Annotated in this window: 212 protein-coding genes, 4 tRNA genes, 6 pseudogenes and 1 riboswitch (2 of these 223 running past the window's edge); of the genes and pseudogenes, 113 read left to right on the top strand and 109 right to left on the bottom strand. The window is 65.9% G+C overall.

From position 1 onward, the window contains the following. Positions 1 to 1,331, top strand: partial view of a chemotaxis protein CheW gene (locus tag ACK8CO_RS05160; RefSeq protein ID WP_414898394.1) — the 3' portion only. It extends 262 nt beyond the left edge of the window; the window shows 1,331 of its 1,593 coding nt (coding positions 263-1,593); its start codon lies beyond the left edge, outside the window; its stop codon occupies positions 1,329 to 1,331. 29 nt (positions 1,332 to 1,360) lie between these two features. On the opposite strand, the gene ACK8CO_RS05165 is transcribed toward ACK8CO_RS05160, so the two are convergent. From ACK8CO_RS05165 to ACK8CO_RS05215, 11 genes are all read right to left on the bottom strand, one after another. Further along, entirely contained in the window at positions 1,361 to 4,438 is a 3,078-nt protein-coding gene (locus tag ACK8CO_RS05165) for an AAA family ATPase (RefSeq protein WP_414898395.1), read from the bottom strand. Continuing rightward, positions 4,435 to 5,577, bottom strand: coding sequence for an exonuclease SbcCD subunit D (locus ACK8CO_RS05170; protein WP_414898396.1), 1,143 nt, complete (start codon positions 5,575 to 5,577; stop codon positions 4,435 to 4,437). Before ACK8CO_RS05170 ends, ACK8CO_RS05165 begins: the two co-directional genes overlap by 4 nt. A gap of 67 nt (positions 5,578 to 5,644) precedes the next feature. Beyond that, positions 5,645 to 5,821, bottom strand: coding sequence for a hypothetical protein (locus ACK8CO_RS05175; RefSeq protein ID WP_155773945.1), 177 nt, complete (start codon positions 5,819 to 5,821; stop codon positions 5,645 to 5,647). 70 nt (positions 5,822 to 5,891) lie between these two features. Then, complete coding sequence (locus ACK8CO_RS05180; protein WP_414898397.1) at positions 5,892 to 6,038, bottom strand: hypothetical protein; 147 nt, start codon at positions 6,036 to 6,038, stop codon at positions 5,892 to 5,894. Next, positions 6,035 to 6,439 carry an ABC transporter permease gene (locus ACK8CO_RS05185; protein WP_414898398.1) on the bottom strand — a complete coding sequence of 135 codons (405 nt, stop codon included), beginning with the start codon at positions 6,437 to 6,439 and terminating at the stop codon, positions 6,035 to 6,037. Before ACK8CO_RS05185 ends, ACK8CO_RS05180 begins: the two co-directional genes overlap by 4 nt. Before the next feature lie 40 nt (positions 6,440 to 6,479). Continuing rightward, positions 6,480 to 7,388 (bottom strand): ABC transporter permease, encoded by a 909-nt coding sequence (locus ACK8CO_RS05190; protein ID WP_414898399.1) that lies wholly within the window; start codon positions 7,386 to 7,388, stop codon positions 6,480 to 6,482. Then, complete coding sequence (locus tag ACK8CO_RS05195) at positions 7,309 to 8,271, bottom strand: ABC transporter ATP-binding protein (RefSeq protein ID WP_414898400.1); 963 nt, start codon at positions 8,269 to 8,271, stop codon at positions 7,309 to 7,311. The genes ACK8CO_RS05190 and ACK8CO_RS05195 overlap by 80 nt, the downstream gene beginning before the upstream one ends. Continuing rightward, positions 8,171 to 8,536: an ATP-binding cassette domain-containing protein gene (locus ACK8CO_RS05200; RefSeq protein ID WP_414898401.1), complete on the bottom strand. Its 366-nt coding sequence runs from the start codon at positions 8,534 to 8,536 to the stop codon at positions 8,171 to 8,173. Before ACK8CO_RS05200 ends, ACK8CO_RS05195 begins: the two co-directional genes overlap by 101 nt. Before the next feature lie 63 nt (positions 8,537 to 8,599). Then, entirely contained in the window at positions 8,600 to 8,791 is a 192-nt protein-coding gene (locus ACK8CO_RS05205) for a hypothetical protein (protein WP_414898402.1), read from the bottom strand. Positions 8,792 to 8,977: 186 nt separating this feature from the next. Next, positions 8,978 to 9,181 carry a hypothetical protein gene (locus tag ACK8CO_RS05210; protein ID WP_231119227.1) on the bottom strand — a complete coding sequence of 68 codons (204 nt, stop codon included), beginning with the start codon at positions 9,179 to 9,181 and terminating at the stop codon, positions 8,978 to 8,980. Beyond that, a complete protein-coding gene (locus ACK8CO_RS05215; RefSeq protein ID WP_414898403.1) occupies positions 9,129 to 9,599 on the bottom strand; it encodes a hypothetical protein in 471 nt (156 codons plus the stop codon). Before ACK8CO_RS05215 ends, ACK8CO_RS05210 begins: the two co-directional genes overlap by 53 nt. A gap of 250 nt (positions 9,600 to 9,849) precedes the next feature. Between ACK8CO_RS05215 and ACK8CO_RS05220 the strand changes: the two genes are divergently transcribed. The 3 genes from ACK8CO_RS05220 (at position 9,850) to ACK8CO_RS05230 (ending at position 15,461) form a co-directional block, all read left to right on the top strand. Continuing rightward, complete coding sequence (locus ACK8CO_RS05220; protein ID WP_414898404.1) at positions 9,850 to 11,055, top strand: lytic murein transglycosylase; 1,206 nt, start codon at positions 9,850 to 9,852, stop codon at positions 11,053 to 11,055. 1,306 nt (positions 11,056 to 12,361) lie between these two features. After that, positions 12,362 to 13,762, top strand: a complete 1,401-nt coding sequence (locus tag ACK8CO_RS05225; protein ID WP_414898405.1) for an ATP-binding protein — start codon at positions 12,362 to 12,364, stop codon at positions 13,760 to 13,762. Positions 13,763 to 14,333: 571 nt separating this feature from the next. Beyond that, positions 14,334 to 15,461 carry an aminotransferase class V-fold PLP-dependent enzyme gene (locus ACK8CO_RS05230; RefSeq protein ID WP_414898406.1) on the top strand — a complete coding sequence of 376 codons (1,128 nt, stop codon included), beginning with the start codon at positions 14,334 to 14,336 and terminating at the stop codon, positions 15,459 to 15,461. A gap of 425 nt (positions 15,462 to 15,886) precedes the next feature. On the opposite strand, the gene ACK8CO_RS05235 is transcribed toward ACK8CO_RS05230, so the two are convergent. From ACK8CO_RS05235 to ACK8CO_RS05265, 7 genes are all read right to left on the bottom strand, one after another. Further along, complete coding sequence (locus tag ACK8CO_RS05235) at positions 15,887 to 18,064, bottom strand: malate synthase G (RefSeq protein WP_414898407.1); 2,178 nt, start codon at positions 18,062 to 18,064, stop codon at positions 15,887 to 15,889. 471 nt (positions 18,065 to 18,535) lie between these two features. Continuing rightward, the gene (locus tag ACK8CO_RS05240) at positions 18,536 to 20,935 is read right to left on the bottom strand and encodes a plasma-membrane proton-efflux P-type ATPase (protein ID WP_414898408.1); all 2,400 of its coding nucleotides are present in this window, start codon (positions 20,933 to 20,935) and stop codon (positions 18,536 to 18,538) included. Further along, complete coding sequence (locus tag ACK8CO_RS05245; protein ID WP_414898409.1) at positions 20,935 to 22,047, bottom strand: alpha/beta fold hydrolase; 1,113 nt, start codon at positions 22,045 to 22,047, stop codon at positions 20,935 to 20,937. Before ACK8CO_RS05245 ends, ACK8CO_RS05240 begins: the two co-directional genes overlap by 1 nt. A gap of 363 nt (positions 22,048 to 22,410) precedes the next feature. Next, positions 22,411 to 22,569 carry a hemin uptake protein HemP gene (gene hemP / locus ACK8CO_RS05250; RefSeq protein ID WP_080617943.1) on the bottom strand — a complete coding sequence of 53 codons (159 nt, stop codon included), beginning with the start codon at positions 22,567 to 22,569 and terminating at the stop codon, positions 22,411 to 22,413. Between the two features lie 500 nt (positions 22,570 to 23,069). Next, on the bottom strand, positions 23,070 to 23,822 hold the full coding sequence (locus tag ACK8CO_RS05255; protein WP_080615469.1) for a CDP-alcohol phosphatidyltransferase family protein: 753 nt from the start codon (positions 23,820 to 23,822) through the stop codon (positions 23,070 to 23,072). A gap of 18 nt (positions 23,823 to 23,840) precedes the next feature. Beyond that, entirely contained in the window at positions 23,841 to 24,509 is a 669-nt protein-coding gene (locus ACK8CO_RS05260) for a phosphatidylserine decarboxylase (protein ID WP_080615468.1), read from the bottom strand. A 75-nt stretch (positions 24,510 to 24,584) separates the two neighbouring features. Beyond that, entirely contained in the window at positions 24,585 to 25,031 is a 447-nt protein-coding gene (locus ACK8CO_RS05265) for a MarR family winged helix-turn-helix transcriptional regulator (RefSeq protein ID WP_414898410.1), read from the bottom strand. Positions 25,032 to 26,015: 984 nt separating this feature from the next. On the opposite strand from ACK8CO_RS05265, the gene ACK8CO_RS05270 reads away from it, so the two are divergent. Beyond that, positions 26,016 to 26,089: transfer RNA gene (locus tag ACK8CO_RS05270), tRNA-Cys, on the top strand. A gap of 70 nt (positions 26,090 to 26,159) precedes the next feature. Here ACK8CO_RS05270 and ACK8CO_RS05275 read toward each other — a convergent pair. From ACK8CO_RS05275 to ACK8CO_RS05290, 4 genes are all read right to left on the bottom strand, one after another. Next, a complete protein-coding gene (locus ACK8CO_RS05275; RefSeq protein ID WP_075787880.1) occupies positions 26,160 to 27,137 on the bottom strand; it encodes a tyrosine-type recombinase/integrase in 978 nt (325 codons plus the stop codon). Beyond that, complete coding sequence (locus tag ACK8CO_RS05280) at positions 27,134 to 27,304, bottom strand: hypothetical protein (RefSeq protein WP_168161844.1); 171 nt, start codon at positions 27,302 to 27,304, stop codon at positions 27,134 to 27,136. Before ACK8CO_RS05280 ends, ACK8CO_RS05275 begins: the two co-directional genes overlap by 4 nt. A gap of 114 nt (positions 27,305 to 27,418) precedes the next feature. Continuing rightward, a complete protein-coding gene (locus tag ACK8CO_RS05285; RefSeq protein ID WP_414898411.1) occupies positions 27,419 to 28,249 on the bottom strand; it encodes a hypothetical protein in 831 nt (276 codons plus the stop codon). Then, the gene (locus ACK8CO_RS05290; protein ID WP_414898412.1) at positions 28,249 to 28,950 is read right to left on the bottom strand and encodes a hypothetical protein; all 702 of its coding nucleotides are present in this window, start codon (positions 28,948 to 28,950) and stop codon (positions 28,249 to 28,251) included. Before ACK8CO_RS05290 ends, ACK8CO_RS05285 begins: the two co-directional genes overlap by 1 nt. A gap of 239 nt (positions 28,951 to 29,189) precedes the next feature. Between ACK8CO_RS05290 and ACK8CO_RS05295 the strand changes: the two genes are divergently transcribed. Beyond that, a complete protein-coding gene (locus ACK8CO_RS05295; protein WP_414898413.1) occupies positions 29,190 to 29,822 on the top strand; it encodes a hypothetical protein in 633 nt (210 codons plus the stop codon). A 99-nt stretch (positions 29,823 to 29,921) separates the two neighbouring features. On the opposite strand, the gene ACK8CO_RS05300 is transcribed toward ACK8CO_RS05295, so the two are convergent. From ACK8CO_RS05300 to ACK8CO_RS05320, 5 genes are all read right to left on the bottom strand, one after another. Then, positions 29,922 to 30,182 (bottom strand): hypothetical protein, encoded by a 261-nt coding sequence (locus tag ACK8CO_RS05300; protein ID WP_414898414.1) that lies wholly within the window; start codon positions 30,180 to 30,182, stop codon positions 29,922 to 29,924. After that, positions 30,179 to 30,406 (bottom strand): hypothetical protein, encoded by a 228-nt coding sequence (locus ACK8CO_RS05305; protein WP_060833677.1) that lies wholly within the window; start codon positions 30,404 to 30,406, stop codon positions 30,179 to 30,181. Before ACK8CO_RS05305 ends, ACK8CO_RS05300 begins: the two co-directional genes overlap by 4 nt. After that, positions 30,406 to 30,558 carry a hypothetical protein gene (locus tag ACK8CO_RS05310; protein ID WP_414898415.1) on the bottom strand — a complete coding sequence of 51 codons (153 nt, stop codon included), beginning with the start codon at positions 30,556 to 30,558 and terminating at the stop codon, positions 30,406 to 30,408. Before ACK8CO_RS05310 ends, ACK8CO_RS05305 begins: the two co-directional genes overlap by 1 nt. Before the next feature lie 57 nt (positions 30,559 to 30,615). Beyond that, on the bottom strand, positions 30,616 to 30,897 hold the full coding sequence (locus ACK8CO_RS05315; protein WP_414898416.1) for a hypothetical protein: 282 nt from the start codon (positions 30,895 to 30,897) through the stop codon (positions 30,616 to 30,618). A gap of 228 nt (positions 30,898 to 31,125) precedes the next feature. Next, on the bottom strand, positions 31,126 to 31,428 hold the full coding sequence (locus ACK8CO_RS05320) for a helix-turn-helix domain-containing protein (RefSeq protein WP_075788768.1): 303 nt from the start codon (positions 31,426 to 31,428) through the stop codon (positions 31,126 to 31,128). Positions 31,429 to 31,877: 449 nt separating this feature from the next. Here ACK8CO_RS05320 and ACK8CO_RS05325 point away from each other — a divergent pair, with 449 nt between their 5' ends. The 9 genes and pseudogenes from ACK8CO_RS05325 (at position 31,878) to ACK8CO_RS05365 (ending at position 35,976) form a co-directional block, all read left to right on the top strand. After that, positions 31,878 to 32,159, top strand: a complete 282-nt coding sequence (locus tag ACK8CO_RS05325) for a hypothetical protein (RefSeq protein ID WP_042456636.1) — start codon at positions 31,878 to 31,880, stop codon at positions 32,157 to 32,159. Next, positions 32,156 to 32,296 (top strand): hypothetical protein, encoded by a 141-nt coding sequence (locus ACK8CO_RS05330; protein WP_414898417.1) that lies wholly within the window; start codon positions 32,156 to 32,158, stop codon positions 32,294 to 32,296. Before ACK8CO_RS05325 ends, ACK8CO_RS05330 begins: the two co-directional genes overlap by 4 nt. A gap of 48 nt (positions 32,297 to 32,344) precedes the next feature. Next, positions 32,345 to 32,548 carry a hypothetical protein gene (locus tag ACK8CO_RS05335; RefSeq protein WP_414898418.1) on the top strand — a complete coding sequence of 68 codons (204 nt, stop codon included), beginning with the start codon at positions 32,345 to 32,347 and terminating at the stop codon, positions 32,546 to 32,548. Positions 32,549 to 32,717: 169 nt separating this feature from the next. Then, positions 32,718 to 32,915 (top strand): annotated as a pseudogene (locus tag ACK8CO_RS05340) (DNA translocase FtsK); the annotation flags it as partial. Positions 32,916 to 33,053: 138 nt separating this feature from the next. After that, a complete protein-coding gene (locus tag ACK8CO_RS05345) occupies positions 33,054 to 33,326 on the top strand; it encodes a DUF2312 domain-containing protein (protein ID WP_414898989.1) in 273 nt (90 codons plus the stop codon). Further along, entirely contained in the window at positions 33,326 to 33,808 is a 483-nt protein-coding gene (locus ACK8CO_RS05350; protein WP_202227989.1) for a hypothetical protein, read from the top strand. The genes ACK8CO_RS05345 and ACK8CO_RS05350 overlap by 1 nt, the downstream gene beginning before the upstream one ends. After that, positions 33,805 to 34,440, top strand: a complete 636-nt coding sequence (locus ACK8CO_RS05355; RefSeq protein ID WP_234153952.1) for a hypothetical protein — start codon at positions 33,805 to 33,807, stop codon at positions 34,438 to 34,440. Before ACK8CO_RS05350 ends, ACK8CO_RS05355 begins: the two co-directional genes overlap by 4 nt. A 304-nt stretch (positions 34,441 to 34,744) precedes the next feature. Further along, positions 34,745 to 35,317 (top strand): hypothetical protein, encoded by a 573-nt coding sequence (locus ACK8CO_RS05360; RefSeq protein ID WP_414898419.1) that lies wholly within the window; start codon positions 34,745 to 34,747, stop codon positions 35,315 to 35,317. Then, positions 35,314 to 35,976, top strand: a complete 663-nt coding sequence (locus ACK8CO_RS05365) for a hypothetical protein (RefSeq protein ID WP_414898420.1) — start codon at positions 35,314 to 35,316, stop codon at positions 35,974 to 35,976. The genes ACK8CO_RS05360 and ACK8CO_RS05365 overlap by 4 nt, the downstream gene beginning before the upstream one ends. A 96-nt stretch (positions 35,977 to 36,072) precedes the next feature. Here the strand turns inward: ACK8CO_RS05365 and ACK8CO_RS05370 are convergent, their stop codons facing one another. Next, positions 36,073 to 36,909 (bottom strand): hypothetical protein, encoded by an 837-nt coding sequence (locus ACK8CO_RS05370; RefSeq protein WP_414898421.1) that lies wholly within the window; start codon positions 36,907 to 36,909, stop codon positions 36,073 to 36,075. Between the two features lie 238 nt (positions 36,910 to 37,147). Here ACK8CO_RS05370 and ACK8CO_RS05375 point away from each other — a divergent pair, with 238 nt between their 5' ends. The 13 genes from ACK8CO_RS05375 (at position 37,148) to ACK8CO_RS05435 (ending at position 49,554) form a co-directional block, all read left to right on the top strand. After that, positions 37,148 to 37,867, top strand: a complete 720-nt coding sequence (locus ACK8CO_RS05375; RefSeq protein ID WP_414898422.1) for a hypothetical protein — start codon at positions 37,148 to 37,150, stop codon at positions 37,865 to 37,867. Between the two features lie 103 nt (positions 37,868 to 37,970). Then, on the top strand, positions 37,971 to 38,615 hold the full coding sequence (locus ACK8CO_RS05380) for a terminase small subunit (RefSeq protein ID WP_414898423.1): 645 nt from the start codon (positions 37,971 to 37,973) through the stop codon (positions 38,613 to 38,615). 1 nt (position 38,616) lies between these two features. Then, on the top strand, positions 38,617 to 40,782 hold the full coding sequence (locus ACK8CO_RS05385; RefSeq protein WP_414898424.1) for a terminase gpA endonuclease subunit: 2,166 nt from the start codon (positions 38,617 to 38,619) through the stop codon (positions 40,780 to 40,782). A gap of 2 nt (positions 40,783 to 40,784) precedes the next feature. After that, a complete protein-coding gene (locus ACK8CO_RS05390; RefSeq protein ID WP_414898425.1) occupies positions 40,785 to 40,988 on the top strand; it encodes a phage head-tail joining protein in 204 nt (67 codons plus the stop codon). Next, complete coding sequence (locus ACK8CO_RS05395) at positions 40,988 to 42,448, top strand: phage portal protein (RefSeq protein WP_414898426.1); 1,461 nt, start codon at positions 40,988 to 40,990, stop codon at positions 42,446 to 42,448. The genes ACK8CO_RS05390 and ACK8CO_RS05395 overlap by 1 nt, the downstream gene beginning before the upstream one ends. After that, the gene (locus tag ACK8CO_RS05400; RefSeq protein WP_414898427.1) at positions 42,435 to 44,525 is read left to right on the top strand and encodes a head maturation protease, ClpP-related; all 2,091 of its coding nucleotides are present in this window, start codon (positions 42,435 to 42,437) and stop codon (positions 44,523 to 44,525) included. The genes ACK8CO_RS05395 and ACK8CO_RS05400 overlap by 14 nt, the downstream gene beginning before the upstream one ends. Positions 44,526 to 44,613: 88 nt before the next feature. Continuing rightward, positions 44,614 to 44,940 (top strand): DUF2190 family protein, encoded by a 327-nt coding sequence (locus tag ACK8CO_RS05405; protein WP_414898428.1) that lies wholly within the window; start codon positions 44,614 to 44,616, stop codon positions 44,938 to 44,940. Positions 44,941 to 44,944: 4 nt separating this feature from the next. Then, complete coding sequence (locus ACK8CO_RS05410) at positions 44,945 to 45,265, top strand: hypothetical protein (RefSeq protein WP_414898429.1); 321 nt, start codon at positions 44,945 to 44,947, stop codon at positions 45,263 to 45,265. Continuing rightward, positions 45,265 to 45,714, top strand: coding sequence for a hypothetical protein (locus tag ACK8CO_RS05415; RefSeq protein WP_414898430.1), 450 nt, complete (start codon positions 45,265 to 45,267; stop codon positions 45,712 to 45,714). Before ACK8CO_RS05410 ends, ACK8CO_RS05415 begins: the two co-directional genes overlap by 1 nt. A 28-nt stretch (positions 45,715 to 45,742) precedes the next feature. After that, complete coding sequence (locus tag ACK8CO_RS05420) at positions 45,743 to 46,177, top strand: phage tail tube protein (RefSeq protein ID WP_414898431.1); 435 nt, start codon at positions 45,743 to 45,745, stop codon at positions 46,175 to 46,177. 2 nt (positions 46,178 to 46,179) lie between these two features. Continuing rightward, entirely contained in the window at positions 46,180 to 46,557 is a 378-nt protein-coding gene (locus ACK8CO_RS05425; protein WP_414898432.1) for a GTA-gp10 family protein, read from the top strand. 295 nt (positions 46,558 to 46,852) lie between these two features. Beyond that, positions 46,853 to 48,958: a hypothetical protein gene (locus ACK8CO_RS05430; RefSeq protein ID WP_414898433.1), complete on the top strand. Its 2,106-nt coding sequence runs from the start codon at positions 46,853 to 46,855 to the stop codon at positions 48,956 to 48,958. Then, a complete protein-coding gene (locus ACK8CO_RS05435) occupies positions 48,958 to 49,554 on the top strand; it encodes a hypothetical protein (protein ID WP_080616081.1) in 597 nt (198 codons plus the stop codon). The genes ACK8CO_RS05430 and ACK8CO_RS05435 overlap by 1 nt, the downstream gene beginning before the upstream one ends. 8 nt (positions 49,555 to 49,562) lie before the next feature. Here ACK8CO_RS05435 and ACK8CO_RS05440 read toward each other — a convergent pair whose 3' ends face one another. Continuing rightward, a complete protein-coding gene (locus ACK8CO_RS05440) occupies positions 49,563 to 49,955 on the bottom strand; it encodes a type II toxin-antitoxin system HicB family antitoxin (protein ID WP_414898434.1) in 393 nt (130 codons plus the stop codon). Between the two features lie 16 nt (positions 49,956 to 49,971). Further along, the gene (locus ACK8CO_RS05445; protein ID WP_211138697.1) at positions 49,972 to 50,157 is read right to left on the bottom strand and encodes a type II toxin-antitoxin system HicA family toxin; all 186 of its coding nucleotides are present in this window, start codon (positions 50,155 to 50,157) and stop codon (positions 49,972 to 49,974) included. A 93-nt stretch (positions 50,158 to 50,250) separates the two neighbouring features. Between ACK8CO_RS05445 and ACK8CO_RS05450 the strand changes: the two genes are divergently transcribed. The 13 genes from ACK8CO_RS05450 (at position 50,251) to ACK8CO_RS05510 (ending at position 61,489) form a co-directional block, all read left to right on the top strand. Next, positions 50,251 to 50,775, top strand: a complete 525-nt coding sequence (locus ACK8CO_RS05450) for a hypothetical protein (protein ID WP_414898435.1) — start codon at positions 50,251 to 50,253, stop codon at positions 50,773 to 50,775. Beyond that, positions 50,775 to 51,182 carry a DUF6950 family protein gene (locus tag ACK8CO_RS05455; protein ID WP_414898436.1) on the top strand — a complete coding sequence of 136 codons (408 nt, stop codon included), beginning with the start codon at positions 50,775 to 50,777 and terminating at the stop codon, positions 51,180 to 51,182. The genes ACK8CO_RS05450 and ACK8CO_RS05455 overlap by 1 nt, the downstream gene beginning before the upstream one ends. Next, entirely contained in the window at positions 51,167 to 54,436 is a 3,270-nt protein-coding gene (locus tag ACK8CO_RS05460; protein WP_414898437.1) for a hypothetical protein, read from the top strand. Before ACK8CO_RS05455 ends, ACK8CO_RS05460 begins: the two co-directional genes overlap by 16 nt. Before the next feature lie 7 nt (positions 54,437 to 54,443). Next, positions 54,444 to 55,289 carry a hypothetical protein gene (locus ACK8CO_RS05465; RefSeq protein WP_414898438.1) on the top strand — a complete coding sequence of 282 codons (846 nt, stop codon included), beginning with the start codon at positions 54,444 to 54,446 and terminating at the stop codon, positions 55,287 to 55,289. A gap of 23 nt (positions 55,290 to 55,312) precedes the next feature. Then, on the top strand, positions 55,313 to 56,113 hold the full coding sequence (locus ACK8CO_RS05470; RefSeq protein WP_414898439.1) for a hypothetical protein: 801 nt from the start codon (positions 55,313 to 55,315) through the stop codon (positions 56,111 to 56,113). Beyond that, entirely contained in the window at positions 56,113 to 56,571 is a 459-nt protein-coding gene (locus tag ACK8CO_RS05475) for a hypothetical protein (RefSeq protein ID WP_414898440.1), read from the top strand. Before ACK8CO_RS05470 ends, ACK8CO_RS05475 begins: the two co-directional genes overlap by 1 nt. 4 nt (positions 56,572 to 56,575) lie before the next feature. Beyond that, positions 56,576 to 56,887: a hypothetical protein gene (locus ACK8CO_RS05480; protein WP_414898441.1), complete on the top strand. Its 312-nt coding sequence runs from the start codon at positions 56,576 to 56,578 to the stop codon at positions 56,885 to 56,887. Between the two features lie 98 nt (positions 56,888 to 56,985). Next, on the top strand, positions 56,986 to 57,198 hold the full coding sequence (locus ACK8CO_RS05485; protein ID WP_080617740.1) for a hypothetical protein: 213 nt from the start codon (positions 56,986 to 56,988) through the stop codon (positions 57,196 to 57,198). A gap of 4 nt (positions 57,199 to 57,202) precedes the next feature. After that, complete coding sequence (locus tag ACK8CO_RS05490) at positions 57,203 to 57,676, top strand: lysozyme (RefSeq protein ID WP_414898442.1); 474 nt, start codon at positions 57,203 to 57,205, stop codon at positions 57,674 to 57,676. Next, positions 57,655 to 57,993 (top strand): bacteriophage spanin2 family protein, encoded by a 339-nt coding sequence (locus tag ACK8CO_RS05495; RefSeq protein WP_414898443.1) that lies wholly within the window; start codon positions 57,655 to 57,657, stop codon positions 57,991 to 57,993. The genes ACK8CO_RS05490 and ACK8CO_RS05495 overlap by 22 nt, the downstream gene beginning before the upstream one ends. 376 nt (positions 57,994 to 58,369) lie before the next feature. Next, positions 58,370 to 59,176, top strand: coding sequence for a DNA adenine methylase (locus ACK8CO_RS05500; RefSeq protein ID WP_414898444.1), 807 nt, complete (start codon positions 58,370 to 58,372; stop codon positions 59,174 to 59,176). Between the two features lie 62 nt (positions 59,177 to 59,238). Next, positions 59,239 to 59,814: an HNH endonuclease family protein gene (locus ACK8CO_RS05505; RefSeq protein ID WP_414898445.1), complete on the top strand. Its 576-nt coding sequence runs from the start codon at positions 59,239 to 59,241 to the stop codon at positions 59,812 to 59,814. Between the two features lie 235 nt (positions 59,815 to 60,049). After that, the gene (locus tag ACK8CO_RS05510; protein ID WP_414898446.1) at positions 60,050 to 61,489 is read left to right on the top strand and encodes an IS1182 family transposase; all 1,440 of its coding nucleotides are present in this window, start codon (positions 60,050 to 60,052) and stop codon (positions 61,487 to 61,489) included. Positions 61,490 to 61,893: 404 nt separating this feature from the next. Here ACK8CO_RS05510 and ACK8CO_RS05515 read toward each other — a convergent pair whose 3' ends face one another. Next, positions 61,894 to 63,471, bottom strand: coding sequence for an ATP-binding protein (locus ACK8CO_RS05515; protein ID WP_414898447.1), 1,578 nt, complete (start codon positions 63,469 to 63,471; stop codon positions 61,894 to 61,896). A 168-nt stretch (positions 63,472 to 63,639) separates the two neighbouring features. On the opposite strand from ACK8CO_RS05515, the gene ACK8CO_RS05520 reads away from it, so the two are divergent. Beyond that, the gene (locus tag ACK8CO_RS05520; protein ID WP_414898448.1) at positions 63,640 to 65,079 is read left to right on the top strand and encodes an IS1182 family transposase; all 1,440 of its coding nucleotides are present in this window, start codon (positions 63,640 to 63,642) and stop codon (positions 65,077 to 65,079) included. Between the two features lie 339 nt (positions 65,080 to 65,418). Here ACK8CO_RS05520 and ACK8CO_RS05525 read toward each other — a convergent pair whose 3' ends face one another. Continuing rightward, entirely contained in the window at positions 65,419 to 66,267 is an 849-nt protein-coding gene (locus tag ACK8CO_RS05525; RefSeq protein WP_414898449.1) for a helix-turn-helix transcriptional regulator, read from the bottom strand. A 90-nt stretch (positions 66,268 to 66,357) separates the two neighbouring features. Between ACK8CO_RS05525 and ACK8CO_RS05530 the strand changes: the two genes are divergently transcribed. Further along, on the top strand, positions 66,358 to 67,761 hold the full coding sequence (locus tag ACK8CO_RS05530; protein WP_414898450.1) for an MFS transporter: 1,404 nt from the start codon (positions 66,358 to 66,360) through the stop codon (positions 67,759 to 67,761). A gap of 317 nt (positions 67,762 to 68,078) precedes the next feature. Here the strand turns inward: ACK8CO_RS05530 and ACK8CO_RS05535 are convergent, their stop codons facing one another. From ACK8CO_RS05535 to ACK8CO_RS05560, 6 genes are all read right to left on the bottom strand, one after another. Continuing rightward, a complete protein-coding gene (locus ACK8CO_RS05535) occupies positions 68,079 to 69,131 on the bottom strand; it encodes a tyrosine-type recombinase/integrase (RefSeq protein ID WP_414898451.1) in 1,053 nt (350 codons plus the stop codon). Next, positions 69,118 to 69,330 carry a hypothetical protein gene (locus ACK8CO_RS05540; protein ID WP_414898452.1) on the bottom strand — a complete coding sequence of 71 codons (213 nt, stop codon included), beginning with the start codon at positions 69,328 to 69,330 and terminating at the stop codon, positions 69,118 to 69,120. The genes ACK8CO_RS05535 and ACK8CO_RS05540 overlap by 14 nt, the downstream gene beginning before the upstream one ends. Beyond that, positions 69,327 to 69,476 carry a hypothetical protein gene (locus ACK8CO_RS05545; RefSeq protein WP_178390747.1) on the bottom strand — a complete coding sequence of 50 codons (150 nt, stop codon included), beginning with the start codon at positions 69,474 to 69,476 and terminating at the stop codon, positions 69,327 to 69,329. The genes ACK8CO_RS05540 and ACK8CO_RS05545 overlap by 4 nt, the downstream gene beginning before the upstream one ends. A gap of 49 nt (positions 69,477 to 69,525) precedes the next feature. Continuing rightward, positions 69,526 to 70,005, bottom strand: coding sequence for a hypothetical protein (locus tag ACK8CO_RS05550; RefSeq protein ID WP_414898453.1), 480 nt, complete (start codon positions 70,003 to 70,005; stop codon positions 69,526 to 69,528). Between the two features lie 130 nt (positions 70,006 to 70,135). Continuing rightward, positions 70,136 to 70,498, bottom strand: a complete 363-nt coding sequence (locus ACK8CO_RS05555) for a hypothetical protein (protein WP_414898454.1) — start codon at positions 70,496 to 70,498, stop codon at positions 70,136 to 70,138. Beyond that, positions 70,495 to 70,686, bottom strand: a complete 192-nt coding sequence (locus ACK8CO_RS05560) for a hypothetical protein (protein WP_414898455.1) — start codon at positions 70,684 to 70,686, stop codon at positions 70,495 to 70,497. The genes ACK8CO_RS05555 and ACK8CO_RS05560 overlap by 4 nt, the downstream gene beginning before the upstream one ends. 110 nt (positions 70,687 to 70,796) lie before the next feature. Here ACK8CO_RS05560 and ACK8CO_RS05565 point away from each other — a divergent pair, with 110 nt between their 5' ends. Further along, positions 70,797 to 71,000, top strand: a complete 204-nt coding sequence (locus ACK8CO_RS05565) for a helix-turn-helix domain-containing protein (RefSeq protein ID WP_414898456.1) — start codon at positions 70,797 to 70,799, stop codon at positions 70,998 to 71,000. 63 nt (positions 71,001 to 71,063) lie between these two features. On the opposite strand, the gene ACK8CO_RS05570 is transcribed toward ACK8CO_RS05565, so the two are convergent. After that, positions 71,064 to 71,777 (bottom strand): PP2C family protein-serine/threonine phosphatase, encoded by a 714-nt coding sequence (locus tag ACK8CO_RS05570; RefSeq protein ID WP_414898457.1) that lies wholly within the window; start codon positions 71,775 to 71,777, stop codon positions 71,064 to 71,066. Further along, entirely contained in the window at positions 71,774 to 73,084 is a 1,311-nt protein-coding gene (locus ACK8CO_RS05575) for a serine/threonine protein kinase (protein ID WP_414898990.1), read from the bottom strand. The genes ACK8CO_RS05570 and ACK8CO_RS05575 overlap by 4 nt, the downstream gene beginning before the upstream one ends. Before the next feature lie 76 nt (positions 73,085 to 73,160). Between ACK8CO_RS05575 and ACK8CO_RS05580 the strand changes: the two genes are divergently transcribed. From ACK8CO_RS05580 to ACK8CO_RS05590, 3 genes are all read left to right on the top strand, one after another. Then, positions 73,161 to 73,412, top strand: coding sequence for a hypothetical protein (locus tag ACK8CO_RS05580; RefSeq protein ID WP_414898458.1), 252 nt, complete (start codon positions 73,161 to 73,163; stop codon positions 73,410 to 73,412). A 185-nt stretch (positions 73,413 to 73,597) separates the two neighbouring features. Further along, complete coding sequence (locus tag ACK8CO_RS05585; protein ID WP_414898459.1) at positions 73,598 to 74,395, top strand: hypothetical protein; 798 nt, start codon at positions 73,598 to 73,600, stop codon at positions 74,393 to 74,395. A gap of 51 nt (positions 74,396 to 74,446) precedes the next feature. Beyond that, a protein-coding gene (locus ACK8CO_RS05590; RefSeq protein ID WP_414896501.1) for an IS3 family transposase occupies positions 74,447 to 75,600 on the top strand; the annotation gives its coding sequence in 2 pieces (ribosomal slippage) (positions 74,447 to 74,699 and positions 74,699 to 75,600; 1,155 coding nt in all). Between the two features lie 31 nt (positions 75,601 to 75,631). On the opposite strand, the pseudogene ACK8CO_RS05595 reads toward ACK8CO_RS05590, so the two are convergent. The 8 genes and pseudogenes from ACK8CO_RS05595 to ACK8CO_RS05630 form a co-directional block, all read right to left on the bottom strand. Next, positions 75,632 to 75,961 (bottom strand): annotated as a pseudogene (locus ACK8CO_RS05595) (transposase); the annotation flags it as partial. Between the two features lie 54 nt (positions 75,962 to 76,015). After that, complete coding sequence (glmM, locus tag ACK8CO_RS05600; protein ID WP_414898460.1) at positions 76,016 to 77,359, bottom strand: phosphoglucosamine mutase; 1,344 nt, start codon at positions 77,357 to 77,359, stop codon at positions 76,016 to 76,018. Beyond that, positions 77,352 to 78,371 carry a dihydropteroate synthase gene (folP, locus tag ACK8CO_RS05605; RefSeq protein ID WP_414898461.1) on the bottom strand — a complete coding sequence of 340 codons (1,020 nt, stop codon included), beginning with the start codon at positions 78,369 to 78,371 and terminating at the stop codon, positions 77,352 to 77,354. Before folP ends, glmM begins: the two co-directional genes overlap by 8 nt. A 39-nt stretch (positions 78,372 to 78,410) precedes the next feature. Further along, on the bottom strand, positions 78,411 to 79,361 hold the full coding sequence (locus ACK8CO_RS05610) for a dihydroneopterin aldolase (protein WP_080617940.1): 951 nt from the start codon (positions 79,359 to 79,361) through the stop codon (positions 78,411 to 78,413). 96 nt (positions 79,362 to 79,457) lie between these two features. Next, positions 79,458 to 80,057 (bottom strand): cell wall hydrolase, encoded by a 600-nt coding sequence (locus ACK8CO_RS05615; RefSeq protein ID WP_231119219.1) that lies wholly within the window; start codon positions 80,055 to 80,057, stop codon positions 79,458 to 79,460. Between the two features lie 258 nt (positions 80,058 to 80,315). Further along, a complete protein-coding gene (locus ACK8CO_RS05620; RefSeq protein WP_414898462.1) occupies positions 80,316 to 82,877 on the bottom strand; it encodes a putative PEP-binding protein in 2,562 nt (853 codons plus the stop codon). Positions 82,878 to 82,951: 74 nt separating this feature from the next. Then, positions 82,952 to 85,189, bottom strand: a complete 2,238-nt coding sequence (gene glyS, locus ACK8CO_RS05625) for a glycine--tRNA ligase subunit beta (RefSeq protein WP_414898463.1) — start codon at positions 85,187 to 85,189, stop codon at positions 82,952 to 82,954. 9 nt (positions 85,190 to 85,198) lie between these two features. Next, entirely contained in the window at positions 85,199 to 86,143 is a 945-nt protein-coding gene (locus ACK8CO_RS05630; RefSeq protein ID WP_080615401.1) for a glycine--tRNA ligase subunit alpha, read from the bottom strand. Between the two features lie 181 nt (positions 86,144 to 86,324). Here ACK8CO_RS05630 and ACK8CO_RS05635 point away from each other — a divergent pair, with 181 nt between their 5' ends. Beyond that, positions 86,325 to 88,070 (top strand): serine protease, encoded by a 1,746-nt coding sequence (locus ACK8CO_RS05635; RefSeq protein ID WP_414898464.1) that lies wholly within the window; start codon positions 86,325 to 86,327, stop codon positions 88,068 to 88,070. 130 nt (positions 88,071 to 88,200) lie between these two features. Here the strand turns inward: ACK8CO_RS05635 and ACK8CO_RS05640 are convergent, their stop codons facing one another. The 3 genes from ACK8CO_RS05640 to metZ all read right to left on the bottom strand — a co-directional run bounded on the left by ACK8CO_RS05640 (position 88,201) and on the right by metZ (position 92,104). Then, positions 88,201 to 89,649: a TrkH family potassium uptake protein gene (locus ACK8CO_RS05640; protein WP_080615398.1), complete on the bottom strand. Its 1,449-nt coding sequence runs from the start codon at positions 89,647 to 89,649 to the stop codon at positions 88,201 to 88,203. A 43-nt stretch (positions 89,650 to 89,692) separates the two neighbouring features. Then, positions 89,693 to 90,796: a GTP cyclohydrolase FolE2 gene (folE2, locus tag ACK8CO_RS05645; RefSeq protein WP_080615397.1), complete on the bottom strand. Its 1,104-nt coding sequence runs from the start codon at positions 90,794 to 90,796 to the stop codon at positions 89,693 to 89,695. 138 nt (positions 90,797 to 90,934) lie between these two features. Beyond that, complete coding sequence (gene metZ / locus ACK8CO_RS05650) at positions 90,935 to 92,104, bottom strand: O-succinylhomoserine sulfhydrylase (protein WP_414898465.1); 1,170 nt, start codon at positions 92,102 to 92,104, stop codon at positions 90,935 to 90,937. A gap of 46 nt (positions 92,105 to 92,150) precedes the next feature. Beyond that, positions 92,151 to 92,229, bottom strand: a riboswitch (SAM riboswitch). A 117-nt stretch (positions 92,230 to 92,346) separates the two neighbouring features. Between metZ and ACK8CO_RS05655 the strand changes: the two genes are divergently transcribed. After that, on the top strand, positions 92,347 to 93,291 hold the full coding sequence (locus ACK8CO_RS05655; protein WP_080615393.1) for an alpha/beta hydrolase: 945 nt from the start codon (positions 92,347 to 92,349) through the stop codon (positions 93,289 to 93,291). Positions 93,292 to 93,317: 26 nt separating this feature from the next. Next, entirely contained in the window at positions 93,318 to 94,022 is a 705-nt protein-coding gene (locus tag ACK8CO_RS05660; RefSeq protein ID WP_080615392.1) for a glutathione S-transferase N-terminal domain-containing protein, read from the top strand. 72 nt (positions 94,023 to 94,094) lie between these two features. On the opposite strand, the gene ACK8CO_RS05665 is transcribed toward ACK8CO_RS05660, so the two are convergent. Both ACK8CO_RS05665 and ACK8CO_RS05670 read right to left on the bottom strand, forming a co-directional pair. Continuing rightward, positions 94,095 to 94,706 carry an inner membrane-spanning protein YciB gene (locus tag ACK8CO_RS05665; RefSeq protein ID WP_414898466.1) on the bottom strand — a complete coding sequence of 204 codons (612 nt, stop codon included), beginning with the start codon at positions 94,704 to 94,706 and terminating at the stop codon, positions 94,095 to 94,097. Positions 94,707 to 94,711: 5 nt separating this feature from the next. Next, on the bottom strand, positions 94,712 to 95,617 hold the full coding sequence (locus tag ACK8CO_RS05670) for an EamA family transporter (RefSeq protein ID WP_080615390.1): 906 nt from the start codon (positions 95,615 to 95,617) through the stop codon (positions 94,712 to 94,714). Between the two features lie 72 nt (positions 95,618 to 95,689). On the opposite strand from ACK8CO_RS05670, the gene ACK8CO_RS05675 reads away from it, so the two are divergent. After that, positions 95,690 to 96,154 carry an MgtC/SapB family protein gene (locus tag ACK8CO_RS05675; RefSeq protein ID WP_080615388.1) on the top strand — a complete coding sequence of 155 codons (465 nt, stop codon included), beginning with the start codon at positions 95,690 to 95,692 and terminating at the stop codon, positions 96,152 to 96,154. A 21-nt stretch (positions 96,155 to 96,175) separates the two neighbouring features. Here ACK8CO_RS05675 and ftsY read toward each other — a convergent pair whose 3' ends face one another. Next, positions 96,176 to 97,828, bottom strand: coding sequence for a signal recognition particle-docking protein FtsY (gene ftsY, locus ACK8CO_RS05680; RefSeq protein ID WP_414898467.1), 1,653 nt, complete (start codon positions 97,826 to 97,828; stop codon positions 96,176 to 96,178). Positions 97,829 to 98,064: 236 nt separating this feature from the next. Here ftsY and ACK8CO_RS05685 point away from each other — a divergent pair, with 236 nt between their 5' ends. After that, on the top strand, positions 98,065 to 98,487 hold the full coding sequence (locus ACK8CO_RS05685; RefSeq protein WP_080615384.1) for a hypothetical protein: 423 nt from the start codon (positions 98,065 to 98,067) through the stop codon (positions 98,485 to 98,487). Here the strand turns inward: ACK8CO_RS05685 and ACK8CO_RS05690 are convergent. The 3 genes and pseudogenes from ACK8CO_RS05690 to ACK8CO_RS05700 form a co-directional block, all read right to left on the bottom strand. Then, positions 98,468 to 98,676, bottom strand: a pseudogene (locus ACK8CO_RS05690) (transposase); the annotation flags it as partial. The gene ACK8CO_RS05685 and the pseudogene ACK8CO_RS05690 overlap by 20 nt on opposite strands. A 104-nt stretch (positions 98,677 to 98,780) precedes the next feature. Continuing rightward, on the bottom strand, positions 98,781 to 100,331 hold the full coding sequence (gene xseA / locus ACK8CO_RS05695; protein ID WP_414898468.1) for an exodeoxyribonuclease VII large subunit: 1,551 nt from the start codon (positions 100,329 to 100,331) through the stop codon (positions 98,781 to 98,783). Positions 100,332 to 100,399: 68 nt separating this feature from the next. Beyond that, entirely contained in the window at positions 100,400 to 100,723 is a 324-nt protein-coding gene (locus tag ACK8CO_RS05700) for a peptidoglycan-binding domain-containing protein (protein ID WP_414898469.1), read from the bottom strand. Between the two features lie 280 nt (positions 100,724 to 101,003). On the opposite strand from ACK8CO_RS05700, the gene purD reads away from it, so the two are divergent. Then, a complete protein-coding gene (purD, locus tag ACK8CO_RS05705) occupies positions 101,004 to 102,266 on the top strand; it encodes a phosphoribosylamine--glycine ligase (RefSeq protein WP_414898470.1) in 1,263 nt (420 codons plus the stop codon). 168 nt (positions 102,267 to 102,434) lie between these two features. On the opposite strand, the gene ACK8CO_RS05710 is transcribed toward purD, so the two are convergent. Then, positions 102,435 to 103,325, bottom strand: a complete 891-nt coding sequence (locus tag ACK8CO_RS05710; protein ID WP_414898471.1) for an EamA family transporter — start codon at positions 103,323 to 103,325, stop codon at positions 102,435 to 102,437. 115 nt (positions 103,326 to 103,440) lie between these two features. Further along, entirely contained in the window at positions 103,441 to 103,764 is a 324-nt protein-coding gene (locus ACK8CO_RS05715) for a 2Fe-2S iron-sulfur cluster-binding protein (protein ID WP_080615377.1), read from the bottom strand. A gap of 169 nt (positions 103,765 to 103,933) precedes the next feature. On the opposite strand from ACK8CO_RS05715, the gene ACK8CO_RS05720 reads away from it, so the two are divergent. The 3 genes from ACK8CO_RS05720 to ACK8CO_RS05730 all read left to right on the top strand — a co-directional run bounded on the left by ACK8CO_RS05720 (position 103,934) and on the right by ACK8CO_RS05730 (position 105,740). Then, complete coding sequence (locus ACK8CO_RS05720) at positions 103,934 to 104,500, top strand: N-acetyltransferase family protein (protein WP_414898472.1); 567 nt, start codon at positions 103,934 to 103,936, stop codon at positions 104,498 to 104,500. A gap of 413 nt (positions 104,501 to 104,913) precedes the next feature. Then, positions 104,914 to 105,054, top strand: a complete 141-nt coding sequence (locus tag ACK8CO_RS05725; protein WP_414898473.1) for a hypothetical protein — start codon at positions 104,914 to 104,916, stop codon at positions 105,052 to 105,054. Between the two features lie 89 nt (positions 105,055 to 105,143). After that, entirely contained in the window at positions 105,144 to 105,740 is a 597-nt protein-coding gene (locus ACK8CO_RS05730) for a hypothetical protein (RefSeq protein ID WP_414898474.1), read from the top strand. 15 nt (positions 105,741 to 105,755) lie between these two features. Here ACK8CO_RS05730 and ACK8CO_RS05735 read toward each other — a convergent pair whose 3' ends face one another. Next, the gene (locus ACK8CO_RS05735; RefSeq protein ID WP_414898475.1) at positions 105,756 to 105,884 is read right to left on the bottom strand and encodes a hypothetical protein; all 129 of its coding nucleotides are present in this window, start codon (positions 105,882 to 105,884) and stop codon (positions 105,756 to 105,758) included. Positions 105,885 to 105,947: 63 nt separating this feature from the next. Between ACK8CO_RS05735 and ACK8CO_RS05740 the strand changes: the two genes are divergently transcribed. The 4 genes from ACK8CO_RS05740 to ACK8CO_RS05755 all read left to right on the top strand — a co-directional run bounded on the left by ACK8CO_RS05740 (position 105,948) and on the right by ACK8CO_RS05755 (position 110,169). Continuing rightward, positions 105,948 to 106,421 (top strand): TRAP transporter large permease subunit, encoded by a 474-nt coding sequence (locus ACK8CO_RS05740; RefSeq protein ID WP_414898476.1) that lies wholly within the window; start codon positions 105,948 to 105,950, stop codon positions 106,419 to 106,421. Continuing rightward, positions 106,418 to 107,758, top strand: coding sequence for an amidase (locus ACK8CO_RS05745; protein ID WP_414898477.1), 1,341 nt, complete (start codon positions 106,418 to 106,420; stop codon positions 107,756 to 107,758). Before ACK8CO_RS05740 ends, ACK8CO_RS05745 begins: the two co-directional genes overlap by 4 nt. Positions 107,759 to 108,068: 310 nt before the next feature. Further along, positions 108,069 to 109,325: a PQQ-dependent sugar dehydrogenase gene (locus tag ACK8CO_RS05750; protein WP_414898478.1), complete on the top strand. Its 1,257-nt coding sequence runs from the start codon at positions 108,069 to 108,071 to the stop codon at positions 109,323 to 109,325. A 340-nt stretch (positions 109,326 to 109,665) separates the two neighbouring features. Next, a complete protein-coding gene (locus ACK8CO_RS05755) occupies positions 109,666 to 110,169 on the top strand; it encodes a cytochrome b (RefSeq protein WP_414898479.1) in 504 nt (167 codons plus the stop codon). A gap of 1,187 nt (positions 110,170 to 111,356) precedes the next feature. Here ACK8CO_RS05755 and cobD read toward each other — a convergent pair. From cobD to ACK8CO_RS05775, 4 genes are all read right to left on the bottom strand, one after another. Beyond that, positions 111,357 to 112,325 (bottom strand): threonine-phosphate decarboxylase CobD, encoded by a 969-nt coding sequence (cobD, locus tag ACK8CO_RS05760; RefSeq protein ID WP_414898480.1) that lies wholly within the window; start codon positions 112,323 to 112,325, stop codon positions 111,357 to 111,359. Between the two features lie 3 nt (positions 112,326 to 112,328). Next, positions 112,329 to 113,276: an adenosylcobinamide-phosphate synthase CbiB gene (cbiB, locus tag ACK8CO_RS05765; RefSeq protein WP_414898481.1), complete on the bottom strand. Its 948-nt coding sequence runs from the start codon at positions 113,274 to 113,276 to the stop codon at positions 112,329 to 112,331. Further along, a complete protein-coding gene (locus tag ACK8CO_RS05770; RefSeq protein WP_414898482.1) occupies positions 113,273 to 114,136 on the bottom strand; it encodes a propanediol utilization protein in 864 nt (287 codons plus the stop codon). The genes cbiB and ACK8CO_RS05770 overlap by 4 nt, the downstream gene beginning before the upstream one ends. A 750-nt stretch (positions 114,137 to 114,886) precedes the next feature. Next, a tRNA-Met gene (locus ACK8CO_RS05775) sits at positions 114,887 to 114,963 on the bottom strand. A gap of 994 nt (positions 114,964 to 115,957) precedes the next feature. Between ACK8CO_RS05775 and ggt the strand changes: the two genes are divergently transcribed. From ggt to ACK8CO_RS05825, 10 genes are all read left to right on the top strand, one after another. Next, positions 115,958 to 117,751: a gamma-glutamyltransferase gene (ggt, locus tag ACK8CO_RS05780; RefSeq protein WP_414898991.1), complete on the top strand. Its 1,794-nt coding sequence runs from the start codon at positions 115,958 to 115,960 to the stop codon at positions 117,749 to 117,751. A 503-nt stretch (positions 117,752 to 118,254) separates the two neighbouring features. Further along, complete coding sequence (locus ACK8CO_RS05785; RefSeq protein WP_080615365.1) at positions 118,255 to 119,814, top strand: 2-isopropylmalate synthase; 1,560 nt, start codon at positions 118,255 to 118,257, stop codon at positions 119,812 to 119,814. Positions 119,815 to 120,065: 251 nt separating this feature from the next. Then, positions 120,066 to 121,103 (top strand): rod shape-determining protein, encoded by a 1,038-nt coding sequence (locus tag ACK8CO_RS05790; protein WP_075786827.1) that lies wholly within the window; start codon positions 120,066 to 120,068, stop codon positions 121,101 to 121,103. Between the two features lie 47 nt (positions 121,104 to 121,150). Beyond that, positions 121,151 to 122,065 (top strand): rod shape-determining protein MreC, encoded by a 915-nt coding sequence (gene mreC, locus ACK8CO_RS05795; protein WP_414898483.1) that lies wholly within the window; start codon positions 121,151 to 121,153, stop codon positions 122,063 to 122,065. Further along, positions 122,058 to 122,597, top strand: a complete 540-nt coding sequence (locus tag ACK8CO_RS05800) for a hypothetical protein (RefSeq protein WP_080615361.1) — start codon at positions 122,058 to 122,060, stop codon at positions 122,595 to 122,597. Before mreC ends, ACK8CO_RS05800 begins: the two co-directional genes overlap by 8 nt. Then, entirely contained in the window at positions 122,594 to 124,540 is a 1,947-nt protein-coding gene (gene mrdA / locus ACK8CO_RS05805) for a penicillin-binding protein 2 (RefSeq protein WP_080615359.1), read from the top strand. The genes ACK8CO_RS05800 and mrdA overlap by 4 nt, the downstream gene beginning before the upstream one ends. Further along, the gene (rodA, locus tag ACK8CO_RS05810) at positions 124,537 to 125,682 is read left to right on the top strand and encodes a rod shape-determining protein RodA (RefSeq protein ID WP_414898484.1); all 1,146 of its coding nucleotides are present in this window, start codon (positions 124,537 to 124,539) and stop codon (positions 125,680 to 125,682) included. The genes mrdA and rodA overlap by 4 nt, the downstream gene beginning before the upstream one ends. Then, the gene (locus ACK8CO_RS05815) at positions 125,682 to 126,614 is read left to right on the top strand and encodes a 2-hydroxyacid dehydrogenase (RefSeq protein ID WP_414898485.1); all 933 of its coding nucleotides are present in this window, start codon (positions 125,682 to 125,684) and stop codon (positions 126,612 to 126,614) included. Before rodA ends, ACK8CO_RS05815 begins: the two co-directional genes overlap by 1 nt. 194 nt (positions 126,615 to 126,808) lie before the next feature. Further along, a complete protein-coding gene (locus ACK8CO_RS05820; protein ID WP_414898486.1) occupies positions 126,809 to 127,195 on the top strand; it encodes a helix-turn-helix domain-containing protein in 387 nt (128 codons plus the stop codon). A 20-nt stretch (positions 127,196 to 127,215) separates the two neighbouring features. After that, on the top strand, positions 127,216 to 127,710 hold the full coding sequence (locus tag ACK8CO_RS05825; RefSeq protein ID WP_414898992.1) for a transposase: 495 nt from the start codon (positions 127,216 to 127,218) through the stop codon (positions 127,708 to 127,710). 517 nt (positions 127,711 to 128,227) lie between these two features. Here ACK8CO_RS05825 and ACK8CO_RS05830 read toward each other — a convergent pair. Further along, a complete protein-coding gene (locus tag ACK8CO_RS05830) occupies positions 128,228 to 129,031 on the bottom strand; it encodes an SseB family protein (RefSeq protein ID WP_414898487.1) in 804 nt (267 codons plus the stop codon). After that, on the bottom strand, positions 129,028 to 129,630 hold the full coding sequence (locus tag ACK8CO_RS05835; protein WP_080615350.1) for a uracil-DNA glycosylase family protein: 603 nt from the start codon (positions 129,628 to 129,630) through the stop codon (positions 129,028 to 129,030). Before ACK8CO_RS05835 ends, ACK8CO_RS05830 begins: the two co-directional genes overlap by 4 nt. Positions 129,631 to 129,852: 222 nt before the next feature. Between ACK8CO_RS05835 and ACK8CO_RS05840 the strand changes: the two genes are divergently transcribed. The 4 genes from ACK8CO_RS05840 to ACK8CO_RS05855 all read left to right on the top strand — a co-directional run bounded on the left by ACK8CO_RS05840 (position 129,853) and on the right by ACK8CO_RS05855 (position 133,453). Beyond that, entirely contained in the window at positions 129,853 to 131,127 is a 1,275-nt protein-coding gene (locus ACK8CO_RS05840; protein WP_414898488.1) for a Na+/H+ antiporter NhaA, read from the top strand. A gap of 489 nt (positions 131,128 to 131,616) precedes the next feature. After that, a complete protein-coding gene (gene kdsA, locus ACK8CO_RS05845) occupies positions 131,617 to 132,450 on the top strand; it encodes a 3-deoxy-8-phosphooctulonate synthase (protein ID WP_080615348.1) in 834 nt (277 codons plus the stop codon). A gap of 79 nt (positions 132,451 to 132,529) precedes the next feature. After that, a tRNA-Gln gene (locus ACK8CO_RS05850) sits at positions 132,530 to 132,604 on the top strand. 192 nt (positions 132,605 to 132,796) lie between these two features. Beyond that, the gene (locus ACK8CO_RS05855; RefSeq protein WP_414898489.1) at positions 132,797 to 133,453 is read left to right on the top strand and encodes a metallophosphoesterase; all 657 of its coding nucleotides are present in this window, start codon (positions 132,797 to 132,799) and stop codon (positions 133,451 to 133,453) included. On the opposite strand, the pseudogene ACK8CO_RS05860 reads toward ACK8CO_RS05855, so the two are convergent. The 3 genes and pseudogenes from ACK8CO_RS05860 to ACK8CO_RS05870 form a co-directional block, all read right to left on the bottom strand. Further along, positions 133,437 to 133,994: pseudogene (locus tag ACK8CO_RS05860) on the bottom strand (integrase core domain-containing protein); the annotation flags it as partial. The gene ACK8CO_RS05855 and the pseudogene ACK8CO_RS05860 overlap by 17 nt on opposite strands. Positions 133,995 to 134,968: 974 nt before the next feature. After that, positions 134,969 to 135,259 carry a hypothetical protein gene (locus tag ACK8CO_RS05865; RefSeq protein ID WP_414898490.1) on the bottom strand — a complete coding sequence of 97 codons (291 nt, stop codon included), beginning with the start codon at positions 135,257 to 135,259 and terminating at the stop codon, positions 134,969 to 134,971. A gap of 68 nt (positions 135,260 to 135,327) precedes the next feature. Next, positions 135,328 to 136,203: a LysR family transcriptional regulator gene (locus ACK8CO_RS05870; RefSeq protein WP_080615345.1), complete on the bottom strand. Its 876-nt coding sequence runs from the start codon at positions 136,201 to 136,203 to the stop codon at positions 135,328 to 135,330. Positions 136,204 to 136,534: 331 nt separating this feature from the next. Between ACK8CO_RS05870 and ffh the strand changes: the two genes are divergently transcribed. From ffh to ACK8CO_RS05940, 14 genes are all read left to right on the top strand, one after another. Beyond that, entirely contained in the window at positions 136,535 to 138,046 is a 1,512-nt protein-coding gene (ffh, locus tag ACK8CO_RS05875) for a signal recognition particle protein (protein ID WP_414898491.1), read from the top strand. Position 138,047: 1 nt separating this feature from the next. After that, the gene (locus ACK8CO_RS05880) at positions 138,048 to 138,563 is read left to right on the top strand and encodes a GNAT family N-acetyltransferase (RefSeq protein WP_414898492.1); all 516 of its coding nucleotides are present in this window, start codon (positions 138,048 to 138,050) and stop codon (positions 138,561 to 138,563) included. Then, positions 138,560 to 139,087 (top strand): GNAT family N-acetyltransferase, encoded by a 528-nt coding sequence (locus ACK8CO_RS05885; RefSeq protein ID WP_414898493.1) that lies wholly within the window; start codon positions 138,560 to 138,562, stop codon positions 139,085 to 139,087. Before ACK8CO_RS05880 ends, ACK8CO_RS05885 begins: the two co-directional genes overlap by 4 nt. After that, on the top strand, positions 139,084 to 139,611 hold the full coding sequence (locus tag ACK8CO_RS05890) for a GNAT family N-acetyltransferase (RefSeq protein WP_414898494.1): 528 nt from the start codon (positions 139,084 to 139,086) through the stop codon (positions 139,609 to 139,611). Before ACK8CO_RS05885 ends, ACK8CO_RS05890 begins: the two co-directional genes overlap by 4 nt. After that, complete coding sequence (locus ACK8CO_RS05895; protein WP_414898495.1) at positions 139,611 to 140,216, top strand: GNAT family N-acetyltransferase; 606 nt, start codon at positions 139,611 to 139,613, stop codon at positions 140,214 to 140,216. The genes ACK8CO_RS05890 and ACK8CO_RS05895 overlap by 1 nt, the downstream gene beginning before the upstream one ends. Then, complete coding sequence (locus tag ACK8CO_RS05900) at positions 140,209 to 140,505, top strand: chorismate mutase (protein ID WP_080615338.1); 297 nt, start codon at positions 140,209 to 140,211, stop codon at positions 140,503 to 140,505. Before ACK8CO_RS05895 ends, ACK8CO_RS05900 begins: the two co-directional genes overlap by 8 nt. A gap of 42 nt (positions 140,506 to 140,547) precedes the next feature. Continuing rightward, positions 140,548 to 140,904 carry a 30S ribosomal protein S16 gene (gene rpsP / locus ACK8CO_RS05905; RefSeq protein ID WP_414898496.1) on the top strand — a complete coding sequence of 119 codons (357 nt, stop codon included), beginning with the start codon at positions 140,548 to 140,550 and terminating at the stop codon, positions 140,902 to 140,904. 3 nt (positions 140,905 to 140,907) lie between these two features. Then, positions 140,908 to 141,561 (top strand): 5,6-dimethylbenzimidazole synthase, encoded by a 654-nt coding sequence (bluB, locus tag ACK8CO_RS05910; protein ID WP_414898497.1) that lies wholly within the window; start codon positions 140,908 to 140,910, stop codon positions 141,559 to 141,561. Between the two features lie 3 nt (positions 141,562 to 141,564). Further along, positions 141,565 to 142,071, top strand: a complete 507-nt coding sequence (rimM, locus tag ACK8CO_RS05915) for a ribosome maturation factor RimM (RefSeq protein ID WP_414898498.1) — start codon at positions 141,565 to 141,567, stop codon at positions 142,069 to 142,071. Between the two features lie 37 nt (positions 142,072 to 142,108). Further along, positions 142,109 to 142,468: a hypothetical protein gene (locus tag ACK8CO_RS05920; RefSeq protein WP_414898499.1), complete on the top strand. Its 360-nt coding sequence runs from the start codon at positions 142,109 to 142,111 to the stop codon at positions 142,466 to 142,468. A 38-nt stretch (positions 142,469 to 142,506) separates the two neighbouring features. After that, on the top strand, positions 142,507 to 143,310 hold the full coding sequence (gene trmD / locus ACK8CO_RS05925; RefSeq protein ID WP_080615333.1) for a tRNA (guanosine(37)-N1)-methyltransferase TrmD: 804 nt from the start codon (positions 142,507 to 142,509) through the stop codon (positions 143,308 to 143,310). Between the two features lie 285 nt (positions 143,311 to 143,595). Further along, complete coding sequence (gene rplS, locus ACK8CO_RS05930; RefSeq protein WP_080615332.1) at positions 143,596 to 143,967, top strand: 50S ribosomal protein L19; 372 nt, start codon at positions 143,596 to 143,598, stop codon at positions 143,965 to 143,967. An 11-nt stretch (positions 143,968 to 143,978) separates the two neighbouring features. Then, the gene (gene rpmE / locus ACK8CO_RS05935) at positions 143,979 to 144,200 is read left to right on the top strand and encodes a 50S ribosomal protein L31 (RefSeq protein ID WP_080615331.1); all 222 of its coding nucleotides are present in this window, start codon (positions 143,979 to 143,981) and stop codon (positions 144,198 to 144,200) included. Positions 144,201 to 144,938: 738 nt separating this feature from the next. Next, positions 144,939 to 145,748 (top strand): division plane positioning ATPase MipZ, encoded by an 810-nt coding sequence (locus tag ACK8CO_RS05940; protein ID WP_080615330.1) that lies wholly within the window; start codon positions 144,939 to 144,941, stop codon positions 145,746 to 145,748. Positions 145,749 to 145,916: 168 nt separating this feature from the next. Here ACK8CO_RS05940 and ACK8CO_RS05945 read toward each other — a convergent pair whose 3' ends face one another. The 3 genes from ACK8CO_RS05945 to ACK8CO_RS05955 form a co-directional block, all read right to left on the bottom strand. Continuing rightward, on the bottom strand, positions 145,917 to 147,500 hold the full coding sequence (locus ACK8CO_RS05945; protein WP_414898500.1) for an ABC-F family ATP-binding cassette domain-containing protein: 1,584 nt from the start codon (positions 147,498 to 147,500) through the stop codon (positions 145,917 to 145,919). A 328-nt stretch (positions 147,501 to 147,828) separates the two neighbouring features. After that, on the bottom strand, positions 147,829 to 148,134 hold the full coding sequence (locus ACK8CO_RS05950; RefSeq protein ID WP_080615328.1) for a hypothetical protein: 306 nt from the start codon (positions 148,132 to 148,134) through the stop codon (positions 147,829 to 147,831). A gap of 189 nt (positions 148,135 to 148,323) precedes the next feature. After that, entirely contained in the window at positions 148,324 to 149,253 is a 930-nt protein-coding gene (locus tag ACK8CO_RS05955; RefSeq protein WP_414898501.1) for a LysR substrate-binding domain-containing protein, read from the bottom strand. Positions 149,254 to 149,357: 104 nt separating this feature from the next. Between ACK8CO_RS05955 and ACK8CO_RS05960 the strand changes: the two genes are divergently transcribed. From ACK8CO_RS05960 to ACK8CO_RS05975, 4 genes are all read left to right on the top strand, one after another. Continuing rightward, positions 149,358 to 150,776, top strand: a complete 1,419-nt coding sequence (locus ACK8CO_RS05960) for a form I ribulose bisphosphate carboxylase large subunit (protein WP_414898502.1) — start codon at positions 149,358 to 149,360, stop codon at positions 150,774 to 150,776. Positions 150,777 to 150,797: 21 nt separating this feature from the next. Next, on the top strand, positions 150,798 to 151,154 hold the full coding sequence (locus ACK8CO_RS05965) for a ribulose bisphosphate carboxylase small subunit (RefSeq protein ID WP_414898503.1): 357 nt from the start codon (positions 150,798 to 150,800) through the stop codon (positions 151,152 to 151,154). A gap of 86 nt (positions 151,155 to 151,240) precedes the next feature. Beyond that, entirely contained in the window at positions 151,241 to 152,044 is an 804-nt protein-coding gene (locus ACK8CO_RS05970; protein WP_414898504.1) for a CbbQ/NirQ/NorQ/GpvN family protein, read from the top strand. A gap of 5 nt (positions 152,045 to 152,049) precedes the next feature. Next, positions 152,050 to 154,341, top strand: coding sequence for a nitric oxide reductase activation protein NorD (locus ACK8CO_RS05975; RefSeq protein ID WP_414898505.1), 2,292 nt, complete (start codon positions 152,050 to 152,052; stop codon positions 154,339 to 154,341). A 75-nt stretch (positions 154,342 to 154,416) separates the two neighbouring features. Here the strand turns inward: ACK8CO_RS05975 and ACK8CO_RS05980 are convergent. Continuing rightward, a pseudogene (locus ACK8CO_RS05980) lies at positions 154,417 to 154,668 on the bottom strand (IS481 family transposase); the annotation flags it as partial. A 919-nt stretch (positions 154,669 to 155,587) separates the two neighbouring features. Further along, entirely contained in the window at positions 155,588 to 157,081 is a 1,494-nt protein-coding gene (locus ACK8CO_RS05985; protein ID WP_414898506.1) for a c-type cytochrome, read from the bottom strand. Positions 157,082 to 157,594: 513 nt separating this feature from the next. On the opposite strand from ACK8CO_RS05985, the gene ACK8CO_RS05990 reads away from it, so the two are divergent. Next, complete coding sequence (locus tag ACK8CO_RS05990; RefSeq protein WP_080615324.1) at positions 157,595 to 158,095, top strand: DUF4405 domain-containing protein; 501 nt, start codon at positions 157,595 to 157,597, stop codon at positions 158,093 to 158,095. 58 nt (positions 158,096 to 158,153) lie between these two features. On the opposite strand, the gene ACK8CO_RS05995 is transcribed toward ACK8CO_RS05990, so the two are convergent. The 4 genes from ACK8CO_RS05995 to ACK8CO_RS06010 are packed head-to-tail and all read right to left on the bottom strand — an operon-like array spanning position 158,154 to position 162,218. Next, the gene (locus ACK8CO_RS05995; RefSeq protein ID WP_414898507.1) at positions 158,154 to 159,110 is read right to left on the bottom strand and encodes an FAD:protein FMN transferase; all 957 of its coding nucleotides are present in this window, start codon (positions 159,108 to 159,110) and stop codon (positions 158,154 to 158,156) included. Further along, positions 159,100 to 161,271, bottom strand: coding sequence for a PepSY domain-containing protein (locus ACK8CO_RS06000; protein WP_414898508.1), 2,172 nt, complete (start codon positions 161,269 to 161,271; stop codon positions 159,100 to 159,102). Before ACK8CO_RS06000 ends, ACK8CO_RS05995 begins: the two co-directional genes overlap by 11 nt. Positions 161,272 to 161,281: 10 nt before the next feature. Next, positions 161,282 to 161,752, bottom strand: coding sequence for a DUF2271 domain-containing protein (locus ACK8CO_RS06005; RefSeq protein ID WP_414898509.1), 471 nt, complete (start codon positions 161,750 to 161,752; stop codon positions 161,282 to 161,284). 25 nt (positions 161,753 to 161,777) lie between these two features. Next, on the bottom strand, positions 161,778 to 162,218 hold the full coding sequence (locus ACK8CO_RS06010; protein ID WP_414898510.1) for a hypothetical protein: 441 nt from the start codon (positions 162,216 to 162,218) through the stop codon (positions 161,778 to 161,780). Between the two features lie 148 nt (positions 162,219 to 162,366). Here ACK8CO_RS06010 and ACK8CO_RS06015 point away from each other — a divergent pair, with 148 nt between their 5' ends. Both ACK8CO_RS06015 and ACK8CO_RS06020 read left to right on the top strand, forming a co-directional pair. Then, positions 162,367 to 163,026 (top strand): response regulator transcription factor, encoded by a 660-nt coding sequence (locus ACK8CO_RS06015; RefSeq protein WP_080615319.1) that lies wholly within the window; start codon positions 162,367 to 162,369, stop codon positions 163,024 to 163,026. Further along, positions 163,023 to 164,390: an ATP-binding protein gene (locus tag ACK8CO_RS06020; protein WP_414898511.1), complete on the top strand. Its 1,368-nt coding sequence runs from the start codon at positions 163,023 to 163,025 to the stop codon at positions 164,388 to 164,390. The genes ACK8CO_RS06015 and ACK8CO_RS06020 overlap by 4 nt, the downstream gene beginning before the upstream one ends. 30 nt (positions 164,391 to 164,420) lie before the next feature. Here ACK8CO_RS06020 and ACK8CO_RS06025 read toward each other — a convergent pair whose 3' ends face one another. Continuing rightward, positions 164,421 to 165,671 carry an Hsp70 family protein gene (locus ACK8CO_RS06025; RefSeq protein ID WP_414898512.1) on the bottom strand — a complete coding sequence of 417 codons (1,251 nt, stop codon included), beginning with the start codon at positions 165,669 to 165,671 and terminating at the stop codon, positions 164,421 to 164,423. 165 nt (positions 165,672 to 165,836) lie between these two features. On the opposite strand from ACK8CO_RS06025, the gene ACK8CO_RS06030 reads away from it, so the two are divergent. Next, a complete protein-coding gene (locus ACK8CO_RS06030; protein ID WP_414898513.1) occupies positions 165,837 to 168,599 on the top strand; it encodes a S8 family serine peptidase in 2,763 nt (920 codons plus the stop codon). 855 nt (positions 168,600 to 169,454) lie between these two features. Here the strand turns inward: ACK8CO_RS06030 and ACK8CO_RS06035 are convergent. Beyond that, the gene (locus ACK8CO_RS06035) at positions 169,455 to 170,114 is read right to left on the bottom strand and encodes an SOS response-associated peptidase (protein WP_414898514.1); all 660 of its coding nucleotides are present in this window, start codon (positions 170,112 to 170,114) and stop codon (positions 169,455 to 169,457) included. Positions 170,115 to 170,264: 150 nt separating this feature from the next. Here ACK8CO_RS06035 and glpX point away from each other — a divergent pair, with 150 nt between their 5' ends. From glpX to ACK8CO_RS06050, 3 genes are all read left to right on the top strand, one after another. Then, positions 170,265 to 171,236, top strand: coding sequence for a class II fructose-bisphosphatase (gene glpX / locus ACK8CO_RS06040; RefSeq protein WP_080615315.1), 972 nt, complete (start codon positions 170,265 to 170,267; stop codon positions 171,234 to 171,236). 3 nt (positions 171,237 to 171,239) lie between these two features. Then, on the top strand, positions 171,240 to 172,988 hold the full coding sequence (gene recJ, locus ACK8CO_RS06045) for a single-stranded-DNA-specific exonuclease RecJ (protein ID WP_414898515.1): 1,749 nt from the start codon (positions 171,240 to 171,242) through the stop codon (positions 172,986 to 172,988). Positions 172,989 to 173,089: 101 nt separating this feature from the next. Continuing rightward, a tRNA-Glu gene (locus ACK8CO_RS06050) sits at positions 173,090 to 173,164 on the top strand. 57 nt (positions 173,165 to 173,221) lie between these two features. Here ACK8CO_RS06050 and ACK8CO_RS06055 read toward each other — a convergent pair. The 5 genes from ACK8CO_RS06055 to ACK8CO_RS06075 are packed head-to-tail and all read right to left on the bottom strand — an operon-like array spanning position 173,222 to position 175,258. Further along, the gene (locus ACK8CO_RS06055) at positions 173,222 to 173,866 is read right to left on the bottom strand and encodes a tyrosine-type recombinase/integrase (RefSeq protein ID WP_414898516.1); all 645 of its coding nucleotides are present in this window, start codon (positions 173,864 to 173,866) and stop codon (positions 173,222 to 173,224) included. Next, positions 173,791 to 174,294 (bottom strand): hypothetical protein, encoded by a 504-nt coding sequence (locus tag ACK8CO_RS06060; RefSeq protein WP_414898517.1) that lies wholly within the window; start codon positions 174,292 to 174,294, stop codon positions 173,791 to 173,793. The genes ACK8CO_RS06055 and ACK8CO_RS06060 overlap by 76 nt, the downstream gene beginning before the upstream one ends. Then, entirely contained in the window at positions 174,261 to 174,494 is a 234-nt protein-coding gene (locus ACK8CO_RS06065) for a helix-turn-helix domain-containing protein (RefSeq protein WP_075781393.1), read from the bottom strand. The genes ACK8CO_RS06060 and ACK8CO_RS06065 overlap by 34 nt, the downstream gene beginning before the upstream one ends. Then, on the bottom strand, positions 174,478 to 175,011 hold the full coding sequence (locus ACK8CO_RS06070; protein WP_414898518.1) for a hypothetical protein: 534 nt from the start codon (positions 175,009 to 175,011) through the stop codon (positions 174,478 to 174,480). The genes ACK8CO_RS06065 and ACK8CO_RS06070 overlap by 17 nt, the downstream gene beginning before the upstream one ends. Continuing rightward, positions 175,001 to 175,258 (bottom strand): DNA cytosine methyltransferase, encoded by a 258-nt coding sequence (locus ACK8CO_RS06075; RefSeq protein WP_414898519.1) that lies wholly within the window; start codon positions 175,256 to 175,258, stop codon positions 175,001 to 175,003. Before ACK8CO_RS06075 ends, ACK8CO_RS06070 begins: the two co-directional genes overlap by 11 nt. Here ACK8CO_RS06075 and ACK8CO_RS06080 point away from each other — a divergent pair. From ACK8CO_RS06080 to ACK8CO_RS06090, 3 genes are all read left to right on the top strand, one after another. Continuing rightward, complete coding sequence (locus ACK8CO_RS06080; protein WP_414898520.1) at positions 175,248 to 175,784, top strand: DNA adenine methylase; 537 nt, start codon at positions 175,248 to 175,250, stop codon at positions 175,782 to 175,784. The two genes, ACK8CO_RS06075 and ACK8CO_RS06080, sit on opposite strands and share 11 nt — an antisense overlap. Positions 175,785 to 175,846: 62 nt before the next feature. Then, positions 175,847 to 176,422: an HNH endonuclease family protein gene (locus ACK8CO_RS06085; protein WP_414898521.1), complete on the top strand. Its 576-nt coding sequence runs from the start codon at positions 175,847 to 175,849 to the stop codon at positions 176,420 to 176,422. Positions 176,423 to 176,933: 511 nt separating this feature from the next. Continuing rightward, the gene (locus tag ACK8CO_RS06090) at positions 176,934 to 178,643 is read left to right on the top strand and encodes a retron Ec67 family RNA-directed DNA polymerase/endonuclease (RefSeq protein WP_414898522.1); all 1,710 of its coding nucleotides are present in this window, start codon (positions 176,934 to 176,936) and stop codon (positions 178,641 to 178,643) included. 490 nt (positions 178,644 to 179,133) lie between these two features. Here the strand turns inward: ACK8CO_RS06090 and ACK8CO_RS06095 are convergent, their stop codons facing one another. From ACK8CO_RS06095 to ACK8CO_RS06105, 3 genes are read right to left on the bottom strand one after another with little or no spacing between them, the layout of a single operon-like run. Then, entirely contained in the window at positions 179,134 to 179,454 is a 321-nt protein-coding gene (locus ACK8CO_RS06095; protein ID WP_414898993.1) for a GNAT family N-acetyltransferase, read from the bottom strand. Further along, complete coding sequence (locus ACK8CO_RS06100; RefSeq protein WP_414898523.1) at positions 179,406 to 179,630, bottom strand: hypothetical protein; 225 nt, start codon at positions 179,628 to 179,630, stop codon at positions 179,406 to 179,408. Before ACK8CO_RS06100 ends, ACK8CO_RS06095 begins: the two co-directional genes overlap by 49 nt. 7 nt (positions 179,631 to 179,637) lie before the next feature. Next, on the bottom strand, positions 179,638 to 179,898 hold the full coding sequence (locus ACK8CO_RS06105; protein WP_414898524.1) for a YjhX family toxin: 261 nt from the start codon (positions 179,896 to 179,898) through the stop codon (positions 179,638 to 179,640). A 327-nt stretch (positions 179,899 to 180,225) separates the two neighbouring features. Between ACK8CO_RS06105 and ACK8CO_RS06110 the strand changes: the two genes are divergently transcribed. Then, entirely contained in the window at positions 180,226 to 180,522 is a 297-nt protein-coding gene (locus tag ACK8CO_RS06110) for a hypothetical protein (RefSeq protein ID WP_414898525.1), read from the top strand. A gap of 223 nt (positions 180,523 to 180,745) precedes the next feature. Here ACK8CO_RS06110 and ACK8CO_RS06115 read toward each other — a convergent pair whose 3' ends face one another. Both ACK8CO_RS06115 and ACK8CO_RS06120 read right to left on the bottom strand, forming a co-directional pair. Then, positions 180,746 to 180,997, bottom strand: coding sequence for a DUF982 domain-containing protein (locus ACK8CO_RS06115; protein ID WP_080615312.1), 252 nt, complete (start codon positions 180,995 to 180,997; stop codon positions 180,746 to 180,748). 404 nt (positions 180,998 to 181,401) lie between these two features. Beyond that, on the bottom strand, positions 181,402 to 181,608 hold the full coding sequence (locus ACK8CO_RS06120; protein WP_080615311.1) for a cold-shock protein: 207 nt from the start codon (positions 181,606 to 181,608) through the stop codon (positions 181,402 to 181,404). 378 nt (positions 181,609 to 181,986) lie between these two features. Here ACK8CO_RS06120 and ACK8CO_RS06125 point away from each other — a divergent pair. The 3 genes and pseudogenes from ACK8CO_RS06125 to ACK8CO_RS06135 form a co-directional block, all read left to right on the top strand. Then, a pseudogene (locus tag ACK8CO_RS06125) lies at positions 181,987 to 182,154 on the top strand (integrase core domain-containing protein); the annotation flags it as partial. A gap of 81 nt (positions 182,155 to 182,235) precedes the next feature. Then, complete coding sequence (locus tag ACK8CO_RS06130; RefSeq protein ID WP_076534771.1) at positions 182,236 to 182,529, top strand: transposase; 294 nt, start codon at positions 182,236 to 182,238, stop codon at positions 182,527 to 182,529. Between the two features lie 8 nt (positions 182,530 to 182,537). Further along, complete coding sequence (locus tag ACK8CO_RS06135) at positions 182,538 to 183,089, top strand: type II toxin-antitoxin system mRNA interferase toxin, RelE/StbE family (RefSeq protein WP_414898526.1); 552 nt, start codon at positions 182,538 to 182,540, stop codon at positions 183,087 to 183,089. Positions 183,090 to 183,841: 752 nt separating this feature from the next. On the opposite strand, the gene ACK8CO_RS06140 is transcribed toward ACK8CO_RS06135, so the two are convergent. The 4 genes from ACK8CO_RS06140 to ACK8CO_RS06155 all read right to left on the bottom strand — a co-directional run bounded on the left by ACK8CO_RS06140 (position 183,842) and on the right by ACK8CO_RS06155 (position 192,226). Beyond that, on the bottom strand, positions 183,842 to 184,075 hold the full coding sequence (locus ACK8CO_RS06140) for a hypothetical protein (RefSeq protein ID WP_414898527.1): 234 nt from the start codon (positions 184,073 to 184,075) through the stop codon (positions 183,842 to 183,844). A gap of 192 nt (positions 184,076 to 184,267) precedes the next feature. Further along, positions 184,268 to 189,835 carry a RecQ family ATP-dependent DNA helicase gene (locus ACK8CO_RS06145; protein WP_414898528.1) on the bottom strand — a complete coding sequence of 1,856 codons (5,568 nt, stop codon included), beginning with the start codon at positions 189,833 to 189,835 and terminating at the stop codon, positions 184,268 to 184,270. Between the two features lie 4 nt (positions 189,836 to 189,839). After that, on the bottom strand, positions 189,840 to 190,376 hold the full coding sequence (locus ACK8CO_RS06150) for a hypothetical protein (protein ID WP_414898529.1): 537 nt from the start codon (positions 190,374 to 190,376) through the stop codon (positions 189,840 to 189,842). Positions 190,377 to 190,621: 245 nt separating this feature from the next. Next, positions 190,622 to 192,226 (bottom strand): exonuclease domain-containing protein, encoded by a 1,605-nt coding sequence (locus ACK8CO_RS06155; protein WP_414898530.1) that lies wholly within the window; start codon positions 192,224 to 192,226, stop codon positions 190,622 to 190,624. A gap of 463 nt (positions 192,227 to 192,689) precedes the next feature. On the opposite strand from ACK8CO_RS06155, the gene ACK8CO_RS06160 reads away from it, so the two are divergent. From ACK8CO_RS06160 to ACK8CO_RS06170, 3 genes are all read left to right on the top strand, one after another. After that, positions 192,690 to 193,670 (top strand): metallophosphoesterase family protein, encoded by a 981-nt coding sequence (locus ACK8CO_RS06160; RefSeq protein ID WP_414898531.1) that lies wholly within the window; start codon positions 192,690 to 192,692, stop codon positions 193,668 to 193,670. Positions 193,671 to 194,044: 374 nt separating this feature from the next. Further along, entirely contained in the window at positions 194,045 to 194,704 is a 660-nt protein-coding gene (locus tag ACK8CO_RS06165) for a hypothetical protein (RefSeq protein WP_414898532.1), read from the top strand. 177 nt (positions 194,705 to 194,881) lie between these two features. Then, a complete protein-coding gene (locus ACK8CO_RS06170) occupies positions 194,882 to 196,321 on the top strand; it encodes an IS1182 family transposase (RefSeq protein ID WP_414898533.1) in 1,440 nt (479 codons plus the stop codon). A gap of 245 nt (positions 196,322 to 196,566) precedes the next feature. On the opposite strand, the gene ACK8CO_RS06175 is transcribed toward ACK8CO_RS06170, so the two are convergent. From ACK8CO_RS06175 to ACK8CO_RS06245, 15 genes are all read right to left on the bottom strand, one after another. Continuing rightward, positions 196,567 to 197,418 carry a hypothetical protein gene (locus tag ACK8CO_RS06175; protein WP_414898534.1) on the bottom strand — a complete coding sequence of 284 codons (852 nt, stop codon included), beginning with the start codon at positions 197,416 to 197,418 and terminating at the stop codon, positions 196,567 to 196,569. 1,109 nt (positions 197,419 to 198,527) lie between these two features. After that, positions 198,528 to 199,094, bottom strand: coding sequence for a hypothetical protein (locus ACK8CO_RS06180; protein WP_414898535.1), 567 nt, complete (start codon positions 199,092 to 199,094; stop codon positions 198,528 to 198,530). A 39-nt stretch (positions 199,095 to 199,133) separates the two neighbouring features. Further along, positions 199,134 to 199,601: a hypothetical protein gene (locus tag ACK8CO_RS06185; RefSeq protein ID WP_414898536.1), complete on the bottom strand. Its 468-nt coding sequence runs from the start codon at positions 199,599 to 199,601 to the stop codon at positions 199,134 to 199,136. A gap of 185 nt (positions 199,602 to 199,786) precedes the next feature. Beyond that, positions 199,787 to 202,048: an AAA family ATPase gene (locus tag ACK8CO_RS06190; protein ID WP_414898537.1), complete on the bottom strand. Its 2,262-nt coding sequence runs from the start codon at positions 202,046 to 202,048 to the stop codon at positions 199,787 to 199,789. A 153-nt stretch (positions 202,049 to 202,201) separates the two neighbouring features. After that, positions 202,202 to 203,518: a TniQ family protein gene (locus tag ACK8CO_RS06195; RefSeq protein ID WP_414898538.1), complete on the bottom strand. Its 1,317-nt coding sequence runs from the start codon at positions 203,516 to 203,518 to the stop codon at positions 202,202 to 202,204. Between the two features lie 10 nt (positions 203,519 to 203,528). Continuing rightward, positions 203,529 to 204,482 carry a TniB family NTP-binding protein gene (locus ACK8CO_RS06200; RefSeq protein ID WP_414898539.1) on the bottom strand — a complete coding sequence of 318 codons (954 nt, stop codon included), beginning with the start codon at positions 204,480 to 204,482 and terminating at the stop codon, positions 203,529 to 203,531. A 2-nt stretch (positions 204,483 to 204,484) separates the two neighbouring features. Further along, positions 204,485 to 206,707 carry a Mu transposase C-terminal domain-containing protein gene (locus ACK8CO_RS06205; protein WP_414898540.1) on the bottom strand — a complete coding sequence of 741 codons (2,223 nt, stop codon included), beginning with the start codon at positions 206,705 to 206,707 and terminating at the stop codon, positions 204,485 to 204,487. A 360-nt stretch (positions 206,708 to 207,067) separates the two neighbouring features. After that, complete coding sequence (locus tag ACK8CO_RS06210; RefSeq protein ID WP_414898541.1) at positions 207,068 to 207,751, bottom strand: hypothetical protein; 684 nt, start codon at positions 207,749 to 207,751, stop codon at positions 207,068 to 207,070. Between the two features lie 252 nt (positions 207,752 to 208,003). Next, entirely contained in the window at positions 208,004 to 208,243 is a 240-nt protein-coding gene (locus tag ACK8CO_RS06215) for a hypothetical protein (protein WP_414898542.1), read from the bottom strand. A 130-nt stretch (positions 208,244 to 208,373) separates the two neighbouring features. Next, complete coding sequence (locus tag ACK8CO_RS06220; RefSeq protein WP_414898543.1) at positions 208,374 to 209,000, bottom strand: hypothetical protein; 627 nt, start codon at positions 208,998 to 209,000, stop codon at positions 208,374 to 208,376. 443 nt (positions 209,001 to 209,443) lie between these two features. After that, positions 209,444 to 210,691, bottom strand: a complete 1,248-nt coding sequence (locus ACK8CO_RS06225) for a type II toxin-antitoxin system HipA family toxin (RefSeq protein ID WP_414898544.1) — start codon at positions 210,689 to 210,691, stop codon at positions 209,444 to 209,446. Beyond that, on the bottom strand, positions 210,684 to 211,019 hold the full coding sequence (locus ACK8CO_RS06230; protein ID WP_118137043.1) for a helix-turn-helix domain-containing protein: 336 nt from the start codon (positions 211,017 to 211,019) through the stop codon (positions 210,684 to 210,686). Before ACK8CO_RS06230 ends, ACK8CO_RS06225 begins: the two co-directional genes overlap by 8 nt. A 195-nt stretch (positions 211,020 to 211,214) precedes the next feature. Next, positions 211,215 to 212,372, bottom strand: coding sequence for a patatin-like phospholipase family protein (locus tag ACK8CO_RS06235; protein ID WP_414898545.1), 1,158 nt, complete (start codon positions 212,370 to 212,372; stop codon positions 211,215 to 211,217). Then, complete coding sequence (locus ACK8CO_RS06240; protein ID WP_414898546.1) at positions 212,369 to 214,642, bottom strand: Mov34/MPN/PAD-1 family protein; 2,274 nt, start codon at positions 214,640 to 214,642, stop codon at positions 212,369 to 212,371. Before ACK8CO_RS06240 ends, ACK8CO_RS06235 begins: the two co-directional genes overlap by 4 nt. Positions 214,643 to 214,644: 2 nt before the next feature. Continuing rightward, a complete protein-coding gene (locus ACK8CO_RS06245) occupies positions 214,645 to 215,778 on the bottom strand; it encodes a hypothetical protein (RefSeq protein WP_414898547.1) in 1,134 nt (377 codons plus the stop codon). Positions 215,779 to 215,948: 170 nt separating this feature from the next. Here ACK8CO_RS06245 and ACK8CO_RS06250 point away from each other — a divergent pair, with 170 nt between their 5' ends. From ACK8CO_RS06250 to ACK8CO_RS06265, 4 genes are all read left to right on the top strand, one after another. Continuing rightward, the gene (locus ACK8CO_RS06250) at positions 215,949 to 216,881 is read left to right on the top strand and encodes a WYL domain-containing protein (RefSeq protein ID WP_414898548.1); all 933 of its coding nucleotides are present in this window, start codon (positions 215,949 to 215,951) and stop codon (positions 216,879 to 216,881) included. Positions 216,882 to 217,258: 377 nt separating this feature from the next. Beyond that, a complete protein-coding gene (locus tag ACK8CO_RS06255) occupies positions 217,259 to 220,768 on the top strand; it encodes a protein NO VEIN domain-containing protein (protein WP_414898549.1) in 3,510 nt (1,169 codons plus the stop codon). Further along, positions 220,765 to 221,538 (top strand): hypothetical protein, encoded by a 774-nt coding sequence (locus ACK8CO_RS06260; protein ID WP_414898550.1) that lies wholly within the window; start codon positions 220,765 to 220,767, stop codon positions 221,536 to 221,538. The genes ACK8CO_RS06255 and ACK8CO_RS06260 overlap by 4 nt, the downstream gene beginning before the upstream one ends. 14 nt (positions 221,539 to 221,552) lie before the next feature. Next, positions 221,553 to 223,987: the 5' portion of a DUF1156 domain-containing protein gene (locus tag ACK8CO_RS06265; RefSeq protein WP_414898551.1), read on the top strand. The gene runs 352 nt beyond the window's last position; only the first 2,435 of its 2,787 coding nucleotides appear in the window; the start codon lies at positions 221,553 to 221,555; the stop codon falls past the right edge of the window.

The following is a 223,987-nucleotide window of genomic DNA, read 5'->3' on the forward strand; positions in this document are numbered from 1 at the left end:
ACCGGGTGCTGGCGCTTGCGGTGAACGCGATTTCCGGTCTGGCTCGGCTGGCCGACAACGCGGTCCAGCCGCTTACCACGGGCGGTTCCGGGACACCCTTCTTCGTCGGCGGCTTCTTTCACGAAGGACAGCTGGTGAACGTGGTCGACCCGGCCGCGCTGTTCGCTCTGGCCGGGCTGCCCGTTGCCAGCCGGTTCCTCCGCGACGAACGCCCCCGCCGCGGGGCGGGCAGCGAGGGACGCGCATTTCTGACATTTCGCGCGGGCGACGCCACATTCGCCGCCCCTGCGGTCGAGGTCCACCGCACGCTGCCGCGCCAGAGCGTCGAACGGAATGCACTGACCGGAGGCGACTGCCTCGGCTCGGTCACCGTCAACGGATTGCGTGTTCCCGTGCTCGACGCAACCGGCCTTCTGGGGCTTGGCGGTGCGCGCGAAATATCCGACCCGGAAATCGTGGTCTTCGGCTTTGGCGACGACCGGCTGATCGGACTCGCGGTCGACGTGATCAGCCGCATCGCGACCTTCCGCCCCGACGATCTTCAACCGCCACCCGCGCTTCTGGGCGGCGGAGCGGGCGCCATCGCCTCACTGGCCATCGCAGAGGACGGGGCACAGACCTATGTGATCGGAGGCCCGCGGCTGCGCGAGATGAAGGGGTTGCAGGCCATCGCCGAAATGTCGGCCCCGGTCAGCCCGAAACTTGCCGCGCATGCCACTGCCCCCGCGCGACCGGGCGGGGCCGCGATTCCCGCCCGCCCCGCGGGCATCGGCGCGGAAGCCGCGCCGGACAGCCTGTCTGCCGCCGCGTCCGGCGACCTCCTCTCCGATCCCGGATCCGACCCGGGCGAGACTTCCGCCCCTTCGCCCGACGCACTGATCCGCGATCGCCGCCGCTACCTGATCTTCCAGGCCGGTATCGCCCATGCCGCACCGATCGAAACGGTCATGCACATCATCGAACCACCCTCCGCCATAACCCCGATGACGCACAGGGCCCCGGGCGTACTCGGTTTCTTCTCGGTCGGCGGCCGGGCAACGACGCTGGTCTGCCTGTCCGGGTTCCTGGGCGAAGCCCCGCCGCGCAAGGGCCAGCATAGCCGGGTGCTGCTGGTCGGCCCCTCCGAGCGCAGAATTGGCTTTCAGGTTTCCGCGGTCGAGGGCATCGAACCGGCAAACTGGCGCGCGCTCAACACCGCCCCAGCGCCCTTTCGCGAAGAGATGGTCAGCCTCGGACGCGGCACGGCGCAGCGCCTGCTGCCCTGCCTGGACATCTGCCGTCTGGCCGCCGACATCGCCGAACGCATCCACGACGAGAGCATCTATGCCTGAGCCGGACAGGTCCCGTCCCGCCCCGGCCCTCAGACCGGCGCGCGGGTCTCGATCCGGCTGCCCGCCGGATCCTTGTGCACATAGAACCCGTTCGGGATCGCCTCCTGCACCAGCGGCACGTGCGAGATCAGCCCGACCGCCCTGGTATGCCCGACCAATGCCCCCAGCGCCTGCAGGACCCGGTCGAGCGTCCCGGCACCGTCCTCGGTGTCGAGGCTGCCGAAGCCTTCATCGATGAAAATCGTGTCGAGCCGCACCTTGCCGCTGGCGCTTTCGACCGCATCCGCGAGCCCCAGCGCCAGTGCCAGCGCGGCGATGAAGGTCTCGCCGCCCGACAGCGTCGTCGTCGGACGCGCCTTGCCGGTGAACAGATCGAAGACCTGCAGCCCCAGCCCGCGCCGTCCGCGTCCTCCGCCCCCTTCGGCCTCGCGCTCCAGCCTGTAGCGCCCCCCGCTCATCGGCCCGAGCCGCCGGTTCGCCGCCGCCAGCACCCGGTCGAACATCGCGCCGATGGCATAGGTCTCGAGGTCGAGCCCCTGGGGATTGCGCCCGTCGAAAAGCGCCGACAGGCGGCGCAGGGGCGCTGACGCGGCCTCCTCGGCCCCGAGCCGCTGCAGCGTTCCGGCAAGATCGTCGCGAAGCGACACCAGATGGTCCGAGGCATGCGCCGCCGCGGCCCGCTGCTCGGTCGCCTCCGAGCGCCGCGCCTCGGCTGCGGCCAGCACCTCGCGCAGCTCCGGCAGATCGGGCCGCACCCGCCCCTCGACCGCCTCGGCAGTGGCCCGCGCCCGCTCTTCGGCCACCGCCAGCGCACGACCATGCGCTTCGACCGCCGCCCGGTCCTCCTCCAGCCGGGCAATGGCGGGCTTCAGTGCCGCCAGATCGCCCGCGGACAGCCCGGTCTCGGCCAGCCGCTTGGCAAAGGCCTGGCGGGCCCCCTCATGCCGAACCCGCGCCTCGGCCATCGCCCGCACCGCCGCCTCATGGGCCGCGCGCGCGGCCAGGGCCGCCTCGCGGGTCTCGGTGGCCGCCTTCATTGCGCCCAGCCGCGCCGCATCGCGCGCCTCGAACGCCGCCTGCCGACTGGCCAGCGCGGCCGTCAGCGTCGGCTCCGCGCGCAATGTTTCGGGGACCGGAGCCAGCATCGCCTCGATCCGCGCGGCTTCGCGCAGCGCCACCGCCTCGCGTTCGGAAATGATCTCGCGACAGCTTTCGCGCGCCTCTTCGGCCGCCCTGACCGCCGCGTCGAGCCGGGCCAGCAGCCCCTCGGCGACGGCGATCTCGGTGTCCGCCCCGAGCGCGGCCAGGGCCTCATGGGTCGCCCGGATCCGGGTCTTGAGCGTCGCCGCGTCGGTCGCGGGCCGCTCGAGCGCGGCCAGTCGTTCCTGACGGCCGGCCAGCACACCGCGCTCCGAGGCCAGCGCCCGGTCGGCTTCACGCTGCGCCCGGTCGGCCTCTTCCCATGCGGCGCGCGCCGTCCTGACCGCGGCCTCGGGCGCCGATGCCTCGCCCGGCCCGGCGGCAGGCGCCGGATGCCCGGTCGCGCCGCAGACCGGGCAGGGCGCGCCCGGTTTCAGCCCCGCGGCCAGATGCCGGGCATGGCTTCGGGCCAGACGACGTTCGGTGGCCTCCATCTCGGCATGAGCAGCACGGCTTCGGCGGGCGGCAAGCTCCTGGACCCGAACCAGCCGGGTCACGGACTCGGTTGTCTCGGTCACGTCGCGGGTCGCAGCCTCGACGCCGAGCGCGGCCTTCATCTCGGTTTCGAGCGCCTGCAACCGGGCAGAGAGCAGCGCGCGGTTGGCGGATGTCTGCCGCGCCGCCTGCACCGCTTCGGCCGCCTTGCCGCGTTGCGCCATGAGCTGGGCCAGCCTTCCCTCTGCGGCGGAATGATCGGCCCGTGCCGCCTCGGCCACGGCCTGCGCCTCGGCGGCACGCTGCTGCAGCCCTGCCGCCGCCGCAAGCGTCTCGGCATGACGCTCGAGCGTCTCGACCTCGCGGCGCAGCGCCTCGGTTTCGGGCCCCCGCGCCGCCTCTGCCTCCTGCCGCGCCGCCGCCCGCCTGACGGCGGTCTCGGCGGTTTCGAGACGCGCCTCGGCCGTATCCATCCGTGCGGAGGCCGCCTCGGCCTCGCGCGCGGCCTCGACCACCCGCGCCTCGAGATCGAGCAACAGCCGCGCACGGTCGGCCCGGCGCAGCTGCGCGGCCAGCTCGGCCATCGCGGGCGCCGCCTCGCGGATCTCGGCCAGCGCCTTTGCGGCCTCTGCCGCCGCCTGAAACCGGGCCTCGGTCTGTTCTGCCGCGCTCAGCTCCGCACGGGCCGCCGCCGCCTCGCGCGTCGCCGATGCCTCGGCGGTGCGGGCCGCATCCAGCCGTACCCCGGCCTCGGCAAGACCGGTTTCCAGCGCCTCCATCTCTTCAAAGCCCTCGGCCGCCAGCCGTCCCTCGCAGACCGCGCGCGCCTCGCGCAGGGTCCGTTCCTGCATCTCGGCCTCGGTCTTCATCGTCGCGGCAAGACGGCGGTAGATCGAGACGTCGAAAAGCTCGCGCAGGATCTCGAGCCGCTCGCGGGTGCGCGCGGCCAGGAAGGTCTCGAACCGCCCCTGCGGCAGCAGCACGATCTGGCGGAACTGGTCCGAGCCGTAGCCCAGAAGCTCTGTCACCGCCGCCGAGACCGCACCCACCTTCTTCTCGGCCAGGATCCTGCCGCGCCCCGCCGGCCCGATCCGGTCGAGCGGCAGGCCGGTCGCGTCGAAAAGATAGGCCTCATGCGGGTCGCGCGTCTCGCCGTTGCCACGGGTCTTGGGCCGCGCCTGATCGGGACGACGCAGAAGCACATAGCGCCGCTCGCCCAGATCGAACACGAACTCGACCTCGGTCGGCATGTCCGGATCGGCATGATCGGCACGAAGCGACGGCGCGTCCTGCTCGGCCCGCGCGGCCTCTCCGAACAGCGCGAAGGTCATCGCGCTGAAGATCGTAGACTTGCCCGAACCGGTCCGGCCATAGATCCCGAACAGCCCGGCCGCCACCGCGGCGCGGAAATCGACCACCTCGCGGCCCGGGAACGGGCCGAAGGCCTGCAATGTCAGCCGGACCGGCCTCATGCCCCCTCCTCGCCGCCGCGCAGCCCGTCGAGGGTCGCGGCAATCGCGGCCAGTTCCTCCGCATCGGCCCGCTCGCCGCGCACCTGGTCCAGGAACGCGCCGATCACCGCCATCGGATCGTCGAGCCCGCGCGGCATCGGGCCCAGCGCCTTGACTTCGGGCGCCCGCGCCTCGCGCGCATAGCAAAGGTCGCAGGCATTGGGAAACACCGCGCGCAGCCGCCGCATCGCGTCGATCACCGGCGCCTCGTCGGTCAGGACAGCGCGCAGGAAATCCTCCGAGGGCGGCAGCCGCAACAGGTCCTCATGGCGGCCCTCGATCACCCGAACGCCCCGGATCGGCCGGAACGGGATCGGCTCGATCCGCACCCCACCGGCACCGTCGATCTCGACAAGGCTCATGGATTTCTCCTCGCCCGCCTCGTCGAAGCCGAAAGCGAGCGGCGCGCCGGCATAGCGGATTTCGGGGCGGCCGGCCGATTGCGGGCGGTGCAGATGGCCAAGCGCGACATACCGGGCACCGTCGAACAACTCGGCCCCGACCGTCTCGACCCCGCCGATCCGGGCCAGCGGCCGCTCGGCCCCGCTGACACTGGCGCCGGCGACGGTGCCATGGGCGACGATGACCCAGCGCGCGCCCTCGGGCAGCGCCGCCCGGGCCGCCGCGATCTGGGCGCGCAGCACGTCCTCGGGCGAGGTGAGGGTCTCGTCGCCGAACGCCTCGCGCGCGGCATATTCCCAAGCGAAGGGCAGTGCCGACACCGCGACCGGACCATCGGCATCTTCGAGGATCAGCGGCGGCTCCTCGGCCGCGACCGTACCCCGGATCAGCGCCCGGGCGGTATCGGTCATCACCGACATCGCCTCGATCCGGTCGCCGGAATCGTGATTGCCCGCGATCATCACCACCGCCGCGCCGGTCTCGGCCCGGATCCGGGTGAGAAAGGCATTGAACTGCCGCACGGCGCTGGCGGGCGGGGCGGCGCGGTCGAAGACATCGCCCGCGATCACCAGCGCATCGACCTCATAGGCCAGGGCCGCCGCCGCGATCTGATCGAGAATGGCGGCGTGATCGGCCTCCAGCGAGAGGCCGTTGAACTGGCGTCCGAGATGCAGGTCGGCGGTATGGAGAAGTCGCATGCCGGAGATCGTTCCGCCAATCGGGGCCAAAGTCCAGAGGAAGAGCCGGGTGACGGCCAGACCAAGCTCAGCGCATGAAGCGCGCGGCCTCGATCCAGTCGACCATGGCGACGTCGATCTGGCGCAGGATCTCGGCGGCCTGCGCGGGCTCGTTGCGGTTCTCAAGCGCATCCAGCGCCATGTGCAGCGCCCGGTGCATCTGCTGCACCCCGTCGATCGCCTCGCGGCTGGCCACTGGTTTCATGCCTGCTTCTCCCGGCCCTGATGTCGGGGACCAGAGATGGACCGGAACCCCGGGCAGAGGCAAGGGGGGCTCAGAGCCTGTCCGCCGCGCGGCGCTCGCGCTCTTTCAGCGCGCCCCAGCCCAACGCGAAGGCGATGGTGGCCAGGACGAAGAGGATGCCCGGCGCATTGATCGCGGGCGACAGCCCGAAGCGCATCCGCGCGCCGATCTCGGTCACCAGCGGGTGCTGGCCGCCGATCGAGAAGATGGTGGTGGTGTAATTCTCGAAGCTCCGCAGGAAGTGATGATGGTGGCGGTCAGGATCTTGGGCTTCAGGAATGGCAGGGTGATCCGGCGGAAGGCCTGGAACGGCGTCGCGCCGAGATCGCGCGCGTCCGCCTCGAGCACCATGTCATGACGCTGGAGCCGGGCCATGAACATCAGCATGGCATAGGAGGCGATGAAGCTGGTCTGGGCGAGGATCGCGGTGAACAGACCGGCGGCGACGCCCAGCTCGTTCCGGAAGATCGCCGTCGAGATCCCGAGGATCATGCCGGGCGTCAGGAGCGGCAGGAACATGTAGAGGAAGAAGACCCCCATATAGATCCGCAGAACGAGGCCGCTGCCCTGCCGGGTCATTTCGCGATATCCCGCAGCCGGACCTTCAGAAGCCGCATCATTAGGAAGACGAAGCCGGTACAGACCGCCAGCAGGCTGACCGCATGGGCCGCGCCCGTGTTCCATTCCGAGACCTGGAAGAAAAGAAGCGGTTGCAGACGAGCTGCGCGAAACAGGGCGCCGCGGTCCCGCGGGTTATGATACAGGGCACCGAATAGGAGCCGGCCGACAGCATGAAGGTCATGATGCCGCCGACCGCGATGCCGGGCCGGGCATGGGGCAGCACGATCCGGCGATGGATCTGCCAGCTCCCGGCGCCCAGGTCGCACGCGGCCTCGATCTGGTTGGTATCGAGCGTTTCCAGCACGTTATAAAGCGGAAAGATCATGAACAGGATATAGGCATAGACCATCGCCACGAAGACGCCGGTGCCGCTTTCAAGAAAGGGTATCGGGCCGATGCCCGCAAGCCCCAGAACCGCGTTGAGCGGCCCGCCATGGTTCAGGATCATCTGCCAGGCGAAGACCCGGAGCAGCTCGTTGATGGCATAGGGGATGACCAGCGCCAGCATGATCAGCGCGTCCCGCAGCGGCGGCTGGAGCCTGGCAACGGCGAAGGCCACGGGATAGCAGACCGCGAAGGCGATGGCGGTCACGGCCAGCGCCGCAGGGATCGTCCCGGCGAAGATCCACAGATGCGCCCGCCCCATCTGCGCGTGATCCGACAGGGTCCAGGTCCGGACCGGGGTGCTTTCCTGCGCTTCCAGCCTGCCGATCCGGGCCGCAAGCCTGGCGCGTTCGGCATCGTTCGCGGCCAGCCGCCCGGCCCGGTCGGGCGGGCCATCGGAGGTTTCGGCTGCGGCGCGGCGCAGCGCCAGCACATCGAGGCAGTTATAAAGCTGGTCGATCTCCAGCGAGAGCTCGGCCGCGCCCGCCGGGCGCTCCATATTCCAGAGCGAGCGCTTGATCATGATCGCCTTTGGCGCGGCGATCAGCCCGAGAATCCAGGTCCCGGCCAGAACCACCAGCAACACGGCCAGCGGCGCGCCGAAGCTGCGCCCAAGCCGCGTCATCGGCCGTTCCGCCCCCGGGCATGATCACCCCCGCCGCTTCGGAAAAGCCGAGACGAAGCGGCCCCCCGGGCAGGTCTCCGGCGCCCGAATTGACCCGCTGCACGGTCAGGGCCCCGGCCGGGGTCTCGACGACCAGGGTCGAGAAGGCGCCCTCCTTGTCGCGGCGCGCAAGACGGCCGCCGAGGGTATTGGCCGCAGCCTCGCCCGGACCCAGCAGATGAAGGCGTTCGGACCGCAGGAACAGCACCGTCTCGACGCCCGGGGCCGTCCCGCCCGGGTTCTGCGCCAGGAAGCTGCCGCCCGCCGTCGCGATCCGGGCGCGGTCGCGGGCGACGGTTTCGATCCGTCCGGACAGACGGTTCATCTTGTCGACGAAGGTGGCGACGAAGGCGGTGGCGGGACGGTCATAGATGTCGTCGGCACTGCCGACCTGCGCGATCCGGCCATGGCGCATCACCGCCACCCGGTCCGACATGGTCAGCGCCTCGCCCTGATCATGGGTGATGTAGACGAAGGTGATGCCGGTCGCGACCTGGAGCTGCTTGAGCTCGGCCCGCATGTGCTGACGCAGCTTGAGATCGAGCGCGGAAGGCGGCTCGTCCAGCAACAGCACCGCCGGCTCCACCTCCAGCGCGCGGACGATGGCGACGCGCGGGCGCTGCCCGCCCAGCGCGACCATGTCAAGGAACTCGAAGGCGCGGTCGTGACGGCGGCGACGGCTCCAGCCCCCCATCTCGAGCCCGAAGGCCACGTTCTCCCAGACCGGCATCAGCGGAAACAAGGCAAGGTTCTGGAAGATCAGAGCGGTCGGACGGGCCGATCCCGGCCATCGGTCGTCCACCGATCCGCACCTCGCCCCCGGACGGCTCGATAAAGCCCGACAGCAGGCGCAGGATCGTGATCTTGCTGCAGCCCGAAGGCCCGAGGATCGGGAAGAAGGCGCCCGCCTCGATGGCCAGATCGGCGGGATGGACGGCCTGGAAGCTGCCGAAGCGCACCACCGCACCGACAAGCGCGACATATATTCCGCGGGAGGGTGAGGTCATGGGGCAGGTCCGGAAAAGGGCGGGCGCGGGCGGCCGGAGCCCCCCGCGCGTCAGGCCGGCCGGTCAGACGTTGGTGAGCTTTTCGGTATATTCCTCGCGCAGCGGCGAGATCCAGGGCGTGAACATCGGCCACCACCAGAGATTGTTGATGGCATCGCCCCGATAGGCGAAGGTGAGGGCCTCCTTCCTGGCCTCGGTGATGTGCTCGGCCGCGCCCAGGGCGGCCGAACTGCAACCGGTGGCATTCGAGAACATGCCGCCGATCCCGGGCGTCAGCAGGGAATTGAGGGATTCATAGACCTGGTCGACATTTTCAGCGCCCGAGGGAATGGCGGCGGTGGCTTCGGTGGCATTGCTCCAGAACGCGCCGATATTGCCGCGGTGCTTTTCACGAAGGCGATGCAGGCATCGAAGACACGGCGTGTTTTCCGCTTCCGAGGCTTAGATGTCCATCGCCCGGTTCGAGCGCACCTCACCGATGGCGTCGAGACAGATAGGAAGGCTGGTCAGCACCGATTTCTGTCGCAGCGCGACCTGACGGTCGAGCCCCCCGGCCCAGAGATGGCCATAGGACAGCGCGCCCGGGGCGATGTCATGCAGGCTGGCATCCCAGGTGATGCCCTCGGTGCCCCCGTCGAAAGGCACCAGATAGCGCCTGCCGCGATGCGCTACCCCCCAGTTGCAGCGACGAGCACCAGAGCGCGGACTGGACCCGCTCGACCTTCAGCTTGGACCCGTCGATCTCGTCCAGCAGGTTGCCGTCGTCGTAATCGGGCCGGCTGTCGACCGAGGGGAACAGGATGTCGAAGCCCCTGCCGCCCGCGCTGCGCAGCTTCGCGGTCGCTTCCTCGTTCGAGCCATAGGTCGAGAGATTGACCTTGATGCCGGTCGCCCCGGTGAAGGCCTCGAGGATCTCGCCGGTCCGGAAATAGTCGCCCCAGGCGAAGACCTTGACCTCGCCCGACGAGGCCGGGGCCCGGCGCGCGATCAGGGGCGCGGCCAGCATGGCGGCACCGCTTGCCAGCACGGCACGGCGGGACAGGGAGGACAGCGTCATTGTCATCTCGTATCTCCTGACAGATCGAAAGGAGCCGACCGCAGGATCGGCGGCCATTCGCGACGCCGTTGCACCCTTCATGTGACAGCCATATGCCATCTGCCCCGGCTCGGCCTTTCCGCCGAAGCCGCGCCGGGCGCCGTTCGGCGGGCTCCCGCCCGGCAACGCGGCAAGGACAGGGCTGACCCTAGGCGCGGCGCCCCGGCCCCGCTATCCAGACCCCGGAACGGAACGCGCGGAAAGGAAGGCCCCGACGATGACCATCGCAAGACGCCCGCTTCTCATGGCTCTCGCCGCCTCGGCGCTTTCGGCCTGTAACGGCGGGGCACTGCGGCCTGTCGCCAATCCCGGCTTCGAGGCCTGGCGCCGCAGCTTCCGGCCGCGCGCGGCGGCCGCGGGTATCACCCCCGCCACGCTCGACCGGGCGCTCGGCCGCGCGGACTATCTTCCCGGAGTGATCGAGAAGGACCGCAACCAGACCGAATTCACCCGCAGCCTCGAGGATTACCTGGCCATCGCCGCCTCGGACGAACGGGTCGCGACCGGCCGGGCGATGCTGGCCCGCCATGCCCGGCGCCTTGCCGAGATCGAGGCGCGCTACGGTGTCGCGGCGCCGGTCGTGACCGCGATCTGGGGGCTGGAAAGCCGCTATGGCGCGCGCCGGGGCGACATTCCGGTGGTCTCGGCGCTGGCGACGCTGGCCTATGACGGCCGTCGCGGCAGCTTCTTCGAGGGTCAGCTGATCGCGGCGCTGAAGATCCTCGACCGGGGCGACATCACCCCCGCCCGGATGACCGGCAGCTGGGCGGGCGCGATGGGCCATACCCAGTTCATCCCGACCTCCTATCTGGCCTATGCGGTCGATTTCGACGGCGACGGGCGGCGCGACATCTGGTCCGACGACCCGACCGACGCGCTGGCCTCGACGGCGGCCTATCTGCAGCGCTCGGGCTGGCGCGCCGGCCAGCCCTGGGGGATGGAGGTGCGCCTGCCCGACACGCTCGATCTGGCCCGGACCGGGCGCGGGCGCCCACAGGACGCAGCCGCCTGGTCGGCCCTGGGTGTGACGCGCAGCGACGGCCGGCCACTGCCCCGCGCGGGCGCCACTGCCCTCCTGGCCCCGGCCGGCCGGCAGGGCCCCGCCTTTGCCCTTTTCGCGAATTTCGACGTCATCCTGCGCTACAACAACGCCGTCAGTTACGGCATCGGCATCGGCCATCTCTCCGACCGGCTGGCCGGCGGGCCGCCGCTTTCGAAGGCCTTCCCGCCGGATGCGGCCGGCCTGACGCTGGAGGACCGCAAGGAGCTGCAGCGCCGCCTGACCGATGCGGGCTACGACACCGAGGGAACCGACGGGGTGATCGGTCCGAAGACCGAAGAGGCGATCCGGCGCTATGAGGCGCGGAACCGGCTGACAGTTACCGGCAAAGCCTCGCGCCCGCTGCTGGCCCGACTGCGCTGAGGCGGCACCGAAGGGTAAGCGCGGCCCTTGCGGCGCCCGATGATCCCATTGGCCATCGGCGCGGGACATGTCGCCGAGCGCAAAGCTCCGTTTTCCCCGGACCTGCCCATCGGCGGGCTCGCTCCCTTCTGCCTCTCGACCGGCACGGCCAGTGCGCGGTGCTTCCTCATGAGGGTGTTCACCAGCGCAAGCGGCGGCGGGGCCGTTGAGCGCTGAATGCGGCCCTGAGCGATTGAACCAGTCAAGCCAGCGCGGCAGGCCGGCATTGCGTGCCACCGAAGACGGGCGCGCAAGCCCATGGGCCCATTCGCGCAGAAGGGTCTGGAGTGAACCGGCCGGGAAAACGATCTGGTGGATCGTTTTCCCGGCGAACCCGCGCGGCCTTTGGATTTGGCGGATATGCAGCCAATGCAACGCCTTGCGGAAACGGTGTGCGTGCCGGGCTCTGCCGTTGTCGCTCATCACAGGTTCGCCTTTGATGCCTTGATCCGGAACCGGCGCAGGGCACGTAGCAGGAATGCGGTGGTCGTGGCCCTGACCTCGTCCGCCAGCACCACGACAGAGAGCAGCCGGGTCGCGTCATCGACCGTGACATGGACAAAGTCGCAGCCCGCGCCTCGGTTGAGGCAGCCACTGCGGGTATCCGTGACGCGATGGCATCTCTATGGGCCACCGCCCGAGCCTCTTGATGTCGGGAGGGATGAGGTCACCCTGCCGCTCTCGCTGACACGCCGCACGGGCGCGGGCAGCGCCCGAGGGACAACCGGCATCTGGCACGGGAGCACCACAGGGACCGGCCGGTCCTTCGCGTGCATAAGGTCCATTGCGGCCATGACAGGACCTGGCTCGGCGCCTCTGTCGGCGCGGGACCGGACCGCCCAGAGCCCGGTACGCGCGGAGAACAGCCTCATGGCGACCCGAAACTGGCCCCCCGGCCCTCCGCCCCCCGGAATCGGGCACCGGCAGATCGAGGCGCGACAGGGACATAAGAGCTGCGCAATCGCTCTTCCTTGGCCAAGGGCGGAAAAGAGGTCGCCACGGCCATGCAAGACGCCAGCCCCGGGGCATCGGAGCCGGGCGGCGCCCCCGTCCGCCGAAGGCAGGCCCGATGTCCCGGCACGCGGGCCCTTACGTTGCCTCTCGCCTCCTCCCCCCTCTCGCTGACATGCCGGACCCGCCATTTCGGCCATTTCCGGCCGAAAGGACCCGGCCACTGCGTCTTTGGGCCGTCTGGCTCCGACTTTTGAGCAATCGACCCGGAGGCCGTGCCGGGCTATCCTCGAAACAATCTGGAGGATATTGAATGATGTCACGCCTCCACCTGAGCTGGCAGGTCGTTCTGTGTGTGGGACTGATGCAGCTGGCCGCACTGGCGCTGGCGGCGCTGGTGCTGTTCCACAATGCGCGCGAAGCGGTCGAGGTCGAGATGGCGGCGGCCGAAGCCGGCGCCCGGGCGCAGGTGATCGCGGCGATGGGCGCGGCGCTGCGCAATCGCCCGCCCGAACAGGTGATGGCCGAGCTTTCCGAGACCCTGATCGAGCCGCGCCATGTGCGCATCGGGCTGACCGACGCGCGAACCGGCGCCCTGCCGGTGATACGGGCCGAAAGCCGCCTGGCGCATGAGACCGCCCCCCACCGCCGCCGCGCGCCGGGCTGGTTCCGCGATCTGGTGATGCCCGCGAACCGCGAGACCCGGATGTCGGTGCTGGCCGATGGCACCGATTACGGCACCGTCTCGATCGCAACGGCGCCAGAGGACGAGATCGACGAGGTCTGGGAGGATGCAGCGGCGCTGCTCTGGGCGCTGGCGCTCGGCTTCGGCCTGACAGGGGTCTTGCTGGTTCTTCTGATCCGGCGCGCGCTCGGCCCGCTCGACAGGCTGCGCGACGGGCTCGGCGCGCTGCGCGGCGGGGCGCTGCACACCCGGCTTCCGGAGGTACCGACCCCGGACTTCCGACCCCTGGCGGACGGGTTCAACGCCCTCGCCGACAACCTCGAGGCAAGCGAGGCCGACCGCGCAGCACTTGCGCGCAAGATCGTCGAGCTCGGCGATCACGAACGCCGGACCATCGCGATGGAACTGCAGGACGAGTTCGGCCCCTGCCTGTTCGACCTGAAGGTCAAGGCGGGCGCCATCCAGCGCGCCGCGGCACGGGCCGGCGATACGGCATTGCAGCGCGAGGCCGCCACCCTGTCGGCCATCGTCGATCAGATCCACACCGCCAATACCCGGCTGCTGACCACGCTACGCCCGATGACACTGGGCCAGTTGCCGCTGCTCGAGGCGCTCGGCGACATGCTCGACGGGTTCCGCAGCACCCATGGCAATCTCGACTGGACGATCGAGCTGCCCGACCGCCTTCCCGAGACCGAGGAGATCGTCGATCTGACCGCTTATAGCTTCGTGCAGGAGGGCGTGACCAACGCCCTGCGCCACGGAAGGCCCGACAGGCTGCGGGTCGAAGTGCGACCAGAAGACCTGCCGGGCCAGCCAAAGGCCCTGTGTCTCACGGTCGAGGATGACGGGGTGGGCCTTCCCGACCGCACGGTCGAGGGGCGCGGGCTCACGGCGATGCGCGACCGCGTGCGCGCGCTTGGCGGCACGCTCGAACTGGGGCGCCGGCGGGGCGGCGGCACCCGGCTTTCGGCAATCCTGCCATTGACATGGAACACCTCGTCGCGGGCAGAAGCCGCACCCGCCGGATGACACCCCGGCGGATCGCCGGGGACCATGTACCAGCCGATATCCGCCGCCCGATATCCACCGCAATGGGCGTCCGGGAAAGCACGCCAGGGTCCGGCCCGGGAGGGCTTGTCAGGATCGCGACGGGCCGAACCCGAGCGCCGGAAGCCGGATCCTGATCTTGCCGCCCCTCTTCGCGCCCCGGGCGCCGGAAGCGGGGGCGCACGGTCTCGGCCGGGGCCCGAACGCAACCGCCGCGCCCTGTCCGGCGCAATCCACGACAGGACCAGCTTGCGCGCGGGCTCGGCCCGGGCAACGCGGCCGGGCCGAGCCGGGCATGGATGTCAGGCGGGGAAGCGCTCGCGCAGCAGGATCGGGCTTCTCGACAGCCCCCTCGGCCGGGCGGTGGGCGTGCGGGGCCCCTCGGGTGCCGGACCTGCCCGAGGCGGGATCTCGCCCCGGCCCAGCCGGATCGGCGGCGCGTGCGGGCAGATGCGGGCGCAGCGATACCTCCCCGGTGCATACCCGGTTTTCTCTGGCATCCCGGCGGTCAAGGGCCTAGGTCAGAGCCGAAATCATAGAGGAGTCCTGCCCGATGCCCGGCCTGCGTCCCGATGTCGATCCCGACGGTCTGAGCGAGTTTTCCGTCGTTTTCACCGACCGCTCGCTGAACCACATGTCGGCCAAGTTCCAGACCGCCATGCGCGACATTTCGGAGATGCTGCGCGAGGTCTATGGCGCGGCCGAGGTCGCGCTGGTGCCCGGCGGCGGCACCTTCGCGATGGAATCCGTCGCGCGCCAGTTCGCCACCGGGCGCCGCGCGCTGATCGTCCGGAACGGCTGGTTCTCCTATCGCTGGACACAGATCTTCGAGGCGGGCGGCTTCGCCGGCGAAACCGAGGTGCTGATGGCGCGTCCCGCCGGCAATGCGGCCAAGGCGCCGTTCGCGCCCGCACCGATCGAGGATGTGGTCGCGAAGATCCGCGAGACCCGTCCCGATGTCGTCTTCGCGCCCCATGTCGAGACCTCGGCAGGGATCATCCTGCCCGACGACTATATCGCCGCGATGGCGGCGGCTGCGCATGAGGTCGGCGCGCTGATGGTGCTCGACTGCATCGCCTCGGGCTGCATCTGGGTCGACATGCAGGCAACCGGCGTCGACGTGCTGATCTCGGCGCCGCAGAAGGGCTGGTCGGCCTCGCCCTCGGCCGGGATGGTGATGCTGTCGCCCCGCGCAGCCGAGCGGCTGGCCGAGACCGCCTCGAATTCCTTCGCCATGGACCTGAAGAAATGGCGCGCGATCATGAAGGCCTATGAAGATGGCGGGCATGCCTATCATGCCACCATGCCGACCGACGCGCTGATCGGGCTGCGCGACGCCATGGCCGAGACCCGCGAGATGGGCTTCGAGGCCGCCAAGGCAGCGCAGGCCGAGCTGGGCCGGAAGGTCCGCGAGATGCTGGCCGCACATGGCTTCGCCTCGGTCGCCGCCCCGGGCTTTGCCGCGCCGGGCGTCGTGGTCTGCTATACCGACGACCCCGAGATCCAGTCGGGCGCCCGGTTCCGCGCCGAGGGCATGCAGATCGCTTCGGGCACGCCGCTGCAGGTCGGCGAGGGCGCCGAGTTCCGCACCTTCCGGATCGGTCTCTTCGGGATCGACAAGCTCGTGGATACCGATGCCACGCTGGCCCGGCTGCAGGCGGTCGTCGAACGGGTGGTCTGACCCCGGCTCGGGCGGGGGCCCGTGGCCGGCCTCCCCGCCCGGCTCTGCCTTGCCCGGTGACAGCGCGCCCTTCCCCGGGCAAGGCAGAGCCGGTCGAGAAAGCGCAGCACGGCCTGCGCTTTGCCCCTGCGTCGCTCCGGCACCGGCAATCATTCCATAACATTGGGCCGTTACTTCTGGGCCATCACAAGCAATGCCCGTTCGTAACGAGTTCAGGGAGGCGCCGCGGCGCCTCCCGGCGTCAGCCGTGGGATAGCCAACCGGGGGTGCCCTGCCCGGGACGTGCGACGTGCCGTCTGGCTTTCAGGAAATCTTCTGCCCCGCAGCAACGGGCCCGGGCGCATCCGCGCCGTGCGTGCGGGTTTCAAGAGGCGCTAGGGGGATGAACTGCCGCGCCCGACCGGGCGCGGCGTCGCGGATCTGCCTCAGCCTTCCGCAGCAATCTCGGCCTTGCGCTCCAGCCGCCGGGCATGCAGCACCGGCTCGGTATAGCCCGAAGGCTGCCTGCGGCCCTCGAAGACCAGATCGCAGGCCGCGCGGAAGGCCACGCCCCCGAACTCCGGCGCCATCGGCAGATAGGCCGGATCCTCCGCATTCTGCCGGTCGACCACCTCGGCCATGCGGCGCATCACGTCGGCAACCTCGTCTTCGGTAACCACGCCATGATGCAGCCAGTTGGCGATATGCTGGGCCGAGATCCGGCAGGTGGCGCGATCCTCCATCAGGCCGATATCGTTGATGTCGGGCACCTTGGAGCAGCCCACGCCCTGGTCGATCCAGCGCACCACATAGCCGAGGATGCCCTGCGCGTTGTTCTCGACCTCGCGCAGGATCTGCGCCCGGGTCCATTTGCGGAAGGCCGCGAGCGGAATCTCGAGAATGCCGTCGACATGGGCGCGCCGTCCGCCCGCCTTCAGGCCCGCCTGCACCGCGAAGACATCGACCTGGTGATAATGCAGCGCATGCAGCGTCGCGGCCGTGGGCGACGGCACCCAGGCACAGGTGGCACCGGCCCTGGGATGCTCGATCTTCGAGGACAGCATCGCCGCCATCCTGTCGGGCATCGCCCACATGCCCTTGCCGATTTGGGCCTTGCCGGACAGGCCGCATTCGAGCCCGATATCCACATTGAGGTTCTCGTAGGCGGTGATCCAGGACTTGCGCTTGATGAATTCCTTGCGGCTGAAGGGCCCGGCCTCCATCGAGGTATGGATCTCGTCGCCGGTGCGGTCGAGGAAGCCCGTATTGATGAAGGCCACCCGGTGCTTCGCCGCGCGGATGCATTCCTTTAGATTGACCGAGGTGCGGCGCTCCTCGTCCATGATGCCGAGCTTGACGGTATAGCGTGGCAGGCCCAGCATCGCTTCGACCCGGGTGAAGGTCTCGTCGGCGAAGGCGACCTCGTCGGGGCCGTGCATCTTGGGCTTGACCACGTAGATCGAGCCCGCGACCGAGTTCCGCGCGCCCCCGGTCTTCGTCAGGTCATGCATGGCGATCAGCGTGGTGATGGCCGCGTCCATCAGCCCCTCGAAGACCTCCTGGCCCGCACCGTCGCGGATCGCCGGATTGGTCATCAGATGGCCGACATTGCGCACCAGCATCAGCGCCCGCCCCTTGAGCGCGCTAGGCGTGCCGTCGGGGGCGACAAAGTCGAGATCGGGCGACAGCGCCCGGGTCAGCCGCGCGCCGCCCTTGACGAAATCGGTGGTCAGGTCGCCCCGCATCAGCCCGAGCCAGTTGCGATAGGCGACGATCTTGTCGGCGGCATCGACGCAGGCCACCGAATCCTCGCAATCCATGATCGCCGAAACAGCACTTTCCAGCCGGATATCGGCCAGCCCGGCCTGATCGCGCGCCCCCACCGGATGGGTCCGGTCGAAGACCAGCTCGACATGCAGGTTGTTGTTCTTAAGCAGAACCGCGTCCGGCGCCCGCGGATGGCCGCGATAGCCGACGAATTTCGACGGATCCTCAAGCGGGTGATCGTCGATCAGCAGGGCGCCGCCCTGGACGTGATAGCGCCGGGCATCGGCATGGCTGCTGCCCGCGACCGGGAAGGCCTCGTCCAGAAACACCCGGGCCCGGGCCACCACGCGGGCGCCGCGGCCGCGGTCGTAACCGCCCGCAGGGGCCGGCCCGCCCATCGCATCGGTGCCGTACAGCGCGTCATAGAGGCTGCCCCAGCGCGCATTGGCCGCGTTCAGCGCATAGCGGGCATTGGTGATCGGCACCACCAGCTGCGGCCCCGGCACCGAGGCGATCTCGGGGTCGAGCCCCTCGGTCTCGATCTCGAAATCCCCGCCCTCGGGCCGCAGATAGCCGATCTCTTCCAGAAACGCCTTGTAGGCCTCGTGATCGTGCGGCGCGCCGCGGCGGGCCTGATGCCAGGCATCGATCTGAAGCTGCAGCTTCTCGCGCGTTTCCAGAAGCGCGCGGTTCTTCGGCGTCAGATCGTGCAGGAGCTCCGCGAAGCCGGTCCAGAACCTGTCGGGCGAGATCCCGGTCCCGGGCAGCGCCGCCTCTTCGACAAAGGCCGCCAGATCTGCCGCAACCTCGAGCCCGGCCTTCGCCACATATCCCGCGCCTGCACGTCGTTCCGTCACGGCCCGTCTCCCTTCCTGTTTGTCCCATCAAAGCTCAGACCAATTCCGGGCCGGTTTGACAAGTCCTCTCGCGCCGACCTGTCCGGCCCGCCGGGTCTGCGTTATGCTGAAGCATCGGGGCCAGCCGCGATCGGTTCCCGTTCACCTGCCGGGCGTCGTCTCCGCCGGTCGCGGCATCGGTCTTCGCCAGGACATGCCATCCCGAAGCCGGGGCTGTCCTGCGGCGTCGCCATTCGCTGGCCTTGGCACAGGGACCGTCTGCCAGTCCCCCGGGGCAGCCACGATACCGAAGCGTCCCCTTCCCGATCATGTCGCCCGGACCTCTTCATTGGCCCGCGGGCCCTGGAGAGCCGGGACCGGAACGAACCGCCTCGCCTCCGCATGTCCTGCGGACGGCACCGGCCCCTGCCCCGGCAATAACCGAAGCGAGGGGGGGGCCATGCGTCTTCCGAAGCGTGCCCTCCGACAGGCTCAGCCCCGCAAGCGGGTCGCGTAAAGCCGCCGCACGCTCATGGCGATGGCGCCCTCGATCGGCAGCCAGGCCAGGCAATAGGCCCAGACCAGAAGTGCCGCGGTCCAGCCGATGGGCGTGACGAGCAGGCCATAGACGGCGATCAGCGTGCCGATGACCTGGGTCACCTCGGTGGTCGCGAAAAGCTTCCAGTCGGGCCATGGCCGAGTCCAGAACCAGTTCTGGTTGCGGGTGACGTAAAGCGTCATGTGGCCGGACACGAGCAGTTTCAGGAAGATCAGCGTCTGGATCGTCTCGCGCGGCAGGTGCAGGATGCTGTCGACATACCAGAACAGCAGGAAGGTCTCGACCACCCCCATCACGCCCAGCGTCGAGGCGACGGTGATGACGCGGCGCATGTCCCAGCGCACGGGTTTGGGCGAGACCGCAACATTGTCGAAGGCGATCATCATGATCGGGAAGTCGTTCAGCACCGCCAGAAGCACGATCATGATCGCGGTGACCGGGTAGACATCATAGGCCAGGATCGCCAGCACCATGAACAGCAGCACCCGGATGGTCTCGGCGATGCGGAAGGTGGCGTAGCTTGTCATCCGCTCGAAGATGCGGCGGGCCTCGGCGATGGCCTCGGTGATGATCGACAGGCCCGTTCCGGTCAGGACCAGATCGGCCGCGGCGCGCGCGGCATCGGTCGCACCGCTGACAGCGATCCCTGCATCGGCGCGCTTCAGCGCGGGGGCGTCATTCACCCCGTCGCCGGTCATCGCGACGATGCTGCCACCCTGCTGCAGCACCTCGACGATGCGGAACTTGTGTTCGGGCAGAACGCGGGCAAAACCGTCGGCCGCGCGCACGCGCGCCTCGACCTCGGCCGGGTCGCCCTCCAGAAGCTGGCCCGCCGGGTACATCGCCTGCCCGAGCCCGAGCTGCCCCGCGATCTGGCGGGCGATGGCCTCGTGATCGCCGGTGATCATCTTGACGGTGACGCCCATCTCGCCGGCCTTCGCGATGGTCTCGGCGGCATCGGGCCGGGGCGGGTCGAAGATCGGGATCAGCCCGAGGAACTGCCAGGCGCCCTCGCCTTGGGCCCGGGCCGCACCGATGGCGCGGAACCCCTGGGCCGCCAGGGCATCGACCTCGGCCTCGAGCGCGGTCCGCGCCGCCCCCTCGAGCCCCGCAAGATCGAGGATCACCTGCGGCGCGCCCTTGGCAAAGCGCCAGGTCTCGTCGCCGCGCCGGGCCTCGGCCAGCGTCCGTTTCGAGACCGGATCGAAGGGCGTGAAGGTCCCGAGCTTGTAATCGCGCCGCGCCTCGATCCCGTCGGCGGCGGCCAGCACCGCCTGGTCGATGGCATCGGGCGCATTGGCATTGCAGGCAAGCGCCGCGGCCAGCAGCAGATCGTCCCGGCTCGCGCCCACTGCGGGGCGCGGGGTTTCAACCGTCAGCTGGTTCAGGGTCAGCGTGCCGGTCTTGTCGGAACAGAGCACATCGACGCCCGCCATCTCCTCGATGGAAACCAGCCGCGAGACGATGGCCTTCATCCGCGCCAGCCGCTCGGCGCCCACCGCCATGGTCACCGACAGCACCGTCGGCAGCGCCACCGGAATGGCGGCAACCGTCAGGATCAGGGCGAATTGCACGGTCTGCCACAGCGGATTGTCGCGCCAGATCGACACGATCAGGATGATCGAGACCAACACCAGCGCGCTGACGATCAGGAAATTCCCGATCCGCATCACCGCCTGCTGGAAATGGGACTTGCGCCCGGGCCCCTGCACCAGCGCCGCAGTGCGGCCGAAATAGGTCTTCATGCCGGTGGCGGTGACCTCACCCACCATCTCGCCCAGCCGCACGATCGACCCCGAATAGGCGGTGTCGCCTACCGCCTTGTCGACCGGCAGCGACTCCCCCGTCAGCGCCGCCTCGTCGGCCGAGAGATACTGCCCCTCGGTCAGGCGCAGGTCGGCCGGGACGATATTGCCGATCTCGAGCCTTACCAGATCGCCCGGCACCAGCTCTGTCGCGGCGATCTCCTGCCAGCGGCCGTCGCGCAGCACCCGGGCGGCGGGGGCAAGCTTCTGCTTGAGCAGGGCAATGGCCGAATCGGCCTTGTTCTCCTCGAAGAAGCCGACGCCCGCATTGACCAGCAGCATGGCAAGGATCACGCCGAAATCGGCCCAGTCCGACAGGACCAGCGACAGGATCGCCGCGATCTCGATCAGCCAGGGGATCGGCCCCCAGAAATACCCGAAGACCCGCTTGAACAGGCTCCGGTGTTCCTCGGCCAGGGTATTCGGGCCGAAGCGACCGAGCCGGGCCTGTGCCTCGGCGGTGCTCAGCCCCTTTTGCGGGTCGGTGGGGGGCAGCTTCTCCCTCTCTGGCTGGTCCTGTCCGTCCATCACTTTCCTCCCTGTTCCGCGATCCACTCCGCGATGCCGGGCCAGACATCCGCCAATGTGTGCCGGCCCATGAACAGCCCGATATGCCCGCCCTTGGCGAGCAGCTTGCGGATCTGCGCCTTCGGCGTGCCCAGGAGATCCTCGGCGGCGAAGACCTGTTCCCGGGTGGTGATATCGTCGCCTTCACCCGCGAGAAGGTATGCCGGACAGGTCACATCCTTCAGAGACAGCCGCCGCCCGAGGCCCATGAATTCACCCCTGGCAAAGAGGTTCTGCTTGAACAGCAGGTCGATGGCCTGAAGGTAATAGCGGCCCGGCAGATCCAGCGGGTTTTCGTACCAGCGCTCGAAGGTCTCGGTCCGCTCGATATAGTTGCGGTCCTCGATATGGGCGTAAAGATCGAGGAACTTGCCCAGATACTGCTTTTCCGCATGCATGTTCTTCCAGCCGGTCAGCATCAGGCTGCCCGACATCCGGCCGTGATGGGAGGCCACCATGTCCCGATAGGCCGAAAGCGGCGTCTCATGCGCCATCCGGCGGATCGGCCCGTCGCCCGCATCGGTGTCGATGGGCGACCCCGCCAGCACCAGCGCCGCGACCTTGGAGGGAAAGCGGGCGGCGACCATCGCCGACATCCAGCCGCCCTGACACAGCCCGACCAGAATCGCGCGCCCGCCGACCTCGTCGATGGCGACGTTGATCTCGGCCAAATACTTGTCGATGTCGAAGTCGCGCATCTCGGGGCCGGCCGATTTCCAGTCGGTGACCAGCACCCGGCCGAGCCCGGCCGCCAGAAGCGTGGCCACCAGGCTTTGCCCGGGGGCGAAATCGGCGATGGTGGCGGAATGGCCCGCATAGGGCGCGTCAATGATCACCGGAAGCCCGCTGCCGCTGCCGCCGAAATCGCGCAACCGCATGGTGTCGAGATCGAGCAGAACCTCGTTCGGGCTGGCCCAGGACGGCTCGGGCGGGGCCGAGATCTCGGCCGCTTCCTGCACGAAGCGAAGCCCGTCAGCCATCGCCTGATAGCCGGCCTCCTGCCACCCCAGAACCGCGGCCATCGGCCAGAACAGGGGAACGGATTGCTCGGTTTCGTGAGGGGTATCGGCCATGACGCGGCTCCTTCTGCGGACTGGACGGCGCCAGTCCCGCGGCCGCGTCGGCCCCTGCAGAGGGGCGGGGCATCGGTGGCTTCGGGACGGCTCCGGAACGGATCTTGTCCCCAGGATAGGGGGCCCGAATGTCCCCAGCGTTATGCCCGGCTTACGAATATGTAAAGTGACAATGCTGCGACGCGGCATTGCCTTGCCCGCCCGGAACGCTAGCGCGTAACGCAAGCCCGAATCGCAGGCCCGAATCGCAGGCCGGTGTCTCACGCGGTCACGATCCGCTGCGACGCCGTCATCGGCCCGGGTGGACCGGAGCGGGCGGACGCGGCGACCGACAGACTGACAGGTCCGGCCGCCGCACCCCGCCTATTTGGTCAGGATCAGCTTGCCCGAACGGGTGATCCGAAGCGTGTAGGCGACGCCGTCGAGCACGATCACCGCAGTATTCCCGCCGCCGGTCAGGATGCGGGCATCGTGCTGGGTGGTCTCGTCACTGCTGTGGCGGATGGTCTGGAGGAGGGTCATGCCCGCACCCTCCGGGCTGCCGTCATCCCGGTCCTGCACATGCTCGGTCGCTCCATCCTGTCCCTCCATTAGGTTGCGGTTTCTGCAGCAAGGCCCCTGCCCCGGCCCCGCCGCGTCCGGGAACGGCTGCAGGACCGTCCCGGGATCCGGCAGGCATCGCCCCGGCTCCGGCCATCACGGGCCGGAACGGGCTGGTATCTGGACAGAGGCAGACTCATCGCGTGGTACTGTCTTGAGAGGCAGGGGACCGGGCAACGAGCTGGGGCCTGACAAGTGAGTGTTATATCGGCACGGCGGACCGCGCCGCGTACCTGAGCATTTCTATCAACTTTCAGGGGCGGAGGAAAGAGGGCAATGCGCATGGCCGATCGGCCGCGCCCGGACGGATCTTGCGTCATGTCGAGGAAAACGCGCAGGCCCGGCGGCAAAGCGCCTGTGCCCGGGATCAGTTCCCCGGGATCAGACCCCGCCTGCGCGCGGGGCCTGACTTCTGAGTCGTATCAGCCGGCGTCCGGACGCCGGGCCTGCAGCGCGGCATGCACGAGCAGGGCCAGATAGATGAGGTCGAGCGCGGTCAGAAGCAGCCAGATCCGGGTGAACATCAGCCCCACCGCGACCACGGTGGCAAACATCATCAGCCCCACCAGCGCGCGCGGAATGCGCATCGCCTTGGGCGAGAAAGTCCGCAGCCGCGAGATCATCAGAACGCCGACGAAGCCCAGCCAGAACGCCACCAGATGCGGCACCGGCCGCAGATCGACGATGCCCGCCAGCGAGACGAACAGCGGCAGCAGGCCCAGCATCGCCCCCGCAGGCGCGGGCACGCCGAGGAAATGGTGGCTGGTCTCGGCCTCGTTCTCGTCACGCATCACGTTGAAGCGCGCCAACCGCAGACAGCAGGCCGCGGCAAAGACCAGCACGAAGATCCAGCCGAAATTGTTCGAGGGCTCGAGGAAGAACCGATAGATCAGAAGCCCCGGCGCGACGCCGAAACACAGGAAATCCGACAGCGAATCGAGTTCGGCCCCGAAATTCGAGGTCGCATTCAGCCGCCGCGCCAGCAACCCGTCGAGCCCGTCCATCAAGGCCGCCAGCAGCAAAAGCAGCGCCGCCCCGTCATAGCGCCCATCCATCGCGAAACGGATCGAGGTCAGCCCGAGGCACATCCCCGACAGCGTCACCAGATTGGGCAGAAGCTGCAGGAACGGCACCTGGTCGCGGTGTTGCGGATCGCGGCGGATGAACTTCTTCATCGTCAGCCCTCCGTCGGGTCAGGCGCCGAGATCGGCGATGACGGTCTCGCCCGCCACCATGGTCTGGCCGATCGAGACCAGCGGCTCGACCCCTTCGGGAAGATAGATATCGAGCCGCGATCCGAACCGGATCAGCCCGAAACGCTCGCCGGTGGCGAGGCTCTGGCCCTCGGCGGTCCAGCACAGGATGCGCCGCGCGACCAGCCCGGCGATCTGCACCACGCCATAACGGCGCCCGTCGGCCAGCTCGACCGCCAGCCCGTTGCGCTCGTTGTCTTCCGAGGCCTTGTCGAGCGAGGCATTGAGGAACTTGCCGGGGCGGTAGGCGATTCCGGTCACCCGGCCCGCCGCGGGCAGCCGGTTCACATGGCAATTGAAGACCGACATGAAGACCGAGATCCGGGTCATCGGCGCCTCGCCCAGGCCCAGCTCGGCCGGCGGCACGGCGGGTTCCAGAAGCGACACGATGCCGTCGGCGGGCGAGACCATCAGCCCCGGCCGGGCCGGCGTCACCCGTTCGGGATCGCGGAAGAAATAATAGACCCAGACCGTCAGGCCGAGCCCGATCCAGCCCAGAGGCGCCCAGATCAGGAAGAACAGAACCGTCAGGCCCGCAGCGATGGCGACGAAACGGCGCCCCTCGGGATGCATCGGCTTGACGACGGTGGAGAGCATCGAAACGGACATGGGCCCCGCCTGGTTGAGTGGTTTTCTCGTGAATAGTCCTTTGCGCGGACGATGCAAACCGCAGATCGGCGCAGGTCAGGCCGTCTCGGCCGCGAGCCGCCGCAGGAAGGACTTCAGCAATGCGCGCTCTTCATCGGTGAAGCGCGCTTCGATGTCCGCCCCATAGGCGCGCGCCCGCGCCGACAGTCGCGCCAGCGCCGCATGCCCCTCGGGCGTCAGCGACAGGATCTCCGAGCGCCGGTCGTCGGAATCGGGGCAGCGCTGCAGAAAGCGCTTTTCTTCAAGCGCCCGTACCGCACGCGAGATCTTGGCCTTGTGGGTCATCGACAACCGCCCGATCTCGGAGGCCGACATCTCGCCATGGCGCCCCAGATGCACCATGACCCGCCATTCGGTCCGCAGCATCCCGTATTCGGCCCGGTAGATCGCATGAAAGCCGGCACTGGTCTCCTGGGCGGCCTGGTTGAGCAGATAGGGCAGGAACTCGCCAAGATCGAAATCGGGGGCGGGATCGGAGATCATCTTATCGTCTCGCAACGGGCATGCGGCGAAAATGCAGGATCCGGCGGGGCAAGTAAACCGACCCGGCGGGCCGATATCCATGGGCCAGCGCGCGCCTGAAACGGGGCCGGCCCCGGGGTCTCCGGATACGGACCTCTCCAGAGACGTCTCTCCGGTCGGCAGGGCCGTAGTCTACCGGCCGCGCGCCCGACCCTCGGCAGGCCAGCGCATCCCGAACCGCGTGAACGCGCCCGGAAACACCATCAGGACTGGCAGGACAGCGCCGCCCACCGGGCTTTCAGCCATTCCAGACCGAAGCCTTGCTGGGATGACAGATCGCCGGTCGCCCTCGCGATCCGGGGCCTCCGGCGCCGCGACCCGGATTTCCGTTGTCCGGCAGAACGCCCCCCCCGCCCGATCATCGCCGATCCGGCCACCTTTGCGAGGGTCTGGTTCAAAACGCCAGGACAGGGCGCGAAAGCCCGGACCGGTCCGCTCTTCGTTCGACGGAAAACGAGGCCGGGCGCGCTGCCAGCGGCATGGGCGGCAAAGGCCGTGCCGCCGGCCGATGTCGCAGCGATCTCTCAGGACGAACAGTCGCCAGCCGGTCTTCCGCTATCGGCGCGAGCATGCCGTCTCATGCCGTCCGGCACCGAAAGAACCACATGGGCGCAAAATCCGTATGATCGGGAGGCTCCCCCCAGGGCAAGGAGCCTGCTGGCCCCCATGCTCCGGCCGCGTTTCTGTCCTCGACCATTTTACCCCCGGCCCTGACGCGTCAGGGCCTTGGAACCGGCCGCCCTCTCCGATCGGCCCGCAGTCGTGCCTCCTGCAAGCTGCGAAACCTGAGACCGGGACGAAAATCCCTCAGAGCGGCCGCGCCGGATCTACGGATCTGTCCTGGATATATGCCGACAAGGCGCGCAGCAGGACGGACCTCACCCAAACGCGCATCTTGTACTTGTGCTGCGTGTTTGCGAATGCTAGAGGCTAGGCCGCTGATCTGGCGAGTTGGCGGAGTGGTTACGCAGCGGATTGCAAATCCGTGTACAGGAGTTCGATTCTCCTACTCGCCTCCACTACTTAGCGGTTCCGCCCCGCACTCTCTCAACACCGCTCTCAACATTCACGTTCTGGTCCCGTTCCGTTCTACAGCCTGCGTTCTTGGGCTTTGAGCGCACGGACCTTCTGCCTCACATGGGCAGTGTAATGCGCAACCATCGCCATGGATTGGCCGGTGACGGATGCGATTTCCTCATCCGTCAGCCCCAAGGTGCAGAGTTCCGAAGCCGCGGTGTGGCGCAGGGCATGAATGTCGTAGGCTTCCGCGCCAATCTCCTCCCTCACCTTCCTGACCGCCTGCGCGGCGCCCCTGTACGACCACGGGCCAGTTGCGCGTTCGTTGGTCAGGATGAAGACGCTGCGGCGGTCGGCCGCGTCGAGCGTGGCCCGCAATGTCTTCGTAAACGGCACCCACAGGGTCTTGCCGGTCTTGTTCTGCCGGACATTGATCCCGCCATTCTCAAGATCGCTCCAGCGCATTTTCAGCACATCGCCGATCCGCTGCCCGGTTCCGAGGCAGAGTTCAAAGACGAGTAGCGCGCGCCCTTCCGCAGCGTCTCGATACGCCTTGACCAGATCGGCGGGCCACGGTCGACGATCTATCGTCTCGCCTTTCACCTGCTTGATGCCCTTGGCCGGGTTCTCGGACACCATGCCAATGTCGATGGCATGCTCCATCAGGACACGGGACACCTGAACCACGTAGTTTGCGAATCGGGCCGCGTCAGCGTTGGCATCGCGCAAGGCAATGAAGTGCTTGCGCTGCGCCTTGACCGGATCGAGAGCGCCCCATTTCGCCTCGATCACGGAGAGCACGCGCTCGTAATCCTTGCGGGTTCGGGGCGCCAGAGAGGTGTAGCGCTCGGATCGGCGGTAGCTGTCGATCAGCCCGTTGAAGGTCCGCTTGGACGGTGCGCGGACAGGCCCCTTGAGCCGAAGCGCATATTCCGCCCAGAACGCCGGGGTCAGTTCCTGGTTCTCCATCCGGACGGTCGGCTCGCCCCGGCGCTGCCAGTAGATCGCCGTTCCCTTTCGATAGACATGCTTCGGCAAGTCACGCTTCATCGTCTCAGATCCATCGCTTCGAATTCGTCGATCTCGTCCTGGTCGCGAAGCAGGATCAGCTCGACCTCCCTGCCCCTCACAATGACACGCTGCACAGTTTTCCCGCATGCCTCAACGGCAGAGACGAGGCGACGCACGCGGTCGTCGGTGCGAAGATGCTTGTTCATGGCGCGCCCTCCTCGCTCGCGAGTTTTCCCGCCGCGACGGCCCCGAAACGGCAAATGTCGCAGTATCCGCGCTGCGCTGGCAGGTGCAGCCCGAGGGGCGGAAGCTGGTGGATGTCAGACATCGGGTTTTCCCTCCTTCATGGCGCAATCGACCAGCTCGGCGATGGCGTCGCGGAACGCCTTGTCGGCGGGCTCTTCGACCGGCTTCGGAAAGGCGGCTGAGGCCCAGCAGATACCGCCACCGCATCCGAGGCTGTCAGTCACCAGCTCGCCGCAGGCGGGACAGATCCGGGGCTCTGCTGGCGGTTGCCCGGCTTCCGGATCGCCCAGCAGAAGCCGCTCCGCGCGGCGCGGATCATTGGCCAGGCGCAGCCGCCAGCAGAGATTGACGGCGGCCATCACGCCCGCGCGATAGCGCAGATCCTCGCCGAGCTCGGCCTCGATCAGTTCGAGCCCCCAGCGCAGCGCGCGCTCGATATCGGGCGCCCAGCTTCCGCCCAGAAGCGAGCTGCGGATCAGGTCGCGGCCGAAGAGCCGGATCACGTCCTTGCAGTCATCGCGGATGATCAGCCGGGCCTCGGCCGGGGCTACCTCGGCATGGAACCGGCCGAAGCTGCGGGTGAGCGTGTCAGGTGTTGTTTCAGTGATGATGCGGTATTCGGTCTCGACGTCCCGCAGCCGCTCGGGCTCGGCGCGGAGCCGGTCGCGTTCGGCCTCTGCCGTCTCGGCCCGGGCGCGCAGCGCGGTTAGCATTTCCAGGTGATAGCGATCCGCGCTGACGAGGATGTCGCCGTCGATATAGCGGTGAAACGCGCAATCGCGTTCGCTGTCGCCCTCAAAGCGCGGGACGGTCGTATGCACCGAAAAGACATGCCTGCCATCAGCATCATCCGGGTTGGGTTGAGCGGCCCAGATTTCGCGGGGCCATTGGATCTCCTTGGCCATCAGGCGGCCTCCCTTCTTGCGTTTTCGCCCCATTGGTCCGCCGCAGCTGCGGCGAGGCCTTCGAAGGTGCGGGATCTGATCTTCCACCTGTCGGGTCCGGGCGGGGCTCGGTGGACCGCGCTCCAGCGCTTGTGCGCCTCGGTGCCGGGCGCGGGCGGGGTCAGCCGGTTGGTGGCGCTCAGCGGCGCGAGCCCGCGCAGGTAAAGCCCCGTCGCCTTGAAGACCGGCTCGCCGAACCACCAGGGCTGGACGATCTGGGGTTTGGGCAGATCGGCCGGCAGTCGCGCGCGCCCGTGCCGGTGCATCACCGGGTTCTCGACCGCGACGCGCGGGATCGGGGCGTGCCAGCAGGCCGAGAACAGCGCCGCGCCCTCGTCGAGCAGCCGCCACATGATCGCGCGGCGGGTGTCCTCGGGCAGATCCGGCCAGGCGGTGCGTTCGTCCGGGCGCGCCTCGGCCGGGGCGTTGCTCGGCGGCACATGCAGCCAGCGGACGCCCGAATTGCAGAGCCGGGTGCAGGGCGGATGGATGACGGCCAGCAGATCCCAGCCCAGATGCAGCACCTCGCGGATATCGCAGATCATGTGGCGGTTGGTGGCGTCCTCGGCCGGAAGCAGGTCGCAGGACCAGACATCATGCCCGCGCGCGGCGAAGGCTCGGCGCATCACGCCCGAGGTCTCGCAGCCGATCAGGACGCGCATCGCTCAGGCCTCCTGTCCATCGACCACAACGGCCACCGTTCCATGGACAAGATCATCGCTTGCTGCGAATCTGAATGTGCCACCGGGGGCGTAGCCGCGCCCTCCGGTGGCTTCATCCCCAACTGAAGACACCAATTGGAGACGATCTGAATGACTGGAAAGAAAACGCCGCACACGACGCCCCCCGGGGAAAGGGGCGTTGGGCCTCGCCAGCCCGCAAAACCGGGGGCCGCCGATGTGTGGAAGACCACGAAAATGCCACTCAGCAGCGTTGGCCCCAGGCAGCCATCGCCGCCGTCAACAGGAAAGAAAAAGTAGGAATGACCCCAGATCGCGAGAATATCCGCTTCAACGTTCTGCGTAACGCGCTTTACCACACCGCCCGACGTCGGGCGCTGGAGCGCTGGAACCGTTCGTTCAATTTCCTCGTGATCATTCTGGGGGCTGCGGCTTTCGGCGACGCGCTTCAGGCCGTCAATATCCCGGGCGCTTGGGCCGGTCTGGCCGTTGCAGTGATCGGGGCATTGCAACTGGTCTTTGACTTCGGCCGCCAGGCCCGCGACCATCAGACCTTGCAGCGCGACTATTACACGTTGCTTGCGGATATCGAGGCCACGCCTGCAGATGATCCGGAAAAATGCGCCGAATGGTATAGTGCCATGATCCGGATTACTGCGGATGAACCGCCGGTTTTCCGCGCCATTGATGCCAAGGCCTACAATGACGCCCTGGATGCAACGGAAGCCTTTGACAGATCCGAGCGTCTCGTTGTGCCGCTCATGCATCGCGTCCTTTCGGGCGTCTTCGCCTTCGAGGGCTTCAATTACCCCAAAGAATGCGAAAAACGCGCGGGCACCGCCCCCACTGGATGAGCCCTCAGCGGCCATCGGGGGCGGGTCGAAGGCGGGCCGGGTCGCGGGCTCGCAGGGAAAGAGGGCGCCATCGGGCATCGGCGGGCGGTCCTTGTGAACTCAGTCGAAAGGACAGAGGCGGATGGCCGCCTCCATCCAGTTTTGGGCGGCCTCGGCCTCGTCGCGGCCGGTGGCGACCAGTCCGAAGAGCTGGATCTCGTAGAAGGCCACCCGGCCCGGCAGCGCCGGGATCTCGATCCCGTGACGGCGGAGCGCGCCGCGGATCGCTACGAGGCGGACCTCGGGCGATGCGCCACGCCATTCGACGACGAACTCGGCCAGTGCGTCTGGCGGCGGGGCGATGCTGTCGAAGACGCTCATGCGGCACCGCCTGCCCGGGCCTGCGCGGCCAGGGCGCCGAGGGTGACGGCCCGGCCCTGCAGCCGCTCGGCGCGGGCGAAGGCGGCGCGGGCAAGCAGCGGCTTGCCGTCCCGCGCGCTCGATTTCGCGGCGACGCGGGCAGTGTTGGCCTCGATACGGGCGGCGGCGGCCTCGGCCGCGAGCCGGTCGGCGATCTGCGGGGCGATGGCGAGGATCGCGGCCATCAGAGGCTGGCCTCCGCGATCCGGGCCAGCGTGATCCCGCCCCATGCCGAGCCGATGAAGGCAAGGCCGATGAACAGGCCGAGCAGCGCATCGCGCCAGGTGCCGAAGCCGTAAGTTGCAGGAAGGTCTGGGATTTTGGGGATGCGGGGCATGGTGTCCTCCGGGTCTGGGCATGGGATGCCCGCCCGCGCGGGGCGGGGCACCGATGCTCAGGTGTCGGAGCTTTCGCCGCCCTCGCCCTCGCCCTCGCCTTCGCCGCCCTCGTTCGGCTCGGATGCGGCGGGGTCGCGGTCATTGCCGGTGGGGGCGGTGTAATAGACGCAGCCCGGCGCGTTGCTGCGCTGGAAGGCGTTGGTGCCCTGGATCGGGGCGAAGCAATCCGGGGCGGAGGCGGGCGACATGGCGGTCGCCTGGTCTTCCGTGGTGTCGGTCGCGGCGAGCGCGGGCGCGGCCAGCAGGGCAAGCGCGGCGGTGGTCAGGACAGTCTTCATGGGTCTCCCCTTCGTTGCTATGGCGAAGGGCAAGATGCGATAATCGCAACTATATGGCAACAACAAATATTGCGAAAAGCGCAACTATATGCTTCTGCTATGCAGCCTGCGCCGCTGGTGATCGACGCCAGTTGCGAAAATCACCTTGCGGGGTCGGCCGAATACGGTGCGATATCTGGGGGAGACAGATGGTTGATGACGAGTTGGCGTCGATCCTGCGGGAGATGGTCAGTCTGCCGCTTGGCGCGAAGCGATTTGCGCTCTTGCAGCGTTTAGCAGGAACTGACGCTCTGCTTCGGTTAGTTGCTGCCATAGATCAATCAGTTGAGCCTGACTTGAATCGAGATATGGCCGCTCTCCGAAGAACTCCGCCACCCTCTCGATCTCGCGGGGCTTGAGCTGGCGATGCCCATTGAGGCTCTTGGATAGCTGATCTGGCTCTATCCCGACAAAGCGCGCCAATTCGGCCTGCGCACCGCGAGGGCGCTGGTTGAGTTGGCTCCTGATCCATTCCGGCGTGATCCTGGGCATGGCCTCTATGTTGCGAGAACCGCACGGTTTCGTATATCGCGATAATCGCAACTAACGGCTTGACCAAACGTTGCGATTATCGCATCTTACGTGCTTATGGAAGATGGTGATGAACATTCGACATCGCGGGGAGAGGGGCTGGAGCCTGCTCGTTCCGTCATAGCCAAGTGCGGCGGCCTCGCTGCAGTTGTCGAAATGACTGGGCGGCATCCGACGAGATGCCGTCGCTGGATGTATCCGAAGGAACGAGGAGGGACCGGAGGATTGATTCCAATCGAGGTTGCGATCCGACTTCTGGATGAAGCGGGCCGACGCGGCATCGCCTTGAAGGCCGATGACTTCTTGCCCCACGCCAGCGAGCGGGGAGGCACAATGTAATGCCCTCCACACCCCCTCCCGTCCTCTTTTCAGCAATGACCGACCCATGCGGTCATATTGGAGGAAGTCATATGCAAAAGTCCTTCCAGAAGTTCCGCGACCCGCAGGAGCGGGAGCGGAAATGGTTCGCCTCGCTGCTTTGGCGGTCATTCCCCGAGGCGACCAGCGAGGCCCAACTGGCCGATCTTGTGGCCGAGGCGCTGAACACGGCGCATCGGCCGGTGAACCCGCGCACGGTGCGGAACTGGCTGCGCTCCGAGAACGCGCCGGGGCTGCATTACGTGGTCGCGGTGCTGGCGCTCGCGGGCGCCGAGACCGTCTTCGAACTCTTCGACCCGGAGCAAACGGCATGACACTGGCAACTCGGATTTACTGGCGTATCGGCGCGCGCTTCAACCAGGTGCGCGCGGGCAGAGCCCGCGCCGCAGCCCGCGTCTTCGAGGCGCGGGCCGAAAAGTTTTTGGCACGTTTCAAGGGGGGCCGGGCATGACCGGCCCGACCGAGATCGCAGCCGTCCCCCAGGCATCAGGAGCAGAACATGGGACTTATGGAGATGCTGGCCCTCATCCTCTGCATTCAGGTCTCATTCGGCCTGATCTTTCTGGGCGCCCTCATCTGGGGCATGCGGCACATGGCCGAGACCAGACGCCGCCTGGAAGCGGAGGCGGCGGATTTCGACAGGCAATTCGACAGGCAATTCGACAGGGCATATACACGCATTCGCAGGACGCAACTCCAGTAACGCCCCGCCGCAACTGCTTGCCCCATAAAACCATTCTGGGCCTTCGCCCCGTTTCCGCCGCCCGGCCGGACGCCGGGCCCCTCCCTGACGACTGGCCGGGCAGCACGTCCTTTCCCCTCGGGCTGCCCGGCCCCTTTGGGGAGGATGCGGCATGAGCGTCGGGGCAGAAATGTTGAAAGATCCGGGCGCGGCAGAGCTGGCGGTCGACCCTCTGACGGTTCGGGCGGCGCAGCACATCGTCGAGTCGCGCAAGGCATCGGTGTCGAACCTGCAAGCCGTGTTGCGCATCGGGTTCAGCCGGGCGGCGGGGTTGATGGAGGCGCTGGAGGCCGAGGGCATCGTCACGGCTGCCGATCATGTCGGTCGCCGCGAAGTGGCCGCCGATGTCCTGCCGCCCTCCCTGGCAGTGCTGGCAGACGGCCCGACCGTTTCGCTCACCGGCCCGAACGGGGCGACGACCGGGCCGATCCCGCTCGATACCTTCACCGCCCCGCCGCGGCCGCCGATGAAGGAAACCGCCGAGGACGAGGCGGTGCGCAACCGAACTTACCGGGTCGTAGCCGACGAGCTGCGCGGTTTCATCGAGCGCTTCGAGACCCTGGTCGAGGAAAAGGCCGCCATCGGCGATCAGCAGAAGGCCGTCATGGCCGAAGCCAAGGCCCGCGGCTACGACACCAAGGCGCTGCGTCGGCTCATCGCGCTGCGCAAGCGGCATGCCGAGGACATCGCCGAGGAAGAGGCGGTGCTGCAGCTCTATCGCGAGGCCCTGGGGATGTGATGGCAACGCGGGTTCACACCGATCTGACGATCCGTGGCACGACCTATCCGGATGCGGCCAGCGCCGCCCGCGCGCTGGGGGTGACGCCCGAGGCGATCCGCTCGGCCGCGCGCAAGGGGCGGCTCGACCGGGTGGGCACGGGCCGCAAGGGGCTCGCGCCGATGCCGGTGCGGATCCGGGGCGAGGTCTTCACTGACGCCCATGCCGCCGCCGCCCGCTTCGGGGTGACGCCGCAGGCGGTCTGGCGGGCGCTGGCCGATGGCGATCCCGACCGGATCGGCCGGCCGCAGCGCCGCCCCGGCCGCGCTCCGAAACCCTTCGAGATCGGGGGCTTGCGCTTTGCCTCGCAGCGCAAGGCGAGCCGCGCGCTGGGGTTCTCGGACGACTATCTCTCCCACGCCCTGACCCGGGGCGGCCGCGCCGCCCGGGAACGCATTCTGGCCGCCGCGATGGCGCTGGCGGCGAAAGGGGTAACGCCATGACACTTGCCGCCTCCCGTCTTCGCCCGGTCGATGCCGCCGAGCTGCCCGACTATCCGCTCGGCCCCGAGGATGACCTGAACGGCCATTACTTCATGACCTGGTATCACCGCGAATGGCTCAACAGCGAGATGCGGCTGAAGGGCACCGAGGAATGCCGGGCGCTGTATTTCGACCTGATCTGCCTGTCGCAGGACCAGAAGCCGGTGGGCACGCTGCCCGACGATCCCGAGCAGCTGGCCAAGCTGCTGGCGGTCGACGTGGCCCGGCTCCGGCGACTGAGCGAGATGGAATACGGGCCGCTTCATCACTGGCAGCCCTGCCGCTGCGGCGACCAGATCCGGCTGATGCACGGCCGGGTCACCGCCATGGTCCTCGAGGCGCTTTCGCGCAAGCATGACAACCGGGCGCGCAACGAGGCGGCAAACGCCGCCAAGCGGCGCCAGCGGCTGCGCTCGGCCGTGGCCGGGCTCCATCCCGAGCTGGCGCAGAACGACGCCGCCATCCTCTGGATGGACGACTGGCTGGTCGAACAGGGCTGCGGCTATCGTGGCTCGACCTGGGTCGAGCGGGCGCTCGCTGCCTGGTCCAGCCACATGTTCGACGTGAACCGGGCCGCACGCGCCCGCGAGTAACTTCCAGACTGTCCCAAGACTGTCCGCAACTGTCCCGAGGACAGTTCAGGGACAGTCTCGGACAGTTTCAGACTGTCCTGCACGACAGGGACATAGACAGAGAAAAGGACAGGAACATGGACGGTTCGCGTCGGTCTGACAGGGCAAGGCCTGTGGATAACCCGGCAAGGGCAAGGAAAGGGGCCGGACTGTCCCGACTGTCCCGACTGTCCCGAACTGTCCGCAACTGTCCCGCAAATGTCCGCCGGACAGTGCCGGGACAGTCCTGAGGCGACCGGGCAAGGTAGAGAGAAAGGAGGCGGAGATGGATGCGAGGGAACAGGCCGAGGGCGAGAAGCGGGTGCGGGATCTGCTGGTCGAGCCGCTGCTGCGGCGGGGGCTGGTCAAGCCCGGGGCGATGACCAAGGCGCAGTTCGAGGAGATGCTGGCCGATCTGGCCAAGCGGCTGGCCTATATGAGCGCGCCGAACCTGGCCGCGCTCGAGGAGATGGCGTCGGCCCAGCCCGGCGGCAAGGACCGCGACCGCTTCCCGATCTCCAATGCGATCCTGAAGGCGGCGGCGCAGATCCAGCCGCCCGCCGACGACGCCTCGCCGCTGATCCGGGCGGTCTTCGCCCATGCGGTGGGGCGGCAGGCGCTGGCCGAGGGCTGGGCGCCGGAACTCCTGGACGATCTGCGCCACAACCGCCGCTGGCCGCGCAGCTATGCGCTGGGACAGATCCGCCAGGCCGCAGGCGAGGCGCTGCGCCGCCATGCGCATCTGGCGGGCGCCGGTCCCGGGCAGCTCTCGCCGGCCGAGGCCGCCTGGCTGCGGGACCGCGAGGCCCGCCTCGCCCACTGCCGCAGCATCGCCGATCTCGCGGGGGCCTCGGCATGACGGCCGCGCTCCGCTCCCCGGTGCGGCCTGCACCGCGCAGCCGCCGGGCGATGCCGGTTCGCGAGGCTCTGGAATGGGCTTTCGGCACCGAATGCGCGCGGCTCGACCATGACGAGATCGAGGCGGTCGGCGGCACCGGCTGGCGCCCCTTCGGCATGGAATACGTGGCCCTCGAACGCGCCCAGTTGGGCACGCGCGTCGATACCAGCCGCGGCCGGTCCCGCCCGCATGACGATGCCGAGCTGATCGCGACCGTGGTCCGGAACACGCTGCCCTGGTACGCGGCAACCCTCGTCGCCGATCTCGCCCGCGCGGGCCGCACGCCCGACTGGATGCCCGATGCCCGGCCAAGGCTGAAGCCGGAGGACTGGACGGTGAACCGCTGGGGCCGCCACGCGAAGACGGCGAATGCGGCGATGCTCGGGATCGAGGGCTGGCAGCCGATCCCACGCCGCAACCGCAAGGGCGTGATCGTCCACGACGCGGTGCGCTTCACGCCCTGCGTCTGGACCCCGACCCAGAGCCAGATCGCGGCGGCGAGGCGGGCTTACCTCGACTGGTGGGGCTATCTGCTGGCGGTGCAGGCAGCTTTGAGGAGGGCGGACCTGACGCGGATCGAGGTCACCCGGGACCTGCCGCCGATGCGGCCGTGGGTGTAAAGGACGCACCTTGACATCTCAGGGGTAAACCAGCGTCGTTCTCTCCTGAGAAAAGGAAATCAAAATCACCTGCATTCACGCGAGCGGGAATGAAACCTACTCATCGTCACCTTCAAGTGGAAACACATCGTGGACCTCGAGAATCCGATATGCACTAGGCCGACCATTCACCATCTGGACATCCACGTCGACAACGAAACCGAGGTCATATGGGCTTATCCTCTCGTCAGACCAAGCTCCTTTAATGCGCTGGCCAGCTAGGTCAGACGCGTAAATGAGGCGCTTGGGCTTCGGACTGATGGACTCGATAATTCCTTTTTCGCCGCTGGATCGGTCTGGAACTGCTTCCGATATATTAGTTTGAAATAGATGCATTAACAGACCGCATTGCTTATCAGACTCTCCGCCACGGATCTCCCGTATTTGCGCGCGCGCATTGCTGACAACCTGCTCAGCGTCTTTAGCTTTCCAGAAAATCGATGCGGTTACATGCTTTTCACCACTATCAGAGTTGTATTGAACCGCAAGCATTTCTCCGGTGCCACCACTATCACCAGCCACTGTTTCAACCATCCGCGCGAGATTTTCCAGCTCTCTAGGAGATGTATCGTCGAGTCGCCCATTAGGTTTAGATAGCGTGGAAAGCCTACCTTTTACGAGGTTGGTAAACTGCTCGAAGATAATTATATTGTTCATGCCCTGGAAAATGGGAGCCAGCGCCCCAACGAGCTCTATTACAATAGACCCTTCTTTTACACGCTGGACAAGTAGATCGGCTTCGTGGTCTTCCGCATTCGGATGTTGGGATTGGATGAATTTTTCGTATTCGGCACCCATCGCCATCATCCCGAAGGTCAATCGTTCAAGAGTAAGGGGCGTTTTTCGATCAATTCTGAGAACGATTGAGTCTTGTTCCTTGGATGTCATCGACATGGCGCCCCTCCAGCCCTCTGGGATAAAGCTAGGACTATGTGAAAGCTCTATTTTAAACAACCGCTTACGGCTGTTCCTCAATGTCGCATGGTCGTGCCCCGGAAACATTTTTCTTGACGTTTCTCTAGCCCGGTTGACATAGTGCCGTCACCCAAGTTGCGCCCGGAGCGGAGACCCCGCCCCGGGCGCTTTGCGTTCCGGGACGGGCTCTTGCCGCCCGCAGGCAGGGAGGAACGGCATGAAGCTGACGGCAGGTGTCTCGCCCTCGGATCTGCGCGAGCTGGTATCCCGGCTGCGGGAGGTGGAGCGCAAGCAGATGCCTTACGCGACGATGCTGGCGCTGAACGCGACCGGCGAGGCGGTGCTGGAAGAGAACAGGACGCTGATGCGGAAGGTGTTCGACCGGCCGACGCGCTGGACGCTGAACGCATTCTTCCTGCGGCGCGCGACCAAGCGGAAGCCGGAGGCGACGGTCGAGCGCAAGGATGCCCCGCGCGGACGACATTACCTCGAAGTCGAGGAGCGCGGCGGCACCCGCCCGAAGACCGGGATCGAGCGGCTGATCCTCGGCAATGTCGCCCATGACGACCATATCGAGGCGGTGGTGCCCGCCCGGGGCGCCCGGCTCAACGCCCATGGCAACCTGCCCGCCGGTCAGATCCAGCGGGCACTTTCCAATATCGGGGCGCAGCAGGACCGCGCCCAGACCGGCACCGACGGCGCGCGCAAGCGCAGCGCGCGGGCGGCGCGGTATTTCGTGCCGAAGCCCGGGCAGCTCTCGCCCGGGATCTGGAAGCGGCAGGGCAAGCGGCTGAGCAAGTTCCTGTCCTTCACCGACCGGCTGCCCCGCTACGGCGCGCGGTTCGACATGGAAGGTCATGGCCGGATCGTGGCGGCGCGCGAGATGCCGGGCCGGATGCGGGCCGCGATCAGGAAGGCCCTTGCCACCGCCAGATGAGCGCGGGTCCTTCCCGGAGGGGGATCGCACGGGGGTAATTCGCACCCCGGTGCCTGCAGATGCATGTGGATTTTCGAAGCTGCGAGTGAGGGTTGTTGTTGTCATGTCCGACCTGTCCGAGCTGAGACGCCTCTATCCGCTGCCCGAGGGGGTGGAGGACACCGCGATGAACCGCGCCCAGATCGCCCGCGCCCTCGATGTCAGCGACAACACCATCAGCAAATGGATCGCGCAGGGCATGCCGGTGCTGGAGGAAGGCGGCAACGGCCGGGAATATGCCTTCTCGCCGGCCGATTGCTACGCCTGGCGGATGCATCGCGATGCCGGGGCGCGGGCGGCGAAGGCGGCGGCCGACCGCTCGGCCTCGCAGCTGGCGATGGCGTTCCGCAATCTCGACGAGGAGGATGCCCAGGCCTCGGCCGGGCTGACCGCCAAGCAGATCGCCGAGGAGGCCGATGCCGATTACCGCTACCAGCGCGCGGCCGAGCAGCGCGGCGAGCTGACCCGGACCGCGCGGGTGCGCGATCTCTTCGAGGACATGCTGGTCGAGTTCCGCCGCACCATCACCACGCTGGTCGATTATTGCGAGATGGAGTTCTCGCTCGGTCCCGAGGAGACCGCCAAGCTCGAGGCCCGCTGCGACGGGGCGCTGGTGCGGGCGCGCGGCAACCTGGAACAGGCCATCGGCCGGGGCGCGGCCGAGCCGGTCGCGCTGCGGCGGGGCGAGCAGGGCGAGATGGGGCTCTGAGATGGTGACGATCCCCGATCTTCGGATCGGCGCGCTGCGCCGCTTCGCGCCGCTGCCGGGCCTGACCACACCAGAGGAGATCCTGGCCGATGCGCTGCCGATGCTGGATCCGCCGAGCCGGCTGTCGGTGACCGAGGCCGCCGAGCGTTATATCAACGTGCAGGTCCAGGGCGCCTGGCAGGGCTTCGACCGCACGGTGACGCCCTACATGGTCGAGCCCTCGGACGTGACGCAGTCGCGGCTCTTCAAGGTGGTGGCCTTCATGGGGCCGTCGCAGAGCGGCAAGACGATGATGCTGCAGACGGTGTCGCTGCATGCGGTGACCTGCGACCAGAACCCGACGCTGATCGTGCACATGTCGCGGCCCGAGCGGGACAAATGGGTCGAGGAGAAGCTGAACCAGCTGATCTGCAACAGCCCGGAGGTGTTCGAGCGTCTGGGCCGGGGGCGCGACGACGACACCTTCAGCCGCAAGCGCTTTCGCGGCATGCGCCTGCTGATCGGCTATCCGACGCCGCAGGTGCTGTCGGGGGGCACCTACAAGACCGTGCTGCTGACCGATCTCGACCACATGCCGCTGGTGCTGGGGGGCAAGGACAATCCCGAGGGCGCGCCGGTCCGGATGGCGGTGCAGCGGATCAAGAGCTATCTCTCGCGCGGCTGCGTGCTGGCGGAATCCTCGCCCGCCTACCCGGTCACCGATCCGGGCTGGCAGCCCGATCCGGCCGCCCCCCACGCGCTGCCGCCGGTGAAGGGCGGGATCGCGCGGCTCTACAATGACGGGACGCGCGCGCGGCTTTACTGGGAATGCCCCGATTGCGGCGACGAGTTCGAGCCGCGCTTCGACCGGCTGCGCTACGATGACAGCCTCGAGCCCGGCGCGGCGGGCGAGCGGGCCGAGATGGAATGCCCCCATTGCGGCACGCTGATCGCGCATCGCCACAAGATGGAGCTGAACCGGGCCATCCTGAAGGGGCGCGGCGGCTGGCGCCATGAAGGATCCGGGGGGCAGCTGGTGGCGCTCGGCGATGCCGGCATGAAGAAGACCGACATCGCGAGCTATGCGCTGAACGGGGCGGCCGCGACCTTCGCCAGCTGGCGCAACCTCGTGGCGCAATACGAGACCGCGCGCCGCCAGGCGGACCTGCTGGGCGACGAGACCGATCTGGCCACCACCTTCTATACCGAGATCGGCCTGCCCTACCGCCCGAGGAAGGCGGGTGCCGAGGACGAGATCGGCATCGATTTCCTGCGCGCCCATGCCCGGGCCACGCCGCGCGGCGTGGCGCCCGCCTGGACCCGCTTCGTCACCGTGTCGGTCGACGTGCAGGGCACCTATTTCGCGGTGCAGGTCACCGCCTGGAGCGAGACCGGCACCGCCCAGATCGTCGACCGTTTCGAGCTCTCGGCGCCGCCCGACGGGGCCGAGCGCGTGCTCGACCCGGCGAAGCTTGCCGGCGACTGGTCGGTGCTGCTGCCGCTGGGGCGCCGGGTCTGGCCGGTCGAAGGCACCGATTACGGCCTGCGCGCGCTGGCGCTGGCCATCGACTACCAGGGCCGCCCGGGCGTGTCGGACAATGCCGAGGCGTTCTGGCGGGCCCGGCGCCGGAGCGGCGAGCCCGGGCGCTGGTTCCTCACCCGCGGGCATGGCGGTTTCCACCATGGCAGCCGGATCTGGTACGCGAGCCCCGAGCGCAGGTCGGGCGGCGGCCGCGGCCGCAGCATCAAGCTTCTGAACATGGCCACCGACCGGTTGAAGGACACGGTCTTCGCCATGCTCGGCCGGCTGGAGACCGGCGAGGGCGCGCTGGTCCCCGGGGCCTGGATGCAGGACGACCAGCTGGCCGAGCTGGTGGCCGAGGAACGGCTTTCGAAGGGCTGGGACAAGAAGCCCGGCCAGATCCGCAACGAGACGCTCGATCTCTCGGTGCAGGCCCGGGCGCTGGCCGAACAGAAGGGGCTGTTGCGGCTCGATCCGGCCGCCCTGCCCGACTGGGCCCTCGGCGGGCGCGAGAACACCAATGCGGTGGCCCTCGCGAAAGCTCCGGCCGAAGCGCCCGAAACAACCGACATGACCGACGCGGCGCGCTCGGCACCGGCGCACGAGACACCCGCGCCGCCGCCGCGACGCCCGGCCCCGCGCCGGATCAACTTCCTCAAGAGGTAAGCATGGCTCACACGCAAGACGAGCTCGACGCGCTGAAGGCGGCCTTCGCGCGGGGGGTGACCCGTGTCCGGTTCAATGGCGAGGAGGTGCAATATGACAGCGCCACCGCGCTCCTGAAGCGGATCCGGATCATCGAGGCGGACCTGGCCGGGCATGGCGCGGGCAGGATCAGCGTCAGCTATCCGCGCACGCCGCGGGGGCTGTGATGAGCTGGCTCGACCGGGCGATCCTGTCGCTGGCACCGCAGGCGGGGCTCGCGCGGATCCAGGCCAGAACCCGGGCGCAGGTCCTGATGAACTATGACGCGGCCTCGAAGGGGCGGCGCACCTATGGCTGGAAGGCCCCGGCCACGGCAGCGGATGCGGCGGGTGCCAGCCGGGCGCAGCTGCGCCAGCTCAGCCGCGACCTGATCCGCAACCGCTCGCTGGCGGCGCGCGGCCAGGCGGTGGTCACCGGCAATGTGGTGGGCACCGGGATCATGCCCTCGGTCCGGATGGAGGCGGACGCGGACGGCCCGGCAGCGATGGAGCTGATCCGGGCCCACCTGCTGAGCCCCGCCATCGATGTCTACGGGGTCCACGCCCTGCCCGGCCTGCAATGGCAGGTGATGAACGCGGTCTTCTCGGATGGCGAGGTGCTGGTGCGCCGCCGCACGCGCAACCTGGCTCTCGATCCCGATCTCGTGCTGCCCTTCCAGATCCAGGTGATGGAGGCAGACCACCTCGACACCACGATCACCAGCCATGGCCGGAACGAGGTGATCGACGGCATCGAATACGGGCCGACCGGCCGGGCCGAGGCCTATCACCTCTTCGAGCAGCATCCCGGCGCAAGCCACAGGATCACCGCGGGGCGCTTCAGGAGCACCCGGGTGCCTGCCCGGCAGATCCTGCATGTCCGCCGCACCGAACGGCCCGGGCAGATGCGCGGGATCCCCTGGCTTGCGCCGGTGATGATGACGGTGGGCGAGCTGTCGGACTACCAGGAGGCGCAGATCCTCAAGCAGCGGATCGCCTCGCTGCTGGCCTTCTTCGTCGAGGCCTCGGCCGATGGCGAGGTCTATGCCGGGGCCGAGATCGAGCGGCTGGAACCCGGCGCGGTGATCGGGCTGAAGGAGGGCCAGAAGATCACGCCCTCCGAGCCGCCCGCCGTCGACGGCTATGCCGAGTTCATGCGCGAGGGCGTGCGCTCCATCGCGACCGGGCTGGGGCTGACCTATGAATCCTTCGGCGATCTGACCGGGGTGAACTTCAGCTCGGGACGGATGGGCCGGATCGAGATGGATCGCTTCATCCAGGTCTGGCAGCAGCAGATCATGATCGGCCAGTTCTGCCGGGGCGTGGGCGAGTGGACGCTGGGGGCCTGGCGGGTGGTCCAGCAGGCGCCGGGCGTGCCGCCGGTGCCGCGCGCGCTGGAATGGACCGCGCCGCGCCGCCCGATGATCGATCCCGGCAAGGAGATCGACGCGGCGGTGAAGGAGATCGGGGCCGGTCTCAACAGCCGCCAGCGCAAGCAGCGCGAGATGGGGCTCGATCCCGATGTGATCGCCCGCGAGCGCGCCGAGGACGCCGCGCGCGATCCGGCCCCCGCCCCCCGGAACGGGCCGACCGGATCCACCATCCCCGACACCACCGAAGAAGAGGACATTGCCCATGGAGGGGTCTGACCTGATCCTGAACGGCGAGATCATCCTGGAAGGGGATGTTCTGCCGCACGACTATTGCAGCTTTGCCGAGACCGGATGCTTTTCCGCCCGGATGGTGCGCGAGGCCCTGGCCCGCTTCGACGCGGACGTGACGCTGCGCGTCAATTCCCCGGGCGGCAGCCCCTATGAGGGCGAGGCGATCCGCGCCGCCCTCGAGGCCCATCCGAGCCGGGTGACGGTGATCGTCTCGGGGCTCGCCGCCTCGGCCGCCTCGCTGATGATCATGTCGGCCGACCGGATCGAGATGACGGCCGGCTCCTTCCTGATGATCCACAATCCCAGCCGGGGCCTCTATGGCACCGCCGCCGAGCTGCGCAAGGAAGCCGACGAGCTGGACAAGCTCGCCCGGGTCTATGCCTCGGTCTACGCCACCCGCTCGGGCCGCGCCGTGGAGGACGTCATGGCGCTGATGAATGCCGAGACCTTCTTCGGCCCCGAGGACGCCGTCGCGGCAGGCTTCGCCGATGCCGTCAGCGGCACCGCGCCCGAGATCGCCCCCGAACTGGCCGCCGCCATGTCCGCCCATCGCGGCGCGCTGTCCCGCCTGCGGATGTGCGCCCGCAGCGTCGCGGCCGAGGGCCATCCCGCCCCGGCCGCAGCTCTTTCAATGGCCGATCCGGCCGCAACCGAGGAAAGCAAAATGCCCGAGACCACTGCTGACAACGCGACCAACACGGCCACGCCCCCGGTCGAACACGCCCCCGCGCCGACCACCACCATGCAGGCCGATGCCGAGACCATCGCCGCCCGCGCGGTCCAGGCCGAGCGCGAGCGGGCCCGCAGCATCCGCAGCATGGCCGAGCCCTTCATGCGCGCGGGCCAGCTGAGCCAGGCCCAGATCGATGCCGTGATCGACGAGGGCGTGTCGCTGGCCTCGGCCGGCAATCGCCTGATGGCGGTGATGGCGGCGGCCGAGCCCCCGATCCCGGCCGGGGGCGCCGGGGCGGCGCGGATCACCCGCGACGAGACCGACACCCAGATCGAAGGGCTGGTCGCGGCGATGATGCGCGACTATTCGGGCCCGGGCCAGCAGTTCCGGGGCATGCGCCTGAGCGGCCTCGCGATGCACCTGGCCGGGCCCGGCACCCATTACGACCGCACCCGCGCCGTCGCCCAGGGCTTCCGCTCGACCCGCATGATGGGCGGGGCCCATGGGATCAGCGATTTTGCCTATATCACCACCGAGGTGATGAACCGCTCGCTGATCGCGGAATATGACCGGCGCGGCGCGGGCTGGGACATCGTCACCGGCCCGCCGCTGACCGCCTCGGACTTCCGCGAGATGCACGCGGTGCGCTTCGGCGGCGACTTCCAGCTCAGGACCGTCCAGGAGAATGGCGAATACCAGGAGGCGCGGCTCGAGGACCAGGCCGAGGGGCTGAAGGTCGAGCGCCGCGGCCGCACCATCACCCTGTCCTTCGAGGCGGTGATCAACGACGACATGGGCGCCTTCCTGCGGATCCCGCGCGAGTTCGCGATGGCCGCGCGGGTCATGGAAAGCTCGATGGTCTGGGGGCTGCTCCGCACCAACGCGAAGACCAAGTCCGATGGCAAGCCGCTCTTCCATGCCGATCACGGGAACCTCGCCACGGCGGCCGGGCAGATCTCGGTCGAGACCATCGGCGCGGCCCGCAAGGCGATGTGGGAACAGACCGCCTTCGGCTCGAAGGATGCCGAGGACTTCCTGCAGGTGGTGGCCGACCGGCTGATCGTGCCGCCCGCGCTGGAAACCGTCGCGCTGCAGTTCACCACCGCCACCACCCCCGTCAAGGATGCCGAGACCAACCCCTACAAGGGCACGCTGACGCCCGCCGTGGTCCCGAACCTCGGGGCGGCGGCCGGGGGCTCGGATACCGCCTGGTATCTGGTGAGCTCGGATCTGCCTCCCGTGAGCGTGGCCTGGCTCGATGGCTACGAGTCCCCGACCGTGCAGACCCTGGAGGGCATGAACCCCGACAAGGTCACCATGAACGCCCGCCACATCTTCGGCGTGGCGGCGACCGAGCATCGCGGCGCCTACCGGAACCCCGGCAAGTAAGCCCGGCCCCCGCCATCCCCGGCGGGCGGTGAGCTTCGCCCGCCAGATCCTTCCCGCCGCCTTGCGGCAGATCCCAGAGGCTATCTCCATGAAAAACCATCTTTCCCCCGGCGAGAATATCACGCTTCCCGCCCCCGCCGATCTTCGCTCCGGCGACGGCGCGCTGGTCGGGTCGATCTTCGGCGTGGCCCAGGCCGATGCGGCCGCGGGCACGCCGGTCGTGCTGGTCCGGCGCGGGCTCTTCACCCTGCCCAAGGCCGGCGCCGAGGCCTGGAACGCGGGCGATCCCGTCTTCTGGGACGGCGCGGCCTGCACCGCCGAGGCCAGCGGCAATGTGCTGATCGGCGCTGCCGCGGCTGCCGCCGCCAACCCCTCGGCCACGGGCACCGTCCTGCTCGACGGCACGATCCGCTAGGCCCATGGCCAGCGTATTCGACGGCATGGGCGCGCTCCTGTCGGAAGCCCTCGGCGCGCCCGTCACAATCGCCCCGCCCGGAGAGGCGCCGCGGCAGATCCGGGCGCTCTTCCGCGACGCCGACAGCGCGGTCCTGACCGAGGGCGGGGTCGAGCTGCTGAACGCCGTTCCGACCCTGCGGGCCCGCCGCGACCAGATCGCGGGGCTCTGCCCCGACGGGCTGGTCGCCCTGGCCGATGGCCGCCGCTTCCGCGCCCTGGCCTCCATGGATGGCGGCAATCCCGATCCGGGCGGCATGGTCACGATCCAGCTGGAGGAGGCCTGATGTTCGCAAGCAAGGCCATCCGCCACGCCATTGCCGATCTGCTGGAGGCGGCGGAGATCGCCGTCGACACCGCCGCAGGGCGCCTGCCGGTCACGATCCTGCGCTCGCCCCCGTCCGGGGGCTGGGTGAAGGACGACGCCCTGCCCGGCATCTACATGTATCTCCGGCGCGAGGAGATCCGCCCGGCGACGATGACCCGCTCGGCCCGGACCATCACCATGGATCTGATCCTCGAGGCCCGGGGCGCCGATGCCGAGGATCAGCTCGACGACATGCAGCTTGCCGTCGAGCGCACCATCGCGGCCAGCGCCAGTCTCGGCGGGCTGGTGATGGAGATCCGGCCCATTGATGCCGAGATCCATATCGAACGCGGCAGCGCCATCTTCGGCGCCCGCCGCCTGTCCTGGTCGGTGCGCGTCGAGGTGCCGCGCGCCGATCCTTCGCTCTGACATTCCCCACAGCTCCAGGAGACAGACCATGCCCGAGAGCCAGGCCCTGATGGCCTATGATATCGGCTTCGCCATCCATGACGGCGAGGATCCCGGCAACTTCGAGGACCTGGCCGAGGTCAACGAGATCACGCCGCCCAACCAGCAGGCCGACGATATCGACGTCACCCACCAGAAAAGCCCGGGCAAGACCCGCGAATACATCGCGGGCATGATCGAGCCGGGCGACATGACCGTCTCGCTCAACTGGATCCCCGGAAGCCCCACGGATCTCGTCATCCAGAGCCTGAAGGCCTCGGGCGCCCGCCGCCGGATGCGGATCGCCTGGAACAACGGGATCGCCTGGACCTTCACCGGCTACATCAAGGGCTTCGAGCCCTCGACCGCGCTCGGCGACAAGATGACCGGCACGGTGACGATCAAGGTGGCCGGGTCCACCGAGATCTCGGGCATGGGGGGCTGATCATGGCGAACCGGGAACGGGGCGAGGTCGGCGCGCGGTTCCGGGGCGAGGACATCGCCCTGGTGCTGGACTTCAACGCCATCTGTGCGCTGGAAGACCATTACGACGAGGATATCGATACCGTGCTGGCGCGGCTCGACAGCGCCGATGGCAAACGCCGGGTGCGGGCCCGCGATCTGCGCCGGGTCGTGCTGGAGCTGATGCGGGCCTCGCGCCCGGGCGCGACGGAAGCCGATGCGGGCGACTTCATCACCGAGACCGGGCTCGGGGCGCTTCCGGCTCTGCTCGGCCGGGTGATCGCCGCCAGCCGCATGGGCGAGAGCGGTGACGATCCCTCGCCGGAGGGCCCTGCCCGCCCCCCGGTGGCGGGCGCCGCGTAGGCTGGGCGGATCTGCTCGAGGATTACACGGCGGCCGGGTTCGACCCGGACGGGTTCTGGCGACTGACCGAACGCGAATACGCGCTGCGGATGCGCGGGGCCGCCCGCGCCGCCGAGCGCGCGGCCCGCCGGGACCGCTGGCTGATCTGGCACCTCGCGGCGCTGATGCGCTCTGACAGGCTTCCCGAGTTCGGGACATTCATCGGTCGGCCGGGCCACCGGCGGCGTCAGTCTCCGCAGGAGATGCTGGCGATGGCCCGGCTCTGGCACGCGACATTGCAAGGAGGAGTGCGGCGATGATCGACGTTGGTCGGCTGCGCGTGCGGCTTGGGCTCGACAATCGCGACTTCCAGACCGGCCTGAAGAAGGCCCGGCTGGAGGTCGGCAAGTTCGCGGGCCGCATCGCGGCGGCGGCAGCACCGGTGGCCATCGGGGCGGCCGTCACGGCCGCGGCCAGGTCGAGCTTCCAGCTGGTCGATGCGCAGGCCAAGCTGGCGCAGTCCCTCGAGGCCTCGACCAGGTCGGTTCAGCTGCTGGGCCGCGCCGCCGATCTGTCCGGCGTGCCGATGTCGCAGCTGCAGCAGGCCGCGCTGGCCCTGAACAAGCGCCTCTCGGAGGCCTCGTCCGGCTCGGGCCCGGCGGTGAAGGCGCTGCAGGCCCTGGGCCTCGAGGCCCGGGACCTGCTCGGCCTCGATCTCGATCAGCGCTTCGACAGGATCAACGGCGCCATTGCCGGGCTGGAGGATCCGGCGAAGAAGGCCGCGGTCGCGGCGGCGCTCTATGGCGACCGGGCCTATGCGGCCATCACCCGGCTGGACAGCGCGACCCTGAGCCAGGCGGCCCGCGATGTCGATCAGTTCGGGGTCGCGCTGTCGGAGCTGCAGGCCGACAATATCGAGGCGGCCAACGATGCCATGTCGACGCTGGGCCTGGTCATGCGCGGGGTCGGCAACCAGGTCGCGGCCAGCATGGCCCCGGCGATCACCTCTCTGGTGACGGGCTTCACCGACCTGCTGCGCGAGGGCACGCCGCTGCGCGCGATGCTCGACGGGCTGGGCGCCAGCGTGAGCGGCACGTTCCGCACCCTGTCCGAGACCATCGGCCGGCTCATGTCCTATGCCGGCACCTTCGCCTCCTTCCTGGCGGGGCGGTTCGTGACCAGCATGTCGCTGGCCGCGGCCTCGGTGGTGACGCTGAACGCAAAGCTCCTGCTGACCCGGGCGGCCCTGATGCGCACCGGGTTCGGCGCGCTGGTCATCGGTGTCGGCGAGCTGATCTATCGCTTCACCGGCCTGGTCGAGGCCACCGGCGGCGTCGGTCAGGCCTTCGATGCGCTGAAGACGGTGGCGATCGAGGTCTGGGAGCGGATCGGCGCGGGCACCCAGATCGTCGTGCTGGCGGTGAAACGGATGGGCTGGGCGATCCGCGCGGATTTCTACGGCACGCTCGAGGCGATCCAGTCCAGATGGGGCGGCGTCATCACCAACATGGCGGCCATCGGCGCGATCATTCCGGGCTTCGGGTCGCAGTTCCGGGCGGTGGCGGCCGAGATCCGGAAGAGCAGCGCCGCCGCGAAGGATCTGAAGACCGCCACCAGCGAGGCGACCGGAAAGGTGGCGGAAAACGCCAGGGCCATCGAGGCGGCCCTGACCGGCTTCACCGCCCCCCTTGCCTCGGTCAAGGCGCTGCGCGCGAAGCTCAAGGAAGCCCGCGCCGAAATGGACAATACCGGCACCAGCTCGCAGGGCCTCAAGGCGGCGCTCAAGGATCTGAACGATGCCCTCTCCGGTGACGGCAAGGGCGGCAAGGGCTCGGGCGTCGACGAGGTCGAGAGCGGGCTCACCGGGCTGGGCAACCGCGTCAACGCCACAAGCAGCAGCTTCCAGAGCTTCTTCAAGGATATCGTGAAGGGCTCGGGCGATGCGGGCGACGCGATCTCGGCGCTCGCAGACCGGATGCTGGACGATCTGCTCGACCGCGCGATGAGCCCGCTCTCGGACGCCCTGGGCTCCATGTTCGACGGGCTGTTCTCGGGGCTCTTCGGCGGCCGCGCAAGCGGCGGCGGGACGGTCAAACCCATCGGGGATCTGATCGGCAAGGTGATGGATGCCGGGTCGTTTGATGGCGGCGGGCGCACGCCCATCGGGCCGCGCGCGGGCGGGCTCGACGGCAAGGGCGGGTTCCTGGCCATGCTGCACCCCAATGAAAGCGTGATAGACCATACCCGCGATGGCAGCGGCCTCGGCGGGTCGGTCCGCATGGGCGATATCCATGTGAGCGTGCAGGGCTCCAATGCCAGCCCGGAACAGATCGCGGCCGCCGTGCGGGCGGAAAGCCGACGCCAGGCCTCGGAGATCTATGACCGCCGCAAGCGGATGGCCCGGGCGGGAGGGGCGAGCTGATGGCCTTTCCACCGAAGAGCGTTCGGGTCGCCGCCTTCACCCTGACCCGGATCACCAGCAGCCTGCGGGTGCAGAGCCCCTACAGCTTTGCGCAGACCGCCTATGACTTCATGGGCGGCATGTGGGCGGCCGAGCTGACCCTGACCCATGTCTCGGCGGCCGAGAATGCCGCGACCGAAGCCTGGCTGGCGGGCCTGAACGGGATGGCCGGGACCTTCGAGCTCGACATGGCGGCGATGGACCATGACGGCCCGCACGGGACGATCTCGGCCGATCCTGTCGTCGCGGTCGCGGCCAATGCCCGGGCGCAGGCGCTGGTGCTGCAGCTCGCCAGGGCGGGCGACCGGGCGCTGCCGGGCGATTACCTGACCCTCGGCCGACATCTGCATATCATCACCGCGACTGAGGCCCCCACCCCCGCCTTCCGGCAGAGCGTCACGCTCTGGCCGCGGCTGCGCCGCCCCGTCGCCCCGGGCGATCCGGTGGCGATGCGCGCGCCCTTCGGCACATGGGCACTGGCCGGACCCGAGACCAGCTACAGCAGCAGCCAGTCCCGGATCAGGACACGCATATTGCAAATCAGAGAGGCGCTGTGATCCCGGGCTCAGCCGGTGATCTCGCGCCGCGCCAGATCGGCCAGGAAGGCCGAGCGGGTCAGCCCGCGCGCCTTCGCGGTCTGGTCGATGGCTGCCAGCAGCCCCGCATCCATGGTGATATTCGCCTTGGCGGTCCGCCCGCTCAGGCGGAAGAACGGCACCGCCAGAAGGAAGGCCCCCGCCTCGAGGTCGCGGGCCACGTCGCTGTCGGCGCGAACGGCATCGAGGCTGCGCGCCTCGGGCAGGATCTCGTCCTCGAGATGAAGTGCGAGCGCCTCGCTGGCATTGGACAGAAGATCGTCGAGCGCATCGGCGGCCGAGAAGCAGCCGGGCACGTCGGGGAAATGGATGCCGAAGGCGCTGTCGTCTTCCTGGTGCACGACGCCGATGTAGTGACGCATGGGGCTCTCCCTTCGGTTACAGCCAGCCGGCCTGTTTGTAGATGTTGCGGACCGTGCCGATGGGCAGGTCCTTCTTCGGGTGGGGGATCGTCACGATCCTGTCGCCCTTGCGAAACTTGTGGTGCGACCCGGTGACCTTCACCAGCTCGAAACCGTCTTGCTCGAGACGCTTGACGATCTTGCGGCTGTTGGTCTCGAGCATATCCACCCTCCCCTGTCATGCGCACATAAATACACCCTGATGCCGGTTCGCACAAGGAATTAGGCGCATATTAATACGCATGGAGACCTTTTAATGGACACAAGTGGAGACCGGATCCTCGGGCTGCTGGTGCGCTGCCGCTTCGACAGCGGCGAGGTGAACATGTTCACCGGCTATGGCGAGGTCGAGTGGGAGGGCGTGACCTATCTCGGCGCGGGGCAGATGCTTTCGATTGGCGAGGCACAGGCGACCTCGGGCGAAGGCATTCCGGGGCTCTCGATCACGCTTTCCGGGCTCGATCCCGAAGTGGTGGCGCGGGCCGAGCTCGAGGAGTTCCAGCGCCGCCGGGTGACGGTGTTCCTGGCGCTGTTCGACGAGACCGGCCAGATCGAGACGGCCGATGTGCTCTTCGACGGGGTCGCCGACACGATGGAGAGCGATGACGGCCCCGACACGGCCACCACGACGCTGACGCTCGAGCCGCGCAGCATGGCGCTGGGGCGCAAGTTCCCGTGCTACTACCTGCCCGAGGACCAGGAACAGCGCTTCCCGGGCGATAAGGGCTTCGGCCTGGTCCAGGCGATCCAGAACCGCGAAGATACCTGGGGGCGGACCTGATGCGGCGCGCGGGCTGGGAGCGGCGCCTGTCGGCGGCGGTGCGGGACTGGGAGGACCGGCCCTTTGCCTGGGGCACGGCCGATTGCCTGGGCTTCTGCCGCGCCGTCGCCCGGAGCATGACCTGGGAAGATCCGATCCCGGGCCTGCCGGATTACGCTTCGGAATACGGGGCCGCCAAGGTGCTGGTGTCCTTGGGCTTCGCCTCCATTGCCGAGCTGGTCGACGCGCATCTGGAGCGGCTGCCGGTGGCGGGCGCGCGGCGCGGCGATTGGGTGATGACCGCCTGCGAGGGCGCGATGCCGGGCGCCATGGGCGTGGTAACGGGGCGCTACGCGCTGCATATGGGCCGGACCGGCCTTGTGCGCCGCCCGGTCCTGACGGCGGAGGCGGCATGGCGTATCGACTGATCCGGTACATGACCGCCGCGCTGGCGCTGGTCCTGCTGGCCAGTCTGGCGCTGATCCTCCCGGCGTCCCCGGCCGAGGCCATGCCGCCGGTGGTGGCGGCGCTCGGGGCCGCGGCGGGCGGCTGGATGGCGGGGCTGACCGCCACCGCCATCATGGGCCAGGCCGCGCTCGCGGCCGTGCTGACCGGCATCCAGATGGCGATGGCGAAGAAGCCCAAGGCCAAGACCCGCGACGAGATCACGCTGAACAAGATCCAGCCGGTCACCACGGGGCTGATCCTCTATGGCGAGCGCATGCTCGGGGGCTCCATCGTCGCGCGCTCGACCACCGCCGTGGGCGACGCCGAACACAAGCGCTATCACTCGGTCATGCCGCTGGCCTGCCACGAGATCGACGGCGCGGTCGAGATCTGGCTGGGCGAGACGCTGGTCTGGACCGGGGCGCAATACCGCCGCGACGCGGCCGAAGGCACGGGCGATCCGTACCATTGGGGCCAGGTCGAAAGCGATTACCGGGGCCGCGTCCGGCTGCGCGTCCATAATGGCGGCGAGGATCAGGCGGCCGAGGCCCGCTATGTCGCGGCCGCCAGCGAATGGACCGAGGCGCACCGGCTGCGCGGCGTGGCCTACGTCTACTTCGAGGCCGATTACGACCGCGATCTCTTCCCCGGCGGCGCGCCCCAGATCCGCGTCCGCGCCCGCGGCAAGCGGGTGCTCGACCCGCGCGAATGGCTGACCCCCATGGCCATGGCCCGGGCCGAGACCCCCGGCACCCTCTGGGCCGGGCAGGATCCGGGCGCAATCGGCACCACGGCCGGGGACGCGATCACGACGGGCGAGGATGGCGGGGACTGGAATGGCGGGAACATCGTCGCCCGCTTTTATTGCGGCCAGCTCTATCCCGGCGGCGAGACGCCCGGGCGCGGGCTTGTCCCCGACCTCGAGGCGGGATCGGGCGACGTGCTGGAGGCCGGTGCCCTCGACCGCCGGGCCGATCTCTTCGCGGCCTTCGATCTCGACTTCGCCGGGACGCCCAGCGGCACGATCTGGGAACAGGGCGGCAGCGATCACGGCGTCTATCTCGGGGTGAGCGGGGAGGATCTGGTCTTCCGCGCCTTCATGGCCGGGGGCGCCGATCCGCCTCCGGCCTCGCCGGTGCTGCTCGATGGCGACGGCGCGGCGCTCCTCGATGCCGGGGGCCATGTGCTGAAGGCCTGGATCGCGGGGCTGGGCGGCGCGCGCCTGACCCTGCCGCGCGCCACCTTCGCCGGGCGCCGGGGCACGCTTTACGTGCAGATCGACCTCGCGGCCGGGACCGTCGCGCTCTGGTTCCGGGGCGGGAAGTACAGCACCAACCCCGCACTCTGCCTGCGCGATTACATGCTGACGCCGCAGCTCCGGGGCGGGCCGGGCTGGGCGGCCTCCGATCTCGACGAGGACACGATCCTGGCGCTGGCCAACCTGGCAGAGGAACAGGTGCCGCTGGCCTCCGGCAGGACCGAGGACCGTTATGCCTTCAACGGCGTGCTCGACACCGCCGCCACCGCGGCCGAGAACCTGAACGATCTCTCGTCCTCCTGGGGCGGCTGGTGGACCTGCGAGCGCGGCCGGCTGACCGTCGGGGGCGCCGCCTGGGAAGAGCCCGCCTTCACCGTCACCGAGGACATGCTGACGGGCGGGATCCAGGTCACCGCGCGCAAGCCCTTCGAGGACCAGTTCAACACCGTGAAGGCGCAATATGCCGATCCGGAGAACGAACATGTCGTGACCGACCTGCCGGTGCTGGACAGCGACACCTATATCGCCACCGACAATGGCGAGCCGCTGGTGCTCGACATGGGCGAGCTGCCGGGCGAGACCGGGCATGCGCGCGGCCAGCGGCTGATGAAGCTCGCGCTTTTGAAGGGGCGGCGGCAACGCCAGGTGATCCTGCCCTGTTCGCTCGCCGCCTGGGGCGTGCGGCTCGGCGACAACATCCGGGTCTCGCTGCCGCGTCGGGGCTGGCACGACAAGACCTTCGAGGTCACCGGGCGCACCGTTCATATCGGCGCGGACGGGGTGCGCGTGACGCTCAGCTGCATAGAAACCGGCCCCGCGATCTTCGACTGGCGCACATCGGAGGAGACGCCCAAGCCCGCGGGCGGTGTGCCGACGCTGCCCTCGCCGACCGCAAAACCGGTGGTGAGCGCGCCGACCATGACCGAGGAACTCTACGAGACCCGCGGCGGCGGCGGCATCAAGACCCGGGTCCGGCTGGCGGCCAGCACGACCAATCCCTTCATCGAGGCCTGGCAGTTCGCCTGGCGTCCGGTCACCGCGCCAGAGCCCACGCTGCGGCCGCTGACCGACACGCCCGAGGACATGATCGACGATGTCGCGCCGGGCCCCTATGTCTTTGGCGCCCGGGCGCGGAACGGGCGCGGCATGTGGTCGGACTGGGCCTGGTCCGGCGCCAGCGCCGTGCAGGGCATCAATGCCGCCCCGGCGGCCATTGCCGGGCTCTCGGCCCAGGCCTCGGGCGGCGCGGTCGCGATGCTGCGCTGGGACCGGCATCCCTCGCTCGACGTGCAGCAGGGCGGCCGGATCGAGTTCCGCCACGCAGGCGCGCTCTCGGGCGCGACCTGGCAGAGCTCGACCGGGATCGGCAAGGCGGTCTCGGGCGGCGTCACCGAGGCCACCCTGCCGCTCAAGACCGGCACCTATCTCGCGCGCCCTTATGATGCGATGGGCATTCCCGGCCCGGTCAGCAGCGTGGCCCTGCGCGCGGCCTCGATCATCCCGACCACGACCGTGGCCACCGTCACCGAGGCCCCGTCCTGGCCGGGCCGGGCCGAGGGCTGCAGCGTGGTCGGCAACGCCCTGAGCCTCGATCCGGGCGAGACCCTTGCGCGCTATGCCTGCGCCGGGCGGATCGATCTGGGCAGGGTCCAGGCGGTGCGCCTCGTCAGTGCCGTCGACGTGCTGATCGGAGAGGGCGAGGATCTGTTCTGGGGACCGGAGGCGGCGGCGATGTGGCGCCCGCCCGACGCGCTCGCCTGGCAGGGCGCGACCGATGCCTATGGCGATGTCGACCTGCAGGTCTCGACCACCGATGACGACCCGGAGGGCGATCCTGTCTGGGGCCCCTGGCAGAGCTTCGATGCCGCCGACTTCCCGGCCCGCGCCTTCCGCTTCCGCGCGATCCTGACCGTCGAGAGCCCCGATTACACCCTCACCGTCACGGGCCTGACCGTGACCGCAACCCAGGCCGCATGAGGTTCCCATGAGCCAGAGCACCTATCTCCTCGACGCCAGCCACACCAAGGCGCAGGCCTTCGCCATGCTTCAGGGCGCGCTGCTGGCCCTGCAAAGCAACAATGCCGACGCAGCCGAGCCGGTCGAGACCGCGCCCGGCATGCTGTGGCTCGATACCGCCGCCAAAGCCCTGAAGATGCGCAATATCTCCAACAGCGGCTGGATCACGCTGGGCGCTCTCGGGTCCGGCGCCTTCATCCCCTCGGGCGTCAACAAGCTGACCGAGGCCCAGGCAAGGGATGCGCTCTCCGACATCTACGGCGCGGTGACCGGCGAGATCCTGCGCGCCGCGATCCTGGCCCACGCCCCCGACGCGGTGATCCCGGGCTGGCACCCATATGACATGATCCGGCCCGGCGACGGCGCGACCGGCACGATCTGGAGCCATGACAAGGCAGGCAGCATCCAGAACGTGGAGACGCCCGAGTTCGAGGACGGTTACGAATACGCGCTGATCTTCGAGGCCGTCGCCACCAACAAGACCACCTCAACCCTGCAGATCTCGGTCCGCCCCGAGATCACCGGCACCTGGTCGCCCTTCACGTCCTTCCCCGGGGCGGGCTTCGTCTGGGGCGACGTCTGTTCCGGCATGCTGCGGCTGGCCATGCCGCGCCAGCCCCGGCTGGTCCATCGCTGCATCTGGGAGGCGCCGCTGAAGGTCGGGATGGAGGATCTTGCCGTCACGACCGGCGCCTCCGAGGCCTCGGCGCTGAGCGCCGTCCGCGTCCGCTGGGCCGAGGGCTCGATCATCAACGAGGTCTTCCGTACCGGCCGCGTCCGGCTGTTCCGGCGCCGCGAACACCTCACCGGCTGATCACATCCAAAGCGAGGCAGAACATGACCGTTACCCCCACCGAGATCCCGGGGCCGTTCCCCCTTTCCGGCAAGCGCTTCAGCCAGACCGCCGCCGAGATCGGCGAGATCCTCGACGACGCCCTCTGCGGGCGCAACAACCTCTCCGACCTGGAGGACCGGGAGCTCGCCGGGATGCTCCGGCTCTTCGGCAACCGGAGCATGCAGCATGACACGGTCGCGGCCGTCGCCGATGTCGAGGCCGATCTGCCCGGACGGGGCTCGGGCTTCTTCTTCTGCGACAGCAAGGCCCTGAACACCCCTGTCGCGAACTCCTGGCATTGCGGCTTCTGGATCCGGAGATACCGGAATGCGCGCGGCTTCCTGATCGTCCAGACCGAGGATGCCGGCGACATCTGGGTGCGCTCCTACAACAGGGACCATTATGGCTGGAGCCCCTACATCTGCATCAACAGAAGCCTGACGGACGCCCAGGCCCGGGACGACGGCAGCCCTGAGCCCGGGCTGGTCAGCGGCGCGGTGCTCGGCGCCTGGCGGGATGCGGTCTGCCTCGGCCACGGGCAGCGCTGGACCGATGTGAAGGCCGTCCGCGCGGCAGGCGTCACCTACCAGAACAGCACGGAGCGCCCGATCCTGGTCAGCATCGGGGTCGGCGGCGGCGCGGCGGCGGGGTTCATCTATGTCTCGACCGACAACCGGAGCTTCGTGCGCATCAGCGCCATCGCCGCCAGCGGCGCCCCCAGCTGCGCCAGCTTCATCGTGCCGCCGGGGCATTACTACCAGATCTCCAACTGGAGCGGCACGATCTGGTCGGAGCTGGTCTGATGGAACAGGGCTTCTACCACCCCGAGCGCGGCTACTGGCAGACCATCGGCACCCCCTCGGCCGCGATCCTGGCCACCTATCCCGAGGGCACCATCGACGTGCCGCTCCGGCCCGGCCCCGACCACGCGCTGGTCGATGGCGCCTGGGTGCCGGTCGAGCCGGACCCGGCCGGGCAGCTGGCCGCCTGGCGCGACAGCGCCACGCTGACCCGGCTCGACCTGGCCTCGGCCCTCATCGCGGCCGGGATCCTGACCCAGGGCGAGGCCGAGGATCTCGCGGCCGGGCGGATGCCCGGGGCCCTGGCCGCCCTGGCCGACCCCCTGCCCGAAGACGAGCGCTCCGCGGTGCGGCTTCGCCTCGTGGGCCTTGCCGGGTTCGCCCGCGCGGACCCGATGTGGGACGCGCTCCTGGGGCCGGAGCGGGCCGATGCGGTGTTCGGCCGGCAGGACGGGGAGTGAGGCCGTGATCGAGACCACCGAAAGCGCTCTGCGCACGGCGCTGGCCATCCTCGGGGCGATCCTGCTGGTCTGGATCCGCACCGACGGGCTGGCGGTGATCGCCCGCATGGGCATCACCCTGGCCTCGGCCGCCATCGGCTATGCCGCCGGGCCCGAGATCGCGCTCTGGATGGGCACGCCCGAGCGGCTCACCATCGTCGGCGTCACCGTGCTCGGCCCGCTGGCGCTGGAAACCGCCGCCGCCACGCTGCTCTGGCTCAAGCGCGATCCGCGCCAGCTGGCCGAGGCCCTGCGTCTCTGGCGGGGCGGCAAATGAGCCTGCCCCTCTACTGCGCCCTCACCGCCGCGATCTGGATCGCGCTGATCGCCTGGCCCTGAGGCCCGGGCCGTCCCCAACCCCACAGGAGTTTCCCCATGCACCTCGTGCCCCACTGGCGCGCGCTGATCCGGCGTGCCTGGTCGATCCGTCTCATCCTGCTCGCGGGCCTGTTGTCAGGGCTCGAGGCCGGGCTCTCGCTGGCCTCGCCCGATGCGCTGGGGATCCCGCGCGGGTTCTTCGCCGGGCTCTCGGCGCTGGTCACCGCGGCCGCCTTCGCCGCCCGGCTGATCGCCCAGAGGATGGAGTGAGCCCATGCGCAGGATCCTGAAGCGCGGCGCCGCCGGGGGCACCGCTGCGGTGATCGCCGCCGCCGTTGCGCTGATCGCCCCTTGGGAGGGCCTCCGCACTGCCTCCTATCAGGACATCGTCGGCGTCTGGACGATCTGCTACGGCGAGACCCTGGGTGTCGGGCCGGGGCAGACCGCGACACCTGAGGAGTGCCGCGGCCGTCTTGCGGCACGCGCCGCGCAGTTCGAGGCCGAGATCCGCCCCTGTCTGCCTGCAAACCTCCCGGTCGAGACCCGCGCGGCCTTCGTCTCGGCCGCCTACAATATCGGCTCCGGCGCCTTCTGCCGGTCCTCGATGTCCCGCCTGGCGCTGGCGAGCAATCTGCCCGGCGCCTGCGATGCGCTCATGCTGTGGGTGAAGGCCGGGGGCCAGACCGTGCCCGGCCTCGTCAACCGCCGGACCGCGGAGCGCGCGCTATGCCTCTCCGGCCTCGACTGATCTTAGCAGCCCTGCTGCTGGCAGGCTGCGGCGGGCTGCCGGTCCCGCTGGGACCCAACGTCGCCGCCAATGTCCAGGCCGGGGCCGAGAACGTGCAAGGCCTGAAGGTCGAGAACGCGCCGTCCATCCTCCGCCCCCGCGCCCGCGAGATCCGCCAGGAGCAATCCGAGAACCGCCTCCGCGCCGACCGTGTCGAGACCGTCATCGTCAATGTCATCCCGCCCTGGATCGTGCTGGTCGCCCTGATCGGATGGATCGCCCCCTCGCCCGGCGAGATCGGGCGAAGGGTCAGGGAGGCGGTCAGGGGGCGACGTTAACGAAAAACACAACCATAAGGAGAGTATATGGTGGATAACTCAACCAACTGTTAGCAGTTTGTTCCTATCCACAGAATTGGACAGGCAAGAGCCCACTAAACTTATCAAAGAACTGAAATCAAATCATCAGACCCCTGCTGGACCTGACTCCAGTGGGGGTCGCCCCCTTGCCTGAGGCGCCGCTGCGAGCCGCCTCCCCAATTGCCTTATGGATCAGAGCTTCCCCTCGCTTTCGGGCGGGGGCAAGGCGGTGCGCCAACACCGCCTCACCACGCAGCCTGCGTCAACAAGTGCTGCGCCGACACCACTGAGGGAATCTGTCGCCCGGCTCTCGCGAGAGCGGGCGGACCTAGAACAGGTTCCTGACATGAACGAAATGCGAAAAACCGTTCCCGCCACCCCCGTCGCCCCCTGGATGGGCGGCAAGCGCGCCCTGCACCGGCGGATCATCGAGCGGATCGAGGCGATCCCGCACCGGACCTATATCGAGCCTTTCCTCGGCATGGGCGGGGTCTTCCTGCGCCGGAGCTGGCGCCCGCGGCTCGAGGTCGCGAACGATCTGAACGGCGAGATCACCAATCTCTTCCGCGTGTTGCAACGCCATTATCCGCAGCTGATGGAGGTGATGCGGTTCCAGATCACCTCGCGCCGCGAGTTCGAGCGGCTCCGCGCCTGCGACCCCGCCACGCTGACCGACATGGAACGCGCCGCGCGCTTCCTCTATCTGCAACGGCTCGCCTTCGGCGGCCAGCTCGGCGGGGTCTTCGGCGTGGCGCCCGACCAGAGCGCCCGGTTCAGCCTGGCCAAGCTCGGGCCGCTGCTGGACGCCGCCCATGACCGGCTCGATGGCGTGGTCTTCGAGAACCTGCCCTGGCAGGAGGTGCTGGCGCGCTATGACGGCCCGCAGGCGCTGTTCTATCTCGATCCGCCCTATTGGGGCGGCGAGGACGATTACGGCAAGGGGCTCTTCGACCGCGACCAGTTCGCCGAGCTGGCCGAGCGCCTGGGCCGGATCAAGGGCGCCTTCGTGCTGTCGATCAACGACCGGCCCGAGATCCGCGATCTGTTCGGTGCCTTCCTGATCGAGGAGGTGCGGCTGAATTACTCGGTCTCGAAGAGCGGCGCGACCCCCGCGCGGGAGTTGATCATCGCCAATCGCGAGGTCAGGGTGGGGCTCGTATGAGTTCCCCCGGCCCGGTCGGCGTTTAACCGGATCTTGGGGCCACCCGGTAAAAGGTCCGTCCCATGCGCCGTCTCCTGTCCCTGCTCCTGCTGAGCCTGACGCTCCTGACCTGCGCGCCGGTCGCGCAGGCGCCGCAGAGCGTTGCACCGTCCCTGCCCTATGAGCGCGCGGCCTTCGGCTCGGGCTGGACCGATCCCGACGGCGACTGTCTCGACACCCGGGCCGAACTGCTGGCGGATCTCTCCACCGTGCCGGTGCGGCTCGCGCCCTCGGGCTGCTCGGTGCGCCACGGCCGCTGGATCGCGCCCTATACCGGGCAGGTGATCACCGAGGCGGGCGATCTCGACATCGATCACATCGTGCCGCTGCGCTATGCATGGGGGCACGGTGCCGCCAGCTGGTCGGCCCAGAAGCGCGCCCGCTTCGCCCGCGATCCGGTCAACCTGCTGCCCGTCAGCGCCTCCGCGAACCGCTCGAAAGGCGCGCGCGGGCCGCTGGACTGGCTACCGCCGGATCCGGGTTTCCGCTGTCAGTATGTCCTGCGGTTCAGGCGGATCGCCGCGAACTATGGGCTACAGCATACCGCGGCGGAGGAGCGGGAGCTGGTCGCGCTGACCGGGCGGCTGTGTGGGGCATAAGGGCGGATACTGTTGAAAAACTCGCTGGAGCATCCGGGGAGTGCCATTTCATGGGAAACGGTTCTGCTTGCGCGCGACCCCGCCTTGTAAAAAGTCATTTCCAGCCCGTGTGCAGGACAACGTTCCAACCCAAGATGGCCTCTCGGACGCAGCGGGTGTTTTTCAACAGTATGGGCGGAGGCTGTGTGGAAACGCTGTCTGGTGGTAAGCTTCCGCGAGGCAGCGGGAGACAGGGATGGTGGGTTTCATCGACGGCATCGACCGGGAACAGGTCACGCTTTTCCCTGATCGTCTCGAGGACTGGATCGGCGAGGATCACCTGGTCCGTGTCGTCGATCTCTTCGTCGAGGAGCTTGATCTTCCGGCGCTCGGCTTTGAGCGTTGTGTGCCCGCCCGAACCGGTCGCCCGGGCTACCATCCGGCTGTGCTGTTGAAGCTCTTCATCTACGGCTATCTGACCCGCATCCCGTCCAGCCGTCGCCTGGAGCGTGAGGCGGGTCGCAATGTCGAACTGATGTGGCTGACCGGCCGCCTGGTGCCCGATCACAAGACCATCGCCGATTTCCGGCGCGATAACGGGGCAGCGATCCGCAGGACCTGCGCGCAGTTCGTGGAGCTGTGCCGGCGGATCGGGGTGCTGAAGGGCGATTGCGTGGCCATCGACGGCAGCAAGTTCAAGGCCGTGAACAACCGCGACAGGAACTTCACAAAGAACAAGATCGCCAGCCGCTTGGCCCATCTGGAGGCTGATGTCTCGCGGTATGTCGATGACATGGCCCGTATCGACCGCCAGGAAGAGGGGGAAGCCCGGGCTGACAAGGTCGCCCATCTCGCTCGCCGCTACGGTCGTATCCGGCAGGAGATTGCCCGGCTGAAGGCAATGGAGAAGGCCCTGACCGAGGCGCCCGACGGGCAGATCTCGCTGACGGATCCCGATGCCCGCGCCATGGCGACCAGCGCCCGGCACAGCGGCATGGTCGGCTACAACGTCCAGACCGCGGTCGATACCGGGACGCATCTGATCGTGGCACATGACGTGACCAATCAGGGCTTCGACCGCGACCAGCTGCACCCGATGGCGGCGGCAGCCAGGAAGGCTCTTCGGCGCGACGACCTGCATGCCATAGCCGACAAGGGATACTTCAGCGGGTCTCAGATCCTGGCCTGCCATCAGGCGGGGATCACCACGACCGTGCCGCGCCCCGAGACATCGGGCAGCCGGGCCAGGGGCATGTATGTGAAGGCCGACTTCGCGTACGCCCCGGCCCGCGATGCCTACGTCTGCCCGGCAGGCGAAGAGCTGACCTACCGTTACACGCGCGAGGAGGACGGGCTGCGGGTCGGCCGCTACTGGACCAATGAATGCCAGAGCTGTCCGGTCCGTCACCGCTGCACCAGCGGCAAGGAACGCCGGATCACCCGGTGGGACCATGAGCATCTGGTTGATGCGATGCGCAAAAGACTGGGTGGGGAGGCCGATCCGATGACCCTGCGCCGCTGCACGGTCGAACACCCATTCGGCACACTCAAGGCTTGGATGGGGCACACCCATTTCCTGACGCGGAGGCTGAAGAACGTCGGCACCGAAATGGCGCTGAATGTCCTTGCCTACAATATCAAGCGAGTGGTCGCGTTGATGGGCATTCGGGGCCTGATGCGGGCCATTGTCGCCTGATCGGGGGCTGTCGCGCCTCAAGCGCAGACGCCACGCCTTGCCTGAAAGGGATAACCACGCCGCCACGCGCGCAAAGAGTGTCGGAGGCGGCTGAAAGCGAGCAGCGCGGCCAACCAGCAGCCGACAGCCCGCGCCGGCGCGTTTCCACACAGCCTCGGCGGACAGCTGCCGTTCGCTGCGCATCCCTTGAACGACCGCTAAGCGCATAAAGCGGAGCTTGCAAAGTCAGAAAAACAACAGGGCCTTGAAACAACTCGTGCACAACTGATGCCCGCGGCTGATCGTACAAAACCGCGTCGCCAAGCAGTCGCTGGTAAGACGACCATTATTTTAGATACCATCAATTTTCTAGAGACGCGTGTTTGGGGTGGAAAATGCATCAGAAATCAACCAGATTTTTGTCACTAGCCCCTGTCAAAGCTCAGGTCAAAAAGCGCCGAGAGAATGCTTTCGACCACTTCCCGGTAGTCGGCTAGCTGGGTGTCCGTGATCTCGACGGTAGCGCGTTCATGGATGAACTTATTCCTCAAGCCATTGTAGTATCGGGCTTTCTCCCAAGGCAAATCGGCCGAAATTCCCAGGCGTTGGACTTCGTCAGCGACCTTGTGGCGCCATTTAAACAGATCCGAAATCCTACCATCGGAGTAATACTCCGTGGGGTGGTTGACGAGGAATTCCTTCAACCCAATCTCAAGATTGCTGTCGAGGATAATTAAGCCAACTCTATTTTTCGTTTCATATTTTTTTCCGATAACGACTTCCAGTAAGCTCATAGACTCAACGAGCCCCAAAGTCCAAGGCTTAGACCGAGTTATTACTTGATTCTGCTCAATCAAACGGTCGGAATAGGATTTCCTTCGACCTCGCGGGGTTGGCAGCTGGACAATTTTCTTACTTATGTTGGGAGAGGTTATGTCAAAATTCTCTATCTCGCCAGCGTCAAATCGAAATACTTCATTTTCCCGATCTGACTTAGTTCTTCGCGAAACTGTGGTGTAGTAGGCTGTCATATCGACAATTCTCTCCCTTAAAGATAGAAAAGTCGGATGATTCCAATTGATGCCTGCCTTGTTTGATGTCCAGGGCATCAGCTCCGGGTTTCCATGCAGTTCGATGATAACCCGGCATAATGATGCGTCAGGGTGAGGTGTACCTGCTTTGCCTCTATAGTATCCAACCTCAGCGCCCTTTTCGTGTGCTAGAACTAATCTGTCATTGCAGTAGAAGTATACCCCATAATTTTCCTCTTTTGGATCTCTATCCAAAATCAATCCCGCCGTCATTGTTACCTTTACTTCATCACTCGAACCATCGACAGGGGCGATGGAAAAGGAAGATGACTTTGGGCGGTAGTCCGGCGGAAATGCCCAGTTGTCGAAACTTTCAATTAGGATCGGGCTGTCGTTAAGTATTATTTCGCATTCCGCATTTAGAAAATTTGCGTATGTTGCCCCAAGAGATTTTTCCAAGGCGGTTATCTGTTCTAAGCTGATGCCTTGACGTAGTTCACTAATCGCTACGACAGTCGTTCCTGGATCAATGTCAGATACTTCTTCAGCCGTAAGCTGCCAATCATCCTCGGCTGCCAACCACTGGCTATCTAAAACAATCTCGTATGTCGGGTCGTTTGCAAACCTAGTTCGAATCGACACTCTTTCTCCTAAGGCAATGCCTGCCCGCTTTCCCCCGACACCAAAATTTCCAATCAGATCTTGAGTAACATTCCCTCTTGATGCGCCCGGAGCAACCAATAACTCCAAGGAATCGGATGGAACGCCCCCAGCGTTATCAGAAATACGAATGGATTGCCTATCTGTGTTGATAAACAGCTTCACCGACAAAGGCTGGCGCTTTCCCGAGACCATCCAATGATCCAACGCATTGTCTATCAATTCGCTCACTGACGTTGTTAGATCGTAGTCCGCGATAATTGAAAGGAACAGGCGCTTCTGCGGAGTCGCGTTTACCGGTATGCTTGCCATCTACCCTGTATCTCATTGCCCTTATGCATGGTTTCGGGTGTAAGTCCTTATAACCCTATTGGAACTGTATGCGGTTTCAAAATACAATCAAGGGGTGTCCGACTGTGGCCGAGGCTGTGTGGAAACGCTGTACCGTGGTAAGCTTCCGCGAGTTGGCAGGAGGCAGGGATGGCGGGCTTCATCGATGGCATCGACCGGGAACAGGTCACGCTTTTCCCTGATCGTCTCGAGGACTGGACCGGCGAGGATCACCTGGTCCGTGTCGTCGATCTCTTCGTCGAGGAGCTTGATCTTCCGGCGCTCGACTTCGAGCGTTGTGTGCCCGCCCGAACCGGTCGCCCGGGCTACCATCCGGCTGTGCTGCTGAAGCTCTTCATCTACGGCTATCTGACCCGCATCCCGTCCAGCCGTCGCCTGGAGCGTGAGGCGGGTCGCAATGTCGAGGTGATGTGGCTGACCGGCCGCCTGGTGCCCGATCACAAGACCATCGCCGATTTCCGGCGCGATAACGGGGCAGCGATCCGCAGGACCTGCGCGCAGTTCGTGGAGCTGTGCCGGCGGATCGGGGTGCTGAAGAGCGATTGCGTGGCCATCGACGGCAGCAAGTTCAAGGCCGTGAACAACCGCGACAGGAACTTCACAAAGAACAAGATCGCCAGCCGCTTGGCCCATCTGGAGGCTGATGTCTCGCGGTATGTCGATGACATGGCCCGTATCGACCGCCAGGAAGAGGGGGAAGCCCGGGCTGACAAGGTCGCCCATCTCGCTCGCCGCTACGGTCGTATCCGGCAGGAGATTGCCCGGCTGAAGGCAATGGAGAAGGCCCTGACCGAGGCGCCCGACGGGCAGATCTCGCTGACGGATCCCGATGCCCGCGCCATGGCGACCAGCGCCCGGCACAGCGGCATGGTCGGCTACAACGTCCAGACCGCGGTCGATACCGGGACGCATCTGATCGTGGCACATGACGTGACCAATCAGGGCTTCGACCGCGACCAGCTGAGCCCGATGGCGGCCGCGGCCAGGGAGGCCCTTCAGCGCGACGACCTGCACGCCATTGCCGACAAGGGATACTTCAGCGGGTCTCAGATCCTGGCCTGCCATCAGGCGGGGATCACCACGACCATGCCGCGCCCCGAGACATCGGGTAACCGGGGCAAAGGCATGTATGTGAAGGCCGACTTCGCCTATGATACGGCCCGCGATGTCTATGTCTGCCCGGTAGGCGAAGGGCTGACCTATCGCTACACGCGCGAGGAGGACGGCCTGCGGGTCGGCCGCTACTGGACCAATGAGTGTCAGCATTGTCCGGTTCGTCACCGCTGCACCACCAGCAAGGAACGTCGGATCACCCGATGGGACCATGAGCATCTGGTCGATGCGATGCGCGAAAGGCTGGGTGGGGAGGCGGATCCGATGACCCTGCGCCGCTGCACGGTCGAACACCCGTTCGGCACGCTCAAGGCCTGGATGGGGCACACCCATTTCCTGACCCGGAGGCTGAAGAACGTCCGCACCGAGATGGCGCTGAATGTGCTTGCCTACAACATTAAGCGAGTGGTCGCGTTGATCGGCATCCGGGGCCTGATGCGGGCCATTGCCGCCTGATCAGGGGTTGCCGCGCCCCAAGCGCAGACGTCACGCTTTGCCCGAAAGGGATCGCCGGGCCGCCACGCGCGCGAGGGGATGTCTGAGGCGGCTAAAGCGAGCAGCCTGGCAAACCAGCATCTGAAAGCCCGCCGGCCCGTTTCCACACAGCCTCGGCCGTTTGCTCCTCCGGTTGTGGCCAGCTTCATCAGCCAAGCGGACGTCAGCTTGTGCGATTCGTCAACTGGCAACGGCAGGGGCGCCGAACGTCGGCTATCGGCAGAGAGCACCCAAGCGGTGTCACTCCGGTGCACAAGAACCACACCGCACCGCCGCAGGTCCTATCCGAGCCCATCCCCGTCATTCGGCGGCATGATCTGTGGAACATCCATCCATAGAGTTCCTGCCCGCCTCGCCCTTTTCTGCCGCGGCGTAATAGACGAGCCGCAGATGCCGGTCCTGATCCACGATCAGCGTCGTATGGTCGAACGCAACCGGACCTCTGTCCGCCATGTCGAAGCTGCGGCGCCCTTCGCAGCGCCCCTGCACATCATGATCGTGCCATAAGCGTCGGAAGGTTCGAGACGTCGCTTGCAGGTGATCCGCCAGAGCCTGCATGTCGGGAGCCTCCTTTCCGGCGGCATAGTCGCGCCGGAAACTGGCGACGATCTGGGGGGCCTGCCGGGGCCAGTCCTGCACGCGGCGGCTCAGCCGGTCATCGGCGAAATACATCCAGAGCATGTTCCGGCTTCCGGCTGGATAATCCGAGAAGGCGAACAGCGCATCGCCGGCCGCATTCCATCCGATGACGTCCCAGCGGAGGTTCATCACGAAGGCGGGTCGCTCTGTCAGATCGTCCAGCAGTCGGCGGATCAGCGGCGACATCTCGCACCAGCTTTGCGCCGGGGCGGAAGGCAGCCGGTTCTGGGCAAGAAGATAGAGGTGCTGGCGTTCCTCGGGCGTCATCCGAAGAGCGCGGGCCACGTTTTCGAGAAGATGGGCCGAGACGCTGATCTCGCGCCCCTGTTCCAGCCATGTATACCAACTGAGACCAATCCCCGCGACGGTCGCGACTTCCTCGCGCCGCAACCCCGGCGTGCGGCGGCGGGCCGTGCGGGGCAGGCCTACATCTTCGGGCTGCACGCTGGCGCGCTTGCGGCGCAGAAACTCCGCCAGGTCGTGTCGGGTGCGCGAAAACCGTGCCGTCATGGGAGCTCCAGTAACAGGATAACTTCCCCCATAGTAACATCATACGGGATGAGTGACAGGCTTCATGATGTCGATGAAGGAGCCGTCACGATGACTGTACCCGCCCGCCGCACGCTTGGTGCGACACCGCTTTTTGCCCTGCTGCTTGGCGGCTTTATAACCATTTTCGATCTTTTCGTGGTGAATGTGGCGCTGCCCTCCATCCGCGCCGACCTGCGCGCCAGCCTGGCAGGGATCGGCTGGGTCCTGGCAGGGTATGAATTGGCCTTCGGTGTCACTCTGATCGCCGGGGGGCGGCTTGGCGATCGCTATGGCCGGCGGAAGGTGTTCATGCTCGGCATGGCAGGGTTCACCCTGGCCTCGGTCCTTTGCGGGCTGGCAGTGACCACGCAGAGCCTGATCGTCGCGCGACTGCTGCAAGGTGCGACGGCCGGGATCATGTTTCCGCAGATCTACGCGATGCTCCGCGTGCTGCTGGATGCCGAGGGGCGGCGGCGAGCCTTCGGCCTTCTGGGAATGGCGCTCGGGCTCGCGGCCATCGCCGGGCAGGTGCTGGGCGGCTGGATCGTGACGGCGGATATCGCGGATCTCGGCTGGCGGATGATTTTCCTGATCAATCTGCCGGTCGGGATTATCGGCCTGCTCTGCGCGCGCAAACTGCCCGAGTCGGGTCAGGCGGATGCGGCTCGGATCGACTGGGCAGGAACGCTGCTTGCCACGATTGCGCTGATCCTGCTGCTGTTCCCGCTTCTGGAGGGGGCGCATTCCGGCTGGCCGTTCTGGACATGGGGCAGTTTCATTGCATCGGCAGCCGCTCTCACCTTGTTCGTCGCGTGGGAGCGGCGGGTGAAGTTGCAGGGCGGCACGCCTGCCGTGGACCCGGCCCTGTTCACCAACCGCAGCTTCGCCGCCGGATCGATCATCGTGCTGCTGGTCTATTCGACCTCCACCTCGTTTTTCCTCGGGTTTGCGCTGCTGGTGCAGGAAGGGTTGGGCCTATCGGCCTTCGCGGCAGGCACATTGTTCGCACCCGCCAGCGTCGCCTTCATCGCGGCCTCAATGACAGCGCCGCGCATGGTCGCGCGTTTCGGCGACCGTGCCATCGCGGGGGGCGCAGGGATCTACCTTTTCGGAACGGCCGCCGTCGCCCTGACCACTCTGAGCGGGGCGGACGAGGCCTGGCTGATCCCGTCGCTGATCCTCTTCGGGTTCGGCCAGGGCCTGTCCATGACGCCGCTGCTGAACTTCGTCCTCGGCTTCACGGCAAAGCGTGAGGCCGGCATGGCGGGCGGCATCATCTCGACCATGCAACAGCTGGGTGGCGCGATCGGCGTGGCCATGATCTCGGTCCTGTTCGGCCAGATCCTTGACGAGGCCGGATATGCCCGCGCCTTCGCCGGGGGCCTGATCTACAACATGGCCGCGCTGCTGTTCTCAGCTTTGGGAATCTCATTGCTTATACGTCGTGAGGCGCGCGAAGCCAGGAGCGCATGAAATGGGCCAAGAGCCTGACCGCTCCGATGCTCGCAAAGCTCCGCCTCTCATCCACTCTCCGGCCCTTTACTGTCTGGCTGCGGTTGTTCGACAACCATGAGGCTCGCTCTCCCAGCAACAAGGACGCGCCTGCAACATTCTCGCACCGTTCCCCATATGTCCGCCTATGGCTGAAACGAATTTGCGTTTGTTTTCAAAGCGTCTCGGCGGATTGCAAATCCGTGTACAGGAGTTCGATTCTCCTACTCGCCTCCATTTACTTTCAAGCACTTGACTCGACCACCCGCTTGCGCGGGGCGCTCCGTTTACAGTTTTGTTCACGCTACACCCCCTTTCGCATGGGCAAGTTTGATCAGAACGGCATCGGTTTCGTCTGGAGAAACGCGGGCATAGTGCTCGATCACGTTCGCCGCGTAGCGGACCGACCAGCCCATGTGATTGGCGATCTCCGCGAGCGAGAGCCCCGCATTCAACAGCCGCGTCGCGGCCGTCCCGCGCGCATCGTAAAGGCGCAGCTCATCCGACAGCTTCGCCTTGTCGCGCCATTGACGGACGCCCTCGGACGCGCGGTGAGGCGTGAGGGCATTGCCTCTCGCATTGGTCAGGATCAGCAGCCGACCGGCCGGGGTCGTGTCAATGATTTCGGCCAGCTCGGGCGTGATCGGGATATGGGCCAGCCGCTTGCGCCTGTTCGTCCTGACGCGCAGGCGACGGCCGAGAGGAGTCTGCTCGACATGGGCTTGGGTCAGCTTGATCAGGTCGGCCGGGCGCAAGCCGGTTTCGCAGGCGGCGCAGAGGATGCGACGCACCCATTCCGGGGCAACCGCGTTGAACGCGGCGCGGTCGGTCTGGGTCCAGACGATTTCCGAGCGGTCCACATCATAGAGCCGATGCAGCTTGTGACAGTGATGCTCGGTCAGCTTGCCCTCCTGCACCGCCCAATTCAGGATGCGGACAGCATGAGTACCCGCCATGTCGTGCTGTTTGGGCGAGTGCTTCCAGAGTGCCCGCCAGGCATTCACTTCCCCGCGCGCGCCGCGCTCCTCGAAGATAACCGCGGGCGCGTCCTTGAAATGCTCGGCAAAGCGCAGCGCCCATTTGCGGATGTCCGCGCGGGACCTTTCGCCTTTGGGCATCGCGGTGCTGGACAGGAAGTCATCCACCATCCTAGGCGTCATGTAGTCGGCCGGTTGCGGTCGGGCGGCGGCGTCCGCGAAAGCCTGATAGAAGGCCGGATCGCGGGGTTTGCAGTATTCATCTTCCCAGAATTTCGGGCCTCCGCGCCACGCATAGAAGTGAAAACGGCTCTTGCCGTTCGCCAGCTTCCGCCGGACCCGGTGCACGCCTTTGGGCAGGTCAGCTTGCGGCACGGCCTGCCCTCCACTTTTCGAGCGGCGTCATGTCCGGCGTAGCGGTATCGCCCTCCACCACGGCTGTAATCAGGAAGCGCTTTCCATCGTTGGTCTCCACAACGATGGAAACCTGATCATAGCCCGCAGCCTTCGCAGCTTCAAAAGCGGGTGTCAGGTCGGATTTTCGGATTGCGGCGGGACGGCGCTCCATCGTCATGCCTCCCCCAAACCGAGCGCGATCACGGCAATCTTGCCCGTGCGCGGGTCGATCTCGCCCCAACCCATCGGGATTTCAGCGCCGCAGCAGGCTTTGAGCACGCGCGCCACGTCTGCTTGGGTGAAGCTGGTCGGTTTGCAGGCCATGTGCAGTTCTCCTTGCTGCGTTTCTATGGCGGAGCGAAGAGTGCGCCGGTCAGACGTTGCTGTTCGGGTTTTCCATCGCGTAGCCGCCCGCATGAAGGCGCTTGAGCAGGCGCGAGAAGATCGCGCTATAATCAACGACGATGTAGGCTCCGGCGTCGGCCCCTTCCGAAATCAGCTTGCCAAGCGTGGCGCCCACATTGAGCGACCCGTAGGCGATTTCCATGACAGGATCGTTCCCTTTTCGGCTGGCGCCAACGAAGTAGGGCGCGGCGTTGCTTTCGATGATCTCCGCCAGCATCTGGACGGCAAAGGAACAGGCCGAAGAGGCAACGTCCTGATTTGCTGTCCCGCCCGAGACCTCGGCGAAGACAGCTACCGAGAACAGCTCGGACAGCGTGAAGCGGTGCCAGCCCTCGCTTGCCCCGAGGTCGAAGAACCCCTTGCGACGCCAGCTCTGCACGGTGTTGAGGTTGGTTTCGGTCAGTGAGGCGACTTCGGAAACCGTGAAGCGCTGATTGGTGAATTCCATTTTTTGATCTCCAGATCTCGATACATGTATCCAGGTACATGATTTCGATACCCGTATAAGGACTCGCAGTCAAGACGTGTGCTATCGCACATGATTTGCCCATGCGGGCGCGCCAATGACCAACCGTTCCTCACCACGCCGACGGCGCGGCCCCGACCAACAGGCGCGCTTCCTTCCAGATCATGCTGGTCTCCCAGTCTGCGCCGCACTGTCCGCACACGGTTTCGACAATCACCTTGGCTGCGAAGTCGGCAGCGCAAGTGCTTGGAAGAGACATCATCTCGTCCTCGATCTTGTTCGAATGCCGATAGAAGAGCAGGTCCAGCTCTGCGTCTTCGCCGCTTCCAGTCGCATTGCAGACATGCCGCCTGGCGGCATCGAGGATCGCACGATGCCGATGGAAGAGCCTCAGGATCTGCGATTGGTCGGCTTCGGCCTTCGTCATCGTGGGTACAGCCAGCGTTGCGGCGGAGAAGAAAGTCCGACGTTTCATGCCCTCGCCTCCATCAGGCGAAGGATGTGCCGCAGGGCGGTGCGCAGGTAGCTGCGGGCCTCGCGTTCGCTCTGGGTGTACCGGCCCGGCCGCTCCGTCGCATCGAGAGCGAGGGCCAAGCAGTCGTGGATCTCATAGAGACGGGCAGCAGGCAAAGCCGTGACGGCTGCCGGAAACGGGTTCGGCATTCTGGACTCCGTTGTCAGAGGTGTCAGTTTCGAATACACTGTATTCAAAACACACACTGCATACCCTGTCAACAGTTTCGAATACCATGATAACACATGAGCAATGCCGCATGGCGCGCGCTGCCCTCCGACTCGGAGTTCGCGAAGTCGCTGAGCTGTCCGGCGTCTCGACTATGACCATCAGCCGCTTTGAGAACGGTCAGTCCGGCGGTCAGGCCGAGACGCTCCGAAAGCTGCAATCAGCCTTCGAGGCCGCGGGTATCGAGTTCATCCCAGAGAATGGCGGCGGGCCAGGAGTTCGCCTCAAGAAGTGAACAAAAACTCAGAGCGGCCCTTCAGGCTAGGCGCGGCTTGGGATCAATGAAAAAGCGCCAAAGTCAAACATACGAAACGGCGATTGAGAAATTGTCCTCTGGCTTTCGCATGCGAACCAAATCACACGCCTTGATAGCAAATGACTTTGGATCAGAGAATTCTTTAGAGACAGCAAGCATGGGCCTCAGAGGCAGCTTGGCATGGAACCCGTCACTGGTAACAAAAACCCGATCTCCTTCGCACAGATCAAAGTCCAGGGGATCAACTCTTGGCCGATCCTCCGCCCCCAAGGCGCTTTCTAGAATATGCTTGCGCGGATAGCTCACGAACTGCTCTTTGTCGATTTTCCCTTCATCCAGCAGCCGCTGAGCCTCAGAATGATCGCTAGTCAGTTTCTTAATCCCCCGTCCACGAGCAAGCATGGCCCGTGTGTCCCCGACGTGGGCACCAATGAGTTTTCGCTCGTTAAGAAAAACAGCTGTGAGCGTTGTCGCCATGAAACGTTGTTCCTGAGAACTTTTCTGTTTGGCGGTTATCTCACTATGTATTTCGTAGAATAGCTCCACGAGTTGCTGCGAGCTCCCAGGCAACGCCTTGACGTGCTCAGAGAGATATCTCAGAGCCAGCTCCGATGCGGCGGCACCAGCTCCACGACCACCCAAGCCGTCAGCGACGGCTAGACCGATAGATCCATCATCGAGCGTCCAAGCCTTCGCACAGTCTTCATTTTGAGGTCTGGGCCCGGCATCCGAAATGGAAAAGCACTCCATGCTCATGAGCAAATTTCGCTGATTGCCTGCGACACCACAGGATGGAACTGACCCATGTCTGCGTTGATAGATTGTTTGAGGTGAGCGATTTTAGCGCAGATATCTTTATCTAGCACTCTAAACTCGATCGCTGCCCTACCCGCAAATGCATCATCTATGTTGGGGCCCAGCGCAGCCATGAAGCATCTTTCGACAAACCAGCGGTTGTGAGATGTCCCAAGACACAATAGAGCATAGCAACCTCGGAAGCGACGTTCAAAGTCGACTTCGTCGAAACAGCGACGAATTCGATTACACAGGACGTCACAGCATTCAAATGGAAAGTCTCGACGAGACGCAAGCCAATTGCAGAATGCTCCATAGATTTTTTGCCCAACCTCACCAGAGGTGCGGATCGCATTCTCGAGAGAACAATCGCCCAACTTTGAAAAAATGAATCTCAATACGGCTTCATCCTCGGAAGACAAGGCGCCCCACACCGCATTCCAGAAAATTGGATCATCTTCAGCCGCAGTTCCAAGGCTGTTTGCAATGTCTTCGAATGCAGGGACAGTTGGAGTGCTCACCGAAAATGCGACTGCGGCCACAGCGTCGACAAAAGACTTTGCAGTTGGGAAGCGGCCTTTGGGATCGGAACGCGTCGCAACCGCAAAGATGTCGGCAAAGCTAGTTTCGCTTTTTATCACACCGCAAGGGACACGGATTCCATCGTCGACGATATCATGGAGAATGCATGCAAGGGAGTAAACATCGGTTTGCGGAACCGCTGTTGAAAGCTTCTGAGTTATTTCTGGAGCCGTATACGCATCTGAGCCTTTGCGCATTCCTGTCGATGTTAAATTCGACAGATTGCTCTCTCTTAGCGAGATCAACCCAAAGTCACTGATTTTATATTGCACCCCGACGTCCGCCACATCGAATCTCAGAATGTTCTGGGGTTTAAGATCGCGGTGATAAATTTGCATGGAATGCAAATGGCCTAGCGCGGCAGAAATGTCGGAAATGATATCCATATACCTGCTTGCAACTTCACCCTTATCCTTTTCAATCTCATCTGCTAGACCACAGGTTGTCTTTGGCATGAGATAACAAAGATTTTCACCTTCCCACGCCTCAAGGATCGGAACGATATTTTCATGCTCTATACTCTTCTGAATGCGAACTTCTTTTACAAAACGCTTACGCACATTTTCAAGAATTTCCGAGGGCATCGGCTGATTTTCTGCGAAGTATTTTACTGCATACTCGTTCCCCGCATCATCGAAGGCATCATATACGTTGCCAAAACCGCCTCGGCCCAGCAGGGCGCCGATTTTATAATTCTTAGCGTGAAGGCTCCTGCGGCTTGCCTGATGAAAGCTCGGTCACGCGAGAACGGCCAAGATCGAGATGCTGATCGAGCGGTTCGAGATCAGCGGCGACGATGACCTGGACCTGCGGAGCGAGGAGGAGAAGGCCCGCGCCGCGGTCACCAACTGGATGCGCTGGCAAGGCTACCTCGGCCACCTCGACCGCTGGCAGCAGGCGGCGATCTGGGGCGCGCTGTGGGGGCAGACGGTGCTGATCTGGGACGGTGCGGGTACGGACGAGGGGCGGGTCTATGTGGCGGCGTTGCGGAAGCTGGCGGATGTGGTGGATTGAGTTTGCCCCCGGATCGCGGACTGGGTCGATATTCACCCTGCAGCCCGATCCGGCGCGCCAGAAAGCTTCCGCAGTACGGCCCAACTTGCCGTGGTTTCAGGAATTTCTCCCTGGCCGCCCTTGAAAGGACTGACGGGTAGACGCAAGGGTAGGACGGTACCGGAACGAGTGTAGGAAATGGCGAAATGGACCAGGAAAAGCTTCAAAGGATCGTCGAGCGTGTGAACGTTCTTGAGACGCGGCTTGGCTCATTTGCTCCGGATGCCATCGAGGAGGCAAAAGGTCTCGCGGACACCGTGCTTGACCCGAAGACCGCGAGCCGCTCCGATATCTGGTCCCGGATCTGGGACAAGCCTCTATACGCCAATGCAAAAGTCGCAGTTGCTGACCGTTGGGCCGAACAGCTCAGGCCCTTTGTCTCCAACGCCCTGGCTGAATGGGGCGGAGAAGACGCCACATTCCGTGTGACGAAGCTTGGCAAGGGCATGTCGAATGACAGCTATGGCCTGGAGGGCAGCCTGGCCGGCCGGATCGGGAAAGAGGTACGCACGGCCCGGTACCGGTTGTATCGCATTCAGGGCGCCGCCATCGGCCTCCGGTCCATGCCAGAGAAGTCCCCCTTCAAGGCGTTTCTCGGGCAGCCGCTTGACGATGTCGTCAGTACACTGCGTAAAGCCTTCGGCGAAGGGTGGGGCACGATCAGCATCCTGCATGCGCTGACCGATGTCGGATTGGCCGCGAAGCCGGATCTGCACCTTGTCAGGACATGCGAAGCGGTCGAATTGCTGGATGAACTCCACGTCTCAGACATTCCAAGTCCCAAGCAATGCCTTGAGATCAATCAGAGGATCTCGGCGCTCTGCATTGCGAAGTACGGAAGTGCCAACGCTTGGCAGCTGCGCTATATCGACAAGCTCTTCATGGAGATCTCGCGCTCCGGTCTACTGGACACGCTGAGCTACCCCCCGAAATTCGGACAGTGACGTAAGCTACGATTTGCAGTCTGCTGATCTTCGACGAGAAGGAGATCAGAGATGTCGAAACGCAAGCAGCACGCGCCTGAGTTCAAGGCGAAGGTCGCGCTGGAAGCCCTGAAGGGTGAAGAGACGGCGGCCGAGCTGGCGAGCCGGTTCGGAGTGCATCCGACGATGATCCATCAATGGAAGCGCGCCCTGCTCGAAGGCGCGTCCGGCGTGTTCGAGCGCGGCGGCCGCAAGAGACCCGAGATCGACGAGGAGCAGGTGAAGGAGCTCCACGCCAAGATCGGGGAGCTGGCGGTGGCCAACTCTTTTTTGGAACGAAAGCTGAAGCCCTGGGGCGGGAAGTGAGGCGCGGTATGATCGAGCCTGACCATCCTCAGCTGTCCATCGGTCAGCAGTGCAGGCTGCTGTCGATTGCGCGCTCGTCCTATTACTACGAGCCGAAGGGAGAGACCGCACAGAACCTCGGCCTGATGCGGCAGATCGACGAGCAGTTCCTGGAGACGCCGTTCTTCGGTGTCCGCCAGATGACCTGGCACCTGCGCAATGACGGGCATCTCGTGAACGAGAAGCGAATACGCCGGCTAATGCGCCTCATGGGGCTGATGCCGATTTACCAGAAGCCCAACACGAGCAGGCCGGCGAAAGGACACAAGACCTATCCTTACCTTCTGAAAGGGCTGCACGTGGATCGTCCGAACCAGGTCTGGTGCTCGGACATCACCTACCTGCCCATGCGCCGCGGGTTCCTATACCTCATAGCGATCATGGACTGGCACACGCGCAAGGTTCTATCCTGGCGGATCTCGAACACCCTGGAGGCCGACTTCTGCGTCGAAGCACTGAGCGAGGCCATCCACAAGTTCGGCCCGCCCGAGATCATGAACACGGATCAGGGCAGCCAGTTCACGTCCTTCGCCTGGACCGACCGGCTCCGCCGATCCGGTGTGCGCATCTCGATGGATGGGAAAGGCCGATTCCTCGACAACATCTTCATCGAGCGGCTGTGGCGAACCCTGAAATACGAATGCGTCTACCTGCATGCCTGGGAGACCGGATCAGAGACGAAAGGGGCTATCCGGAAATGGATGACCTTCTACAACCACCAGCGTCCTCACTCAGCCCTCGGCGGCAAGCCACCGGCGCTGGTTTATTGGCAGAGAAATGATATCAACAAACCCGATCAGCAGGTGCAAAGAGTAGCTTAAATTACGCCAGATACTGTCCAACCGATGGGGAGTAGCTCACCAGCAGGATGCGGTTCTTCAGGGTCTGGTGCCAGCGTTCGATCTTGCCCTGTGTTTGCGGATGGTTGGGGGCTCCGCGCACATGCTCCATCTGCTTGTCTTCCAGCCAGGTTGCGAGATCGCCTGCGATGTAGGACGAGCCGTTGTCGCTGAGAAGTCGTGGCCGGTGTTGCACGGTCGGCTGGTCGCAACCGGACGCCTCCAGCGCGAGTTGGAGCGTGTCAGTGACATCTTCGACCCGCATGGTCTTGCAGAGCTTCCAAGCGATCACATATCGGCTGAAGTCGTCTAGGATGGTGCTCAGATAGTACCAACCCCATCCGGGGCGCGCGACCGAGACAGGCCCCGGCCGCGGAAGGGAGGCCACCGAGGCGGCTCAGGCCACCTGTTCGACAGCCGCGACCACCTTGCCCACGACCTCGATCAGCTGTGCGTCATCCTCGCATTCGGCCATGACCCGGATCAGCGGTTCGGTCCCGGATTTGCGGATCAGAAGCCGCCCATGCCCGTTCAGGCGCTTTTCGGCCGCGGCAATCGCCGCCTGCACCGGCGCAGTGGCCAGCGGGTCGGCCCCGGCGGCATAGCGGACATTCCTCAGCAATTGCGGCACCCGGTCGAACCGGCGCGCAAGCTCCGAGGCAGGACGCCCGGTCTCGACCATCGCCGCCAGGAACTGAAGCCCGGCCAGAAGCCCGTCGCCGGTGGTGCAATAATCGGTCATCACGATATGGCCGGACTGTTCGCCGCCGAGGTTCCATCCGCCCTTGCGCATCGCCTCGACCACGTAACGGTCGCCGACCGCAGTGCGCTCCAGCCGCAGCCCCTGCGCCGCCAGGTGCCGCTCGAGCCCGAGATTGGACATCACCGTCGCGACCAGCGTGCCATTGCGCAGCCGCCCCTGGGCGGCCCAGCGTTCGGCAAACAGCGCCATGATCTGGTCGCCATCGGCCACCGCCCCGGTCTCGTCGATGATCATCACCCGGTCGGCATCGCCGTCCAGACAGATCCCCAGATCGGCGCCATGGGCCACCACCGCCGCAGCCGCGGTATCGGTATGGGTCGAGCCGCAGTTCTGGTTGATGTTGAAGCCGTTCGGATCGGTGCCCACGGGCACGACCTCGGCACCGAGTTCCCACAGCACGGTCGGCGCCACCCGATAGGCCGCGCCATTGGCACAGTCGACCACCACCTTCAGCCCATCAAGCCGCAGCCCGTGCGGGAAGGTGGTCTTGAGAAATTCGCCATAGCGCCAGAGCCCGTCATCGATCCGCTTGGCGCTGCCGATATTGGCCGGCTGGCTCAGCGCGATCTCGCCGGCAAGAATCGCCTCGATCTCGGCCTCGGCCTCGTCCGACAGCTTGAAGCCCGAGGGGCCGAAGAACTTGATGCCATTGTCCTCATGGGGATTGTGGCTGGCCGAGATCATGATGCCGAGATCGGCGCGCATCGACTGGGTCAGAAAGCCCACCGCAGGCGTCGGCACCGGTCCCAGCAGCAAAACGTTCATGCCGGTCGAGGTCAGCCCCGCGGTCAGCGCGTTTTCCAGCATGTAGCCCGACCGGCGCGTGTCCTTGCCGATCACCACCCGGTGCCGGTTCAGCCCGTCGGTGCGGAAATAGCGCCCCGCCGCCTGCCCCAGGCGCAACGCCATGTCCGGCGTCATCGGATGGCTGTTGGCGCGACCGCGCACGCCGTCGGTGCCGAAGATCTGTCTAGTCATGGCCCACCTCAAGCCCCTTGACCGCCGCGTCGAGCCGCATCGCCTGTCGGGTCTCGGCCACGTCATGCACCCGCACGATCTGAATGCCCTGCGCGATGGCGGCCAGCGCCACCGCGACCGAGCCCGGCCCCCGCGCCGCCGCCAGCTCGGCACCGCCGACGGTGCCGATGAAGCGCTTGCGCGACGCGCCCAGCAGCACCGGACAGCCCAGCCCGTGAAACAGGGCGATCCCGCGCAGAAGCGCCAGGTTATGCGCCAGGCTCTTGCCGAAGCCGATGCCCGGATCGACGACGATGCGCGAGGCCGGAATACCGGCCGCCAGCGCCGCCCGCACCCGCTCGACGAGGAAATCATAGACGTCCAGCAACACGTGATCGTAGTGCGGGTCGTCCTGCATCGTGGCCGGGTCGCCCTGGGCATGCATCAGGCAGACCGCCGCGCCCGCCCGCGCTGTCACCCCCGCCAGATCCGGGTCGAAGCCCAGCGCCGCGACATCATTGACCATATTGGCACCGGCCGCGAGCGCGGCCTCGGCCACCGCCGCCTTGCGGGTGTCGATCGAGACCGGCCGTTTGACCCCGGCGGCACGCAGCGCCGCGATGACGGGGGCGGTGCGCTCGATTTCCTCGGCGACCGAGACATCGGCCGCGCCGGGGCGGGTCGATTCGCCGCCGATATCAAGAATGTCCGCATGTTCGGACAGCGCCCGGCCATGGGCCAGCGCCGCCTCTGGCCGGTCATGCTGCCCGCCATCGGAAAAGCTGTCGGGCGTGACGTTGAGAATGCCCATCAGCCGCGGGCGGTCCATGGTCAGCCCGGCGACAGCCGGACGCGGCGCGGTCAGCGCGAGGCGCCAGTCCTCGGGGATCGCGCGCGCCGGGACCAGCCGCGGCGGCTCGCCCCGCTCCAGCATCTCGGCCATTGCGAACCAGCCCCAACCTCCGGCCAGTGTCAGAGCCTCGGAGGGGCGGGCGGGATCGGTCTGTACGATGGGACGGAAATAGCTGCTCATGGAGCGTTGATCTGCCAAGCCGGGGCGCTTGGCAACCCGTCAGATCGCGCCTCCCGCGGCGCCGGGCGAAACATAGCGCACATCGAGCCCGGGCGCGGGATGCTCGGGGACATCCTCGCCAATGACCAGTACCGTCTCGGCGTGCAGCCCTGCTGCGAACCAGAGCGCAAGGGCCAGCGCGTCATGCGGCTCGGCAGAGGGGCTTTCGACCGCGTCGAGCACGATCTTCGAGGGCGCCCAGACGCTGATCTGGCCATGCTTCATCGCCCAGTCGATCTCGGTCCGGCTGCCGCGCACCACGCAACGCGGATCGCGCCCGGCCAGTACCCAGGCATTCTGCTCGATGGCCAGCAGATCGATCCGGCGCTGGACCAGCGGCGCCGTCGCCTGCGGCGCGGGCGTCTCGGCCGCCCCGACACACAGGACCAGCGGCCGCCCCCCGGCCTGCCAGCGGTCGAGCCAGGCGGGCAGCTCGGGCGCGGCCAGTGCGGCATTGGTCAGGAACACGACAAGCGGCGCGACCGAGGGCTCGGGCTCGGCCGCCACCGGCACCGGGCGCGGCAGATCGGGTGCACGGTCGCGCACGATCTCGACCCCGAGCGCGCCGGGCCCGCGGTCGAGCTTCTCGATCCGGATATAGGCCCGCATCGCCTGCGGCGCGGCCAGGATGCGCTCGGCGACCCGCTCGGCCAGGGTCTCGAGAAGGTTCAGCCGTTCCGAGGAGAGTTCGGCCGCGATCGCCTCGGCAATCATGTCATAGGACAGCACCCGGTCGACATCGTCGTCCAGCGGCGCCGGATGCGGCCGGACCTCGACCACGACATTGAACCGCACCCGCTGGGTCGAGCCGCGCTCGGCCTGAAAGGCCCCGATCTCGACCTCGGCGACATGGTCGCGCAGCGAGATCCGGTCGCGCAGCGGCCGGGCCGGATCCATGGCCTCGGCCCGTTCAGAAGGATGGGCAAAGGCAAGGCGGATGTCATCTGTCATCTGGGTCTCCGGCATGCTGGCTTTCCTCATAGGCGGAAACGGGCGCGACGAACAGCCCGGCGGCCGGATGATACGGGATGCAACGGGGCGGGCGCTTCAGTTGGCCGCGACGGCAGCAGGCTGACGGTAGAACAGATGCTGGCCGATCGAGGCCGTCCGCGGCAGGCGTCGCGCCCAGCCCGGATCGACGCTGCGATTGTGGTAATGGGTGGCGCCGCCGGTCAGCGCCCGCGGAGCGCCATCAAGCATCAGGCGCGCGATCTTGCCCAGCCGCCGATAGGCCCGCTGATCCGAGATACGCTCGGCGCGGCCATCGCAGGTATAGGAAAACTGGCAGCCATGCAGCTTGCCGCTGCCCTGATGCACCACGCCGCAGACGCTGTCGGGGTAAAGCGGCGAGGCGACGCGGTTCAGGATCACCTCGGCCACGGCAAACTGACCCTTCACCGTCTCGCCGCGGGCCTCGAAATAAAGCGCCTCGCTCAGGCAGGTCCAGGAGTCGCCGCCCTTGGCAGCGGGTTGGGCATCGAGCCATTTCGGGTCATAGCGCCGGGCATCGCGGACTGTCGGGGAGGTGGCGAGGCGGTTGATCCGGCGCGAACCGAGCCTCTGAAGCCCCGCACGCTCGGCGCCGAGAAGCCGGGCGAGATTGTCGCCCAGAACCGCTGTCGGATCGTTCGACTGCGATCCCGTCATCTCCGACTGGCCCGCCGGAGCGACCAAAAGCAGGGCTGTAGCTGCCGCAATACCTGCGACCCGAACATTTACCCGACCCATTCTGCCCCTCATCGCTGGCCAGGGCCCTCACATGACCCTGGGGCGGGCCTCTACCCTCAAAGGGCCTAAATGTCCATCCGAGGGCCCATTTTGCAATCATTAGGCGATTAATTTGATGATTGCCGTCCTGCAGAAAAATTCGCTTCTGACGCGAAAACTGGCAACCAAGCCGTTGATTCAATAGCGCCCATGTTTTGGGCGTCGCGCTGTGCCCAGCGCCAGCTGTGCGGCGGCAAGTCGCGCAACGGGCACCCGGAACGGCGAGCAGGAAACATAGTCGAATCCGGCCTGGCGACAGAAGGCAATCGAATCTGCATTGCCGCCATGTTCGCCGCAGATCGACAGCACGACCTCGGGCCGGGCCTGCCGTCCGCGTTCGGCGCCGATGCTCAGAAGCTCGCCCACGCCCTCGGTATCGAGCACATGGAACGGGTCTTCGGCAAAGACCCCCTGCTTGACATAGGACCCCATGAAACGCCCGGCGTCGTCGCGCGACAGCCCATAGGTCATCTGGGTCAGATCGTTGGTCCCGAAGCTGAGGAAGGCGGCATGCTGCGCGATATCGCCAGCCCGAAGCGCGGCCCTTGGCGTCTCGACCATCACCCCAAGCCGGTAGGCGAAATCGGCGCCGCGCTCGGTCCGCACCGCGGCAGCGAGCGAGTCGATCCGGGTCTTGACCAGTTCGACCTCGCGCATCGCCGAGACCAGCGGGATCATGATCTCGGGCACCACCGGCTGCCCCTTGCGGCTGACCTCGATCGTGGCCTCGAAGATGGCCCGGGCCTGCATGTCATAGATCTCGGGCACGGCGATCCCGAGCCGCACCCCGCGCATGCCCAGCATCGGGTTGAATTCGGACAAGGCCTTGACCCGTCGGGTCACGTCGGACACCGGCAGGCCAAGCGCTTCGGCCAGCCCGTGGATCCCCTCGCGCGACTGCGGCAGAAACTCGTGCAGCGGCGGGTCGAACAGCCGGATGCAGACCGGAAGCCCCTGCATGATCTCGAAAAGCCGGATGAAATCGCTGCGCTGCATCGGCAGCAGCCGCTCCAGCACCGTGCTGCGGTCCTCGGGGCCGGCAGCAAAGATCATCTCATGCATGACCGTCAGCCGGTCATGTTCGAAAAACATATGTTCAGTGCGGCAGAGCCCGATCCCGTCAGCACCGAACCGGCGCGCGGTCTCGGCATCGGCTGGGGTGTCGGCATTGGCGCGGATGCCGATATCGCAGGCCGCCTCGGCCCAGCCCATCAGCGCATGGAACGCATCGTCGAGCGCGGGCGGCAGCATCTTGGCCTCGCCCAGCAGCGCCTGCCCGTTGGTGCCGTCAAGCGTGACGATATCGCCCTCATGCAGCTTGCGCCCGTCCGATGTGATCAACACGCCGTCGCGACGGTTCAGACGCATGTCCGAGACGCCGACGACGCAGGGAACCCCCAGCCCGCGCGCGATCACGGCGGCATGGCTGGTCATGCCGCCACGCTCGGTCATCACCCCCGCCGCCACATGCATGCCGCGAATATCCTCGGGCGTGGTCTCGCGCCGCACCAGGATGCAGGGCTCTCCGCGCGCGGCACTGGCCTGCGCCGCGGCCGAGCCGAAGACAAGCCGCCCCACCGCCGCGCCGGGGCTCGCGGCAATGCCCTGCGCGATCACCTGCCGCCGCCCGCCCGGGTCGACCTGGCTGTGCAGAAGCTCGCTGACCGCGCGGGGCTCGATCCGGGCCAGCGCCTCCTCGCGGGCGATGATCCCCTCATCGGCCAGCATCACCGCGATCCGCACCGCGCTGCGCGCGCTGCGCTGCACCCGTACCGCGTCCAGCACCCAAAGCCGCCCGGCCTCGATGGTGAACTCGATCTGCATCTCTTCGCACAGATTGATCCGGCAGGTTTCGCCATACCGCTTGAGCCGGGTGAAAAGCTCGGGGCAGCGATCCTCGAGCGCCGGGCCGCGCGGATCGCGGGTCAGGAACAGCGCTTGTTTCTGGCGGCTGACCGCATCGCGCCCCTGACTTTGCGCCAGATAGCGCCCGGTGATGCGCCGCTGTCCGGTGGTGCTGTCGACGAACTGGATCACCCCCGAGCCGCTTTCCCCGGGCCCCAGTCCCAGCGCCATCTGCTGCACCACAAGCCCCAGCCCCGCCTCGGCCGGCGCGCCCTTGGCCTGGCGCAGAAGCCGCGCCGTCGTGCCCTCCCAGGCCCGCGCCATCGAGCGCAGAACCTCCAGCAACTGCCGCGCCGGGTCTTGCGGAAACCGCTCTTCGGTTTCCTCGGCATAGGCTGCAAGGGCCGCCCTCACCGCCTCGGACGAGCATTCCTCGGCCTCGAACAGATCGGGATCGAGCCGCGCGACATGGACCGCATAGGCCTGGATGAACCGCAGATAGAGCGCATTGGCCGGGGTCTCGCCATGGCTTTCGCACAGCGCGGCATGGCGGGCGTCGTTCATGCCGATATTCAGGATCGAAGCCGGCCCGCCCCAGTCGGGGTCCTGCGAGCTGGGCCGCACGGAAACCAGAGGCGCCGCCCCGAAGACCGCCAGCAGCGCCTCAGCATCGGGCATCTGGCCCAGCGCGATCCGGTGCACGGCCTCGAAGGACAGCGCGACGGTACGCGGCACCGGCAGGTCGATACGCACCAGCCGCTGCAGGCACTTGGCCCGCCCGCCATGGCGGTCGGCGGCAATGGCCGCCTCCGGCGTTATCTCGGTAAAGTCAACGATATCCGTGAGTTTCCGCACCGCAGCATCCTTCCCCCCTGCTGCAGCATACGCCGATGACGGCGTCTGACAAGCAAAGCGTCACGACGCGGCACTCAGCCCTCGATCCGGGTCAGATCGGCCACGCGCCCACAGGTCGTCCGGATGCGGTGCAGAAGGTTCAGCCGATTGCGGCGGATGATCTCGTTGTCGGAATTGACCTGCACCGCCTCGAAGAAGGCATCGACCGGCCCCCGAAGCGCGGCCATGGCGGCCATGGCCCCGGCGAAATCCTCGGCCTCCATCGCCGGACCGATGACCGCCTCGGCCGCGTCGAGCGCATCGAAAAGCGCCTGCTCGGCCGGGTCGTCGGCGAATTTCCGGTCGGCCCCGAACGAGTATTCGACCCCGTCCTTTTCCTCGGCCTGGGTCAGGATGTTGTTGGCCCGCTTGAAGCCCTGCACCAGGTTTTCGCCATCCTCGGTGCCGATCACCGCCTGCAGCGCCTCGGCCCGCCGGACCAGCAGCGTCAGGTCGTCATTGCCGGGCATGGCCAGACAGGCGTCGATCACGTCATGCCGGATGCCCTCGGCACGCAGGTGGACCTTGAGCCGGTCATGGAAGAAGGAGAGGAGGTCGGAAGATTTGCCGCTGAAATCACGCAGGTAATCGGCTCGAAGCCTATCATGTTCCTTATTCTGGCCTTCGATTTCATCTGCCAGCTCTGACAAATGCCGGCTCACCCAGGGCTTATCAGTTTGGAATTTCCTGAGAGCCGCTGCGGCTTCTTCCGCCCCGTAGGATGGAAACACTTTAGTCACGTCCATGAAATGACTTAGACGCCAATCCAGAAAGCCCTCAAGCTGGAGGCGCACGCCGTTCGATACAATCAGCCGGATCACCCCCAGCGCCGCACGGCGGAGCGCGAAGGGGTCCTTGGACCCGGTGGGTTTCTCGTCGATGGCCCAGAAGCCGGTCAGCGTATCGATCTTGTCGGCCAGCGCCACGGCGACCGACACCGGCGCGATCGGAACCTCGTCGGAAGGGCCGAGGGGCTTGTAATGCAGCGCGCAGGCCTCGGCGACCTCGGCGGGCAGGCCCGCAACCGCCGCGTAATAGCGGCCCATCAGGCCCTGAAGCTCTGGGAATTCATAGACCATCTGCGAGGCGAGATCGAGCTTGGCGACCTTGGCCGCCTGCTCGGCCAGATCGGGATCGGCGCCAACCTTCGGCGCGATCTCACGGGCCAGCGCGGCGATGCGCCCAATCCGGTCGGCCTGAGACCCCAGCGCGCTCTGGAAGGTCACATGGGTCAGCGCCTCGCGCCACTTCTCCATGCCGGCCTTCGCAACGGCAAGGTCGTTGCCCCAGAAGAAGGCCGCATCCGACAGGCGCGCGGATAGCACTTTTCCGTTGCCCTTGAGGATGGTCTCGCCGTTATCGGCGGCTTCCCGGTTCGCGACTGTCACAAATCGAACAATCTGCCCCGTTTTCGGGTCCCTGACCGAGAAGAACTTCTGATGCTCCTTCATCGAGGTCTGAAGCACCTCGGGCGGCAGGTCCAGGAAGGCCTCGCCAATGGCGCCCATCAGCACCACGGGCCATTCCACGAGCCCCGCGACCTCGGTCAGAAGGCCCCTATCCTCGACCACCTCAAGACCCTGGGCGAAGGCCGCGTTGGTGGCGTCATGCCAGATCTGCTCGGCGCGTTCGTCCTGATCGAGCATGACCTTCGCGCGCTTGAGCCTGACCGCGTAATCCTCGAAGCCCGTCACCCGGAACGGCTCGGGCGCCATGAAGCGATGGCCGCGGGTGGTGTCCCCCGCGCGGATGCCGTCGATCTCGAGCGGCACGATCTCGGCCCCGGCCTCGGTGGTCAGCAGGCACAGGATCGAGTGCAGCGGGCGCACCCAGCGCAGGTTGCCCGCGCCCCAGCGCATCGACTTGGGCCAGGGGAAATTGCGGATCACGCCTTCCAGCACCTCGGCCACGATCCCGGGCGCGTCGCGGCCGGGCTTCTCGATCAGCGCGACCCAGACCCGGCCCTTCTTGTCGTCGCGGGCCTGAAGCTGGTCCTGCGTCAGCCCGGTCGCGCGCAGGAAACCTGCGAGCGCCTTTTCCGGCGCATCGACACGGGGGCCCTTGCGCTCTTCCTTCAGGTCGGGACTGCGGGCCGAAAGCCCCTCGATGGCCAGAACCAGACGGCGCGGCGTCGACCAGACGCGGGCATGGGCATAGCTCAGACCGGCATCGACCAGCCCGTCGGTCACCCGCTGGCGCAGCGCCTCGCGCGCCCCGGCCTGCATGCGGGCCGGAATTTCCTCGGAGAAGAGTTCGATCAGAAGGTCGGGCATGGGACGTCCCTAATTCGCGGCCTCGGGCGCATCGCCCGTCCAGCCGCCGGCTTTCGTTTCGACGAAGGCATCGGCACAGCGCTTGGCCAGCGCCCGCACCCGCCCGATATAGGCCTGGCGCTCGGTGACCGAGATCACGCCGCGCGCGTCCAGAAGGTTGAAGAAATGGCTGGCCTTGATGCACTGGTCATAGGCCGGATGGACCATGACGATGCGCTTGCCGCTGCGCGGGTCGTCGGCCGGCTGATCGAGGATGCGGGCGCATTCGGCCTCGGCCGCCTCGAAGAACTGCAGAAGCTTGTCGGTGTCGGCCACGTCGAAGTTCCAGCGGCTGTATTCCTCCTCGGTCTGGCGGAACACATCGCCGTATTTCAGTGCGATCGGCGCATCGGGATCGTTGAATGGCATGTCCATCACATGATCGATGCCCAGCACATACATCGCCAGCCGCTCCAGCCCGTAGGTCAGCTCGCCCGAAACCGGATGGCAGTCATGGCCGCCGACCTGCTGGAAATAGGTGAACTGGCTGACTTCCATGCCGTCGCACCAGACCTCCCAGCCCAGCCCCCAGGCGCCCAGAGTCGGACTTTCCCAGTCATCCTCGACAAAGCGGATGTCGTGATAGTCGAAGTCGATGCCGATGGCGGCCAGCGAGCCCAGATACAGCTCCTGCAGGTCGGGCGGGCTGGGTTTGATCAGCACCTGATACTGGTAGTAATGCTGCATCCGGTTGGGGTTCTCGCCATAGCGCCCGTCGGTCGGCCGCCGCGAGGGCTGGACATAGGCCGCAGCCCAGGGCCGGGAGCCCAGCGAGCGCAGCGTGGTCGCCGGATGAAAGGTGCCCGCGCCCACTTCCATGTCGTAAGGCTGCAGGATCGCACAGCCCTTCGACGCCCAGTAGGTCTGGAGCCTGAGGATGATCTCTTGGAAACTGCGCGGTTTGCCGTCGCTCATGGCGCCTTGAATCCCCTGTCCCGGTGGATGACCGGGCCTCAATAGGCAAGCGATGCAACAGGGTCAATCAACCCGACACGAAAGGGTCTTGTTGACGTGCATTAAACGACGTTCCTGCTAGGGTCGCGACAGATTCGCCGCACCGGCGAAAACGGACTGGACGACAAGGTTTACAAGACTGATGAGATTTCTAGCAACGATCGCCTTCGTGCTCTTGGCGGCGATACCTGCCGCCGCGCAGGACCGCGCCTGGGTGCAGGTCGAGGCCCATCCGACGCTGCGCGAGACCGAAGAGCGTGCCCGCGCCTATGCGGCCACCCTCAAGGACGTGGGCGCCTACCGACTGAGTTCCGGCTGGTATTCGATTGCCGTCGGCCCCTATTCCACCACCGAGGCCGAAGCCGAGCTTGCCCGCTACAAGGCCGCAGGCCTTGTTCCCGCGGACACCTTCATCGCCGATGGCACGAGTTATGAACGGCGGGTCTGGCCGGCCGGCGCCCGGATGCAGGACCCGGCCTCCGACAGCGCGGCCCCGTCCGCGACCGTGGCAGCCCCGGCAACGGCGGCTCCGGCCGACCCCGGGCCCGCCGCGCTGCCCGACGAGACCCCGTTCGAGGCCCGCCAGTCCGAGGCCCGGCTTGACAGGACGGCCCGGCTGGAGATCCAGACCGCGCTGAAATGGGAAGGGGTCTACAGCTCGACCATCGACGCGGCCTTCGGCCCGGGTACCCGCCGCGCCATGGCCGACTGGCAATCGGCGCAGCGCTACGAGCCGACCGGCGTCCTGACCTCGCAACAGCGGGCCGAACTGGTCGACGGTTACAAGGCACAGATCGCGCGCCTGGGCATGACCCCTGTCGACGAGCCCGAGGCTGGGATCCGGATCGAGATGCCGATGGGCCTTGTGAAGTTCGACCGCTACGAACCGCCCTTCGTTCATTATGCCAGCCGCGGCGACAGCGGGGTCACGGCGCTTCTGATCAGCGAGCGCGGCGACCAGTCGACCCTGTTCGGCCTTTACGACGTCATGCAGACGCTGGAAATCGTGCCGCTGGAAGGCCCGCGCGAACGCTCGTCGCGAAGCTTCACGCTGACCGGAAAGAACGACCGGCTGCAATCCTACACCCATGCCGAGCTGACCGGAGGCATGGTCAAGGGCTTCTCGTTGATCTGGCCCCCGTCTGCGGACACCAAGCTGATGCAGCGCGCGGTGGCGATGATGAAGGACAGCCTCGATTCGGTGCCGAATGTGGCGCTTGACGAGACGCTGGGGGAGGCCACGGATGAGCAGCGCGCCGACATGCTCTCGGGGCTGGAGCTGCGCAAACCCGAGGCGACCCATTCGGGCTTCTTCGTCGATGCCAGGGGCGCGGTCCTGACCACGACCAACGGCCTTGAGGCCTGCCGCCGCATCACCATCGGCCCCGAGCTCGAGATGACGCTGGCCGCGACCGATGCCGCTCAGGGGCTGGCACTGCTCCGGCCCGGCCGGACGCTGGCGCCGATCGGCTTCGCCGAATTCGCACCGGGCGTGCCGCGGCTTCGAAGCGATATCGCGGTCGCGGGCTTTTCCTATGGCGAGGTGCTGGATCTTCCGGTGCTGACCTATGGCGTGCTGGCCGATCTCAAGGGGCTTTCGGGCGAAGAGAATGTCGACCGCCTCGAACTCGACGCGCTGCCCGGCGATACCGGAGGCCCGGTGCTCGACGCCTCGGGCGCAGTCATCGGCATGCTGCTGGCCACTCCCGACGGCGCCCGGCAACTGCCCGAGCAGGTGCGCTATGCGGCCGATGCCTCGGCGGTCGGGGCCTTCCTCACGGCCAACGGGATCGCACCCCGCAGCTCTTCGGCAACAGGCGCCCTGCCGCCTGCCGAACTGTCGCGCCGTGCGGCCGACATGACCGTTCCTGTCTCCTGCTGGAACTGACCCCTGCGGGCGGGGGCGGATTTAGGTCCGCCCCCCTTTCAAACCCGCCCCGTTAAAACCTGCCACCTCCAGACCAGTCCAGACGCGCTCACTCGGGCCCGCTCATTCCCGCCGGTTCAGCCCCGCAGTTTCAGGCCCGCCAGAACTGCACGGTGAAGATCGCGAAGACCACCATCAGTTCGAGCCGGCCGACAAACATCGCCATCGACAGGATCCATTTGGCGATATCGTTCAGCCCCGCGAAATTGCCCGAAGGCCCGATCTTGTCGCCGAGCCCCGGCCCGATATTGCCCAGCGTCGTGGCCGCGCCCGACAGCGCCGTCGTCGCATCGAGCCCGGTCGCACCCAGCAGCACCGAGACGACCCCGAGCGCCACCACGAAATAGACGAAGAAGGACATGACCGAGGACAGCACGTCCTCCTCGACCCGCCGCCCGTCATAGCGCGGCTGGAACATCCCGTGCGGCGCGTGGATCGACTTGATCTGGACCCGGATCGCCGAGAACAGAAGCTGATAGCGGAAAATCTTGATCGAACAGGCGGTCGATCCCGCACAGCCTCCGATCAGCCCGATGAAAAAGAACAGGATCACCGGCAGCGCGCCCCAGAGCTGATAATCGGTACTGGAAAAGCCCGTACCCGAGATGATCGAAGTAACATTGAACACCCCCTCGCGGAACGCATGCTCGTAATGATCGCCGTTGGCGAGCACCCGGAACGCCGCAATGACCAGCACGAAGGCCGTAATCACGCCGAGATAGGTCCAGATCTGGCTGTCGCGCAGGATCGGCCGCACCTGACCGGCCAGAAGCTGCACATAGCGCACGAAAGGCAGGCTCGCGAGCACCATGAAGACCGCGGCCACATATTCCGGCACGCCCTGATAAAGCGAGAAGGACGCGTCATGGGTCGAGAAGCCGCCGGTCGACACCGTGCTCAGCGCGTGGTTGAGCGCATCGAAGAGCGGCATGCCGACGACGACGAAGCACAGCATGCAGGCCACCGTCAGGAACAGGTAGATCCCTGAGATCTGCGCCGCGATCTCGACCGCGCGGGGCAAGACCTTGCCACCGGTCTCGAATGCCTCCGAGCGGAAGATCTGCATGCCGCCGACCTTGAGTTCCGGCAGGAACACCATCGCGACGACGATGATGCCGATGCCGCCGAACCATTGCAGCATCGAGCGCCATAGCAGCGTGCCGCGGGGCAGCGCATCAAGCCCGGTAAAGACGGTGGCCCCGGTCGTGGTCAGCCCCGACATCGCTTCGAAGAAGGCATCGACCGGACGCGCCTCGGGCAGGCCCAGCACGAAGGGGATGCCCGCGAAAAGCGGCAGCGCGAGCCAGACCGCCGAGGTCAGCAGGAAGGTCTGGCGGATCGACAGCCCGCCATCCGACCCGCTGGCACAGGACAGCGCCACCAGCCCGCCGGTCAGACCGGTCAGGAGCGCCGACTCCAGAAACGCGCTCCAGTTCGGGTTGCCGTCCCAGAGGTCGAGCGCCATCGGAAACAGCATGGTGGCGCCGAGTACAGCCACCAGGAGGCCGATCACATATCCAACGGGACGCAGGTCGAGCATGGGGCGCAGGCTTGGCCGCAGGACCTCGACCTGTCAAGCAGCCTCAGCGGCCGTGGACCAGCGTCGAGAACAGCTTGGGGTCGAGACTGTCGGCCGCGAAGGTCTCGCCTTCGGTCAGGACGCTGACGGCATCATGGCTGTGCAGGCTCTCCTGATGGCTGGCGATCACGCGAAAATCGCCGATCCGCGGCTCGGTCAGCAGCGCCTCGGCAAACAGCCGGGCGGCATCCTCGACGAAGATCGGATTGGCCGCATTGAGCTCGGCGAAGGCCTGTTCGTCCTCGCGCTTGACCATCACCTGGGTCTCGGTCGGCACCGCCTGGCGGCAAAGATCGATCAGGTCCTCGAACCAGAGACAGTCGCCGCCGGGTTCGAGCGCGACCGAGATCCGTGCCACCGAGCGCTGCGAATGCGGCGTGGCCAGCTGACCGCGCTCGCGCCGCGCATGTTCGGAAAGTTCAAGCGAGCAGGGGCAGGTCGAGCTGTAGACATAGTCGAGATGCATGATCTGTCTGGTCACACCGGCGGATTCCACCAATTCCAGCGCGAAGTCGTAATATTGGAATCCGTCAAGTCCGGAGCGCAGCGACCGCACCTTCACCGGGAACGAGAAACGCATCATGATCCGCGCGTCGAAGCTGTCGAGATCGGCCTTGTAGCTGGCCAGCGCGGCTTCGATCACCTGAAAGCTGAAGGTCCGCTCGGCATGGGCATAGAAGCTGCGCATGATCCGGGACATGTTGATGCCCTTCTTCTCGGCCTCCAGACTGACGGTGCCGGTGACCGAGGTTTCCAGCGTCAGATCGCCGTTGTCGCGGGTATGGAACCGGATCGGCAGGCGGAAGTTGGAAATCCCGACATGCTGGATCTGACGGCGCGCGCCGCGGATCAGGCTGGCCGGACCGTTCTGCAGATCGGGCAGGCTTGCCTTATAGGCCGCGTCGGCCTCGAACCGGTCCGGATAGGTCCGGCTCAGGGACGGATACTCGGGCACCGGCCGCCCCGGGCAAAGCGCCGACAGGGCCGGATCGAGGGTCTCGATCTCGCTCTCGGAAGCCGCTCCGGCCCAGTCGCGCAACAGCGCCAGGGCACGCTCCGCCTCTGCGCGAGTCGGTTCGCGGTCGATGTCGCGGCTGAAAACATTCATCGGGGTGTTCCCTTCTCGACCTCGCCATGCCTCCAAAATGGGCGCAAAGCGCGGAAAGTCCATGACGATGACCCAGATTTTACGACCGATTCTCCGGACCGGCCCCGCCGAAGACGGCTCCGGCAGGGGGCGTCGCGCTCAGATCCGGTCCAGCGCCGCGCGCAGATCGGCCAGCAGATCGGCCGGGTCTTCCAGCCCGACACTCAGTCGCAGAAGACCGGGCCCGATGCCCAGCGCGGCCTTGGTCTCGTCGCTCAGGCTTTGATGCGTCGTGGTCGCCGGATGGGTGATGATGCTTTTCGCATCGCCGAGATTGTTCGACAGGCGCCAGATCTCGAGCTCGTTCAGAAACCGGAAGGCGGCCTCCTTGCCGGCCGCGAGATCCAGCGCGAGAAGTGTGCCGCCCTCGGGGAAAAGCGCATGCCCCGGATGGCTGGCAAGCCCCGGATAGATCACCCGGGCAAAGCGCGGATCATTCTCGAGTTCTTCGGCGATCAGCCGCGCCCCGGCGGCCTGGGCGCGCACCCTCAGATCGAGCGTTTCAAGCCCCTTGAGCATGACCCAGGCATTGAACGGGCTGATCGCCCCGCCGGAATGCTTCATGTAGGTCTGCACCGGCCCGCGGATCACCTCGCGCGGCCCGAGGATGGCGCCGCCCAGACAGCGGCCCTGCCCGTCGATATGCTTGGTCGCGGAATAGACCACCAGATCGGCGCCCTGCTCGAAGGCCCGCGAGAAGACCGGCGTCGCGAAGACGTTGTCCACGATCACCCTGGCACCCGCGGCATGGGCAATCGCGGCCACGGCGGGCAGGTCGACCACCTCGAGCACCGGATTCGAGATCATCTCGAAGAAGACCGCGGCGGTCCCGGGCGTCACCGCCGCGCGCCAGGCCTCCAGATCGGTGCCGTCGACCAGCACCACCTCGACGCCGTAGCGGCCGAGAACCTCCTCGAGGATGTAGAGGCAGGAGCCGAACAGCGCCCGTGCCGCAACCACCCGGTCGCCCGCCTTCAGAAGCGCCATCAGTGCACCATTGACCGCCGCCATGCCCGAGGCACAGGCAAAGGCATCCTCGGCGCCCTCGATCATCGCCAGCCGGTCCTCGAAGATCGCGACCGTCGGATTGCCATAGCGGGCATAGATGAATTCGTCGCGCCCGGCCTTCTCGAACCGGGCCTCGGCGGCTTCGGCGCTGGGATAGTCGAAACCCTGGGTCAGGAAGAGCGCCTCGGACAGCTCTGCATACTGGCTGCGGCGCGCCCCTTCATGAACCGCCCGCGTGCGTTTCGTCCAGTCCCGTTCCATGGCGCACCTCCTGCGCAAAACAAAAAACCCCCACCGTCACAGACGCCGGGGGCAAGCTCCGACCTCTTTAGCGGTTTGTTTAACGTGGCCCGCAATCCGGTGAACAAATCGCCACGAGAGCATTGGGTATGCCCTCTCCGGCAGGGCGTCAAGCGTCGTCATGCAGCTTTAACAGCGGCTTCACGGGGCTGTTTCAGAGTTTTCGTATCGGTTGGCCGCACGGAACTTTCGGAGCGGACGGGATGCCCCTGATCCAGGTCAACGCCACCGGAGAACGGCCCGAACCCCAGGGCGGGACGGCACGGCTTGGTCCGCTGCTCGACCGCGCGCTGGCGGGGCTGGCGCCCCGCGCCCCGGTCGCGGTCCTCATCCACGGTCTCAAGTTCAGCCTCAGCGATCCGGCGCAAAGCCCGCACCGGCATATCCTGGCGCTCGCCCCCGAGGATCGCTGCTGGAAGGCGGTGTCCTGGCCGAGGGCGCTTGGCTTTACCGGGCAAGGCCGGGCCGAGGGGCTCTGCATCGCCTTCGGCTGGGAGGCGGGGCACAATGTCTGGCGGGCCTATGAGGAGGCGCCCCGGGCGGGTCTGGCGCTGGCCCGGCTGATCGAGGCGGTGCGGGAGCGCGCCCCCGGGCGCCGTGTCGATCTTCTCGCCCATTCGCTGGGCGCGCGGGTCGCGCTGTCGGCGATGTCGGGTCTTGCCGAGGGTGCGATCGGTCATGCGGTGCTGATGGCCCCGGCCGAATTCGCCCCGGCGGCGCGATCGGCGCTGGGCTCGGCCGCGGGGCGGCAGGCGCGGGTACTGAATGTCACCAGCGGCGAGAACGACCTTTACGACTGGCTGCTCGAACGCTTCGTGGCGCGGCGGGGCGACGGGCCGACGCTCGGGCGCGGGCTCGGCCGCACAGAGCCGAACTGGACCGATCTGCGCATCGACGATGCGGCGACGCTGGCGGCGCTGGCCCGGCTGGGCCATCCGGTCGCGCCGCCCGAGCGGCGGGTCTGCCACTGGAGCCCCTATGCCCGGCCCGGCATGCTGGAGCTTTACGCGGCGCTGATCCGGGGCGCCCTGCCCTACGATCTGCTCCGCGCCCGCCTTCCCGAGGCCCGGGCCGCGCGCTGGTCACGCCTTCTTGCGCTGCCCCGGGTCGCACTGCCCTTGCCCTTCGCCGGAAACGCCCCATCCTGAGCCGCGAAACGGAACGGGAGACGCGAATGACATCCGAGATCGAGCTTTACTACTGGCCCACGCCGAATGGCTGGAAGATTTCCATCGCGCTCGAGGAAATGGAGCTGCCCTATCGGCTGACCCTGGTCGATATCGGCGCGGGCGACCAGTTCAAACCCGACTTCCTGAAGATCGCGCCGAACAACCGGATGCCCGCCATCATCGACCCCGACGGACCGGATGGTGCGCCGGTCTCGATCTTCGAATCGGGCGCAATCCTGCAATATCTGGCCCGCAAGACCGGGCGCTTCTGCGGTCGGACCGAGCGCGAACGCATCGCGGTCGACCAGTGGCTGATGTGGCAGATGGGCGGGCTCGGCCCGATGGCGGGCCAGGCCCATCACTTCCTGAAATACGCGCCGAGCCTCGAGCCGCCGCAGGACCTGCCCTATGCCAAGGACCGCTACCGGGCCGAGGTCGCGCGGCTTTACGGGGTACTCGACCGGCAGCTGGCGCAAGCGGAGTTCGTGGCGGGCGATTTCTTCTCGATTGCCGATATGGCGATCTGGCCCTGGGCCTCGAACTGGGAAGGACAGGAACAGAACCTCGATGACAAGCCGCATATGGCGCGTTGGCTGGAAAACGTGGGCACCCGTCCCGGGGTGCAGCGGGGCCGGGCGCTGGCGGCCGAGAAGAAGGCCGATCTCAGCACCGACCGCAAGGCGCAGGCCATGCTGTTCCGGCGGAGTTAGGCCCGACGAGCCAGCGCCCGGGGGCAGGCCGGGGCCGGGCGAAAAATCTTCGTCGAAGATTTTTCGTCCCGCTCAGCCCTCGCGCCCTTTCTCCTCGAGGCCATAGCGCTTGAAGAGCCGCCCCTGTGCCATGAAGAAGCCGAAGATCGCGACGGTCAGCCCGAAGGTCTTGAAATTGACCCAGGCATCGGTCGACATCGTGCGCCAGATCGCCTCGTTCAGGACCGCGAGCCCGACGAAGAACAGCATCAGCCTCCGGGTCAGGATCATCCAGCCCGCCCGTTCCAGAGGCACTGCCTCCTCCAGCACATATTGCAGGTAGGATTTCCCGCGCAGAAGCCCGAAGCCGAGGACCGCGGCGAACAGCGCATAGATCGCGGTCGGCTTCATCTTGAAGAAGCGCTCGTCGTTCAGCCAGACCGTCAGCCCGCCGAACACAACGACCAGCACCGCCGTCGCGATCTGCATCTTCGAGACATGCCTGGTCAGCGCCCAGAGGATCGCCGTCGAGATCAAGAGAAGCGGAATGAACCCCGCCGTCGCCAGTATGAAGCCCTCGTATTCGGTGCCGGCGATGGTGAAGGTCCGGTCGCGTAGCCGCAGATAGGCGACGAAAAAGGCCACGATCGGCCCCAGTTCCAGCGCCAGTTTCAGCCCCGGATTGATCTTGCGCTTTTCGGCCATCGGCCTCAGCCTCCCATCTCGACAATCACCGCCCCGGCCGCGATCAGCGCCATCAGCGCCAGCCGCCGCGGCCCCACCTTCTCGCCCAGGACCAGCCAGCCGATCAAGGCCGCAAATACGGTCGAGGTCTCGCGCAGCACCGCCGCCTCGCCCACCTTGTCGAGCCGGGTTGCCATCATCACCGCGCCGAAGCTCAGGAAGGCCACGAGCCCGCCCGCAAAGCCCCGCAGCATCAGCGGCCCCGGCGCCGGGCGCCCGGCCATCTGCCGCCAGCGCATCAGCGCCAGCCAGGGCATCGTGCTCAGCCCGTCGATGAAGAAGAACCAGGCCAGGAAGGTGAAGGGATCCGCCGTCGCCCTGATGCCATAGGCATCGAAGGTGGTATAGGCTGCGACGAAGCCGCCGGTCAGCACCGCGAAGGCAAGCGCGGGTTTCAGCGTCTCGCGATCCGTCGCCCAGTGCCGCAGGTTGTAGACCGCAAGCCCGTAGATCCCGGCCAGAAGCACCGCGATGCCGAACCATTGCATCGGCCGGAAGACCTCGCCGAACAGCGCCCAGGCCCCGATCACCGTGAACAGCGGCCCGGTGCCCCGCACCACCGGATAGACGACCGTGTAGGCGCCCTTGGTATAGGTGTAGCCCTGGGCGAGCTTGTAGCCCAGATGGATCGCGAAGACGCCCGCGAAGATCGGCCACATATGCGGCTCGGGCCAGGGCACCACGAACAGCGCCACCGGCGCGGCCATGACACCGTAGGAGAAGTCGATCGCGCCGCGCGACAGCCAGGGATCGTGCCGTCCCTTCTGCAGCGCGCCGAAGACCGCATGCAGCACCGCCGCCGACAGCGCCAGAACCAGCGCCAGATCATGCCCGGCGGAGGTCCCCTCGACCGAGGCGATCCAGTCGGTCATCGTCGTCCGATCCCTCGCCCTGCCCCCCCGGGCGGGCTATCTGCCCATAGGGAAGGATCAGGAGGAAGGCAGATGCTGGACAATCTCGCAGCCGAGTTTTCCGAGCCGTTCGGCGGAATGCCGACGGAGGTCGCGATACTTCGGCTGGTCGCCGCGATGACGCTTGGCGGTCTGATCGGCTTCGAGCGCGAGCGGCGCGGCAAGCCCGCCGGGCTGCGCACCCATATGCTGATCGCGCTGGCCGCCTGCCTGTTCACGCTGATCGCGCTGCGGATGATCGACGCGGCCAGCGCGGGCGATGTCACGCTCCGGATCGACCCGTTGCGGCTGATCGAAGCGGTGACGGCGGGCGTGGCCTTCCTGGCCGCCGGGGCGATCATCACCAATCGCGGCGGCGTCCGGGGGCTGACCACCGGCGCCGGCATGTGGCTGGCGGGCGCCATCGGGCTGGCCTGCGGCACCGGGGCCCTGCCGCTGGCGGGACTTGCGACGCTGGTCGCCCTGATCGTGCTGGGGGTCGTCCGGCTGCTCGAATAGCGCGCTCCGCCCGGCGCGGCCTCAGTCATCGAGCCCGGCCAGCGCGTTGGCGAAATCCTCGGGCTCGAAAGGCGCCAGATCGTCGATCTGCTCGCCCAGACCGATGGCATGGATCGGCAGGCCGAAGCGGTCGGCCAGCGCCACCAGCACGCCCCCCTTGGCGGTGCCGTCGAGCTTGGTCATCACCAGCCCCGAGACATCGGCAAGCTTCCGGAAGATCTCGACCTGGCTCAGCGCATTCTGGCCGGTGGTCGCATCCAGCACCAGCAGCGTGTTATGCGGCGCGGTCTCGTCGCGCTTGCGGATCACCCGCACGATCTTGGCAAGCTCCTGCATCAGGTCCTGCCGGTTCTGCAACCGCCCGGCGGTGTCGATCATCAGAAGGTCGGTGCCCTCGGCCTCGGCCCGGGCCATGGCGTCGAAGGCGAGGCTGGCCGGATCGGCGCCCGGCGGCGCGGTCATCACCGGCACGCCTGCGCGTTCGCCCCAGACCTGAAGCTGTTCGACGGCGGCGGCGCGGAAGGTATCGCCCGCGGCCACGATCACCGACTTGCCCGCGTCGCGGAACTGGCTGGCGAGCTTGCCGATGGTGGTGGTCTTGCCCGAGCCGTTGACGCCGACCACCAGCACCACCTGCGGTTTCTTCGGATAAAGCGGCATCGGCCGCGCGACGGGCTCCATGATCCGACCGATTTCCTCGGCCAGCAGCGCCTTGATCTCATCGACCGACAGCCGCTTGCCGAACCGCCCCTCGGCCATGTTGGCGGTGACCCGCATCGCGGTATCGACCCCCATATCGGCCGAGATCAGCAGCTCTTCGAGGCTTTCCAGCATCGCATCGTCAAGCTCGCGCCGGATCACCGTCTTCTTCTGCCCGGACGTCTTCCGCTCCGGGGCCGTCTCGTCGGAGCGCCCGAACACGCGACCGAAAAACCCCCGGCGCGGCGCATCCGCCGCGGCCTCTTCGCCGCCCCCGTCTCCGGGGCCGGTCATATCCTGCCGAATTTCGTCCGGAGCCGCGGGGGGCAGATCCGAGGGCAGCTCGGCCGGAATGTCCGCCGGGATCTCCTCGGGCATCGAAGGCGGAACCTCATCGGGCCAGCCGGGCGCTTCCTGCGGCGGCTCGGGCGGGTGCTCGGAGGGGCCCGGCGGGATGTTCAGCGGCTCGGGATCGGGCACAGGCACCGGAGTCGGAGCCGGTTGCGGCTCGGGGTCCGGAACCGGAACGGGCTCGGGCGTCGGCGCCGGCTCCTCGGGCGCAGGCTCTGGCACCGGCTCCGGGGCAGGATCTGGGGCAGGGCCCGGTTCAGGCGCGGGTTCAGGTTGCGACCTAGGGTCAAGTTGCGGTTCCCCGGATCCGGGCGCAGGGACATGGGGCGCCGCTTCGGCAGCGCCCGAAACCAGCGGGCTCGGAGGGTCTTCTTCGCGCGGCGCCACCGGCTCCGGCCTGTCATCGGCCGCGGGAGTTGGCGCGGGAGCGGGTTCGGGAGCGGGTTCGGGAGCGGGTTCGGGAGCGGCGGGAGGGACCGGGGCCGAAGCGGTCTCGTCGGGACCGATGGCGGCGGATGCCGCCTCCTCTTCGCGCCCGCCATCGCGCACGATCTCTTCCAGACCCTGCTCGATCTTCGAGGACGACTTGCCGAGCCGCTGTCTGAGCTTGCTGAAAAACGCCATATCGTCTCCTGCGCCTCCCCTGTGAGACCCTGTCCTGACCTATGCGGAAACGCCCCGATATGGAAGGGGGCGCGCCCGGCGCCATCTTCGCCGCAGGCGCCCGCCGACGCCATGGTTCCCCCCGACGCACCCTGCCGATGCCCCTGCCCGCCGACGCAGCCGCCCCCGCGCGGCGGCGCTGGCGAACCGGGACCGGCTCTGGCAAAGTGAGGACAAGGACAGACCGGAGGATCACCATGCGCCGCGCACCGACCGCCCTTCTTCTCGCCGCCGCCCTGCCCGCCCTGGCGGCCGGGCTGACCGCAGCCGAGGCCGCCGAGCCGATGTCTGGGGCCGCCTTCGACAGCTATGCCACGGGCAAGACGCTGTTCTATGCCTCCGGGGGCCGCGCCTACGGCGCCGAACAGTATCTCAGCGGCCGCCGCGTCATCTGGACCTTCCTCGATGGCGACTGCGCCGAAGGCGTCTGGTTCGAGGCGGCCGGGCAGATCTGCTTTCGCTATGACCGCGACCCGGAAGATCCGCAATGCTGGAGCTTCTTCGAATCCGGTCGCGGGCTGATGGCGCGGTTCGAGAACGACCCGGAGCAGACCGAACTGATCGAGGTCAAGCAAAGCCGCGAACCGCTGATCTGCTCTGGCCCGCGCGTCGGCGTCTGAAACGGTTGCAGAGGGTGGTGCGTGAACCGTCGCGCCCTAGCAGGTTCCGCAAGGGCGAGCCGGCCCTGACCACCCGGAAGATGCCGTTCACCCCCTCCGGTCATCAACCCGCGCCACCCCGCGCGGCTTGTGCGGGAAAAGGGGCCGGATCACCTCCAATCCGAAGCCGGTCAGATCGAAACGTGCCATGCTCACCTCCGCTTTCGGAAGCGAAGCACTGACAGGCCGATCAGGGAATTCCGTTTATGGGGTCAGAGCCCAGACCGCGCGCCGGAGGGCCGGACGGCCGCAGATCAGAGCAGAGAGCCCTGTTCGGGCGGCTCGTCGCTCTTGCGGCTGCGGCGCGGCGGCCGGCCGCCGATGGCAAGACGCCCGTCCCGGAACTCGATCTCGAGCGCGCCTGCCTGTTCGGCCACGGCCCGGCTCGTGATCACCTTTCCGCCCGTCCGCACCACCGCAAAGCCGCGCCGGAGCGTTTCCTCATAGCTGAGCCCCGCCCGCATCCGCTCGAGCGCCTCGAGCCGCGCGCGGTGCCGGTCGAGCCCGGCGCCCAGCGTCGCGCGGAGCCGCGCCTCGAGCCGGCTCAGCGCCTCGCGGCCGGTCTCGACGCGGCGCTGCAACAGCTCGGGCCGGACCCGGCGCGCGGTCTTGTCCAGCTCTGACGCCCGCAGCCGCCCAAGCCGCGCCAGTGCGGGCACGATCCGGGCCGCGCGCTCATCGGCGCGGCGGCGGTCCTCGGTCAGCCTGCGCCTCAGACTGGCCGGCCGCAGCGCGGCCCCCGCCTCGGACAACCTTAACCGCTCGCGCGAGACCCGGGCCGACAGCGCCGCAGGCAGACGGTCGGCAGCACGGTCGAGCCGCTGGGCCGCGAAATTCAGAAGCGTCTCGGGCCGGGGCAGCGCGCGCGCCAGATCGGCCAGCCGCTGGCGCCGTTGCATCAGAAGCCGCCCGAGCGCCGCCGAGCGGCGCGCCTCCAGCCCGTCAAGCGCGGCAATCAGATCGAGCCGCACAGGCACCGCCATCTCGGCCGCCGCCGTGGGCGTGGGCGCACGCCGGTCGGCGGCATAATCGATCAGCGTGGTATCGGTCTCATGGCCCACCGCCGAGATCAGCGGAATTTGCGATGAGGCCGCGGCGCGCACCACGATTTCCTCGTTGAAGCCCCAGAGATCCTCGAGGCTGCCGCCGCCACGGGCCACGATCAGCAGATCGGGCCGCGGGATCGCGCCGCCCTCGGGCAACGCATTGAAGCCCTGGATGGCGCGGGCCACCTCGGACGCGCAGGCCGCGCCCTGAACCGCGACGGGCCAGATCAGCACATGGCGCGGGAAGCGGTCGCCGAGCCGGTGCAGGATATCGCGGATCACCGCGCCCGAGGGCGAGGTCACGACCCCGATCACCCGCGGCAGATAGGGCAGCGCGCGCTTGCGTTCGGCCGCGAACAGCCCCTCGGCCGCCAGTGCCGCCTTGCGCTTTTCCAGCATCGCCATCAGCGCGCCGACGCCCGCGGGCGCGATATCCTCGATCACCATCTGATAGCGCGACTGGCCGCCGAACGTGGTCAGCCGCCCGGTGGCGATGACCTCCATGCCCTCCTCGGGCCGGGTCGCCAGCCGCTGGGCGGTGCCCTTCCAGATCACCGAGGCCAGAACGTTCCGGTCATCCTTCAGATCGAGATAGATATGCCCCGAGCGCGGCAGGCTGACCCGCCCGACCTCGCCGCGCACGCGGACATGCGAGAAGGCGCCCTCGACGGTGCGCTTCACCGCACCGGAGATTTCCGAGACGGTGAATTCGGGGGAATTGGGGCCGCCGGGGCCGGTATCATCGATCAGGTCGGACATGGCCCCTTGGTGCCCGGAAATCGGGCGGCGTTCAACTGCCTCCGCGTCGCGCCCGACCGAAGGGCGGCTCAATGCGCGATACGGACCTGCGCCAGCTCGCGCAGATAGACTGCAACGCCCCGGGGGCTTGCCAGATCGACCCGCATCGCGCCCCGGGTGCTCCAGACCAGATAATCGGCGCCCTGCACCAGCGCCGCCTCGGTCGCCGGGCCGAAGGCGCCGTCGATCCGCGCCGCGTAAAGCCCGACCTCGCAAAGCTCGGCCTGTACCGCCCGCCGCTCGTCGGGGCGGAGCCGCTGAAAGCCGGTCTCGAGCAGGTCGGCGCGGTAGGGCGCGGCCAGCAATGCACCGGGGATGGCGGTCGGGGCGAAGGCGATGGCGGGGCGGTTCATCGGGGCACCTCTGGAGTGGCGGTTGCGGATGGAGCGGGGGTTGCGGATCGGTCGGCCCTGGAACGTGGTGGGGCCATCGGGGATCGGTCGGACGGGACGTGCCTTTCGGCGAAACCGGTTAATGGAGCGTTTACCTTTCGGGTATCGCCTGTCGGCGGGGCATCGTTGCGAACAAAGCAAGGCGTTTTCGCGGTCGCTTTCGGGGTGTGTGAGGGCTGCTTGCCCGGGACCGCCGCGCAGCCTACAAGGCGCCGGACGAGAGCTTGGCGAAAGGCGGCAGATGAACATCCTCATTCTCGGCGGCGGCGGGCGGGAACATGCGCTGGCCTGGGCGATCCTGCAGAACCCGAAATGCGACCGGCTGATCGTGGCGCCGGGCAATGCCGGGATCGCGGCGATCGCCGAATGCGCGACGCTCGATATCGAGGATGGCGGCGCGGTCGCGGCCTTCGCCGAAGAAAACGCCGTCGATTTCGTGGTGATCGGCCCTGAGGCGCCGCTGGCCGCGGGCGTGGCCGACCGGCTGGAGGCCGCGGGCATCCTCTGCTTCGGGCCTAGCCAAGCGGCCTCGGCGCTGGAAAGCTCGAAAAGCTTCACCAAGGCGATCTGCGATGCCTGCAATGCCCCCACCGCAAGCTATGGCCATTTCACCGATGCCGCGGCCGCGAAGGCCCATATCCGCGAGACCGGCGCGCCGATCGTGGTCAAGGCCGACGGGCTGGCGGCCGGCAAAGGCGTGATCGTCGCCATGACCCTGGCCGAGGCCGAGGCCGCCATCGACGACATGTTCGGCGGCGCCTTCGGGGGCGCGGGAGCCGAGGTGGTGATCGAGGAATTCATGGAGGGCGAGGAAGCCTCGTTCTTCGTCCTTTGCGACGGCACCGACGTGCTGGCCATCGGCACCGCCCAGGACCACAAGCGCGTGGGCGAGGGCGATACCGGCCCCAACACCGGCGGCATGGGCGCCTATTCCCCGGCGCCGGTGATGACCGAGGCGGTCTGCGCGAAGGCGATGGAAGAAATCGTCCGGCCGACCGTGGCCGAGATGGCCCGGCGCGGCACCCCCTACAAGGGCGTCCTCTATGCCGGGCTGATGATCAGGGACGGCCAGCCCCGGCTGGTCGAATACAATGTCCGTTTCGGCGATCCCGAGGCCCAGGTGCTGATGATGCGGCTTGGCGGGCAGGCGCTCGACCTGATGCTGGCCTGTGCCGAGGGCCGTCTGGCCGGGGCCCGTGTCAACTGGGCCGACGATCATGCCATGACCGTGGTGATGGCGGCGAAGGGCTATCCAGGCGCCTATGAGAAGGGCTCGGTCATCGGCGGGCTCGACGCCCTGCCCGCCGACAGCTTCCGGATGGTCTTCCATGCCGGCACCCGCGCCGAGAACGGCAAGGTGACAGTGGCGAGCGGCCGGGTGCTGAACGTGACCGCGCGCGGCGCAAGCCTCGCCGAGGCGCGCGACCGGGCCTATACGATGATCGACCGGATCGACTGGCCCGAGGGGGTCTTCCGGCGCGACATCGGCTGGCGGGCGCTTTAGCAGCGCGGCTGACAAACGCCATCAAGCACCGGATTTGGCCGGTCTGATCGACCTCTGGCTCGGGCGAGAGCTCTCGGCTCACCGAGATCGCGCCAGAGTGGAGGGATATATGCACCGCGCCAGCCGGGCCGGGACTTTTCCGGCAGCCTGTTCGCCCCCGCTCCGGCCTCAGATCAGCAGCACCAGCATCAGGATCGAGGCCAGCAGAAGCGCCATGCCGAGGATCTCGGCCGCGCGCAGCTTCTCGTGGAAGACCAGCACCGAGGCGAGGATCGAGAAGATCAGCTCGATCTGGCCGAGGCTGCGGACATAGGCCGCGTTCTGCAGCGCGAAGGCGGTGAACCAGCCCGCGCTGCCCAGCATGCCCGTCGCGCCCACCGGCAGCACCGACCGCCATTTCCGCGCCACCCGGGCCAGCTCGCCGGGTTCGCGCCAGGCCATCCAGGCCGCCATGGCCAGCGTCTGCATCGCGGTCACGCAGCTCAGCGCCAGCAGCGCCCGCATGAGCGGGTCGGCACTGTCGACCTGCAGCGTCGCACCGCGATAGCCGATGGCCGACAACCCGAAGAACCCGCCCGCCAGAAGACCGAGCCCCAGCGCGCGCCAGGACATGCCGCCCCAGCCCCCCGGCGGGCGCGACAGCGCGATGACGCCCAGCACCCCGACGGCGATGGCCGCCATCCCCGGCGCCGAGACCGGCTCTCCCAGCAACAGCGCCGAGAAGGCCGCGACCTGGATCGCCTCGGTCTTGGTGAAGGCCATGCCGACCGCGAAGGAGCGCTCCGAGAAAAGCGCCACGGTCGCGAAGGTGGCAATGATCTGCGCCAGCCCGCCGGTCGCGGCATGGGCCCAGAAGGCGGGCGCCATGCCGGGCAGCGCCTCGCCCCGAAGGGTCAGCAGGACGGCAAGCCCCAGAACCGCCAGCGGCGCCGCGAAGACGAAGCGCGAAAACGTCGCCCCGGCGGTCGAGAGGCCAAGCCCCTTCAGCCGCTTCTGCAGCATGAAGCGAACGGTCTGCACCGCCGCCGCCCCGATCGTCACGACCACCCAGAGATCCATGGACGTCCTCGATGCGCCCGCCCCGGTTCCCCGGCGCGCCGTTTGCTCCGCGCGGCCGGGACCCAGCCCGTTGCCCCGCCCGGTGTCTTCCCCGGGACCGTCGGAGCCGCTTTGCTCAGATCTGTTTTTCGGGCAGCTGCACGATCAGCCCGTCCAGCGCCTCGGTGACCTTGATCTGACAGGTCAGGCGCGAGCGTTTGGGATCGGTGGCATAGGCGAAATCGAGCATGTCGGCCTCCATGTCCTCGACCGGCGGAAGCCGGTCGACCCAGTCGGGATGGACATAGGCATGGCAGGTCGAACAGGCGCAGGCCCCGCCGCAATCGGCATCGATGCCGGGCACGCCATTGTCGCGGGCACCTTCCATCACGGTCAGCCCGTTGGCCACATCGATGACATGCTCGGTGCCATTATGTTCGATATAGGTGATCTTCGCCATGACTGCCCCTCGCATTCGGCTATCGGTCGGGGCCGGAATAATCGAGCTTTGCCGCTTTTTCCAGCGAAAGCGGAGCCGCTGGCCCCTGCCGCCGCCCGGCGCGTGCCGAAGGCATTTTCTTCCCCGCCACGCGATGGCATTGTCGCCCCGTCCAGTTCCGGAGACGCCGATGACGACCCAGCCCGCACCCCTTCCTGCCCACCTGACCCTCGACGATTGCGGCCCGGACGACCTGCCCGGCGTGCATGCGATCTATGCCGAGGCGGTCCGGACCGGCACCGCCAGTTTCGAGCTTGCCCCGCCCGAGCTTTCCGAGATGCGCGCGCGCTGGGAAAAGGTGACGAAAGCGGGCTTTCCCTGGCTGGTGGCGCGGGCCGGAGAGCGGGTCGCGGGCTATGCCTATGCCAATACCTTCCGTCCGCGTCCGGCCTATCGCGGCACGGTCGAGAATTCGGTCTATGTCGACGCGGCCTTTCGCGGACAGGGCGTGGGGCGGGCGCTGCTGGCGGCCTTGCTGGCGCGCTGCGAGGCGGCTGGGTTCCGGCAAATGGTCGCGGTGATCGGGGATTCGCAGAATAGGGGCTCGATCGCGCTGCACCGCGCGCTCGGCTTCGAAGATGCGGGCGTGCTGCGGTCGGTCGGCTGGAAGCATGGCCGCTGGCTCGATTCCGTGGAAATGCAGAAACCGCTCGGGCCCGGCGACACAACAGCATTTGACGGCTTGTCCGGCGATTAGCCGCAACGGCGATGGAGCGGCGGCGCCGACGCCCCCGAACCGCTCCTGACGTCCGGCGGGGCGCCCCGGTCGTCCGGATGCTGCCCCCCCGGCCCGGCCTGTCGTCCCGGCCACAGAGGCAGTCTGCGGGGACAGGCGGCCGGGAAGGAATCAGCCCGGCACCACCAGCCGCCCCCGGCATCACCCGCAAGCCGTGCGAAAGGGCCGGGCCGCCGATCCGGCGCTGAATGGCCCCGCCCCCTGCTCTGAGACGACCATCCGGCCGGCCGGGAGCGCGGGAACGCGGCATCCCTTCCTTTGACAGTTTGCAACATCTGGTCCAGCGGACGCTCCTGAGGCAAGGGAAGCCGCAAAAGCACAGGCCGAAGCCCGCAATGCCCCCGACATATCGGGGCGCAGCGGGAAGGAAGCCCATGACAGACATGTCCGACATGAAGCGTCATTCGTTCCTGAAACGCAGCGCGCGGGCCTGCCGCATCGCCGAAAGCGGCACCCTGGCCGCGCCCGCCGTGCTGGCCGGGACACCAATCGTCCTGAAGATGCAGACCTCCTGAGAGGCATCGAACATCGGGGACGAATTTGCCCCCTGATTATGTCGGCCGCGTCGAGGAAATATCGGACGGCTCGAGATCGACGCGTTCCCATGGGCGCCGTGGTTGCGGCCTTCCAGCTGAGGAATGCGGTCGATGACGGGATGCTCGACGCCTCGCATCCGGTCTGGACCTATTGGTACGGCAAGAACAACGTGACCTCGCTCTTCGGCACCGGGCCGGTCTTCGGCGGCTCTGCCAGCAGGATGCCGAGTAGGTTCCACGAGGGCGGCGGCGGCGAGCTGTTCCGCAAGCTGCCCCAGGACGTGATGGGGCTCGAGGTGATGGGCTTTCCGGTCTTTCCGATGCCCGCCCAGCCCTTCGGCTGGATCAGGGACAAGGTCGGCACCCTAGCCGATCCGCAGGGCTTCAGGTTCCGCACGCTGGGGCTGGCCGCCATGCTGGCCGCGCTGCGATCCGGTCTTCGCCAGCGGCATCCTCTGCCTGGGCGGTCCCCTGGCATCCTGATCTCGACCTCGCTCCTGCTGATCGTCGATGCCGCGGCCACCAATGCCTCGATCGCGCGCCTTTACGGCTGCGATCCTGCCCGGGCTGATGCCGGTCGAGCGCTATCTCGTCTATATCGTCGGCCGCTCGATCCTGCAGCCCTCAGCCGTGCCGCGCCCGACCGCGGCCGGGAACCCCGATAGGCCCGTCGCGCGGCTTCAATGGAGGATCGTGACCTGCTTCCTGCCGCTGGCGATGCTGATCGCGGCGGTGCCGGGCTCGATCATGTTCGGGCGGGCGGCACCAACCGAGACGGCCCCGGCAGGCGGGCTGGCCCTGGCCCTCATCTGTCGCGCGCTCAGCTGGCGGCGGCTGCGCCAAAGCGTCTATCTGGCGTCCGCATCCCGGCGATGGTCTGCTGGCGTTTCGTCGGCAGCCACACCTTCCCGGTGGTGGCCTCCTATCCCGGCGGCGGGCAAATGATCGGCCGGATCGTCGAGGGCCTGAACCTGACGCCGATGCGGTTCCCGATCCTCGCCCGGCTTGTCATCGTCCTCCCGGGCGGGCCGCTCGACTGGCCCGAGATCGTCATCCTCTTCGCACCGAGTTTCCTGCCGCTGCTGATGCATTTCGAGATCGACCCGCGGTTCTTCGGCATCCTCGTCGCGCTGGACCTGCAGACGAGCTTCCTGACCCCGCCAATGGCGATGCCGACCTGTTCCCTCAAGGACATCGCGCACGCCCGGGCTGCGGCTGCCCCGGATCGCCCGTTGCGTCATGCCGGTTCTCGCCTGCGTGCTGATCTCGATGGTGCTGATGTACGTCCTGCCGCAGATCGTCTACCTTCGGCCCGAACTGGTTTGCGGATGAGGGCGCGGGCATGAAGGATCTCGAGACGGCACTGGATCTGGGGGCGGTCGAGCTGCGCGACCGGCTGGCACGCGGCGCGCTGTCGGCGCTCGATCTGGTCGAGGCCTGCCTGGCCCGGATCGCCGCGCATGAGCCCGTGATCCGCGCCTGGACCTGGATCGACCCCGATCACGCCCGCGAACAGGCCCGGCGGCTCGATGCCCACCGCGCCTCGGGACGGGCGCTGGGACCGCTTCATGGGCTGCCGGTGGGGCTGAAGGACGTGATCGACACCGCCCGCATCCCGACCGGGAATGGCTGCGCGCTCGATGCAGGCCGGGTGCCCGCGCGCGACGCCTTCGTGGTCGAGCGGCTGCGGGCGGCCGGCGCGCTCATTCTCGGCAAGACGGTGACGACCGAGCTGGCCTTCCTGCATCCGGGCAGGACCCGGAACCCGCATAACCCTGCCCATACGCCGGGCGGCTCGTCCAGCGGCTCGGCCGCGGCGGTGGCCGATGCGATGGTGCCGCTGGCCATCGGCACCCAGACCGGCGGCTCGGTCATCCGCCCCGCGGCCTTTTGCGGCGTGACCGGGTTCAAGCCGACCTTCGGGGCGATCCCGCGGCGCGGGGTCTTGATGCAGTCGCCCCATCTCGACACGGTCGGGGTCTTTGCCGCCGATCCGATGGGCGCGGCACTGCTGGCCGAGGCGCTGTTCGGCTTCGATGAGGCCGACCCGGCCACCAGCCTCGCCCCGCCGGCGCGCCTTCTGGACACCGCCCGCAGCGCGCCGCCGCAGGCGCCTGTCTTCGCCTTCGTCAGGCCGCCGGGCTGGGAGCGGGCCGATCCCGACACCCATGCCGCCTTCGCCGAGCTGACGGCGGCCCTTGGCGATCAGGTCTTAGCCCTCGATCTGCCGCAGGCTTTCGAGACCGCCGCAGAGCAGCGCGCCCGGATCAACATGGCCGAGATGGCGCATCACTATTCCCGCTATGACCGCGACGGGCGCGATCTGCTTGGCGCCGAGACCCGCGACGCCATCGACAGGGGCGCAAGGATGCCCGCGCGGGACTATCTGGCCGCGCTCGACTGGCCGAAGCTGCTGAATGCGGGGCTCGACGAGATCTTCGCACGCTGCGACGCGATCCTCTGCCCTGCGGCGCCGGGCCCGGCCCCCGAGGGCATCGGCACGACCGGCGATCCGATCTTCAACGGGCTCTGGACGCTCTGCGGCACGCCCGCGGTGACGGTGCCGATCCTGACTGCGGGGAACGGCCTGCCGATGGGGGTACAGCTTGTCGGCCCGCGCGGCGACGATGCCCGGCTGCTGCGCAGCGCGCAATGGCTTTACGACTGGGCCGCCGGGGGCTGACCCCCGGCCCTGCAAGCGAGGGACCGCCTGCTGGCCGTCGAGGTGCCGCATCCCGACCTTCGGCAGGCGACCGGCCCTGCCCTTGCGCCGGTCGCGGCCGATCTGCTCCTCGCCGCCCGGTCAGGCCGCGACTGCCCCTTCGCAAGACCGCTCGATCGGGCCTCTTCCTATGACGAGACCGACAAATGCCGGATATGCCGCCCACCGGGTCGCATGCTAGCATCCGGGCAGGCCCAAGGTGGAGTCACGAGGAAAGCACGGGGGGGGATCGCGGGCCGCAAACGGGGAGAGTGCCCTGGAGGGAGGAGAGATGAAGACCACCTTGACCGGCGCGGCCGCATGGCTCGCCCTTGCGCTGCCCATCCTCGCGCAATCGACGGATGTGCCCGACAATCTGGAAAAGCTCGGTAATTTCCGCACGACCGGTACCAAAGATTTCACCTATGTCGAGCAGGACGACCCCTATGCCGACGGGATCCGCCGCACGCTCGAGCGGATCACGCTGCCCGATGGCTTCCGGATAGGGCTTTACGCCGTGGTGCCCGATGCACGGCACATGGCGGTCGGACCGCAGGGCATCGCCACCTTCGTCGGCACCCGCAAGGACAAGGTCTGGGCGGTGACCGACCGCAACAAGGACCGCGTCGCCGACGAGGTGAAGGATTTCGCGCCCTCGCTGACATTTGCCATTCCGAACGGACCCTGCTTCTCGAAGGACGGCTTCCTTTATGTCGCCGAGCAGAACCGCGTGCTGCTGTTTCCGGCCGCCGAGTTCTTCTACGAAAGCCCCGATGTGGCGGCCTTCAGCCTGGTGCCGCAGGGCGCGCTGATCCCGCCCGGAGAGGAAAGCTACAACCACAGCGCGCGGGTCTGCAGGATCGGCCCGGATGGCAGGATCTATATCTCGCTCGGCCAGCCCTTCAATGTCGCGCCAAGGGACAAGCTTGAGCTTTACCGTGAACTGGGGATCGGCGGCATCATCCGGATGAATACCGACGGCACCGGGCGCGAGGTCTATACCCATGGCATCCGCAATTCCGTCGGGCATGATTTCGACCCGGCGACGGGCGATCTGTGGTTCACCGACAATCAGGTCGACGGCATGGGCGACGACATCCCGCCGGGCGAGATCAACCACCAGACCCGGATGGGCCAGCATTTCGGCTTTCCGTGGTATGGTGGGGGCGATGTACGCACCGATGCCTATGCGGGCGAGGAGGTGCCCCATGAGGTGGTGATGCCCGCGGTCGAGACGGTCGCCCATGCCGCCGATCTGGGCATGACCTTCTATACCGGCGACATGTTCCCCGAAGAGTATCGCGGCGCGATCTTCTCGGCCCAGCACGGGTCCTGGAACCGGACCGAGCCGATCGGCGCGCGGGTCATGGTGACGCGCATCGCCGGGGATGGCAGCGCCCGCACCGAGCCCTTCGCCGAGGGCTGGATCGACGCCAATGGCGAATATCTGGGCCGTCCGGTCGATGTGGCCCAGCTTCACGACGGCTCGCTGCTGGTCTCGGATGACCTGGCGGGCGCGCTCTACCGGATCTGGTATGACGGAATGTGAGCCATCCCTTCCCGCCGGGGCGCAAAGGCAGAGCGGCTGACCCGGCCCTGAAGGCACGCGGATCCTGGCCGTCACGGCCCGGCGGGCCTGACCGAAGCCGCCCACCGCCCGCGGATCCAGGCCCGCGCCGGGCGCTCTGCTGCGCTTGGCCCCTGGATCGCCGGACAGGCTGCCCCCCGGATGATCAAACGGGGCATGCTACGCCCTCAAACTGACCGGGAGCTGAAGAACCAAGGCCCTGATTGCACACAATGAATTGCGTTGTCCCCACCCCGGGGCAGGCGCAGTCTGCGCTCCGTCCCGGCGCCCTGAACGCGCCCGAGCCAGCAAGGAGACGGAAATGTCCGATACCAAAGCCAGCCCCCCCGCAGCCACCGAAACCTATTCCTTCCGGCAGAAACTCGTCCATTGGGCCGTGGTCGTGCTGGTCGCCGCCCAGTTTCTTGTCTTCGACGCCATCGGCCGCGATTTCGGCCGCGGCATGAGAACCGGGGACTGGGTCTATTCGCCCGCCGCCACCGGCCATATCCTGTTCGGCTTCGCGATCCTCGCCCTGATGGTCTGGCGGCTCAAGCTGCGCCGCGACGAGGGGGTGCCCGCCCTGCCCGCCGCCGAACCGGGCTGGGCTGCGACGCTGGCACGCCTGAGCCATGCCGCCTTCTACCTGATGCTGCTGGCGATGCCGGTGGCCGGCGCGGTGGCCTGGTTCCGGCAATCGGGCAACGCGGCCGAGATCCACGAGGCCGCCGCCACCCTGCTGATTGCGCTGATCGCGATCCATATCGCGGCTGTCGCGCTGCACCAGTTCCGGTGGAGAAGCAACATCCTGAGCCGGATGATGTGAGCCGGAACGCGCCTCCCGTGCCGACCTCTCCCTGACCGGCCGGGAGGCGCGGCCTGCGGCCCGATCTGCCCGCGGGCCATGCCCCTCCGCCCGGGCCTGTCTGCAGTCAGGGGATACCCAGACCGGCTGAGGCCTGTTTCAAGATCGAAAACCGAGGCTTTCCCGAGACGACCGGAGACCCAAGACGACATGCCCGGACCTCTGCGGGTCAGGCATTGTCCCATCGGCGTCTGTCACATGGAACGAGCCTTGTCGCGGCATTGGTCCGGGTGAGACTGGCGACTTGCCGAGAGCAGGCGTCGGCCAGGGTCTTGGGACCGATGGCGGCACCATGGCGAACCTCTTCGGGTGATCTCCGGGTGCGTGGTATCGCTTTCGATGGCCATCGGGGGGCTTGGAAGGGCTGCCGATCCAGGCTGAACCGGAGGAGCCTCCCCGATGAGCGCCCCGGTCACGGACCTGCCTGCGCCGTTGGAGCGGAGGCCGGGAATGGAGGCTCCGGCATGCCAGACAGAGACGCCTGAAACGCTCGTGCCAGTTTGCGATGATCTGGCTCTGGGCCTGCCTGCCGCGCAGAGCGACAGACCGGCTCGGCGCGGCTGGATGACCATGGTCCGTCGCGAGCGCCAACATCGCCCGGAACAGGATTTCGGGGTGGCGGGATCGCGCCTCCCCGAAATCCTGTATGATCCGCTGTCGATTTGTCGCTCCCCCCAGAAAGGGGGGCAGCGCCCGTTGCGCATCGGGACAGGGCATCGGGACGGGGCTTTGGCTAAGGAAGCCGTGCCGCTGCAGGCACCGAGCGGGTCGGATGCGGGACCGGGAGCCGGAGAGCATGACGCCCGTCCTTCAGGGGCGGCAGTCTGTGCCGGTGGGACGCAACCCCGATGACGGCGCCGGCTTCGCTGCGACCGGCCGGGCGCGGTTGCCTTGATCCGGTCTGACGATCCGTAGCCGTCTCGCCCTTGGTCACGTCGCGACCAGGTGGAGGTCCTTTGGCAAAACGCGTCACCGGATCCTCTGCCGATCCTCCGTATTCCCGGCGCGGCATCGCGATCGTGCTGCTCTGCCGGCCCGCGTGGCGGTGGCGCTGCCGTGACGCATTCGCGCCGTCATGCGTCCGGCCAGTCGGCCCCCTCCGGCCCGTCCGGCGACTGGATCTCCGCTCAAGCCATGGGATCAACCAGCTAGAGAACCTCCTCGAGCCGGTCCCATTCGGCTTCAGAGCCCGGCAGCCCGAGACGCAGCCAGCCCGAAGAATAGGGAAAGATCCGCGACCAGATCCATGACCGGGCCAGCCGGGCCTGGGCCTCGGCCGCATCCTCCGTCTCGTAGAGCCGAAACAGCGCCGTTCCGCCCAGCGGCCGCCAGCCCGCCGCTTCGGCCAGCCCGTCGGCGCGGGCCGTCTCGGCACTCAGACGCGCCCGGCTTTGCGCTTGCCAGCCCGCATCGGCCAGGGCCAGCGCGCCCGCCTCGAGCGCCGGTCCCGAGACCGCCCAGGGTCCGGCCCGGCCCGCCAGCCGCCCGATCAGCGCCTCCGGCCCCAGCGCAAAGCCGAGCCGGAGCCCCGCAAGCCCGTAGAACTTGCCGAAAGAGCGCAGCACCAGCACATTCCCGGGGCAGGCGCCGGGCAGCAGCGACAGCTCGGGATGCGGATCGGCGAAGCTCTCGTCGACGACCAGAACCCCGACGGTGGCGGCAATGTCATGCAGCGTCCCGGGCGAGAATCGCCGCCCGTCGGGATTGTTGGGATTCACGATCACCGCCAGCGCCGCCCCCGCGAGCGCCTCGGCCCCGGCAACGGTCTCGACCGCACGGCCCACCGCCTCGAAAGCGCCGCCATATTCGTTATAGGTCGGCCCCAGCACCCGCACCGCGCCCCTGGGCGCCAGCACCGGCAGCAGCTGGATCGCCGCCTGCGCCCCCGCCAGCGGCAACAAGGGCCAGACCGTGCCATAGGCGCTCTGCGCCGCGGCACAGAGGCGCTCGATCGCGGCCCGGCCCGGCAACTCGCACAGCGCCGCAGCCGAGGCCGGCGGCGCGGGATAGGGCACCCGGTTGATCCCGGTCGAGAGGTCGATCCAGTCGCCGGGCGAGCCGCCGAAACGTGCCATCGCCCCGGAAAGATCGCCCCCATGATCGCGCCCGTTCACCATGCCTTACCCTCCGAAACTCCAGACCAGCGCCGCCAGCCCCAGCGCCAGCCCCGCCATCGCCCTGACATAGAGCCAGAGCCCCCGCCACAGATCGCCCGGCCCCGGGTCGGGCGCATCCGCGTTCAGCCAGGGCTCGTCGCTGACCCGATCGCCATAGACCCGCGGCCCCGACAGCCGCAGGCCGAGCCCGCCCGCCATCGCAGCCTCGGGCCAGCCGGCATTGGGCGAACGATGCGCGCCCGCATCCCGCATCATCGTCTTCGCCGCCCGGACCGGATGCCCGGCCGCGAGGCAGAAAAGCCCACCTGTCAGCCGCGCGGGCAGAAGATTGACCAGATCGTCAAGCCGCGCCGCCACCCGGCCGAAATCCTCGTAGCGCGCGTTGCGATGCCCGATCATGCTGTCGAGCGTGTTCACCGCCTTGTAGCCCGCGATCCCCGGCAGCCCCAGCAGAACGCCCCAGAAGACCGGCGCCACGACCCCGTCCGAGGCATTCTCGGCCAAGCTTTCAAGCGCCGCCCGCGCCAGCCCGGCCCGGTCGAGCTGCGCCGGATCGCGCCCGACGATCATCGAGACCGCCGCGCGCGCGCGCGCGATATCGCCCGCCGCCAGCGGCCTTGCGACCCGGGCCACATGGTCGAAAAGGCTGCGCGAGGCCACCAGCGGCGCGGCCAGGATGCCGGTCAGCACGGCACCCGCCCAGCCGCCCGGCAGGATAAAGGCCAGCGCGCAGGCCGGCAGCACCGCCGCCAGCAGCGTGAGCACGACCGCAAGCGCGCCCCTCCGCCTGCGGGTCGCGGGCGCGTCGCCGGGCCGGTTCAGCCGCACCTCGAGCGCAGCGATCAGCGCCCCGATCCAGGTCACCGGATGGCCGATCCGGGCATGAAGCCGGTCGGGCCAGCCCATCACCGCCTCAATGGCCAGCGCCACCAGCATGGCCGCCGCGCTCATCGCCCGCCTCCGCCGGTCCGGAACCGAAGCACCTGCCCGAGCCCGGCCGCGCGCAGCGCCGCCTCGGATCCGGACGGGGCCGTGCCCGGCGCGAACAGAAGCCCCTGCGCGGTGCCGGTATGGGCCGCGACCACTCCCAGCGCGCCGAGGCGCCGGCCCAGATCCAGCAGCGGCGCCGGGTCGGGACCACCGCGCAGGGCATGGCAGCGACGCGCACTTTCAGAGGCCAGCCGCGCCCGCCCGGCCGGATCGGGCGTGACCCGCCAGGCCTCGACCAGATCGGTGATGTCGGCAAAGGCGGTATCGGCCGGATCGGTCCGCCGGCCCCCGCCGCAAAACCCGCCCACCACCTCGAAAGCGGGTTCCGGCGGCAGCCGGCCCAGCACCCGTGCCGCGCGCGGCGCCCAGAGCAGGCGCCCGGGCGCGGGATACATCAGCGGATCGGTCGCGCCTTCCAGCGCGAGGCACAGCGCGGCTTCCTCTCCGGCCGAAAGCGCATGCGGGGCGAGGCAGCGGATCGTTGCCAGCAACGCTGCGGTCGAGGCCCCGGCCCCGCCGCCGGGCGGCATGCCCGCGCGAAGGCGAAGCCTGCCGGGCCGGGTCCCGAGACGGGCTGCAAGTGTCATGAGCTGCGCCCGGCTCAGGACGGGGCGCCCCCCCTGCCAGAGCCCCGGCATGCGCCCGGGCAGCCGGACCGCGCGCAGCTCCAGCGCCGGACAGGGCACCGTCACCAAGGCCAGCGGCCCCCCGGCCCCCAGCCGCCCCTGCAGGAATTCGCCGAAATGTCCGGCAACACGGGCGCTGCGGCGAATGGTGGCGGCGGGACGCCGGACAGAGGCAGAGGACAGGCAAACGGGCATCGAAACATCCGCGAGGCAGGACCGACCCTCGCAATGGCATTCCCTGAGAGGGGATGCAACGGCGGGACGTCACCGTCACCCCTGTCGCGGCCGAGAAACCGGCCCGGAAGACCGGAGCACCGCCCGGACCTGCCAGCGACCTGCCCGTCGGATCAATCGGCCTTCGCGATTGCCCCCGAATGTCCCAGCGCGCGCAGTCCTCGGCGCGGTCTGTCCGAGCAGGCTCCGGGCCCCGGCGCACCCACCCTGTGACCTCACCGACCGGGGCGCCGAGTTCCGAGCGCGGATGGGTTTTTGTCGTCATCGGTCAGAGGCATTTCGGTTGAGACACCGACAGATCGGATCGACCGCCTGTCGCCCCCTTGCGCCATCGGCATGACGGCCCGGTTCGACGACACCCCCTTTGCGAAGCGATCAAGTCAGGTGGCCCGGGAGAAGAGGCGAAAGACAGGCGACACTATATCAAGACGCGGTCGGAAACCCCGGATTTTTCGCCCTGAGGTTGCATCCGGGCATGGCGACTATAACCAGGACGGGATCAGGCAGCCCTCACCTTCGCTGCGCATTGAACAGACAGGAACGGAGGGAATCGACCTCAAGCGCTCTGACCGAAAGACGCTTTCTGACATCGAAAATGCGAAGAGCCGCTCCGGATATGACCCTGTCCGGGCGCCGCGCGACGTCGGAACGATACCCCGCAAGGCGGTGTAAACGCCGGAAACCGGCGCGCTAGAAACGATGCGTTGGAAATGGTAGCGGAGGAGGGATTTGAACCCCCGACACAAGGATTATGATTCCTCTGCTCTAACCAACTGAGCTACTCCGCCAAGAGTGCGCGCTGAGTAAGGGAGGCGGCCGGGGGCGTCAAGAGAAAATTCGAAGGAAATCCGGGCCGCGAGCCGCGTCATTCCGGCCGGGCGGATTCTTCGCGGTGCGGCTGTTGCTGCGGCCCGGTTAGGACACCGCCGGGCGCCGGGAAGAGCCTGCAATGACAAGCATGCCGCTCCGGGGCGGGCCGGAGGCTGTCAGCGCCTCCGGACGGCAGAGGCCCACCCGGGCAGGTCCGCGACGCCCCTCGCCCGAAGAAGGGCGTGACGCCGGAAATCGTCATGGTCGGGCAGGACAGCGAGAGCGACGGGTCCGCACCGGCAGTATGCCCATGGACCGGGTCGGCACCGCTCCGGGCAGGCCCCGGCCTGAATGCCCTGGGCCCGACATGGATAGGCCACGGGCCGCCCGGAGGCGCGCTTTGGGCCCGGTCACCGCAAACGACACGCGCCGCGTGCCTTCGGGCCCGCGCCAGCACCCTCCCGGTGCGCCAGCGTCGCCCCCGCCCGCAAGGCAGCGCCGGTCGACCGTTTCACGCCTGTGCCGTCCCGGTCGGTGACGCGCGGTCGCGCAGGGGCGCGCCGCCCGGCAAAGGCCGGCAAAGGATCGGACGCCGCCGCGAAAACCGCGATTTCGGAGGCTCCGGCCGCGTCTTCGGGTTGAGGCGGCCGTCACCGGTCCCCACGGCGCGCGCCCGGGAAAGCCGCCGCGGCGATGCGATTGGCGACGGGCATGGGTCTTGTTCCGGGTCAAGGCGGGCGTCCCCCTCAGGGCCGGGGCCTTCCGCGGCGACAAGACAGACCCGGCCCGCAACGGCAGAGGACGGACGATGACGCGTCGGGGCAGCGGCCCGAAACGCATGGTCCTGCATCGCGCCCCGGCCAACCGGCGAAAGGTCGCGGGCTTCCGTCAGGTCACGGATCCCGGCGCTTCGGCATCTCGCCCATGACGTGTAGGCTGGACGAACATATGCCGAAGAGGGAGGAGACCGAGATGCCGAACTGGCCGATTGCCCTGCTGCTCTGCGCTTTCGCCGGGGCAGCCATTGCACAAGAGGCGGCCGATGCCGTCGCGCCCGAAGCCGCTTCCACGACCGCGGCCGAGGCCTTTGCCGGGATCTCGCCCGAGGCCCGCGCCGCCTGGGACAGCCGCGAGGCGGGCCGCCCGACCGAAGCCCGGGACTGGATGGTCGCCGCCGCCAATCCGCTGGCGGTCGAAGCGGGCGCAGCGATCCTTGCCCGGGGTGGCAGTGCCGCCGATGCCATGGTCGCGGTGCAGACCGTGCTGGGTCTGGTCGAGCCGCAATCCTCGGGGCTTGGCGGCGGCGCCTTCTTGCTGTGGTACGATGCCGAAACCGGCGAGCTGACCACGCTTGACGGGCGCGAGACCGCGCCCCTGGCCGCGACGCCGCAATTGTTCCAGACCCCCGAGGGCGAACCGCTGGCCTTCTATGACGCGGTCGTGGGCGGGCGCTCGGTCGGAACGCCGGGCACGCCGATGCTTCTGGAAGAGGCGCATCGGCGCTGGGGCCGGATCGCCTGGCCCGATCTCTTCGAAGATGCCACCCGGCTGGCCGAAAAGGGCTTTCAGGTCTCGCCCCGGCTGGCAGAGCTGGTCGCCGGCGATGAGGCGCGTCTGCGCCGCCACCCCGCGACCGAGGCCTATTTCTTCCCCGGCGGCGCACCCGTCGCCGCGGGCACGACGCTCGTCAACCCGGCCTATGCCGACACGCTGCGCCAGATCGCGCGGGACGGCAGCCGCGCCTTCTATACCGGCGCCATCGCCGAGGATATCGTCGCGGCAGTGCGCGGCGCCCAGGACAATCCGGGGCTGCTGTCGAGCATCGATCTGGCGCTCTACCGGGTGAAGGAACGCGCCCCGGTCTGCGCCCCCTATCGCGGGCACGAGATCTGCGGGATGGGGCCGCCCTCTTCGGGCGGGTTGACCCTGGGCCAGATCATGGGCCTGCTCGAACCCTACGATCTGGCGGCGCTCGGTCCCGAGGCGCCCGAAAGCTGGCGGCTGATCGGCGACGCCTCGCGGCTCGCCTTTGCCGACCGGGGCCGCTACATGGCCGATGCGGATTTCGTACCGGTGCCCGCGAAAGGGCTGCTCGACCCCGCCTATCTGGCCGAACGCGCCAAACTTCTGGAAGGCGACGACGCGCTGCCCGAGACCGCCCCCGGCAGGCCCGAATGGGATCATGCCGGGCTTTGGGCCGATGACCGCTCGATCGAGTTCCCCTCGACCTCGCATATCTCGATCGTCGATGCCGAGGGCAATGCGCTGTCGATGACCACGACCATCGAGAACGGATTCGGCTCGCGGCTCTTCGTGCGCGGCTTTCTGCTGAACAACGAACTGACCGATTTCTCGTTCCAGACCCATGAGGACGGCCGGCCCATCGCCAACCGGGTCGAACCCGGCAAGCGGCCGCGCTCGTCGATGGCGCCGACCATCGTGCTGACCGAGGGCAAGCCCTCGCTGGTGATCGGCAGCCCGGGCGGCAGCCGGATCATCGGCTATGTCGCGCAGGCCATCCTGGCGCATCTGGACTGGGGGATGGATGTGCAGCAGGCGGTGGCGATGCCGCATCTCGTGAACCGCTTCGGCGCCTACGATCTGGAAGCGGGCACATCGGCCGAGGGTCTGGCCGAGCCGCTGACAGCCCTCGGCTTCGAGGTCGGGGCGCGCGAGCTTAATTCGGGGCTGCATGCGATCTCGATCGAGGACGGGCTGCAGGGCGGCGCCGATCCGCGCCGCGAGGGCATCGCGCTCGGCCGCTGAGACAGGCACCGGGATTGTGCGGGCAGCCTTTGCCGGGCCGCCCGAGGAAAGCCGCAAGGGGCCAGGCCGCAAAGTGCCCCCCTTCGGGAAGCGTCGCGCGCTGCATCGCTTCGGAGAGAGGTTGCAAAGGCGCGCCAAAGCCTGGGCATGGCCGAGCCCCCACAAGATGCCCGCCTGTCAGACAGGGTCCGCGGCATCAGCTGAGGCGCCTGCGACCGGGTTCCGCTGCGATTATTCGCGAACGGCGCCCCGCCCCGGGCGGCAGCCACATCGCGCAGAGCGAAATGCGAAAGCCTCTTTTCCTGCCCGGCCGTGCCGCTTATACTCTGTGCCATGGAACGCCACGGACATATCACATACTTTGCCGCGCAGCCTGCGCGCGCGCTGTCCCTCGGCCTTCTTCTTCTCCTTAGCCGCCTCTGAGCGTGCCGAGAAGGCGCGACCGCTCAGAGGGTATTTTTCGCGCCGCATTCCCCAAGGCTAAAGAAGAGAGAGAATCTGTCATGAGCGAGAATTCGCACCAGGACCGCGTCCTGATATTCGACACCACCCTGCGCGACGGCGAGCAAAGCCCCGGCGCCACCATGACCCATGACGAGAAACTGGAAATCGCGGCGATGCTCGACGAGATGGGCGTCGACATCATCGAGGCCGGCTTCCCGATCGCCTCGGAAGGCGATTTCGAGGCGGTCAGCGACATCGCCAAACTGTCGAAGAACGCAGTGATCTGCGGGCTGGCCCGCGCCCAGTTCCCCGATATCGACCGCGCCTGGGACGCCGTCCGGCATGCCGCCCGGCCGCGCATCCACACGTTCATCGGCACCTCGCCGCTCCATCGCGACATCACCGCGCTGACGCAGGACGAGATGGTCGAGCGGATCGAGGCGACCGTGGCCCATGCCCGCAATCTCTGCGACGACGTGCAATGGTCGCCGATGGATGCGACCCGGACCGAGCATGACTACCTCTGCCGCGTGGTCGAGACCGCGATCAGGGCGGGCGCCACAACCATCAACATTCCCGACACGGTGGGTTATACCGCGCCCCGCGAAAGCGCCAAGCTGATCGAGATGCTGCTGGAACGCGTGCCTGGCGCCGACGAGATCGTCTTCGCGACGCATTGCCACAACGATCTGGGCATGGCGACCGCGAACGCGCTGGCGGCGGTCGAGGCCGGTGCGCGGCAGATCGAATGCACCATCAACGGCCTCGGAGAACGCGCTGGCAATACTGCGCTCGAAGAAGTGGTGATGGCGCTGAAGGTGCGCAACGACATCATGCCCTTCCGGACGGGCATCGACACCACCCGGATCATGGGGCTGAGCCGCAAGGTCGCCACCGTCTCGGGCTTTCCGGTGCAGTTCAACAAGGCCATCGTCGGCAAGAACGCCTTCGCGCATGAATCCGGCATCCACCAGGATGGCGTTTTGAAGAATGCCGAGACCTTCGAGATCATGCGCCCCGCTGATATCGGGCTCAATGCCACGAACCTGGTGATGGGCAAGCATTCGGGCCGCGCCGCGCTGCGCTCGAAGATGAAGGAGCTGGGCTTCGATCTGGGCGACAACCAGCTGAAGGACGTCTTCGTGCGGTTCAAGGCGCTCGCCGACCGCAAGAAGGAAGTCTATGACGACGACCTGCTGGCACTGATGCGCGACAGCGATCTCGATGCAGAGCATGACCGCATCCAGGTCAAGTTCCTGCGGGTGATCTGCGGCACCGAGGCGCCGCAATCGGCCGACCTGATCCTCGCCCTCGACGGGGTCGAGCACCGGGTGACGGCGCAGGGCGACGGGCCCGTCGACGCCACCTTCGCCGCGGTGAAGAAGCTGGTCGAGCATGACGCGCATCTGGAGCTGTACCAGGTCCATGCCGTCACCGGCGGCACCGATGCCCAGGCCACGGTCAGCGTGCGGCTGTCGGAAGACGGCAAGATCGCGACCGGCCAGGCCTCGGACACCGATACCGTGGTGGCCAGCGCCAAGGCCTATGTGAACGCCCTGAATCGGCTGATGGTCCGGCGCGAGAAGACCAGGCCCGAAGAGAACCTGGCCGCGATCTGATCTGCGGCCCGACTGTCCGGGCGGTTGGCCACTGGCCGCCGCCCGGACAGGACGATATCGTAAAAATGCAATTCGGAATCGATGATATCGCCAAGCTGCGGGTATCAAATGTTCGATTAGTGAAAGCGGCGGAAATACGCTTCCAGCCAGAAGAATGCGCCCTTTACCGCGCCGCCGCCGACCGCCTATAACGTGGGCCGGTCCCGATGTCTGAATCGCGGACCCTGACTTCAATTGCGGGACCCCACGACATGGCAGGATTTGGCGGATTGTTCTCGTCGGACATGGCGATCGACCTCGGCACGGCGAACACGCTCGTCTATGTCAAGGGACGCGGCATCATCCTCAACGAGCCCTCGGTGGTGGCCTTCCACGTCAAGGACGGGCGCAAGCAGGTGCTGGCCGTCGGCGAGGATGCCAAGCTGATGCTGGGCCGGACGCCCGGCTCGATCGAGGCGATCCGGCCGATGCGCGAAGGCGTGATCGCCGATTTCGACGTGGCCGAGGAGATGATCAAGTATTTCATCCGCAAGGTCCACAAGCGCACCACCTTCACCAAGCCCAAGATCATCGTCTGCGTGCCCCATGGCGCGACCCCGGTCGAGAAGCGCGCGATCCGCCAGTCGGTGCTGTCGGCGGGCGCCCGCCGCGCCGGGCTGATCGCCGAACCCATCGCCGCGGCCATCGGTGCCGGCATGCCGATCACCGACCCGACCGGGTCGATGGTGGTCGATATCGGCGGCGGCACGACCGAGGTCGCGGTCCTGTCCCTGGGCGACATCGTCTATGCGCGCTCGGTGCGCGTCGGCGGCGACCGGATGGATGACGGCATCATCAACTACCTGCGCCGCCAGCAGAACATCCTGATCGGCGAGGCCACGGCCGAACGCATCAAGACCTCGATCGGCTCGGCGCGGATGCCCGATGACGGGCGCGGCGCGGTCATGCATATCCGCGGCCGCGACCTCCTGAACGGGGTGCCGAAGGAAATCGAGATCAACCAGGCCCAGATCGCCGAGGCGCTGGCCGAACCCGTGCAGCAGATCTGCGAGGCGGTGATGACCGCGCTCGAGGCCACGCCGCCCGATCTGGCTGCCGATATCGTCGACCGCGGCGTGATGCTGACGGGCGGCGGCGCGCTTCTGGGCGAGCTCGACCTCGCGCTGCGCGAACAGACGGGGCTTGGCATTTCGGTCGCCGACGAGTCACTCAATTGTGTGGCGCTCGGCACCGGCAAGGCACTGGAATACGAAAAACAGCTTCGGCATGTGATAGATTACGAAAGCTGAGCCCGGCCTGACCCGGGCAGGCCCCGCGCGCCGCAAGCGAGGCAGACTTGGCCGCAGATCGCAACGCCCAGATCGACTATGCCCGACCGATCCGCCGCATCCTGATCGGCGGGACGGTCTTCGTGCTGGTCGCATTGTTCGTGCTCTGGCGCATTGACAGCCCCAGGGTCGAACGGATGCGCGCCGCGCTGATCGACCGGGTCGTGCCCGGCTTCGAATGGGCGATGGCGCCGATCACAAGGGGCGCCGAGCTGGTCGAGGGGTTCCAGTCCTATGCCCGCCTCGCCGAACAGAACCAGGAGCTGCGCCGGGAGCTGCGGCAGATGAAGGCCTGGAAAGAGGCAGCCCTGCAGCTCGAGCAGGAAAACGCCAAGCTTCTGGATCTGAACAATGTGCGGCTCGACCCCAGCCTGACCTATGTGACGGGCGTTGTGATGGCCGATAGCGGCTCGCCGTTCCGGCAATCGGTCCTGCTGAACGTGGGCGCCCGCGACGGCATCATCGACGGCTGGGCCACCACCGACGGGCTTGGCCTGGTCGGCCGGGTCTCGGGCGTGGGCAAGACCACGGCGCGTGTGATCCTGCTGACCGATTCCAACAGCCGGCTGCCGGTGACGATCCAGCCCTCGGGTCAGCGCGCGGTGCTGTCGGGCGACAATTCCGCGGCCCCCGTGCTCGATTTTGTCGAGGACCCCGCCTTGGTGCGCCCTGGCGACCGGGTGGTCTCCTCGGGCGATGGCGGCGTGTTTCCGGCCGGTCTTCTGGTCGGCCATCTCGCGCTCGGCCGCGACCAGCGGCTCCGGGTGCGGCTTGCGGCCGAATATGACCGGCTCGAATTCCTGCGGGTGCTCAGAAGCCATGCCAATGAGAGGATCAGCGACCCGGGCGCGCTGGTGATCCCCGACCCCAGCCCCGGCCCCGCCACGGCGGCCGATCCCGGCGGAGATCCCGGCAATGGTTGACCCGACCACCCTCGACCGCTGGGTCTACCGGCTGGTCTTTCTCGGAATTGCGGTCATGACGGTGTTCGTGCTGATCCTGCCGCTCGAAGCCCGGCCTGGCCGCCTGCCCGCCCCCGACTGGATGCTGTGCCTGACGCTGGCCTGGCTGCAGCGCCGGCCCGATTACCTGCCCCCGTGGCTGATCGCGGGCGTCTTCCTGATGCTCGACATGCTGCTGATGCGGCCGCCCGGGCTGATGACGGCCCTGGTGCTGGTCGGCTCGGAATTCCTGCGCGGGCGCCAGCAGGTCTCGGTCGAAACCGCCTTCGGACCGGAATGGCTGGTGACCGCGGGCACGATCTTCGCGATCTTTCTGACCGAGGGGGTGGTGCTGGCCCTGTTCTCGGTGCCCGAGGCCGATTTCGGACGGCTGATGTTCTTGGCGCTGGCCACGGCGTTGGCCTATCCGCTGGTCGCCCTGGTATCACGCTATGCATTGGGGGTCCGCCGGGTGACGCCGGGCGATCTTGACCCGAGGGGGCTCGGAAGATGAAGCGATCGCAACGGGAAGCCGAGGAAAGCAGCCGCCGGATCGGCCGCCGCGCGCTGATCCTGGGCGGCGCGCAGGCGCTCTTTGCCGGGGTTCTGGCGCTCCGGATGCGGCAGCTTCAGGTGACCCAGGCGGCCGAATTCCGCATGCTGGCCGAAGAGAACCGGATCAACATCCGCCTGATCCCGCCCGCGCGCGGCATCCTCTATGACCGCCAGGGCCATGTGATCGCCGAGAACGAGCAGAATTACCGGATCGTCATCGTGCGCGAGGATGCGGGTGACCCGGAACAGGCGCTGGCGCGGCTGACCCGGCTGGTGCAGCTCGACGAGGAAACGGTCGAACGCGCGATGAAGGAGATCCTCCGCCACAGCCCCTTCGTGCCGGTGACCATCGCCGACCGGATGCGCTGGGAAGAGGTGGCAAGCGTCGCGGTGAACGCGCCCGTCCTGCCCGGCATCTCCCCCGAGGTCGGGCAGTCGCGGCATTATCCGATGGGGCCGGATTTCGCGCATATCGTGGGCTATGTGGGTCCGGTTTCGGACTATGACCTGTCGAAGCTCGAGGATCCCGACCCGCTGCTGCAGATCCCGCGCTTCCAGATCGGCAAGACCGGGGTCGAGGCCAGGGAAGAGGAGCTGTTGCGCGGCAAGGCCGGCACCCGCCGGATCGAGGTCAATGCCGCGGGCCGGGTGATCCGCGAGCTCGACCGGATCGACGGCCAGCCCGGATCGGACCTGCAACTGACCATCGATGCCGGGCTGCAGAACTTCATGCAGGCGCGGCTTGGCGAGGAAAGTGCGGCGGCCGTGGTCCTCGACCTGCAGCATGGCGACCTGCTGGGCATCGCCTCTTCGCCCAGCTTCGATCCCAACAAGTTCGTCCGGGGCATCTCGGTCGCCGATTACCGGGCGCTGACCGAAACCCCGTTCCGGCCGCTCTCGAACAAGGCAGTGCAGGGCGCCTACCCGCCGGGCTCGACCTTCAAGCTGGTGACTGCGCTGGCGGCGCTCGAGGCCGGGGTCATCACCCCCGAGGAAACCGTCTGGTGCCCGGGCTTCCTGAAACTCGGCGGCAGACGGTTCCATTGCTGGCGCCGGGGTGGACATGGTCATGTCAACCTCATGGAAAGCCTGCAGCAATCCTGCGACGTCTATTACTATGACATCGGCCAGCGCGTCGGGATCGACAATATCGCGGCGATGGCCCGCAAGCTGGGGCTTGGCGTGCATCACGATCTGCCGCTCTCGGCCGTGGGCGAAGGCCTGGCGCCGGACCGCGCCTGGAAACGCGCCCGCTACGGTCAGGACTGGCAGGTCGGCGACACGCTGAACGCCTCGATCGGCCAGGGCTACGTGCTGGCGACGCCGCTGCAGCTTGCGGTGATGTCCGCGCGGGTCGCCACCGGACGCGCGGTCACGCCGCGGCTGCTGCGCTCGGTCGACGGGGTCGAACAGCCCTCGGGCGCGGGGGCGCCGCTCGACATCAAGCCGGTCAACCTAGCCCGGATCCGCAACGGCATGGACGCGGTGGTCAATTCGCGCCGCGGCACCGGCCGGCGGTCGCGGGTGGTGGCCGAAGGCATGGCGATTGCGGGCAAGACCGGCACCAGCCAGGTACGCAACATCACTGCCGCCGAACGCGCCGCAGGGGTCTTTCGCAACGAGGACCTGCCCTGGGAGCGGCGCGACCATGCGCTGTTCGTGGCCTTCGCGCCGGTGGAGGCGCCCAGGGTTGCGGTCGCGGTCGTGGTCGAGCATGGTGGCGGCGGCTCGACCGCCGCCGCGCCCATCGCCCGCGACATCACGCTGCGCGCGCTTTATGGCAGGGTGCCGCCGGGCGATGCCTATCCCGAAAGCGACCGCTGGGAGGCCGAGCGACGGCTGCGCGATCTGCCGCTGCACGATCCCGGGTCGCGGTCCTCGGGCGGAAAGGGCCGGGCATGAGCTATCTCGAATATAACGTCAAACGCGTGCCGACCGGCCTGTCGAAGGTGCTTTACGTCAACTGGGCGCTGGTCCTGCTTCTGACAGCCGTGGCCGGGATCGGCTTCATGATGCTCTATTCGGTGGCGGGCGGCCGGCTCGAGCCCTGGGCCGACCCGCAGATGAAGCGCTTTGCGCTCGGGATGGCGGTGATGTTCGCCGTCGCCTTCGTGCCGATCTGGTTCTGGCGCAACATGGCGGCGCTGGCCTACGGGATCTCGGTCATGCTGTTGATCGCCGTCGATTTCTTCGGCTCCGTGGGGATGGGCGCGCAACGCTGGATCGATCTCGGCGTGGTCCGGCTGCAACCCTCGGAACTGTCGAAGATCACATTGGTGATGATGCTGGCGGCCTATTACGACTGGCTCGACATCCGCCATGTCTCGAAGCCGCAATTCGTCCTGCTGCCGGTTCTGCTGATCCTGCTGCCGACGGCGCTGGTACTCAAGCAGCCCGATCTCGGCACGGCATTGCTGCTGACCGCGGGGGGCGGCATCATCATGTTTCTCGCGGGCGTGCACTGGGCCTATTTCGCGGCGGTGATCGCCGCGGGCGCCGGGCTTGTCACGGCAGTCTTCGCCAGCCGCGGCACGCCCTGGCAATTGCTGAAGGATTACCAGTTCCGCCGCATCGACACCTTCCTCGATCCCTCGACCGACCCGCTGGGCGCGGGCTATCACATCACCCAGTCGAAGATCGCGCTCGGCTCGGGCGGCTGGGCGGGCCGGGGCTTCATGCAGGGGACCCAGTCGCGGCTGAACTTCCTGCCCGAGAAGCATACCGACTTCATCTTCACCACCCTCGCCGAGGAGTTCGGCTTCATCGGCGGGATGTCCCTGCTGGCGCTTTACGTGCTGATCATCGTCTTCTGCATCTCGTCCGCGATGCAGAACAGGGACCGCTTCTCGTCGCTGCTGACGCTGGGGATCGCGGCGACCTTCTTCCTGTTCTTCGCCGTCAACATGTCGATGGTGATGGGGCTCGCTCCGGTCGTGGGGGTGCCCTTGCCGCTGGTCTCCTATGGCGGCTCGGCGATGCTGGTGCTGCTGGCGGCCTTCGGGCTGGTGCAGAGCGCGCATATCCACCGGCCGCGGGGGCGCTGATGCTCAGGATCCTGTTCTCGGCACCGACCGCACTCTGGGATGAGTATCGCACTCCGCTGAGGCAGGCCCTCGCGGAAGCGGGCATTGCGGCCGAGATCACGACCGCGACCGAGGCGCCGGACGAAATCGACTATGTGGTCTTCGCGCCCCGGGGCGGACTGTCGGATTTCAGCCCCTTCACCCGGGCAAAGGCGGTGCTGAGCCTCTGGGCAGGTGTCGAGACCGTGACCGGAAACCCGACCCTGACCCAGCCGCTCTGCCGGATGGTCGATGCGGGCCTCGAGGAAGGCATGGTCGAATGGGTGACGGGGCAGGTTCTGCGCCATCATCTGGGGCTTGATCGCTACATCTGCGCGACCGGGCCGCATTGGGACCAGCGCGTGCCGCCCCTGGCGCGCGACCGGACGGTCGCGGTGCTGGGGCTGGGCGAGCTGGGCCGGGCCTCGGCCCGGGCGCTGGCCGCGCTCCGGTTCCGGGTGCTGGGCTGGAGCCGGACGCCCCGCGCACTGCCCGGGATCGAGTGCCGTCACGGTGCGGACGGGCTGCGCCCGGTGCTGGAGGCGGCCGAGATCCTCGTGCTGCTCTTGCCCCGGACGCCGGAAACCGAGGGGCTGCTCGATGCCGAGCGGCTGTCCTGGCTGCCCGAAGGCGCGGTTCTGCTCAATCCGGGCCGGGGGGCGCTGATCGACGAGGCGGCGGTGCTGGCAGCGCTCGATGCCGGCCGGCTTGGCCATGCCACGCTTGATGTGTTCCAGACCGAGCCGCTGCCGCCCGATCATCCCTTCTGGCAGCATACGCGGGTGACGGTCACGCCGCATGTCGCGTCGGAGACCCGCCCCACCTCGGCATCGCGGGTGATCGCCGAGAATGTGCGCCGCGCGGAAGCGGGCGAGGCGCTTCTGTTCCGGGTCGACCGCGCGCGCGGGTATTGAGGCCACGCGATCTGGCCCGGGCGCTCCCGCCCCCGGCCTTGGGCCGAGCCGCGCGCGAAGCGCGCGCGGCGCCTCCGGCGGGGGTATTTGAACCAAGAAGAACGGGCGGGCTAGAGCGGCCGACCCAAAGCCTGAATCGCCGGGGATTCCCATGAGCGCTGATCTGTGATTCATCCTGTTTGGGAGGATGGCTCATGTCAGCACCTTTGCCGAATGCGTTGCGGGCGCGGTTTCAGAGATTGATTGAAGAAGGGTTAAGCGGGCGCGCTGCGGCGTTGCGTTTGAAGCTTTCGCCCGCCACAGGGGCGCGGTGGGGCCTGGCGATCCGGCAAACTGGACAGGCCAGAATTGCGCCGCAGGGCCGTCCCCGCGGCAAGGGCAAGCTTGATCCGTATCGCACCTTTCTGATCGAACTGATCGATCAGGATGGTGACATGACCATGCCCGAACTGGCTGCTGCGCTGGCGGATGCCACCGGCGTTCAGGCTCACCCAGATACGATTGGCCGGTTCCTGCGCAAGCTTGGCGTCACGTACAAAGAAATACGCTGGTCGCGACCGAGCGACGCCACGCAAGGGTAAGAAATCAGCGCAACGATTGGATCGAGCACCGCCTGCCAGCCGTCTCGGCCCAACCTGATCGTGTTGTCTTCATTGATGAAACCTCCGTCAAGACAAACCTGACCCGGCAGCGTGGCCGGTCACAGCGGGGCGAGCGGCTGGTGATGGATGCGCCCTTCGGATCATGGGGGACGCAGATCTTCATCGCGGGCCTCAGCACCGACGCGCCGATTGCACCTTGGGTCATCAAGGGGGCGATGGATGGCGAAGCCCTTGCAGCCTGCGTCGAGCAGGTTCCGGTCCCGGAACTGGAACCAGGCACCGTTGTCATCCCGGACAACCTTGCCACGCACAAGAACGTCGCCGCCGCCAAAGTCATGCGCGAAGCCGGATGCTGGTTCCTGCCGCCTTCCAGCCCCGAGCTGAACCCTATCGAGATGGCATTCTCCAAATTCAAGCACAGCTGCGCAGGATGGGCGCACGAAACGCCACTGAGATGTTTCAAGCACTTACAGAAATCTGAACACCTCCGATAACCTCTCCGAACGGTGATCTGGAATGCTGAGACGGGCATTTGGGACCCGTCAGGGCGGAGCTACCGTTTGACGTGGATTGTCTCCGCTGGACTTCCGGGTCAGGAGGTCGCTGCTCGGCCGAGCAGCCAGCGCAATCGGCCCATGTTGTAGACCATGTTCGCCAAGGTGATTGCTGCCTTTGCCCGCTCGAACCCGATCATTCGGATGAACAGTCCCATTCGGTCCTTCTGGTGGCCGAAGACGTGCTCCACCTTCGAGCGAACAACCGACTTTCGACCGTTGGCCCGCGACGTCCTCTTCGACATCGGTCGAGCGCGGGGTTTCTTGCGATCAATCTCGCTCGCCATGCCGTTGTCGGCAAGCCATGCTCAACTCCCAGATACGAGATCAGTGAATCACAAGAGCACGCGCGCATCCAAGGTTTCCGGAGGCGTCCATCTGTGACCTCTTCTCACCGCAAGAGTGCTGGAACGACTTCAAGGCTGCCGGATATGTAGCAGGTTAAAGGACGGGTGCTTTAGCGCAGCCGCGGCGGCGCGTCGGGATCGGTCAGCGGGATTTCGGTTGCGGGCTCTGGCGCGGGCAGCTCGATCCGGAGGCCCAGCCGGGCGAGACGCGTGGCCATCGGCGCGCTGACGGGGAAGAAAGCCAGATCCAGCGCACCGGTCTCGAGCCCGCTGAAGCGGACCGCCTCGGAGACCGCGCGCGCCAGCGCGGGTTCGGCCCCCTTGGCCGGATCGAGGAAGGCGAGCAGCAGAGAGCTGGCCCCGTCCGGATGCCGGAGCCCCGCGAGCCAGGCGCAGGCGGCCAGCCCGCCCATGCCCGCAAGGCAGTTATCGAGCGCGGCGAGGAGCGGGGCGGGCAGATCGCCCGGCGGTGTCAGCGCCTCGGGGGCGAGATCAAGCGTCTCGGGCGTCGCGGTCAGCATATCGGCCCACCAGGCAACGGCTTCGGGCGGCAGGAGTTCGGCCGTCTCGCCGCCAAGATCGATGCCGAGCCCCAGGCCCTCGGCGCTCAGCATCGCCGCCAGCTTCCGGCCCGGCATCGCGGCATAGGGTGAGGGCGCACCGGTGAAATCGGTCAGCCGACCCTCGTCGGCGAAGGCCAGAACGACGCGGCCCTCATCGAGATCGAAGACCGAGGGTGCGATCCGGTCGTCGCCGGCCTCGCACTCGAGCAGCAGCACCAGTTCGGTGGCGGCGAGACGGCCGTAATAGGCCAGCCGCAGCGCCGGATCGTCGGGCGCAGCAGTCATTGCGGCATGGGCGCGGTCGAGCGGGGAAAGGGGCTGCGGAGCCGCGGGGGACATTTCGGCGGTCATGCGAGAACCTCTGCGACGCGCTGGCGGAGGACGGGCAGGAGCTCGGCCTCGAACCAGGGATTGCGTTTGAGCCAGGCGCTATTGCGCCAGGACGGATGTGGCAAGGGGAAGACTTGCGGCGCATGGGCGCGCCAGTCCCGAACGGTGGCGGTCACGCCCGGCCGGGCCGCGGCGCCGAGATGCCAGCGCTGGGCATAGCCGCCGATCAGCAGGGTCAGCGGCACCGGGCCGAGTGCCGCGAGAACCGCCCGGTGCCAGGTTTCGGCGCAGAGCGCCGGCGGCGGCAGATCGGCCCCCGCGTCGTCATAGCCCGGAAAACAGAAGGCCATCGGCAGCACCGAGACCCGGGAGAGGTCGTAGAAGGTCTCGTCGCCGATCTCCATCCAGCCCCGGAGCCGGTCGCCCGACGGATCGCAGAACGGCCGCCCGGCCTTGTGCACGCGCAATCCCGGCGCCTGACCGCAGACAAGGATGCGCGGCGCCGGGCCGAACCAGGGAACCGGGCGCGGCGCGTGGCCCGTTGCCGTTGCGGCGAAGCGCCCGGCACAGAGCCGACAGGCCGCGATGCGGCTGCGCAGAAGGTCGGGGGCGGTGGTCATGGCACCGACCTAGGGCAAAACCGGCGGCCCGGCAATTCGCGGTCTCGGGCAATTCGCTGCCTCAGGCGAGGGCCTGCGGATCGGGCATCCCGCCTCCCGCGGGCGAGCACAGACCGGGTCGGCGTATTTCGGGGCGGCCAAATGACCGCCGGCCCGGTTGCCCCTGTCTCCGGCTTCGATTATGCCACCTTCAACGGAGCGAGAGAGGGGAACGGCGGGGGAATGTACCGAGTCTGGAATTTCGTGACTGCCTATTCGCTGTTGCTGATCGGGGGTGCCGTCACGGCGCTGTTCTGGGTCAACCTTCATCCGAATTCCTACCATGATTTTGTCGAATACGTCCTGATCGACGACTTCTTCATCGGTCATGCGCATGAGGTCGACGGCCATGTCAGCCGGACGCTGACCGTGCATTACCTCGTCAATGACCTGCTGATGGCCTTCTTCTTCGCCATCGCGGCCAAGGAGGTCTGGGAAGCGATCATCCTGCGCAACGGCTCGCTTCGCGGGCGCAAGGCGGCGACGCCGCTTTTCGCCACGCTGGGCGGCATGCTCGGCCCGATCGCCGTCTATCTCGGGCTTGCGGCGATCCTCGGTTCCTCGACATTCGACGCGGTCCATCGCGGCTGGGCGATCCCGACCGCGACCGATATCGCCTTTTCCTATCTGGTCGGGCGGATCGTCTTCGGCGCCGGGCATCCGGCTGTACGTTTCCTGCTGCTTCTGGCCATTGCAGACGATGCGGCCGGGCTGATCATCCTGGCGATATTCTACCCTTCGGGCGATCTGCAGCCCCTGTGGCTGCTGCTGTCGGGCGGGGCGGCGCTTGCGGTCTTCGTGCTGTTCAACTGGCTGCCGCGTCGGATGGATCGCGGCCGTCAGATGCGGCCCTGTTCAAGCTGGATCCGCCGCTATCTGGGCTTCTGGCCCTATGCTCTGGCGGGCGCCGCAAGCTGGTTCGGCTTTCAGGAGGCGGGTCTGCACCCGGCGCTGGGGCTGTTGCCGGTGGTGCCCGCGATCCCGCATGCCGACCGCGCCTTCGGCATCTTCTCGGAGGCCGAGCAGTATCTCACCGACCTGCTGAACCATATCGAGCACAATCTGAAGGTGCCGGTCGAGATCGTCCTGTTCTTTTTCGGGCTCTGCAATGCCGGGGTCGAGTTCTCGTCGATCGGCGTGCCGACCTGGCTGGTGCTGGCCGGGCTGCTGATCGGCAAGCCGGTAGGCGTGTTGCTGTTCGGCTGGCTGGCGGCGCGGCCGTTCAGGCTTGGCCTGCCGCAGGGCATGCGCACCGCCGATCTGCTGGTCGTGGGCTGCGTCGCGGCCATCGGCTTCACCGTGTCGCTCTTCATCGCCTCGGTCGCGTTCAGTTCGGGCGTCACCCTCGACGGGATCGACGTGCAGGAAGCCGCCAAGATGGGCGCGCTGTTCAGCTTTGTCGCGGCCCTGATCGCCATCGGCGCGGGCAAGCTGATGCGGGTTCGCAAGCAGAGCTGAACCTGCCTGCGGCCGATGGATCGGACAGCAGGACACCGCCCGGATGCATGGCCCCAGAGCCGGTCATGCGGCATTGGCTGACGTTATCGGCAGGACAGCGCGGCGGCGCCCCTGTCGCGCCCCTAAGCCGGCCCGACAGGGGCGGGCCTTTCGGCAGCACCGGAACGCGCAGAGATCTCACCCTCCCGCGCGGACTGCGGGACAGGCAGGCGAGGACGGGAAGAGCAGCCGAAGGCTGCGCATGACCTCCGGGCCCGGGGGCTCCATCCCCGCGAAAGAGACGATGACAGGCGGCAGCCCCCCTGCCCCGCCACGGATCGACAGTCCGAAGATCGCCAGAGCTGGCCCGACAACCACCGGCCGCCCCCCGGGAGGCGGCCGATCCGCACGGCATCGAAAATACCGCGCTTGCCCTTTTGATCTTCGGCGGCATTTCCCCCATGATCCAGCAAACCGCTTCCATCCTTTGCGAACGAGTATCGGCCTGACATGAAACATATCGAGATCGGCGGCCTGCCCGTCGGAAATACCCGGCCCCTGACGGTGATCGCGGGCCCCTGCCAGCTGGAAAGCCTGGACCACGCCCTGATGATCGGCCGCGCCATGAAGGACGCCTGCGCCGCAGCCGGGGCGGGCTACGTCTTCAAGGCCAGCTTCGACAAGGCCAACCGCACCTCACTGTCGGGACGACGCGGCCTCGGCATCGACAAGGGGCTCGAGGTTCTGGCCGAGCTGCGCCGCCAGCTCGACGTGCCGGTCCTGACCGATGTTCACAGCCCCGAGCAATGCGCCCCCGCCGCAGAGGCCGTCGACGTGTTGCAGATCCCGGCCTTTCTGTGCCGCCAGACCGATCTTCTGCTGGCCGCGGGCGAGACCGGCGCTGCGGTCAATGTGAAGAAGGGCCAGTTCCTTGCCCCCTGGGACATGGCCAATGCCGTGGCCAAGATCGAATCGACCGGCAACCGGCGGATCCTTCTGACCGAGCGCGGCGTGTCCTTCGGCTACAACACCCTCGTCACCGACATGCGCAGCCTGCCGATCATGACGCGACTCGGTTATCCGGTGGTGATGGATGCGACCCATGCGGTGCAGCAGCCGGGCGGCCAGGGCGGCTCGAGCGGCGGGCAGCGCGAATTCGCCCCGGTGCTGGCCCGCGCGGCCGTCTCCCTTGGCGTGGCGGCGGTCTTCATCGAGACTCACGAGGCCCCCGACAGTGCGCCCTCCGACGGACCGAACATGATTCCGCTCGACCAGATGCCGGATCTGATCGCGACCCTGATGGCTTTCGACCGGCTCGCCAAGGCCCATCCTCTGTCGATCTGAGCAAAGGATGCCCGGACGCATTTTTTCGTCAGATTGGGCTTGAAGCCGGTCCGGGCATCCCGTATCTACGCCTCCACGTTGGGGCGTAGCCAAGTGGTAAGGCACCGGTTTTTGGTACCGCGCACCGTAGGTTCGAATCCTACCGCCCCAGCCAATTTCGTCTATTTGTGACGTTCGCCGAAGATTGGAACCTATCCGGTTCTACTTGGCATCTTGCTCGGGCAAGACTGGCATCTGCTGACATTCCGAACGTCTCACTGTCCAGAATCCCTCTGAACTGACAGACATTTGCGCGCGTATGATCTCGTCCCTAAACTGAGGTCTGACGAACACGGAGGGCACAGGTATGGCCAACTGGTATTCGGCCGACCTGCACTTCGGCCACCACCGCATCATCGACTTCTGCAAGCGCCCCTTCGCCTCAACCGCAGAGATAAACGCGGCCCTGATCGCCAACTTCCAGGCCTGCGTCGCGCACGATGATGACCTCTGGATTTTAGGAGATTTCGCCTTTGGCCGCGCTGATGATACGGCACAGTTCGAGAGCTGGTTTCACAGCCTCCCCGGCCGTAAGCATCTGATCATCGGCAACCACGACGATGAAGCGGTCATCTCTCTCCCATGGGCGAGCACCGAGTACATGGCCGAGATCCAGGACGGAGATCATAGCCTCGTCCTTTGCCACTATCCGATGATCACTTGGAACGGCGCACGCAGAGGCGCCCTGCAGCTGTTCGGCCACGTCCACGACCAATGGGCAGGCTCGCGAAACAGCATAAATGTCGGCGTCGACCAGTGGGATTTTCGACCGATCCAGATTGAGGAAATGGCAAAGCGGGCAGTTCCAGAACGCTCATGCGGGTTTGCGCGACCTTGGTCTTCGCGTCACGAGCCTTGGGTTTCGTCGCTTTCGGTGTTCCATCCATGGCAGGGTCCTCCTTTCCCAAAACAGCATGGAAGGAAGGTTAAGTGGACAAATTGTACACTTAACCTTCTTGGCTAACGAATGACATTACGGTTTCGATGGGACGTCGCCCCATGTTTCGGTAACCCAGATGCGGGCGCTCGGTGTTGTAGTGGACGAGCCAGGCGTTGAGATCGGCCTGGAGGGCCGCGACAGTCTCGTAGAAGGTCTCGCGCATCTTCACGCGGAAGAACTCCTCCAGCACCGTGCCATTGAACCGCTCGACGAAGCCGTTGGTCTTCGGCGTGCGGACCTTGGTGCGGCGATGCTCTATTGCGTTGAGGTCGAGATAGAGCTCTTAGGGGTGCTTTTCGGTGCCGCAGAATTCGCGGCCGCTCGCCATTGGGCTCGAACCAATGGCGCCTTCAATGGCTCGCTCGGTCAGAACCGCTTTCACCGGCAGATCCAGGGCGCGGTAGAAGGGCAGGACGTCGTTGTGCAGGACTGCGACCGCCGCCTCGGGCTGCTTGGAAACGTGCAGGAAGCCGAAGGCGTAGCTGCCGAAGGTGTCGACGACCGCGTGCAGATAGACCTTGCCGATCCCCTTCAGCGTGCCGACGAAGAACGTGTCGGCGGCAAGCCTTTTTTCGGAGTTGATCCGCTGCCTGCCCTGCGGCAGTTACAGCAGCTCAATGGAGAGCCCCCTTTCGTGAAGGGCCCCGACTGCTATTTCTCGAACATCGAAGTCACGGCGTTCGAATGCCTGCTGCTGATGCCGGGTGGCGGGTTCCGTGCAACGCGGGAAGGAACGGAAGAGGCCGGACAGAAAACGATCGGTTGGCAGAGAAAGCAGCGGACGCCGCCTGAGGACCTGAAAAGTCACGTGCGTCTTGATCTTGCCACTTGAACGAAATCGCTCCTGCTCTCCATCTGATTAACGTGATGGCTAAATACGCAGACATGGACCACAAAACCTTCTATCGGGGTGCGGCGCTGGACCGGCACAGGTTCGCGGCTCTGGCGAATTCAGACGGAAGCTACAGCCCGAACCGGCCGTTTTCCTCGAGCACCCATGTCGTGGAATTCGATCTGCGCACGGGCGCGTGGCAGGAGATTGCCCATCGCACGTGGTTCGGCGTGGGCGTCGCGCGATGGCAAGGCGCCGGAGCGGCCGGAGCGGCGGGGCTCATGGTGCTGTCGCAGCAGGGGGATGTGCTGGAAAGCGGCGAAGAAACCCGGGACAGTCGGCTTACCGATTGCCCGCTGGCCTGGATGGTCAGCATCGACTGCGTGGCCAGCGGACTTTATCCTGACCGGGACCTCGGAAGGACGCGAGTTCATCAACCACGATCCCACCCTGACGCGGCGACTGCGTCCTGTCGAGATTTTGGCCATGACGCCCGAAACCGATGGCCCCACCCTCCGAAATGCCATGACCAAGCTATTGGCGGGATCTGGCCTGACCGATGAAGGCCTGTTCAGCCTCGCGGAATTCATGCCGCTCACCTGAGAGCGCTCGTGGCCGGGATCCTGCGCGCTATCCTCAACGCCATTGCCGCGCTCATACCGACGGGACGACCGTCAGAAACCCAGCGCGCGCTCCCAGCGTGATATTCAGGACCGACGAATGTAACTCCCAGTCCGGGATCCGGGGGCAAGGTCACCACCGCCGTCGAGACCGGCGCCGCGGTCTTCAGCCCCTCGAACATCAGCACGAAATAGAGCGCGAAGATCCCGCCCCGCACCAGAAAGCGTCAGGCCGCGCGGAACTGCTGCAGCCGCAGCCCCGATCACCGCCCCGGCCAGAAGGAAACGCAGCGCCGTCAGCGCCACCGGATCGATATCATTGACAATCAGGCTGCCGAAGCTGAACGCGCCTGCCACCAGCACCGAAAAGCCCAGCATCGCCAGATGGCCCCGAGCGCCTCGCCGCGCGGGACCGCGCCCAGACCCAGGACCATCTCAGGGCCATCTCAGGGCCATTCCTTCGCCGCCTCCTTCAGCCGCGTGGTCAGCGACTGGACCTTGGCGGTGCGGTGCAGGTCGACATGGGTCACCAGCCAGAGCGGCACGTCCCATTCGGCCAGCGGCGGATGCATCTGCTCGAGCCCGGGCAGCCGCTCGGCCCACCAGACCGGCACGAAGCCGATCCCGGCCCCCGCCGCCACCGCCTCGACCTGCGCCCGCGCGTCGGAGGCGCGAAAGCCCACCCGCCGGGCCGGGACATTGGCCTTGAGCCAGCGGTTGAAGGGCGCCCGGTGATCCTCGTCGGACGGGCCGACATAGAAATGCGCACCGACATCCTCGCCCAGCCGGCCATGCGCGGCGACATAGGCGGCATTGGCGTAAAGGGCGTAGCGAAGGGTATAGAGCCTCTGCACGATATTGTCGGGCTCGTCGGGCTGCGATCCGGCCCGGACCGCGACATGGGCCTCGCCATATTCCAGACGATAAAGCCGGGAATCGGCCATCAGGCGCAGGGTCAGCTCGGGATGTTCGGCCTGAAAGCCCGACAGAACCGGCACCAGCAGCGGCGTCAGGCTGTCGACCGTGGTCACCGTCAGCTCGCCGGTCATAGCCGCGCCGCGGCCGCGCAGCCGTCCGGCAAGCTGGCTGAACTGATCGGCCGTGACCTGGGCCACCCGCAACAGCTCCTCGCCCGCCTCGGTCGGGGTATAGCCGCGGGCATGGCGCTGGAAGAGCTTGACCCCCAGCCTGTCCTCCAGCGCATCGACATGGCGGATCACGGTCGCATGATGCACCCCGAGCGCCTCGGCCGCACCGCTCACCGTGCCCCGGCGCGCCACGTGATAGGCGGTGCGGATCTCATCCCAGTTGTCGACGTCCATGACGAAGGCTTCACCTGTGCAAAAATTCACAACTCCCGCAGATGCTGGGCAATTGCCAGAGCCGAAGCAAGGCCCAACTTGTCGAAATGCCCGACACCGGCGACCAGCCCGGCCCCGACTTGACTCCGGACGCCTTTCATGGCTTAAGCGGGCGCAATTCCGGTCGGTGCAACCCCGTCCGGTCCCGGCATGTCGTCGGGATCGCCCCCCCGTCAGCGAGGTTTCGCCCACGGGGGCAAATCGCGTTTGGCGCATTGCGACGCGCTGACAAATCGCGCCATCCCGGCCAGACTGTCGGGACAGGCAGAACGGTCGAAGGAGGGCCAGGGCCATGTTCGAAAGTCTTTCCGACCGCCTTTCCGGCGTATTCGACCGGCTGACCCGGCAAGGGGCGCTGAGCGAAGAGGATGTCGCGACCGCGCTCCGCGAGGTCCGCGTCGCGCTTCTGGAGGCCGACGTGTCGCTGCCGGTGGCGCGCGATTTCGTCAAGTCGGTGCAGGAGAAGGCCACCGGCCAGGAGGTGACCAAGTCGGTCACCCCGGGCCAGCAGGTCGTCAAGATCGTCCATGACGCGCTGGTCGATGTGCTGACCGGCGAGGGCGAGCCCGGCTACATGAAGATCGACAACCCGCCCGCGCCGATCCTGATGGTCGGCCTGCAGGGCGGCGGCAAGACCACCACCACCGCCAAGCTCGCAAAGCGCCTGAAAGAGATCAACGGCAAGCGCGTGCTGATGGCCTCGCTCGACGTGAACCGTCCGGCCGCGATGGAACAGCTTGCCGTTCTCGGCGTCCAGATCGGCGTCGACACCCTGCCCATCGTCAAGGGGCAGAAACCCGTCGACATCGCCAAGCGCGCCAAGCAGCAGGCGGCGATGGGCGGCTATGACGTCTACATGCTGGACACCGCCGGGCGCCTGTCCATCGACGAAGAACTGATGGCCGAGGTCGAGGCCGTCCGCGATGTCGCCACGCCGCGCGAGACGCTGCTGGTGGTCGACGGCCTGACCGGTCAGGACGCCGTCCACACCGCCGAGAATTTCGACGCGCGGATCGGCATCACCGGCGTCGTGCTGACCCGGATGGATGGCGACGGCCGCGGCGGCGCGGCGCTGTCGATGCGCGCGGTCACCGGCAAGCCGATCAAATATGTCGGTCTGGGCGAGAAGCTCGACGCGATCGAGGAATTCCACCCGGAACGGATCGCGGGCCGCATCCTCGGCATGGGCGACATCGTCAGCCTCGTCGAGAAGGCGCAGGCCACCATCGAGGCCGAGCAGGCCGAGCGGATGATGAAGCGCATGCAGAAGGGTCAGTTCAACATGAACGACCTGAAGATGCAGCTGGAACAGATGCTCCGGATGGGCGGGATGGAAGGCATCATGGGGATGATGCCCGGCATGGGCAAGATGCAGAAACAGGCCGCCGAGGCCGGTTTCGACGATTCCGTGCTGCGCCGCCAGATCGCGCTGATCAACTCGATGACCAAGAGGGAACGCGCCAATCCGCAGCTTTTGCAGGCCAGCCGCAAGAAGCGGATCGCGGCGGGCGCGGGGCTCGAGGTGCCGGAACTGAACAAGCTTCTCAAGATGCACCGGCAGATGTCGGACATGATGAAGAAGCTGGGCCAGAAAGGCGGCCGCGCCATGCTGAAAAAGGCTCTGGGCGGCATGTTCGGCAAGGGCGGCATGCCCGACATGGCCAATATGGACCAGGCCCAGATGGAAGAGGCCGCGCGCAAGATGGGCGCAGGCCTGCCGGGCGGGATGCCCGGCGGCATGGGCGGCATGGGCGGCGGCATGAGCCTGCCCCCGGGGCTTGGCGGGTTCGGCAAGAAGAAGTGACGTGACCGCGGCGCCGATCATAGACACCGCGCGGCTTAGGCTGCGCCCGCACCGGACCGAGGATTTCGGCCCCTATGCGGCGCTGTTCGCCTCGGAGCGGGCGCGCTTCATGGGCGGGCCGCTGTCGCGCCGGCAGGCCTGGCAGCTCTTTGCCGCCGATGTCGGGCAATGGGGGCTGCTGGGCTTCGGCGCCTGGGGCGTCGAGCGCCGCGAGGATGGCGTGGCGGTGGGACAGGTGGCGCTGAACAGGCCCGACCATTTCCCCGAACGCGAGCTGGGCTGGCTGGTCTTCGACGGCCATGAGGGCCAAGGCTATGCCGCAGAGGCGGCCGAGGCGGCCCGCGACCACGCCTTCGGCGCGCTCGGCTTCGACACGCTGGTCAGCTATGTCTCGCCCGAAAACCGCCGCTCTGTCGCGCTGGCCGAACGGCTTGGTGCGATGCCTGACCCGGTCGCGCCCCGGCCCGATCCGGGCGATCTCGTCTATCGCCACCGGCGCCCGGAGGCCCCGGCATGAAGATCGAGATCGTCTGCCCAGAGATTGAGACCGAGCGGCTGATCCTGCGCGGCCCCAGGGCGGCCGACTGGGACGCCCATGCCGCCTTCGCCACATCCGCGCGGGCACGCTATATCGGCGGGCCGTTCTCGCGGCGCGACGCCTGGACGAAATTCGCCGCGCGCTGGGGCCATTGGGCGCTCAATGGCTATGGCATGTTCACCGTCACCCGGAAGGGCTCGGACGCGGCCATCGGCGTGATCGGGCCGCATTTCCCCGAAGGCTGGGCGGAACCGGAACTGGGCTGGATCCTCTATCCAGAAGCCGAGGGTCAGGGCTTCGCACGAGAGGCCGCGCTGGCCTGCCGCCGCTTCGCCTATGAGACGCTCGGCTGGACCACCGCGATCAGCTATATCGACAGCGACAATGAGCGCTCGCGCGCGCTGGCCGAACGGCTGGGCTGCAGCCTCGATGCCTCTGTCCCCCACCCGTTCGAGGAAGACTGCGTGGTCTACCGCCATCCGGGACCCGAGGCTGCGGCATGAGCGTGATGCCCATCATCCCCGCGCTGAGCACGGCGCGCCTCACCCTGCGCGGCCCCGAACCACGCGACTTCGAGGTGCTGCGCGCCTTCTATGCCTCGGAGCGCTCGGCCTTCGTCGGCGGGCCGAAAAGCCCCGAGGGCACCTGGCGCCAGCTTGCGGCCGAGATCGGCCATTGGGCGCTGCGCGGCTACGGGCGCTGGATGGTCACCGAAAGGGCCGGCGGCCAGACCGTCGGCATGGTCGGGCTCTGGAACCCCGAAGGCTGGCCCGAACCCGAGATCGCCTGGGACCTGTTCGAGGGGTTCGAGGGCAAGGGCTATGCCACCGAGGCCGCCCGCGCCGCCCGCAGCCATGCCTATGAAACGCTCGGCTGGCCCACGGCGATCAGCTTGGTCAACCGCGCCAACACCGCCTCTGCCCGGGTCGCCGAGAGGCTGGGCGCGGTCCATGAGGGCGAGGTCCGCCACGAGACCTATGGCGCCATCGGCGTCTACCGCCACCCGGCGCCGGAGGCCTGCCGCTGATGGCCCATTCCGCGATCCCCGTTCTGGAAACCCGGCGGCTGGTCCTCAAGGGCCCCGCCCCCGGGGATTATCCGAATTTCGAGGCGACCTTCACCAGCTTCCGCGCCCGGTTCATGGGCGGGCCGCTCAGCGAATACGAATCCTGGATGCTCTATGCAGCCGAGATCGGGCATTGGCAGATCCACGGCTTCGGCATGTGGATGATACACGACCGCGACAGCGACGCGACGCTGGGCATGGCCGGGGGCTGGTATCCCAAGGGCTGGCCCGAACGCGAGATCGCCTGGGTGATCTGGCCCGGTATCGAGGGTCGGGGCATCGCGCTCGAGGCCGTCCATGCAGCGCGCGGCTGGTGCTATGACCGGCTCGGCTGGACCACCGCCGTAAGCTATGTCGACCCGAAGAATGTCAGCTCGGTCCGGCTCTGCGACCGGCTGGGCGCGCGACGCGACGACAGCGCCCCCAGCATCGACAGCCATGACATCGTCTATCGCCATCCCGCGCCTGCCGAGCTTCGGGCCACGCCGCTTTCCGCCCGGATCGAGGCCGAGCTGGCCGGCCATATCGACCCCTCGTGCCAGCCGAAAGGAGCGCCCCTTGACTGACGACGCAAGCCGTGCCGCCGAGCTTCTCAAGGAGCACCGCGCCAGCATCGACCGGCTCGACGCCATCCTCGTCTACACCCTGGGCGAGCGCTTCAAGCACACCCAGTCGGTGGGCCGGCTGAAGGCCACCCACGGCCTGCCGCCCTCGGACCCGGCACGCGAGGACCAGCAGATCGCACGGCTCGAGGAGCTGGCCCGCCAGGCCGATCTCGATCCGGAATTCGCCAAGAAATTCCTGAACTTCATCATTCAGGAAGTGATCCGTCACCATATCGAACACCAGAAATAGGCAGACCCCTGCCGATCAAGCCAACGAACAGGAGAAACTGACATGGCTCTGAAACTTCGTCTCGCCCGCGGCGGCTCGAAAAAACGTCCCTTCTACCGGATCGTCGTCACCGACAGCCGCATGCCCCGCGACGGCCGCTTCATCGAGAAGCTGGGCCTCTACAACCCGCTCCTGGCCAAGGACAGCGAAGAGCGCGTGAAGATGGATGTCGAGCGTGCGCAGCACTGGATCAGCCAGGGCGCCCAGCCGACCGACCGCGTTGCCCGGATGCTGGAAGCCGCCGGCGTTCTGACCAAGACCGAGCGCAGCAACCCCAAGAAGGGCGAGCCCGGCGACAAGGCCAAGAAACGTGCCGAGGAAAAGGCCGCCAAGGCCGCTGAAGCCAACGAGGCCGAATAAGCCATGGCCACCGGGACAGCAGCCCGGGCCGACCGGTTCGCGCCCGCCTTCCGCGACGAGCTCTTCGAGCTGATGCGGTGGCGGCGCGACGTGCGCCATTTCCGCACCGATCCGGTCGCGCCCGAGCTGCTCGACCGCTGCCTTTCGGCTTTCCGGCTGGCCCCTTCGGTGGGCCTGTCGGAACCCTGGCGGCTGATCCGGGTCGAAAGCCCGGCCGCCCGCGCTGCCGCGCGGGCCAATTTCGAGGCCGCCAATGCCGCGGCCCTCAAGGGCTATGAGGGCGAGAAGGCCGCGCTTTACCCACGGCTCAAGCTGTCGGGCATGGATCGCGCCCCGGTCCAGCTTGCCGTCTTCTGCGACGAGACCACGGCGCAGGGCGCAGGGCTCGGCGCCGCCACCATGCCCGAGATGCGGCGCTATTCGGTGGTGGCCGCGATCTCGATGTTCTGGCTTGCCGCGCGGGCCGAGGGGCTGGGGCTCGGCTGGGTCTCGGTGCTCGACCCCGACCGGCTGGCCCGCGATCTGGGCGCGCCCGAGGGCTGGGGCCTCGTCGCCTATCTCTGCCTCGGCTGGCCCGAGGTCGAACGCGACAGCCCCGAACTGGAAGAGGTCGGCTGGGAAACCCGCGCCGCCGGCCTGATCGTCGAGGAGCGATAGGACATGACCGACAGGGTCTGCGTCGGCGCGATTTCCGGGGCTTTCGGGGTCCGGGGCGAGGTGCGGCTGAAAAGCTTCTGCGCCGATCCCGGGGCCATTGCCGATTACGCGCCGCTTTACACCGAGGATGGCAGCCGCAGCTTCGGGCTGCGGATCACCCGCGCGGTCAAGGAGGGCTTTGCCGCACGGATGTCCGGGATCGAGACCAAGGAAGAGGCCGATGCGCTGAAGGGCGTACGGCTTTACGCCGACCGCGACCGGCTGCCCTCGCTGCCCGATGACGAATTCTACCACGCCGACCTGATCGGGCTGACCGTGGTCGACCCGGGCGGCAAGGAGCTGGGCACGGTGCGCGCCGTCCATGACCATGGCGCGGGCGATCTGCTCGAGATCCAGGGGCCGGGACTGACCTCGACCGTGCTTCTGCCCTTCACCAATGCCTGCGTACCGACCGTCGATCTTGCGGCGGGGCGTCTCATTGCGGATCCGCCCGAAGGGGTGTTCCCCTGAGCCTCACCCCATTCCGCTGACCAGGAGCGTCAAGCCCATGAACCTGCCCCAGATCTTTTACGCCGTGATCCTGTTCGGTGCCGTCCTCGGCGGCGCCACCGGAATCGATGCCTGGGTCATCGTCGTGATCGCAGCCCTTGCGGTCGTCGCCAACGTGTTCGACCCCACCGCCAGGCAGAAGCGCGCCGAGGACGGCAAGACCCTGACCAAGGCCCTGCCGATGATCGTCGTCAACCAGGTGATCTGGGCCAACCTCGCCTTCCTGATCGGCCTGGGCGTCGCCTGGCCCTTCGGCGGCAGCATCGTCGCCCTGCCGGTTCTGGTGCCGCTGATCGTCTCGGCCATCGGCTGTGCCGGGGCGCTCGCCGCCGGCATGAAGCCCGGCCCGAAGGCCTGACCCCTCCGCCACCCCGGAAAACCCGAGAGAGACCGCCCATGACGGACAGACCCAAATCCCATGGGCGGCTTTCGATCTCGGCCAGCCTTCGCCCCGGCGACCTGATGTCCGACCGGCCGCGCCTCAAGGGCGCCTGGAGCGCGCGGGTCATCACGCTTTTCCCCGACGCCTTCCCCGGCATCCTCGGTCTGTCCCTGACCGGCAAGGCGCTCGATCAGGGGCTCTGGGCGCTCGAAACCATCGACCTGCGCCCCTTCGGCGAGGGCCGGCACCGCAATGTCGATGACACCCCCGCGGGCGGCGGCGCCGGCATGGTGCTGCGGGCCGATGTGGTGGCGAAGGCCTTCGACCGGGCCGCGCTCGGCACGCCCGGGGATCGCGGCCGCTGGCCGGTGATCTACGTCTCGCCGCGCGGGGCCCCCTTCACCCAGGCCACCGCCCGCCGCTTCGCCGCGGCCGAGGGCCTGACCGTGCTCTGCGGCCGGTTCGAAGGGGTCGACGAGCGCGTACTCGAGGAATACGCGGTCGAGGAAGTGTCCTTGGGCGATTTCGTCCTGACCGGCGGCGAGATCGCGGCCGAGGCGATGATCGACGCCACCGTGCGGCTGTTGCCGGGGGTGCTGGGCAATGCCGCCTCGACCGAGGAGGAAAGCCATTCCGCCGGGCTGCTGGAGCATCCCCACTATACCCGCCCCGCCGACTGGCGCGGCCGGGCCATTCCCGAGGTGCTGCTGTCGGGCAATCACGGTGCCATCGAGCGCTGGCGCCGCGACATGGCCGAGCGCCTGACGGAGGCCCGCCGCCCCGATCTCTGGGCCGCCTATCGGCGCAGGACCGACTAGATCGTTCCGCGCAGCGCAGGCCGCAAACAGCTTGATCGCCGCCCCTGCCTTGACTATACACCGCCCGTCCGGGGCTTTCGCGAGTCGGCCGGACTCTTTCTTTTTGGCCTCGCGTTTCTTCGACGCGGCCCGGGCCGGGGGAAGGATCACCGAACAGGAAACGCAACCTGATCTCTGGCGGGCGCCCCCGGATGGGACGAAGGCGGACCCGGACGAAGGCACAGAGCTCTGAGGCGGCAAGAAAACTTCGCGGAACCAAACCGCGAGCGAAACCGGAGACATGCGATGAACCTGATCGCGCAACTGGAGGCCGAGCAGATCGCCGCGCTCGGCAAGACCATTCCCGACTTCAAGCCGGGCGACACCGTCCGGGTGGGCTACAAGGTGACCGAGGGCACCCGCACCCGGGTGCAGAATTACGAAGGCGTGTGCATCTCGCGCAAGAACGGCCATGGCATCGCCGGCTCGTTCACCGTGCGCAAGATCTCCTTCGGCGAGGGTGTGGAACGGGTGTTCCCGCTGTTCTCGACCAATATCGACACGATCGAGGTCGTCCGTCGCGGCCGCGTCCGCCGGGCCAAGCTCTACTACCTGCGCTCGCGCCGGGGCAAATCGGCCCGGATTGCCGAAGACAGCAACTACAAACCCAAGGCGTAAGGAGCGGTCTTATGCGCAAGGACATCCACCCCGATTACCACGCCATCGAGGTCAAGCTGACCGACGGCACCATGATCACCATGAAGTCGACCTACGGCAAGGAAGGCGACACGCTGTCGCTCGACATCGACCCCAGCGTGCACCCGGCCTGGACCGGCGGCAGCTCGCGCCTGATGGATACCGGCGGCCGCGTGTCGAAGTTCAAGAAGAAATACGAGGGTCTCGGCTTCTGAGCCACCCTGCGAAACGCATCGCGGAACGCCGTCCCCCCGGGGGCGGCGTTTTCGTTTCAGGACCTCCGCCCCGCCCAAGCCTCGAACCCCTCCCCGTGATCCGTCCGGATCGGCCCATCGGCGCGATAGCGGGCGCACCGTCCCGGCTTTTGCCGCAGAGCGTCTGCAGCTTGCTGCGCGGACCGGTCCCGCTGCGGAGCCTTGGGAGAGACCGGCCGCGCCCGCGTCGCTTATGCGGCGCGCCATCCTCGACACGGCCCTTCGCTTCGCCATTTTGCTCAGGCCGCAGCCGCGCCAGGCAGGTTTGCCCCGCCGGGCCAGAACCCGTCGCAAAAGATCGCTGCTGAAACTGTCTCCGAGACCGACAGCGCTCCGGACAGGCCACCCCCCCGGCAGAAACTCCGAATGGCGCCCGATCCGCGCACGCGCCGGTCATGCCCCCCGCATGCGCGAGACCGGGATCGCCCCTCTTTCCGCGTTTCGCGCAGCCCGCAGCGCAGGGACCGCCGGGGCGGTGCGACCGCGTGGATGCCTGGCTTCGAGCCACCCCGGAAGTGTCGATCGGACGACCGCCGCGATCCCGGCCCGACAGGACGCGATCTCGGCGCCGCGCATCACTGGAAGGCTGCCTGAAGACAACCCCTCAAGGCCCCGCAGCGGCTTCCAATCCCTCCCCCCTCACCTTAAAGTGAGCGCGGGTCTCTCCGGCGAGGGGCCGGTCAGGAAGCGAGGTTGGCAGTGGCGCATATCATCGTCGTCGGCAACGAAAAGGGCGGCGCGGGAAAATCCACCGTGTCGATGCATGTGGCCACGGCGCTGGCCCGTCAGGGGTTCCGGGTCGGTGCGCTCGATCTCGACGTGCGGCAGCGCTCGCTGGGCCGCTTCTTCGACAACCGTTCGGCCTATATCGCCCAGAGCGGCGTCGACCTGCCCTCGGCCGAATTCCGCGAATTGCCCGAGATCGACCCCGCCGAGCTCGACGAGGGCGAGAACCTGCATGACCGACGCCTGTCCACCGCCATCGCCGAGCTCGAACGCGAGAAGGACTTCATCCTGATCGACTGCCCCGGCTCGCATACGCGGCTCAGCCAGGTGGCGCATACGCTGGCCGATACGCTGATCACGCCGCTCAATGACAGCTTCATCGATTTCGACCTGCTGGCGCGGCATGACGGCGGCACCGGCAAGATCCTCGGCCCCTCGATCTATTCGGAAATGGTCTGGAACGCGCGGCAGATGCGGGCGCAGGCCGGGCTGAAACCCATCGACTGGGTGGTGCTTCGCAACCGGCTGGGGGCGCAGCAGATGCACAACAAGCGCAAGATGGGCAAGGCGCTTGAAAACCTCTCGCGCCGGATCGGGTTCCGGGTCGCGCCCGGTTTTTCCGAACGGGTGATCTTCCGCGAGCTGTTCCCGAACGGCCTGACCCTTCTGGACCTGAAGGATACCGGCGTGACCAGCCTCAACATCTCGAACGTGGCCGCGCGCCAGGAGCTGCGCGACCTGATGGCGGCGCTGAAACTGCCCGAGGTCGAAGCGGTGGCCTGAGCCGGCCTGACGCCCTGCCCGGGCGCCGGCGGTTCTGCCCTTTCCGGCCTTCGGCACTGCCAAGGCGCGGGCCGATTTCGGAGCGGCACCGAAAACGCCCCCTTCTTCACGGGTCATGTCCGGCTGGCATGATCCGCAGCCGGAGGGGCCCCCTTCGGGACGGAACGATCACCCTTTCAACGAAACGACCCTGTCCGTTCGGAGCGACCCCAGGAAGGCCCGGTCGTGGCTGACCACGACCACCGCGCCGTCGTAGCGGGCCAGTGCCGCTTCCAGCGCCTCGATCCCCTCGAGATCGAGATGGTTTGTCGGCTCGTCAAGAAGCAGAAGCTGTGGCGGCGGCGTCGCGCCGAGAACGCAGGCAAGACCCGCGCGCAGCTTTTCGCCGCCGCTCAGCCCCCCGGCGCGGCGCAGCGCATCCCTGGCGCGGAACCCGAACCGGGCCAGCGCGGTGTGGGCCGTTTGCGTCGTGGCCTGAGCGTTCAGATCGAGAAAGGTCTCAAGCAGCGTCCGGTCCGGATCGAGCATCCCGACATGCTGGTCCAGAAGTTCCCAGGGGACACAGACCCGCGCCTGCCCCGCCACCGGCGTGAGCGCGCCGGTGATGAGCTTGAGAAGGGTGGTCTTGCCGCTGCCATTCGGTCCCGCGATCACGACGCGCTCGGGACCGGTGATGGTAAGCGAAAAGTCCCGGATCGCCGGAGCCGCCGCATCATGACCGCCGGTCACGCGGTCCATGACCAGGACGGTCCTGCCGGCCGGCAGGCCGCTCGGTGCGATCTCCATATGGAGCGGGGTCAACAGCTCGATCTTCTCGCGGGCGGCGGAGAGGGCCTCCTGGGCCGCATCCATCCGGGCCTCGCGGAGGCGCGCCCCCGCGCCGCCGGAGGCTTCCGCACGGCCCCTGGCAGCATCCATCATGATCTTTGGCTGGTCCCCCTTCGCCCGTGACTTGCGGCCGCCGCTGTCCTTCCGGGCCTTGCGCTCGGCGGCCTGCTGCGCGCGGCGCGCGACCTCTGCCCGGGTCTTCTCCGCATGGGCTGCGTCCTGCGCCGCTGCGGCGCGCTCGCGGGCCTTCTGCTCGCGGAAGGCCGTGTAATTGCCCCCGTATCTTGCCGCGCCGAGGGAGGTCAGCTCGACGATGGCATCCATCTCCTCCAGCAACTCGCGATCGTGACTCACGACGATCGCTCCGCCGGTCCAGCCGCGCAGCAGCTCGATCACCGCACGACGCCCCGTGCGGTCGAGATTGTTCGTCGGCTCGTCCATGAGCAGGAAATCGGGCTCTGCCAGGATCAGCGCGGCCAGCGCCGCCCGACTGCGTTGCCCGCCCGACAGCGTGGCAAGCCGGGTCCGCGGACCGGCCGCGAGACCGACCTTGGCCAGCGCCGCCTCGATCCGGGCGGGCAAGGTCCAGTCCGCCGCGGCCAGCTCATCGGCGCTCGCCCGACCCTGCTCGGCCCGGTCGATCACATTCAGGGCCTGACGCGCGCCCAGAAGATCGGCGATGGTCTCGTCGGGATGCTGCAGAGCCTCCTGGCGCATCATGGCAACCGAGCCGGTGATGCCGACCTGGCCGCCTGCCGGAGCCGCAGCCCCAGCGATCACGCGCAGAAGAGTGCTTTTCCCGGCACCGTTGCGGCCGACGAGACCAGAGCGCTCGCAGCCGAAGGTGAGATCGAGACCGGTGAAGAGCGGTGTGCCGTCAGGACGCGACCAGGACAGGCCGGAGAGCGAAACGGATGCAGGCATGGGACAGGACTTCTCGCAAGGAAACCGAAAGGGAGCGGGCTGCGAGCGTCATGTCCATGGGCGGGTGCATCTCCTGCGATGGGATGGCAGGTATTTACCAAAGCCGATGCGCTCTGGCAAGGTTTCGGGAGGACTGCGCCGAGAGGGCTCGGGGCCGGGTCTCGACCGTCAAGAAGCGCCGCCCACCCGCGCAGCGGGTGCGGTCAGGGTGACTGACGAGTGGCGGCGGCAAAACCGGGCCGCGGCGCCGAGGCGCCCGACAGGAAAATCGTGATCGCAATGGGCACGCGCCCCGACCGACCGCCGTGACCGTCCCCGCGGGGAAGGCTCAGCCGATGTCGTGGCCCGCGGCCCGGGCCGAGACTTCCTGCAGGCCATGCACCAGGAAGATGCCCATTAGGCCGTGATAGAGGATCGCGCCGCCCAGTACGTGCAGCATGTAGATCCAGCCCTCGGCAAAGGTCGAGATCACCACGACGACAAGCGCGCCCAGCGCCGATGCCGCCAGCGCCACCAGCATCGCGCGGCCGTTGGGCCCCAGCCTGCGGGCGACGATGGCGCGGCGCTCGAGCTCGGCCGCGCCCAGCAGCACAACCAGCGAGAAGCCGAGATACAAGGCGAAGACCTGCATCATCCCTGACATCCTTCTTTCTGCTCTCTGCGGCCGCAGCCGGTTGGGTCGGGGCCGCCCGTTCCGCAAGCGTTACCTCCGTCGCACGCATTTCGCAATGACGCGCTGTGCGCAGTCGCCAGGCAACCGGCCCCGACCCGGCCGGGCATGACCCAGCCGCCCCGCCCCAGCCGGCTGCGACAGCCCGGAGCCTCAGGCGGTAGCGGCCGGCCCCGCGGCCCCGGTCTCGACCGCCTGGCGGGCATGGGCGACCAGGTGATCGAGAAAGGCCTCGGCCACGACCGAGAGATGCTTGCCGCGCGGATAGGCCACCTGCCATTGCCGCAGCAGCGGAAAGCCCGCCACGTCCAGCACCGTCAGCGCGCCTGTCACCCCTTCCAGCGCCAGCGTGTCGCGCGATAGCGCCCCCAGCCCCAGCCCGCCGATCACCGCCTGCTTGATCGCCTCGTTCGAGCCAAGCTCCATCCGCATCGGCAGCGTGAGCCCCCGCGCCCGGAAGAAGCGTTCGACCGCCAGCCGCGTGCCCGAGCCGCGCTCGCGCAGAAGAAACGGCTCGCGCGCGACCCGCTCGGGCGGAATGCCGCGCTCGGCCGCCAGCGGATGGTCGGGCCGCGCGATCAGGACCAGCGGATTGTCGGCAATGGCCGTCGCCACCACGTCGAGCCCCTCGGGCGGGGTGCCGAGAATGCACAGATCGTCCTCGCGGGCGGCGAGCCGGGCCAGCACCGCCTGGCGATTGGTGACCGTCAGTGCCACTTCGATGCCGGGATTGGCGTCGCAGAACTGGCCCAGGAGGCGCGGCAGGAAATATTGCGCGGTCGAGACGATGGCCAGCGTCAGCCGCCCCGCACGCAGGCCCCGCATGTCGGCCAGCCGCATCTCCATCCGCCCGACCGCATCCAGCGTCTCGCGCGCGCCCTCGACCACCACGCGGCCCGCATCCGTCGGCTGCATCCGCTTGCCGATCCGGTCCAGAAGCGTGATGCCCAGGCTGTCCTCCAGCTGCTTGACCTGGGTGAAGACCGCGGGCTGGGTCAGGTTCAGCTCTTCGGCGGCGCGGGTATAGCTTTGATGTCGGGCCACCGACAGGAACACCGACAATTGCCGCAGGCTGATCCGCATAATATGCAATTCCCTATCTTTAACCTAAAAACTATTCAGTTTTACAAAGGCATTCAAGCGCCCATAGTGCCGCCCAACGACAACATCCCGTCGGAGGAGCACAGATGGCCAAGACCTATGACGCCGGTGTCAAGGAATACCGGTCGACCTATTGGGAGCCCGATTACACGCTGAAGGACAGCGACATTCTCGCCGTCTTCAAGGTGATCCCGCAGCCCGGCGTCTCGCGCGAGGAAGCCGCGGCCGCCGTCGCCGCCGAAAGCTCGACCGGGACCTGGACCACGGTCTGGACCGATCTTCTGACCGATCTCGACTATTACAAGGGCCGCGCCTACGCCATCGAGGATGTGCCGGGCAGCGACGAGGCCTTCTATGCCTTCATCGCCTATCCGATGGACCTGTTCGAGGAAGGCTCGGTCGTCAACGTCTTCACCTCGATCGTGGGCAATGTCTTCGGCTTCAAGGCGGTGCGCTCGCTCCGTCTCGAGGACGTGCGCTTCCCCCTGTGGTTCGTCGCCACCTGCTTCGGCCCGCCCCATGGCATCCAGGTCGAGCGCGACAAGATGGACAAGTATGGCCGCCCGCTGCTGGGCTGCACCATCAAGCCCAAGCTGGGGCTCTCGGCCAAGAACTATGGCCGCGCGGTCTATGAATGCCTGCGGGGCGGCCTCGATTTCACCAAGGATGACGAGAACGTCAACTCCCAGCCCTTCATGCGCTGGCGCGACCGGTTCCTGTTCTGCCAGGAGGCCATCGACAAGGCCGAGGCCGAGACCGGCGAGCGCAAGGGCCACTACATGAACGTGACCGCGCCCACCATGGAAGAGGTCTACAAGCGCGCCGAATTCGCCAAGGAGCTGAAGACCCCGATCATCATGTCGGATTACCTGACGCTGGGCTGGGCCGCGCATAATTCGTTGTCGAAATGGTGTCGCGACAACGGACTCCTGCTGCACGTCCACCGCGCCATGCACGCGGTGCTGGACCGCAACCCCAATCACGGCATCAACTTCCGGGTGCTGGCGAAGATGCTGCGGCTTCTGGGCGGCGATCACCTGCATTCGGGCACCGTGGTCGGCAAGCTCGAAGGCGACCGCGCGGCGACGCTGGGCTGGATCGACCTTCTGCGCGACCGCCATATCAAGGAGGACCGCTCGCGCGGGATCTTCTTCGATCAGGACTGGGGCGCGATGCCGGGGGTCTTCCCGGTCGCCTCGGGCGGCATCCATGTCTGGCACATGCCGGCGCTGGTCTCGATCTTCGGCAACGACTCGGTCCTGCAATTCGGGGGCGGCACGCTCGGCCATCCCTGGGGCAACGCGGCCGGCGCCGCTGCGAACCGGGTCGCGCTCGAGGCCTGCGTCCAGGCCCGCAACGAGGGCCGTGAGCTGGAGAAGGAGGGCAAGGAGATCCTGCAGAATGCCGCGAAACACAGCCCCGAGCTGAAGGTCGCGATGGAGACCTGGAAAGAGATCAAGTTCGAATTCGACACCGTCGACAAGCTCGACACCCAGCACCGCTGAGCGCCCGGAGGGAGAAAGAGAATGAGCAAGGTTCAGGACTACACCTCGCGGCTGTCGGACCCCGCGAGCCGCCGGATGGGTACCTTTTCCTACCTGCACGAGATGGATGACGCGCAGATCCGCAAGCAGGTGGAATGGATCGTGAAACATGGCTGGAACCCGGCCATCGAACATACCGAGCCGCAATTCGCCAAGTCGAACTACTGGTACATGTGGAAGCTGCCGATGTTCGGGGAAACCGATGTCGATACCATCCTGGCCGAGCTGAAGGCCTGCCATGACGCGAACCCCGACAACCATGTCCGGCTGATCGGCTACAACAATTACAGCCAGAGCCAGGGCGCCAACATGGTGGTCTATCGCGGCACGCCGGTCTGAGCGGCCGCCCCTGCAATAGCGGGCCGCGCTCGGATGCGGGCGCGGTCCCGACCAGTGAACGCATTCCCCCCGGGGGAGGACAGACCATGACCGACATGCTCGCACAGTACCGCGTCGCGGAGGAACCCTATTACCGGCCCGTCGCCCACGAGGTCGCGCTTTACGAGGCCGCCTATGCGGCGAAGATGCCGGTGATGCTGAAAGGCCCGACGGGCTGCGGCAAGACCCGCTTCGTCGAGCACATGGCCTGGCGGCTGGGCAAGCCGCTGGTCACCGTCGCCTGCAACGAGGACATGACCGCCTCGGACATCGTCGGCCGCTTCCTGCTCGAGCCCGAGGGCACGCGCTGGCAGGACGGCCCGCTGGCCTTCGCCGCGCGCCATGGCGCGATCTGCTATCTCGACGAGATCGTCGAGGCACGGCAGGACACCACCGTCGTCATCCACCCGCTGACCGACAACCGCCGCGTCCTTCCCCTTGAAAAGAAAGGGGAAATCTTGCGCGCGCATGAGGATTTCCACCTCGTGATCTCGTATAACCCCGGCTATCAGAGCCTGATGAAGGACCTGAAACAGTCCACCAAGCAGCGCTTCGGCGCGCTCGATTTCAGCTATCCCGAGCATGCGACCGAGGTCGAGATCGTCACCCATGAGGCGGGCATCGATGCAACGGAGGCGGGCAAGCTGGTCTCGATCGCCGAACGCGCCCGCAACCTCAAGGGCCACGGGCTCGACGAGGGAATTTCCACCCGGATGCTGATCCATGCCGGCTCGCTGATGGCGCGCGGGATCGAGGCGCCCGCCGCCTGCCGCATGGCGCTGGTGCGCCCGATCACCGACGATCCCGACATGCGCGACGCGCTCGACGCCGCCGTCGCCACCTATTTCTGATCGCCATGGCGAGGCTCGAGGACTACGCAGAGCTGCTGGCCAATCTCGACGCGCCGCAGCGCGAGACGCTGGAAGAGCTCTGGCCCGAGGCGGTGCGCCTGCTCAGCCCGCGCGGGCTCGACAACTGGCTGAAGGGCACGGCGGCACTGTCGCATATGGGCCGTGGCAATCACATCGTGCGCAGCTGGATCGAGACCGTGCCGACCGTCGCCCGCGATCTGGGCGAGGACATCATTCCCGATCTGGCGCAGGCCTGTCTGGGCTTTGCCTCGCGCACCTCGGGCGCGGTGATCGAACGGGTTCTGGCGACCGCCCCCGTGGCCTCGCGCCGCCTGTCGGACCCCGATCTGTTCCGCGCCTATCTGCAACTCCTGAACCAGTTGTTGGCGCAGGCGCCGCGCGGCCTGCGGCCGATGCTGGAGCATCTCGAAGAACTGCTGGGCGTGCTGACGCTCGGTGGCCTGCGCCGCTGGGCCAGCTGGGGCGCCGAGGCGCATCGCACCGATTACGAAGAGCTGAGCCGCTATTTCGGCCTCGAAAGCGCGGAATCGCAGGCGATCCTGCAACGCGAGCGCAAGGGCACGCTGTTCGTCGACATCCACCGCCGGATCGGGATGTATCTGCGTGCGCTCTGGGGACGGGATTTCCTGATGCGCCCGACAGCGGGCGATTTCGAGGCCCGCGAGGGCATCCACCCCCATATCGCCGAGTATTTCCTGCATCTGCCAGACGCCTATGACGACTGGGAGGGCGTGCCGGGGCTCGACCTCTACCGCGCCGCCGCCGCCCATGCCGCCGCCCATGTCATGGTCACCACTGCGCCCCTGAAGGGCGACGAACTGAACGCGCTGCAACGCGCCTGTATTGGCCTGATCGAGGACGCGCGCGTCGAGGCTCTGGCCATCGCCCGCTTCCCGCGCCTGCGCGATCTCTGGCTGCAATTCCACCGCCCCGCCGCTGACGGGTCGATGACCGCGCGTTTCGGCCGGATCGCGCTGGCGCTGCTGGACCCCGACACGCCGCTGGAGGACGAGACCGCGGACTGGGTGCGGGCGGCTTTTGCCGGGGCCGATCCGGGCACCGCAGCGACATCCTTCGATCTGGGCCTGCAACTGGCGCATCGTCTGCGCAACGAGCCCTATTCCGCCTGGCGCGACGGGCAGGCCGCGCCCTATCGCGACGACAACCGTTATATCTGGGAATTCGAGGCAACGGTCGACTGGGAAAAGGGCGCCGCGCCCGACCAGCAGGTCCGCAAATATGTCTCGGTCTCGGAGATGGTGAACGCGGTCGAGGTCGAAACCGCCGGTGACGACGCACAGGAGATCTGGGCCGCCGAAACCGAGCTGTTCGACGATGACGGCGTCTCGTTCAACGACAAGGAGGGCAAGGCGCCCGTCGCGCCGCCCGTGGCCTATGACGAGTTCGACTACCGCATCCAGATGCACCGTCCGGCCTGGGCCATGGTGCAGGAAAAGCGCCCGCGCCTGGGCGATCCGGCCGATATCGACGCGATCCTGACCGAAAACCGCAAGCTCACGCAGCGGATGCGGCACCTGCTGGACGCGATGCAACCCCAGGGCGTGCAGCGCATCCGCAGGCTCGAGGATGGCGACGAGATCGACCTGAACGCCGCGACCCAGGCGATGATCGATATCCGCATGGGGCGGCAGCCCGATCCGCGGGTGATGATGCGGTCCCTGCGCAAGACCCGCGACATCGCGGTGATGGCGCTTCTGGACCTTTCGGAATCGACCAACGACCCGGTGGCGGGGCAGGATCAAACGGTGCTCGACCTGACCCGGGCGGCGACCGTGCTTCTGGCCGAGGCCATCGCAAAGGTGGGCGACGCCTTCGCACTGCACGGCTTCTGCTCGGACGGACGGCACAACGTCTTCTATGCCCGCTACAAGGATTTCGACCAGACCTGGGGCGAGATCCCGAAGGCGCGACTCGCGGGGATGGAGGGGCATCTCTCGACCCGCATGGGCGCCGCGATCCGCCATGCGGGGGCGCATCTGGGCCGCGTCGCCGCCGCAAAGAAGCTGATGCTGGTCATCACCGACGGCGCGCCCTCGGATATCGACGAGCGCGATCCGCAATATCTGCGCCAGGACGCCCGCGCCGCCGTGCAGGAGGTCGCCAAGACCGGCGTCATCCCGTTCTGCCTGACTCTCGACCCGCGCGCCGATCAATATGTCGCGCAGATCTTCGGGCAGCGGAACTTCCTGGTGCTGGAAAACATCGCCCGCCTGCCCGAACGCCTGCCCCAGCTTTACGCGGGCCTGACCCGCTAGGTGTTCAGTCCCGGCATTTGGTGGATCGGGTTTAGGATGAATCTGTCCGGCTCTGAAGTCCAGACCTTGCAGACGTAGTCGAGAGATGCCGTTGTGCTGAAGGCACCGATGCAGCGCCGAGCGTGTCAGATGCGGGATGGACGCCTGCAGGGCATAGAGGCCGTCGTCCAGCGGCAGCAGCGTATGGCGTCGGAACGCGATGATGGCCGCCTCCTCCGCCTCCGTCAGGGTCGTCGAACGTGGCTCCTTCGGCCCCGTCTTGAGATCCTCGACCGTCTGGCGTTTGCGCCACTTCGCAACCGTTTTGGGGTTCGTCGGGAAAACGATTCACTGGATCGTCTTTCGATCCTCCTCACTCCCGAGATCCCGGCTCACCTCCGCCTTTACCCACGACCCGGCAAGGCCGCTATACGGCCGGACGGAACCGACCAGAACCAGCCCCTTCCCAAGGGCACATACCGTAATTCAGCGGCATGCAGGCGACCGCAACGCGCTCGGCATGGCCGCATCGGTGCGGTCCTGCCCCGCCGAAGCGGCACGGCCCCGGTCCCGATCGGCAAGGTCCATCCCGCGCGGTCGGCCGACTGGAGGACGGAGCTCGCGGCCGCTCGGCCGGCCCTCGGGCCGCTTCAGGCCCGGGGCGGCGCCGTTCTGGCGGGCGGCGGCGTCTCGGTCTCGGCAACGATGCCCCGCCACCCTGCCCGGCCCCCTTGCTTGTCGTCGCGCGGCATCCTCGGGGGCCTCCATCCTGCGCCTCGACGCCAATCGCGATCTCAACACCCCCGAAACCGGCGCCTCGGGCGTTCCGGGCGGGATCGCGCCGAGCGGTCCGGCGGGGCTTTGGAAGACGGGCCCCGGCGCCGCACCCCGGCAGATCGTCCTTGCCGTCACCCGCGATCTCGATCCGGTCGAACAGGCCCTTATCGAGCGTCGCGCCCCGGCATCGTCCCGACCGAATATGCCGTCGGGATATACCCTCTGGCACGAGCTGTCGCCTGACGCGCTGAACGTCTGAGCCCGGGTCATGGCCGGGTACCGCCTTCCGGGGCCTTCCGGGGCTCGGGATCGCCGAATTCCAGGCGAGTTGAAAGAGGGCGTCAGGCCGGTTTCGCCCGGGGCTCTGCCGAAGGCGCTCGCCCCGCTGTTTCGGGCCTGAAGCCCCCGAGCGAAACGGAAAACCCCGCCCCGGCAGCGCGGCCGGGACGGGGCTTTGATGCGTGTCGCGGGGAAACTGGCCCCCGAGCGATTACTCTTCGGACAGCTTCGAGATATAGGCGTAGACGTCCTTGACCTCTTGCGGGTCGCGGGCGTTGTAGGTCATCAGACCGCGCGCCCGGGGATCGTCGAGATAGTCGCGCAGGTAGGCGGTCGGGTCTTCGGCATAGATCGAGACCTTTTCCTCGTCCCAGACCAGACCGGCTTCTCCGGCGGCCTTCATCGACTTGGAGTAGCGGAAGCCTTCGACCGTCCCGGCGGTGCGGCCCGGCATGCCATAGAGGTTCGGACCGACCTTGAGACCGCGACCGGCCAGCGTCTCGCCAGAGGGGCTGACGACGCTGTGGCAGGTGGCGCACTGGATGAAAGCCTTTTCGCCCTTGGCGGGATCGCCGGTCACCACGGCGGCCGGGGCGGCGGCCGGTTCCTCGGCAGCGGGTTCTTCGGCGGCAGGCTCAGCGGCCGGTTCGGCAGCAGCTTCCTCGGTCGCATCGCCACCGATCACGGGCTCTTCGCTGCCGGTGAGCGCCTCGCGGGTGTCCTGCACCGCCTCGGTCACGGCCTCGCCCGCGCTGTCGGCCGCATCTTCGGCCGTCTCGACGGCAGCCGTCGCGGCATCAACCGCCTTCTCGGCAACGGTCGGCTCTTCGGAAGCTGGTTCTTCGGCGGCGGGCTCCTCGGCAGCCGGTTCTGCTGCAGCGGGCTCTTCAGCGGCCGGTTCCTCGGCAGCCGGTTCCTCGCTCGCGGCGGCCGCGATATTGCCGAACAGCTCTTCGACGCTTTCAGGGGCGGCGGCAGCCTTTTCGGTCGCGGCGGTCAGGGCCGAGGACTTGCCGGCCAGAGCAGCGGCGCGCTCTGCGAGATCGGCATATTCGGCGGCAAGCGCAGAGGCCTGCTCGGCCAGGGTCATCGCCGAGGCCGCAGCATCGGGCGTGGCGACGGGAGCGGCAGCCGCAGGCGCTTCGGCGGCGTCATCCGCAGCAGCGGTCTCCTCGGCGGCAGGTTCCCCGGCAGCCTCGTCCTGGGCAGCAGTCGCCTCGGCGGCGGGGGCGGCGGCTTCCTCGGCAGCAGGCGCGTCGGCGGCTTCGGCAGCCGGTTCCTCGGCGGTGGCTTCCTCCTCGGCTGCGGGCGCGGCGGCGACAGCGTCCTGGGTCGCGGCGGCATCCTCTGCGGCGGGAGCGTCAGCACCTTCTTCGGCGGCCGGAGCCTCGGCAACGGCTTCCTCGGCAGCAGGTTCCTCGGCGGCGGCTTCCTCGGCGACCGGGGCTTCGGCAGCTTCAGTGGCGGTTTCAGCAGCGGCGGCGGCAGGCGCCTCGGTCACAGCTTCTTCCGAAACAGCCTCGTCGGTCACAGCCTCGTCGGCCGGCGCGGCCGCTTCGGCGGCGGGAGCCTCGGCGACCGGCGTCTCGATCACGGGCTCGCTCTTGGTTTCCTTGCCGCCACTGAAGCCGACAGCCGCGATCGCGATGCCAATCGCCGGCGCGGCGACGATCAGCCGGATCAGGTTATGCGAATTATTGGACATGGTTCATCCTTTTTTCGTTCCGCTGCCGACGGCCAGGACCACCCCGTCCGCGGCAGGACGTCCTCCTGCGGGTTCCGGCGGGAGCCCCTGATGCCTCCCGCAATCGGCCAGACGAACCGCCGGAGCGCCAAAGCACAGCCCGGCGCCCTTTGGCCGCCATGCGGGACCATACCCAACAGAGCGCATGATGGCAGCCTTTTGTCGCCGCCTGCGACTCTGCTACGCGGGGCTTGCCCCTTGTCAGACCGTATCGGCAGCCAACGACCGCGCAACCGGCAGGGTTTGCGCCGGATTTCGACGGGTTCGCGCCTGATCGGACCGCGCGGAACGCAGCATTCCGGCCCCGAATCGACCCGTGGCTTCAACACGATTCCCCGGCAGGAAGTTCCGCGAAAACAGACAAATTGAATACCTGTTCTGCGCGGACTTCAGTCTGCCGTCAGGCTGAGGGCGTTTCCTGCGCCGACCGGCCCGATGATGCGGTCGGCGCAACGACCCAAAGGACGAACGCCCATGCGCAGCCTTCTCATGCGATATGCCACCCCCTCGACCATCGCGCTTTTCCTGGTCTCGCTGATCACCGGGATCGCGCTTTTCTTCCATCTCGGCCCCCGGGCCTTTCACGGCATCCACGAATGGCTCAGCATGGCGCTGATCCTGGGCTTCGGGCTGCATGTCTGGCGCAACTGGCGGCCGATGCTGCGCTACCTGACGGGGCGCCCGCTGGCCCTGTCGCTGGCCGTCACGCTTCTGGCCTCGGCCGCCTTCTTCCTGCCGACAGGCGGCAGCGGCGGCGGGCGGCCTCCGGTCTTCGGGCTGGCGATGCAGGTGATGGCCCAGCCCCCCGCCACGGTGGCCCCGGCGCTCGGAACCACCGTCGAGGAGCTGACCGCCCGGCTTGACGCAGCGGGCTTTGCGATGAGCGATCCGGCCCGGCCGCTGAGCGAGATCGCGCGCGCCTCGGGCAGGTCTCCAATGGAGCTGGCACGGGTTCTGGCGGACCGGCCGCGCTGAGCCCCGCAAAAGCTGCGCAGCGCCCGCCAAGCGACGGGCGTTTCGCTGGCCCGGCAGCTCAGGCACAGGCAAAGCCCGGCCCGACCGGGGTTTCGCGGATCTCGCCGCCCTCGCGATCGAGAAAGAGCACCGACAGCCCCAGCCGCCGCGCCAGCGCCGCTCCGGCCGCGCTTCCCAGCACCATCAGCGCCGTCGCCCAGGCATCGGCCTCGATGCAACGCGGCGCCAAAACCGTGACCGATGCCGGGCTGTCGGCCAGCGGCGCGCCCCGCGCCGGATCCATGGTATGCGACAGCCGCCGTCCGCCCAGATCAACCCAGTGCCGGTAATCGCCCGAGCTCGCCACAGCTCCGGCCTCGAGTGCCAGCAGACCATGCAGCGCCCGGCTCCCAGGATCGGGTCGCTCGAGCGCCACTGCCCAGGGCTGCCCGTCGGGCCGGAGCCCGAGCGCGCGCAGATCGCCATCGATGGCCAGAAGCGCACTTTCGACCCCGAAGCCCTGCGCCACCTCGGCCAGACGATCAACGCCATGGCCCTTGGCGATACCGCAAAGATCGAGCGCAAGCGGTCCATGCTTGCGCGCCCGCCGGTTGGCGACGTCGAGGTCCAGAAGCTCATGTGCCGGACGCCGCCGCAGGGCGAGCGCCGCACCGATCCGGGCCGGATCGGCGGGGGTTCCGGAAAACCCCCAGGCCGCGGTCGCATCGCCCAGCCCGATCTCGAAGGCTCCGCCCGAGGCCCGCCCGATGGCCAGCCCCATCGTCAGGACCGTCACCAGCCCCTCGGGCAGATCGACCCAGAGACCGGCCGGCGCCCGGTTCAGGCGCATCAAATCGCTGTCGGGGCGGCGGACCGACATCTCGGCCTCGACCGCCTCGACCGCCGCCGACAAGGCGGCCCGGAGCGGCCCGGGGCCGACCCCGGGCGCGGCATGCAGGAGCGCGGACCAGCGCGCCCCCATCGCCGGGCCGTTCAGCGCCAGCCGCCGCGTCGGGGCGGAGAGCTCAGTAGACATCCTCGACATAGCGCCCCTCCGCCTTCAGCCCGGACAGGCTCGCCTCGCGGCCCGACAGGATCTCGTCGAAGGCCTCGGCCACCCCCGCCGCCATCGCCCGCCCGCCGCAGACCATGACCTGCGCCCCCTGCCCGATCAGACCCGCCACCCGCTCGGCATCGCGGCGCAGAAGATCCTGAACATAGGCCCGCTCGGCGCTGCGCGAGAAAGCGGTGGCGAGACCGGCCAGCCGTCCGTCGCGCATCCAGCGCGCCAGTTCGTCGCCATAAAGCAGATCGCTTTCGGCCGTGCGGGCACCGAAATAAAGCCGGATCGGCCGCCCGGAGCGATTGGCCCGCACGAAGCCCGCCAGCGGGCCGATGCCAGTCCCCGCGCCGATCAGGATCAGCGGCGCCCGGCCGGGCCCGGCATGAAAGCCGGGATTGGGCCGCAGGAAGGCCGTCACCGTCTGGCCCGGGGAAAGCTCGAAAAGCTGCCCCGAGCAGAGCCCGCCCGGATGCTTGCGCACGCAGATCTCGGCAAAACCGTCCTCGCTGCCCGAGGCCAGCGAATAATAGCGCGGGCGGGTGTCGCCCTCCGGCAGCACCGCCAGCAGATCGCCCGCGCGGAACGCGTCGAAGCCCTGCCCGGTCAGCCGCTGCCAGAGGCTTCGCCGCGGCAGGGCGAAGCGCAGGATCGCGGCCGGGGCCTGCACCTCGGCGCCATAGTCGCGGCGCGAGACCAGCCGCAGGCGCTGCGGCACGGGCGGGGCGACGGGCGGCGCCAACTCGAGCGCCAGTCCGAGCCGCTCGGCCAGCGCATGGCCCCAGCGCGCGAAATCGGCTGCCGACTGGCGGTCGACGCGGGCGGGCGGCATCAGTTCGGCCCAGCCCGCCGCGCGCGCGGCAGCAGCAACCTTGTCGGCATAGCCGCAGAAGGCGGGAAAGCTGCTGTCGCCGAAACCGAGCAGCGCGAAGGGTGCGGCGGGCGGAGCGGGCAGCGCCGCGAGCCGGTCGAGAAAGCCCCGCGCCGAACCCGGCGCATCGCCCGCTCCCGAGGTCGCGGCCAGGATCAGCACCTGGCGGGCAGAGAGATAGCGCGCGGGCGCAAACTCGGCCATCGGCGCCACATGCACCCGGCAACCGGCCCGGACGAGCCCCGCGCGCAAGGTCTCGGCAAAGCCCCAGGTGGTGCCGCCCTCGGAGCCGACCAGCAGGATCGTGTCGGCCGCCCCGGGCGCCACCGCCCGGACGCGGCGCAGTGCCCCGGGACCCAGCCGACGCCCCGCCTGCTGCACGAGCCCGGTCAGGCCCAGAAGCGGAACGCAGAGCGCCGACAGCCCGAGCATCAGCCCGAGCGCCGCCGCGCCGCGACCGCTGTGAAGCCGGATCGCCAGCGCGCTCAGCCGCTCGGCCGCGCTGGCGGGCGTCCAGTCGAGCAGCACGCCGCTGAGCGGGTCGGCATGGCCGCTGCCCGCGACCGTCCGCAGCGTGAAAAGATCGCCCGGAACCCCCGGGCGCGGCAGCGCAAGCTGGCGAAGCTCGGCCGCGGGCAGATCCGCCAGCGAGAGCGTGACCGAGGCCGCTGGCGCGTGGGTTCGGGGCAGCAGATCGAAACTGTCCGCCGCCAGCCAGAGCCCGCTCAGCGCCGAGACCGCCAGCCCCGCCGCCGCGACGCGCCCCAGATCGAGATGGAGCCGCTGCCGCCAGGGCCCCCGCGCCGGAACGAAGAAGGCCCGGATGCCGCCCAGCCGCCGCACCGCCAGCGCCAGCCCCGACAGCGTCAGGATCAGCATCGCGAGGCTCGCCGTCGCGACGACCAGCCGCCCGGCATCGCCCAGAAACAGCGCCCGGTGCAGATTGGTCAGCCAGAGCTGAAGCGGCGAACGGAGCGCCGGGCCGAGGATCTCTCCGCTCGCCCCGTCGACGTACCAGCGCGCGGCACTGCCCGCGTCGAAGGCATAGGCGGTGATCCGGCCCGAGGCCGAGACCCGGATCTCTTCGAGCCCGGGCACCGTCGACCCGAGCCGCTCGGCCAGATCGGCCGCCGAGATCGCGGGCAGCGGCGGGGTGCCCAGCGCCTCGGCCGCAGGATAAAGCGACAGCGCCGCCCCGCTCAGGGCGGTCACCGACAGAAGAAGGGCGGCGGCAAGCCCGGCCCAGCGATGCAGCGGACGGATCATCGGAGCCTCCTCACATGTCGTAGGCGAAGCTGGCGATATAGCCCCGCCCCGCGACCGGACGACCCGCGCCTTCGGTCGTGAGCGGCAGCACGATCTCGGAGGGGCTGTCGCGCATGTCCTCGACGGCGGCGTCGATATGCAGCGCATAGCCCGCATCAAACAGCGCCCCGGCCAGATCGAGGCTGACGGTCAGGGTCCGACCCGCGCCGACGCTGGCGCCGGTGATGCCCTCGACCTCGGCGCTGTCGCCGCCGGTGGCCGCGGACCAGTCGGACAGGTGCTTGTAGTACTTGGCCTTGGCCCCGGCCATCCAGAGCGAGCCGACATAGGCGCCCGAGGCATCGGTGACGTAATAGGCCAGATAGGCGCCGTCACCGCCGTAATCGGCCAGTTTCGTGGTGAAGGTCACCTCGTCGCCAAGGGCCAGGCCCGGAGCGGTCAGGGCGGTGCTGACGGCGAGGGCGGTCGGCAGGGTCTTCATCTCTTGTCCTCCTGTCAGGTCGCGTTCAGTTGGTCCGGGCGCGCGGCGCGGCGCCATTGTCGAAAAGCCCGTTGGCAGGCGGGGTGCCGGGCGCAGGTGCCCGCATCGCCTGACCGCCGCCGCTGCGCCGGTCGCAATCGAAGCCGGGGGTGGAACAGCGGTCCTGATTTCGGCCCTGATTGCGGTCCTGGCTCCGGTCCGGGCGCCGGTCGTCGTCGCGATCCCGGCCGACCCGGCCGCGATGGTCGTCGCCCCGGTGCCACAAGCCGCGATGGCTCTCATGCCGGGCGCCGCCCGCCAGACAGACGCCCGATGCGGCCTGCCGGGCCATGGGCCTGGACAGGTCGGGGCCAGTGGGGACGGTGAGGCCAGTGGGAGCGGCGGCAGCGGCGGATTGCGCGACGGCCGCGCCGGACAGCCCGAGGGCCAGGCAGGCGGCAATGATGGGAAGCGAGATGCGGGTCATGTCGGTCTCCTTTTCGAAGGATGGTGTCGGTCGATGGTCCGGTTTTCGCCCCCGCGCCTGATCGTCGCCTGACGGGGCGGCAAAAACTGCTTCAGCTTCCCGTCAGGCGGGGCGCGCTATAAGCTCGGGCCGGAACAAGGACGACACGATGCGCATCCTGCTGATCGAGGACGATGGCGTGCTGGGGGCGGCGGTGGCCGACCAGCTGCGCGCCGATGGCCATGGCGCCGACTGGGCGACGCGGCTTGACGAGGCCGCCGACACGCTGGCGGTGGGCGCCTTCGATCTGGTGCTGCTCGACCTGATGCTGCCCGACGGGCGCGGGATTCCCTTCCTCAGGGCGATGCGGGCGCGGGGCGATGCCACCCCCGTGATCATCCTGACCGCGCTCGATCAGGTCTCGGACCGGATCGAGGGGCTGAATGCGGGCGCCGACGACTATATGGTGAAACCCTTCGATCTCGACGAGCTCTCGGCCCGGATCGGATCGGTGGCCCGGCGCTACGCGGGCAATCCGAACCCGCTGATCCATCTGGGGCCGCTCGAGATCGACCTGGCCGCCAAGGCGGTGCGGCGCGACGGCCGGCCGGTGGCGCTGACCCATCGCGAATGGGCACTGTTCGAGGCCTTCGTGCAGGCGCCGGGGCGGCTGCTGTCCAAGGCGCAGCTCGAGGAGCGGCTCTATTCCTTCGATGACAGCATCGAGAGCAACACCATCGAGGTGCATGTCAGCCGCCTGCGCAAGAAGCTCGGCCGGGCCGTGATCGACACCGAACGCGGGCTCGGCTACCGGCTGGGCAGCCCGTGAGGGGGCCGCGCTCGCTGCAGGGCCGGCTGGCGCTGGCCGTGGGGCTGGCAGTGACCGTGCTCTGGATCGCCGCCGCCGGCGCGACGCTGCGCGAGCTGCGCCACGAGATGGACGAGGTCTTCGACAGCGCGCTGCGCGACGCCGCCCACCGGCTGCTGCCGCTGGCGGTGCGCGCCCATGAGGGCCGGCACCGTGACGAGGACGACCGCCATGACAGCCGCCGCAACCGGCATGCGCGCGACTGGTCCGAACGCATCCGCCAGTTCGACGGCGAGGTCGAGGATCTGAGCTATGTCGTGCGCGACCATGACGGCACGGTCCTGCTGATCTCGGAGGATGCCGATCCGGAGGATTTTCCGCCCTACCACAAGAAAGGCTTCCGCCGGACCGCGACCCACCGGCTGTATTACGACAGGGCGCGCGACGAGGATGTGACCATTGCCGTGGCCGAGCCCCTGTCGCGCCGGGCCGAGGTCGCGCGCGAGATCGCCGCCAATCTGGCGCTGCCGCTGGTGGTGGTGATCCCGCTCAGCCTGCTGGCCATCGTGATCGCGGTGGGCACCAGCCTGCGGCCGGTGCGGGCGCTGCGCCAGTCGCTGGCCGAACGCGGCGCGCGCAATCTCTCGGCGCTTGCCGAGGGCACCCTGCCGAGCGAGCTGCGCCCGATTGTCGGCAGCATCAACGAGCTTCTGACCCGGCTGCGCGCCGCCTTCGAGGCCGAACGCAGCTTTGCCGCCAATGCCGCGCATGAGCTGCGCACCCCGGTCGCGGGCGCCATCGCCCAGGCCCAGCGCCTGCGCGCCGAAACCTCCGACAGCGCCGCCGCCGCCCGGGCAAGCGAGATCGAGACCACGCTGAAACGGCTGAACAGCCTGTCGGAAAAGCTGATGCAGCTGGCCCGCGCCGAGGGCGCGCGGCTGACGGCATCCGACCCCTCCGACCTGCGCCAGGTGCTGGACATCGTGGCAGGCGATCTCGAACGGCTGGGCCGGGCCGGGCGCATCGCGCTGTCGCTGCCCAAGGCGCCGGTCCTGTCCGATCTCGACCCTGATGCCTTCGGCATCCTCTGCCGCAACCTGATCGAGAACGCGCTGAGACATGGCTCCGGGCCGGTCGAGGTCGCCCTTACTGCCGAAGGCGTGCTGTCGGTCGGCAATGGCGGCGATCCGGTGCCATCCGAAGACCTGGCCCGGCTGACCGCGCGCTTTGCCCGCTCGAATGGCGGCGCCGAGGGGGCCGGGCTGGGGCTGGCCATCGTGCGCACCATCGCCGAACGGAGTTCCGGCCGGATCGAGCTGATCTCGCCGCGCCCGGGCCGGGCCGACGGGTTCGAGGCCCGGTTCACCCTGCCCCGGCCGCGCTAGGTTCCGGAACGGTGCCGCGTCGGATCCCGGTCAGGCGCGGGCAGTGGCCAGCGCCAGCCCGTCGACCACTGCGGTGAAGGCCTCCGAGCGGCGGATCTCGGCCCCCGGACAGGCGGCGCGGGCCTCGGTCTCGACCAGCCCCATCAGGCTCGAGCCGCCGACCAGAACCACCGCGCCGATCCGGTCGGGACGAGCCCGGGCCAGCATCAGCGTCTCGTAGATCGCCAGGCGCAGCGGCTCGCGATAGGGCGCAAGCGCCGCGTTCAGCGAGCCCGCGGTGACCGGCGCCCCGAGCCCGGGTTCGATCTGCCCCATCCCGATCCGAGCGGGCACCCCGCCCCGGTTGGCGGCGATTTTGCCCGCCTCGACCGCGAAGGCCAGCTCATGGCCGAGCCGCGCGTCGATCACATGGCCGAGCCGCGCCATCGCCGCCCGGTCGACCGCATGGCGCTCCATGTCCTCGACCGCGCGTTCGGTCTCGCGGTTATAAAGGAAGGGGATCATCGCCCAGGTCGACAGATCGACATAGATCGCCTTCGGCACCGGTAAAAGTCCCTCGCCGAAGCTCCGGCGCAGCGCGCCGCCCAGCCCCAGCAGCGGCATCGCATGGGCCATCGAGACCGCATGGTCGAAATCGGTGCCGCCAAGCCTGATGCCGTGACTGGCCAGGATCTCGATACCGTCCGGACCGGCGCGGAACACCGAGAAATCCGAGGTGCCGCCGCCGATATCGACGATCAGCCCCAGCTCGTCGGGCCGGGCATCGGCGCGCGCAGCCAGCGCCGCCGCCTCGGGTTCGAACCGGAAGTCCACCTCGCGAAAGCCCGCGGCCTCGTAGCAGCCGCGCAGATCGGCCTCGGCGGTGGCGTCGCGGACCGGATCGGCGCTGTGGAAATGCACCGGGCGGCCCGACAGGACCCGCTCGAAGCGGATGCCCGCATCGGCCTCGGCCCTGGCCTTCAGCTCGGCCAGAAAGGCGGTGACGACCTCGGCCAGCGTCCGCCGCCTGCCGCCGATCGGGCGCGCCTCGTGGAAAAGCGGCGTGCCCAGCACGCTTTTCAGCGCCCGCATGTAACGCCCCTCATCGCCCGCGATCAGAGCCTCGGCGGCGGCCGATCCGATCCGCATCGGCGCCCGCTCATCGGGAAAGAACACGGCGGTGGGCAGGGTCTCGGCGCCGGGCTCGATGGCCAGCCGGCGCACCCGGCCCGCCTCCAGAACCGCCGCGGCCGAATTCGAGGTTCCGAAATCGACGGCAAGCATGGCAGAGGTGGCGGGCATGGCGGGGATCCTTCCGGGGGCGGAGCCCGGCGCGCTATCAAAAACCCCGCCTCCCCGCAAGAGACGCCGCGCCCGCCTAGAGACAAGGCTTGAGGCAAGGCTTGGTTTTCGCGCCCTCCGCAGGCATGATTTCCCTTGGGGAAGATATTTCAGGGAGGCATTTTCATGTCACTGGATCTGCTCGTCGCGGCACAGGGCATCGCGGCGGCCGAGCCCGAGCCCGGCCTGCCGCCCGATCGCCTGAGATTTACCCTCGAATACCGTGTCCCGCCCGATTGCACGGTCGAGCGCGGGCGCATGGCCAGGCTTCTGGGGGGCGAGTGTTTCAGCCTCGAGCCACTCGACGATCTGCTGCCCTGCTTTCTGGTGCTGCAATTTCCGGGCATCCGGCGACGGATCGCGCCCGAGACGCTTTTTGCCGCCGCCGACGCGCTGGCCGGAGAGATGGGTCTGGTCTCGGCGGTGCCAGATATCGGCGCCAGCTTCGTCGTCGCGCCCGACGACCCCGAACAGAAAGAAAGCGTGGCCGATGCCTTTCTCGCTTATACCTGCTGGGCCGCGCCCGACGAGACGCTGGCCGATGACTGGGCCATCGAGGCGATCAACGTCAAGCCGGTCTGGGCGCGCGGCATCACCGGGCGGGGCGTGCTGGTGGCCCAGCCCGATACCGGTGTGGCGGATCATCCCGAACTCGCGGGCCTGCTAAGTCTCGGCCAGGCCTGGAACACGCTGACGGCCACGGCCGACCCGACCGACCCGCTCTCGGAAGGCATGAGCAGCCCGGGCCATGGCACCGCGACCGCCTCGACCCTCGCAAGCCGCGCGCCGGGCCGGGTGTTCGGCGCCGCGCCGGGCGCCGAGGTGGTGCCGATCCGCTGCATCGACGCGGTGGTGCTGCGGCTCGACCCGACCCCGGTCGCCCGGGCGATCCTGCATGCGGTGCATATCGGCGCCGATGTGATCTCGATGTCGCTGGGCGGGGTGCTGTATTCGCGGGCGATGGCGGCGGCGCTGGAGCGCGCGGCCGCGGCCGGGATCGTGATCGTCTCGGCGGCGGGCAATTGCGTGCAGCCGGTCACGGTCTATCCGGCACGCGACCCGAACGTGGTCGGGATCGCCGGAACCGACCATCTGGACCAGCCCTGGAAGGGCACCAGTCGCGGCAGCCGGATCGCGGCAGCCGCCCCGGCCGAGAATGTGCGGGTCGCGCGGCGCCGACCCGGCGATGGTGGCCAGGGCACGACCGGGCCGGGTCAGGGCACGTCTTTCGCCGCCGCGCTGACCGCAGGCGTCGCGGCGCTCTGGATCGAGCATCACGGCCGCCAGCCCCTGCGCGACGAAGCCGCCCGGATCGGCCTCACCGTCAACGACCTGTTCCGCACCGCTCTGAAGGCCACCGCGCGGCGGCCCGCGGACTGGCCAGCGGACATGGGTGCCGGCGTCGTCGATGCCGATGCGCTGTTGCGGCTCGAGCTGTCGCGGATCGGGCCGCTTTCGGCCCCCGAAAGCACTGCGCTGCCGCCGGAAGACGCGATCTTTGCCGCGCTGGACGACAGCTACGAGGAGATCGGGACGGGCGCGGGCGACTGGCCCCGGATCGGGGCCGAGGTGATCTATCTGCTGGGCGATGCCTGGCTGCGAGAGAACCGCGCCGCCGGGGTGCCGGTCGAGACCGCCGCCTGCCCGCGCCCGAGCCCGGGGCTGGTGCGGGCGATGCCCGGGCCGGTGATGCGCGGACTGGCCGCGCGGCGGGATGCGGGCGCCTTCACCCCGCCCCTGATCGCGGCCACGGGCCCCTCGGCGCAATATGCGAAGCTGCTGGCGGCAGGCCGGCCCGGCACTGCGGAATCGAGCGCCAATCTGAGCGAAACCGAGGCCCGGGCGCGGCTTGCCGGCGAGGGCGCCGGGCGGCTGATGGCCCGGACCCGCACCTGCTTCGACCGGCTTCAGGCCTGCGGCCTCGGCGATCGCGACGCCCAGGCCCGGGTGCTGGAGGGCGCCGAGGGCGTGATCCGCATGGCCGCCGAGGACCGGCTGCACCAGCTCGACCTGCCCGGCCGGATCGCGCTCGAGGCGCTGGTCCGGGTTCAGGACCGCCCGGCCTTCCGGGTCACCGGCGACAGCGTCGATATCGACGATCCGCTGGCGGGCGACTGGGCACCCTTTCTGGGGCTGGTGGCCGATCTGCCGGACTGGACCCGCTCGGTCGGGCGGATCGACCTCGACGGCACCCATATCGGCAGCGGCTTCCTGATCGCGGGCGGCCGGGTGATGACCAACCGCCATGTGCTGGAGGCCTGCGCCGACGAGCTGACGGGGCCGGGCGGAACGCTCTGGCGCTTCGACCGGGGCGCCGTCACGATCGACTTTTCCGAGACCGCCGATGGCAGCCAGCGCCATGCGCTGAGCGGCGTGGTCATGGCCGGGCCCGACCCGATCGGCGGCGTCGAGCGGCTTGGCCATCTCGACATGGCGCTGCTGAGCCTCGACGCCTCCGCCCCCGGCCTGCCCCGCGCGCTGCCGCTGGCGCGGCAGATGGACGAGGCCGCCGAGATGGTGGTGATCGGCTATCCGGCCCGGCCCGGGACCTCGGCCTTCGTCGATCCGGCGACAGGGGCCATCAGCCGCGAGATCGGCACCCGGCTGCGCGAGATCTTCGGCACAGATTACGGCCGCAAATATGTCGCGCCGGGCCAGGTCATGCAGGGGCCGGGCCGGCTTCCGGGCGACAGCGAAGGCTGGGTTGTCAGCCATGACTGCACCACGCTCGGCGGCAATTCCGGCTCGGTCCTGGTGCAGTTCACCGCCACGCCCGCCGTGGCGGGGCTGCATTTCAGCGGCGCGCCGCTGACCGCCAACAAGGCCCATGCGCTGGGCCAGGTCGACCGGAGCCCGCTCGGGCCGATCCCCGGGGCGACCTGGCTTTAGCGCGCAAGGCCCGGCGCGGTTCCGTCCGCCGCGATCCCGAGGCGACCCTGCGCGCCCCGGGCCTCGTGCGACATTTTCGGGGCTGCCTTGGGGCCGTCCTTCGGGGGCGCCTTGGGTGCAGTCCAGGGCGCAGTGCAAGGCACGGTCCCGGTCGCGGTCCCAGTCGCGGGCGGCACGCCTGAGACCGCTTGCCACGCGCGGCCCACCCCCGTGCTGCCCATCGCCCTTTGCCGGGGCCGGCCGCCTGGCTGCCATAGGAGCGTCCTCATCCGCAGCCGCCCGAGGCCCGAGGGACAGCCCTGCGGATGGCCCCTCCCCCTTCGCCTGCGTGCCCCGGATCGTCGGGCGGAGGGCCACGCGCCGCGCGCGCAGGCCGTCCTCCTCCCGTCGGCTACCAGGCTGCTGAAAAAGGCAATTTGAAGCCGGGATCCTCGTCGACTTCGTTGGCCCCCCGACGCGATCAAGATACTTCAGCGCGATGCGAGAGCCCGAAAGCGCGGTATTCAGTTCCCGGGCCGCTCAGCCTGAGACTTCTTCAGCCGCCTGCTAAGGCCGACCTCTTCCTTCGACCGCACCCTTCTGCCGCTTCCGGCGGCCGAGAAGATGGCGAGGAGCGTCCGCTCGGTCGAGATGCCGGGCATTGGCCGCAGGCCGACCGAGGACGGTCCCGGCGCCTGCTCGCCCCGGCCAGATGCCCGCGTCTGTAGCGTCCGACCGGGTCTCCTGCACCGGCCGTTCTGGCCGGAGAACGCCCGGACTGCCCGGCTTGCACTCGGGCCGACCGCCACAAGGGGGCCGGGGGATCGGGGCGCGTTCCGAGCGGATCGAGCGGGGCAACGGGCCGGAGGCCGGTGCCTAGATCGGCTCGATCAGTTCCGGCCCCTCGGCCCGGGTTGCATTGACCGCCGGCCCGACCCGATGGAGCTGCAGCACCCCGTCACCGGCCGGGCGCATCAGCGCCGCCGCGCCGTGCTCCGCCTCGCCCAGCCAGAGCGGCCAGTCGGCCGGCTCCAGGATCACCGGCATCCGGTCATGGATCTTGGCCATCCGCGCATTGGCCGCGATGGTGACGATGGCGCAGCTCGTCAGGCTGCGGCCCTCGCGCGCCCAGTCCTGCCAGATCGCGGCGAAGGCCAGCGGCGCACCATCGCTGCGGCTGGCATACCAGGGCAGCCGTGACCCTTGCGGCCCTTTCTGCCATTCATAAAAACCCGAGGCCGGGATCAGACAGCGCCGCTGGCGCGCGGCGGCGGCGAAGGCGGGCTTCCGCGCCAGCGTGTCGGCCCGGACATTGATCAGGAGCGGCCCGTCGCCCGGGCTCTTGTACCAGCCCGGCAGGAAGCCCCAGCGCATCGGTCGGAGCCGCCTGTGCCCCTCGGCCGACGTGACCGCCCCGACCGTGTCGGTCGGACAGATATTGAAGTCGGGACCGGCGGGCAGGTCATTGCCGGGCACCGCCCCGAAAGGCGCCGCCAGCGCCTCTGCCGGCATCGTGATCGCGAACCGTCCGCACATGCGCCATGGAAGGCCCGGCGCGGAGGGACTGTCAACAGAGCCGCGCGCTCGGCGCAACCCAGCCGACCGCATCCATGCCCCCCCCTTGCCCTTGCAGAGCGCCGGGGGCTAGATGGGCGCGACCGTTTTCCTGTCCCAAAAGGCTTTGCCATGAACAAGACCCCCCCTGTCGATTTCAACGACCGGATGCTCTCTCTCGGACTTGCCCGGGTGTCGGAAGCTGCCGCAATGGCCTCGGCCAAACTGATCGGCCATGGCGACGAGAAGGCCGCCGACCAGGCGGCGGTGGACGCGATGCGGCGACGGCTGAACCAGCTGGACATCAAGGGCGTCGTTGTGATCGGCGAGGGCGAGCGCGACGAGGCGCCGATGCTGTTCATCGGCGAGGAAGTGGGCACCGGCGAGGGTCCGGCGGTCGACATCGCGCTCGATCCGCTGGAAGGCACCACGCTGACCGCCAAGGACATGCCGAACGCGCTGGCCGTGGTCGCGATGGGCCCGCGCGGCACCATGCTGCATGCCCCCGACGTCTACATGGAAAAGCTGGCGATCGGGCCGGGCTATCCCGAGAACCTGGTCACGCTCGACATGTCGCCCTCGGAACGTGTCAGGGTTCTGGCCGAGGCCAAGGGCGGCAGCGCCGATGACATCACCGTCTGTATCCTCGAACGGCCGCGCCATGAGGACCTGATCGCCGAGGTCCGCGCCACCGGCGCCGCGATCCGGCTGATCACCGATGGCGACGTTGCGGGCATCATGCATTGCGCCGACCGCGGCCGCACCGGCATCGACATGTACATGGGCTCGGGCGGCGCCCCCGAGGGCGTCCTGGCCGCCGCCGCGCTGAAATGCATGGGCGGGCAGATGTGGGGCAGGCTTCTGTTCCGCAACGATGACGAACGCAGCCGCGCGGCCAAGGCCGGGATCACCGATCTGAACCGGGTCTATGCCCGCGACGACCTGGTGCAGGCCGATGTGATCTTCGCCGCGACCGGCGTGACCGACGGCTCGCTCCTGCCGGGGATCAAGCGCGAGGTGGGCTATCTGACCTCGGAGACGCTGCTGATGCGCTCGAAGACCGGGTCGGTGCGGCGGATGTTCTACCGCAACCCCACCAAGTAAGGCATGACACGCGCATATCTCGGGGTCGAGGCTTCGGCCACCGGGCGGCGCTGGGTCGGACCCTCGGAGGAAGAGATGCGCCAGGCCGAGGCTCTGGCGCAATCCACCCTGTTGCCCCCCGCCGTCGCCGCCGTGCTGGCCCGCCGGGAGGTGACGGCAGACACAGCCGCCGCTTTCCTCGACCCCACCCTCAAGGAGTTGCTGCCCGACCCGCGCGCGCTGCGCGACATGGGGCGGGCGGCCGAACGCATCCTCGCGGCGCTGACCGGGCGCCAGCGGATCGCGGTCTTTGCCGATTACGATGTCGATGGCGGCGCCTCGGCGGCGCTGCTGCTGGACTGGCTGCGGGCCATGAGGCACCGCGCCACGCTTTATATCCCCGACCGCATCGACGAGGGCTACGGCCCCAACGTGCCCGCGATGCAGGCCCTGGCCCGCGACCATGACCTGATCGTCTGCGTCGATTGCGGCACCCTCAGCCATGACGCCATCGCCGCGGCGGCTGGCGCCGATGTGGTCGTGCTGGACCACCACCTGGGCGCCGAGACCCTGCCGCCCGCGCTGGCCGTGGTGAACCCCAACCGGCAGGACGAGGATGGCAGCCTCGGCCATCTCTGCGCGGCGGGCGTCGTGTTCCTGCTGCTGGTAGAGCTGAACCGGCAGATGCGCGACGCCGGGATGCGCGGCCCCGACCTGCTGCAATCGCTCGATCTGGTGGCGCTGGCGACCGTGGCCGATGTGGCGCCGCTGATCGGGGTCAATCGCGCGCTGGTGCGCCAGGGGCTGAAGATCATGGCCCGGCGCCAGCGCCCCGGGCTGGTGGCGCTGTCCGACGTGGCGCGGATGGACAGCGCGCCCAAGCCCTACCATCTGGGCTTCCTGCTCGGACCCCGGGTCAATGCCGGCGGTCGGATCGGACAGGCCGATCTGGGCGCGCGGCTGCTGGCCACCGCCGATCCGGACGAGGCCGCCGCGCTGGCCGAACGGCTCGACCGGCTCAACACAGAGCGCCGCGAGATCGAGGCCGGAGTGCGTGCCGCAGCCCTTGCGCAGGCCGAGGAGAGAGGCACCGACGGTCCGCTGGTCTGGGCCGCGGGCGAGGGCTGGCACCCGGGCGTCGTCGGCATCGTCGCGAGCCGCCTGAAGGAGGCCACCAACCGCCCCGCCCTGGTGATCGGCTTCGATGGCGACGAGGGCAAGGGCTCCGGCCGCTCGGTCTCGGGCGTCGATCTGGGCGCGGCGATCCAGCGGCTGGCCTCCGAGGGGCTTCTGGTGAAGGGCGGCGGCCACCGCATGGCTGCTGGGCTGACCGTCGCGCGCGACCGGCTCGAGCCCGCCATGGCGCGGCTTGGCGAGCTTTTGGCCCGGCAGGGCGCGGGCAGGATGGGGCCGGCCGATCTGCGGCTCGACGCGCTGTTGATGCCGGGCGCGGCCACGGTCGAGTTGATCGACGAGATCGAGCGCGCGGGCCCCTTCGGCGCGGGCGCCCCCGCCCCCCGCTTCGCCTTTCCCGACTGCGCCATCCTGCATGTCCGCCGGGTCGGCGACGCCCATCTCAAGCTGAGCTTCGGCGACGGTCTCGGCGCGCGTCTCGATGCCATCGCCTTCGGTGCCTTCGACGGCCCGCTCGGCCCGCTGATCGAGGCCCATGGCGGCGCCCGCTTCCACCTTGCCGGCCGTCTGGAGATCAATTCCTGGAACGGACGGCAGTCGGTCCAGCTGCGTCTGGAGGATGCGGCCCCGGCCGCCTGAGCCCGGCTGCGCGGGGTGGCAAAAATTTCTTTGCGGAAGGTCGAAAAAACCTCTTGCGCCCCCCCGCGGTTTTGCCTACTTACCGCGCCACGCACCGAGCTGGCCCGTTCGTCTATCGGTTAGGACGCCAGGTTTTCAACCTGGAAAGAGGGGTTCGACTCCCCTACGGGCTGCCATCCGGTGCGTGAAAACCCCGAAAATCAGAGACTTAGTCATAAGTTTACAGGTAGCCGTTATCGGTTTACAGGTTTCTTCATTTGTTCTCCCCGGACAGCAGCGCGCCTGGAAGCCTCCCGAGTGTAATGCTCGACCTCCTCAAGCGTGATATGCCCTGTCCAGGCTGCGATCTGATGGACCGTCGCCCCCGCCTCGGCCAGCAGCTTTGCCCTGCTCTTGCGGAGACCATGCGCCGATTTGGCGATTCCCAGCTTCGACGCCGCATTCGATATGACGTGACCCAGCGCCTTTTCGGACCTTGTCGTACCGTAGGCTGTTGCCAGAAAGGTCATGTGCCGTTCCGCTCGAGCCTCAAGTGCCGCGAAGAGCAGCTTGCGATCATCTTCCATCCGGACCGCATAAGCCGGGAGAGGACAAGTCCACGGCACGAAGGCTGGCTCGCCGGTCTTTTTCTGAGTGAATTGCAGCACGCCATCGCGCCCGGCCATCCCTGGGCCGATTTTAACAGCATCGCTGATCCGCGCCCCAGTCCAGAAGACAAGCTCGAAACAAAGGCGCTGTAGGGATCCCAAGGCCCAGTGTGCCCGGAAACGGTCTATCTCGGCATCAGTCCAGGCTGGATGCCCTATCGTCTTGGGAATCGGCTTACGCTTGACAGCGAGCGATGGATCTCGCGCCAGGTATCCGTTGGTTTTCCCCATCGACAGATCATCCGCCACGCCTTGAGACGATCCGCAGCCGCATTCGGGCATAAAGGCGACAGATCCGCTTCGATATCTTGTTCGCGAAGATCCCGCGCGAGAGCATCATCCGCCTGCGCTTTTATTGCCTCCGCATGCCGCCGTATCGTGCGCCGGTAGCTTTCCGACCGAGACAGGTAGTCCCTGCCCCCAAGAAACGCCTCGATCAGCATCGCAATGGTCCCCGGCTTCGCACGGGTGACCTTTGGCGCCGAGGCCAAAGCCGAGGCATAGGCTGCCAGAAACGCCGGGTCGTCCATCGGCAAGTCCGGCAGCCGAACGCGCTTTCCGCCGGGCACCCGAAGATAGCGGTATACCCGCCCGCCCTTGTGAATCGTCTGGATGTGCCGGAGCGTCACGACGCTCGCCGCCCGAACTTGCCATGACATGTGTTCACCTCCGCCGCCGCTCCTTCAGTGGCAAGCGAATCGGCAAATGCGTCAAGATCAAGTCTGTCGAAGAGCCGCTTCGCACCGACAACGCGGCGCGGCAGGTCCAGTGTGCGCAAGGTGCTTTCCGATACCCCCAGATAATGGGCGGCCTGCGGTGCGGGCATCAGGCGGGGCGCAAAGTCACGAGTGATAGCCATCGGCCTTTCCCTCCTTCATGGCGCAATCGACCAGCTCGGCGATGGCGTCGCGGAACGCCTTGTCGGCGGGGTCTTCGACCGGCCTCGGAAAGGCGTCCGAGGCCCAGCAGATACCCCCGCCGCATCCCTGCCCCTCGGTCACCAGCTCGCCGCAGGCGGGGCAGATCCGGGGCTCGGCCGGCGGTTGCCCGGCCTCCGGATCGCCCAGCAACAGCCGCTCCGCGCGGCGCGGGTCATTGGCCAGGCGCAGCCGCCAGCAGAGCTTGACGGCGGCCATCACGCCCGCGCGGTAGCGCAGATCCTCGCCGAGCTCGGCCTCGATCAGCTCGAGCCCCCAGCGCAGCGCGCGCTCGATATCGGGCGCCCAGCTTCCGCCCAGAAGCGAGCTGCGGATCAGGTCGCGGCCGAAGAGCCGGATCACGTCCTTGCAGTCATCGCGGAGGATCAGCCGGGCCTCGGCAGGGGTGACCTCGGCATGGAACCGGCCGAAGCTGCGGGTGAGGGGCTCAGACGGCATCATGGGCCTCCTGTTCTGGCCGGGATGCAGCCAGGTGGGGACAATTGGCGGCGATGATAGCGGCAGCGACGGGCGGGCAGACCGAGTTGCCGCAGCAGCTGATCTGCACATCCTTGGAAAACGGGCGGAAGGTGGGCTCGTCGCTGTCGAGCCCCTCCCAGGCGCCCTCGATCACGTAGTCGGGCGGGAAGCCTTGGGCATTGAACAGCTCGCGCGGGCTCAGCATCCGCATGCCGATGTCGATCACGACGAAGCTCCGGGCCTGCGATCCGGCCACGCTGACCGATCTGGAACGCGCCGCGCGCTTCCTCTATCTGCAGCGGCTCGCCTTCGGCGGCCAGCTCGGCGGGGTCTTCGGGGTCGCGCCCGATCAGAGCGCCCGGTTCAGCCTGGCCAAGCTCGGGCCGCTGCTGGACGCCGCCCATGACCGGCTCGATGGCGTGGTCTTCGAGAACCTGCCCTGGCAGGAGGTGCTGGCGCGCTATGACGGCCCGCAGGCGCTGTTCTATCTCGATCCGCCCTATTGGGGCGGCGAGGACGATTACGGCAAGGGGCTCTTCGACCGCGACCAGTTCGCCGAGCTGGCCGAGCGCCTGGGCCGGATCAAGGGCGCCTTCGTGCTGTCGATCAACGACCGGCCCGAGATCCGCGATCTGTTCGGTGCCTTCCTGATCGAGGAGGTGCGGCTGAATTACTCGGTCTCGAAGAGCGGCGCGACCCCCGCGCGGGAGTTGATCATCGCCAATCGCGAGGTCATGACGGGGCTCGTATGAGTTCCCCCGGGCCGGTCGGCGTTCAACCGGATCCTGGGGGCCCCGGTAAAAGGTCCGTCCCCATGCGCCGTCTCCTGCCCCTGCTTCTGCTGGGCCTGACGCTCCTGACCTGCGCGCCGGTCGCGCGGGTCCCGGAGCTGGCGAGCCCGGCCGCGCCCTATAGCCGCGCGGCCTTCGGCTCGGGCTGGACCGATCCCGACGGCGATTGCCTCGACACCCGGGCCGAGCTGCTGGCGGATCTCTCCACCGTGCCGGTGCGGCTCGCGCCCTCGGGCTGCTCGGTACGCCACGGCCGCTGGTTCGCGCCCTATACCGGACAGGTGATCACCGAGGCGAGGGATCTCGACATCGATCACATCGTGCCGCTGCGCTATGCTTGGGGGCACGGTGCCGCCAGCTGGCCGGCCGGGAAGCGCGCCCGCTTCGCCCGCGATCCCGTCAACCTGCTGCCCGTCAGCGCCTCGGCAAACCGCTCCAAGGGCGCGCGCGGGCTGCTGGACTGGCTGCCGCCCGATCCGGGCTTCCGCTGTCAGTATGTGCTGAGGTTCCGGCGGATCGCCGCGAGCTACGGGCTGCAGCATACCGCGGCGGAGGAGCGGGAGCTGGTGGCGCTGACCGGGCGGCTGTGTAGGACATAAGGGCGGATATTGTTGAAAAAAAACACCCGCTGCGCCCGAGAAGCCATCTTGGGTTGGAACGTTGTTCTGCACTCGGGCCGAAAATGACGTTTTACAAGTCAGGGTCACGCGCAAGCAGAACCGTTTCCCATGAAATGGCACTCCTTGGATGCTCCAGTGAGTTTTTCAACAGTATCGGCGGAGAGCCGACGTTCGCTGCGCCGTGGACCGGCGGCAGCTATGCGCAGGACCCCGACACTGCGCAGGAGCCACCAACGGCTTCAAGAGAAGGCGTGAACGCCACCTATTGCCGCAAGTTAGTGCAGATTATGGCGGCCAAGGCAGTACTGTATAAAAAGCTTGCATGTGCCCTACTCGATAGTACTCTGCAGCAGAGTTCGCGGATAGATCTTTCTGCCGTGTCTCGCGGCAGGTGAAACCAACGTTAGGTGGAATTGCCTTTACGTATGTTACATTTCCTTGGAATACCCGTTGGGTGCCAACGAGTATCCGCGAACTCGCCAAGGCCTCCATGACCAATAACTTGACTAAACTTAAGGGCGCAAAAGGGCTTCACGGCATCGCCCATCTGATAGGGTTCGAGCCTAAAAACCTCGCCTACATATTGCATGGAATACCGGACGACTACAAATACACTGAATTCAATATCCCAAAGAAGTCTGGCGGTAAACGAATAATAAGAAGCCCTAAAGAGAAGCTAAAGCACGTTCAAAAGAGATTGGCTGAAAACCTCTCCCTCTGCCTATCGGAGATAGATACAATTGAAGGCGTGCAGAGGAAGTGTACGCTATCGCACGGCTTCCGGCAGAATTTGGGAATCTCGACAAATGCGGCCTCGCATGTACGTCGAAGGTGGGTATTCAATATCGATTTGGAAGACTTCTTCCCATCGATAAATTTCGGCCGGGTGCGCGGCTATTTCATGAAGAATAAGCACTTCGGCTTGGATGCGGCCAGTGCAACCATACTGGCTCAAATATGTTGCTGGAGAAACGAACTTCCTCAGGGCGCGCCTACCTCCCCGGTGGTTTCAAATCTGCTCGCCTCCCCTCTTGATATTGCGCTCAATCGTTTGGCGCGTCGCGAGCGTTGCACCTACACCAGATATGCCGACGACATTACGTTTTCGACGAACAAGAAGAATTTCCCGGCTGCTATTGCTGCGCCGTGCCAAGCCTTGAACGGAGCATGGGAGGTCGGAGATGACTTGCGTTATCGAATTTTCCGTAACGGATTTCATATAAATCACAAAAAGACACGGATGCAACACTATTGGTCCAGGCAAGAGGTCACGGGACTGACGGTAAACACGAAAGTGAACATTCCAAATGATTACTTAAAAGTTGTGAGGTCTCGTGTTGATCATTTAATCTCTGGGAAGGGTGCGTTTTCAGAAATTTCCGGAGCCAAAATTCCCATAAGCAATGGGCAGATGCAAGGCATGCTGGCCCACATATTTAAGATTAAAGCTGAGGAGCTCGAGTATAGGCGCCCAAAAGACAAGACGGCGATGCCTGGATTTCTCCGAACGCATCAAAAGTTTCTTGACTACATTTACTTCGCTTCTTCGGATCGCCCAATGATCGTTTGCGAGGGCAAGACCGATAATTCCTACTTGAGGCTTTCGCTGCGTGCCCACGACAAAACCTACCCTAAGCTCATCTCGAGTGATGGCTCTAAAGAGCTGCTGATCAGGCTCTTCCGACAGACAAGAATATCTCGCGTGGCTCAGGGAATCGGCGGGGGCGCAGGCGATTTGGCTGGCTTAATAAGGTTTTACAAAGAACGAATGAGTGCCACAAAAGTTCAGTTACCGGAATTTCCAGTGATTGTGATTGTTGACAACGATGACGGCCCCAGGGGCAAAGGCGGTGTCTTCAGCGCAGTAAAGCAGGCTTCTGGCACCGAAACCGTCGATGGGACCGAGAGGTTTTATCATGTTTGCTCCAATCTGTACTTAGTTCCTACTCCTCTTCTCACCGGTGGCGCGCACTCTATGATCGAGAGCTTCCTTGCTCCGGCGGTATTGTCGACAAAGGTAGGCGGCAAAAATCTGCACCTCGATGAAAAAACTTTTGACAAAACAAAGCACATCGGAAAGGAGCTTTTTGTTAAACATGTCGTGCAAAAGAATGCGGCAACTATCGACTTCTCGGGTTACAAGCCGATCTTGGACGCTATTACGGAAGTGATTGCAGACTATGAAAAGCGGAAGCCTTAGAAAACTGGTACTGGCCGTCCGCTAAACTTGATATCAGCGACTGGTGCAGTTTCGAGCCGGTCATTCGCAGCCCTTGAGGTGAAGGGCAACTAAGGGCCGAGGCTGTGTGAAAAGTCCAGTCCCGAGAAATTGTCGGGAACAGTTTCCCCAGTGGCCCGTATGCGGCGGCTCAAGCCAGAACGAAAAACTGCCCTTGCTCCTATGGGAGAACGTCGTTTCTGGGTCGACCATGCCTAAACGAGTTTTCACACCGCCTCGGCCGTTTGCTCCTCCGGTTGTGGCCAGCTTCATCAGCCAAGCGGACGTCAGCTTGTGTGATTCGTCAACTGGCAACGGCAGGGGCGCCGAACGTCGGCTATCGGCAGCGAGTGTCCAGGTGGGCGGCCCGAGGCGCTCAAGCGCCACGCCGCACCGCCGCTCCGAGCCCCCATCGCACGGTTATCGACAAAACAAAAATGCCCGGACCGCACAGTCGCGGGCCGGGCTTGGGTTATCCCTGTTGCTCCAACCCGAAGGCGGAATGATGGATCAGCTCGCCTTTCGGTTCGCGGGCATCGAACGGCAGGGCCTGAACGAACTGGGGCGGGCAGCTCCCCACCCGCAATTGATGAAAGGACCTGAAACCGAACCGGCCATAATACCCGGGATCCCCGACCAGGGCCGCTCCTTTGCAGGTCGCCCGCAACCGAATGATCGCCTCGGCCATGAGCGCGCTGCCGATGCCCTGCCCCTGTCGCGGCGGCCGAACGGCAAGGGGACCGATCAGCCCCCAGCCGGACGCGGCGCCGATCCGGGCATCCGATGCAGCCAGATAGCCGACACCTCGCCCCCGTCCTCGGCCACGAGCGACAGGCTCAGAGCATTGTCTGCCCTGAGCCTGTCAATAATTGCAGCTTCGGTTCCGGTGGCCTGCGGCAGCATCTTCATGGCTTCGGTCACGACCTCGCGGATAGCGGGGAGATCTCTGTCGATTTCATTTCGGATCAACATGTTACTATCCTTGGTTGTCGAGTTGCGCGCGCACGGAAAGACGTCCGCGTTTCGATATCCGATAGGGACCGCCAGACCGGGATTCGATCAGCCGCTTGCGCCGCAACTTGCTGAAGATGGTCATGTCGAAATCGGAAAGGATCATGCCTTCGCGTGTGACGCAGGTGACCGCAGTGATCCTGGGGCTATCCTCACGCTCGTGCAGGATGTGGCCGCCAAGAGCCAGAACGTGCAGCGCACGCTGTTCATTTCTTGAGATATTCATGGAAGTCTCGTGTGAGATACGCAAAAAAGCCAAGGGGCGAGCGCCCCCCGGCGGCTTTGGTTTCACGCGGCTCTCTGAAACTCAGAGAGCCTTATCACACAAGCTCTGACATCCAGTCTCCGTTGTCCGGGCGACGAACCCTGCCGTCACCCGAAGTGAAAGATAGCTGCTCTGGAGACGGATCACAACCCGGCCGAGCGAGCGTCTGTTTTTGTTCGCTTTCCGCAGCTTTGCGGCTCCACGGGGCCGCAACCGCGATGAACGGCCGCTTTCGTGATTTCACAGTCGGAAGAGGCCGGAGCGCTCAATGGCTGCTAACGGCAGCGAGTGATCGAGCGGACGAGGCGAGGCGCTCAGGCGCCGCAGAGCGTTGCACCGGCCGCGCCCTACACCCGCGCAGCCTTCGGCTCGGGCTGGACGGATCCGGACGGCGACTGCCTCGACACCCGGGCCGAGCTGCTGGCGGCTCTCTCCACCGTGCCGGTGACTCTGGCGCCCTCGGGCTGCGCGGTGCGCCATGGCCGCTGGTTCGCGCCCTATACCGCCGCGACGCGGCCGAAGGCACGGGCGATCCGTACCATTGGGGTCAGGTCGAAAGCGATTACCGGGGCAAGGTGCGCCTGAAGGTCCATAATGGCCGCGAGGATCTGGCGGCCGAGGCCCGCTATGTCGCGGCGGCGCACGAATGGACCGAGGCGCATCGGCTGCGCGGCGTGGCCCATGTCTACTTCAAGGCCGATTACGACCGCGATCTCTTCCCCAGCGGCCCGCCCCAGATCCGCGTCCGCGCCCGCAGCGAGGGGCGAGCGCCCGGCGCAACACTGAAGCGAACAGATTTTTCGGGGAACTATCCTGCGCAGGCCGGTGCGAACCCGGCGGACAGGGCCGCGACGAGGAAGGCCTGGCGCGCATCCTCAACGGAACTCATGCATTCCATAGCGGATTCAACCTTGGCAAGTGCCGTGTGTCGGGCCCCGTCCGAGACCGGCCATCTGCGACGCAGCCAGTAGCGGGCTTTCTCGATCGTTGCAAAGCGTTCGGTGTCGCCATCATGCGAGGTCATCAGAACCATGGGGTGGCCCCATTGGATTTCCATCATTCGTAAAGTCTTTCTTTTCAGGTGATCGCGGCCGGCGCATACGGGCAGGCATTGCTTCGCCACCCCGTGCCGCCCGGCGCGGAAACAGAAGGGGATCGCGCCGACCTCGCCCCGGTCGATACCTATCCATGCGGATAGGGTGCGCGGCACATCTGAGCGGAGACAAGTCTGGCTGCAATCAGCTCCGCCGTATCGGCGGAGCCGGGCATGCCAGGCGCTTCGGATGCCGCTGAGTTACGTCGGCAGAGCGCAGCCTTTGCCGGGTGCACTCTTCCAACGGGCACTTCAGGATCCTGAAGCTCATGCTGCTATTGCGGTGCAGGCGGAAACGCGAAGGCTGGATAGGCCCTGATGTTTCCCGCCTGAACCAGCGACACCCGCGAGCGCGTGTCGCTGCGAAGGCTTTACGCGAGCGCCAGGTTGCTGGCGGACTCGCGGCCGTCACGGCCGGTTTCGATGTCGAAGGTAACCTTCTGACCGTCTTCGATGTGGCTGATGCCTGCACGCTCGACGGCCGAAATATGAAGGAAGATATCCTTACTGCCGTGTTCCGGTTGAATGAAGCCGAAACCTTTGGTGCTGTTGAACCATTTCACGGTGCCATTGGCCATATCCGTGTTCTCCTAAAGTAATGCTGCCCACAGGATCGCGACAGCCCGGCAAAAGTCGATCCAAGTCGATCAACCGAAACCGGGTCAGCGGCAGCAGCATTTCGAAGAGAAAAAACGTTAGCGCTTAATGTATGAAGGCGAAGGCCTGCCAATGCAAGGATTCTTTTCTTGCGGCTGAACGCACCAAGCTTCCCTCACTTGTGATCCTCGGGGCTGAGCAACCTTCGATGGTCGCATTCGCCCGCCACTGAGCGCGTCGGTGAACTCAAGCAGACTCCCCCTGATGGCGAGGTACACTCTGCCGTGCGCCCATCACCCGCTGCCGATAGCGGCCACTCAGCGCTCACTCCCATCACCGGTGACGGCTCTTAGACGCGAAAGCCCGCTTGCATCGTCAGCGACACCGGCACCGAGTTCACCAGCCGCGCCATCCTGAAATGGGCCGACAAGAACGAAGTGCCCTGGCATTACATCGACCCGGGCAAACCGCAGCAGAACGCCTTCATCGAAAGCTTCAATGGCAGCCTGCGCGACGAGCTCTTGAACGTGAGCTACCCCCCGAAATTCGGACAGTGACGTAAGCTACGATTTGCAGTCTGCTGATCTTCGACGAGAAGGAGATCAGAGATGTCGAAACGCAAGCAGCACGCGCCTGAGTTCAAGGCGAAGGTCGCGCTGGAAGCCCTGAAGGGTGAAGAGACGGCGGCCGAGCTGGCGAGCCGGTTCGGAGTGCATCCGACGATGATCCATCAATGGAAGCGCGCCCTGCTCGAAGGCGCGTCCGGCGTGTTCGAGCGCGGCGGCCGCAAGAGACCCGAGATCGACGAGGAGCAGGTGAAGGAGCTCCACGCCAAGATCGGGGAGCTGGCGGTGGCCAACTCTTTTTTGGAACGAAAGCTGAAGCCCTGGGGCGGGAAGTGAGGCGCGGTATGATCGAGCCTGACCATCCTCAGCTGTCCATCGGTCAGCAGTGCAGGCTGCTGTCGATTGCGCGCTCGTCCTATTACTACGAGCCGAAGGGAGAGACCGCACAGAACCTCGGCCTGATGCGGCAGATCGACGAGCAGTTCCTGGAGACGCCGTTCTTCGGTGTCCGCCAGATGACCTGGCACCTGCGCAATGACGGGCATCTCGTGAACGAGAAGCGAATACGCCGGCTAATGCGCCTCATGGGGCTGATGCCGATTTACCAGAAGCCCAACGCCGTGCCTGAACTCGAATGGAAAGCGCCAGCGGTCGCGGACCTGCTGGCGATTGTCGATTACATCTCGGACGACAACCCGGATGCGGCCCTCGCGCTGATGGAAGAAATCCAAGACAAGGTTGCACAGCTTCCGGCTCACCCGAAACGCTGCCGCCCTGGCAGGGTCGAAGGCACACGCGAGCTGGTGGTCCGACCGAACTACATCGTGGTCTATGCCGAGACCCCATCCGCCAGATCATCGAGGACGATCACACGCCGTTCTATCGCATGGAGCTGACAGCCGATGACCTGGTAATCTTCAGGCCCCGATCCCCGCAGAGGGAACTGCTACCCGAGATCCGTCTACCTGAATGGGCCGAAGAAAAGGCCAGGATCATCGCCATGGAGAAAGGCTGGGACTACTACGCTCTTCGCTCAGACTGGCTGTCATTCGCTAGAAGAGAGGCTACCAAAGGGAACCCTCCGAAAAGCGCAGGGGCTGCCTTTGTGGCCTACTGTAGGAAGAAAGAGCCTCTACGGTAACTAAGATGGACAGGAACAATGAAATACCTGATTGGAACTCTGACGATTTTATGCAGCATCGTACTTACCAGCTGCGGGCCCACTGAAGGTGGTAGGGCAACAACTAATGTGCCGGATCCGTCTCGCGCGATACAATGGCGTGAGGTATCGGCCGTTTCAAAGGACCAACCCGAGAAGCTGCGCGCCCTCCTGGCGGACAGCTCATTTCTTGTCCGTATGGTATGGGGACGGGAATACATCTACTTCGCGTCTTCTGGGCGAGCATATTTCTGGGATACCCGTGATCGCAAGATCGTAACTGGCAGTTGGACAATCCTACCCGCCCGTATTGGAACAGATTCTGTCTGTTGGGCAAAAGGTGGCTTGCCGGACCATCTGGCTGGCAAGGCGCTTGTAGATAACTGTCGCTCGGCTGCTAGTTTCGTTGGAATAGCCGACTATCTGTCACACGGTGATGCCTTCGGATTGGCCGCGGGCCGAGCTCCCGAATAAGCCAACCAGATAAGTCTAACCAAAAAGACGCGCCCAAAGACCGCGTCTTACCAATTTATCACTTTGATCGGTAAGACGCGCATGGAGACGCACCCGCTCGGCCTCGGCTCCGTCTAGGCGAGTGCGCAAGTCTTCGATCTGATCGACAAGCTGATCACGCTCCCGGTCTCGTTCGGCCTTCATCGTGTCGATCTGCTCACGAAGCATATTAATTTCCATGGACAACGCACTGTTTTCATGCGTTTCCATATAGGTTTCCTCTTGGGTCTTAACACCGTTCGGAAACGGGTTCGCGGACATCCACCTGGACAGCTCGGATGGATCGATCTGCCAGCGCCCCTTGTCGTCCTTCTCCGCAGATATTCCTCCAGAATTAAGGGCCTTTGAAAGCGTTCCCTTCGATCTCTTCGCGGCTTTCGCCGCCTGAGCGCGCTGGCAATTTCACTCATCTATGATGTCGAAGTCATCTTCTTCGGTCGAAGGCTTGCTGTGCCTTTGTGGCTTCGGCGCACCTGCCCTCTTCTTTCCTAGAGCGTAGTCCGCCATGGAGGGAGACGGATGGCCGGGAAACCCTTCCTCGAAGCCCTGCACCATCTCCTTGTAGCTGAGGCCCAATGCAGACATCTTGCAAAGCTCGCGCCCATCGGTCCCGTCCTTGAGCACGAGGCCGCCACCCTTGGGCGCCACTTCAAGACCCCGTTCTTTGAAGCTGTCGATAAATTCGTCCCACGATCGGCTTGCGTTGTAGATGCGCTGCGCAAGCGAAGCGAGCGCATCCGCATCATCCGGCGTGACGGCTTTCGCAAGCTGCCCGCCCCGGATCTCCGTGCAGCCTGCCGGATTGGCCCGAGAGACGACACTCTCGACAGCTGTGTCAGGCAACGTTGCGGCAGAAGGTACTTGTCCCGGTGGGGCAAAAACCAGCTCGGGAAGGACGGTCTCCCAAGCATCTCGACGCGCGTAGTGCGCATACTTCTCGTCACCATCCGACTTGCGCCACTGGACCACAGCTCCAACTGCACCCGAAAGCAAGATCTGCCCCGGCGGATGCTCCCATGACTTCGACATGCGCCCCAAAAGGCGGCCATGCCGGTCCAGCAACTCCCAGTTGGAGGCTCGGTGGTCCAGGTGCAACGGGTCACCCACCCGGCATTCCAGGATTGCCCGGTGAACCTCGTGCCGATCCCCCTGGCGCCCGGCATATGACAGATCGGAATGCTTGAGATTCGGCAGATTGTAGACTCTCGAAGGTAATCCTCCAGCCGGGAACTGCGGCACAACCTGTCTCTCAACGACACAGGGCGTGCCGGGTCTCAGGAACACATGCTGACCCGAAGCCATAACGATCAGGCCCTTTTGGGCACGCGTCATCGCGACATAGAAAAGTCGGCGCGGAGCATCACGGTCTTCGTTCTTCGATGCCCGGTCCCAACCGCCATCCAGAATAGCAACATGATCGAACTCGAGCCCCTTGGCCCGGTGCGCTGTCAGCAGGAGCAGCCCACGCTGCTCGCCCCGTGTCTCACGGGACCATTCGGCCAGCCATTCGACAATATCGGGCACTGGCATGGTCTTTGTCTTCAGCTCTCTCGCCAGCTCGGCGATACCTTCTGCCAAAAGGTCGACCCACTTGTTGACCGACTGCTCGTTGAGGAGCTCGATGATGTCGGCAACGCCCAGAAGCTCTCCCTGTCGCCGCCGCAGACTTGCCACGAGTGCCTGCGTCTCGCGCAGTCGCCAGATGTTTGGCAGGTCCTGATTGGCCATTTCGACCTTGATACCCTGCTTCTCAGCATAAGTCCGGACAGCGCCAAGCCTCTTCCAGTCACGAGAGATGATGGCGGTACGGGCCCAGGACCACTCCGGATCCAGTTTCGACAGCCGCACCATCTCGTCGACAGCAGCGATCGCCTGTGGCACATCGCCGGAGGGGACATTCAGCAGCTGAACCCGGCCCTGTCCAACCCCATCCACCTTTGCGAGGGCGCCCCCCTCGGGATCACGCCTGCGATCTGCGTTGATCCTGATCTCATGATCCACCTTCATCCGATCCGGCGCCGCCGAAATCACCGCATTGGCCGCCGCAATGATGTGGTTGGTAGAACGATAGTTCTCAACCAGGAACGCCGGCCGCGCCTTGTAGTCTTCTTCGAACTGCCGGATGAACCCGACGGATGCGCCATTGAAGGCATAGATGTTCTGATCGTCGTCCCCGACGGCGAACAGGCTGAGCTTCAGGTCGGCATCCTCGAGAGATCTGCCAGCGACTGCCGAGATAAGCTGATACTCTTCGGGCCCGATGTCCTGATACTCGTCCACGAGGATCCAGCGATAGCCCTGGATCAGGGTCTCGCGCTGCGCTTCGGCTTCGGATTTCGACAGCCCTTCGCCCTCGAGCTGGCGCACCGCCTCCATTACGATGCCGTCGAAATCTTCGGTCTCGGCCCGCTGACCCACAAAACTGGCCCCAACAAGCTTCATCGCCAGCGCATGACAGGTAGAGACAGTGACGCCAATGGCATCGTCGCCGACCAGCGCCCGCAGCCGCACGCGGATTTCGGCCGCTGCGTGCCGGTTGTAGGCAAGAACCAGGATGCCTCGCGGGTCCTCGCGTTTCATACGCAGCAGATAGGCGATCCGATGGACCAGCACCCGCGTCTTGCCTGACCCCGGGCCCGCCAGGACCAGAACGTTCGTCCGGTCCCGGTCATCCGTCACGATATCCTGCTGGACCTTGTTGCCCAGCTTCTCGACGATCGCATCCCAGGAGGCGCTGGTGGTCTGCCGTCGGACCTCGCGGCCCATGCCAGGCATCCACCGTTTCATGAACTGCTCCTTGTTGAGCAGGAAGTAATCCTCCGACAGGCGTGACGCATCGCTCATCGCCCGCAGCCCTGTTTCGGCATAGGTCGCCATGACATGGGTCTGGAGTGTCTGCTCGCCGTAGTGGTCCTCTAGCGGCGCGAAATGCGCCTGGGTGAACTGCCCCCCTGCCGGATCGAGATAGACCGTCATGGCAGAGCGGAACACTGTAAGCCCCTTTCCGAGCGTCGCCACGCCCTGTTCATGCAGCCACATAAGCGCCCGCTCCATGAGCTTGGTCATGTCGCCAATGCCGCTGGTCTTCAGGAAGGCATCCTGATTCAGCTGTGCCAGCAGGTCGCCGACCGTCGTCTCGATCTGAAGATCTTTGCCCCGCACACCCTTGTCGAGCCGACCTGTCAGATAGGTCAGGAGCAGCTCGGCCGCTTGCCACCGCAAGTTTGCCGTTGCCCGAACTGTTTTCCAGGGCCGCACCAGAGTGACCATCAGCGTATTGCGACTGACCCTTCGCAGAGAGATGTTCCCGCGACCGCCGTCCTGGCTTCGGCCATCCTGGGCAATCCCCCGCACCAGCCTATCGACCGCATCGGGCCTGACATCCGGATGGCCCTGGTCGCGCAAGCGCTGACAGGTTTCAGAAAGGTTCAGCGGAACCGGGGTTCGGTCATCTATGTCCGGCGCCAGCTCCTGCATCAGTGCGATCAGATCGCCCTCCAGCGCAGAAGCCTGAGCCAGTCTCTGTGCTGAGGAACTGGCAACACCAACGTGGACAAAAACCGTCATCGCAACGTCGTTGCGCGCGATGCCCAGCGTTTCCAGCGTCGACATGGCCTTTGGCAGCGCACCGGGTGATATCCCCGCCACACCGCAAAGCTCATCGGTCGACACGCCTTCGTCAGCCGGGGCGGAGACCAGATGCGCCACGATGGCCAGAAGCTGGTTGCGATGCGCTAGCGTCAGGTCTGCCCCGGCCAACCGCTGCTTCGCCTCATCCACAGACCGCACCCGCAGGGACGACGGGAACACCTGAACCCGGTTCTCTTCCCGCGATACAAGATGCGCTTCCTCCAGCCACGACACAGCGGTCTTGACGCGGGTGTCGTCCGTGGCGCTGTCGCGCTCGAACTCCTGGTCTTTCTCGGACCGGACGATCTCACCAGAAGTCGCAACGACCTTGCCGGTCTTTTTCGTCCGCTCGTCGATCCGGCGCAGCGCCTTGAGGATTGCCCCGATTTCATGCCGGGCGAGGCGCGAACTGGCCGTCAGCCGGAATTGCCGTTCCACATCATCAGCCGCGAACAACAGGACGCAATGGGCGTCCTCCCGGTCCCGTCCGGCGCGCCCGGCCTCCTGTAGGTAGTTCTCCAAAGACCCCGGGATATCGGCGTGGACGACCAAGCGGATGTCGGGCTTGTCGATCCCCATCCCGAAGGCGTTGGTCGCGGCAATCACGCGCAGCTCGCCCACCCGGAACTGTTCCTGCACGACCTGCTTGTCGTCCGCGCTCATCCCGGCATGGAAATGCGCCGCATCCACACCCTGAGACTTCAGGAACTCGGCCACCCGCTCGGTTTCCTTGCGCGAGGAACAATAAACCACCGCCCCAGAGCGCCCCTCGGCGGGAAGCAGTGCGTCGAGGACCTTCATCACGTCCGACAATTTGGATGCCTTGTTCGTCGGTCGCACTTCGAACGCCAGGTTTGTCCGCGAGGCGCCCCCGTCAAGCGGCAGCAGCTCGACCCCGGCCTTCGACTGGAAGTGTTCGATGATATCCGCAACCACCTCGGGCTTTGCGGTGGCGGTGAGGCAGAGCACGGGCACCGGTGGTTGATCCCCCGAGAACTCCCTGATGAAGCGGCCGAGATAGCGATAGTCCGGCCGGAAATCATGCCCCCACTTCGACACGCAGTGTGCTTCGTCAATCGCCCAGAGCCCCACTTCGCGCTGCGCCAGCACACTACGGATCGAAGTGCTGCGAAGCTGCTCGGGAGAGATGATGAGGATCCCGGCGTCGCCCATCCGGACCTTGTCGAGCGCGTCCTGACGTTCCGGCATGGACATCATGCCGTTGATCGTGACCGAGCAGGAGATACCGGCACGCTCCATCCCCTGCACCTGATCCGCCATCAAAGCGACCAGGGGAGAAATCACCACCGTCAGCGCACCAATCTTGTCGAACCGTGACAGCGCCGGCACCTGGTAGCACAGCGACTTGCCCGTCCCTGTCGGCAGGATCCCCAGCAGGCTGTTGCCAGACATGGCCTCGTCGACGATGCGTTCCTGCAGCGGGCGTCCCTCCGGGTCCACCGGCTTGGGGCGGAAGCTGGGGAACCCGAACCACCTTTCCAAGGCGCGCACCGGGTCGTTCTGCTCGGCGCACCAGGTGCAGGCCGGATCTTTGCAGGAGGTGTCCCGCAGGTGCCTGACGATCAAAGATGCCTCGCGGAACTGGGCTCTCACCCAGGGAGGCATGACGGAGTCGCCGCCTGCCACCGTAATCCAAGAGAGGGCATAGGCCATCGGCCAGCCGTTCTGAGGGCTACTGAGGCGTCGCAACGTCTGTTCGACACGCAACCCGCAAGCTCGCCCGTCGAGCAACCGCGTGATCGCGGCAGCAGCCTCGTCATAGCTTGGACAACTCTTGCCGCGCAGATAAGAAAATACGGCATCAAAGCCGCCGGCGCGTTCCATGCGCGTGGTCAGATAATGGTAGGCAGCCAGCGCGTCGGGCGCGACCTCCGCCAGTTTTGCAAAAGCATCCAGCTGATTGGCGAGCACCTCGAAAACAAGGCGCGCGTCCAGTTCGGGATCGTTTACATGCCCGGTGGCAAGGCGCCCGTCATGATAGTGCTTCACAAGGTGGTGGTATGGGTTCCGCGGGAAGGCCAGCGGGTTCAGCCACAGGGTATCGATTGGCGCCTGTATGATCTGGCCAAGTCGGGGCCGTTTCGCGATCAGATGCTCGAGGTCGTGCTTCAGGAAGTTATGACCAATGGGATGGGCCACATCACCTACCTGCGCTTCGAGCTGATCGAGGAACTCTTCGGAAATCCCTTCCATCGACTTCAGCACCGGCCGTTCATCACCGCGCACGGCCGCTATACCAAAGATCTTTGCCCTGGAAGGATCGACCTCAAGATCGATTGACAGGCACCGGGACAAGAGTTGGTTGTGACGCATTTCCATAGACTTATGAGTAACGATGAGAACGCGCCGAACAAAGCCCCTTGATGTGGTGGTGGGGCACGAACGTAACGGCGTGCCTGACGCGACGGGCAACCGAGTCATTGGGAGAGACGAAGGCCGCAAGCAGATGCGCCATGTCGCCGACACCACCCCATTCGTCTCGGGCCAGCATCTCGATCGGGCGCTGCTCCTTTAGCAGCTCTGCCTCGCCGTGCTTAACGACGAACTGCAGCTCTCCCCACTCTGCCTCGTTGATACCGCCGAGGATCACAGTGTCCAAGGGCGTTTCCAGGTTGCCCAGCTCTTGTCGTTGCCCCGGCGCCAGCCGATCCACCGCCCAAGTCTTCAGGCGGATCAGACCGGGACTGCAAGTCAGTTCGAGAGTGACATTCTCCAGCGGCGCGTCTGAAAGGTTCTGCAACACGACACTTTTCAGAACCGAGACACCGTTCTGGGAAGATGCAAAGTTTACTTTCTGAGCGACGGACAGCTCCAGAACGAGCTGGTCACGCGACCCTTCCCCAACCGTATCAAACGACATTCTTACGCTACCTGGCCCTTCAATCCCCAAGTCAGTCACTCATACGAGCATGTGTCTGTCAATTACACGGTCGTTTCGCCCAAGAATTGAAAACCTGCCAAAGCTCCCGCGATCTGGCGAAGTTGCAGAAGGAAATTTCAGACGCTCAGCCCCCGGAAATTTCAGATTGTCAGGTCAGAACCAACGGAATTTGGAGCTGATCTTATCCCTCATACCCACTAGAAGAACCTGGAAGACGCCTACGCCTACGCAAACGGCTGCCGCGCCCGAACGCTCTGCTCACTTCCCGCCGATGCTCGCACAAGTGTCACCTGATAGCAGAAGGGTGCAGTTTCGGTAATCTCCACGATATCTCCGGCACGCGCACCGTTGTCCGCAAAGAAGCTGCGTACCCAGGATCGGTCACGGAAAATCTTCTTGGTCAGGTCGATATCGGTGACGGCCGGAAGCGCTCCGCCGCAATTGATGGTCAGGGTCCGCGCGGCTGCACTTGCCCTATTGCTCCCGCCAAGGGCTTCCTTCGGGAAAGAGCTGATGCAATCGCGCAAGTAGAAGTGATTGTTATTGAGGTTGCCCTGCGTCAGCACGCTCCGCCCAACGAGACCGCGGATTGGTGTCTCGGCCTCGGGCGTCTGGTCTGCCAGAGGTGATGACAGCTCGGAACGGACGTTGGCGGCCGCACGCGGCGAGCTCCCGGCATCTTCCTCGTCGATGACATCGAAATCCTCCACGACAACCCGCGTGCCGCCTTCCGCCCTCAGCACGACCTCCGCCGCGGCGCGCGCGTCTTCGCCGGCATCGTGGTGCTCGAACCGCAGGCCAAGGTGCTGCTTGAGCGAGGCAAGGCCATGCCCGCCGTTCCCCTTCAGCTCGGGCCATGCCGCGCGGGCGACGGTCACGCTGTTCTGCCAGTTCCAGCCCGGCTCCTGCCGGTCAAGCGTGGCACAGGCGGCGCGGATCGCACTGCGGTCGAACCCGGAGTGCTGATAGACCGGGCAACCCGCGAGCCGTTCCTCCAACAGGTCAAGGACCTCCCCGATCGTGGGCGCCCCGACCACCATGCCAGGCGTGATGCCGTGCAACCCGCTGAAAACCCAGTGATCCGTTCCAGGGTCGACAAGGGTTACCCAGGTCTCGATGCGGTCATCGGGCAGAACGCAGGCAATCCCTACCTGGCAAATGCTTGCGCGATCATGGTTTGCGGTCTCCACATCGAGGGCGAAGAACCGGAAGGGGCCGTCGGGCAGCTTCGGCAGCGCCCCGCTCGCGGAAGTGACATCGTGGGTACCAGCTGCCTGAACATCCTCACGGGACCGCGCAAGCTGCCGTCCCAGGGCCGCGCGCTCGAAGGGGCTGAGGTCCAGCTCCTCGATCAGGGCATCGACAAGGGCGGTCGGCTCCTCGTAGGGGTCCATTCCGCGGCGGTTCCAGGCGATCATGTCCTGCGGCGCAAGCGCGATGACCTGGGCCTCGATGCCGGAGATATCCGCATGATCCGGCAGCGGCACCCAGACGGCCGCACAATGGCGCGCGATGAAGGCGTTGCGCAGGGCCTTGGCGATGCCCCCGTCCGCCTTCGTGGCCGGGTCATTGCGCAACCGCCACATTCGCCCGGTGTTGTACATGCGCGAGAAGTAGTGGCTGGTGCTTTCGGACCCGGTGCGGTGGCGCTGATGGATGCGCTTGCGGAAGGTCTCGGACGCCGAAGAGGTCGAACCGATGTAGCGGAAGGCTCCGGTGTGGTCGAAGAGCCCGTAGATGCCACGCGCATCATCAGGCGCTTCAGAGGTCGGTCGCGGGGTCGCCGCACGCAGCATTGCTAGGATCTCGGCTGCGGTAGGGGTAGTCATGTCGTGCCTCAATCCTTCTCGATACACTGCCAGGCGATACCGCTGACAATGCCCCAGATACCCTCCTCGTTCGGGCGCCGCCAGCGCGGGATCGCGCATTGTATTCAGCCGTGACGCAGGAAAACGCGATTCGGCCAATGCCGTCAGATTTGGGGTAAATTAACACCTCCGATCCGTGTTTCGCGAGCACGGTTGCGTCGGGTTTTGCGAAAAACTCCAAAATAGAGACTTCAGCGCGTTTGCGAATAATATTCTGAATGCCGATTATGGCCCGCAGCTCCTGGCCTCCGGTAGCACCGCGACCTTTGCGAAAAAATTGCGGGCGCTGCGAGGGGCTTGCACACATGACAAGGCTGCGACAGACCTAACAGAAATGCTGATGGATCAGCCCCTTAGACGGCCCGTCAGGTGTCAATGCTCGCTCTCTCTTGCGGGGGGAATGTAGGTCGTTCAGGAGCCCAAGTTGCAGAGCCCCAACATTATCGAAATTCCGGACAACGGCGGAGCGGTCGCAGTAATGGCAGATCTCCATTTCAAGTCATATTTGCGGCATGGAAGTAACCCGCTCGAGTTTCATGGCCTCGAAGATCGGCTCCTCGGGGAAAACGTCGATGCCTTGATCGTCGCGGGTGACCTGTCTGACACCTTCGGCCCGTCACTGCAGGACGCGCTCGCATATCTGAGCCGCTATGTTCCCGCCGATCGCATCCACCTCCTCCCCGGAAACCATGACTACTATTCTGGGCGGCTGGACGACGAGAACCGGCTGCGTGACCTGGTTCACGCAAGCGGGAGTTGGTTCGCGCAGAAGACCGAACTCCGCCATCGTAGCGACCGGTATCTCTGCGCCACGCTTTGGACCGACTTCGAGCTATTGGGGGATCAGGAGGCTGCCAAGAACTACGCACGCCGGTTCATGCGCGACTTCGACATGATCTCCACCGAAGCGTCTGGTCATGAGTGGCTTGATCCGGACGAGGTGCTGCCGCGCCGCATTGTCCCGGTTACACCTGAGGACATAATCGCCGTGCATCGAGAACACCGCGCTTGGCTGGAAGAAAGACTGGCGACCCCACATTTCGCCGGCAATGGCAGGACCTTTGTCGTCACGCACCACGGCCCGCACCCGTCCGCCGCAGGCCCAATCGATGGTCTCACGCCAGCCTTCCACTCAAACCTGACCGAAGTCCTCGAGCGGAGCGACATCGACACCTGGTTCTTCGGACATTCGCACCGGCGGCTGTCCTGCACAGTCGCAGGGACACGTATCCAGAATGTTTCAATCGGCTATCGCATGTCACGCATCATGGCGTCTGGCCTGGGCGAGCTGAAGCGTCAGCCGACCGTTGTCGATGCAGAGGTTCTGGAAGACCGGAATTGGTTTGAACCAGGGCTCCTTGAAGCACTTCTATCGACAGCGGCTGACGATACAGCGGCGAGGTGACTTCGCCTCGACACCGTCGTAAGTCAGCTAGGGACTGCATGATGCGCAGGTGTGAGACCTCAGCCGGAAGCGCCGCTGCTCCCGGCCCCCTGCAGACATTCATCGGGCCGGTCTACGCGGCGATGCAGTTCACCGAACCGGCCATTCGAGGCGCTGTGCAAGGCGACCCTGCCGGGAAACCCGATGGCCACCGCCAGCTACACCACATCCTTGTACGTCACCCTTCTTGTGTCGCCTTCATCTGGCGCTTCCAGGAAACCAGTCGAGAGCAATAAGCCGAAGTGAGAGTGCAGCTCGCCCCCCCAATTGCAACTTTACCTTGCTAGAATCAGAAAGCAGATCACCACTGGAAGAAGAAGCACTGTGGAGCTGCTATGCCAATTTCGGATTTGTCCCTCAGAAAGGCGTTAAAACTGTCGTTTGCCGATCAAGTTCTGCTCCGACGAGAGTTGCGCACATTCATTCGAACCGAACGCAATAGAGAAAACGGGGCGGACCAAGGCGGCGGTGACTTCTATGGGCCTTTCTGGCGCGATGCCAAGCAGCACGCTCTTGGGCTAAGCGATCTATCTACGGACACCGAAGCGCGCATCGATGCTAATCCGCGACGCGCCAACCTATACCCCGAGTTACGTGACGGGTTTCTACTCTGGTGGGGGCAGCGCCGGAGGTGGACCAACGCGCCTTACGAGCAAGGCGCACGCCACTTCGGAAGTGTTGAACTACATGAAGCAGGGATTTCGATATCAGTTGAGAACCTGCTTTCCGTTATCGATGGTCGCGGTGATGAGTATCTTGTGTATCCGTACTTCTTCCCGGCCCCCGTGGTCTCAGAGGAGGCCGCATCAATTGCTCTATGGGTATGTTCACAAGCATTACCACGCGTTCCCGCTCAACAAATACGGGTCCTAGATGTCATGCGCGGCACCACGTTCTCACTAGACAGGAACCCACTTTCTGGGGATGAGCGCGCTACCTTCTGCGCGATGCTCAACAGGGTAGTGTCGGAGTATGAGGCTCTGATCGAAGAATGACTCCCGGAAGACGGTGCTGACAAGCACCTGCCGCGTCGGCATTCAGTCATGGCCGAGCTTGCACAGTCTTCAATCAAGATCGCGTGCGAGAGACAGGTGTGAATCTGATTGACCCGGCCGAGGCTGTGTGGAAACGCTGTCTCGTGGTAAGCTTCCGCGAGGCAGCGGGAGACAGGGATGGTGGGTTTCATCGACGGCATCGACCGGGAACAGGTCACGCTTTTCCCTGATCGTCTCGAGGACTGGATCGGCGAGGATCACCTGGTCCGTGTCATCGATCTCTTCGTCGAGGAGCTTGATCTTCCGGCGCTCGACTTCGAGCGTTGTGTGCCCGCCCGAACCGGTCGCCCGGGCTACCATCCGGCTGTGCTGCTGAAGCTCTTCATCTACGGCTATCTGACCCGCATCCCGTCCAGCCGTCGCCTGGAGCGTGAGGCGGGTCGCAATGTCGAGGTGATGTGGCTGACCGGCCGCCTGGTGCCCGATCACAAGACCATCGCCGATTTCCGGCGCGATAACGGGGCAGCGATCCGCAGGACCTGCGCGCAGTTCGTGGAGCTGTGCCGGCGGATCGGGGTGCTGAAGAGCGATTGCGTGGCCATCGACGGCAGCAAGTTCAAGGCCGTGAACAACCGCGACAGGAACTTCACAAAGAACAAGATCGCCAGCCGCTTGGCCCATCTGGAGGCTGATGTCTCGCGGTATGTCGATGACATGGCCCGTATCGACCGCCAGGAAGAGGGGGAAGCCCGGGCTGACAAGGTCGCCCATCTCGCTCGCCGCTACGGTCGTATCCGGCAGGAGATTGCCCGGCTGAAGGCAATGGAGAAGGCCCTGACCAAGGCGCCCGACGGGCAGATCTCGCTGACGGATCCCGATGCCCGCGCCATGGCGACCAGCGCCCGGCACAGCGGCATGGTCGGCTACAACGTCCAGACCGCGGTCGATACCGGGACGCATCTGATCGTTGCACATGACGTGACCAATCAGGGCTTCGACCGCGACCAGCTGAGCCCGATGGCGGCCGCGGCCAGGGAGGTCCTTCAGCGCGACGACCTGCACGCCATTGCCGACAAGGGATACTTCAGCGGGTCTCAGATCCTGGCCTGCCATCAGGCGGGGATCACCACGACCGTGCCGCGCCCCGAGACATCGGGCAGCCGGGCCAGGGGCATGTATGTGAAGGCCGACTTCGCGTACGACCCGGCCCGCGATGCCTACGTCTGCCCGGCAGGCGAAGAGCTGACCTACCGTTACACGCGCGAGGAGGACGGGCTGCGGGTCGGCCGCTACTGGACCAATGAATGCCAGAGCTGTCCGGTCCGTCACCGCTGCACCAGCGGCAAGGAACGCCGGATCACCCGCTGGGACCATGAGCATCTGGTTGATGCGATGCGCAAAAGACTGGGTGGGGAGGCCGATCCGATGACCCTGCGCCGCTGCACGGTCGAACACCCATTCGGCACACTCAAGGCTTGGATGGGGCACACCCATTTCCTGACGCGGAGGCTGAAGAACGTCGGCACCGAAATGGCGCTGAATGTCCTTGCCTACAATATCAAGCGAGTGGTCGCGTTGATGGGCATTCGGGGCCTGATGCGGGCCATTGTCGCCTGATCGGGGGCTGTCGCGCCTCAAGCGCAGACGCCACGCCTTGCCTGAAAGGGATAACCACGCCGCCACGCGCGCAAAGAGTGTCGGAGGCGGCTGAAAGCGAGCAGCGCGGCCAACCAGCAGCCGACAGCCCGCGCCGGCGCGTTTCCACACAGCCTCGGCCCTAAGCCGCCATTCGCCGGGATGGGCCTCGCTGCGTCGCAGCTTTCCCGAACCGACCGTTAGTGACGATTCAGATAGGTAAGCGATCAAGGCTCCTCATACTGAGTGAGCCGGCGCCGGGCTTCCTGGATCGACATCTGTCCACGCGCGCGGTTTGCGAACTGCGTCACGAGCTGGACGTTCCCATCGTAGTAGCCGCGGGAGTTGTCGATCCGGTCTAGTGACATCCGATCATCTTGAATGCCGCCCTCTTCGGTCGAGCGCTCCTCGAAAGGCTGTCCGGTGAGGGCACAGCGACCTTTCTGCATCTTCAGAAGCTGGCTCGTCAGAAGACAGAGCTCGGAGTAGTTTCCAGAGCCCATGTACTCCTTGCCGACCTTCATGGTCACCTTGCCGACGCCATTCACACGCTGGATCGCATTCGACACTGCCCGACGGATCTCGGCCTCCTGAGCCGGCTCCCGCATCACTGATCGCGCGTAGTGATATTTCGCCGGAATAGGCTCCAGCGGCCCGAGCACTGCTTCATAGCCATCGAACCAAACGCACCGGTTCTGCTCCCGAGGGACTTCTGATATCGGGATTTCGCTGAGCTTGCCCCGGCGTGCCTCGAAGGCATCTTCGCTCGGCTGCCCGGTAGCAGCGTTCACGACCAGCATGGTGAGGTCCGGGAAGCCCAAGGGAGAGATGGCGAAGCTATAGACGTCATCCAGCCATCTGCCGTTTTGCCTGTTGCCATGGCCACGAAGCGTTATCGCATCGGTGTAGGTCACACGACATTTACTGATCGCACATCTCGCCAGTATGTAGAGATCCTCTAAGACACGTTGGGCAAGCGCTTGAGTTTTTTTAGTTCCATAGTCCGGATAGACCTCCGGAATCTGGTCAGAGATCAGCGCGAGAAGAGCCGCCCGCGGCATTGGACTTTCATCGTACATGCTTCGGTACCCCGGTGTTCTGGACGATCTTAAGCAAGTGCAGGTAGCGGGGCAACACGACCGGCGCCCACTCTGTTCGCCGCCGGCGCAGAACTTAGGCTCTGCTTCTCAGCCGTTAGCGATCAAGACGCGTCCCGGCCCAAAGCCGCCTTTGACGGCAGGCGCTGGCTACGCCTTGTGTCGGTCCGGGGGCGGACCTTCGGGCTCGGCAAAAACGCTGCAGCGCAGCTGATGCAAACCGATCATACTTTGCTTTGAGATGGACGAGCCTTTGTTATCCAGCCTATACAGTCATTGATGATTGCACACAATTTCGCCAAGTGATCAACTTGGCGAAGATTGCTAGAAGGCTAGATCGCAAATGAAGATCGTCGCGAAAGTCTCACGTGGGCCGCAGAAGGGTGAGGTTGTCACGCCGCATCGACACGAAGATGGGACATATGTTGTCTCCCCAACGCGCTTCGAAAAAGACTACATCCGTGTAGCCAGTTTGGAAGAATTCGCATCCCAAATTCGGAAAGGTTTGAAGGGCCGCATGTCTTCGCCTGCTGTAAAAGGTCCGCGTCTGTTTAGCCCAAAGTTGATAAGCATCGAGAGATGACGGCCGAGACTGTGTGAAAACTCAGATTCCCTGAAATCGCGAAGGACGATTTCCTTGCCAGGCCGCCCACGGCCGTTGAAGTCGGAACAAAACATCACAAGCGCGCCTGCCGGAGAACATTGTGCTGCCGCCGGTCATGTTCGATCGAGTTTCCACACAGCCTCGGCCGAGGCTGTGTGAAAAGTCCAGTCCCGAGAAATTGTCGGGAACAGTTTCCCCAGTGGCCCGTATGCGGCGGCTTAAGCCAGAACGAAAAACTGCCCTTGCTCCTATGGGAGAACGTCGTTTCTGGGTCGACCATGCCTGAACGAGTTTTCACACAGCCTCGGCCCATACCTGCCTTTGACCAGTGCCAACTATTGCTGCATTCGCAACCTGCCGAGTGGGCATTGATTGTCAATGCATCAACCGAATTTAAAAATGGAATACATCTTACAATAAATCTTTCGAGGCCAATTCGCTCGGCAATGTGCCTCCCACGCTGCCAAAATGATCACTTGCCAGTGGACTATTTTCCGACAGCCTCCTGCCATTCTCGCAGCATCTTAGTGAAGATTTTGTGGTCAAAGTTTCGAATACTGAATTCGCGAACTTCCCGCCCATCATCCCAGGTTAAAAACGCAGAACTAATTGCCGAAGTCGGAACGTCACCTACATGCGTGGCCTCCAACGCCGGCAAAATATTATGACCGTAAAGTCGTTCTTCCTTCCATTTTCTGAGTAGAGCAGTGGGTGACACCAACTGTTCTCTCACAACGTCACGTTCGATTTCCAGCCACACAGCACCTTGCCAGCGCCGAACATATGGGACAAAGAAATGCCAGGAGCTCACCGGAAACTGCTTCTCATAGCTCTCCGGATCGAATCCATCAAAATCAAATAGACTTATACCTCCAATAGTTCGAGAGATTGGGTAATTTTTCGGCCCATTGGCAGTATTTGACCTCTCTCGATTATGGATATCGGGTTCTACTAATATTGCCTGAACTTCAACGATGGACAGTAATCGGTCAGGACGTGTGGTGTGCCACAAACCGCCGTGAAGCCTGCTGTGCAGTTCCCCCATACTCCCCATATTCAGGTTCCTTTTGTCCTTTATTTCTATCGCCTTCAGTCAATAGTAACGCTTGTAGTCCGCCTCAATCCCAGCTAATTCGGCAAGCTCGTCGAGAATATCGATACACAGGCTCATAAGAAGCACTGTTCGTCCTGGATCATCCCAACCTTCGACACCGTGCTTGCCTCCGTGGAAGAGGTTGTTTCGAACCGTTTTGAGGAGACGCACGACTTTCTCTAGTTCAGCTGGTTGATCGTCAAAGCCGACTGGAATGAACTCCAGCCTGTGTTGCCCAACAATCTGACGCTGTGGGGCCTCGTCAACTAGCTGCGATCCCGCGGCCGAGAGGTTATAGGCTGCTTCGTACTTCTCGACGAACTGGTCCCATCCAGGTTCAGCGCGTGAGCCTGGAGTTTGGTTCTTCAAAAACCTGTTCTCTTTGAGAGCGAACTCAAACCTCGAAAACCAATAGAAGAATTCGAACGCTCGGTTGCGCACGTCAGGAGCGATATCCTCAAGTCTCATCATAGCCTCCTTTGTTGTACCGCCCCCGAGCCCACTCCTAGGACAGGATGGCCTGGGCACCCGCCAGTCCAAAGCTTGGGCGCGCGCGGTGCGGTGACGGCCCAGAGCCGACCTTGGCCATGTGAGTAATCCCCCCCGCAGTGGACAACGCAATCACGTTGTGATGCAGCTGTGCGGCTTACGGTTCAGGCGTCCTCGGGCTCAACCGATGCAATGTCGGTGTCATGGGCTTCTTCAGTGGGCAGTTCCACATAGTCATCGCCCATCATCATTTTGAAATGACCCCCGTGGTCGGACTCTTCGAAAATTCTCTGGAACACGTTCAGGTAGCGATCGACTTGGCTTGGATTACAAGCCATGTAGAGGTCATCCGTGGCGAAGTGCGATCCGTCATTCACCCAAGAGAGCAGGGTGCTACAGATCATTTTGTCCTTGCCGTCGAACTTTTCGACAATGGTCTCGGGCGTAATGCCCCCGTAGAACTTGAAGTAGTGTTCGAGGATTCTACGCATGACGTTCTGGATTGCCGTGTCTGAAGGCGGCTTCTGCCTGACCTCTCGCCAGAGAATTTCATAGCTCGACTTAATCGGATTCTCCGTAAAAGGCATGAGCTCAGATCGTTGGGAGGTTTTGCGTACGACCCAAAACGTCTCGTCACTTCTTGCCGTGGCAGCGCTGCGCTTCTTGTCGAACGTCACTTCCTTGTGGAAGTAGATATTATGCGTGAGAACAAACACCTGTTTGATCGCACTTGTGCCCGTTCGCATTTCGGCAATGATTGATTTTATCAGATTGCAAACTATGAAGAGAATGTCTGCGTCGAGGCTCGAAACGGGGTCATCGAACACAACAATCTTGTCAGCCGTGCCGCCGCTCGAACTGAATGACCCGCCAACCAGATAATAAAAATATAAAAATGTTATGAAGGACTTCTCTCCTTCGCTTAGGGTTCGCTTGGCATCGCTTCCGTCTGCGCGTTTGACTTCATAATACCCTTCGCCCGAGCTTTCTAAGAGATGGAAGTTTGTGAAGCCAAATGACTTCAAAAGCTTGTTGATGGCTTCAATCGTTGGCTTGATGCTAGTGATCTTCCGCTCGTTTTCTTCTATCTCTTCCTGCTTGTCGTCGAAGTTCTTTGTTTCTTTTTCAATCTGAATTTCTAGTGAGCTGATTGCCTTGTCGAGCCCACCAGTTTCAACTTTGAATTTATCGTAAATCGCCTTTGTGTCTTCGAGAAAACTTTTCCAAATCTGCGAAGTCAACTCTTTCTTTCTGGCTGCAAGATTCTCGATGGTGTCGTTGTTGACTTTGACCTTCTTGTTGGCCGTTACGATGTGGGAGTTCACCGCCGCGAGCAGCTGGGCTGTATCAATAAGCGTTGCTGGGGCGCTAGGCTCTTTCCGCTTCGCTTTGACGTGCTCAACGTTGCTGTCGAGAGCCAAGCGAAGGGCTGCGACATCCTTCTCGAAGGCCTTGCGGTCAAGATAGGGTGAATCTACAATGTCGGACACGCTGCAAGTGGTCAGTAATTCTCTTGCTGCATTGGTATAGTCGGCAAGCAGCTTGTCGATAGCCACGAGGTCGGCAATGTAACTCTCGTCAAAATACGCCTCTAGGCTTTGCCTGAAGGCTTCATCTGTCTTTTGTTGGCAAAACGGGCACTGATCTTCCAGTTGATCGAAATACGGACGGCCTTGTTGGACCCAGTCACTATTACCGAGTTTTTCGATCAGCGCCGCGATATCCACATCTTCCTTGCCGATGATCTTCTTCTTGAGGACGGCCGAGTCCTCTAACGCGGAAACCTCTGAGATATCCAGATTGGGTAAGACATTTGCTTTTGTCAGCGACCCCGAGAACACAGTCGCGGCGTCTTCGCGAAGCTCAGCAATATCCTTCACTGTAGCTACGTTGCTTAAAGCCTCGGCAAGATAGTGGTCGCGGAACTTCTTTTTGTCGCTGTTTAGCCCAGCGAAAGCATCTTTCAAATCACTGAACTTTCCCTTGGCATCCCAAACATCTTGTAGGAACTGCGCTGCGAGAACTTCTCGTTCTTTCTTCTTCCCGCTAGTACCATCCTCGCCGCTGAGGTTCTTTCGCAGTTTGTCAAGCTTCGCTTTTATTCCATCGGCTTCGCCCTTAAGCGTCTTGATCTTCTCGGCGACCTCAACGTTCTCGCCGAACGTGTAGATGCCCTTTATGCTGCTTTCCGCATCGAAGTGCTTCTCGACAAAGTCCCTATTATAGACGCGGGTTTCCAGTGGACTTCCGCCTGCCCAAGCTACTTGGCAGTTAGGGAAAGCTACCGTGCTTTCGACAACACGAGAAATCGTTGTCTTGCCTGATCCGTTCGAACCGAAGATGAAGTTGAGCTTTTTCAACCCTTCGAGCTTGGTGCCTGCGGTATCGTATGCACCTACATTGGCCAAATGGAGACTCTCGATCAATTGTTAACCTCGCTGGCGACAGCTGCAATGCATCAAATACTTGGTTGGACGTATCTTTCTGAGAAAGTGTGGCACTGTCGTCAAAGTTTCGCAACCTGGACAGCGAAGTTTTCACCGAAAGCGGGCGGAAGCGCGGCACGTTCAAGCAGCTTTTCATACCCGCTGCAAACTACGGCCTCTTGCCCTCAATACCTGTTGGTTCGCAAACGTAGCGAATGTCGGCTTGCCGATCTTGCTCGCCAGGGCACGGTGATCCTGCACGCGGTGCAGCTGCCCGATCTCGATGAGAAGCGCGACCAGCGGGCGGGAAGCTCCGAGCATGCTCGGCAGGCGCGTGACCGGGACAGCATGCTTTACGACATCGATCAGATCGCGCGCTGCGGTGTAGTCAGCCACGAGCCGGTTGCTCCCCTGTTCCGCTTCTGCCGAGCTCAAAAGCCCCGCGACCTGCAGGACGTTGCGCAGGGTTCTGGCGTCGAGACCTTCAGCCTTCGCAATCGACGCCACGCTGCAGAGGTGGGGATCAGTAACCGGCTTGCCCAAGAGCATGTGTCCCTTGCTGAGCGGGGTGGTCTCGAGGATCACATCCCGGAGCATGTCGCGAATAGGCCCCGGGTTCTTGGACAGTCGGCTACCGGAGAGCCAAGCATGCAACATGCCAAAGGCCGCGCGCGGCGCGGCTCTCTTCCCTCTGCATGCCGTGACGCGCGCCATGAGATACTCCCGGATCGCCGCGCCGCCTTCCGACACGATGGGCCAGCCCGCACGCCCGGCCGCATCCCACATGTCCTCGTTCATGTCCGAGGCTTTCAGCTTCGGGCCAAAGGCCTCGAGGGCGCCCAGCATCTCGGTCGCGCGCACTGCTTGGTCGATATCCTGACCATCCAGCCAGGCGGGCCCGGGGCAGCCCTCCAGACGCGCCACCGCGTAGGCCTGCAGCGGCGAGACAACGCGGGCACGATCCGGCACCTGCCGCTCGGCATCGATCAAGGACGTCATGGCCTGCAGCTCATGCGCGATGTCATCCCACCTCCCCGCCCGCAGATCCCGGAGCGCTGTTCCGTGGATCGGACAGGTCCGCACCGGAGCCAACCGCCAGATGAGCCGATGACGCAACGCGGTACCGGGCAAACCCGCCCCGGTGAGATCATCGTCCAGGCAGGCAGGACAGATCCGTGTCACAGGACCGGTCGTGAACTCGGCTGCGAACTCCAGCCCCCGCAACTGGTAGCGCCGCCCACCAACTGCGCTGATCGTATTGCGCAACACCGCTGCGGGATCGTGCCCTGCCCTCTCGCACAGACGCAAGACCGCCGGCTCGTCGCCCCGCGCGAGGTCCACGAGGGGAATGCCGAGATCCGTCAAAAACGCGAGAGCGCGGCCGCGGGTGTGGAACGCAGCCTGCCGAGCCGCCCAGGACAGAGGCGTCTCATCATCGGCAAACGGCAGCATGGGGAAAAGCGCGCTCATGATACCGCCCTCACCGCTTTTTCCGACGAGGTTGTTCTTCTTCCTCGACCTCATCGGGCTTCAGGAGCCAGTAGTGTTCGGCGTAGAAGACGTTGTCGGCGGCCGTGCAGGCCTCGTTCATCGCGTAGGCCGCCGCGAAATGCCCGATATCCAGATCTTCATCGCCGCGTCCGATGGCGATTTCCATGGCCTGCAGCAGCAGCTCGAGGGCCCGTCCGAACCGATAGCGTGCCCCGTGGAAGATGCGTCCGATCAGATCCGCTTCGATCGGCGCCCCGAGCCCCACCCGCTCGCAGTATTGGGTGATGACATCGCGGAAACTGTCGCCATCGACCTGCTCCACGAGATCGGGCAGCACCATCGCGGTGAACCTGCGCTGCACCTGCGGATCCGTGCGAATGACCTTGGCGAGGTCCTCCGTGCCGGACAGGACCACGATGACGGCATCGTCCCCCTGCATCAGGGATTTCAGCGCCCGTAGGATCAGCTTGCGGTCCGCGCAGAAGAGGTCCTGCGCCTCGTCGATCCAGAGCACTGAGATCCCGAGAAGCTGCAAGCGGTGACGCAGATCCTGCCAGAGCGACCAAGCCTCCTTGCGCGGGTTCGCATCGGGGTAGCCACTCTCCGCCAGCAGGGCGAGCGTCATACTCTTGAACGTCGCTGGGCTCGGCACCGAACATCCAAGATAGCGCGGCCGCCCGTATTCGCCCTCCTGCAGCACCATGAGCTTGGACAGCGTGCGCTCCAACAGATGGGACTTGCCGCTTCCCGGCCCCCCGATCAGCATGACCCCACGGGTTTCACCGGTGCGGGTGAAGCGTTTGGCGATAGGGGTCAGATGCCCCTGTTCGTCCGTGGCAAGAAGGCGCGTCGTATGCATTGCCGCCTCGGCATCACGTGCGGAACCGATGTGAAGGCTGCGGACCCGTTCCAGGGCGCTCTTTGCGGTATCAGCTTGTGCCATGATCAGTCCTCCTCGATGGTCATGTTGGACTTGGGCGAGGTGGGCGTGACGCCGCGCGCTTTGGTGGCCCGCTTCGCGGGTTTGGCGGGCGCCTCCGGCGTGCTGGGTTTCTCAGCCGCCACGGTCAGCTCGGAGGAGGCGGGGATCTCCATGCCGAGACCGTCTTTCGCCTGGCGCAGCTCCTTGCGCTCAACGAACTCGATGCCGGCCAGAAGCTTCTTCTCCTCCTTCGCGCAGCGTTTCTCGGACCAGTCCTCGAGGTTGAGGCCGGCCGCGGCCATCGCGGCTTCGTTGCGCGCCTTGATCGCCGTGATGGCGTCACGGACGGCGACGTTGTCGAGGCGGTTCGACTTCGGGTTCGCGTTGCGAACATGACGCACAGCCGTCAGCCAGGTCTGGGCTGCGACACCTTGCAGCGACGGGTCGAGCGCAGGCACCTCGTACCAGGTCTTGCCCCGTTTGACAGAGATGGCGCCGATGTCCTTGGGGTGCCAGCGCACGGAAACCTTTTCCGGCTCTTCATGGCGGAAATGCTGCTGGGATGCTTCGGACTGGTAACGAACGCCCAGAATGGTGATGCCGGTCTTGTCGAGGCGATACTCACGCTCCTGGCCGAAGCACAGCCGCATCATCTCCGCATCCGGCGGCGGCGTCACGCCATGCAGCTTCGACAGGCGACGCCAGGCCTTCACAGGGGTTTCTCCGCCCAGCCCGTGATGGGGCGTGTTGTGGTAGATGTCGATCACCCACCGCAGCAGCGCGAAGGTGAATTCGTCCAGGGTGAGTGCTGCGCGCTTCTCGGGATCCGCATCGCCCTTCTCCATGATGCTGGAGAACGTGTGCCCCGACAGACGCGGCGCGAAGTCGCTCCGGAAGCTTCCGAATGCACGCTCGATCGTTCCGCGGTTCTCCGGCACACCGTTCATCGCCATTTGCCACATCACGCCGAGATCCTCAGCCGCCATGCGAAAGCGCATCGACTTGAAGGCAGAGCCTCCATCGAAAACGATCAACTCGGGCGTGCCATGCATGTCCCAAGGCGTCAGCGCCCCGACGGCATCCGCCCACGCCCCCTTGTTGGTCGTGATCATCTGCAGGAGCTGCACCGCGGCCTCGGAGTTCGCCGAGCGGCTCAGGACCATGCCGACAATGCAGCGCGTGGCACAGCAGATCGCTGCGGTAAGCGTCCAGCGATCCTTGGCCTTGGCCTTTTCCTTGTAGCGGGGATCTTTGTCGTCGCCTTTGATGTATAGGCCGAGTTGCCGCTTCTCATCATCGCTAAGCATGCCGTAGATGTTTTTGCTCTCGAGCAGGGTCGAGACGTCCACCGTCCATTCGTCGATCTCGACGCGTTCCAACGGGCGAGTCACGCCGAGACCATTCAGAACTGGCCGGAACCTTTTGCGGGCTGCGGCCTCGCCATTACGGGCTACTTCCACGCGAAACGGATCCAGTGCCCGGATCGCCCGACGCACGGTCTCGCGGCTCGGCACGCTGAGGTGATCTCCCTCTTCGGTATAGTGTTCGTTGCGCTCATGGATGGCCAACGCGACATTCTCGTAGATTTGCTGCATCGTCGGCTTGTCGCGCGACAGATACCCTTGCACTTCCTCATGCATGATGGCGGCCACCTCGGGGTCGAGACGGGTCCCCCGCCATCCGCGCCGATCCATCTTGTCCAGATGGCCGATCAGGTTCAGATCGTAGCGCTCTGCAAGCCACCTGCGCAGCGTCCGAGCACTGGGCGCCTCTCCCATGTTCTCGGAGGGCAGAACGTTCATGGCACCACAAGGAATATGCTTGGATGCCAGCTGTGTCGCACGGCCCACCAGCATGTCCATGGACGCGTCAATGGACGCATCGGTGAATTTCAGCAGCTTCTCGCGATGCATGTCGATTGCCGCCTGGCAATAGGCATCCTTGCGAACGAACCGGCGCAGCGGTCGCCCGGAGAGTGCAGAAAGCGATACGCCATGCGCCAGCTGACGCTTACGCGCAGCGTCCGGATTGAAGTAGTTCCGCTCGACGCGGATCCGGCCCAGGCCTCCCAGGCGGGAAAGATCCTGATGCGAGAACTGCCGGGAAAAGCCCGTGTCGTCATCCTGGGTCAGGACGACCCCAACCTCGGTTTCCATGTGGAGGCGGAAGGCCGTGCCGTCCACGGTGATGCGATCGAAGCTGCCGAAGGCATAGCGGGAATTTTCGGTGGTGAAGGAGAGATCCATTTTGAAGTCCTTTTGCGGATGTTTGGCGCTGCACAAGGCAGCAGGAGAGAGTGCGGTCGCCGAACGGCACCGCCTGGAAGAGGGGTGGGTCGAGTGAGTGCGGGTTGCGGTGCGGACGGCGTCGTCTGCCGTCCTGGGCTCAGGCGCCGGAGGTTACGGCCAGATCAGAGGCGACCTGCAGACCCTTCTGACACCGGAAAGCCGAGCCTCCGTCGAGGATCATCCAGGCCGGAACAACAGGCGTACCCCACCAAGCAGCCCTGGTGTCGTGCTCGACAGGACCGACAGGTGCGGAAGGGACCCGTTTGGAGCCCTTGCGGCGCGGCGCAACCAGATCGGAGCTCCGGGAACGGTCGACAGTCATGCGCAGACCTCCTTCACCTTGAACACCAAGCTGGAGTGCTCGATACGCTCATAGCTTACCATCTGGAGGTGCCCGGACCGGATCAGCCGAACGAGTGCGCGGAAGCCCATCCCGTCAAGACCGGTCTGCTCGACCAGGCTTTCGATCGTGACGACGCCGGTCATCCGGCCGACGACATCCCGGGCCACGGGATCGCCGAAGCAGTCCGGCCGCCGCACCGAATGGAAGAGCTTCGCATTGAAGAACTCGACCGGGCAGACATCCCGTTCGGTGAACAGACGGAAGTCGTCCAGAACCCCCTGAGCGATGGCCTGCTCCTTCACGCGGGCCAGCTGCGCCAAATAGGCGTCCTTCACCCGTCCCAACGGGCGTACGGCATAGCCGATAACGGTGCCATCATGCTCGGTGGCGACCAGGTCGATGTAGTGCTTGTGGATTTCGCCATCTTCATCGAACCAGTCGAAACGGACCTGTTCAACGAGGCCCCGCACTTCGGGCCGCGCTGCCAGCAGCAGAGCCGCTTGCGCCTCGAGATGGCTTTCTACCCCGGTGCGAATGCCGGGGCCGGAGCCCAGGACGATACTGCCGGTGAAGTGTTGGGTCGAACCGACCTGGGTGGCACGGTTGCCACGGCTGGGTTCGGGCAGGCGGACGCCGCCGCCGATGGAAAGGTCAGACATGATTTCTCCCGCCCCGAGAAATTGACATTCTCGGGCTATGACGATTTTAGAAATGCGCGGAGAGCCGTCCTTGTCCTGGCGACAGCATCATGCTAATCGGCAGGTGTATCACTGGGATCGGGCTTTCGCACGGTTCATTCGGGCGCCAAGCGCCTATATCTGGTTTTGGGTGTTTGAGCCTCTTTGGACAGTTTCTTCCGATGAGCGCCTGTAACCTGACTGGAACTGAGAGATCAGAACCGCGTCAGGAGATCAGCCGCATATTCGGGAATTGCCCATAAGAGACACCGGACCCACCTGTCCAGACCGCCGGGAGAGCGGGGTTTCGGGGGCCGAATTTTCGCAAATTCCGGCCTCAAGATCGGAAAGGCGCATGCCTCCGATTTTCAGATCATCCAGCAGATTTTGCGAAAAGATGACCGGAAGTTCTTCAGCACCGCCCGAAACGTGGGCGCTGTGAGCTTCAGAAAATTTTTGAATGGTCATTTTCATCGGGATAACTCTGTGGATAGTTGAGAACGCACGCCAATTCAGCGGCGCACATCATGAAATCACTCCGATTTCGCGAATCGAATTCGGCAAATCATTCGGTTCTCCGCGCCAGGAAGGCGCCGGGATTCGGTCAGGACGCGCCGCTGCGGGCGAGCTGCGACAGCCGCCGGAAGAGCTTGTCGGACAGGATCGTCCGCCGCTCCCATTCCGGTGTTTTCAGATCCCTAGCAGCATCACCAAACCAGAGCTTCAGACTGCCCTTGTCGGATCGGTGCGAGAACACGGCATGCGGCCCGTTTGAACTGACCTCAACAGAGACCGGGGCAGAGTTGAACCCTTCGTCGGCATCCTCGAACCCCTCCTCGAGCCAGTGGCCGCAGAATGCGCCAAAGGTGCGATGCAGCTGCAGGCCAGCGACAGGCAACCGGTTCAGGGCATCAAGCAACTTGCTCTCCCCTCCTGCATCGCAGTTGGCTTCCCATTGGATATGGCCGTCAAGAAACAGGTTCCCGCGCACAAGCCGAAGCTGCGAGAGTTCCCGCACGGCCTCAGGCGCATCCTTGGTCTCCAGCCCCATGACAAGTGCCAGGGTGAGATGAAAGATATCCTCCCCCGTCATGTCCGCCGCCGCCCGGCCACGGCCGCCAGGCGTTCGCAGTCCCGCCCGCGCCATGGCACGCGTCATCGCGTCGACCTTGTTGGGGTTCAGGTCGAACCGCTGGGCAAGCGCCCGCACCATTTCCCCTTTCGTCGCCATGAAAGCTGTCCTCGTGAAGTGTCCTTGGGGGCGTTATGCCACCTCGCAGATCACGCGTCAAGTTTACGGTAAAAGTTTTTCCGTAAAATATGCAGCCGCCGCGCGCGCCCTGAGCTTACGCCCCGCGCGCCTCGAGCGGCGCACCGCAGCACCGGCACACCGGGCGCTTCGCCTTCAGCTCCTCAAGGCGGTGCAGCGGCGCGCTTTCCACAAAGCGCCGGACCCTCTCGGGGTCGACGCGGGCACTGCGCGCAGACTCCCGGTAGACCAGCCAGCAATGGACTGACCCCACGACGCTGATCACCATGCCAGCTATGCAGATCAACGGACCAATCATGGGCTTCCCTTTCCGGAGGTCATCCTAGGCGCAAGCAAATAGAACGCGCCCTCAAGAGGCTGCACCCTGACCGATGGCGTGTCAAATCCGCGGAGGCATGGTCGCGTCATAGCGCCAGCGCGCGCTGCAGATCTTCATGCTCGAAGGCGCTGGCCATGCGGTTGATCTCAGCCGATCGCGCACCGACCGACTTTGCGGTCTCGCGCCAGGTGGCCGTGACTGTGGCCACCTCCTTGATGATTGCGCGCGCCTGCGCGAGCGTCAGGGCGAAGTATTCTGAAGCCTCTTCAAGCAGATCAAGCGAACAGGAGCCCTCGTCGAGATCGATATTGGTGGTCAGCACCCGCGCCTTGATGTCGGTCGGCACCGGATTGAGATCATAGGCTGGCGACAGCGACCATCCCGCCTTGCCGCGCCAGAGGAAGCCGTGGTTGCGCAGATGATCGTCGACATTGGAGATCAGCACGCTGAAGACGACACGGCGATACAGGGCCTGGGCATCGGTCTTGCCCTGTGCGCCATGCTCGGCCAGAGCGTCAACGATTTCGGGATAGCTTCCGCGCTCGCCATCCTTGGCGCCCATCATCGCCATCGCTGACAGGAACGGGATCCGCACGGCGCCTTCGCGATCGAACCGCCGGGACAGCATGACCTTCTTGCCCGCCACATCGACGAGTTCGTGGTGCGGCGTGACGATACCGGCCTGGCCGGCCAGTCGGAGGGCAATCTCCTCCCATGTCTCCATGCTGTATTCGTCGGTTTCCTTCGGGAACTTGGCAATGGAAAGATGACCATGCTGATCGATGACCGAGGCCTTCGGACGCGCGCCGCCCAGCGACGAGCCAGGCGCAAAGATGAGCTGGAGGTCCTCGTCGGTTTCCTCATCCCGCAGGATCCGTTCGGTGACCTGAAGGAGACGCCCGAGTTCGATCAAGGCCGGAACCCCCGCGCGGATCGGTGCGAGGAACGACTCCTCGTTCACCCGCCGGAAGCGAAGCGCGCCAAGCCGGGTCTCGTCGGCGACACCCAGAAGATAATCGCTTTCGGTCAACGTGCGCAAGGCGCGGCGATCCCTTTCGGCGCTGCGTCGCTCCGAACGTTGCATGAGACGGCGCCCCCAGGTGTCGGGCGCGGAGTCGCCAATCGAGCCAAAGGTCGACAGCCCCGCCGGTGGAGCAAAGGCGCCACGCGTTATGGGGAGAGCAGGCTCAAGCGAGAACCGTTCTGCATCCTTCAGCCAGGCAGGATCGTACTCGAACAGGATGGTCTCACCACCGCGGACACGGTTGCTGCGCGCCAGTCCGACAGGATGCAGGCGGCCCTTCAGATCGACGTGGACCTCAAAATCAGCCATCGCGCGACGGTCCCGCTGGCCGCTTGAGGTGGACACTCTTCGGCAAGTCGGCACTGGCCAGCGCCTGGCCGACGCTGTCGTTGGCGATATCCGCCACTTGGCTTAGCCCCTCCAGTAACCCAAGCGCCTGGAGGACGCTGGCATAGATGCCGATGCTGACACTGGTGTCTCCGGCCTCGATCTTCTGGAGTGTCGACCGCGACGTGAAAGCTCGCTCTGCTACGACGGCCATCGGCAACCGCCGACGCCGCCGGGCGTCCTGGATGTCCGCGCCGAGCTTGCGCAGCGCGCGCCGCACAGCGGCCGGAGGATTGTGAGGTGTTGGCATCTGTCAGCTTCGCACTACATATTATAGACATATGTAGCACGAAGCCGACAATCTTTGAAGAGATTTACAGATGCAGCGTCATTCGCCACTTCATTTCCCAGGCCGGCAGCTAGTCTACAGTCGCTCGTTGTGGGCACCAGCGACAGTCAGCACTACGCCGGCGTAGTTGATATCGCCGCAGTGCTCTTTGCGCCATCAGGGCAGAACTGGAAAGTTAGCCGGAATGTCCGGGATAAAGCCGCGCGCCTTGAGGGCTGCATCCGCGCCGGCGTAGCCGGCCTTAACGAGAAGCCTCTGCTCGACGCTGGAGAACGGATTGAGCCTCGTTCGCAAGTCGGCCGCTTCGCGAGCCTCTTCACGCGACAGCGCCGTACCATGTTCGATACCATATTGCTCCGGCGCAGACCCAATGTCCCAGTATACGACATTTCTCTGACCCGAGTTAGCCATGCCGAACAGGATACGCTGACGTGAGTTCTGGACTTGCTGCTGGATGATGTTGAGCGTCCGGTACGTTTGCCCGACCCATCGACCGCCAGGTTTTCCGACTTCCGGGATCGTCTTCCCTGCGTCACTGACAAGGATCGTGCGACAGCGCTTCCACACACGCTCCAGGCCAAGGTTGTCGTAGACGCCGCCGTCCGTAAGTACGGCGCGCTCGGTGAAAGGTGGCCGGTGAAGGTCAGCACCTGCGGCTGCCTTGACGCGTTGACCCGTCAAATCGATTGCAACTGGCGACAATAGAGGCGGGAAAGCCGATGACGCCGCGACTACTTTTGAGAGCGGCAGATCGGGCTTGTCTATGATGCCGACGCGGTAGTCTGCCGCGTAAGCCTTAGAAAATCGCCAGCCGCTACCGGTCTGGAGATTTGTGGCCATAAAGGTGAAACGCGGACGGTCCGACAGGTCTTGTAGAGTGGCCCCTTGATAGAGGTGCCGGTCATAGGCACGCGCAATGCTATCCGCGGCAGCACATCCAGGTAGAAAGCTGTAAAGGATGGCCCGGGTGTCGATCCCGATGCCAACGAAGCGAAGGAGCGGGACAACCACTTCGTGGTAGAGGTTCCTGGCGACACCAGAGGCGTCGAAGTCCAGATCGCTCCATTTCAGCGCCAGGAAGCCAGCTGCGATCGATCCACCTGAGACACTGGCCACCTCATCAATTCTAGCGAGATATCCGAGTTCGTTGAGCCGAATTAGCGCGCCGAGATGGTAGATTGTCGCGCGGTATCCGCCACCCGACAGGCAAAGTCCGATCTTATCCTCGACCTTGCGCGCTTGGAGGAAATCCCCGCCAACACCATTTTTGACGAACTTGCTCTGGATGTCTTCGGCTGCACCAGGCTCGGTCATTGAGCCGCCTCGTCGGCATCGTACGCAGACCGGTTCCCCAACATCAGCCTGAATGCGCCATTGTCACCGGCAATACCCATCAAGGCCGGAAGATCCTCGTTCTGCAATTCTTCGGTCAGCCAGCACATCTGACGGATGTCGGTGGCGCTGGGTCTTGTAGACGATCCCTGAGGGTGGGAGTGCCACTCACCGACATACCGCACCTGATAAAGTGATCGCTTGGTTGCTTCGCTTACAGCGTCGGCAAGTCCCATGACGCCACGTTCAAAGGCGTGAGCACTGCCTCTGCTGTCCACCGGCGCAGCCATTGCCCGGACGATTTGGATGGTCTGGCGGCTCGTGTCCACAATGCCCAGGAGAACCCCACCCGTTTCACTGGGAAGACTTTCCGCCCGAAGCTGGGCAATCTCCTGGGCGACAGAGGCACCATAACTGACGACCCATGCGCCAAGCGAGATGCGCTCGACGACCTCACCATCTTCATGGTTCAGTGAAACGCTAAGGTCGTCTTGCACTGTCCAGATAGATACACGCCCAAATGGAGCCTTTGCCGCTTCGACCACGGCGCGGGATGCGATTGCGCTCAGGAGCGCCGCCGAAGATGCAGGGATGCGGTTGGTCAGAGCTCGGCAGGAGCCGCTGTAACGTAGGCCGTCGCCTGATACCCGAAGGTGGGCTCCTAGGTCAGGTCTTGTCTGGATCAAGCGATGATACTGGGCTTCCAGCTCCTGCAGCTTGATGCCCCGATCAGCGCTCTCGGCGAGCAGCACGATGGCGGAGCCCTCCGGGTTGAAAAAGATCGAAATACGCCGCGCTGCACCAGCTAGGTTGGAAATGTGCCGGGATACCGCGACCGATGCTGAGGAGTCGAGGATAAGATCCGCGTTTGAGATTGCCTCAGCCAGACCGGTTTGGGATGCGCCATCAGCAGTCAGGATGTTGGCATTCAGCCCATGCGCCGGTTCGCCAGTCAGCCTGCTGACGTAGTGGGCAAGGGCAGGCGCTTTCGGAGCCCCCGTATCATCCGGGAAGAGGGCATGGCGTGCGAAGTTGTGCGGCAGGAGAATGTCGTCATCCACGACCGTCCAGGTGAAATGTCCTTCGCGGGCGAGAGTGGTGGCCAAGTGCGAGCCCAGTGAACCCGCACCAATCAGCACCGCCTTTCGCTGGTCAGGCTCGACTTCGCCGCTGACGGCCGCGCCGATGTTGCGATCAAATTCCAAGTGAACGTCGGCAGGCTCGATGCGAATAGCCTGTAGTTCTGCGTCGGGAGCAGAGAACAAGGTTTGAAGGTAGGCCTCACTTGCGCCCTTGCCGCTATTGTTTTTTGCAAGGGCTCCCAGTGCCACCCCCACTTCCCCGGCGCATTCATGAGTAACGAACGCTCGCAGGTCGTGGGCAGTCCGGCCGGCTTCATCGGAAACCGGAAAGGCAACGACAATGGCGATCCTGGCATTAAGTCGCCGCACAGCGTCGTTTCCCAGGCCTGCCCAGGATGTGAGCCTCTGCCGCAGTAAAGCGACCAAATCGAAACCGCACGCTGATAGCTGACTGGCGAGCCCATTCAGCGCCTGGGGAGCGAACTGGATACGCTGCATCCCCTGCGGCGCGACGGACACCGGCACCACCACAAATGCCGGCGGGTCGTCCCGACGCAAATCAGCCAGCTGAGTGATAATGATCGACTTGTTATCCCCTCGAACGAATCCAAGGAGTTCCGCAGGCTCGGCACCATCATGCAAGGCGGCCCTTGGAACAACAAGCGTCATAGGGCTGTAGAAGAAGAGCGGTTCGAGAGGCTGCGCCTGATCATGCAAGTCGCCGGCAGCAGCTTTGGCCAGCCACAGCTGAATGCGCCGCAAAAAATCTGCCGACGTGTAAGTCAGGCGCGCTTCTTGCCAGGGACGATCATCGATGCAAAGTGCCCGCGGATACCCTTCGGGTGACCAATTCTGATGCATCGTCTCGGGGAAGTCCGAGCGTAGTGCAAGAACACTGGGCGGCTTTGATTCCTCGCCAAAGACGACAGCTACCGGTTCAATTCCCCGAATGGGCGCGGCGAGTTCCTGCGGACGTTCGACCTCGATTTCGAGAAGTAGAGCGGCCAGCTGGCCGTCTGCGGCCTGGCGCGCGCCAACTAAAGTAACGCCAGCTGCACCGCCGTCACTGATATAGTCGGCCAGAATACGGACGGCGCCGATGGCGCTGTCCGCAGCATTGATTGGGTCACCAAATTCAACCCACCAGCTATGCAGACCAACTTCCGTCAAGATTAGCCCGCCCGCGCAGGTGCCGAAACGATACTGGCAGCACCGGCGATAGCCGAGATGGTAAGCAGGCGCGCACCGCGATCGGTGATCTCGATCTGGATCGGCTTGGGTTTGGCGATGGACGGAGTCTCCGTCGTCACTTTGAAGCTACCGTCAGCCTCCCGGGCGACGGATTTGTAGTAAGCGCCAGCCTGACGGTGCGGTGGCTGGACGTCCTTGTCCTCCGCGCTGCCCTTGACCGGCATCGGCTTGCTGGTCGACACCATAACATGGCGCTCGCGACCCTGGGTCTCACAGAGCCATTCGACATCCTCGGTCGGCTGGGTCTTGTCTTCGCCCTTTTCCCACCCAATGGCTGTGTACGAGCAATGATGCGGAATCTTGAAGATGTCCCACAGGAGGCGGTCTTCGTTGCCGTGCCGCTTGGTCGTCTTAACCATCTGGTCGATCGAGTCGCAGTCGATGTCCGACATGAAGAGCGCATAGGTCTCGCGACCATTTTCAAGGAACGTCGCCTGAAAAACGACGCTGTCCTGATTGCGGTCGATGATGCCGTTGTCGTCCTGACGCCAGCCGAACGGGCTATGGATGAAGAATTCGACCTGTTCTTGCCCATACTTCGAGTAGCCCGGCACGCAAGTACCGGCATCGGTGATCAGATGCGCTCGCGCTTCCAGCGACAGCCCCTGCTTTTCCAGCCAGTCCTTAAGCTTCTTGGGCCGTGAGAACACGCGGATGCCATAGCCTTGACGCAAGCGGTGACGCGCCTCCTGCCGGATGATCCGGGCGCTGTCCTGGCAGCCGTCCTCAAGGATTGCGGCAGCGGGAACCCAGAGTTCCTTGATCTTGATCCGGCCTTCACCCTGATACTTCGCTGCATGGTCCAGCCAGAAGAAGTCACCGGCGCCGCAGCAATGGTCGTCGTCGAGGTGGGTGAAGCAGACGACGTCGTAATTGTCCCGCTTGGCAACGCGCAGATCGGCCTTGAGGACGTCCGGCAGGTCGACCCGCTTGTCGAACGGATCATTGGCGTTACGCATATCGGCATAGTCCACGAGCATTTTCTGCCCGTTGGCAAAGTCGATACGGGTGCAGTCGGCGTTGCCGAGCGGGTGGAAAGTAAGGGTCGCAGTCACGTTGGGCCTCGCATCTGATGTTTCACAACGGAGGCGTTCGCTCGCATGGTCACTGGCCCCTGCTCGGAACCATGATCGCATGTTGACTGCCGCTCCCAGATGGGATACAAAACTATACGCATATCACCACGATGTCAATATCGTTTTGATACCCATTAAGTGAGGATGCCATGAACGAAAAGAGCCCCGCAATCCGATGGGGTGTAGAGCAGAGACTGGAGTTCATCGAATTTCGGCTGTTCTGGGAGGGTGGGATCAATCGCGGCGACATCATCGAGATGTTCGGCGTCTCGGTCCCACAGGCATCCAGAGATCTCGCCATGTACCAGGACACAGCACCTGGGAACGTGGACTACGACAAAAGCGCAAAGCGCTATGTCCCATCGCATACGTTCCGAACACGGTTTCTGCGGCCTGATCCAAGCGTCTATTTATCCCGGCTTCGCGTGCTTGGTGAAGGCCTGTCTCGGCCAGAAGATTCATGGGTGGCCCATGTGCCGGAGATAGACGTAGCGGTTACACCGCATCGCATCATTGATACCGAGATACTGCGCTCAGTATTGACGGCGATGCGGGAGCGCCGTTCGCTCGATGTGTGCTACCAGTCGATGAACACTAAGCGACCCGATCCGGTTTGGCGTCGCATTACCCCCCATGCCTTCGGTTATGACGGGTTCCGGTGGCATACACGCGCATTCTGCCACTTGGAGAACAGGTTTAAGGATTTCCTGCTTCCTCGGATCTTAGAGGCCGGGTCGTTCGGCGATCCCGTGGCGCTGGGAGACAAGGACACACTCTGGCAAGAGTATGTCGGGATCGAGATTGCGCCCCATCCGCAGCTGACAGACAGCCAGAAGAAGGTCGTCGCTAAAGACTACGGCATGTCGGAAGGCTCTATGGTCCTCAGGGTCCGGAATGCAATGCTGTTTTACGCCCTCAAAAGACTGGGTCTGCTGGGTGACGCCGAAAAAGAAGACGCACGGCGGCAACATATTGTTGTCGTGAACAAGACGGATGTGCAATCAGCCTTGGCTCGATCTGAAATTATTGAATTCAATACTGAAGCAGATCTACTGGAGGGGCGAAATCTTGGTGAGCCTTGAGAGCATTGGCGGCGGTGCGCGGGATGGTCGGGAGCCACTCTTCGACCATAGCGCGATCCACCAACAGCTTTCCCCCTGGTGCTGGATCGGTCGGAGGAATTTGCTTAAACGGCAGAGGAGCCACGATGCTGGTGCCTCAACTTTGTGTCGGACGTCTCTCCGACGACCGGCTCTTCCGGATCCTGCGAGTGATCAACTGCTTCAGCCGGGCATGCTTGGCGACGGATGCCGGCTCCTTTGAGCGTCTGGTCAGCGCGCGATGGCAATGGCGATGGCCAGATCGCATGGCACCCTCCCCCAAGGATCCCTAATGTTGACATCATTTCAATCAAGTAATTACTTGATTTGGGAGAATTTTCACCTGGAAGCAGACCGGCATGACCAGACTTGAAGACATCAAACCAGGCGGGCGCGTCACCGGCGTAATGCCTGGCAGCGCCGTGGAGGTGGTTTCTGTCGAATGGATCGGCAACCAAGCCATCAATGTCGTATATCGGCAGTCGAGCGGGTCAGTCGCTGAAACGACAATCTATCGCGACGATGAACATCGCCTCGATGTCCAATCCGCAGGTCGGAATTGGTCATTCGATGCGGATGGCGCTCTCTTGCGCCTGGTGACCGAGGCAAACCGCATCAAACTGGCCCATTTCTTCGACCCCTATCTCGCGATCCATACCAGCCAGGTCGACCCTCTCCCCCACCAGATCTCTGCGGTCTATGGAGAGATGCTGCCGCGGCAACCTTTGCGCTTCCTACTCGCAGACGACCCCGGTGCGGGGAAGACCATCATGTCTGGCCTCTTGATCAAGGAGCTTATCGCTCGCAGTGATCTGGAGCGGTGCTTGGTGGTCGCTCCGGGCAGTCTCGTCGAGCAATGGCAGGATGAACTCGGAGAGAAGTTCGGCCTGGAGTTCGACATCCTGAGCCGAGACATGATCGAGAGCTCCCGCTCAGGTAATCCATTCAACGACTGCAACAGGATGATCGCTCGACTGGATGTCTTGGCGCGCAACGAGGAGCTTCAGGAAAAGCTCCTAAAATCAACGGAATGGGACCTGATCATCGCCGACGAAGCCCATCGCATGTCCGCGACATTCTTTGGCAGTGAAGCGAAGTACACCAAGCGCTACCAGCTTGGGCAGAAGCTAGGGCAGGTCTGCCGTCACTTTCTGCTGATGTCGGCCACACCGCACAACGGCAAAGAACGCGACTTCCAGCTATTCATGGCTCTCCTGGACGGCGACCGTTTCGAAGGGCGCTTCCGGGACGGTGTCCATGTCGCAGACGTTGAGGACATGATGCGCCGCCTGACCAAGGAAGAGCTGCTGCGGTTTGACGGTCGCCCGCTCTTCCCCGAGCGCCGCGCCTACACAGTCAAATACGACCTCTCCCCTGAAGAGGCTGAACTTTATACCGCTGTTACGGACTATGTCCGTGACGAGATGAACCGCGTCTTGCGGTTCGCCGAAACCGATGGGCGCAAGAAGAACAACGTCGGCTTCGCGCTGCAGATCCTTCAGCGGCGCCTGGCTTCAAGCCCTGCTGCGATCTACCAGTCCCTGAAGCGTCGCCGGGAACGGCTTGAGGCAGAGCTGAGCGAAGTGCGGCTTGCGGCCAAAAGTGACCGGGCGGGCTTCGCACAGCCCAAGGTCAACCAAGACCTGCTGACCAATATGGATGAGTATGGTCAGGACGAAATCGACGAGATGGAAGACCTGATCTCGACCAGCGCTACCAGTGCCGAGACGGCCGAACAGCTGGAGATCGAGGTTGAAACTCTGAAAGGTCTGGAGGGCATGGCCCTTCGTGTCCTGCATTCCGGGCACGACACCAAATGGCAGCAACTCGACAAGATCCTTGATGATGATCTGATGCTCGATCCTGACGGGCATCGTCGCAAGCTGATCATTTTCACCGAGCCGAAGGATACGCTCGAATACCTCCGCAACAAAGTGACCGCGCGCCTCGGCAAGCCTGATGCAGTGGACGTGATCTACGGGGGCGTGACGCGGGAAGAGCGCCGCAAGGTCGTCGAGCGCTTCATGCAGGACAGGGACATGCTTGTCCTCATTGCCAACGATGCGGCGGGGGAAGGCGTCAACCTTCAGCGCGGGCACCTGATGGTGAACTATGACCTGCCGTGGAACCCGAACAAAATCGAGCAGCGGTTCGGCCGTATCCACCGGATCGGGCAAACCGAGGTATGCCACCTCTGGAACCTCGTCGCGAAGGACACCCGGGAAGGCGACGTCTACGCGCGCCTTCTAGAAAAACTGGAAGCAGCCCGTGAGGCTCTAGGCGGACGGGTCTATGACGTCCTGGGCGAACTTTTCGAGGATCGCCCGCTTCGAGACCTGCTGCTGGAAGCGATCCAGTACAACGACGATGAGGACGTGAAGGCCCGCCTCTACAAGGCTGTCGACGGCGCAGTCGATCAGAGCCACCTTCTGACCCTTCTGCAGAAGCGGCAACTCACCAACGACACGATGCCAGCGGCTCAAGTCCAAGAGCTCCGGATCGCGATGGAGAAGGCCGAAGCGCAACGCCTCCAACCGCATCACATCCAGAGTTTCTTTGTCGAGGCGTTTCAGCGCCTCGGCGGGCAGATCAAGCGGCGCGAAGAAGGCCGTTGGGAGATTACCCACGTCCCGCTCATCATCAGGGAACGGGACCGCCAGATCGGTGGCGGAGCACCTATCCAGAAGAAGTACGAACGGATCTGCTTCGAGAAGTCGAAAATCAATCAGCAGCCGGTAGCGGCCTTCGTCTATCCGGGGCACCCCTTGCTGGACGCGGTGATCAGCATCGTCCGCGAGCAAAACGATCATCTGATGAAGCAAGGGGCCGTGCTGGTTGACGACACGGACGACGGGACGGCAGTCGAAGCCCTCTTCTTGCTGGAGCACTCGGTTCAAGACGGGCGTCCTGGTCACGCAGGCAATGCCAACCTCGTCTCCCAGAAGCTTCAGTTCGCGACGGTCAATCAGGCAGGCGAAATTCATGATGCCGGGATCGCGCCGCACCTGAACCTGCGGGCCGCGACACCGGAAGAGATCGCCTCTGTTCAGACAGAAATCAGCGCCCCCTGGCTCACGGCAGACCTAGAAAAGCGCGTGGTCCAATACGCGACCATCGAGCTTGCCCAGTTCCATGTCGCCGAAGTGCGCGAGCGGCGCCTCCCGGAGATCGACAAGGTCGAGCATGAGGTAAAAGCCCGGCTGAAGAAAGAGATCAACTACTGGGACTCTCGCGCAGCCGAATTGAAAGAAGAGGAAAAGGCGGGCAAGAAGGTTCGGTCCAACTGGCGCAATGCAGAGCGCCGGGCGGAGGACCTGGCCGAACGCCTGCGCCGCCGCCTTGAGCTAATCGAACAGGAGCGGTTCATCACGTCTCAGCCGCCGCGCGTCCGTGGTGGCATGGTCGTTGTCCCGAGGGGCCTGCTCCTGAACAGGGGCAGCTCTGCCAAGCCCAGTGGCTTCTCCGAAGACCCTGAGGCCCGCCGCGCGATCGAGCTGAAGGCAATGAGTGCGGTCATGGCCGCCGAACGTGCCCTTGGAAACGAGCCCGAGGACGTGTCCGCCCGCAAGATCGGCTACGACATCGCCTCCTTCGACCCCGACACCAACCACATGCGGTTCATCGAGGTCAAAGGCCGGATCGACGGCGCGGACACGGTGATGCTGACTCGGCAGGAAATCATCACCTCGCTTCACGAGCCCGAGAAATTCATCCTTGCCATCGTGCAGGTCAACGATGGCTTTGCCGCAGCCCCGAGGTATGTCCGCGGTGCGCTTGACTCGCGTGAACCGCCGTTCGATCAGAACGCAATTCAGTTTGATATAAAAAAGCTCCTTGCCCGAGCTGTAGCGCCCGGAGAGCTTTCTTGACCACCAGATATGCGGAAAAAAGCTTTGAAATCAGATTCTGTGCTGCTCTGAGCGCAGCGATCATGCCCTTCAATCGAAACCCTCAATGGTTTGGCTTGACGCAGGCGCAAGAGCGTAAAAAAGGAATTGATGCCGTTCTTGGTATCGGCGGCACCCTAATTCTATTCCAATTCAAAGCTCAATCGGGAAGCCGAATTAAGATTGAACGTGACCAGCTAACAAAGCTTGCGGCTGTCGAAAAACGATATCCCGACAGCACCTTCTACGTGTTTCCGGAAGCAGAGGATATTCATGCAGCTGCGCGTACCAACTGCATGTTCAAAGAGGCCTGGTGCTGCAAGCCGTCTGCCTTGGACAAAGAGGTTGGAAAAAAGGTCAAATCAGCCGCTTTCACGCTTGACGCGACAGCCTCAGAACTTTCTCAGGCTCGTCCGATTAAATCTGTGGCCATCGAGAAGACCTGCAAAAGATTTGGTTGCTTTTGCCCGGGCTCGGCGCATCAAATTATCCATGATCTTCGCCGATCTTCAGGCTCGCTGATCCGCTTCATGGTTGGCAGTTGGGACGGTCGCGACCTGACGGACTCGTCGTTCGCAGAACGTGGGATGGGAATACCTATTGGGAGCGATCTGCAAAGCGCTTCCTTGGATCGCTACGGCGATCGAGGTATCAGCCCAATTACAAGTGCAGAGATGTTTGAAGACCTGCTGGGCGAAGGTGCGGGGCAGAACCTCGGCCCCAGCCTGCAAGCCCTCTTCATTGCAGAATAAACTAAGGGATCGAAATGACCTACAAGAAGAAACTGATCGAAGTCGCGATCCCGCTGGAAGCGATCAACGCGGCGTCGGCGCGGGAGAAGTCGATCCGGCATGGGCATCCTAGCACCCTGCACCTGTGGTGGGCGCGGCGACCGTTGGCGGCATGTCGGGCGGTGCTGTTTGCGCAGCTGGTGGATGACCCCTCCAGCCTCCCGGATCAGTTCCCGACCGAAGAGGCGGTAGAGGCAGAACGCAAGCGCCTGTTCCAGATCATCGAAGAGCTGGTGAAATGGGAGAACTCGACCAACGAAGAGATCCTGGAGCGGGCGCGGGCGGAAATCCGGCGCAGCTGCGGCGGTGAACTGCCGCCGGTCTATGACCCGTTCTCAGGAGGTTGCTCGATCCCGCTGGAGGCGCAGCGTCTGGGCCTGCCCGCCTATGGGTCGGACCTGAACCCGGTGGCCGTAATGATCGGCAAGGCGATGATCGAGATCCCGCCGAAGTTCAAGGACATGGAGCCGATCCATCCGGGCATCAAGGACCGGTCCTTCTATCGCAATGCCGAAGGGCTGGCCGAGGATGTGAAATACTACGGCGAGTGGATGCGTGAAAAGGCGTGGGAGCGCATCGGGCATCTTTACCCCCAAGTTGACCTGCCGAAGGAGTACGGTAGCGGCAAAGCGACGGTGATCGCCTGGATCTGGGCCCGAACGGTCCCGAGCCCGGACCCGGCCTTTGCTGACGTGCAGGTGCCGATTGCGTCGAGCTTCCTTCTGTCCTCCAAGACTGGGAAGGAGGCTTGGATCGAGCCCATCGTGGACCGGCAGGCCAAAACGGTCACCTATCGCATTCGGCAGGGCGGCACCAAAGCCGAGTTGGAAGCCGCAAAAGGGGGAACAAAGGCCGGGCGAGGGGCGAACTTCCGTTGCCTGATTTCAGATACAGCTATCACAATGGAACACGTACGACGTGCCGCCAAGGCTGGTTTGGGACAGCAGCTCATCGCAATAGTCGCTGAAGGTGAACGGGGCCGAATTTTTCTTGCCCCAAATGCTGAGCAGGTTGAAGCTGCCCGCTCCGCGAAGCCCTCATGGCGACCGGATATGACAATTTCACCTGATCGGCGTGCATTCACTCCTCCAGACTATGGAATGGAAACTTTTGGCGACCTATTTACCGACCGGCAATTGGTGGCGCTGAACACGTTCAGCGGTCTGGTACATGAGGCGCGAGAGAAAATCGAGGCTGATGCCTGCACCACCATCTCTTCTGACCCCTCCTTGCTGCGCGACGGCGGCAAAGGCGCCAAAGCATATGCTGAGGCGGTTAGCGTATATCTGGCGTTCGGTGTCAGCCGTCTGACTGACATACAAAACTCCCTTTGCCGATGGGAGTCTTCGAAAACTCAGGTTCGAAACCTTTTTGGTCGACAAGCCATTCCCATGATGTGGGACTTCGGAGAAAACAACGTATTTTGCGATGCCGCAGGTGACTACCGGACTAGTCTTGGAAGCATCGTCAAGGTGATTGATCGCTTCCACCCAAGTAACGAAGGCGTTGAAATCAACCACGACGCCCAGACAGTTGTCTATCCCGAGGGAACAGTAATTTCTACTGACCCACCATACTACGACAACATAGGCTATGCTGATTTGTCGGACTTCTTCTTCTGTTGGCTTAAACCTGCCTTGCGGTCAGTTTATCCCGAAATCTTCGGCGTGTTAGCTACTCCAAAAGCGGAGGAGTTGATTGCCGCTCCTCACAGGCAAGGCGGGAGAGATTCAGCAGAGATATTTTTTCTGGATGGGATGCGCCGAGCAATCGCGAACATGGCTCGACAATCGTCAACGGCCTATCCTGCGGCAATCTACTATGCGTTTAAGCAAAGTGAGGTTGCTAATGAAGGGGTCAGTTCAACTGGTTGGGCTACATTCCTACAAGGTATTCTTGACGCCGGATACTCAGTCGTAAGCACTTGGCCAATGCGGACGGAACTAGCGAACCGGATGCGGGGGCAGGAGAGCAACGCCCTTGCCAACTCGGTTGTTCTGGTCTGCCGCAAGAAAGAAGCGTCGGCCGACGTCATCACGCGGGCCGAGTTCATCCGCACCCTAAAACGCGAACTTCCTCCAGCCATTTCTGAGCTTCAAGCTGCCAACGTCTCGCCCGCCGATATGCCGCAATCAGCAATCGGACCTGGTATAGGCGTGTTCTCTCGATATGCCGCCGTGCTGGAGGCCGACGATAGTCCGATGACCGTGAAGACCGCCCTACAGCTGATCAACTCTCAGCTGGATGAGTATCTGAACGACCTGCATGGCGAGTTCGATGCCGAGACGCGCTTTACCGCCACCTGGTTCCAGCAGCACGGGTACGACAAGGGCGAGTATGGCACCGCCAACAGCATCGCCACGGCGCGCGGGATCTCGGTCGAAAGCGTCAAGCACGCCGGGATCGTCGA

Origin of the sequence: Rhodovulum sp. HP10, assembly GCF_047553435.1 — a bacterium.
Lineage (GTDB): Bacteria > Pseudomonadota > Alphaproteobacteria > Rhodobacterales > Rhodobacteraceae > Rhodovulum.

Coding starts and splice junctions, on each gene's coding strand:
- ACK8CO_RS05505 (WP_414898445.1), top strand. CDS start 59,239: ATGCGCCGTCTCCTGTCCCTGCTCCTGCTGAGCCTGACGCTCCTGACC.
- ACK8CO_RS05580 (WP_414898458.1), top strand. CDS start 73,161: ATGCTGATCGAGCGGTTCGAGATCAGCGGCGACGATGACCTGGACCTG.
- ACK8CO_RS05465 (WP_414898438.1), top strand. CDS start 54,444: ATGAGCCAGAGCACCTATCTCCTCGACGCCAGCCACACCAAGGCGCAG.
- ACK8CO_RS05735 (WP_414898475.1), bottom strand. CDS start 105,884: ATGAGGGCCAGGGCCAGCCCGCCTGCCGGGGCCGTCTCGGTTGGTGCC.
- ACK8CO_RS05290 (WP_414898412.1), bottom strand. CDS start 28,950: ATGCGCGTCCTGATCGGCTGCGAGACCTCGGGCGTGATGCGCCGAGCC.
- ACK8CO_RS05345 (WP_414898989.1), top strand. CDS start 33,054: ATGAAGGAAACCGCCGAGGACGAGGCGGTGCGCAACCGAACTTACCGG.
- ACK8CO_RS05730 (WP_414898474.1), top strand. CDS start 105,144: ATGGGCGCCGTGGTTGCGGCCTTCCAGCTGAGGAATGCGGTCGATGAC.
- cbiB (WP_414898481.1), bottom strand. CDS start 113,276: ATGAGCGCGGCGGCCATGCTGGTGGCGCTGGCCATTGAGGCGGTGATG.
- ACK8CO_RS05400 (WP_414898427.1), top strand. CDS start 42,435: ATGGAGGGGTCTGACCTGATCCTGAACGGCGAGATCATCCTGGAAGGG.
- ACK8CO_RS05455 (WP_414898436.1), top strand. CDS start 50,775: ATGCGGCGCGCGGGCTGGGAGCGGCGCCTGTCGGCGGCGGTGCGGGAC.
- ACK8CO_RS05300 (WP_414898414.1), bottom strand. CDS start 30,182: ATGAGCGTCTTCGACAGCATCGCCCCGCCGCCAGACGCACTGGCCGAG.
- ACK8CO_RS05170 (WP_414898396.1), bottom strand. CDS start 5,577: ATGCGACTTCTCCATACCGCCGACCTGCATCTCGGACGCCAGTTCAAC.
- ACK8CO_RS05635 (WP_414898464.1), top strand. CDS start 86,325: ATGAGATTTCTAGCAACGATCGCCTTCGTGCTCTTGGCGGCGATACCT.
- ACK8CO_RS05585 (WP_414898459.1), top strand. CDS start 73,598: ATGGACCAGGAAAAGCTTCAAAGGATCGTCGAGCGTGTGAACGTTCTT.
- ACK8CO_RS05470 (WP_414898439.1), top strand. CDS start 55,313: ATGACCGTTACCCCCACCGAGATCCCGGGGCCGTTCCCCCTTTCCGGC.
- mrdA (WP_080615359.1), top strand. CDS start 122,594: ATGAAGCGATCGCAACGGGAAGCCGAGGAAAGCAGCCGCCGGATCGGC.
- ACK8CO_RS05820 (WP_414898486.1), top strand. CDS start 126,809: ATGTCAGCACCTTTGCCGAATGCGTTGCGGGCGCGGTTTCAGAGATTG.
- ACK8CO_RS05610 (WP_080617940.1), bottom strand. CDS start 79,361: ATGACAGATGACATCCGCCTTGCCTTTGCCCATCCTTCTGAACGGGCC.
- ACK8CO_RS05375 (WP_414898422.1), top strand. CDS start 37,148: ATGAAGCTGACGGCAGGTGTCTCGCCCTCGGATCTGCGCGAGCTGGTA.
- ACK8CO_RS05510 (WP_414898446.1), top strand. CDS start 60,050: ATGGTGGGTTTCATCGACGGCATCGACCGGGAACAGGTCACGCTTTTC.
- ACK8CO_RS05215 (WP_414898403.1), bottom strand. CDS start 9,599: ATGACAATGACGCTGTCCTCCCTGTCCCGCCGTGCCGTGCTGGCAAGC.
- ACK8CO_RS06155 (WP_414898530.1), bottom strand. CDS start 192,226: ATGACTACCCCTACCGCAGCCGAGATCCTAGCAATGCTGCGTGCGGCG.
- trmD (WP_080615333.1), top strand. CDS start 142,507: ATGACGGACAGACCCAAATCCCATGGGCGGCTTTCGATCTCGGCCAGC.
- ACK8CO_RS06180 (WP_414898535.1), bottom strand. CDS start 199,094: ATGGGGAGTATGGGGGAACTGCACAGCAGGCTTCACGGCGGTTTGTGG.
- ACK8CO_RS05545 (WP_178390747.1), bottom strand. CDS start 69,476: ATGGCCTGCAAACCGACCAGCTTCACCCAAGCAGACGTGGCGCGCGTG.
- ACK8CO_RS05520 (WP_414898448.1), top strand. CDS start 63,640: ATGGCGGGCTTCATCGATGGCATCGACCGGGAACAGGTCACGCTTTTC.
- ACK8CO_RS06210 (WP_414898541.1), bottom strand. CDS start 207,751: ATGTCTGACCTTTCCATCGGCGGCGGCGTCCGCCTGCCCGAACCCAGC.
- ACK8CO_RS05315 (WP_414898416.1), bottom strand. CDS start 30,897: ATGAAGACTGTCCTGACCACCGCCGCGCTTGCCCTGCTGGCCGCGCCC.
- ACK8CO_RS05255 (WP_080615469.1), bottom strand. CDS start 23,822: ATGAAGAAGTTCATCCGCCGCGATCCGCAACACCGCGACCAGGTGCCG.
- ACK8CO_RS06230 (WP_118137043.1), bottom strand. CDS start 211,019: ATGCCAACACCTCACAATCCTCCGGCCGCTGTGCGGCGCGCGCTGCGC.
- ACK8CO_RS06140 (WP_414898527.1), bottom strand. CDS start 184,075: ATGGAAACGCATGAAAACAGTGCGTTGTCCATGGAAATTAATATGCTT.
- ACK8CO_RS06070 (WP_414898518.1), bottom strand. CDS start 175,011: ATGCCGTCTGAGCCCCTCACCCGCAGCTTCGGCCGGTTCCATGCCGAG.
- ACK8CO_RS05200 (WP_414898401.1), bottom strand. CDS start 8,536: ATGACCTCACCCTCCCGCGGAATATATGTCGCGCTTGTCGGTGCGGTG.
- rpmE (WP_080615331.1), top strand. CDS start 143,979: ATGCGCAAGGACATCCACCCCGATTACCACGCCATCGAGGTCAAGCTG.
- purD (WP_414898470.1), top strand. CDS start 101,004: ATGAACATCCTCATTCTCGGCGGCGGCGGGCGGGAACATGCGCTGGCC.
- ACK8CO_RS05895 (WP_414898495.1), top strand. CDS start 139,611: ATGGCCCATTCCGCGATCCCCGTTCTGGAAACCCGGCGGCTGGTCCTC.
- ACK8CO_RS05675 (WP_080615388.1), top strand. CDS start 95,690: ATGCTGGACAATCTCGCAGCCGAGTTTTCCGAGCCGTTCGGCGGAATG.
- ACK8CO_RS05390 (WP_414898425.1), top strand. CDS start 40,785: ATGGCTCACACGCAAGACGAGCTCGACGCGCTGAAGGCGGCCTTCGCG.
- rplS (WP_080615332.1), top strand. CDS start 143,596: ATGAACCTGATCGCGCAACTGGAGGCCGAGCAGATCGCCGCGCTCGGC.
- ACK8CO_RS05990 (WP_080615324.1), top strand. CDS start 157,595: ATGCGCAGCCTTCTCATGCGATATGCCACCCCCTCGACCATCGCGCTT.
- ACK8CO_RS05615 (WP_231119219.1), bottom strand. CDS start 80,057: ATGACGGGATCGCAGTCGAACGATCCGACAGCGGTTCTGGGCGACAAT.
- rpsP (WP_414898496.1), top strand. CDS start 140,548: ATGGCTCTGAAACTTCGTCTCGCCCGCGGCGGCTCGAAAAAACGTCCC.
- ACK8CO_RS06220 (WP_414898543.1), bottom strand. CDS start 209,000: ATGGCGACGAAAGGGGAAATGGTGCGGGCGCTTGCCCAGCGGTTCGAC.
- ffh (WP_414898491.1), top strand. CDS start 136,535: ATGTTCGAAAGTCTTTCCGACCGCCTTTCCGGCGTATTCGACCGGCTG.
- ACK8CO_RS06085 (WP_414898521.1), top strand. CDS start 175,847: ATGCGCCGTCTCCTGCCCCTGCTTCTGCTGGGCCTGACGCTCCTGACC.
- ACK8CO_RS05950 (WP_080615328.1), bottom strand. CDS start 148,134: ATGATGCAGGTCTTCGCCTTGTATCTCGGCTTCTCGCTGGTTGTGCTG.
- ACK8CO_RS05440 (WP_414898434.1), bottom strand. CDS start 49,955: ATGCGTCACTACATCGGCGTCGTGCACCAGGAAGACGACAGCGCCTTC.
- ACK8CO_RS05655 (WP_080615393.1), top strand. CDS start 92,347: ATGCCCCTGATCCAGGTCAACGCCACCGGAGAACGGCCCGAACCCCAG.
- ACK8CO_RS06200 (WP_414898539.1), bottom strand. CDS start 204,482: ATGGCACAAGCTGATACCGCAAAGAGCGCCCTGGAACGGGTCCGCAGC.
- ACK8CO_RS05230 (WP_414898406.1), top strand. CDS start 14,334: ATGCCCGGCCTGCGTCCCGATGTCGATCCCGACGGTCTGAGCGAGTTT.
- ACK8CO_RS05365 (WP_414898420.1), top strand. CDS start 35,314: ATGACGGCCGCGCTCCGCTCCCCGGTGCGGCCTGCACCGCGCAGCCGC.
- ACK8CO_RS05740 (WP_414898476.1), top strand. CDS start 105,948: ATGGTCTGCTGGCGTTTCGTCGGCAGCCACACCTTCCCGGTGGTGGCC.
- ACK8CO_RS05985 (WP_414898506.1), bottom strand. CDS start 157,081: ATGTCCAATAATTCGCATAACCTGATCCGGCTGATCGTCGCCGCGCCG.
- ACK8CO_RS05750 (WP_414898478.1), top strand. CDS start 108,069: ATGAAGACCACCTTGACCGGCGCGGCCGCATGGCTCGCCCTTGCGCTG.
- ACK8CO_RS05920 (WP_414898499.1), top strand. CDS start 142,109: ATGAACCTGCCCCAGATCTTTTACGCCGTGATCCTGTTCGGTGCCGTC.
- bluB (WP_414898497.1), top strand. CDS start 140,908: ATGGCCACCGGGACAGCAGCCCGGGCCGACCGGTTCGCGCCCGCCTTC.
- recJ (WP_414898515.1), top strand. CDS start 171,240: ATGACACGCGCATATCTCGGGGTCGAGGCTTCGGCCACCGGGCGGCGC.
- ACK8CO_RS05835 (WP_080615350.1), bottom strand. CDS start 129,630: ATGACCACCGCCCCCGACCTTCTGCGCAGCCGCATCGCGGCCTGTCGG.
- ACK8CO_RS05370 (WP_414898421.1), bottom strand. CDS start 36,909: ATGTCGATGACATCCAAGGAACAAGACTCAATCGTTCTCAGAATTGAT.
- ACK8CO_RS05720 (WP_414898472.1), top strand. CDS start 103,934: ATGACGACCCAGCCCGCACCCCTTCCTGCCCACCTGACCCTCGACGAT.
- ACK8CO_RS05530 (WP_414898450.1), top strand. CDS start 66,358: ATGACTGTACCCGCCCGCCGCACGCTTGGTGCGACACCGCTTTTTGCC.
- ACK8CO_RS06025 (WP_414898512.1), bottom strand. CDS start 165,671: ATGCCCGCCACCTCTGCCATGCTTGCCGTCGATTTCGGAACCTCGAAT.
- ACK8CO_RS06150 (WP_414898529.1), bottom strand. CDS start 190,376: ATGTCGTTTGATACGGTTGGGGAAGGGTCGCGTGACCAGCTCGTTCTG.
- ACK8CO_RS05685 (WP_080615384.1), top strand. CDS start 98,065: ATGCGCCGCGCACCGACCGCCCTTCTTCTCGCCGCCGCCCTGCCCGCC.
- ACK8CO_RS05350 (WP_202227989.1), top strand. CDS start 33,326: ATGGCAACGCGGGTTCACACCGATCTGACGATCCGTGGCACGACCTAT.
- ACK8CO_RS05630 (WP_080615401.1), bottom strand. CDS start 86,143: ATGAGCGACGGCAAACCGCGCAGTTTCCAAGAGATCATCCTCAGGCTC.
- ACK8CO_RS05890 (WP_414898494.1), top strand. CDS start 139,084: ATGAGCGTGATGCCCATCATCCCCGCGCTGAGCACGGCGCGCCTCACC.
- ACK8CO_RS05260 (WP_080615468.1), bottom strand. CDS start 24,509: ATGTCCGTTTCGATGCTCTCCACCGTCGTCAAGCCGATGCATCCCGAG.
- ACK8CO_RS05865 (WP_414898490.1), bottom strand. CDS start 135,259: ATGCTGGGCTTTTCGGTGCTGGTGGCAGGCGCGTTCAGCTTCGGCAGC.
- ACK8CO_RS05945 (WP_414898500.1), bottom strand. CDS start 147,500: ATGCCTGCATCCGTTTCGCTCTCCGGCCTGTCCTGGTCGCGTCCTGAC.
- ACK8CO_RS06250 (WP_414898548.1), top strand. CDS start 215,949: ATGAACGAAAAGAGCCCCGCAATCCGATGGGGTGTAGAGCAGAGACTG.
- ACK8CO_RS05475 (WP_414898440.1), top strand. CDS start 56,113: ATGGAACAGGGCTTCTACCACCCCGAGCGCGGCTACTGGCAGACCATC.
- cobD (WP_414898480.1), bottom strand. CDS start 112,325: ATGGTGAACGGGCGCGATCATGGGGGCGATCTTTCCGGGGCGATGGCA.
- ACK8CO_RS05515 (WP_414898447.1), bottom strand. CDS start 63,471: ATGGCAAGCATACCGGTAAACGCGACTCCGCAGAAGCGCCTGTTCCTT.
- ACK8CO_RS06195 (WP_414898538.1), bottom strand. CDS start 203,518: ATGAGCGCGCTTTTCCCCATGCTGCCGTTTGCCGATGATGAGACGCCT.
- ACK8CO_RS06065 (WP_075781393.1), bottom strand. CDS start 174,494: ATGGCTATCACTCGTGACTTTGCGCCCCGCCTGATGCCCGCACCGCAG.
- ACK8CO_RS05225 (WP_414898405.1), top strand. CDS start 12,362: ATGTCACGCCTCCACCTGAGCTGGCAGGTCGTTCTGTGTGTGGGACTG.
- ACK8CO_RS05420 (WP_414898431.1), top strand. CDS start 45,743: ATGCCCGAGAGCCAGGCCCTGATGGCCTATGATATCGGCTTCGCCATC.
- ACK8CO_RS05415 (WP_414898430.1), top strand. CDS start 45,265: ATGTTCGCAAGCAAGGCCATCCGCCACGCCATTGCCGATCTGCTGGAG.
- ACK8CO_RS06060 (WP_414898517.1), bottom strand. CDS start 174,294: ATGTCATGGCAAGTTCGGGCGGCGAGCGTCGTGACGCTCCGGCACATC.
- ACK8CO_RS05640 (WP_080615398.1), bottom strand. CDS start 89,649: ATGCTCGACCTGCGTCCCGTTGGATATGTGATCGGCCTCCTGGTGGCT.
- metZ (WP_414898465.1), bottom strand. CDS start 92,104: ATGGAACGGGACTGGACGAAACGCACGCGGGCGGTTCATGAAGGGGCG.
- xseA (WP_414898468.1), bottom strand. CDS start 100,331: ATGTCCGACCTGATCGATGATACCGGCCCCGGCGGCCCCAATTCCCCC.
- folE2 (WP_080615397.1), bottom strand. CDS start 90,796: ATGAATGTTTTCAGCCGCGACATCGACCGCGAACCGACTCGCGCAGAG.
- ACK8CO_RS05540 (WP_414898452.1), bottom strand. CDS start 69,330: ATGACGATGGAGCGCCGTCCCGCCGCAATCCGAAAATCCGACCTGACA.
- ACK8CO_RS06030 (WP_414898513.1), top strand. CDS start 165,837: ATGTCACTGGATCTGCTCGTCGCGGCACAGGGCATCGCGGCGGCCGAG.
- ACK8CO_RS05335 (WP_414898418.1), top strand. CDS start 32,345: ATGGGACTTATGGAGATGCTGGCCCTCATCCTCTGCATTCAGGTCTCA.
- ACK8CO_RS05385 (WP_414898424.1), top strand. CDS start 38,617: ATGGTGACGATCCCCGATCTTCGGATCGGCGCGCTGCGCCGCTTCGCG.
- ACK8CO_RS05800 (WP_080615361.1), top strand. CDS start 122,058: ATGGTTGACCCGACCACCCTCGACCGCTGGGTCTACCGGCTGGTCTTT.
- ACK8CO_RS06205 (WP_414898540.1), bottom strand. CDS start 206,707: ATGGATCTCTCCTTCACCACCGAAAATTCCCGCTATGCCTTCGGCAGC.
- ACK8CO_RS05280 (WP_168161844.1), bottom strand. CDS start 27,304: ATGAACAAGCATCTTCGCACCGACGACCGCGTGCGTCGCCTCGTCTCT.
- ACK8CO_RS06080 (WP_414898520.1), top strand. CDS start 175,248: ATGTCGATCACGACGAAGCTCCGGGCCTGCGATCCGGCCACGCTGACC.
- ACK8CO_RS05975 (WP_414898505.1), top strand. CDS start 152,050: ATGGCGAGGCTCGAGGACTACGCAGAGCTGCTGGCCAATCTCGACGCG.
- rodA (WP_414898484.1), top strand. CDS start 124,537: ATGAGCTATCTCGAATATAACGTCAAACGCGTGCCGACCGGCCTGTCG.
- glpX (WP_080615315.1), top strand. CDS start 170,265: ATGAACAAGACCCCCCCTGTCGATTTCAACGACCGGATGCTCTCTCTC.
- ACK8CO_RS05175 (WP_155773945.1), bottom strand. CDS start 5,821: ATGAAACCAGTGGCCAGCCGCGAGGCGATCGACGGGGTGCAGCAGATG.
- ACK8CO_RS06000 (WP_414898508.1), bottom strand. CDS start 161,271: ATGATCCGTCCGCTGCATCGCTGGGCCGGGCTTGCCGCCGCCCTTCTT.
- ACK8CO_RS05450 (WP_414898435.1), top strand. CDS start 50,251: ATGGACACAAGTGGAGACCGGATCCTCGGGCTGCTGGTGCGCTGCCGC.
- ACK8CO_RS05325 (WP_042456636.1), top strand. CDS start 31,878: ATGCAAAAGTCCTTCCAGAAGTTCCGCGACCCGCAGGAGCGGGAGCGG.
- ACK8CO_RS05660 (WP_080615392.1), top strand. CDS start 93,318: ATGACATCCGAGATCGAGCTTTACTACTGGCCCACGCCGAATGGCTGG.
- ACK8CO_RS05955 (WP_414898501.1), bottom strand. CDS start 149,253: ATGCGGATCAGCCTGCGGCAATTGTCGGTGTTCCTGTCGGTGGCCCGA.
- ACK8CO_RS05755 (WP_414898479.1), top strand. CDS start 109,666: ATGTCCGATACCAAAGCCAGCCCCCCCGCAGCCACCGAAACCTATTCC.
- ACK8CO_RS05410 (WP_414898429.1), top strand. CDS start 44,945: ATGGCCAGCGTATTCGACGGCATGGGCGCGCTCCTGTCGGAAGCCCTC.
- ACK8CO_RS05245 (WP_414898409.1), bottom strand. CDS start 22,047: ATGGCCGATACCCCTCACGAAACCGAGCAATCCGTTCCCCTGTTCTGG.
- kdsA (WP_080615348.1), top strand. CDS start 131,617: ATGAAACATATCGAGATCGGCGGCCTGCCCGTCGGAAATACCCGGCCC.
- ACK8CO_RS06135 (WP_414898526.1), top strand. CDS start 182,538: ATGATCGAGCCTGACCATCCTCAGCTGTCCATCGGTCAGCAGTGCAGG.
- ACK8CO_RS05490 (WP_414898442.1), top strand. CDS start 57,203: ATGCGCAGGATCCTGAAGCGCGGCGCCGCCGGGGGCACCGCTGCGGTG.
- ACK8CO_RS05380 (WP_414898423.1), top strand. CDS start 37,971: ATGTCCGACCTGTCCGAGCTGAGACGCCTCTATCCGCTGCCCGAGGGG.
- ACK8CO_RS05185 (WP_414898398.1), bottom strand. CDS start 6,439: ATGACCCGGCAGGGCAGCGGCCTCGTTCTGCGGATCTATATGGGGGTC.
- ACK8CO_RS05840 (WP_414898488.1), top strand. CDS start 129,853: ATGTACCGAGTCTGGAATTTCGTGACTGCCTATTCGCTGTTGCTGATC.
- ACK8CO_RS05265 (WP_414898410.1), bottom strand. CDS start 25,031: ATGATCTCCGATCCCGCCCCCGATTTCGATCTTGGCGAGTTCCTGCCC.
- ACK8CO_RS05305 (WP_060833677.1), bottom strand. CDS start 30,406: ATGGCCGCGATCCTCGCCATCGCCCCGCAGATCGCCGACCGGCTCGCG.
- ACK8CO_RS05770 (WP_414898482.1), bottom strand. CDS start 114,136: ATGCCCGTTTGCCTGTCCTCTGCCTCTGTCCGGCGTCCCGCCGCCACC.
- ACK8CO_RS06235 (WP_414898545.1), bottom strand. CDS start 212,372: ATGACCGAGCCTGGTGCAGCCGAAGACATCCAGAGCAAGTTCGTCAAA.
- ACK8CO_RS05790 (WP_075786827.1), top strand. CDS start 120,066: ATGGCAGGATTTGGCGGATTGTTCTCGTCGGACATGGCGATCGACCTC.
- ACK8CO_RS05525 (WP_414898449.1), bottom strand. CDS start 66,267: ATGACGGCACGGTTTTCGCGCACCCGACACGACCTGGCGGAGTTTCTG.
- ACK8CO_RS06215 (WP_414898542.1), bottom strand. CDS start 208,243: ATGAAAATGACCATTCAAAAATTTTCTGAAGCTCACAGCGCCCACGTT.
- ftsY (WP_414898467.1), bottom strand. CDS start 97,828: ATGGCGTTTTTCAGCAAGCTCAGACAGCGGCTCGGCAAGTCGTCCTCG.
- ACK8CO_RS05555 (WP_414898454.1), bottom strand. CDS start 70,498: ATGAAACGTCGGACTTTCTTCTCCGCCGCAACGCTGGCTGTACCCACG.
- ACK8CO_RS05995 (WP_414898507.1), bottom strand. CDS start 159,110: ATGTCTACTGAGCTCTCCGCCCCGACGCGGCGGCTGGCGCTGAACGGC.
- ACK8CO_RS05445 (WP_211138697.1), bottom strand. CDS start 50,157: ATGCTCGAGACCAACAGCCGCAAGATCGTCAAGCGTCTCGAGCAAGAC.
- ACK8CO_RS06010 (WP_414898510.1), bottom strand. CDS start 162,218: ATGACCCGCATCTCGCTTCCCATCATTGCCGCCTGCCTGGCCCTCGGG.
- ACK8CO_RS05960 (WP_414898502.1), top strand. CDS start 149,358: ATGGCCAAGACCTATGACGCCGGTGTCAAGGAATACCGGTCGACCTAT.
- ACK8CO_RS05205 (WP_414898402.1), bottom strand. CDS start 8,791: ATGTTCTCGAATGCCACCGGTTGCAGTTCGGCCGCCCTGGGCGCGGCC.
- ACK8CO_RS05785 (WP_080615365.1), top strand. CDS start 118,255: ATGAGCGAGAATTCGCACCAGGACCGCGTCCTGATATTCGACACCACC.
- ACK8CO_RS05425 (WP_414898432.1), top strand. CDS start 46,180: ATGGCGAACCGGGAACGGGGCGAGGTCGGCGCGCGGTTCCGGGGCGAG.
- ACK8CO_RS06115 (WP_080615312.1), bottom strand. CDS start 180,997: ATGATGGAAATCCAATGGGGCCACCCCATGGTTCTGATGACCTCGCAT.
- ACK8CO_RS06225 (WP_414898544.1), bottom strand. CDS start 210,691: ATGGCTGATTTTGAGGTCCACGTCGATCTGAAGGGCCGCCTGCATCCT.
- ggt (WP_414898991.1), top strand. CDS start 115,958: ATGCCGAACTGGCCGATTGCCCTGCTGCTCTGCGCTTTCGCCGGGGCA.
- ACK8CO_RS05495 (WP_414898443.1), top strand. CDS start 57,655: ATGCCTCTCCGGCCTCGACTGATCTTAGCAGCCCTGCTGCTGGCAGGC.
- ACK8CO_RS05355 (WP_234153952.1), top strand. CDS start 33,805: ATGACACTTGCCGCCTCCCGTCTTCGCCCGGTCGATGCCGCCGAGCTG.
- ACK8CO_RS05395 (WP_414898426.1), top strand. CDS start 40,988: ATGAGCTGGCTCGACCGGGCGATCCTGTCGCTGGCACCGCAGGCGGGG.
- ACK8CO_RS05745 (WP_414898477.1), top strand. CDS start 106,418: ATGAAGGATCTCGAGACGGCACTGGATCTGGGGGCGGTCGAGCTGCGC.
- ACK8CO_RS05665 (WP_414898466.1), bottom strand. CDS start 94,706: ATGGCCGAAAAGCGCAAGATCAATCCGGGGCTGAAACTGGCGCTGGAA.
- ACK8CO_RS05430 (WP_414898433.1), top strand. CDS start 46,853: ATGATCGACGTTGGTCGGCTGCGCGTGCGGCTTGGGCTCGACAATCGC.
- ACK8CO_RS05435 (WP_080616081.1), top strand. CDS start 48,958: ATGGCCTTTCCACCGAAGAGCGTTCGGGTCGCCGCCTTCACCCTGACC.
- glmM (WP_414898460.1), bottom strand. CDS start 77,359: ATGACTAGACAGATCTTCGGCACCGACGGCGTGCGCGGTCGCGCCAAC.
- ACK8CO_RS05330 (WP_414898417.1), top strand. CDS start 32,156: ATGACACTGGCAACTCGGATTTACTGGCGTATCGGCGCGCGCTTCAAC.
- ACK8CO_RS05165 (WP_414898395.1), bottom strand. CDS start 4,438: ATGAGGCCGGTCCGGCTGACATTGCAGGCCTTCGGCCCGTTCCCGGGC.
- ACK8CO_RS05815 (WP_414898485.1), top strand. CDS start 125,682: ATGCTCAGGATCCTGTTCTCGGCACCGACCGCACTCTGGGATGAGTAT.
- ACK8CO_RS05725 (WP_414898473.1), top strand. CDS start 104,914: ATGACAGACATGTCCGACATGAAGCGTCATTCGTTCCTGAAACGCAGC.
- ACK8CO_RS06170 (WP_414898533.1), top strand. CDS start 194,882: ATGGTGGGTTTCATCGACGGCATCGACCGGGAACAGGTCACGCTTTTC.
- ACK8CO_RS05405 (WP_414898428.1), top strand. CDS start 44,614: ATGAAAAACCATCTTTCCCCCGGCGAGAATATCACGCTTCCCGCCCCC.
- ACK8CO_RS05970 (WP_414898504.1), top strand. CDS start 151,241: ATGACCGACATGCTCGCACAGTACCGCGTCGCGGAGGAACCCTATTAC.
- ACK8CO_RS06035 (WP_414898514.1), bottom strand. CDS start 170,114: ATGTGCGGACGGTTCGCGATCACGATGCCGGCAGAGGCGCTGGCGGCG.
- ACK8CO_RS06165 (WP_414898532.1), top strand. CDS start 194,045: ATGCCAATTTCGGATTTGTCCCTCAGAAAGGCGTTAAAACTGTCGTTT.
- ACK8CO_RS05320 (WP_075788768.1), bottom strand. CDS start 31,428: ATGCCCAGGATCACGCCGGAATGGATCAGGAGCCAACTCAACCAGCGC.
- ACK8CO_RS05560 (WP_414898455.1), bottom strand. CDS start 70,686: ATGCCGAACCCGTTTCCGGCAGCCGTCACGGCTTTGCCTGCTGCCCGT.
- ACK8CO_RS06255 (WP_414898549.1), top strand. CDS start 217,259: ATGACCAGACTTGAAGACATCAAACCAGGCGGGCGCGTCACCGGCGTA.
- ACK8CO_RS05240 (WP_414898408.1), bottom strand. CDS start 20,935: ATGGACGGACAGGACCAGCCAGAGAGGGAGAAGCTGCCCCCCACCGAC.
- ACK8CO_RS05275 (WP_075787880.1), bottom strand. CDS start 27,137: ATGAAGCGTGACTTGCCGAAGCATGTCTATCGAAAGGGAACGGCGATC.
- ACK8CO_RS05830 (WP_414898487.1), bottom strand. CDS start 129,031: ATGACCGCCGAAATGTCCCCCGCGGCTCCGCAGCCCCTTTCCCCGCTC.
- ACK8CO_RS06175 (WP_414898534.1), bottom strand. CDS start 197,418: ATGTACGATGAAAGTCCAATGCCGCGGGCGGCTCTTCTCGCGCTGATC.
- ACK8CO_RS05485 (WP_080617740.1), top strand. CDS start 56,986: ATGCACCTCGTGCCCCACTGGCGCGCGCTGATCCGGCGTGCCTGGTCG.
- ACK8CO_RS05285 (WP_414898411.1), bottom strand. CDS start 28,249: ATGGCCAAGGAGATCCAATGGCCCCGCGAAATCTGGGCCGCTCAACCC.
- glyS (WP_414898463.1), bottom strand. CDS start 85,189: ATGCCCGACCTTCTGATCGAACTCTTCTCCGAGGAAATTCCGGCCCGC.
- ACK8CO_RS05220 (WP_414898404.1), top strand. CDS start 9,850: ATGACCATCGCAAGACGCCCGCTTCTCATGGCTCTCGCCGCCTCGGCG.
- ACK8CO_RS05715 (WP_080615377.1), bottom strand. CDS start 103,764: ATGGCGAAGATCACCTATATCGAACATAATGGCACCGAGCATGTCATC.
- ACK8CO_RS05700 (WP_414898469.1), bottom strand. CDS start 100,723: ATGAACCGCCCCGCCATCGCCTTCGCCCCGACCGCCATCCCCGGTGCA.
- ACK8CO_RS06120 (WP_080615311.1), bottom strand. CDS start 181,608: ATGGCCAATGGCACCGTGAAATGGTTCAACAGCACCAAAGGTTTCGGC.
- ACK8CO_RS05565 (WP_414898456.1), top strand. CDS start 70,797: ATGGCGCGCGCTGCCCTCCGACTCGGAGTTCGCGAAGTCGCTGAGCTG.
- ACK8CO_RS06145 (WP_414898528.1), bottom strand. CDS start 189,835: ATGGAAATGCGTCACAACCAACTCTTGTCCCGGTGCCTGTCAATCGAT.
- ACK8CO_RS05965 (WP_414898503.1), top strand. CDS start 150,798: ATGAGCAAGGTTCAGGACTACACCTCGCGGCTGTCGGACCCCGCGAGC.
- folP (WP_414898461.1), bottom strand. CDS start 78,371: ATGAGCAGCTATTTCCGTCCCATCGTACAGACCGATCCCGCCCGCCCC.
- ACK8CO_RS05310 (WP_414898415.1), bottom strand. CDS start 30,558: ATGCCCCGCATCCCCAAAATCCCAGACCTTCCTGCAACTTACGGCTTC.
- ACK8CO_RS05360 (WP_414898419.1), top strand. CDS start 34,745: ATGGATGCGAGGGAACAGGCCGAGGGCGAGAAGCGGGTGCGGGATCTG.
- ACK8CO_RS05500 (WP_414898444.1), top strand. CDS start 58,370: ATGCGAAAAACCGTTCCCGCCACCCCCGTCGCCCCCTGGATGGGCGGC.
- ACK8CO_RS06185 (WP_414898536.1), bottom strand. CDS start 199,601: ATGAGACTTGAGGATATCGCTCCTGACGTGCGCAACCGAGCGTTCGAA.
- ACK8CO_RS05460 (WP_414898437.1), top strand. CDS start 51,167: ATGGCGTATCGACTGATCCGGTACATGACCGCCGCGCTGGCGCTGGTC.
- hemP (WP_080617943.1), bottom strand. CDS start 22,569: ATGACCCTCCTCCAGACCATCCGCCACAGCAGTGACGAGACCACCCAG.
- ACK8CO_RS05870 (WP_080615345.1), bottom strand. CDS start 136,203: ATGGACGTCGACAACTGGGATGAGATCCGCACCGCCTATCACGTGGCG.
- ACK8CO_RS06015 (WP_080615319.1), top strand. CDS start 162,367: ATGCGCATCCTGCTGATCGAGGACGATGGCGTGCTGGGGGCGGCGGTG.
- ACK8CO_RS06105 (WP_414898524.1), bottom strand. CDS start 179,898: ATGAATATCTCAAGAAATGAACAGCGTGCGCTGCACGTTCTGGCTCTT.
- ACK8CO_RS05550 (WP_414898453.1), bottom strand. CDS start 70,005: ATGGAATTCACCAATCAGCGCTTCACGGTTTCCGAAGTCGCCTCACTG.
- ACK8CO_RS05670 (WP_080615390.1), bottom strand. CDS start 95,617: ATGACCGACTGGATCGCCTCGGTCGAGGGGACCTCCGCCGGGCATGAT.
- ACK8CO_RS05885 (WP_414898493.1), top strand. CDS start 138,560: ATGAAGATCGAGATCGTCTGCCCAGAGATTGAGACCGAGCGGCTGATC.
- ACK8CO_RS06130 (WP_076534771.1), top strand. CDS start 182,236: ATGTCGAAACGCAAGCAGCACGCGCCTGAGTTCAAGGCGAAGGTCGCG.
- ACK8CO_RS06005 (WP_414898509.1), bottom strand. CDS start 161,752: ATGAAGACCCTGCCGACCGCCCTCGCCGTCAGCACCGCCCTGACCGCT.
- ACK8CO_RS06090 (WP_414898522.1), top strand. CDS start 176,934: ATGACCAATAACTTGACTAAACTTAAGGGCGCAAAAGGGCTTCACGGC.
- ACK8CO_RS05570 (WP_414898457.1), bottom strand. CDS start 71,777: ATGAGCATGGAGTGCTTTTCCATTTCGGATGCCGGGCCCAGACCTCAA.
- ACK8CO_RS05855 (WP_414898489.1), top strand. CDS start 132,797: ATGGCCAACTGGTATTCGGCCGACCTGCACTTCGGCCACCACCGCATC.
- ACK8CO_RS05710 (WP_414898471.1), bottom strand. CDS start 103,325: ATGGATCTCTGGGTGGTCGTGACGATCGGGGCGGCGGCGGTGCAGACC.
- rimM (WP_414898498.1), top strand. CDS start 141,565: ATGACCGACAGGGTCTGCGTCGGCGCGATTTCCGGGGCTTTCGGGGTC.
- ACK8CO_RS05190 (WP_414898399.1), bottom strand. CDS start 7,388: ATGATCAAGCGCTCGCTCTGGAATATGGAGCGCCCGGCGGGCGCGGCC.
- ACK8CO_RS06055 (WP_414898516.1), bottom strand. CDS start 173,866: ATGGGGAAAACCAACGGATACCTGGCGCGAGATCCATCGCTCGCTGTC.